The 163492-nt window shown below is 68.5% G+C and carries 148 protein-coding genes, 1 tRNA gene, 1 pseudogene and 1 riboswitch; of the genes and pseudogenes, 92 read left to right on the top strand and 58 right to left on the bottom strand.

Going from position 1 to position 163492, the window contains the following annotated elements; translation table 11 throughout:
* Positions 1-50: 50 nt before the first annotated feature.
* Positions 51-1922 (bottom strand): NAD(P)/FAD-dependent oxidoreductase, encoded by a 1872-nt coding sequence (locus ACLBW1_RS20350; RefSeq protein ID WP_447813591.1) that lies wholly within the window; start codon positions 1920-1922, stop codon positions 51-53.
* A gap of 177 nt (positions 1923-2099) precedes the next feature.
* On the opposite strand from ACLBW1_RS20350, the gene ACLBW1_RS20345 reads away from it, so the two are divergent.
* Positions 2100-3389, top strand: coding sequence for a GAF domain-containing protein (locus ACLBW1_RS20345; RefSeq protein ID WP_447813590.1), 1290 nt, complete (start codon positions 2100-2102; stop codon positions 3387-3389).
* Here ACLBW1_RS20345 and ACLBW1_RS20340 read toward each other — a convergent pair.
* Entirely contained in the window at positions 3342-3812 is a 471-nt protein-coding gene (locus ACLBW1_RS20340) for a hypothetical protein (RefSeq protein WP_447813589.1), read from the bottom strand. The genes ACLBW1_RS20345 and ACLBW1_RS20340 overlap by 48 nt on opposite strands.
* On the bottom strand, positions 3809-4957 hold the full coding sequence (locus tag ACLBW1_RS20335; RefSeq protein ID WP_447813644.1) for a molybdopterin-dependent oxidoreductase: 1149 nt from the start codon (positions 4955-4957) through the stop codon (positions 3809-3811). Before ACLBW1_RS20335 ends, ACLBW1_RS20340 begins: the two co-directional genes overlap by 4 nt.
* 164 nt (positions 4958-5121) lie before the next feature.
* Here ACLBW1_RS20335 and ACLBW1_RS20330 point away from each other — a divergent pair, with 164 nt between their 5' ends.
* The 17 genes from ACLBW1_RS20330 (at position 5122) to ACLBW1_RS20250 (ending at position 22539) form a co-directional block, all read left to right on the top strand.
* Positions 5122-7143, top strand: coding sequence for an HAD-IIA family hydrolase (locus tag ACLBW1_RS20330; RefSeq protein ID WP_447813588.1), 2022 nt, complete (start codon positions 5122-5124; stop codon positions 7141-7143).
* Positions 7140-7403, top strand: a complete 264-nt coding sequence (locus ACLBW1_RS20325; protein WP_447813587.1) for a hypothetical protein — start codon at positions 7140-7142, stop codon at positions 7401-7403. Before ACLBW1_RS20330 ends, ACLBW1_RS20325 begins: the two co-directional genes overlap by 4 nt.
* Positions 7404-7409: 6 nt before the next feature.
* Positions 7410-8258, top strand: a complete 849-nt coding sequence (locus ACLBW1_RS20320; protein ID WP_447813586.1) for a TlyA family RNA methyltransferase — start codon at positions 7410-7412, stop codon at positions 8256-8258.
* 83 nt (positions 8259-8341) lie between these two features.
* The gene (locus ACLBW1_RS20315) at positions 8342-9238 is read left to right on the top strand and encodes an NAD kinase (protein WP_447813643.1); all 897 of its coding nucleotides are present in this window, start codon (positions 8342-8344) and stop codon (positions 9236-9238) included.
* A 1-nt stretch (position 9239) separates the two neighbouring features.
* Positions 9240-11003 carry a DNA repair protein RecN gene (gene recN / locus ACLBW1_RS20310; RefSeq protein WP_447813585.1) on the top strand — a complete coding sequence of 588 codons (1764 nt, stop codon included), beginning with the start codon at positions 9240-9242 and terminating at the stop codon, positions 11001-11003.
* 125 nt (positions 11004-11128) lie between these two features.
* Positions 11129-12310: a putative cytokinetic ring protein SteA gene (steA, locus tag ACLBW1_RS20305; protein WP_447813642.1), complete on the top strand. Its 1182-nt coding sequence runs from the start codon at positions 11129-11131 to the stop codon at positions 12308-12310.
* 3 nt (positions 12311-12313) lie between these two features.
* Positions 12314-13219, top strand: coding sequence for a copper transporter (locus tag ACLBW1_RS20300; RefSeq protein WP_447813584.1), 906 nt, complete (start codon positions 12314-12316; stop codon positions 13217-13219).
* Between the two features lie 127 nt (positions 13220-13346).
* Positions 13347-15107: a CTP synthase gene (locus tag ACLBW1_RS20295; RefSeq protein ID WP_447813583.1), complete on the top strand. Its 1761-nt coding sequence runs from the start codon at positions 13347-13349 to the stop codon at positions 15105-15107.
* On the top strand, positions 15104-15757 hold the full coding sequence (locus tag ACLBW1_RS20290) for an NUDIX domain-containing protein (RefSeq protein ID WP_447813582.1): 654 nt from the start codon (positions 15104-15106) through the stop codon (positions 15755-15757). Before ACLBW1_RS20295 ends, ACLBW1_RS20290 begins: the two co-directional genes overlap by 4 nt.
* 10 nt (positions 15758-15767) lie before the next feature.
* Positions 15768-16709: a site-specific tyrosine recombinase XerD gene (gene xerD, locus ACLBW1_RS20285; protein ID WP_447813581.1), complete on the top strand. Its 942-nt coding sequence runs from the start codon at positions 15768-15770 to the stop codon at positions 16707-16709.
* A 173-nt stretch (positions 16710-16882) separates the two neighbouring features.
* Complete coding sequence (locus ACLBW1_RS20280; RefSeq protein ID WP_447813641.1) at positions 16883-17776, top strand: ParA family protein; 894 nt, start codon at positions 16883-16885, stop codon at positions 17774-17776.
* Positions 17776-18624, top strand: coding sequence for a segregation and condensation protein A (locus ACLBW1_RS20275; RefSeq protein WP_447813580.1), 849 nt, complete (start codon positions 17776-17778; stop codon positions 18622-18624). Before ACLBW1_RS20280 ends, ACLBW1_RS20275 begins: the two co-directional genes overlap by 1 nt.
* Before the next feature lie 10 nt (positions 18625-18634).
* Positions 18635-19300 carry an SMC-Scp complex subunit ScpB gene (gene scpB, locus ACLBW1_RS20270; protein ID WP_447813579.1) on the top strand — a complete coding sequence of 222 codons (666 nt, stop codon included), beginning with the start codon at positions 18635-18637 and terminating at the stop codon, positions 19298-19300.
* A 2-nt stretch (positions 19301-19302) separates the two neighbouring features.
* Entirely contained in the window at positions 19303-20265 is a 963-nt protein-coding gene (locus ACLBW1_RS20265) for a pseudouridine synthase (protein WP_447813578.1), read from the top strand.
* Entirely contained in the window at positions 20262-20948 is a 687-nt protein-coding gene (cmk, locus tag ACLBW1_RS20260) for a (d)CMP kinase (RefSeq protein ID WP_447813577.1), read from the top strand. The genes ACLBW1_RS20265 and cmk overlap by 4 nt, the downstream gene beginning before the upstream one ends.
* Positions 20945-22372: a ribosome biogenesis GTPase Der gene (gene der / locus ACLBW1_RS20255; protein WP_447813576.1), complete on the top strand. Its 1428-nt coding sequence runs from the start codon at positions 20945-20947 to the stop codon at positions 22370-22372. The genes cmk and der overlap by 4 nt, the downstream gene beginning before the upstream one ends.
* A 93-nt stretch (positions 22373-22465) precedes the next feature.
* Positions 22466-22539 (top strand) — tRNA-Pro (locus ACLBW1_RS20250).
* Positions 22540-22595: 56 nt separating this feature from the next.
* Here ACLBW1_RS20250 and ACLBW1_RS20245 read toward each other — a convergent pair.
* Positions 22596-23411 carry a DUF1684 domain-containing protein gene (locus ACLBW1_RS20245; protein WP_447813575.1) on the bottom strand — a complete coding sequence of 272 codons (816 nt, stop codon included), beginning with the start codon at positions 23409-23411 and terminating at the stop codon, positions 22596-22598.
* A 144-nt stretch (positions 23412-23555) separates the two neighbouring features.
* Here ACLBW1_RS20245 and ACLBW1_RS20240 point away from each other — a divergent pair, with 144 nt between their 5' ends.
* Positions 23556-25037, top strand: a complete 1482-nt coding sequence (locus ACLBW1_RS20240) for a flavin-containing monooxygenase (protein ID WP_447813574.1) — start codon at positions 23556-23558, stop codon at positions 25035-25037.
* Here ACLBW1_RS20240 and ACLBW1_RS20235 read toward each other — a convergent pair.
* The 3 genes from ACLBW1_RS20235 to ACLBW1_RS20225 form a co-directional block, all read right to left on the bottom strand.
* Entirely contained in the window at positions 25034-26491 is a 1458-nt protein-coding gene (locus ACLBW1_RS20235) for an amino acid permease (RefSeq protein ID WP_447813573.1), read from the bottom strand. The genes ACLBW1_RS20240 and ACLBW1_RS20235 overlap by 4 nt on opposite strands.
* Positions 26492-26651: 160 nt before the next feature.
* Positions 26652-27470 (bottom strand): Fpg/Nei family DNA glycosylase, encoded by an 819-nt coding sequence (locus ACLBW1_RS20230; RefSeq protein WP_447813572.1) that lies wholly within the window; start codon positions 27468-27470, stop codon positions 26652-26654.
* A 1-nt stretch (position 27471) separates the two neighbouring features.
* Positions 27472-28149 carry a DedA family protein gene (locus ACLBW1_RS20225; protein WP_447813571.1) on the bottom strand — a complete coding sequence of 226 codons (678 nt, stop codon included), beginning with the start codon at positions 28147-28149 and terminating at the stop codon, positions 27472-27474.
* Positions 28150-28271: 122 nt separating this feature from the next.
* On the opposite strand from ACLBW1_RS20225, the gene ACLBW1_RS20220 reads away from it, so the two are divergent.
* Positions 28272-29099, top strand: coding sequence for a shikimate 5-dehydrogenase (locus tag ACLBW1_RS20220; protein WP_447813570.1), 828 nt, complete (start codon positions 28272-28274; stop codon positions 29097-29099).
* Positions 29096-31459, top strand: a complete 2364-nt coding sequence (locus tag ACLBW1_RS20215) for a Tex family protein (protein WP_447813569.1) — start codon at positions 29096-29098, stop codon at positions 31457-31459. The genes ACLBW1_RS20220 and ACLBW1_RS20215 overlap by 4 nt, the downstream gene beginning before the upstream one ends.
* A 96-nt stretch (positions 31460-31555) precedes the next feature.
* Here ACLBW1_RS20215 and ACLBW1_RS20210 read toward each other — a convergent pair whose 3' ends face one another.
* Positions 31556-31933, bottom strand: a complete 378-nt coding sequence (locus tag ACLBW1_RS20210; RefSeq protein WP_447813568.1) for a winged helix-turn-helix transcriptional regulator — start codon at positions 31931-31933, stop codon at positions 31556-31558.
* Positions 31934-32013: 80 nt separating this feature from the next.
* Here ACLBW1_RS20210 and ACLBW1_RS20205 point away from each other — a divergent pair, with 80 nt between their 5' ends.
* A complete protein-coding gene (locus ACLBW1_RS20205) occupies positions 32014-32424 on the top strand; it encodes a RidA family protein (protein WP_447813567.1) in 411 nt (136 codons plus the stop codon).
* A gap of 19 nt (positions 32425-32443) precedes the next feature.
* Here ACLBW1_RS20205 and ACLBW1_RS20200 read toward each other — a convergent pair whose 3' ends face one another.
* The gene (locus tag ACLBW1_RS20200) at positions 32444-33361 is read right to left on the bottom strand and encodes a hypothetical protein (RefSeq protein ID WP_447813566.1); all 918 of its coding nucleotides are present in this window, start codon (positions 33359-33361) and stop codon (positions 32444-32446) included.
* Positions 33362-33385: 24 nt separating this feature from the next.
* The gene (locus ACLBW1_RS20195; protein WP_447813565.1) at positions 33386-34777 is read right to left on the bottom strand and encodes an ABC1 kinase family protein; all 1392 of its coding nucleotides are present in this window, start codon (positions 34775-34777) and stop codon (positions 33386-33388) included.
* A 159-nt stretch (positions 34778-34936) separates the two neighbouring features.
* Here ACLBW1_RS20195 and ACLBW1_RS20190 point away from each other — a divergent pair, with 159 nt between their 5' ends.
* The 12 genes from ACLBW1_RS20190 (at position 34937) to ACLBW1_RS20135 (ending at position 50185) form a co-directional block, all read left to right on the top strand.
* The gene (locus ACLBW1_RS20190) at positions 34937-35956 is read left to right on the top strand and encodes an LLM class flavin-dependent oxidoreductase (RefSeq protein ID WP_447813564.1); all 1020 of its coding nucleotides are present in this window, start codon (positions 34937-34939) and stop codon (positions 35954-35956) included.
* Positions 35953-36399 (top strand): helix-turn-helix transcriptional regulator, encoded by a 447-nt coding sequence (locus ACLBW1_RS20185; protein ID WP_447813563.1) that lies wholly within the window; start codon positions 35953-35955, stop codon positions 36397-36399. The genes ACLBW1_RS20190 and ACLBW1_RS20185 overlap by 4 nt, the downstream gene beginning before the upstream one ends.
* Before the next feature lie 5 nt (positions 36400-36404).
* Positions 36405-36815, top strand: coding sequence for a VOC family protein (locus ACLBW1_RS20180; RefSeq protein ID WP_447813562.1), 411 nt, complete (start codon positions 36405-36407; stop codon positions 36813-36815).
* A gap of 37 nt (positions 36816-36852) precedes the next feature.
* Positions 36853-39222 (top strand): ATP-binding cassette domain-containing protein, encoded by a 2370-nt coding sequence (locus tag ACLBW1_RS20175; RefSeq protein ID WP_447813561.1) that lies wholly within the window; start codon positions 36853-36855, stop codon positions 39220-39222.
* 50 nt (positions 39223-39272) lie between these two features.
* Positions 39273-41003 (top strand): DUF3556 domain-containing protein, encoded by a 1731-nt coding sequence (locus tag ACLBW1_RS20170; protein ID WP_447813560.1) that lies wholly within the window; start codon positions 39273-39275, stop codon positions 41001-41003.
* A gap of 4 nt (positions 41004-41007) precedes the next feature.
* On the top strand, positions 41008-41481 hold the full coding sequence (locus ACLBW1_RS20165) for an OsmC family protein (protein ID WP_447813559.1): 474 nt from the start codon (positions 41008-41010) through the stop codon (positions 41479-41481).
* Between the two features lie 84 nt (positions 41482-41565).
* Positions 41566-45114 carry an ATP-binding cassette domain-containing protein gene (locus ACLBW1_RS20160; RefSeq protein WP_447813558.1) on the top strand — a complete coding sequence of 1183 codons (3549 nt, stop codon included), beginning with the start codon at positions 41566-41568 and terminating at the stop codon, positions 45112-45114.
* Positions 45115-45150: 36 nt separating this feature from the next.
* A complete protein-coding gene (locus ACLBW1_RS20155) occupies positions 45151-46704 on the top strand; it encodes a carboxylesterase/lipase family protein (RefSeq protein ID WP_447813557.1) in 1554 nt (517 codons plus the stop codon).
* 16 nt (positions 46705-46720) lie between these two features.
* Positions 46721-47746 (top strand): alcohol dehydrogenase catalytic domain-containing protein, encoded by a 1026-nt coding sequence (locus tag ACLBW1_RS20150; protein ID WP_447813556.1) that lies wholly within the window; start codon positions 46721-46723, stop codon positions 47744-47746.
* The gene (locus tag ACLBW1_RS20145; RefSeq protein ID WP_447813555.1) at positions 47743-48060 is read left to right on the top strand and encodes a Dabb family protein; all 318 of its coding nucleotides are present in this window, start codon (positions 47743-47745) and stop codon (positions 48058-48060) included. The genes ACLBW1_RS20150 and ACLBW1_RS20145 overlap by 4 nt, the downstream gene beginning before the upstream one ends.
* Positions 48057-49202, top strand: a complete 1146-nt coding sequence (locus ACLBW1_RS20140) for an endonuclease/exonuclease/phosphatase family protein (RefSeq protein ID WP_447813554.1) — start codon at positions 48057-48059, stop codon at positions 49200-49202. The genes ACLBW1_RS20145 and ACLBW1_RS20140 overlap by 4 nt, the downstream gene beginning before the upstream one ends.
* An 11-nt stretch (positions 49203-49213) precedes the next feature.
* Positions 49214-50185, top strand: a complete 972-nt coding sequence (locus ACLBW1_RS20135; RefSeq protein WP_447813553.1) for an aldo/keto reductase — start codon at positions 49214-49216, stop codon at positions 50183-50185.
* Positions 50186-50197: 12 nt separating this feature from the next.
* On the opposite strand, the gene ACLBW1_RS20130 is transcribed toward ACLBW1_RS20135, so the two are convergent.
* Complete coding sequence (locus ACLBW1_RS20130; RefSeq protein WP_447813552.1) at positions 50198-51022, bottom strand: SDR family oxidoreductase; 825 nt, start codon at positions 51020-51022, stop codon at positions 50198-50200.
* A 63-nt stretch (positions 51023-51085) separates the two neighbouring features.
* Between ACLBW1_RS20130 and ACLBW1_RS20125 the strand changes: the two genes are divergently transcribed.
* The 12 genes from ACLBW1_RS20125 to gcvP all read left to right on the top strand — a co-directional run bounded on the left by ACLBW1_RS20125 (position 51086) and on the right by gcvP (position 63614).
* Positions 51086-51670, top strand: a complete 585-nt coding sequence (locus ACLBW1_RS20125) for a phospholipase A2 (protein WP_447813551.1) — start codon at positions 51086-51088, stop codon at positions 51668-51670.
* A gap of 78 nt (positions 51671-51748) precedes the next feature.
* On the top strand, positions 51749-52378 hold the full coding sequence (locus ACLBW1_RS20120) for a mismatch-specific DNA-glycosylase (protein WP_447813550.1): 630 nt from the start codon (positions 51749-51751) through the stop codon (positions 52376-52378).
* A 5-nt stretch (positions 52379-52383) separates the two neighbouring features.
* Positions 52384-52929, top strand: a complete 546-nt coding sequence (locus tag ACLBW1_RS20115; protein WP_447813640.1) for a DUF1990 family protein — start codon at positions 52384-52386, stop codon at positions 52927-52929.
* A gap of 48 nt (positions 52930-52977) precedes the next feature.
* A complete protein-coding gene (locus tag ACLBW1_RS20110; protein ID WP_447813549.1) occupies positions 52978-53886 on the top strand; it encodes an alpha/beta hydrolase in 909 nt (302 codons plus the stop codon).
* Between the two features lie 107 nt (positions 53887-53993).
* On the top strand, positions 53994-56444 hold the full coding sequence (gene secA2 / locus ACLBW1_RS20105) for an accessory Sec system translocase SecA2 (protein WP_447813548.1): 2451 nt from the start codon (positions 53994-53996) through the stop codon (positions 56442-56444).
* Between the two features lie 36 nt (positions 56445-56480).
* Complete coding sequence (locus ACLBW1_RS20100) at positions 56481-57128, top strand: CDP-alcohol phosphatidyltransferase family protein (RefSeq protein ID WP_447813547.1); 648 nt, start codon at positions 56481-56483, stop codon at positions 57126-57128.
* 30 nt (positions 57129-57158) lie between these two features.
* Positions 57159-57563, top strand: coding sequence for a glycine cleavage system protein GcvH (gene gcvH / locus ACLBW1_RS20095; RefSeq protein ID WP_447813546.1), 405 nt, complete (start codon positions 57159-57161; stop codon positions 57561-57563).
* Between the two features lie 141 nt (positions 57564-57704).
* A complete protein-coding gene (garA, locus tag ACLBW1_RS20090; RefSeq protein ID WP_447813545.1) occupies positions 57705-58163 on the top strand; it encodes a glycogen accumulation regulator GarA in 459 nt (152 codons plus the stop codon).
* Between the two features lie 75 nt (positions 58164-58238).
* Positions 58239-58922 carry a transcriptional regulator FtsR gene (gene ftsR, locus ACLBW1_RS20085; RefSeq protein ID WP_447813639.1) on the top strand — a complete coding sequence of 228 codons (684 nt, stop codon included), beginning with the start codon at positions 58239-58241 and terminating at the stop codon, positions 58920-58922.
* A gap of 150 nt (positions 58923-59072) precedes the next feature.
* Positions 59073-59573, top strand: a complete 501-nt coding sequence (locus tag ACLBW1_RS20080; RefSeq protein WP_045822894.1) for a bifunctional nuclease family protein — start codon at positions 59073-59075, stop codon at positions 59571-59573.
* 253 nt (positions 59574-59826) lie between these two features.
* On the top strand, positions 59827-60471 hold the full coding sequence (locus ACLBW1_RS20075; RefSeq protein ID WP_447813544.1) for a MerR family transcriptional regulator: 645 nt from the start codon (positions 59827-59829) through the stop codon (positions 60469-60471).
* A 13-nt stretch (positions 60472-60484) separates the two neighbouring features.
* Positions 60485-60585, top strand: a riboswitch (glycine riboswitch).
* Positions 60586-60755: 170 nt separating this feature from the next.
* The gene (gcvP, locus tag ACLBW1_RS20070; RefSeq protein WP_447813543.1) at positions 60756-63614 is read left to right on the top strand and encodes an aminomethyl-transferring glycine dehydrogenase; all 2859 of its coding nucleotides are present in this window, start codon (positions 60756-60758) and stop codon (positions 63612-63614) included.
* Positions 63615-63655: 41 nt separating this feature from the next.
* Here gcvP and ACLBW1_RS20065 read toward each other — a convergent pair whose 3' ends face one another.
* From ACLBW1_RS20065 to ACLBW1_RS20025, 9 genes are all read right to left on the bottom strand, one after another.
* Complete coding sequence (locus tag ACLBW1_RS20065; RefSeq protein ID WP_447813542.1) at positions 63656-64828, bottom strand: substrate-binding domain-containing protein; 1173 nt, start codon at positions 64826-64828, stop codon at positions 63656-63658.
* A 24-nt stretch (positions 64829-64852) separates the two neighbouring features.
* Entirely contained in the window at positions 64853-67027 is a 2175-nt protein-coding gene (locus tag ACLBW1_RS20060; RefSeq protein ID WP_447813541.1) for a malate synthase G, read from the bottom strand.
* Positions 67028-67103: 76 nt separating this feature from the next.
* Entirely contained in the window at positions 67104-67982 is an 879-nt protein-coding gene (locus ACLBW1_RS20055) for a 3-methyladenine DNA glycosylase (RefSeq protein WP_447813540.1), read from the bottom strand.
* Positions 67979-69055 carry a hemolysin family protein gene (locus ACLBW1_RS20050; protein WP_447813539.1) on the bottom strand — a complete coding sequence of 359 codons (1077 nt, stop codon included), beginning with the start codon at positions 69053-69055 and terminating at the stop codon, positions 67979-67981. Before ACLBW1_RS20050 ends, ACLBW1_RS20055 begins: the two co-directional genes overlap by 4 nt.
* The gene (locus ACLBW1_RS20045) at positions 69052-70434 is read right to left on the bottom strand and encodes a hemolysin family protein (protein WP_447813538.1); all 1383 of its coding nucleotides are present in this window, start codon (positions 70432-70434) and stop codon (positions 69052-69054) included. The genes ACLBW1_RS20050 and ACLBW1_RS20045 overlap by 4 nt, the downstream gene beginning before the upstream one ends.
* Positions 70435-70548: 114 nt before the next feature.
* Positions 70549-71988: a GMP reductase gene (gene guaB1 / locus ACLBW1_RS20040; RefSeq protein ID WP_447813537.1), complete on the bottom strand. Its 1440-nt coding sequence runs from the start codon at positions 71986-71988 to the stop codon at positions 70549-70551.
* 4 nt (positions 71989-71992) lie between these two features.
* A complete protein-coding gene (gndA, locus tag ACLBW1_RS20035; RefSeq protein WP_447813536.1) occupies positions 71993-73459 on the bottom strand; it encodes an NADP-dependent phosphogluconate dehydrogenase in 1467 nt (488 codons plus the stop codon).
* A 45-nt stretch (positions 73460-73504) separates the two neighbouring features.
* Positions 73505-74452: a M56 family metallopeptidase gene (locus ACLBW1_RS20030; protein ID WP_447813535.1), complete on the bottom strand. Its 948-nt coding sequence runs from the start codon at positions 74450-74452 to the stop codon at positions 73505-73507.
* 91 nt (positions 74453-74543) lie between these two features.
* On the bottom strand, positions 74544-74933 hold the full coding sequence (locus ACLBW1_RS20025) for a BlaI/MecI/CopY family transcriptional regulator (protein WP_447813534.1): 390 nt from the start codon (positions 74931-74933) through the stop codon (positions 74544-74546).
* A 288-nt stretch (positions 74934-75221) separates the two neighbouring features.
* Here ACLBW1_RS20025 and ACLBW1_RS20020 point away from each other — a divergent pair, with 288 nt between their 5' ends.
* The 8 genes from ACLBW1_RS20020 (at position 75222) to ACLBW1_RS19985 (ending at position 81422) form a co-directional block, all read left to right on the top strand.
* Positions 75222-75641: a PaaI family thioesterase gene (locus ACLBW1_RS20020; RefSeq protein WP_447813533.1), complete on the top strand. Its 420-nt coding sequence runs from the start codon at positions 75222-75224 to the stop codon at positions 75639-75641.
* A gap of 10 nt (positions 75642-75651) precedes the next feature.
* Entirely contained in the window at positions 75652-76935 is a 1284-nt protein-coding gene (locus ACLBW1_RS20015) for a DUF6986 family protein (protein WP_447813532.1), read from the top strand.
* Positions 76936-77044: 109 nt separating this feature from the next.
* A complete protein-coding gene (locus ACLBW1_RS20010) occupies positions 77045-77347 on the top strand; it encodes an urease subunit gamma (RefSeq protein ID WP_447813531.1) in 303 nt (100 codons plus the stop codon).
* A complete protein-coding gene (locus tag ACLBW1_RS20005; protein WP_447813530.1) occupies positions 77344-77682 on the top strand; it encodes an urease subunit beta in 339 nt (112 codons plus the stop codon). The genes ACLBW1_RS20010 and ACLBW1_RS20005 overlap by 4 nt, the downstream gene beginning before the upstream one ends.
* Position 77683: 1 nt before the next feature.
* A complete protein-coding gene (locus tag ACLBW1_RS20000) occupies positions 77684-79405 on the top strand; it encodes an urease subunit alpha (RefSeq protein ID WP_447813529.1) in 1722 nt (573 codons plus the stop codon).
* Positions 79405-80049 (top strand): urease accessory protein UreF, encoded by a 645-nt coding sequence (locus ACLBW1_RS19995; RefSeq protein ID WP_447813528.1) that lies wholly within the window; start codon positions 79405-79407, stop codon positions 80047-80049. The genes ACLBW1_RS20000 and ACLBW1_RS19995 overlap by 1 nt, the downstream gene beginning before the upstream one ends.
* A 21-nt stretch (positions 80050-80070) precedes the next feature.
* Complete coding sequence (gene ureG, locus ACLBW1_RS19990; RefSeq protein WP_447813527.1) at positions 80071-80757, top strand: urease accessory protein UreG; 687 nt, start codon at positions 80071-80073, stop codon at positions 80755-80757.
* Positions 80757-81422: an urease accessory protein UreD gene (locus ACLBW1_RS19985; RefSeq protein ID WP_447813526.1), complete on the top strand. Its 666-nt coding sequence runs from the start codon at positions 80757-80759 to the stop codon at positions 81420-81422. Before ureG ends, ACLBW1_RS19985 begins: the two co-directional genes overlap by 1 nt.
* On the opposite strand, the gene ACLBW1_RS19980 is transcribed toward ACLBW1_RS19985, so the two are convergent.
* Together ACLBW1_RS19980 and ACLBW1_RS19975 are read right to left on the bottom strand one after the other, a co-directional pair.
* On the bottom strand, positions 81419-82957 hold the full coding sequence (locus ACLBW1_RS19980) for an NAD(P)/FAD-dependent oxidoreductase (protein WP_447813525.1): 1539 nt from the start codon (positions 82955-82957) through the stop codon (positions 81419-81421). The genes ACLBW1_RS19985 and ACLBW1_RS19980 overlap by 4 nt on opposite strands.
* 208 nt (positions 82958-83165) lie before the next feature.
* A complete protein-coding gene (locus ACLBW1_RS19975; RefSeq protein ID WP_447813524.1) occupies positions 83166-83717 on the bottom strand; it encodes a CGNR zinc finger domain-containing protein in 552 nt (183 codons plus the stop codon).
* 115 nt (positions 83718-83832) lie between these two features.
* Between ACLBW1_RS19975 and ACLBW1_RS19970 the strand changes: the two genes are divergently transcribed.
* Entirely contained in the window at positions 83833-84915 is a 1083-nt protein-coding gene (locus ACLBW1_RS19970; RefSeq protein WP_447813523.1) for an EamA family transporter, read from the top strand.
* Here ACLBW1_RS19970 and ACLBW1_RS19965 read toward each other — a convergent pair.
* Together ACLBW1_RS19965 and ACLBW1_RS19960 are read right to left on the bottom strand one after the other, a co-directional pair.
* Complete coding sequence (locus ACLBW1_RS19965) at positions 84813-85406, bottom strand: GNAT family N-acetyltransferase (RefSeq protein ID WP_447813522.1); 594 nt, start codon at positions 85404-85406, stop codon at positions 84813-84815. The genes ACLBW1_RS19970 and ACLBW1_RS19965 overlap by 103 nt on opposite strands.
* A 118-nt stretch (positions 85407-85524) precedes the next feature.
* Positions 85525-86868, bottom strand: coding sequence for a TIGR01777 family oxidoreductase (locus ACLBW1_RS19960; protein ID WP_447813521.1), 1344 nt, complete (start codon positions 86866-86868; stop codon positions 85525-85527).
* A 216-nt stretch (positions 86869-87084) separates the two neighbouring features.
* Between ACLBW1_RS19960 and ACLBW1_RS19955 the strand changes: the two genes are divergently transcribed.
* From ACLBW1_RS19955 to recD, 7 genes are read left to right on the top strand one after another with little or no spacing between them, the layout of a single operon-like run.
* Positions 87085-88377: an NAD(P)/FAD-dependent oxidoreductase gene (locus ACLBW1_RS19955; protein WP_447813520.1), complete on the top strand. Its 1293-nt coding sequence runs from the start codon at positions 87085-87087 to the stop codon at positions 88375-88377.
* 19 nt (positions 88378-88396) lie between these two features.
* The gene (locus ACLBW1_RS19950) at positions 88397-89158 is read left to right on the top strand and encodes a DUF1365 domain-containing protein (RefSeq protein ID WP_447813519.1); all 762 of its coding nucleotides are present in this window, start codon (positions 88397-88399) and stop codon (positions 89156-89158) included.
* Between the two features lies 1 nt (position 89159).
* Positions 89160-90404: a class I SAM-dependent methyltransferase gene (locus ACLBW1_RS19945; RefSeq protein WP_447813518.1), complete on the top strand. Its 1245-nt coding sequence runs from the start codon at positions 89160-89162 to the stop codon at positions 90402-90404.
* Between the two features lie 57 nt (positions 90405-90461).
* Positions 90462-90920 carry an acyl-CoA thioesterase gene (locus ACLBW1_RS19940; protein ID WP_447813517.1) on the top strand — a complete coding sequence of 153 codons (459 nt, stop codon included), beginning with the start codon at positions 90462-90464 and terminating at the stop codon, positions 90918-90920.
* A gap of 30 nt (positions 90921-90950) precedes the next feature.
* Positions 90951-94283, top strand: coding sequence for an exodeoxyribonuclease V subunit gamma (gene recC, locus ACLBW1_RS19935; protein ID WP_447813516.1), 3333 nt, complete (start codon positions 90951-90953; stop codon positions 94281-94283).
* On the top strand, positions 94280-97645 hold the full coding sequence (locus tag ACLBW1_RS19930) for a UvrD-helicase domain-containing protein (protein WP_447813515.1): 3366 nt from the start codon (positions 94280-94282) through the stop codon (positions 97643-97645). Before recC ends, ACLBW1_RS19930 begins: the two co-directional genes overlap by 4 nt.
* Positions 97645-99510, top strand: a complete 1866-nt coding sequence (gene recD / locus ACLBW1_RS19925; protein ID WP_447813514.1) for an exodeoxyribonuclease V subunit alpha — start codon at positions 97645-97647, stop codon at positions 99508-99510. The genes ACLBW1_RS19930 and recD overlap by 1 nt, the downstream gene beginning before the upstream one ends.
* Positions 99511-99577: 67 nt before the next feature.
* Here recD and ACLBW1_RS19920 read toward each other — a convergent pair whose 3' ends face one another.
* From ACLBW1_RS19920 to ACLBW1_RS19910, 3 genes are read right to left on the bottom strand one after another with little or no spacing between them, the layout of a single operon-like run.
* A complete protein-coding gene (locus tag ACLBW1_RS19920; protein ID WP_447813513.1) occupies positions 99578-100408 on the bottom strand; it encodes a glycosyltransferase in 831 nt (276 codons plus the stop codon).
* 41 nt (positions 100409-100449) lie between these two features.
* Positions 100450-101241, bottom strand: a complete 792-nt coding sequence (locus ACLBW1_RS19915) for a PIG-L family deacetylase (RefSeq protein ID WP_447813512.1) — start codon at positions 101239-101241, stop codon at positions 100450-100452.
* 40 nt (positions 101242-101281) lie between these two features.
* Positions 101282-102688 carry a glutamate decarboxylase gene (locus ACLBW1_RS19910; protein ID WP_447813511.1) on the bottom strand — a complete coding sequence of 469 codons (1407 nt, stop codon included), beginning with the start codon at positions 102686-102688 and terminating at the stop codon, positions 101282-101284.
* A 92-nt stretch (positions 102689-102780) separates the two neighbouring features.
* Here ACLBW1_RS19910 and htpG point away from each other — a divergent pair, with 92 nt between their 5' ends.
* The 4 genes from htpG (at position 102781) to ACLBW1_RS19890 (ending at position 107898) form a co-directional block, all read left to right on the top strand.
* Entirely contained in the window at positions 102781-104745 is a 1965-nt protein-coding gene (gene htpG / locus ACLBW1_RS19905) for a molecular chaperone HtpG (RefSeq protein ID WP_447813509.1), read from the top strand.
* A gap of 80 nt (positions 104746-104825) precedes the next feature.
* Complete coding sequence (locus ACLBW1_RS19900) at positions 104826-106154, top strand: ammonium transporter (RefSeq protein ID WP_447813508.1); 1329 nt, start codon at positions 104826-104828, stop codon at positions 106152-106154.
* 336 nt (positions 106155-106490) lie between these two features.
* A complete protein-coding gene (locus tag ACLBW1_RS19895) occupies positions 106491-107183 on the top strand; it encodes an MspA family porin (protein WP_447813507.1) in 693 nt (230 codons plus the stop codon).
* Positions 107184-107223: 40 nt separating this feature from the next.
* Positions 107224-107898, top strand: a complete 675-nt coding sequence (locus tag ACLBW1_RS19890; protein ID WP_447813506.1) for an MspA family porin — start codon at positions 107224-107226, stop codon at positions 107896-107898.
* Positions 107899-107978: 80 nt separating this feature from the next.
* On the opposite strand, the gene ACLBW1_RS19885 is transcribed toward ACLBW1_RS19890, so the two are convergent.
* Positions 107979-109019, bottom strand: coding sequence for a YncE family protein (locus ACLBW1_RS19885; RefSeq protein ID WP_447813505.1), 1041 nt, complete (start codon positions 109017-109019; stop codon positions 107979-107981).
* Between the two features lie 88 nt (positions 109020-109107).
* Between ACLBW1_RS19885 and ACLBW1_RS19880 the strand changes: the two genes are divergently transcribed.
* Positions 109108-109536: a VOC family protein gene (locus tag ACLBW1_RS19880; protein WP_447813504.1), complete on the top strand. Its 429-nt coding sequence runs from the start codon at positions 109108-109110 to the stop codon at positions 109534-109536.
* Positions 109537-109577: 41 nt separating this feature from the next.
* On the opposite strand, the gene ACLBW1_RS19875 is transcribed toward ACLBW1_RS19880, so the two are convergent.
* Positions 109578-110543, bottom strand: a complete 966-nt coding sequence (locus ACLBW1_RS19875; RefSeq protein ID WP_447813503.1) for an AMP-binding protein — start codon at positions 110541-110543, stop codon at positions 109578-109580.
* A gap of 182 nt (positions 110544-110725) precedes the next feature.
* Here ACLBW1_RS19875 and ACLBW1_RS19870 point away from each other — a divergent pair, with 182 nt between their 5' ends.
* The gene (locus ACLBW1_RS19870) at positions 110726-111865 is read left to right on the top strand and encodes an acyl-CoA dehydrogenase family protein (RefSeq protein ID WP_447813502.1); all 1140 of its coding nucleotides are present in this window, start codon (positions 110726-110728) and stop codon (positions 111863-111865) included.
* Between the two features lie 53 nt (positions 111866-111918).
* Here ACLBW1_RS19870 and ACLBW1_RS19865 read toward each other — a convergent pair whose 3' ends face one another.
* The 3 genes from ACLBW1_RS19865 to ACLBW1_RS19855 are packed head-to-tail and all read right to left on the bottom strand — an operon-like array spanning position 111919 to position 115187.
* The gene (locus ACLBW1_RS19865; protein WP_447813501.1) at positions 111919-113052 is read right to left on the bottom strand and encodes an FAD-dependent oxidoreductase; all 1134 of its coding nucleotides are present in this window, start codon (positions 113050-113052) and stop codon (positions 111919-111921) included.
* The gene (locus tag ACLBW1_RS19860) at positions 113049-113930 is read right to left on the bottom strand and encodes a DUF1295 domain-containing protein (protein WP_447813500.1); all 882 of its coding nucleotides are present in this window, start codon (positions 113928-113930) and stop codon (positions 113049-113051) included. Before ACLBW1_RS19860 ends, ACLBW1_RS19865 begins: the two co-directional genes overlap by 4 nt.
* A gap of 45 nt (positions 113931-113975) precedes the next feature.
* Complete coding sequence (locus ACLBW1_RS19855) at positions 113976-115187, bottom strand: NAD(P)/FAD-dependent oxidoreductase (RefSeq protein WP_447813499.1); 1212 nt, start codon at positions 115185-115187, stop codon at positions 113976-113978.
* A gap of 56 nt (positions 115188-115243) precedes the next feature.
* Between ACLBW1_RS19855 and ACLBW1_RS19850 the strand changes: the two genes are divergently transcribed.
* Positions 115244-116074: a sulfurtransferase gene (locus tag ACLBW1_RS19850; RefSeq protein WP_447813498.1), complete on the top strand. Its 831-nt coding sequence runs from the start codon at positions 115244-115246 to the stop codon at positions 116072-116074.
* A 181-nt stretch (positions 116075-116255) separates the two neighbouring features.
* Positions 116256-117551, top strand: a complete 1296-nt coding sequence (locus tag ACLBW1_RS19845) for a lipase family protein (protein WP_447813497.1) — start codon at positions 116256-116258, stop codon at positions 117549-117551.
* Between the two features lie 9 nt (positions 117552-117560).
* On the opposite strand, the gene ACLBW1_RS19840 is transcribed toward ACLBW1_RS19845, so the two are convergent.
* Positions 117561-117923: a UBP-type zinc finger domain-containing protein gene (locus ACLBW1_RS19840; RefSeq protein WP_447813496.1), complete on the bottom strand. Its 363-nt coding sequence runs from the start codon at positions 117921-117923 to the stop codon at positions 117561-117563.
* Between the two features lie 143 nt (positions 117924-118066).
* Between ACLBW1_RS19840 and ACLBW1_RS19835 the strand changes: the two genes are divergently transcribed.
* Genes ACLBW1_RS19835 through ACLBW1_RS19825 form a run of 3 tightly spaced genes read left to right on the top strand, consistent with a single transcriptional unit; the run spans position 118067 to position 120326 of the window.
* Entirely contained in the window at positions 118067-118597 is a 531-nt protein-coding gene (locus ACLBW1_RS19835) for a flavin reductase family protein (RefSeq protein ID WP_447813495.1), read from the top strand.
* 55 nt (positions 118598-118652) lie between these two features.
* Positions 118653-119846, top strand: a complete 1194-nt coding sequence (locus tag ACLBW1_RS19830; RefSeq protein ID WP_447813494.1) for an oxidoreductase — start codon at positions 118653-118655, stop codon at positions 119844-119846.
* Positions 119847-119891: 45 nt separating this feature from the next.
* Positions 119892-120326, top strand: coding sequence for a type II toxin-antitoxin system Rv0910 family toxin (locus ACLBW1_RS19825; protein ID WP_447813493.1), 435 nt, complete (start codon positions 119892-119894; stop codon positions 120324-120326).
* Between the two features lie 18 nt (positions 120327-120344).
* Here ACLBW1_RS19825 and ACLBW1_RS19820 read toward each other — a convergent pair whose 3' ends face one another.
* From ACLBW1_RS19820 to ACLBW1_RS19810, 3 genes are all read right to left on the bottom strand, one after another.
* Complete coding sequence (locus ACLBW1_RS19820; RefSeq protein WP_447813492.1) at positions 120345-120992, bottom strand: TetR/AcrR family transcriptional regulator; 648 nt, start codon at positions 120990-120992, stop codon at positions 120345-120347.
* Positions 120993-121047: 55 nt separating this feature from the next.
* On the bottom strand, positions 121048-121806 hold the full coding sequence (locus tag ACLBW1_RS19815) for a 1-acyl-sn-glycerol-3-phosphate acyltransferase (RefSeq protein ID WP_447813491.1): 759 nt from the start codon (positions 121804-121806) through the stop codon (positions 121048-121050).
* Positions 121807-121923: 117 nt separating this feature from the next.
* Positions 121924-122688: a class I SAM-dependent methyltransferase gene (locus ACLBW1_RS19810; RefSeq protein WP_447813490.1), complete on the bottom strand. Its 765-nt coding sequence runs from the start codon at positions 122686-122688 to the stop codon at positions 121924-121926.
* A gap of 169 nt (positions 122689-122857) precedes the next feature.
* On the opposite strand from ACLBW1_RS19810, the gene ACLBW1_RS19805 reads away from it, so the two are divergent.
* Positions 122858-123670 carry a class I SAM-dependent methyltransferase gene (locus tag ACLBW1_RS19805; RefSeq protein ID WP_447813489.1) on the top strand — a complete coding sequence of 271 codons (813 nt, stop codon included), beginning with the start codon at positions 122858-122860 and terminating at the stop codon, positions 123668-123670.
* Positions 123671-123681: 11 nt separating this feature from the next.
* Positions 123682-124647 (top strand): phytanoyl-CoA dioxygenase family protein, encoded by a 966-nt coding sequence (locus tag ACLBW1_RS19800; protein WP_447813488.1) that lies wholly within the window; start codon positions 123682-123684, stop codon positions 124645-124647.
* 22 nt (positions 124648-124669) lie between these two features.
* Here the strand turns inward: ACLBW1_RS19800 and ACLBW1_RS19795 are convergent, their stop codons facing one another.
* From ACLBW1_RS19795 to ACLBW1_RS19785, 3 genes are read right to left on the bottom strand one after another with little or no spacing between them, the layout of a single operon-like run.
* The gene (locus tag ACLBW1_RS19795; protein WP_447813487.1) at positions 124670-125224 is read right to left on the bottom strand and encodes a YceI family protein; all 555 of its coding nucleotides are present in this window, start codon (positions 125222-125224) and stop codon (positions 124670-124672) included.
* 30 nt (positions 125225-125254) lie between these two features.
* Entirely contained in the window at positions 125255-125611 is a 357-nt protein-coding gene (locus ACLBW1_RS19790; protein WP_447813486.1) for a hypothetical protein, read from the bottom strand.
* A gap of 34 nt (positions 125612-125645) precedes the next feature.
* Positions 125646-125969: a hypothetical protein gene (locus ACLBW1_RS19785; RefSeq protein WP_447813485.1), complete on the bottom strand. Its 324-nt coding sequence runs from the start codon at positions 125967-125969 to the stop codon at positions 125646-125648.
* A 156-nt stretch (positions 125970-126125) separates the two neighbouring features.
* Between ACLBW1_RS19785 and ACLBW1_RS19780 the strand changes: the two genes are divergently transcribed.
* From ACLBW1_RS19780 to ACLBW1_RS19770, 3 genes are all read left to right on the top strand, one after another.
* Positions 126126-126722 (top strand): TetR/AcrR family transcriptional regulator, encoded by a 597-nt coding sequence (locus ACLBW1_RS19780; RefSeq protein ID WP_447813484.1) that lies wholly within the window; start codon positions 126126-126128, stop codon positions 126720-126722.
* Between the two features lie 90 nt (positions 126723-126812).
* A complete protein-coding gene (locus tag ACLBW1_RS19775) occupies positions 126813-127610 on the top strand; it encodes an SDR family NAD(P)-dependent oxidoreductase (RefSeq protein WP_447813483.1) in 798 nt (265 codons plus the stop codon).
* Positions 127611-127929: 319 nt separating this feature from the next.
* Positions 127930-128913: a tripartite tricarboxylate transporter substrate binding protein gene (locus tag ACLBW1_RS19770; protein ID WP_447813482.1), complete on the top strand. Its 984-nt coding sequence runs from the start codon at positions 127930-127932 to the stop codon at positions 128911-128913.
* A gap of 36 nt (positions 128914-128949) precedes the next feature.
* Here ACLBW1_RS19770 and ACLBW1_RS19765 read toward each other — a convergent pair whose 3' ends face one another.
* Entirely contained in the window at positions 128950-129354 is a 405-nt protein-coding gene (locus ACLBW1_RS19765; protein ID WP_447813638.1) for a MerR family transcriptional regulator, read from the bottom strand.
* A gap of 69 nt (positions 129355-129423) precedes the next feature.
* On the opposite strand from ACLBW1_RS19765, the gene ACLBW1_RS19760 reads away from it, so the two are divergent.
* Both ACLBW1_RS19760 and ACLBW1_RS19755 read left to right on the top strand, forming a co-directional pair.
* Complete coding sequence (locus ACLBW1_RS19760) at positions 129424-130401, top strand: SDR family NAD(P)-dependent oxidoreductase (RefSeq protein WP_447813481.1); 978 nt, start codon at positions 129424-129426, stop codon at positions 130399-130401.
* Positions 130402-130858: 457 nt separating this feature from the next.
* Positions 130859-131053: pseudogene (locus tag ACLBW1_RS19755) on the top strand (MerR family transcriptional regulator); the annotation flags it as partial.
* A gap of 22 nt (positions 131054-131075) precedes the next feature.
* On the opposite strand, the gene ACLBW1_RS19750 reads toward ACLBW1_RS19755, so the two are convergent.
* The gene (locus ACLBW1_RS19750; protein ID WP_447813480.1) at positions 131076-131750 is read right to left on the bottom strand and encodes a hypothetical protein; all 675 of its coding nucleotides are present in this window, start codon (positions 131748-131750) and stop codon (positions 131076-131078) included.
* Positions 131751-131930: 180 nt separating this feature from the next.
* Between ACLBW1_RS19750 and ACLBW1_RS19745 the strand changes: the two genes are divergently transcribed.
* Positions 131931-132482, top strand: a complete 552-nt coding sequence (locus ACLBW1_RS19745; protein ID WP_447813479.1) for a YaeQ family protein — start codon at positions 131931-131933, stop codon at positions 132480-132482.
* 20 nt (positions 132483-132502) lie between these two features.
* Here the strand turns inward: ACLBW1_RS19745 and ACLBW1_RS19740 are convergent, their stop codons facing one another.
* From ACLBW1_RS19740 to ACLBW1_RS19730, 3 genes are all read right to left on the bottom strand, one after another.
* A complete protein-coding gene (locus ACLBW1_RS19740) occupies positions 132503-132931 on the bottom strand; it encodes a DUF6357 family protein (protein WP_447813478.1) in 429 nt (142 codons plus the stop codon).
* Between the two features lie 17 nt (positions 132932-132948).
* On the bottom strand, positions 132949-133839 hold the full coding sequence (locus tag ACLBW1_RS19735; RefSeq protein ID WP_447813477.1) for an oxygenase MpaB family protein: 891 nt from the start codon (positions 133837-133839) through the stop codon (positions 132949-132951).
* 67 nt (positions 133840-133906) lie between these two features.
* Positions 133907-135133: an FAD-dependent monooxygenase gene (locus ACLBW1_RS19730; protein WP_447813476.1), complete on the bottom strand. Its 1227-nt coding sequence runs from the start codon at positions 135131-135133 to the stop codon at positions 133907-133909.
* Positions 135134-135291: 158 nt separating this feature from the next.
* Here ACLBW1_RS19730 and ACLBW1_RS19725 point away from each other — a divergent pair, with 158 nt between their 5' ends.
* Positions 135292-136032 carry a DUF2071 domain-containing protein gene (locus ACLBW1_RS19725; RefSeq protein WP_447813475.1) on the top strand — a complete coding sequence of 247 codons (741 nt, stop codon included), beginning with the start codon at positions 135292-135294 and terminating at the stop codon, positions 136030-136032.
* Positions 136033-136040: 8 nt separating this feature from the next.
* Here ACLBW1_RS19725 and ACLBW1_RS19720 read toward each other — a convergent pair whose 3' ends face one another.
* The 3 genes from ACLBW1_RS19720 to ACLBW1_RS19710 are packed head-to-tail and all read right to left on the bottom strand — an operon-like array spanning position 136041 to position 140556.
* Positions 136041-138422: a PEP/pyruvate-binding domain-containing protein gene (locus ACLBW1_RS19720; protein ID WP_447813474.1), complete on the bottom strand. Its 2382-nt coding sequence runs from the start codon at positions 138420-138422 to the stop codon at positions 136041-136043.
* Positions 138419-139429, bottom strand: coding sequence for a TIGR03617 family F420-dependent LLM class oxidoreductase (locus ACLBW1_RS19715; RefSeq protein ID WP_447813473.1), 1011 nt, complete (start codon positions 139427-139429; stop codon positions 138419-138421). Before ACLBW1_RS19715 ends, ACLBW1_RS19720 begins: the two co-directional genes overlap by 4 nt.
* Complete coding sequence (locus ACLBW1_RS19710; RefSeq protein WP_447813472.1) at positions 139426-140556, bottom strand: hypothetical protein; 1131 nt, start codon at positions 140554-140556, stop codon at positions 139426-139428. The genes ACLBW1_RS19715 and ACLBW1_RS19710 overlap by 4 nt, the downstream gene beginning before the upstream one ends.
* A 51-nt stretch (positions 140557-140607) precedes the next feature.
* Here ACLBW1_RS19710 and ACLBW1_RS19705 point away from each other — a divergent pair, with 51 nt between their 5' ends.
* Positions 140608-141225, top strand: coding sequence for a TetR-like C-terminal domain-containing protein (locus ACLBW1_RS19705; RefSeq protein WP_447813471.1), 618 nt, complete (start codon positions 140608-140610; stop codon positions 141223-141225).
* Positions 141226-141259: 34 nt separating this feature from the next.
* Here ACLBW1_RS19705 and ACLBW1_RS19700 read toward each other — a convergent pair whose 3' ends face one another.
* The gene (locus ACLBW1_RS19700; RefSeq protein ID WP_447813470.1) at positions 141260-142132 is read right to left on the bottom strand and encodes an oxidoreductase; all 873 of its coding nucleotides are present in this window, start codon (positions 142130-142132) and stop codon (positions 141260-141262) included.
* A gap of 132 nt (positions 142133-142264) precedes the next feature.
* Between ACLBW1_RS19700 and ACLBW1_RS19695 the strand changes: the two genes are divergently transcribed.
* Complete coding sequence (locus ACLBW1_RS19695; RefSeq protein ID WP_447813469.1) at positions 142265-142699, top strand: winged helix-turn-helix transcriptional regulator; 435 nt, start codon at positions 142265-142267, stop codon at positions 142697-142699.
* A gap of 77 nt (positions 142700-142776) precedes the next feature.
* On the opposite strand, the gene ACLBW1_RS19690 is transcribed toward ACLBW1_RS19695, so the two are convergent.
* The 4 genes from ACLBW1_RS19690 to ilvD form a co-directional block, all read right to left on the bottom strand.
* Positions 142777-143391, bottom strand: a complete 615-nt coding sequence (locus tag ACLBW1_RS19690; protein WP_447813468.1) for a class I SAM-dependent methyltransferase — start codon at positions 143389-143391, stop codon at positions 142777-142779.
* Positions 143392-143477: 86 nt separating this feature from the next.
* Positions 143478-144092 (bottom strand): dihydrofolate reductase family protein, encoded by a 615-nt coding sequence (locus tag ACLBW1_RS19685; RefSeq protein ID WP_447813467.1) that lies wholly within the window; start codon positions 144090-144092, stop codon positions 143478-143480.
* Complete coding sequence (locus tag ACLBW1_RS19680) at positions 144089-144664, bottom strand: TIGR03086 family metal-binding protein (protein ID WP_447813466.1); 576 nt, start codon at positions 144662-144664, stop codon at positions 144089-144091. The genes ACLBW1_RS19685 and ACLBW1_RS19680 overlap by 4 nt, the downstream gene beginning before the upstream one ends.
* A 73-nt stretch (positions 144665-144737) precedes the next feature.
* Positions 144738-146444 (bottom strand): dihydroxy-acid dehydratase, encoded by a 1707-nt coding sequence (gene ilvD, locus ACLBW1_RS19675; RefSeq protein ID WP_447813465.1) that lies wholly within the window; start codon positions 146442-146444, stop codon positions 144738-144740.
* A gap of 257 nt (positions 146445-146701) precedes the next feature.
* On the opposite strand from ilvD, the gene ACLBW1_RS19670 reads away from it, so the two are divergent.
* From ACLBW1_RS19670 to ACLBW1_RS19640, 7 genes are all read left to right on the top strand, one after another.
* Complete coding sequence (locus tag ACLBW1_RS19670) at positions 146702-146845, top strand: hypothetical protein (RefSeq protein ID WP_447813464.1); 144 nt, start codon at positions 146702-146704, stop codon at positions 146843-146845.
* Positions 146846-146929: 84 nt separating this feature from the next.
* On the top strand, positions 146930-147235 hold the full coding sequence (locus ACLBW1_RS19665; protein ID WP_447813463.1) for a hypothetical protein: 306 nt from the start codon (positions 146930-146932) through the stop codon (positions 147233-147235).
* A gap of 54 nt (positions 147236-147289) precedes the next feature.
* The gene (locus ACLBW1_RS19660) at positions 147290-148033 is read left to right on the top strand and encodes a dienelactone hydrolase family protein (RefSeq protein WP_447813462.1); all 744 of its coding nucleotides are present in this window, start codon (positions 147290-147292) and stop codon (positions 148031-148033) included.
* Positions 148034-148113: 80 nt separating this feature from the next.
* Complete coding sequence (locus tag ACLBW1_RS19655) at positions 148114-149040, top strand: AurF N-oxygenase family protein (RefSeq protein ID WP_447813461.1); 927 nt, start codon at positions 148114-148116, stop codon at positions 149038-149040.
* A 45-nt stretch (positions 149041-149085) separates the two neighbouring features.
* Complete coding sequence (locus tag ACLBW1_RS19650; RefSeq protein ID WP_447813460.1) at positions 149086-149343, top strand: DUF3072 domain-containing protein; 258 nt, start codon at positions 149086-149088, stop codon at positions 149341-149343.
* Positions 149344-149381: 38 nt separating this feature from the next.
* Positions 149382-150248 (top strand): oxidoreductase, encoded by an 867-nt coding sequence (locus ACLBW1_RS19645; RefSeq protein WP_447813459.1) that lies wholly within the window; start codon positions 149382-149384, stop codon positions 150246-150248.
* A gap of 112 nt (positions 150249-150360) precedes the next feature.
* A complete protein-coding gene (locus ACLBW1_RS19640) occupies positions 150361-151353 on the top strand; it encodes a fumarylacetoacetate hydrolase family protein (RefSeq protein WP_447813458.1) in 993 nt (330 codons plus the stop codon).
* A gap of 22 nt (positions 151354-151375) precedes the next feature.
* On the opposite strand, the gene ACLBW1_RS19635 is transcribed toward ACLBW1_RS19640, so the two are convergent.
* A complete protein-coding gene (locus ACLBW1_RS19635) occupies positions 151376-151984 on the bottom strand; it encodes a luciferase domain-containing protein (protein ID WP_447813457.1) in 609 nt (202 codons plus the stop codon).
* A 177-nt stretch (positions 151985-152161) separates the two neighbouring features.
* On the opposite strand from ACLBW1_RS19635, the gene ACLBW1_RS19630 reads away from it, so the two are divergent.
* Complete coding sequence (locus ACLBW1_RS19630) at positions 152162-153448, top strand: cytochrome P450 (RefSeq protein ID WP_447813456.1); 1287 nt, start codon at positions 152162-152164, stop codon at positions 153446-153448.
* A gap of 38 nt (positions 153449-153486) precedes the next feature.
* On the opposite strand, the gene car is transcribed toward ACLBW1_RS19630, so the two are convergent.
* From car to ACLBW1_RS19605, 5 genes are all read right to left on the bottom strand, one after another.
* On the bottom strand, positions 153487-157059 hold the full coding sequence (gene car / locus ACLBW1_RS19625; RefSeq protein ID WP_447813455.1) for a carboxylic acid reductase: 3573 nt from the start codon (positions 157057-157059) through the stop codon (positions 153487-153489).
* Between the two features lie 119 nt (positions 157060-157178).
* Entirely contained in the window at positions 157179-157706 is a 528-nt protein-coding gene (locus tag ACLBW1_RS19620) for a hypothetical protein (protein WP_447813454.1), read from the bottom strand.
* 69 nt (positions 157707-157775) lie between these two features.
* On the bottom strand, positions 157776-158759 hold the full coding sequence (locus ACLBW1_RS19615) for a sensor domain-containing diguanylate cyclase (protein ID WP_447813453.1): 984 nt from the start codon (positions 158757-158759) through the stop codon (positions 157776-157778).
* A gap of 117 nt (positions 158760-158876) precedes the next feature.
* Positions 158877-159305: a hypothetical protein gene (locus ACLBW1_RS19610; protein WP_447813452.1), complete on the bottom strand. Its 429-nt coding sequence runs from the start codon at positions 159303-159305 to the stop codon at positions 158877-158879.
* A 15-nt stretch (positions 159306-159320) separates the two neighbouring features.
* Positions 159321-163427, bottom strand: coding sequence for a molybdopterin-dependent oxidoreductase (locus ACLBW1_RS19605; protein ID WP_447813451.1), 4107 nt, complete (start codon positions 163425-163427; stop codon positions 159321-159323).
* Positions 163428-163492 lie beyond the last annotated feature (65 nt).

The following is a 163492-nucleotide window of genomic DNA, read 5'->3' as shown; positions in this document are numbered from 1 at the left end:
CACAAAACCCCTGTGACCACTGGTCACAGGGGTTTTGTTCTGTCTGGACCTCAACTCAGATGGTGCACTTCCTGCATTTTGTAGACCGGCGTCGGGATCCCCTCGTAACGGGCTTTCAGCTGCAGCGCCAGATACAACGAATAGTGCCGCGACTGATGCAGATTGCCGCCGTGGAACCACAGGTTCTTCTGCTGGGTGGGCTTCCACATGTTGCGCTGTTCGCCCTCCCACGGCCCCGGATCCTTCGTGGTCTCCGAGCCCAGCCCCCACACCTTCCCGACCTTGTCGGCGACGTCTTGTCCGATGAGATCAGCGGCCCAACCGTTCATCGAGCCGAACCCGGTCGCATAGATCACCACATCGGCCGGCAACTCGGTTCCGTCGAGGAGCACCACGCTGTTCTCCGTGAGGTGATCGACGTTGCCGTGGGCGAGCTTGATCGTCCCGTCGGCGACGAGTTCGGCCGCACCGACGTCGATGTAGTAGCCCGATCCTCTCCGCAGGTACTTCATGAACAGACCGGAACCGTCGTCGCCCCAGTCGTGGTCGAAGCCGGCGGCCTCGAGACGGTCATAGAAATCCTTGTCGCGTTCCCGGATCGCGTCGTACACCGGGATCTGGAACTCGTGCATGATCCGGTACGGCAACGACGCGAACGTCAGGTCCGCCTTCTCCGTCGTCATCCCGGCCGCCAGGGCCCTCTCGGAGTAGAGATCGCCGAGACCCAGATCCATCAGCGACTCCGACTTCACGATGTGCGTCGACGAGCGCTGCACCATCGTCACATCGACGTCGTTCTCGACGAGCGCCTTGCAGATGTCGTGCGCGGAGTTGTTCGACCCGATCACGACGGCCTTTTTGCCGACGTAGGCGTCAGGGCCGGGGTGTGCGCTCGAGTGGCGCTGATCGCCGGCGAACACATCCTGGCCCGGGAACTCGGGGACATTCGGCTTCCCGGACATGCCGGTGGCCAACACCAGATGTGTGGGGTGGACGGTCACCTTCTCTCCGTCACGATCGAGTTCGACGGTCCACCGCTCCTCTTCGTCGTCGAACTCCGCCGACAGGCAGGTGGTCGAGTTCCAGTAGGGGACCTCCATGACCCGCGTGTAGAACTCGAGCCACTCACCGATCTTGTCCTTGGGCGCGAACACCGGCCAGTTCTCCGGGAACGGCAGGTAGGGGAGGTGGTCGTACCAGACCGGGTCGTGCAGGCACAGCGACTTGTATCGGTGACGCCACTGGTCGCCGGGTCGCTCGTGCTTGTCGACCACGATGGACGGCACACCCAGCTGGCGCATACGCGCGCCGAGCGCGATGCCGCCCTGTCCGCCGCCGATGATCAGCGTGTACGGCTGCACGGTGTACCCGAGTTCCCGCTCCTCGTCGGCGCGTCGCTCCGCCCACGAGCGGGTGTCCTCGGATTGCCCGTGGACCGCGCCCTTCACCCTCCGGGTTCCCTGCGGCTCCTCGAAGCCCTTCAGCTCCCGCAGCGTGGTGAGCAGTGTCCAGCCGCGATCGACACCGTCGTCGCCGCGTCGAAGACGCAGGTGGCCTTTCCCGCGACCGGTCGCCGTCTCGAACTCGATGAACGCCGACACGACATCACCGTCGGCGGTCGCGGGCTCCGCGGTCACGAACCCGCTGGGGTCGGCTTCGGGCAGCCTCGCGGTGAGCATGTCGGCGAGCTGATCGTGGCCCTCCATCGTCGTCAGGTTCCAGGTCATCGCGACGAGGTCCCGCCAGAAGCAGTCGGTCACGAATCCCGAGACGACGCGTTCGATGTCGCGCACCGCGAGCGCGGCCTCGAACTCGGCCAGCCAACGATCCATCCGCTGCTGGGCATCGTCGATTCCGGGTGCTGTCGGCGTCGTCGAGCCGGTGGGTTCCGCGAGGTCGGTGGGTTCGATGGTCTGCGTCATGGGACTCCTGTCGTCGATCGCCGGGTCCTCACCGTCGAAGACTCCGTGCTGTGACCCACAGCACACCTTCCGAAGGGGCGACGCCAGGGTTGCAGTGCGTTGCACCGGCGACGACCACCGAGACGCGGCGCCCGCGTGATTGCCCGCGGATGTGACGCGGGGCACACTGGTGCCATCATGACCCGTCCCGAAGTCCCGGAGCCCGCGCTGTACGCGGGCGACGACCCACGCCGCTACGCGGAACTCCTCACCGAGGTCTACGACGCGACGATGTCGGGGGACAAGGCGCCCGCACGACCCCGCGAGGTCATCGACGACTCGTGGAACCGGCTCCTCGCGCAGGGCGCCGACCCCGACCGGATGAATCGGACGAGCCCGGCGGTGACGGTGGGCGACCTCGAACGCCGTCGACAGGAATCGGGCCTGGCCGATGTGGTCGACGACCTCGCCCACGGACTGGAGTCCGTGATCACCGACGGCGACAACATCCTCGTCATCGCCGACCGCGGTGGACGGGTGCTGTGGCGTAGTGGCTCGAACCGCGTCCTGAGCAGCGCCGATCGTCTCGGCTTCGTCGAGGGCGCCGACTGGGCCGAGGGGTCCGTCGGCACCAACGCCATCGGCACCGCTCTGGCGTCAGGACGCGCGCTGCAGGTGTTCTCGGCCGAACACTTCGTCCGTAGCCATCACACCTGGACGTGCGCCGGCGCACCGATCCGTGACGCCCGCACGAACGAGGTCATCGGGGTCGTCGACGTGAGCGGTCCGGCGGCGACCATCCACCCGACGACGGTTGCACTCGTCGATGCGGTCGCCCGACTGGCCGAGTCGCATCTGCGTGAACTGCACCGCCGCACCCTTGATCGACTGCGGTCGGTCGCGGCGCCGATGTTGGCGCGGCTCGCCGGACGGGCGCTCGCGGTCGACGCCCACGGATGGGTGGCGGCGGTGGAATCGGTGGCCGACCGCAACCGGATCCTGTTACCCGACGACCTCCGGCCGGGACGCGTATGGCTGCCGTCGCTCGGATCGTGCGACGCCGAACCCCTTCCCGGCGGCTGGCTGGTGCGTGTGCGAGCAGACACCGACACCGCCGCCGATGTCTCGACGACGGTGGTGGTCGACCTTCGCGACGGCGGCGCGCCGTCGGTGCGCGTCGACACCGCGCTCGGCGGGTGGACGAATGCCCCGACCCCGCGTCACGCCGAGATCCTGTACCTCCTCGCGCGACATCGGGGCGGCCGCACCGCGGCGCAGATGGCGGAGGACCTCTTCGGAGACGAATCGCGGGTGGTCACGGTGCGTGCCGAGATGTCGCGCCTGCGTCGACAGTTGGCGGGTGTGGTCGTCGGCAACCCGTATCGCTTTCTCGACGACGCCGACGTGCAACTGCTCCTGCCCCTCGACAGCGCGCGGCTGCTACCGCACTCGGTCGCGCCCGCGGTCTGCCGCGCCCGGGTCGCCTGACGCCGGACCAGTGTGGAGGGAGCGGTGATTGCGTACCGCGACCACTGCCGCCAGCACCCAGATGATCGCGACGACGATCCCCAGGCCGAGACCGTAGGGCCGGTCCAGGATGGTCGCGTTGACCGGAGTCTTGTCGGCCGGTCGCGGGGCCAGGACCGGTAGGGACAGGAGCACCAAGATCAGGGTCGCCGCGGCCGCGACGAGCACTGGCGCCCACACCGTCGACGGCAGCAGACGCCGCCCGGCGTGGCCGAACATCGTGTAGGTCGGGGCGAGGATCGCATCGTGCGCGATGAGTCCGGCGGCGAGCCAGATGAGCAGTGAGATCTGGTCGGCGGTCTGCACGTCCCACAGCAACGACACCCCGTATGCGGCCATCCCGAGGCCGATGAGCGCGAGGATCAGTCGGATGGCGGTGATCACAGGACCTCGATCCGTGACAGCCACTTCGTCTGCAGCACACCGGGGCGGTTCGGCGCGATGAGCCGGCACGGATACCCGTGGTCGAGACTGAGCACCTCGCCGTTGAGCTCGAGAGCGATGAGGGTGTCGTCGTCGTCGACGAAGTTGGCGGGCAGCGTGCTGACCCCGTAGAGGCCGCGGTCGAACGACACCAGCCGGGCGTCGCGTCCGCCTCTCTCGTCGACCGCCGCGAGCAGATCCCGCAAACGCACACCACGCCACGTCCCCGACGCGCTCCACCCCTCCACGCACGCGATCGGCAGGTCGCGCGTCGTCTGCGGCATCGACCGCAACGCCTCGAGGGAGATCGGGGTCTCACGACCGTCGACGGCGAGCACGAGCCGATAGTCGGCGCCCCGGATGCGGTCGGTGATGCCGGCGGCGGCGGCGGTGCGATTGATCGGCACACCCTGCGGCCCCTCGCCCGACCGCGGGGCGAGGAACGCGGCCCAGCGAAGGAACGGGACGGACTGCCCCGCGTACGCCAGAGCGGTCAGGCCGGCGATCGCCCACGTGCCGCGCAGGACGGTCCTGCGGGTGAGGACGCCCTTGTGGCCGGGGCCGGTGGCGTCGGGCGGGGTGTCGGGTTCGGCGTCGAGGGGTTCGCCGAGTGCGCGACGGATGATCGGGAGCTTCACCGCGATGTGGACCGCCAGGGCGCCGATGGCGACCCACGCCATCGCGTAGTGGGTGGTGGTGAAGAAGAACTTCCACGGGTACCACTGCGCGGTGTTCATCAATCCGGTGAACAGCTGGAAGATGCCCGCCGCCACCAGGACCGCGATCGACAACCGTTCGAGCAGACGCACCGGCGATCCGATACGTGGACGGGCGAACAACTTCGGGTACACCACGCCGAGCTTCACCAGCAGCAGCGGGATCGCCACCACACCGCTGATCACGTGGAGACCCTGCGTGACGCGGTAGAGCCACGGCGGGTTGGCCGGCCAGTAGAACCATCCGGGCGGGTGCTGGATCCAGTGACTGATGAGGCCGGTCACGAAGCAGACGGTGAACGCGATGCCGAGCAGGAGTCCGACCCGGGCGGTGAGTCCTTCTCCGCGGACCGGCTTGTCGGTCCGGTCGTCGAGTCCGACCGCGGCCAGGGCGTCGTCGATGTGGTCGTCGAGGGGGCGACCACGGAACGTCGGCGTCGGGAACCTCACGATGCGGGGTACCCGGCGGACCGGTCCCTGTGCCGAACGGAGTGCATACCTGGAGACGATATGCTTGCGCCACAAACTTCACAGCGTGGATCCGAAGGACAACAATGACCGATCGTGAACAGCGGGGCTCTCGAGCCACCGACCATCGTCGCCGTGACGACGGCCCACGCCGTGGCACCGGATCCGCGAATCGGCCACCCGAGCCGTCGATCCCCGACGACGTGGTGCCCCAGGATCTCGACGGAGAGGTCCGCCGCGATCTGCTGACCCTCGACCGCACCAACGCCGACGCCGTCGCCCGCCACCTGGTGATGACCTCGCGTCTACTCGACGAGGATCCTGCGCTGGCGCTCGAGCACGCGCGTGCCGCCCGGCGGCGCGCCGGCCGTATCGCGGTGGTTCGTGAGACCGCAGGCATCGCGGCCTACAACGCGAACGAGTGGACCGAGGCGCTCTCGGAACTGCGTGCCGCGCGCCGCATGTCCGGCGGCACCACACTGCTGCCGCTGATGGCCGATTGTGAACGGGGGCTGGGTCGTCCGGACCGTGCCATCGACATCGCCCGCAGCGACGAGGGGCGTGCGCTGACCGGCGACGAGGCCACCGAGATGAAGATCGTCGAGTCCGGCGCCCGCATCGATCTCGGCGACTTCGACAAGGCCGTGGTGACCTTGCAGACCGCCGGACTCGACCCGTCGCAGACCGGTACCGCTGCGGCGCGGCTGTTCTACGCCTACGCGACAGCGCTGCACGCCGCGGGCCGCACCGACGACGCCGTCACCTGGTTCATGAACGCCGCGGCCGCCGACGTCGACGACGTCACCGACGCCGAGCTGCGACTGATGGAGCTCACCGACCCCGAGGGGTTCGCCGAGCACTTCGGAGGCGACGACATCGACGACGGCGACGCCATCGACATCGAGGGCGAGCCCGCGCACGAGGACGAGGCACCGCAGCCGACCGACGCCGAGGTCACCTCGACCCTGCCCGTCGCGCCCGAGGTGACCGAACGCGAGATGACCGACACCGTTGCCGACCCAGAACCCACCCCGGCGCCTGCGCCTACACCCATCGAGGAGACCGACGTGACCGACGAACCCACCGGCGACACCCTGGCCGGCGGGTACGACGCGATCCTCTGTGATCTCGACGGCACGCTGTTCGCCGGTGGTGAGGCGATCGACGGTGCACAGGAGGCGCTGGCCCGCGTGACCGCGCCCGCGTACTACGTGACGAACAACGCGAGCCGCCGCGCGCCCGAGGTGGCCGAGCACCTGACGTCGCTGGGCTTCACCGCGCAGGCCGATCAGGTCGTCACCAGCGCACAGAGTGCGGCGGCATTGCTGGCCGAGCACCTCGAGCCCGGGTCGCGCGCGCTGGTCGTCGGCACCGACGGTCTCGCCCAGGAGATCCGCGAGGTCGGCATCGGCGTCACCCGCAGCGCCGCCGATCGGCCGCAGGCCGTCGTCCAGGGACACTCGCCCGAGACCGGTTGGGCGCAACTGTCGGAGGCCGTGCTCGCGATCGCCGACGGCGCCCTGTGGATCGCGTGCAACGTCGACCCCACGCTGCCGTCGGAGCGGGGCTTCATGATCGGCAACGGTTCCATGGTCGCCGCGGTCGCCCACGCGACCGGTGCGACACCGCTGGTGGCCGGCAAACCCGCAGAGCCGCTGATGCGTGACGCCATCGCCCGCAGCGGTTCGCACCACCCGCTCGTCGTCGGCGACCGCCTCGACACCGACATCGCCGGCGCCGTCGCGGTCGGCGCCGACAGCCTCCTCGTCCTCACCGGCGTCGCATCGCTGGCCGACGCCGTGTGCGCCCCACCCGAGCAGCGCCCGACCCACGTCGGCGCCGATCTGGGCGCGTTGACCCGCCCGGCCGGGACGAGTGCCGTCGGCCCCGTCGACGGATGGACGGTGACGGTCGACGGTTCGACCATCCGCATCGCCGGCACCGACGGCGATCCCGACGCCCTGCCCGCGGCGGTCCTGCACGCGGCGTACTCCGCGGACGCACGCCCGGAGTCGGCACGCGAGGTGTCGTTCGAGGCCGACGGCGACACCGCGGCTGCGGCGCTGCGGCGGTACGGCCTCGACTCCGATAGCGTCTCGAAGCGATGAGCCATCCGTCGCCCGCACAGATGCCCGGCCGCTTCGGTGCCACCGCCGCATCGTCGGAGACGCACCGTGTCGACCCCGACGCGGTCGTCGGGGAGGTCGCCGAACTCCTCGACCGTGTCGACGAGGTCCGGCGGTCCGCAGCCGACGACGACGGCCACGACGGTCCGGTCGATCTGGCACCCCTGTCCGCACAGGCCGATCTCCTCGAGCAGGCCCACGACGTGCTCACCACGGCGCTCGAGCAGCTCGACCGTGTGTGACCGCTGATGGCGCCGCGGGCGCGCCTCGACGCCGAACTGGTGCGGCGCGGACTGGCCCGGTCGCGCGAGGAGGCTCGTGACCTGATCGTCGCCGGGCACGTCGCGGTGAACGGTGTCGCGGCGGGCAAGCCGGCCACCAACGTCGGTCGTGACACACCGATCGTGGTGTCGGAGAGCGACACCGAGAAGTGGGCGTCGCGGGGGGCACACAAGCTGATCGGCGCCCTCGACGCGTTCGCGCCCGGAGGCCTCCTCGTCGAGGGTCGGCGCGCACTCGACGCCGGCGCCTCCACGGGGGGATTCACCGACGTGCTGCTGCGTCGGGGTGCGCGCGAGGTGGTCGCCGCCGACGTCGGCTACGGCCAGCTCGTGTGGCGCCTGCAGACCGACGATCGGGTCGACGTCCGTGACCGCGTGAACGTCCGTCACCTCGATGCCGACGCGATCGGCGGACCGGTCGACCTGGTGGTCGCCGACCTGTCGTTCATCTCCCTGCGGCTGGTGTTGCCGGCGTTCGCGGCCTGCGTGGCATCGGGCGGCGATGTGGTGCCCATGGTGAAGCCGCAGTTCGAGGTGGGTCGCGAACGCGTCGGATCCGGTGGTGTGGTGCGGGATCCGACGTTGCGTCGCGACGCGGTGTGCGCGGTTGCGGCCCGCGCGCTCGCACTCGGGCTGCGTACGGTGGGCGCCGTGGCCAGTCCGCTGCCGGGTCCGTCGGGGAATGTTGAATACTTCCTGTGGTTGCGGCGTGATGGAACCGTCGACCCGGTTGCCGACGTCGATGTAGCGCACGGTGAGATCGATGACGACACATTCGCTGCCATCACGGCGGCGATCGAGGAAGGACCCCGGTGACACAGGTGGGGGCGCGAACCGTGGGAACCGATCGTGAGTTCCTCGTGGTGGCGCACACGGGGCGCGCGGTCGTCACCGAGACGATGGCCGCCATCGCCCGGCACTGCGCCGACGCCGGGGTCGGGATGCGCGTGGTGGAGCACGACATCGCGGGCCTCAACCGTGGCGCGGCCGCCGGTTCGCGCTCGGTGCACCCCGTCGATCCGGCCGAGCTCCGCAGTTTCGGCGCCGATGTCGAGGTGACCCGAGGCGACGAGGAGTCGGCGGCGGGCTGCGAGATCGTCATCGTCCTCGGCGGCGACGGAACTTTCCTGCGCGCCGCGGAACTGGCCTACCCGTCGTCGGTCCCGGTCCTGGGTATCAACCTGGGCCGCATCGGGTTCCTCGCCGAGGCCGAGGCCAACCGTGTCGACGCCGTGATGGATCAACTTATCCGTGGCGACTACCGCGTGGAGCAGCGGATGACGCTGGACGTGTCGGTCATCGTCGACGGCGACGAGGTCATCGCCCGCACCTGGGCACTCAACGAGGCCAGCATCCAGAACCCCGGGAACCAGGGTGTCCTCGAGGTGGTCACCGAGGTCGACGGTCGTCCCGTCGCCTCCTACGGCGCCGACGGGATCCTCGTCTCCACACCCACCGGGTCCACCGCCTATGCGTTCTCCGCCGGCGGTCCGGTCATGTGGCCCGATCTCGAGGCGATCCTCGTGGTCCCCAGCAACGCCCACGCACTGTTCACCCGGCCCCTGGTCACCAGCCCCAACTCGGTGATCGCCATCGAGGTGGAACGGTCGGGGCAACATGCCATCGTGTCGTGCGACGGCCGCCGCGCCATCGACGTCCCCCCGGGGGCACGTATCGAGGTGGTGCGCGGTGCACGGCCGCTGCAGTGGGTGCGGATCGACTCCGATCCGTTCGCCGACCGACTGGTCACCAAATTCGATCTTCCCGTCACCGGCTGGCGGGGCAGGCAGGTGTGACGTGCTCGAAGAACTAGCGATCAGCGGACTCGGTGTCATCGCCGACGCCGCCGCGGAATTCCACGACGGGTTCACCGTCCTCACCGGAGAGACCGGCGCGGGCAAGACGATGGTCGTCACCAGCCTGCACCTGCTCTCCGGGGTGCGCGGCGACGGCGACAGGGTCCGTACCGGCACCGACCGCGCCACCGTCGAGGGACGGTTCCGAGTCGATCCGTCGCTCACCGGTGTCGACGAGATCCTCGAATCGGCCGGCGCCGAACGCGACGAGGACGACACCGTCATCGCCGCGCGGTCGGTCAGCGCCGACGGTCGTTCACGCGCGCACCTGGGCGGTCGGTCGGTTCCCGTCGGCACCCTCGGCGCGTTCACCACCAGCCTGCTGACCATCCACGGCCAGAACGATCAGCTCCGGCTGCTCAAACCCGATCATCAGCGCGACGCCCTCGACCGCTTCGGCGGCAAACCGGTCGCCAAGGCGCTCACCGCCTATCGCGCGGCGCGGCAGACGTGGATCGAGGCGGTCGACCAGCTCGAGATGCGCCGCCGCAACTCCCGGGAGCTGGCCCAGGAGGCCGACCGATTGCGTTATGCCCTCGACGAGATCGACGCCGTCGAGCCGACGCCCGGCGAGGACCTCGAACTGGCCGCGCTGGTGACCCGGCTCGGTGACCTCGAAGAGGTCCGTTCGGTCGCCGCCGGCGCGCACGCCGCGGTGACCGGTCAGACCGATCTCGCCGGCGACGACGCCGACGCCGCCGCCGTCATCGACCTGCTCGGTCAGGTGCGCACGCTGCTCGGCTCCACCTCCGAACCCACGCTGCGCGACCTGCTCCCACGGGTGGAGGAGGCGTTGTCGGTGGTCGGCGACATCGGCGAGGAACTCGCCGGGTTCCTCCACGGACTCCCCGCCGACGCCTCCGAGCTCGAGAAGGTGCTCGTCCGGCAGGCCGAACTGAAGAACCTGATCCGCAAGTACGCACCCGACATCGACGGTGTGCTGGCGTGGCGCGATTCCGCGCGCAGTCGTCTCGCCGAGATCGACGACTCGTCGGTGTCGATCGAGGCGCTCGAGACCGCCGCGCAGGAGGCGACGACGGCACTGGTCGGCGTCGCCGCGACCCTCACCGCGGCACGGACGAAGGCGGCAGGCTCTCTGGGCACGAAGGTGAGCCGCGAGCTCGGCGGCCTGGCCATGAAGGACGCCACCCTGGAGGTGTCGGTGTCTCCCGACGAGTCGGGGGAGAGCGATCCACGCAGTCTCCTCGTCGACGGCACACGGCTGCACGCCGGATCCGGGGGAGTCGACCGGGTCGAGTTCACCCTCGCCGCCCATTCGGGCGCGGTACCGCTCGCCATCGCGAAGTCGGCGTCGGGCGGCGAACTCTCGCGGGTGATGCTCGCTCTCGAGGTCGTCTTGGCCGGCCCCGACGGCGGATCGACGATGGTGTTCGACGAGGTCGACGCCGGTGTCGGTGGACGCGCGGCGGTCGAGATCGGCAAGCGGCTCGCCGCCCTGGCCCGCAGCCACCAGGTCATCGTCGTCACGCACCTCCCGCAGGTCGCGGCGTTCGCCGACAACCACCTGCTCATCGGCAAGACGACCGGCAAGAGTTCGGTGACCAGCTCGGTGGAGACCCTCGACCACTCGGGTCGCGTCGCCGAACTGGCCCGCATGCTGGCCGGCCTGGGGGATTCGCACACCGGTCGCGCCCACGCGGAAGAACTGCTCGCCACGGCCGACCGGGAGAAGGCGCTCGCCTGATCCGGGGGGACCCACCACAATCATCGGTGATCGAACGCCTGTTACTGATGTGACAAAAGTGGCGAATGTTACGGCGCGCCTCCGTGCCCGTCCTCACCCTCGGGCCGATCATGGGCGACATGAAGATGCCAGCCCTGCTCTCTCGCACCGATGACACCCTGCCCGGAATCAGCGGGATCGCCAGGGTCGACAAGAACACCTCGCGCCTGCTCGAGCGCGTCAGCCACGGCGACATCGTCGTGCTCGACGAACTCGACCTCGACCGCGTGATCGCCGACCGTCTCGTCGAGGCCGACGTGACCGCCGTCGTCAACGCGTCCCCGTCGATCTCGGGTCGCTACCCCAACCTCGGCCCCGAGGTGCTCGTCGCATCGGGCATCACCCTCATCGACGACGTGGGCCCGGAGGTGTTCCGCCGCATCAAGGACGGGTCGAAGATCCGTATCGACGACGGCAACGTCTACGTCGGCGGCAACCGCCTCGCGCGCGGCACCGAACTCGACGAGCGGGCGGTGGCGAAGCTGATGATCGAGGCCAAGTCGGGTCTCGTCGATCACCTGGAGGCGTTCTCCGGCAACACGATCGAGTTCATCCGCAGTGAGTCGCCGCTGCTCATCGACGGCGTGGGCGTGCCCGATGTCGAGGTCGACCTCAAGAACCGGCACGTCGTGGTGGTTGCCGACGGCGCCGACCATGAACTCGACCTCAAGAAGCTCAAGCCCTTCATCAAGGAGTACGCACCGGTCCTCATCGGTGTCGACGGCGGCGCCGACACCCTGATGCGCGCGGGCTACCGTCCCGACCTCATCGTGGGCGACCCCGAGACCATGCGGGCGGCGACGCTGAAATGCGGTGCGCAGGTGGTGCTCCCGGCCGATCCCGACGGTCACGCCGTCGGACTCGAGCGGATCCAGGATCTCGGTGTCGGGGCGATGACGTTCCCGGCGGCGGGTTCGGCATCCGATCTCGCGCTGCTGCTCGCCGACTTCCACGGCGCGGCGCTCATCGTCACCGTCGGTACGTCGGCGTCACTCGACGACTTCTTCGACCGCAGCCGCCGGGAATCGAACCCGTCGACCTTCCTCACCCGCCTCAAGGTCGGACCGAAGCTGGTCGACGCGAAAGCCGTTGCGACGCTCTACCGCAGCCGTGTCTCCGGTGCCGCGATCGCGCTGCTCGTGCTCGCAGCGCTGGCCGCCATCATCGTCGCACTGGTCATGAGCAACACCGGCGGCGAGATCGCCGACTGGATCGTGGCCGAATGGGACCGTGGCTACGTCTGGGCCAGGGACGCCTGGAACCGATAGCTCGTGATCTCGCTGCGCCAGCACGCGATCTCGCTCGTCGCCGTCTTCCTCGCGCTCGCCGTCGGCGTGGTGCTCGGATCGGGCTTCGTCGCCGATCGCATCGACTCCGGTAACGACTCGTCGTCTCTGCGATCGAACAACGACACCCTCAACGCCCAGGTCAACGCGGCCGACTCGTTCAACGACGCGATCTCCCCACGTCTGTTGCGTGGGCTGCTCGCGAACCGGTCGGTGCTCGTGGTGACCGCACCCGGTGCGGCCGAGGCCGACATCGCTGCGGTGAAGACCTCGCTCAACCAGTCCGGGGCCACCTTCGCGGGTCAGATCGGTCTCACCGACGAACTGGTGGGTGACGCCTCGGCGCAGAAGCTGACCAGCATCATCGACCAGGCCATCCCGTCCGGGGCGTCGCTGCGCACCGAGCTCACCGATTCCGGCGGGCGGGTCGGCGACCTCCTCGGGCTGCTGCTGCAGCGCAAGATCGATGCGCCCGGCGGCGCATCGGACACCGACATCTCCGCCGGGCTGCAGGCGCTGCGGCAGGGCGGCTTCATCACCTACGTCGACAACGCCGTCAACCCGGCGCAGCTCGCCGTGGTGGTGACCGGCGGTTCACTCGGCGACAACGCCGGTGCCCGAGGACAGCTCATCGCCCGTTTCGCGGCGTCGTTCGGCGCCCGCGGATCGGGGACGGTGATGGCCGGACGCAGCGGCTCGGCCGACGGATCGTCACCGATCGGGGTACTGCGGGCCGACGCCTCACTGTCGCGGGTGGTCGCCTCGGTCGACAACGTCGACGAGTCCACCGGACGCATCGTGACGGCGTTGGCGCTGGCCGACGCCCAGCGTGGACGCCCGGGTGCCTACGGCTCGGGTCCCGGCGCCTCGGCGATCGCCCCCTCCACCTGAGAGCGGCTACCGGAGACCGAGACACCCCGGAGAGCTCGCCGACGACGCGACGTGCCCCGGAGGTGTTACGGTAAAGCCCCGTAGGCGAGCAGGTTTTCCGACCCGCTCCGGCCAATCGGGAGAAGCGTTGCGACCACTGCGTCATGCACCATCAGGCACCAAGCACATCTTCGTCACCGGAGGTGTCGCATCCTCGCTGGGCAAAGGTCTGACCGCCTCCAGCCTCGGACAACTCCTCACCTCACGCGGGCTACGCGTGACGATGCAGAAGCTCGATCCGTACCTCAATGTCGACCCCGGGACGATGAACCCGTTCCAGCACGGTGAGGTCTTCGTCACCGAGGACGGCGCCGAGACCGACCTCGACGTCGGACACTACGAACGCTTCCTCGACCGGAATCTGTCGCAGAGCGCGAATGTGACCACCGGACAGGTGTATTCGACCGTCATCGCCAAGGAACGCCGCGGCGAATACCTCGGTGACACCGTGCAGGTCATCCCGCACATCACCGACGAGATCAAGAACCGCATCCTCGCGATGCGCCTGCCCGACGCCGACGGCAACTCGCCCGACCTGGTGATCACCGAGATCGGCGGCACCGTCGGCGACATCGAGTCGCAGCCCTTCATCGAGGCCGCGCGTCAGATCCGCCACGACGTGGGCCGCGACAACGTCTTCTTCCTGCACGTGTCGCTGGTGCCGTTCCTCGCCCCGTCGGGCGAGCTGAAGACCAAGCCCACCCAGCACTCGGTGGCCGCGCTGCGCAACATCGGCATCCAGCCCGATGCGCTGATCCTGCGGTGTGACCGCGACGTGCCCGAACCGCTGAAGAACAAGATCGCGCTGATGTGCGACGTCGACATCGAAGGCGTCATCTCCACCCCCGACGCACCGTCGATCTACGACATCCCCAAGGTGCTGCATCGCGAGCAGCTCGACGCCTACGTGGTGCGCAAGCTCGGCCTGCCGTTCCGCGACGTCGACTGGACCATCTGGGGCGAACTGCTCAAGCGGGTGCACGAGCCGCGGGAGTCGGTGACCGTCGCGCTCGTCGGCAAGTACGTCGACCTGCCCGACGCCTACCTGTCGGTCACCGAGGCCATCCGCGCCGGCGGGTTCGCCGCACGCGCCAAGGTCGAGATCCGTTGGGTGCAGTCCGACGAGTGCGCCACCGACGCCGGTGCCCAGCAGCATCTTGGCGACGTCGACGCGATCCTCATCCCCGGCGGCTTCGGCATCCGCGGCATCGAGGGCAAGGTCGGTGCGGTCCGCTTCGCCCGCCGCCGCGGCATCCCGCTCCTGGGGTTGTGCCTGGGCCTGCAGTGCATCGTGATCGAGGCCGCCCGCGAGGCGGGTCTCACCGACGCGAGCTCCGCAGAGTTCGACCCCGACACCACCCACCCGGTGATCTCCACGATGGCCGATCAGGAACAGGCCGTCGCCGGTGAGGCCGATCTCGGCGGCACGATGCGCCTCGGCGCGTATCCCGCTGTGCTCGAACGCGGTTCGGTGGTGGCCGACGCGTACGGCACCACCGAGGTGTCGGAGCGTCATCGCCACCGCTACGAGGTCAACAACACCTACCGCGACCAGATCGCCACCACCGGCCTCAAGTTCTCGGGCACCTCGCCCGACGGGCACCTCGTCGAGTTCGTCGAGTACCCCCGCGAGATGCACCCGTTCCTGGTCGCCACGCAGGCGCACCCGGAGCTGAAGAGCAGGCCGACGCGCCCGCATCCGCTCTTCGCGGCGTTCGTCGTCGCGGCGCTGGAATACAAAGCAGCCGAACGGCTCCCGGTGAACGTGCACGGCGACGAGGACGAGAACGCCCGCGGCACCGTGCCCCAGCCCGACGCAGGGACCGGGGCCGCCGAGGTGAGCGCATGACCCCAGCGTCGTCACCGGCCGACGAACCGTTCGACTTCTCGGTCATCGGTTCCGACACCGTCTACGACGGCGCGATTCTCGCGCTGCGGGTCGACGAGCTCACCATGCCCGGCGACCGGACCGCCAAGCGTGAGGTCGTCGAACACCACGGCGCGGTCGCGATCGTCGCCGTGGACGCCGACGGCGCCATCGCGACGGTCACCCAGTACCGACACCCGGTGCGCCGCCGACTCCGCGAACTCCCCGCCGGGTTGATGGACTCCGGGGCCGACGAGTCACCGGTCGACGCCGCGCGACGCGAACTGATGGAGGAGGTCGGTGTCGAGGCCGACCACTGGCACACCCTCGTCGACGTCGCCTCATCACCCGGCTTCACCGACGAGGCGCTGCGGGTGTTCGTGGCGGAGGGGTTGCGGGAGGTCGACCGCCCCGACGCCCACGACGAAGAAGCCGACATGGACATCGATTGGATTCCGCTCGACGACGCCGTCGCCATGGTGTTCGCCGGCGAGATCGTCAACGTCACCAGCGTGTGCGGCATCCTCGCGCTGGCGCACGTCCGCGCCACCGGCGCCGCTCTGCGCGACCCCGACGCGGAGTGGGTCGATCAACCGACCGCACTCGACCGCCGCCACGCTTCGCGGAAATGACCGTGGGCGAATGGAACTCGACGACACGACGCTGGGCGGCCAGATCCGGCGCTATCTCGACCATCTCGCCGTCGAACGCGGGGCCGCGCCGAACACGCTGAGTTCGTACGGTCGCGACCTCCTGCGGTACCAGCGGTACCTGGAATCACGGCAGATCGCCGAGCTCGGCGACGTCGCCGAGGAGGACGTGCGCGAGTTCCTGGTGGCGTTGCGGCGAGGGGATCCCGACCGCGACGAGAAGCCGTTGGCCGACAGCTCCGTGGCCCGCACCCTGGTCGCGACCCGTGGACTGCACAAGTTCGCCGTCGCCGAGTCGATGGCGGCCACCGACGTCGCCCACGCGGTGCGCCCCCCGAAACCGGCGCGACGGCTCCCGAAATCCCTTCCGGTCGACGAGGTGATCGCCATCCTCGAGGCGGCCGGCGGCTCGGGCCCGTCGGAGACACCGCGCACGTTGCGCGACCGTGCCCTGATGGAGCTGCTGTACAGCTGCGGTGCCCGCATCTCCGAGGCGGTGTCGCTCGACATAGAGGACGTCACTGCCGAGACGGGCGCGGTACTCCTGCGCGGCAAGGGCGGCAAGGAACGCCTCGTGCCGGTGGGCGGCCCGGCGCTCGAGGCGCTCGACGCCTACCTGGTGCGGGGGCGTCCGGCGCTGGTGTCGAAGTTCAACCCGGCGCTGTTCCTCAACTCCCGCGGCGGTCGACTCTCGCGGCAGAGTGCGTGGCAGGTGCTCGCCGACTCGGCGAACCGGGCCGGTCTCGACAAGGCGGTGTCGCCGCACACGTTGCGGCACAGCTTCGCCACCCATCTCCTCGACGGTGGCGCCGACGTGCGTGTGGTGCAGGAACTGCTGGGGCACGCCTCGGTGACCACGACGCAGGTGTACACACTGGTCACCGTGTCGGCGATGCGCGAGGTCTACGCGACGGCACACCCGCGGGCCCGGTGACGGCGATGCGTCGCCGCCGCGCGCGGGTGACGCACTAGGCTGATCTGCGATCGACGACCCACTCTCGCGTCAGGAGCATCGACAACGTGACCACCCCTCAGCCGCCGGCCCAGGGTGACCCGTCGCGTGACGCTCCGTCCCCCGACACGGAAGCGGCGCAGTACAGCTTCACCATCGACACCCCCAACCGCGGACCGGCGCAGGCCGACGTCTCGGGTGAGCCCGAGGGGGTCGGGCCCACCGGTCGCGTGGCCCGCGAGGTGCCCGACCCGCAGCCGCTCGACAAGCACGGCCCCGCCATCGTGATCGCGGTGTGCAATCAGAAGGGTGGCGTCGGCAAGACCACCTCGACGATCAATCTCGGTGCGGCGCTCGCCGAGTACGGCCGTCGCGTGCTCCTCGTCGACCTCGATCCGCAGGGCGCGTTGTCGGCGGGGCTCGGCGTCCCGCACCACGAACTCGACCTCACCGTGCACAACCTGCTGGTGCCGCCGCAGGTGTCGGTCGACGACGTGCTGATGCGCACCCGCGTCGACGGACTCGACCTGCTGCCCAGCAACATCGACCTCTCCGCCGCCGAGATCCAGCTCGTCAACGAGGTGGGCCGCGAACACACCCTCGGTCGGGCGCTGCACCCCATCCTCGACCGTTACGACTACGTCCTCATCGACTGCCAGCCGTCGCTCGGTCTGCTCACCGTGAACGCCCTGGCCTGCGCCGACACCGTTCTCATACCGATGGAGTGCGAGTACTTCAGCCTCCGCGGGCTCGCGCTGCTCACCGACACCATCGACAAGGTGCGTGACCGGTTGAACCCGCGACTGACCCTCGGCGGGATCCTCATGACCATGTTCGACGCGCGCACCCTGCACTCGCGGGAGGTGATGGCGCGCGTGGTCGAGGTGTTCGGTGAACGCGTCTACGACACCGTCATCAGTCGTACCGTGCGGTTCCCCGAGACCAGTGTCGCCGGCGAGCCGATCACCTCGTGGGCTCCGAAATCCGGGGGAGCGAAGGCGTACCGGGCGCTCGCACGAGAGGTGCTGCACCGCACCGGCCGATCGTGATGTCCGACAACGCCGTCGACGCGTCACCCACGACGGACGTGGCCGCCGAGCCGGATCCGTCGGTGTTCAACGTGTCGCTGACGAATTTCTCCGGCCCGTTCGATCTGCTGCTCGACCTGATCAGTCAGCGTCGTCTCGATGTCACCGAGGTCGCGTTGCACGCCGTCACCGACGATTTCATCGCCTACACCAAGAAGATCGGGTCGATCGTCGACCTCGATCAGACGACGCAGTTCCTCGTGGTCGCCGCGACACTCCTCGATCTGAAGGCCGCGCGACTGCTTCCGCGGGGCGAGGTGGAGGATCCCGACGACCTCGCACTGCTCGAGGCCCGCGACCTCCTGTTCGCCCGACTCCTTCAGTACCGCGCCTACAAGCAGGTCGCGGCCCTGTTCGCCGAACTCGAAGCGGCTGCACTGCAGCGCTATCCACGGGCGGTGTCGTTGGAGGCCCGGTACGAGAAGCTGCTGCCGGAGGTGACCCTGGGCGTCGACGCACAACAGTTCGCCGAGGTCGCCGCGACCGCGATGGCGCCCAAGCCGGTGCCGCGGGTCGGGTTGTCGCATCTGCACGACGTCGACGCAGTGTCGGTGCCCGAGCAGGTGGTGCGGGTGACCGAGATCCTGCGGGTCGCCGGGGCGAAACAGTGGGTGGACTTCTCGACGCTGGTCTCCGAATGCGCCAACGGCCTCGAGGTGGTCGCGCGGTTCCTCGCGCTGCTCGAACTGTTCCGGCAACGCGCCATCGAGTTCGAACAGAGTGAGGCGTTGGGCACACTGCACGTGTCGTGGACCGGTGAACGCGACACCGAGGAGATCACCGTGACGAGCGCGGACGGCTACGGATGAGAGACGACGGATGACCGAGGACATGCTGTTCGACGATCACGACGCCCTCGCCGACGACGAGCTGCGGTCGGCTCTCGAGGCGATGTTGCTGGTGGTCGATTCGCCGGTGACCACCGAGTCGCTGGCGGGTGCGGTCGGTGAACCCGAGGCACGGGTGGCCGAGGCGCTGCGGGCCTACGAGGCCGAACTGACCGAACGGTCGAGCGGGATCGACCTGCGCTACGCAGGCGACGGGTGGCGGCTCTACACCCGCACCGATTACGCCCCCTACGTGGAGAAACTCCTGCTCGACGGGGTGCGTTCGAAGTTGACGCGAGCCGCGCTGGAGACGTTGGCGGTCATCGCCTATCGCCAACCGGTCACCCGCACCCGGGTGAGTGCGGTGCGTGGCGTGAACGTCGACGGCGTGATGCGCACATTGCTGGCTCGGGGACTGATCCGCGAGGCGGGCAGCGACCCCGAGACCAGCGGGACGATGTACGCCACCACCGAGCTGTTCCTGGAACGGCTGGGTCTGGCATCGTTGGCCGAGCTACCCGATCTGGCGCCGCTGCTGCCCGATGTCGACGTGATCGACGACATCGACGAGGAGATCATCAACGATCCACGATTCGCCAAGATGGACTCCCGGCAGGCAGACTCGAAGATTGACCTCACCACCTCAGAACTGGATTAGACATGACACCCGCTAGCCGAGACGGCAGACCGGACCGAAGCAAGACCACCTCGAACGCCTCCCGCACAGGCAACTCCCCGGGCAAGCCGAAGAAGCCGCACCGCAAGGGAACGGCACACGCCGCCAAGGGCGCCGCTCCGAGCGTGCGCCGCGGCCAGGAGCGCATCAACAACGCCAAGCCCGCGAAGATCCAGAACGTCACGCCCGAGGGCGACGGCGCGAACTACGTCGCCGACGGTGTGCGCCTGCAGAAGGTGCTCGCCCAGGCCGGCGTCGCATCGCGACGCGGTGCCGAGGAGTTGATCGCCGCCGGCCGCGTCGACGTCGACGGCGAGATCGTCACCGAGCAGGGGATGCGGATCGACCCGACCACCGCGGTGGTGCGTGTCGACGGCGCCCGTGTGGTGATGGACGAGACCCTGCAGTACCTCGCGCTGAACAAGCCGAAGGGCTGGCAGTCGACGATGAGCGACGACCAGAACCGACCGTGTGTCGGTGACGTGGTCGCCGAGCGCGTGATGGCCGGTCAGCGGCTGTTCCACGTCGGCCGTCTCGACGCCGACACCGAGGGGCTGCTGCTGCTCACCAACGACGGCGAACTCGCCCACCGCCTGATGCATCCCTCGTTCGAGGTGCCCAAGACCTACCTCGCGACGGTGAAGGGCATCCCGCCCCGTGGACTCGGTCGCACCCTGAAGGCCGGTGTCGAACTCGACGACGGCCCGGTGTCGGTCGACGGCTTCGCGGTGCTCGAGATCCTCGAGGGCCAGGCACTGGTGAAACTCGTTCTGCACGAGGGTCGTAAGCGGATCGTCCGTCGCATGCTCGACCACGTCGGGTTCCCCGTACTGAACCTCGTCCGCACCGAGATCGGCGCGGTGCACCTCGGCAACCAGCGTCCGGGCAGCCTGCGGGTGCTCGGCCGCGACGAGGTCGGCGCACTCTACAAGGCGGTGGGGATGTGAGCGCCCCGCACGCGATCATCACCATCGACGGGCCCGCGGGTACCGGCAAATCGAGCGTGTCGCGCCGTGTCGCCGACCGCCTGGGCGCCCGGTACCTCGACACCGGTGCCATGTACCGGGTGGCGACGCTCGCCGCACTGCGCGCCGGCGCCGACCTCGAGAACCCTGATGCCATCACCGACGCCGTCGCCGACGTCGAGATGACGCTGTCGAATGATCCCGGCTCGCACGCGGTGACCCTTGCCGGTGAGGAGGTCTCGAGCGAGATCCGTACCGACGCGGTGACCAAGGCCGTCTCGGCCGTCTCGGCGGTGGCGGATGTCCGCACGAAGATGGTTGCGCTGCAACGCGACATCGTGGCCGGTGAGTACGCCGTCGTCGAGGGCCGAGACATCGGGACCGTGGTGTTCCCCGACGCCGAGTTGAAGATCTTCCTCACCGCCTCGGCGCAGGCCCGCGCTCAGCGACGCCACGACCAGAATCTGTCGCAGGGGCGGTCCAGTGACTTCGACACGGTGCTCGCCGACGTCGAGCGCCGCGACCACCTCGACTCGACCCGCGCGGTGTCGCCGTTGCGCGCCGCCGACGACGCGATCGTGGTGGACACCAGTGACATGACCATCGAGCAGGTGATCGACCACCTCGTGGAGTTGGCGACCGACCGAATCGGAGCACGCGCATGACCGACCAGCAGGATTTCGATCTCGGCGGTGTCGACGGTGTGTGGTCGGATGAAGGCGACTGGCAGATCGGCGAATTCGGCGACGACGGCGAGGGCGGCAACGCCGTCCCCATGCCCACCGTGGCCATCGTCGGACGACCCAACGTCGGCAAGTCGACTCTGGTCAACCGCATCCTGGGCCGCCGTGAAGCGGTGGTGGAGGACATCCCCGGCGTGACGCGTGATCGTGTGTCGTACGCCGCGGTGTGGTCGGGTCGTCGTTTCCTGGTGCAGGACACCGGTGGGTGGGAGCCCGATGCGAAGGGGATGGGTCAGGCCATCGCGCGTCAGGCCGAGTTCGCGATGAACACCGCCGACGCCGTGGTGTTGGTGGTCGACGCGACCGTCGGTGCCACCGCGACCGATGAGGCGGTTGCGCGCGTGCTGCGCCGCTCGAAGACCCCGGTGCTGTTGGCGGCCAACAAGGTCGACGATGAGCGCGTCGAATCGGAGGCGGCGGCCCTGTGGTCGCTGGGTCTCGGTGAGCCGCGCGCGGTGTCGGCGGCGCACGGTCGGGGAGCGGGCGATCTTCTCGACGCGATCCTCGAGGTGCTGCCCGAGACGCCTCGTGACTTCGGTCAGCCCGCCGGGCCCCGACGCGTCGCGTTGGTCGGAAAGCCCAACGTGGGCAAGAGCTCTCTGTTGAACAAGCTGACCGACTCCGACCGTGCTGTGGTCGACAACGTCGCGGGCACCACCGTCGACCCTGTCGACGAGCTCGTGGAACTCGGTGGCAGACTGTGGAACTTCGTCGACACCGCAGGGTTGCGCAAGCGGGTGAACACCGCGAGCGGTCACGAGTACTACGCGTCGCTGCGAACGCGCGCGGCGATCGACGCCGCCGAGGTGGCGGTGCTGCTGATCGACGCCTCGGAACCGATCACCGAGCAGGACCAGCGGGTGCTGACGATGATCGTGGAGGCCGGCCGGTCGCTGGTCATCGCATTCAACAAGTGGGACCTCGTCGACGAGGACCGGCGCCTGCAGCTCGACAAGGAGATCGACCGCGACCTCTCACGCGTGCCGTGGGCGCGTCGTGTGAACATCTCCGCCTCGACGGGCCGCTCGGTGCAGAAGTTGGTGCCGCAGCTCGACACCGCGCTGGAGTCGTGGGACAAGCGGATCTCCACCGGTCAGCTCAACGGCTGGCTCAAGGACGTCATCGCCGCCACCCCGCCGCCCGTGCGTGGCGGCCGGCAGCCCCGCGTCATGTTCGCGACCCAGGCCGCGACCCGCCCGCCGACGTTCGTGCTGTTCACCACCGGTTTCCTCGAGGCCGGCTACCGCCGGTTCCTCGAGCGCAAACTGCGCGAACAGTTCGGCTTCGACGGCTCACCCGTGCGCATCAACGTGCGTGTTCGCGAGAGGCGCGAGCGACGCAAGTAGACAGCTGAGGCGATTGGCCCCCGCGTGGGCCGGTCGGCTAATCTGTACAACGCTGCTCCTCACGGAGCGGCGATGCCCCTCACAGGGCAGCCACGGGCTGTGGCGCAGCTTGGTAGCGCACTTGACTGGGGGTCAAGTGGTCGCAGGTTCAAATCCTGTCAGCCCGACTCGAATTTGCAGTCAGCACGCTTGAGGGAACGGCCCGCTGACCAGCTCCCGTGTGTCACCCACGCCCGTACGGTGTCTTTTCGCCCGCCTCGACGGCAAAGGGCAGATGGTTTCCGGCCGGGGGAAGCGGGCAGGTCGCGAAATCGATGAACGCGCAGGGCAGATTGACCGCCCGGTTGAAGTCGAGGACCACCGCGCCGCCACCGTGGACGATCTCGTCCGATGCGTCGATCAATAGTGTTCGGTTGGCTGAGTAGGTGGTCACGCCCGACGTCTCGTCGGTGAAGAGCACGCTCAAGCCGCCGTCTTTGCCGTTGAACGCAGTCAGACGGTGCTCGGTGCCGCCGCGTTCGATGACCAGCACCCCTGGAGCGACGTAGACGTGTGCGAGTCCCTCTGCGACCGCGCCGACGGTGACCGACTCGGGCTCGGGAAACGGCTCGAATCGCGCGTCGATCACCCAGGAGGGGTCAGCGGGATAGGCGGGTACGCCGCGGAAGTCACGAATCGTCGGGGCGGAATCGTCGTGGACGCGGATCAGATATCCGTCGCCGCGGCGGGCGACCTCGATCTGATGACCGTCGACCTCGACGACCTCACCCGGGCCCGTAGGGTGCAGCTCGAACTGGCGCGGTGAGAACGTCTCGTCATTGCTGGGTGCGAGGTGCGCAACCGGCCCCTCGAACCGCCAGGATCCGGGCAGACCGTCGAACCGTCCGGGCTCGGTGTCGAGCCACTCCAGACGATTGATCGACAGCCATCCACCGGGTGCTGCGAGGGACTCCTCGCGGGCGCGGTGCCACTGTTCCCAAGTTGCCGTGAAGCTGTCTGCCGAAGCAGCGTCAATGTCGGTCGTGATCGTCTCGGTCATGGTGTTCTCCTCGTCGTGGCTCACCACACAGAACGCTCACGAGGAACGCGATGATTGCGTTGTGGTCGCCGCGCTCGAAAACGTTGACGTATCTCTATGGCGAAGGACGGTTCGCTGCCGTGGCGGGCGTGGGACAGTACGTCGATGAGCGAGAGCGTCGCCGTCATCGGGGCGGGACCCGGCGGGGTGATCGCCGCCCGCTGGCTGTTGGCCCAGGGGTTCGACGTCACCATTTTCGAGGCCGGACCGACACTCGGCGGCCAGTGGTCCGGGCGGCCCGGATCCAGCGGCGTGTGGCCGTCCATGCACACCAACACCAGTCGCGTCCTCACCGCGTTCAGCGACCTCGAACCAGACAGCGACGCCGTCTTTCCGTCGAATCACGACGTCCTCGACTATCTCCGCCGGTTCGCCGACACCTTCGACATCACGTCCCGTATCCGGCTGCACACCCGCGTCGACCTCGTCGACCGCGAAGACGACGCGTGGCGCGTCGAGCACGCGGGCACGGTGGAGATCTTCGACCGGGTGGTCATCGCCACCGGGCGCTTCCGGGCTCCGGTCATCCCGTCGGTCCGAGGCCTTGATGCGTTCACCGGATCGGGTGGGGTGTCATCGACCTTTCACTACCGCGGTGCCGACGACCACCGCGGCGCGCGGGTACTGGTGGCCGGATGTGCCGTCAGCGCTCTGGAGATCGCCGCCGAGCTCGCCCACTCCGGCGCCGCGAAGGTGGTCGTCACCCAACGTCGCCAGCGGTACGTGCTCCCGAAGTTCGCTGCCGGAGTCCCGTCGGATCACCGCATCTTCACACGGTTCGGTGCCCTGGCCGCCTCCGCGCTGCCACCAGCCGAGACCGACCGGCAGTTGCGCGAGATCGTGGTGGAGGCGGGCGGGAGCCCCGAGCAGTACGGCGCCCCGCCGGCGGACCCGTCGCTGTTCCGAGCCGGCGTCACCCTGAACCAGACCTACCTTCCTCTCGTGGCCGAGGGCCGTATCGGCGTGCGCCCGTGGATCGACGTCGTCGACGGGAGCGAGGTGACCTTCGCCGACGGAACTCGCGCGGAGTTCGACACGATCTTGTTCGGCACGGGATTCGGCATCAGCATCCCGTGTCTGAGCGACGACGTCCGGGCGGTCCTCGACCTCGACGACGCACACATCGACGCCGACCGGTACACCTTCCATCCCGATCTGCCCGGCCTGGCCCTGGTCGGCATGTGGGATCAATCCGGTGGCTACTTCGTTCCGCTGGAGCTGCAGGCCCGGTGGATCGCCTACGCGTGGGGTGGCGCCATCCCGATGCCCTCCGACGCCGAGCAGCGGGACGCGGTGGCCGCCTATCGCTCCCGCCGCGGACAATCGCAGAAGACGCGGATGAACCTGGCTGCGATCACGTTTGCGCGGGCCGCCGGCGTCGAACCATCCGTCGACCGTTGGCCGGACCTCGAGCGTGCTCTGCTGTTCGGCCCTCTCGCGCCCAGTTGTTTTCGCCTCGAGGGTCCCGACGCGTCACCCGATGCGGCGCAACGCTTCACCCGAGATGCCGCGGCGTTCGGCGGCATCGCCGACCCCGAGTTCACGGAACGGGAACGGCGCTATCGATCGATGGTCCAGTCGACCTAGGGCGTCACGACCGAGGGCTCATCGGCCAACACGGAGCGGCGAAACGCGAGCATGGACACGAGGTAGGCCGCACCGACGGCGATCAGACCCACCACGATGACGACCGGGGTGGCGGTCGACATCGGTGACACCAGGACGACCACGGCGAAAATTGCCCAGGCCAACGCCGCGATGGCGATGGGCACGTCGAACCGCCCGAGACTGAATGCACCCTCGGTGTGGCCCAACCGCCGACGTACGGCGAGGTAGAGAACAACGATCAAGCCGTAGGTGATGGCGGGGAACAGTGTTCCCGCGGTGATCAATTCGATGAGCGCGTCACCGGGGAGCACCACCATCGTGACGATGCCGATCAGCAGGGGGAGAACAGTCGCGCCGATCGGAGTCTGCGTGCGTGGATTCACCCTGCGGAGCACCCGGTGGGCCGGGAACCGGCCATCACGCGCCATCGCGAAGACCGTTCGCGCGCACGACGTCATGGTCACCATCCCGCCGCCGAAGAAGGCGACACCGACACACACCAGCAGAATCCGCTCCATCGGTGCGCCCAGTTCGGTGCGCAGGATGTCGGCGACGGGGGAGCCGGACTTGCTCACCGTGTCGACGTCACCGATGGCGACGGTCAGTGCGATGAGGAACAGCATCCCCAACACCCCGGCTGCGACAACCGATCCCACGATTGCTCTGGGCACCGTGCGATGCGGGTTCTTCGCCTCCTCGGCCATGTTGGCGGCGGAGTCGAAGCCGACCAGGGTCGCGAGACCGACGATCATCGTCGCCATCAGCCCACCACCGAATGCCCAGTACTCCGACGACCCGGCGGTGACGCCGCGCGAGGTGAGGTTGTCGACCGACCCGTCACCGGTCACCGCGACCACGACGAGGAGCCCGACCACCAGCACCACCACGATCGCGACCTCGACGACCACCGCCACCGAGTTCACCATGCCGACCACACGGGTCGAGGCAATCGCCAACACGGCCTGCACCAGCAGGATCACGACGGTGATCACGCGTGCGGTGAACTCGTCGGGTGCCATGTTGAACAGCGGCATGAGGCACTGACTCGCCATCGCGTTGTCGATCGCGGTGAGCCCGGTGATGAGGTAGCAGAACGTGAGCCACCCGAAGATCCATCCGATACGGGGGTTCGCCAACCGCGACGCCCACTGATACGACGACCCGCTGAGCGGTATGCGGGCCGCGAACTGCGCGATCACCAGCGCCACCAGCAGTTGGCCCGCCATCGCGACCGGCCACGTCCAGATACCCACCGGCCCACCGTTGGCCAGCAGGTCGCCGTAGGTGGCGAAGATGCCGACGGCGACCGAGATGAACGCGAACGACACCGCGAACACCTGGAACGAGCTCAGCGTGCGCTTGAGCTCGGGTGTGTACCCGAACGCGGTGGGTGATTCTGCGGCGGTGGTCGACGACAGATCCGGTTCGCTCATGGTTGTGCCCTTCGCCCCGACGCGGTGGTCGTTCGACAGTGTTCACCGCAGGAAGGCGACGCGAGGCGTATTCCGCGGAACGCGCGCTCGGCGGATCTTCGTGTCTACGGCTAACTTTCAGGGCCACCGTGAACGCGGACGCCGCCGATGAGGGCCAGGATCAGGACTGCTCTTTCGAGCACCACCACGTGGTACGGCCGCCGACGGTGCCGCGTTTCATGGGCGCACCGCAGCGGGGACACGACGAGTCGGCGTTGCGGAAGGGGATGATCTCGCCTGTGTGGACGCCGCCCTTGCGGATGGCCGCCCGCGTGCAACGACGCATCACTCGCCGCAGCTCGTCGACCTCGTCGGTCGACAGTGTCTTGGCGCGCCGTGACGGCGAGATCGACGACTGCCACAGGACCTCGTCGGCCAAGAGGTTCCCGACGCCGGAGATCGCGTGCTGGTCGAGCAGCCGCGCCTTCAGCGGCGCGGCGCTGCGAGAGATCATGTTGCGGAACTCGTCACGGGTGATCTCGGCGGCGTCGGGGCCGAGCGCGTCGATGTCGGGTTCGAGCCGAACGCGGCCGAGGCGACGTTTGTCGAACAGACGCATCTGGCCGCCGTCGTCGAACGACATCGAGAACCGCGTCCATTCGGGCTTGTCGGACTTGCGCACACCGACTTTGGCGTTGCCGCCGCCGTAGTTCGACGACTCCTCGCCTTCGGGCGCGGTGACGATGACCCGGCCACCCATGCCGAGATGGATGCCGAGCGTGGGACCCTCGCTGCCGTCGGCGGTCTCGGTCTCACACCACATCGCCTTGCCGCGTCGCAACGCCTTCGTGAGGCGCCCGCCGACGAGGGCATCGGCGATCTCGCCGGGCTTGTGCGGTCGGCACTCGTATTGGTCGTGGTCGTCGATCTCGGTGATGGTGCGATGCAACGCCTTCTCGACGACCTGCCGGGCGTTCTCGACTTCGGGGAGTTCGGGCACCCTACCGGTGTACCTGTTCGCGCGGCTGCGCGCTGTCCTCCTTCACGTGGCGGCGCCGGCGGACGATCAACACGACCACCGCGACCGCGAGAACCGTGTAGACCACGTAGTCGAAATAGCCGAGATAGTCCTGGAAGCGGTCGTTCTGGGTGCCGAGTGCGACGCCGACCCCCAGGAGCAGCCCGTTCCACAGCGCCGATCCGGCGATCGTCAACGCGCTGAACACCGCCAGATTCATCGCGCCGGCACCTGCGGGCAGCGAGATGATCGACCGGACCCCCGGGATCATGCGGCCGAGGAACACCGACCAGGTGCCGAAGCGCGCGAACCACTGCGCGCCGCGCTCGGCGTCGCGGCGGCTGACGATGCGGGTCCACACCGCGAAGTCGACGGTGCGATCGAGCCCGACCCAGCGACCCAACCCGTAGAGCACGAGCGCACCGAGCCACGCGCCGATGGTGCTCCACAGCAGCAGCCCCACGAACGACAGGTCGCCGCTGCGGCTGAGGTAACCGGCGAACGGCAGCACCACCTCGCTGGGGATGGGCGGGAAGATGGTCTCGACGAAGATCAACACACCGATGCCGATGTCGCCCATCCGCTCGAGAACATCGGCCGCCAGGCCGGTGAGGCCGGTGAACCCGTGCTGGTCCGCTGTCGTGGCCGCCAGGGTGCTCACGCGGGTTGACCTCCTGCAGATGGGCGGCTGTCGTGCCGCAATTCCCACCATTGTCCAGAAATCGGACAGAAGGTCTCGTATCAGTGGGAGAGGCCACATCAACGGGGAGCACAATCGCGGGCATGACCGCGCTGAACAAGGACACGACCGTCTGCATCTCCCTGTCGGGGCGACCGTCGAACATCGGGACCCGGTTCCACAACTTCCTCTACCGAGAGCTCGACCTCGATTTCCTCTACAAGGCGTTCTCCACCGACGACATCGAGGGTGCGATCGCCGGGGTGCGGGCACTCGGGATCCGCGGGTGCTCGGTGTCGATGCCGTTCAAAGAGGCCGTCATCGATCTCGTCGACGTGATGGAAGAATCCGCCGCGGCGATCGAATCGGTGAACACCATCGTCAACGACAACGGGACACTCACCGCCTCGAACACCGACATGGAAGCGGTCGCCTCGCTCATCGACAGCCACGGCCTCGACCGCACCGCCCCGGTGGTGGTGCGCGGATCCGGTGGGATGGCCAAGGCGGTGGTGGCCGCGTTCCGTTCGGCCGGGTTCGACGCGCTGACCGTGGTGGCCCGCAACGAGACCGCCGGAACCGCGCTCGCCGACAAGTACGGCTACCGCTGGGCCACCAAGACGCCGGAGATCGACGGACCGATCCTGGTCAACGTGACCCCGCTGGGCATGGACGGCGCCGACGCCGACACCCTCGCCTTCGACACCGCGCAGATCGCGCGGGCCCGCACCGCGTTCGACGTGGTCGCCTTCCCCGCCGAGACGCCGTTCATCCGCGCCGCGCGACACGCCGGTGTCCCGGTCGTCACCGGCGCCGAGGTCATCGCACTGCAGGCCGCACGGCAATTCGAGCGGTACACCGGCGTGCCCGTGACCGCCGACCAGGTGGCTCGGGCATCGGAGTTCTCCCGACAGGTAGTGTCCGGCGGGTGAATTCGAGTACCGCCGTGAAGTCCGTCAACGCCCGTATCGCCGAAGAACTGCAGGTGGGGGAGCGTCAGGTGGCCGCGGCGGTGCAGATGCTCGACGAGGGTTCGACAGTCCCGTTCATCGCCCGCTACCGCAAAGAGGTCACCGGCAGTCTCGACGACGCGCAGCTCCGGCTCCTCGAGGAGCGTCTGCGATACCTGCGTGAGCTCGACGAGCGTCGCGCGGCGGTGATCGCGGCGATCGACGAGCAGGGCAAGCTCACCGATGCCCTGCGTGCTGCCCTCGCCGCCGCCGACACCAAGTCGCGCGTGGAGGACATCTACCTCCCCTACAAGACCAAACGCCGCACCAAGGCGCAGATCGCCCGCGAGGCCGGTCTCGAGCCCCTGGCCGAGCGACTGCTCGCCGACCCGTCACTGAACCCCGAGGCCGTCGCGTCGGAGTATCTCGGCGAGACCGTCGCCGACACCGCCGCTGCCCTCGACGGCGCGCGGTTCATCCTCATCGAACGCGCCGCCGAGGACGCCGATCTCGTCGGTGCGACGCGTGAGAAGTTCTGGGCCGACGGGGTCCTGCGCACCGCGCCGCGCACCGACGAGGTCGCGAAAACCCCGGCTGGACAGAAGTTCCGCGACTACTTCGACTACTCCGAGCCACTCGAGAAGATGCCCTCGCACCGCGTTCTCGCCGCCCTGCGCGGTGACAAGGAAGAGGTGTTGTCGCTCACCTTCGACGGCGGTGACGACGACGCGTATCAGGCGATGGTGGCGCGGTCCCTCGGTGTCGACCTGTCGCATCCGGGTTCTGCGACCCCGTGGTTGGCGACCACCGTGCGCTGGGCGTGGCGGGTGAAGTTGATGCTGACCGCCGAGAGCGACGCCCGCATGCGGCTGCGCAAGCGCGCCGAGGACGACGCGGTCGCGGTGTTCGCCCGCAATCTCAACGACCTGTTGCTGGCCGCGCCGGCCGGTGCACGCACCACCCTCGGCCTCGACCCGGGATTCCGGACCGGGGTGAAGGTCGCCGTGGTCGACGGCACCGGCAAGGTGATCGACACCTGCGCGATCTTCCCGCACCAGCCCCAAAAGCAGTGGGACACCGCCAAGGCGACCCTCGCGGCCCTCGTGGCACGCCACGGCATCGACCTCATCGCCATCGGCAACGGGACAGCCTCCCGGGAAACCGACGCGCTGGCAACGGAACTGATCGCCGACATCACCACCGGCGGCGGCACCGCGCCCGCGAAGGCGATCGTGAGCGAGGCCGGGGCGTCGGTGTACTCGGCCTCGGAATACGCGAGTCGTGAACTGCCGCAACTCGATGTGACCCTCCGCGGTGCCGTGTCGATCGCGCGGCGGTTGCAGGACCCTCTGGCCGAACTCGTCAAGATCGACCCCAAGTCGATCGGTGTCGGGCAGTACCAGCACGACGTCAACCCGACGACCCTGGCGCGCAGCCTCGACGCCGTCGTCGAGGATGCAGTGAACGCCGTCGGCGTCGACCTCAACACCGCGTCGGTGCCGTTGCTGTCGCGGGTGTCGGGTGTCACCACCACGCTCGCCGAGTCGATCGTCGCCCACCGCGACGCCACCGGGCGGTTCGCGACCCGGAAGGCTCTGCTCGACGTCCCGCGGCTGGGCCCCAAGGCATTCGAGCAGTGCGCGGGTTTCCTGCGCATCAGCGACGGCGACGATCCCCTCGACGCGAGCGGTGTGCACCCCGAGGCGTACCCGGTGATCCGGAAGATCCTCGACCGCTCGGGGGTGCAGCTCGCGCAGCTCATCGGTGACACCAGAACACTGCGCTCCCTGCGGCCTTCGGAGTTCGCCGACGACCGCTTCGGCGTCCCCACGGTCACCGACATCATCGCCGAGCTCGAGAAGCCGGGCCGTGACCCGCGCCCCGCGTTCACCACCGCAACCTTCGCCGCCGGGGTCGAGAAGGTGGCCGATCTCAAGCCCGGCATGGTGCTCGAGGGTGTGGTCACCAACGTCGCCGCGTTCGGCGCGTTCGTCGACGTCGGGGTCCACCAGGACGGCCTCGTCCACGTGTCGGCGATGTCGAACACGTTCGTCTCCGACCCGCACGAGGTGGTGAAATCGGGCCAGGTGGTGAAGGTGAAGGTCCTCGAGGTCGACACCGACCGCCAACGCATCGGACTGACCCTGAGGCTCGACGACGAAGTGGGTGCACCCAAGAAGGCGAACGCGGCCCGGCCCGCGCGCGATCGCGGCCCGTCCAACACCTCGAAGAAGCCGCAGACGCGTTCGGACAAGGGCGGTCGTGGTGGCGACCGACGTGCCGCGCCCGCGCCGACCGGCTCGATGGCCGACGCGCTCCGCAACGCCGGCTTCGGCCGCTGAGATCGTCCGTCTGCAGGGTCGGCTCCGGCGTATTACCGGAGTCGGCCCTCAGCACGGACGATTCCGGTCAGTGACAGCCGTCGGGACCTGCGCAAGTCAGTTCTGTGCGTCGAATTCTGCGCGCGCACGTTCGATCTGGTCGAAATGCTGCGCGGCCCACGCAAGCAGGACGTCGACGGGCTCACGCAAGGTCTTACCGAGCGACGTGATGCGGTACTCGACTGCGACAGGTCGCGAGCTGACCACCACCCGCTCGACGATGCCGCTTCTCTCCAGCCGGCGAAGCGAGGCGGTCAGGCTCTTCTGCGTCACCGCGGGTATGGCCCGTCGCAGCTCGTTGAACCGGCAGGGGCGTTCACAGAGTTCGTTCAACACGTGCAGTGACCACTTGTCGAGGACGTGATCGAGGAGTTCTCGGTGGGGTGACGAGATGGTCAGATCATCGCGATCGTGGCGGGCTGAGGTATCGGTCATGAAACCTGGTCTCGTTGAAGTGTCCTGGCTGTACTAGGTATCAAGAACATACCTAGTTCGTCGATGTCAGGAGAAGCAGCATGAGCGTTCGTCTGTCGAGTCCCACCGGTCTGATGACACCGGTGCCGTATCACCACGTCGCGATCGGAACCGGCAGTCGCCACATCCACGTCGCGGGCCAGATCGCACGCACGGCCAACGGGATCCCGGTGGCGCCCGGCGACCTGGCCGGGCAGGTGGCGCAAGCGCTCCGCAACACCGCTATCGGATTGGCCGCGGCCGACGCCTCGTTCCGCGACGTGGTCCGTCTCACGTTCTATGTCGCCGGGTGGGACCCGTCGATGATGGACGCGTTCATGGCCGGCGTGGAACGGGTGGCGAGCGAGCTCGAGCTGCCGCAACCGATGCCTCCGTCGTCCCTGATCGGCGTCGCGATGTTGTTCGAGCCAGAGGTGCTGGTCGAGGTCGAGGCCACAGCCATCGCCGATTGATCGTCGCGGGCTGTCGGCATCAATGATCGTCGCGATGTTGCCGGGCCTCGTCGATGACGTCGTCGGCTGAGCGGCGACCCGCGTACGCCTGCTCGACGGGCGACAATCTGTAGCCCCACCGTTCGAGTTGGCTTAGGTAGGCGACGACACCGGGGTCGACGGCGTCCTCCCACGATTTCTGGGTCATGCTCCACTCGAGCGCGGTGAGCACCATGGCCAGCGTGGCCGCGCGCGGATTGCCGAGGGCGGTAACCAGGTCGGCTCCCCGCGCCCGGTACTTCGACCCCGTGGTCGTCACGCCGAACAAGTCGACGGCCAGCGCCATGCTCGCCGGACACAGCCGGTCGTGGAGCAGCTCGAGATGGGCGGCGACGAAGTCGTCGACACCCGGCAGACGTGGTGTGTCGAGCACGGCATCCCTCATCCACGCTCGCCGCCAGGGCATCAGGTCGATGTCGAGTTGACGGAGTGAACGGATGGTCCGCCACCGGTCACGTTCGGCGTCGGAGTCGGCCAGACGCGTCCTGCGCAGGGGCGTCGAATGCTGTGAACGCGCACCATGCATCGCATCGATGCTCGCCGGACGCGCCAGGTCCCACGTCAGATATCCGACGTAGACGTCGAGCCCCGTCGCAGCGGCAATCGCGCTGAGCAGCGTCCCGCTGCTGAGTACGCGGCAGACGATGTCGTCGCCGTCGACCGGGCGGTAGATCATTCCGAGGTGACGGCCCCGGACCTGGTCGTGGGCATTCGCGTGGACGGTCCACCCCGCGTCGCCGCTGATGGGCGGGACGTACGACGTCGCGATGTCGATGAGCAGATCGTCGACGGTGGCCGAGGAGCGGTACGTCCAGACCTCCTCATGGGTGCTGACGTCGTCGCCCATCGCGACTGACGCGCGGTCGACGTGCACGCGTACGGCCCTGTCGGCGTTCATGATCGCGGGTGCGGCACGCTGAGCTCAGCGCCGGGGCTCGTCCTCGGTGAGCAGCGCCTTCATGTAGGTGAACAGTTCCTTGTCGGTGAGCGCCCGCCATTGCGGTGCCAGCAACTTCATGTACTTCTCCACGTAGAGCAGCTGCTTGCCCACCAGGACCAACTCGCGCGGCAACCGCAGGTCATAGGCCTTCGCGAGCGCGGCGAGCTGGCTGCCGAGCGCCGTGTACGACATCCCCGCCAGATCCTTGCCCGCGATCGGCGCGGTGAACCGGCGCATGTCCTTCGCGCCCTCGCGGGTGCTGCCCGGGTTGCGCACCGCGCCGAGGGTGAACAGCGCGCGCCCGGCCGCCTCGTAGTCGTTGCGCACCATCAGGTCCCCGACGAGACGGCGCATGATGCGACGGGTGCGCGGGGTGAAGCGGCCGACGATGCCGAAGTCGAGCAGCACCAGCCGGCCGTCGGAACCGACGAGGACGTTGCCGGCGTGCAGATCCCCGTGGAACAGCCCGCCGTGGAAGGCCGACTCGAGGAAGACGAGCAACAGGTTGCGCACCAGCGCGGTGCCGTCGTGGCCGGCCTTGCGTACCGCACGTGCGTCGTCGATGCGGATGGCGTCGATGTACTCCATGGTCAGCACCTCGGCGGTGGTGAACTCGTGGTGCACGGTGGGTACGTGGACGCGATCGGCGAACGGGGTCCCGGCGAGTCCGGCGACGAACTCCTCCATCGCCTGTGCCTCGTTGCGGAAGTCGAGTTCGGCGTCGAGGCCGGTCGCGAAGTCGTCGACCACGTTCTTGGCGCTGAGCATCCGACCGTAGGGCGACAACTCGAGCAGAGCCGCGAGTCGCTCGAGGATGGCGACGTCGGCTGACAGTCGTGTGGCGATGCCGGGACGCTGCACCTTCACCACCACCCGCTCGCCGCTGTGCAACGTCGCGGTGTGCACCTGCGCAATCGACGCCGACGCGATCGGCTCGGCATCGAACTGGGCGAACACCTGTGACGGCGGTCCGCCGAACGCATCGGTCAACACCTTCTCGATCACGCTGATCGGTGCCGGCGCCACCCTGTCGAGCAGCGTCTCGAACTCCCGCGACAGCGCCGGGGTGAACACACCCGGGCTCGAGGCGATCAGCTGCCCGAGCTTCACATAGGTGGGCCCGAGCCGCTCGAAGACGTCGCGAACCTCGCGGGCCGCGCGTTCGGGCAGCGGCTTGCGTGAGCGGAAACCGACCGCCACCTCGCCGATACCGCGTGCGAGTTGGAACGCGGTGACACCGACACGGCGCGCCTCGGCGATCGGCGACACATGCGGCAGATGGACATGGGGGAGCGCAGCGCTGCCGGCCACGGGGGCCAGCTCGGTACCGGGTTCACGAGTCATGGTCTTCGCAGTATGCCGTGGTGAGGTCATGGGTGGGTCGAGGTCGGGGACAGGTGCACGGCGAGACGATTCGCCGACGGCGATGGTGCCGAACAGGTGGGTGTCACGTCAACACGAACGCATCGCGCCCGATCGCTGACGAACGGGCACACTGATCGCGACACCGTTCACGCCATCAGGGGAGTCGACATGCCGCGCGAGGGCACCACACTGACCAAGCTCGGCTTCCTGACGATCGGGCGGTTCGCCGAATCGTCGCCGCGTGAGGGACACCTCGAGACGATCGACACGATCCGACTCGCCGAGGACCTGGGCTTCGACTCGGTGTGGCTGCGTGACCGGCACCTGCAGTTCGGGATCTCCTCGCCGGTCGCGGTGATGGCGGCGGCGGCGATGGTGACCTCACGGATCGAACTCGGTACCGCGGTCATCCCGCTCGGACTCGAGAACCCGTTCCGTCTCGCCGAAGATCTCGCCACGGTCGACGTGCTGTCGCAAGGACGCATCAATCCCGGTGTCTCGGTGGGCACCCCGATGCGCTACGACGACTACCGGCACGCGCTCTACCCCGACACCCACGACATCGAGGATTTCTCCAAGGAGCGTGTACTGCGTCTGCTGCGTTGCCTGCGCGGAGACGCGGTGAGCGACTTCGAGGGCACCGTCGGCATCGAATCGTTCTCGCGGCGTGTGCAACCGCACTCACCCGGACTGGCCGCACGCGTCTGGTACGGCGGCGGACTGGGTTCGGCGACCTGGGCCGGTGAACAGCAACTCAATTACCTGACGTCGTCGGTGGTGTTCACCGAGGGCGGACCGCCGCGCGACTTCGCGACCATCCAGGCCGAGCACATCGACGCCTACCGCGCCGCGCATCCCGACCCGTCGCGGGCGCGGGTGTCGCAAGGACTGGTGGTCATCCCCACCGACACCGCGACCCCCGATCAGATCCGCCGCTACGAGGCCTACGCCGAGAGTCGGTTCGCCCGCACACTCGAACCCCAGGGTCCCCGCGGGATGGTGTTCGCGCCCGATCTGGTGGGCCCGTCGGACGAACTCGCGGAAAAGCTGTTCTCCCACGCCGGCTTCCAGCGCGCCACGGAGGTCGCCTTCGCTCTCCCGTTCTCGTTCGAGAAGGCCGACTACATCCAGATCATCACCGACATGGCGACGCGCCTCGGCCCGGCCCTGGGATGGGCGCCGGCATGAGCACACCGATCTCGCCGGCTCGAACGGCCGACCTCGTCCGACTACGCCGGATCAGAGATCGCATCGACCGCGAGTTCGCGGCGCCGCTCGACGTGGAGGAACTCGCACGCGGAGAACACATGTCCGCCGGCCACCTCAGCCGCCAGTTCCGCGCCGCCTACGGCGAATCGCCGTACAGCTACCTGATGACCCGGCGCGTCGAGCGGGCGATGGCGTTGCTGCGCCGCGACGAACTCAGCGTCACAGAGGTGTGTTTCGCCGTCGGGTGTTCCTCGCTCGGGACGTTCAGCACGCGCTTCCGGGAACTGGTCGGTGTGTCGCCGAGCGCCTACCGACGCGAGTCCGGGCAGTCGGTCGCGGGTCTTCCGGCGTGCGTCGCCAAACAGGTCACCAGACCGGTCAGGAATCGAGAAGCGCGGGCCGACGGAGCCGTCTTAGCCTGAGCGCCATGACCACCACCATCCATTCGAGTTTCCTCCCGCACACCGATCACGATGCAGCCATCGGCTTCTATCGCGACGTCCTCGGTTTCGAGGTGCGCAACGACGTCGGCTACAACGGCATGCACTGGATCACCGTCGGCCCGCCCGATCAACCCGACACCTCGATCGTGCTGTACCCGCCCAGCGCCGACCCCGGTGCGACCGAGTCCGAGCAGGCGATGATCGCCGAGATGATGGCGAAGGGCACCTTCGCCCGTCTGCTTCTCGCGGCGACCGACCTCGCAGCGACCTTCGACTCGATCGTCGCGGCCGGCGGCGAGATCGTGCAGGAACCGACCGATCAGCCCTATGGTGTGCGCGACTGCGCAGTGCGCGATCCCTTCGGAACCCTGATCCGTATCCAGCAGTCGTCCTGACACGCTTCGCCGGCGACCACCCGAGGTAGGAGACCCCATGCCCCCCGCGTCCACCACGCACGTCGCCGACACCCACGACCTCATCCGAGTCCAGGGCGCGCGCGAGAACAACCTGCGCGACGTCGACGTCGTGATCCCCAAACGCCGACTCACCGTGTTCACCGGCGTGTCCGGCTCGGGGAAGAGCTCGCTGGTCTTCGCGACGATCGCCGCGGAATCGCAGCGGATGATCAACGAGACCTACAGCGCATTCCTGCAGGGGTTCATGCCGACCCTGGCCCGCCCCGACGTCGACCTCCTCGACGGACTGACCACCGCGATCATCGTCGACCAACAACGGATGGGGGCCGACCCGCGGTCGACGGTCGGTACCGCCACCGACGCCAACGCCATGCTCCGCATCCTGTTCAGTCGGCTCGGGAAGCCCTATGTCGGTTCCTCGCAGGCATTCTCGTTCAACGTCGCGTCCGTGAGCGGCGCCGGTGCCGTGAGCGTCACCCGCGGCGGTCGCGACGTGAAGAAGCGCGCCAGCTTCACCATCACCGGCGGCATGTGTCCGCGCTGCGAGGGACGCGGAGCGGTCAACGACATCGACCTGACCGCTCTCTACGACGACACGAAGTCGCTCAAGGACGGCGCGCTGACCATCCCGGGATACACGATGGACGGGTGGTACGGCCGGATCTTCGCCGGTTGCGGGTTCTTCCCCTTCGACAAACCCATCAGGTCGTACACCAAGCGCCAGCTCGACGACCTGCTCTACAAGGAGCCGACGAAGATCAAGGTCGAGGGCATCAACCTCACCTACGAGGGGATCATCCCCAAGATCCAGAAGTCGATGCTGTCGAAGGACGTCGACGCCATGCAGCCGCACATCCGCGCGTTCGTGGAACGCGCGGTCACCTTCGCCACCTGCCCGGACTGCGACGGCACCCGCCTGAACGAGGGCGCACGGTCGTCGAAGATCGCGGGCAAGTCCATCGCCGACGCATGCACCATGCAGATCAGCGACCTCGCGCAGTGGGTGCGCGGCATCGACGACGCCTCGGTGGCGCCGCTGATCGAATCGCTGGGGGAGACCCTCGACTCCTTCGTCGAGATCGGACTCGGCTACCTCAGCCTCGACCGCCCGGCCGGGACGCTGTCGGGCGGTGAGGCGCAGCGCACGAAGATGATCCGCCACCTCGGGTCATCGCTGACCGACGTCACCTACGTGTTCGACGAGCCGACCACCGGTCTGCATCCACACGACATCGCCAACATGAACGACCTGCTGATCCGCCTGCGCGACAAGGGCAACACCGTGCTGGTGGTGGAACACAAGCCCGAGACCATCGCGATCGCCGATCACATCGTCGATCTCGGCCCGGGCGCCGGATCCGACGGTGGCACCGTGTGTTTCGAGGGAACCGTCGACGGTCTGCGGTCGAGCGACACCGTCACCGGACGGCACTTCGACGACCGCGCGTCGGTCAAGGACACCGTGCGCGAGCACACCGAGGTCATCGAGATCCGGGGCGCCGACTCCCACAACCTGCAGTCGGTCGACGTCGACGTGCCGCTGGGTGTGCTGGTGGTGGTGACCGGTGTCGCCGGTTCGGGCAAGAGTTCGCTGATCCATGGCTCGCTGTCGGGACTCGACGACGTGGTGTCGGTCGACCAGAGCCCCATCCGCGGGTCGCGTCGCTCCAATCCCGCGACCTACACCGGCCTGCTCGATCCCATTCGTAAGGCCTTCGCGAAGGCGAACGGCGTGAAACCCGCACTGTTCAGCGCGAATTCGGAGGGTGCCTGCCCCACGTGCAACGGCAACGGCGTGATTTACAGCGACCTCGCGATGATGGCGGGTGTCGCCACGACCTGCGAGCTCTGTGAGGGACGGCGGTTCATGGCGTCGGTACTCGACTACCACCTCGGCGACCGCGACATCAGCGAGGTGCTCGCGATGTCGGTGGCCGAGGCGACGGACTTCTTCGGCACGGGGCCGGCAGCGACACCCGCGGCGCACAAGATCCTCGAACGCCTCTCCGACGTCGGGCTGGGATACATCAAGCTCGGCCAACCCCTCACCACGTTGTCGGGCGGTGAGCGCCAGCGCCTCAAGCTCGCCACGAACATGGCAGGCAAGGGCGGGATCTACGTTCTCGACGAGCCGACCACCGGACTGCACCTCGCCGATGTCGAACAACTGCTCGGTCTGCTCGATCGTCTCGTCGACTCGGGGAAGTCGGTGATCGTGATCGAGCACCACCAGGCGGTGATGGCACACGCGGACTGGATCATCGACCTCGGGCCGGGCGCCGGGCATGACGGTGGCCGCATCGTGTTCGAGGGCACCCCGGCGGATCTGGTCGCCGACCGTTCGACCCTCACCGCCGAGCACCTGGCCGCCTACGTGGGCGCCTGACTCACTCCGATCGACAACCAAGCGAGCGCTTGGTTTGTTAGCGTCGCCGGGTGGGATTCCTGACGCAGACCACCCCCGACATCGACCTCGCGACCTGGAAAACGGGCACGCGTGCGGAGAAGATCGTGCCGATGGCCCGACACTGGGCCGAGGTCGGGTTCGGTACGCCGGTCGCGTTGCACCTGTTCTACGTGCTGAAGGTCCTCGCCTACGTGGTCGCCGCGTGGCTGCTGTCGGTCGGTACCTCCGACGTCGGCGGACTCACCGACGTGCGGGGTTGGTACGACGAGCCGGTCGTGTTCGCCAAGGTCGTGCTGTTCACCATGCTGTTCGAGGTGATCGGACTGGGGTGTGGCTTCGGGCCGCTGAACAATCGCTTCTACCCGCCGATCGGGTCGATCCTCTACTGGCTGCGCCCGGGGACCATCCGATTGCCGCCCTGGCCGCGTCGGGTCCCGTTCACCCGAGGTGACGAACGCCGACCCGTCGACGTCACCCTGTACGGGGCGCTGCTGGTGTCGCTGATCGCGGCGCTGGTCGTCAGCGCGCCCCCGCGGTGGTTGATCGCACTGATCCTGCTGGTCCTGGGGGCCGCGGCGCTACGAGACAAGACGATCTTCCTGGCCGCGCGCGGTGAGGTCTATGCCGCGCTGACGGTCACGTTCCTGTTCGCGACGGTCGACGGCATCGTCGCGGCGAAGATCGTGTTCCTCATCATCTGGGTCGGGGCGGCGACGTCGAAACTCAACCGGCACTTCCCGTTCGTGGTGTCGACGATGATGTCGAACAACCCGATCCTGCGGCCGCGGTTCATCAAACGCCGCTTCTTCGAGGACTTCCCCGACGACCTGCGTCCCGGACGCCCGGCCCGCGCCATCGCGCATCTGAGCACCGTGATCGAGATGGCCGTCCCGCTCGTGCTGTTCTTCTCCGGCGGCGGATGGCTGACGGCGGTCGCGGCCGCGGTGATGCTGGTGTTCCACTTCGGGATCCTCTCGGCGATCCCCATGGGGGTCCCGTTGGAGTGGAACGTCTTCATGATGTTCGGCGTCCTCGCACTGTTCGTCGGCCACGCCGATCTCGGTGTCGGTGACCTCGGCTCACCGTGGTGGGTCGTCGCGCTCGTGGCCGTGTCGGCGGGCACCGTCGTGATCGGCAACCTGTTCCCCCGCAAGGTGTCGTTCCTGCCCGGGATGCGGTACTACGCAGGCAACTGGGACACCGGTCTGTGGTGCATGCGGCCCTCGGCCGCGGCGAAGATGGAGGCCAACCTCGTCGCCATCGCGGCGATGCCCGCCTCCCAACTCGAACGGGTCTACGGCGCCGGCGACGCGATGGCGATCCCGCTCTACATGGGATACGCGTTCCGCGCCTTCAACACCCACGGTCGTGCCCTGTTCACCCTGGCCCACCGCGCGATGGCCGGTTTCGACGAGAGCGGCTACGCCCTCACCGACGGCGAACGGATCTGCAGCACCGCGATGGGGTGGAATTTCGGCGACGGCCACCTGCACAACGAGCAGCTCATCGCCGCACTGCAGAAGCGCTGTCGTTTCGAGCCGGGGGAGGTGCGCATCGTGTTGCTCGACGCGCAGCCCATCCACCGGCAGCGCCAGGAGTACCGGCTCGTGGATCCGGCGGTGGGCGAATTCGAGCGGGGATTCGTCCGCGTGGCCGACATGGCGACGGCGCAGCCGTGGGACGACACCATTCCCGTCCATCCGTATTTCAATCCTGTGGATCGCAAATCTGGACAGGTCAGCGGCCCGGGACGACTCTGACGTCATGACTTCCACCATCCGCGCAAGCGTTGTCCCGTTCGAGATCGAGGCCGAGGGAACCGGTGTCGCCCAGACGCTCACCTCCCAGGGCGACAACAAGCATGTGTTCGAGACCGACGCCTACCCCGCCTTCGGAGGCAAGGACGAGGCCCCGAGCCCGCTGTTCTACGCGCTCGGTTCGCTCACGTCGTGCAACCAGGTCACCGCCTCGCTCGTGGCCAAGGACCTCGGCATCTCGCTGGGCAAGTTCTCCTTCTCCATCCGCGGGGACCTCGACACCCTCGTGCTGGTGAAGGGCGAGGAGGGCAACTCCAATTTCGACAAGGTCACCGTGCGGGCGACCGTCGAGACCGACGCCACCGAGGAGCAGTTCGCGAAGTTCGTCTCCGAGGTGGAGCGCCGTTGCCCCGTGACGCAGCTGTTCGTACGCAGCGGGCTGGAGTTCGACAACCAGTGGACGCGTGCCGAACTGAGCTGACCGTGCCGAACTGAGCTGACAGGGCCATCTCGGCGCCGAAAATGAGGTGCCGACCGTCGGTGGCGGTGCGTAGCGTCTCTAACGATGGCCACCACGACGACGACACAACCCACCCGCGCCGCCACGGCGCGGGTGGGTTGCGTCGTGGAGCCGGTACGCCCGGTGTCATGGCGTCGGCTTGCCCGCCCGGCCACCGGGGCCGCGCTCGTGGCACTCACCATCGCCGCGATCCTGCAGGCGCTGGGCACCGTCGTCATCGGTCGCGTCGCCGCCGACCCCGGGGCGCCGCTGATCGGTGTACTGGCCGCATGCCTCCTCGGCTACTCCCTCCTCGACACCGCAGGCCGGACAGCCTGGGCCGGCATCGCCGACCGGGCCGAAGGTGAGCTGCGTGGCGACCTCCTGAGCGCAGCACTCCGCCAACCGCTCGACCGCCTCTCCGAGCAGGCGGTCGGCGAGGTCCTCGACCGCGTCGACGACGACACCCACGAGGTGGGCACGCTGGCGCGCCTGCAGGTGTGGGACGCCCTGCGCACCGTCGTCGGGACCGTTCCGATGCTGATCGTCGCCGGCCTCACGTGGTGGCCCGCCTTCATCGTCTTCCCGGTGATGGCTCCGCTCATCCTTTTCTCGATCCGCCCCCTGCTGACCGAGTTGCGCGCGCGCAAGGTGGCCGAGGAGGCCGCCTGGACCGACCACGCCGCAGCGATGGAGGAGGGTCTCGCCGCCGCCGACGACCTCCGCACCAGCGGCGGGCAGGCGTACCTGGTGCGGCGCTGCGCCGAACTGTCGGCCGAGATCCGCCGCCGATTCCGTAGCGTCATCGTGGCCGAATCGCGCATCACCATCCGCGCGGGCGGGCTGCTGTACCTGCTGCTCGGTGGCGTGGTGGTCGCCGGTGTCGCGCTCGTCGCCCACGGCGACCTCGACGTCGCAAGACTCATCACGCTGTATCTCGTCAGCTCCGGACTGATCGGCCAGATCAACCAGCTGGCCAGGCACCTGCCCGAGCTGCAGGCCGGCATGGGCGCGGTGGTGCGTCTCCGCCAGGTTCTCGACACCACACCCGAGCCGGTCGGTGGAGCGACCCTGCCCGACGGTCCGATCGACATCGCCGTCCGCGGCCTGTCGTTCGCCTACTCCGACGGACCGACCGTGCTGTCCGACGTCGACCTCACAGTGCACGCAGGCCAGACCTGCGCCCTGGTCGGTCGGACGGGATCGGGCAAGTCGACGCTGGCCTCGCTGGTGTCGCGGGCCGTCGACCCGCCGCCGGGGACGCTGTTCGTCGGCGGGATCGACGTGTGCGATCTCGACCTGCACGATCTGCGGTCGTCGGTCGGTGTCGTGACGCAGCGCACCGAGATCATCGCGGGCACCCTCGCCGAGAACATCGCACTCTTCGCCGACACCTCACGCGAGCGTGTGCGCGAGGCCCTGTCCGACCTCGAACTCGACGACTGGGTCGCCGGACTCCCGGCCGGGGTCGACACCCTGCTCGGGCCCGGCGGCACGCGACTGTCCGCGGGCGAGGAGCAACTCGTCGCCTTCGCTCGACTCCTCGTCCGTGACGTCCGCGTGGTGGTGCTCGACGAGGCCACCGCCCGGATGGATCCCGTCACCGAGGCGCGGGTCGTGCACGCCGCCGACCGACTCCTCGCCGACCGGACCGGCATCCTCATCGCCCACCGACTCACCACCGTCGCCCGCGCCGACACCATCGCCGTCCTCGACGGCGGACGCGTCATCGAGGTCGGGACCCGCCTCGACCTGCAGGCCGGGACCGGACCGTTCCGTCGACTCCTCGACGCCGCCGATCTCGACCCGCGCGACGCCGAGTCGGTTCGGGTCGACAGCGCCCTCGGCCGGAACGGCGCGGACGCTCACCGATCACCCGGGGTCGGAGGAGTCCGCCGCACCGGCGCGCCACCGACACCCCGCCCGGTCGCCCCGGGTTCGACGCTGACACACGGCATCCGACGGATGCTGCTGACGCATCCGAGGTGGGGTGTGGTCGGCACCGCGCTGTTCGCGTTCGCCGCGATCATCGGCGCCGGCGGTGCCCTCACCGGTTTCGTGTGGGGACACCTCGTCGCGGGTCTGCAACGCGGGCAGACCCCCATCGGCCTCACCGCGGTGATGCTCGGCGTGTTGCTGACGGCCCCGTTCGTCCTCGCCGCCGCGCTGCGCGGGTTCCTGCCGTGGTGGAACGCGGTGTCGCTCCGGATCCGCATGACCGTCCTCGAGGCGCAGACGCGTCCGCACCGGTTGCCACGCACACCGCCGGGGGAGGTGATGTCGCGCGTCCTCGACTCCGACCGCTTCCTCCGTTACGGCGACCGATGGATCGACGTCATCAACGGGTTGTTCGTGGTCGTCGTGACCGCAGTCCTCGGTGGGAGTGTGCTCGCCGGCGGGATCCTGCTCGCGGTGATGATCGCGGCCGCCGCGGCGTCGGTGATCGGACGGCCCATCGCGGGTCGGTCGGCGGCGGCGGCCTCGGCGACACGAGCGGGCTTCGGTCGCGCCCTCGTGTCGTCCCTGGAGAGCGTGCGCACCGTCAAGCTCGCCGCGGCCACCGAGGACGTGCACGCCCACCTCAGTCGCGTCGACGACGGCCGCGTGGATGCCGCGGTGCGTGAACACCGCGTGCAATCGGTGCTCATCGGGGTGCCGGTCGTGATGGTGCAGCTCGGTGTGGTTGCCGCATGGACGATTTACCTCCTCGACGGATGGGGTCTGGCCACAGCGCTTCTCGTCTCCGGCGCGGTCGCGGGTTTCGACTACTTCGGGCGCGTGGCCGGTGCGGTCATCACCGAGGCGCCGGGCACCCGGGCCTGGCAGCGCGCCACCGCCGGGTTCGCCGGCGGCGCCGACCTGATGGACATACCGACCGGCGTCGACCTCATCACCGGGACCGCACCCGCGGCGCCCGCCGAGGCCCGCACCCCGTTGCGGAGCCTCGAACTGAGCGACCTCACCGCCGTCCACGACGACGGCACCCGAGGTGTGATCGGTGTCGACCTGACACTGTCGGCGGGGGAGTTGGTGCTGCTCGTCGGTCAGGTCGGGTCGGGGAAGTCGAGCCTGCTGTCGAGTCTGTGCGGACTCGTCGCACATACAGGCTCGATCCGGTGGAACGGCGTCGAGGTCGACGACGTGGAGACGTTCCTGCGACCGGGGCGGGTCGCACACATCGCCCAGGTGCCGCGGGTGCTGTCGGGGACCTTCGCCGACAACATCGCCCTCGACCGAGACCGGCCCCTCGCCGACGCCGTGGCCGCGGCCCGGCTCGAAACCGACGTCGCCGCGGCCGGCGGCATCGATGCCGTGATCGGGCACCGAGGTGTCCGGCTGTCGGGTGGGCAGGTGCAGCGACTCGCGTTGGCGCGCGCGCTGGCCGTCCGTCCGGAACTGCTTCTCGCCGACGATGTGTCGAGTGCGCTCGACGCCACAACCGAGGTGGAGCTGTGGGCGGGGTTACGGGAACGCGGCATGACGATCCTCGGGGCGAGTTCGAAGCGAGCCGCATTGGCGCAGGCCGACCGCGTCGTCGTGCTCGTCGACGGGACCGCGGTCGCCACCGGTACGTGGCGTGAACTCGAGCCTCGGTGGGGCCACCTCGCGGGCTGAGCGCTCGGCGCCGTCGCCGTTCGGCACACTGGAACGATGAGTGAGAACACCGTGGTGATGACCGACAGCGGACCCGTGCGGGGCTCGGTCACCCACACCCCGTCTGCCGGCACCATCCGGTCGTGGAAGGGCGTGCGTTACGCCGCGGCGCCCGTCGGCCCGCTGCGGTGGCGCGCACCGCAGCCCCCGACACCGTGGACCGAACCGGTCGACGCCACCCGCTTCGGCGCGGCGGCACCCCAGCCGACGTTGCCGTTCTTCGATCTCGGCGACGGCGTCACCCTCGACGAGGACTGTCTGTTCCTCAACGTGTGGGCCCCCGGCACGGACACCGACCGTCCGCGACCGGTGATGGTGTGGGTACACGGCGGCGCCTACGTCCTGGGGGCGGCGAGTCAGCCGATGTACGACGGCACGTCGCTGGCCGCGAGCGGCGAGGTCGTCGTCGTGACCCTGAACTACCGACTCGGCGCACTGGGCTTCCTCGACCTGACGTCGTTCGAGTCCGCAGACCACCGATTCGAGTCGAACCTGGCGCTGCGCGACGTGATCGCCGCCCTCGGCTGGGTGCGCGACAACATCGGCGCCTTCGGCGGTGACCCGGGGCAGGTCACGCTGTTCGGTGAGTCCGCGGGTGGCGGGATGGTCACCACCCTCATGACCGTCCCCGCCGCCGAGGGGCTCTTCCACCGCGCGATCGCCCAGAGCTCACCGGCGACATCGGTCTACGACAGCACGCGCGCCCGCGGGATCGCCGAGAAGTTCCTCGACGCGATCGAGGTGTCACCCGACTCCGTCACCGATCTGCTGACGCTTCCCGCCGATCGGATCGCGCAGGTGGGCAACGCCCTGTTCGACGCGACCCCCAAGAGCTCGCCGGGCACCCTCGCCTTCGCGCCGGTCGTCGACCGCGACCTCGTGCCCGACTACCCGGTGACGGCGTTCCGGGACCACCGCGCCCACCCGGTGCCGTTGATGATCGGCACCAACAAGGACGAGGCCGCGCTCTTCCGGCTGATGCGATCACCGCTGATCCCGATCACCCGCGACTCCATCCGGTCGATGTTCGCCCAGATCGCCCGGGAGCGACCCGATCTGCCGCTCCCCACCGAGGAGGTCGTGCTCGAGGCCTACGCCGATGTCCGCGAGAAGGGCCGCGGCGAGGCCGTCGCCCGCGACATCGGGTTCCGGATGCCGACGGTGTGGCTCGCCGACGGCCACAGCCAGATCGCGCCGGTGTTCCTCTACCGGTTCGACTGGGCCACCACCATCCTGCGGCTGTTCCGCATCGGCGCGACCCACGCCACCGAACTGCCCTACGTGTTCGGCACGCTCACCAGCGGGTGGAAGGACATCACCTTCAAGCTCGGCGGGCGGGCAACCGGGGAGGCCGTGTCGCGCCGGATGCAACACCGGTGGATCGCCTTCGCCGTCTCCGGCACGCCCGACGGTCTCGACGGCGATCCGGCCTGGCCGCCCTACGGCGACGACCGCGCCACGCTGGTCATCGACAGCACCGACGACGTGGTCGTCGATCTCGACAGCGCGATCCGCTCGGCATGGGGCGACGAGGTGCTCAGCTTCACCTGACCGGCACACTGGGGACGTGCGCGCAGCGATCTACGAACATTTCGGGGGACCGGTCTCGATCGAGGAGATCGACGACCCGGTGTGCCCGCCACACGGTGCCGTCGTCGCGGTCGCCTCGACCGGCCTCTGCCGCAGCGACTGGCACGGCTGGCAGGGCCACGACCCCGACATCCCGCTGCCCAACGTCCCCGGCCACGAACTCGCAGGCACCGTCGTCGAGGTCGGGCCCGACGTCACGCGGTGGACCGTCGGCAACCGCGTGACTTTCCCGTTCGTGTGCGCCTGCGGCGACTGCGCCGCCTGCGCCCGAGGAGATCAGCAGGTGTGCGAGCGGCAGACCCAACCGGGATTCACCCACCACGGCTCGTTCGCCGAACGGGTCGCCCTCGACCACGCAGACATCAACCTCGTCGCCGTGCCCGACGGCGTCGATCTCGACACCGCGGCGTCGCTGGGATGTCGGTTCGCGACGGCCTACCGGGCCGTGGTGCAGGTGGCCGACGTTCGCGCCGGTGAACGGGTCGCGGTCCACGGATGCGGGGGAGTGGGGCTGTCGGCGGTGATGATCGCCGCCGCGCGCGGCGCACACGTGGTGGCCATCGATCCGTCGGGACGCAGCCGCGACCGCGCCGCCGATCTCGGTGCCGCGCAGACCTGTTCGGACGCGACCGGGATCACCGACATGGACGTGTCGATCGACGCGTTCGGGGCGCCGTCGACCCTGCTCGCCTCCCTCGGATGTCTCCGACCCCGCGGCCGCCATGTCCAGGTCGGTCTCCTCGGCGCCGACGGCACCCCACCGGTGCCGATGGGTGCGGTGATCGCCCGCGAACTACAGATCCTCGGCAGTCACGGGATGGCCGCCCACACCTATCCCGCGATGCTCGCCGAGATCGCCGACGGCACCCTGCGGCCGCAGGACCTGGTGCACGAGACGATCGGACTCGACGAGGCCCCGGCCCGCCTCATGGCGCTCGGTGAACCGTCCGCGGGTGTCGGTGGCGTGACCGTGGTGCGTGTGGCCGCCATAATCGGGTCATGATCCGCAACGTGGTGGTGGGCCGGCTCCGGGAGAGCGACGACGACACCCGGGTGCAGGCCGACCGACGACAACTACGGGCGGGGCTCGCCGGGATCGAGGCACTACGACTCCCCGGTGTGCTGGCCAACCACTGTGGACTCGACGCGGGATTGCGCGCCGGTGGTTGGGATTTCGCCATCACCAACGACTGGGTGGACGCCGCGGCGTACGAGTCCTACGACACCGACCCGGTGCACAACGTGTTCCGCGCGAAGATCGTCGAGGTGTGCGAGCAGGTCGCACGCGTGCAGTTCGAGATCGATCCGGCCCTGTGACGCTCACCGCCGACGTCGCCGTCCACACCGTCAAGCGCATCCCGCGATCGCCGGACCCGAAACTCCCCCGCATCGACGTCGACGATCATCGTCCGGGACTCGTCGACGTCGTCGGGGCCACCATCCGCGACCGCGGTTGGTGGGTGATCGCGGGGGTGGTGATCGGCATCGTGATCGCCTTGTTCGCCTCGGGTGACGTGGTGTCGGCGGCGATCGCGGGCGCGGTCGGCGGTTTCGTCCTGGCGTTCGCTGTGTCGCAGTTCCTCGGCCTGCGGCTCGGCCCGCACCGCACCGACATCCCGATCGTCGACGTGGTCCCCGAGACGCTGCGGGTGATGGAGTTCAACGTCCACGGCGGGATGGGTGGACCCGGGAAGTTCTTCGCAACCCGGGCCACGCTCGACCACCTCGCGGCGGCGATCGCCGCGCACCGTCCCGACGTCGTCCTCCTGCAGGAGCTCGACGATTTCGCCGTGCGGTCCAACGGCACCGACACCCTCGCCCGGCTGGCCCGCCGGTTGACGCCCACCGGTGCGGTGATGGCCCCGGCCGCGGAGAAGGGGTACGGCCGCCGGGAGGGCACCGGGATACTCACCCTCGGCGGTATCACCGTCGGCGACGCGCGCGGTCTCCGGATCGGCGACCCGTTCGGCGACGGTACGTTTCGCCGCCTGCGGTGGTCGATCACGATGTGGCTCGGCGCCCTCACGGGCGGACGGTTCCGCCCCTTCGGACCGGTCCCCGAATACCAGCCGCGCGGGGCGTGCGAGGCGATGATCCGCACCCCGGCGGGCAACGAGATCCGCGTCGTGTCGGGACATTTCAGCTCTCCTCACGACGGTGTCGACGAGCCGGCCCGACAGGTCGCACCCGTTGCCGAGATCCTCGGCCGGTGGCGGGGACCCACCATCGTCGGCGCCGACTTCAACGTCCGTGACGGCTCACCGGAGTTCGCCGCCGAACACGAACGGTTCGACGCCGCCGGGCTCATCGAGGCGACCGCCGGCGCCCCCGCCAACAGCGACCGCATCTATGCCTCGGCGCACTTCGCCGCGACCGACGCCCGTAAACACGACACCCCGCCCGGGGAGTCGCCGGCGAGCGACCACGCACCGGTCACCGTCGACCTGCACCTGCGCTAGGAGGAGAACCGATGGACTACGTGAACCTGGGGACCAGTGGACTACGCGTGTCGCGGATCAGCCTGGGCTGCATGACCTTCGGGGAACCCGGCCGGGGAACCCACGAGTGGACCCTGCCCGAGGAGCAGTCGCGGCCCATCATCGCCCACGCACTCGAGGCGGGCATCAATTTCTTCGACACCGCCAACTCGTACTCGGCCGGGTCGAGTGAGGAGATCGTGGGGCGTGCGCTGCGCGACGTCGCCGACCGCGACGACGTCGTGATCGCCACCAAGGTGTTCCACAACGGGCGGCGGGCGCCCTACGAACGTGGACTGTCCCGCAAGGCGATCATGACCGAGATCGACGGAAGCCTGCGTCGCCTCGGCACCGACCACGTCGACCTCTACCAGATCCATCGGTGGGATCCGCTGACCCCGATCGAGGAGACCCTCGAGGCGCTCCACGACGTCGTGAAGGCCGGTAAGGCGCGCTACATCGGCGCGTCGTCGATGTACGCCTGGCAGTTCGCCAAGGCCCTGCACGTCTCCGAGCGCAACGGGTGGACCCGTTTCGTCTCCATGCAGGACCACTACAACCTGCTCCACCGCGAGGAGGAGCGGGAGATGCACCCGCTGTGCCTCGACGCCGGCGTGGGGGTGATCTCGTGGAGCCCGCTCGCCCGCGGCCGACTGACCCGCGACTGGGACACCACGACCCAACGCAGCTCCACCGACGCCTTCGGTTCCACGCTGTACACCGACGACGACCGCACCATCGTCGACGCAGTCGCCGAGATCGCCGACCGCCGCGGGATCCCCCGTGCACAGGTCGCCCTGGCCTGGGTCCTGAGCAAGTCGGCCGTCACCGCGCCCATCATCGGCGCGCGCACCACCGCCCACCTCGACGACGCCATCGCCGCCGAGCAGTTGCATCTCGACGACGACGAGATCGCGGCCCTCGAGGCGCCCTACCGGCCGCGACCCGTCGTCGGATTCGGCTGAGGAAGGGCTCTCTCAGCCCTGCGCCTCCAGCGCGACGTCCTGCCACTGCTCCCAGTTCGCGATGCGGCTCTCGTAGTCGGCCTTCGCGATCCCGAGCGGCGCCTCGCCGAAGAACACCCGCAGCGGCGGGGTCTCGGCGTCGATCACCTTGAGCAGAGCGCGCGCCGAGGCGGCCGGATCGCCGGGTGTGCCGCTGCGCTTCGCGCGTGCCTCCTGCGCCTTCTCGTGGGCATCGGCGTACGCGTCGAGTTCGGTCGCGTGCTTCGCCGACGGGCCGCTCCAGTCGGTGCTGAAGCCGCCCGGCTCGATGAGCGTGACGTGGATGCCGAAGTCGGCGACCTCCTGCGCCAGCGACTGCGAGAAGCCCTCCAGCGCCCACTTCGAGGCGTGGTAGAGGCCGACCAGGGGGAACGCGCTGATGCCGCCGATCGACGACACCTGCAGGATGTGTCCGCTGCCCTGCTCACGCATGTAGGGGAGCGCGGCCTGCGTGATCCACAGTGCGCCGAAGACGTTCGTCTCGATCTGTGCGCGTGCCTCGGCCTCGCTGACCTCCTCGACGAAACCGAAGAGGCCGTAGCCGGCGTTGTTGATGACGATGTCGAGGCGTCCGAAGGTGTCGTGTGCCTTCGCGATCGCGGCGAAATCCGCGTCGCGGTCGGTGACGTCGAGCTCGATGGGGAGGATCGCGTCGCCGTATTTCGCGACCAGATTGTCGAGTGAGGAGGTGTCGCGTGCGGTGGCGGCCACCTTGTCGCCACGCTCGAGTGCGGCGATCGCCCACTCGCGTCCGAAACCTCGTGATGTCCCGGTGATGAACCAGACCTTGCCGCTCATGACTGTCGCCTCTCGCCGTGTGGATCGCGCCGCATGATCGGCCGGTGCCGATCGCGGTCCTCGATGGCAACGTCGTTACTCGTGCGCACCATTCCCGTCGTCGGCGGTTCGCGCGATCGTCGCCCGGCCGACATGCCGATCTGCTTAGTTCAGGCAATGAACAAAACCCGCGCGGGCGTCGTGGCCGCCCTCCTGCTGTTCTTCGCGATGATCGGCGACGGTGCCGTCGCGAACGCCACCCCGACCGAGCAGTACCCCGTCGACCCTGCGGCGCAGGCCGCGTCGCAGGTCTACCCCGGCCCCCCGCTGAGCGCACAGGCCCGCTCGACGCAGCGTGCGGCGTTCGTGAGCGTGCCGAGTAACTACGTTTACAACGTCAACCTTGCGCCCGTCGCCCGGCACGACTACTGCACCTCGTCCCCCGACAGCTACTTCTCGGCCGACTTCCGCGGACCCTGCGCCCGCCACGACCTCTGCTACGACGCCGCCGATCGCGCGGGCACCACCTACTCGGCCTGCAACTCCGCGCTGCGCAGCGACCTGATCACCAACTGCGCCTACGCGTACGGCGGCAGCGGCGCCTCGTATCAGACCTGTGTCGCCACCGCCGACGTCTACTACGCGGCGGTCACCGTCGCCCACCTGTAGAGGCGGCACCCGCCACGGAACACATCGTCGGCGCAGGCGGAGTCCGACGGTCAACCGTCCGGGGTGTAGAAGTCAGGTATGGGATTCACCAGGGCGCAGCTCGAGTCATATCGCGACGATGTCATCGAGGACCTGATCGGACCCGACTGCCGGATGCTGATCGTGGGGATCAACCCGGGGCTGTGGACCGCCGCGACCGGCGCCCACTTCGCCCGTCCGGGCAACCGGTTCTATCCCGCGCTGCACTGCGCGGGCATCGTGGACCGGATCATCGACGCATCCGACGGGTTCACCGACGCCGACCGCGCGACCCTGATCGACGCCGGCATCGGCATCACCAACCTGGTGTCGCGGGCGACCGCACGCGCTGACGACCTGGCCACCGCAGAGCTGCGTGCGGGCGCACTCGTGCTCACCGAGACCGTTGCCCGAGTGCAGCCCGCGCTCGTCGCGTTCGCGGGTATCACCGCCTATCGCACGGCCTTTCAGCGACCCAAGGCGACCACCGGTCCCCAGTCCGACGACATCGCCGGTTGCCCTGTGTGGGTGATGCCCAACCCCAGCGGACTCAACGCGCACGACACCGTCGATTCCCTCGCCGCCGCCTATCGTGACGCCGCCACGGCGGCGGGCCTCGCCGTCGGTGACACCGTCGCCGCGGCGGTACCCCCACCCCGTGAACCGGTGAAGAAGGTGCGCAGGCGGTGACCCGTGTGACCACCCGATTGCCGCAGAAGGTGGTCGAGGAGCTGCGTGCCGCGCCCTTCACCTACCCCGAGGTCGGCGCCACCGCCGACGATCCGCTGCCGTCGGGTTACGGCCATCAGCGACGCGAGATCACCGTCGGCCGGGGAGGCGAGCGGTTCATCCACTGCGCCCGGGCGGTGATGGGATGGCAGGTCCAGCTGCGGTCGGGTATCGCCGTGGCCACCTCCGACGACCCCCTCGTCGAGGGTGCGATCGCGCGGATCGCGATCGGGGTGGGCCCGCTGCGATTGCACGCACCCACCCGTGTCGTCTACGTCGTCGACGAACCCCGCCGGGCCGGCTTCGCGTACGGCACGCTCGCCGGTCATCCGGAATCGGGAGAGGAGTCGTTCGTCGTCGAACACCGATCCGACGACTCCGTCGTCTTCGCGGTCCGCGCCTTCTCCCGGCCGGGGAGTCTGCTGACCCGCGTGGCCGGTCCGCTCGGCCCCGTCGCCCAACACCTCGTCGCAGGGCGGTACCTCCGCGCCGTCGCCGGTCTGCCCGACTGATCCGCTCGCGCTCCCGCGCCCCCGGCACGCGACTGCATAATGTCGCGCATGACCTTCACGCGCACCGATGTCGGCTTCACCTCTGCAGGCGAACGATGTGCGGCCTGGCTGTACCGACCCGACCGCGACGACACCGCAACGGGGCCGCTGCCGATCGTCGTCCTCGGGCACGGACTCGGCGCGGTGAAGGAGATGCGCCTCGACGCCTTCGCCGAACGTTTCGTCGCCGCGGGATACGCCGCGCTGGTCTTCGACTACCGACACTTCGGCGCCAGCGAGGGCACCCCACGCCAGCTGCTCGACATCGGTAGGCAACGTGCCGACTGGCACGCCGCGATCGCCTACGCCCGCGGTCTCGACGATGTCGACCCCGACCGTGTCGTCATCTTCGGCACGTCGTTCGGAGGTGGACACGTCCTGGCCGTCGCCGCCCAGGACCCGCGGGTGGCCGCGGTCATCTCCCAGTGCCCCTTCACCTCCGGCCTCGCCTCGGCGCTCACCCTCGGGGTCGGGCCGTCGATCCGCGTGACCGCGTTGGGCCTGCGCGACACCGTCGCCCACCTCACGCGCCGCTCGCGGGTGATGGTGCCGCTGGCCGGGCGCCCCGGTGAGGCCGCGCTGATGAACGCCCACGATGCGTTGGGCGGCTACCTCGGCATCGTCCCCGACGGCGGTGGCGACGACTTCGCCAACGCCGTGGCCGCGACGATCGGGTTGCAGATCCCGCTGCAACGGCCCGGACGGTACGCCGCCGACATCGAGGTCCCGGTGCTGTTCGGCGTGTGCGAGAAGGACACCGTGGCACCCCCCGGGCCGACCCTGCGGTTCGCGGCCAAGGCCCCCAAGGGTGTGATCAAGCGCTATCCCGTCGGCCACTTCGACATCTATGTCGGTGAGCCGTTCGAGATCGCCATCGCCGACTACGTCGAATTCCTCCGCGAGGCCGTACCCGTGTGAGGCGGTGGTCCGCGTACCGTGGACCGCGCCGAGCGGCGTCACGCCGACTCGAACCAGCAGGACTCGACACCGGTCCGGTGTCGACACACAGGTAGGAGTTCGACGCGGTGGGAAAGCTCTCGAACAGGATGTGGCGGGCTCTGGGCGCGCAGTCGTCGCGCAACCAGTCGAAGTCGGTCGCGCTGATCAAGCGGTCGACCGAGCACGACTCGTGGGCCGCCGGCCTCGACGACGCCGAGTTCGCCGCGGCCGCCGAGAAGCTCGACATCACCGACCCCGCGGGCACCGATCGCGCGAAGTTCCTCGCCCTGGCCCGCGAGGCCGGCGACCGGGCCCTCGACCTGCGCCCCTTCGACGTCCAGCTGCAGGGCGCGCTGCGCCTGCTCGAAGGTGACGTCGTCGAGATGGCCACCGGTGAGGGCAAGACGCTCGCCGGTGCGATCGCCGCCGTCGGGTACGTGCTGCAGGGGCGACGCGTCCACGTCATCTCCGTCAACGACTACCTCGCCACCCGCGACGCCGAGTGGATGAAGCCGCTGTTCACCCTCTTCGACATGACCTCCGGCGCCGTCGCGGAGTCGTCGACCCGCGCCGAGCGCAAGGCCGCCTACGACGCCGACATCACCTACGGCTCGGTGAACGAGGTCGGCTTCGACGTCCTGCGCGATCAGCTGGTCACCCACGCCGACGACCTCGTGTCACCGCGACCCGACGTCGCGATCATCGACGAGGCCGATTCGGTGCTCGTCGACGAGGCGCTCGTGCCGTTGATCCTGGCCGGTGCCACCACCGGCGAGGTCCCCGACCGCGTCATCCACGACGTCGTCGCCAAACTCAAGAAGAACCACTACGAGATCGACACCGAGGGACGCAACGTCTTCCTCACCGACGAGGGCGCACAGTTCGTCGAGGCCGAACTCGGCGACATCAACCTCTACGACGAAGAACACGTCGGCACCACGCTGGTGCACGTCAACATCGCCATGCACGCGCACATCCTCGTCGAGCGCGACGTCCACTACATCGTGCGCAACGGCGAGGTGCACCTCATCAACGCCTCGCGCGGCCGCGTGGCGCAGCTGCAGCGGTGGCCCGACGGCCTGCAGGCCGCGGTGGAGATGAAAGAAGGCCTCGCGCAGACCGATTCGGGTGAGGTCATCGACACGATGACGGTGCAGGCCCTCATCGGGCGCTATCCCACGGTGTGTGGCATGACCGGTACCGCGCTGGCCGCAGGCGAGCAGTTCCGCCAGTTCTACGAACTCGCCGTCTCGCAGATCCCGCCGAACGCCGACAACATCCGCATCGACGAGCCCGACCGAGTCTTCGACAGCAAGCACAACAAATCCGAGGCCGTCGTGGCGTTCGTCAAGGAGATCCACGAGACCGGTCAGCCGGTCCTCATCGGCACCCACGACGTCGCCGAGTCCGAGGAACTCGTCTACCTCCTCGAGCGGGCGGGCGTGACGAGCGTGGTGCTCAACGCGAAGAACGACGCACAGGAGGCGGCGATCATCGCCGAGGCCGGCGCGCTCAACGCGGTCACGGTCTCCACGCAGATGGCCGGCCGCGGCACCGACATCAAGCTCGGTGGCTCGCGCGGTGAGAAGGACGGGCGGTCCACGGGTGCGCGCGATCAGATCGTCGAGCTCGGCGGCCTGTGCGTCGTCGGCACCGGCCGTCACGACACCGAACGCCTCGACAACCAGCTGCGCGGTCGTGCCGGTCGTCAGGGCGACCCCGGCCGGTCGGTGTTCTTCTCCAGCCTGCAGGACCCGGTGGTCACCAAGAACCTCTCGTTCAAGCGCGACCCCGAGTCCGAAGAGGACGACGGCTCGATGGGGGAGAAGGGGATCGAGCTCATCGAGCAGGCCCAGCGCGTCGCCGAGGGCATCATGCTGGAGCTGCACGCGAACACCTGGCGCTACAACAAACTGGTGAACCAGCAGCGCGACATCGTCGTGAAGCGGCGCATGGAGCTGCTGACCACCGAGGTCGCGCTCGACGAGTTCACCGAGTCCGAGCCCGACCGCGTCGCGGAGCTGACCGGTTCGGGGTCATCGGCGTCAACCGGATCGTCGACATCGACCGGACGCCACGGCGCCGCCTCGGGCGATGCCGAGAAGGCGTCGAGCGACGACGAGGCGGGGGAGGAGTCGTCCGGGACGGTGGCGGTGCGGACCGAACCGGTCCCGCACGACGTGCTGGTGCAGGCGGCTCGTGAGATCGCCCTGTTCCATCTCGACCGGGCCTGGGCCGACCACCTCGCGTTCGTCGCCGACGTCCGCGCCAGCATCCACCTGCGCTCGATCGGTCGCGAGAGTCCCCTCGACGAGTTCCACAAGCTCATCCTCGACGAGTTCTCCCGGCTGCCCGGCGAGGCGGTCGAGAAGTCGCGCACCACGTTCCGGGAGGCCACGATCACCGCGGACGGTGTCGATCTCGATGCCGCCGATCTGCGTCGGTCGACCACGACGTGGACGTACATGGTGCACGACAACCCGTTCGCGGGCGGCGGGGCGAAGACGCTGCAGGGCATCATCGGCATCTTCCGGTGACCGGTGTCGCGGCAGTCTCTGTGACAGTCTGAGCGCATGGATCCCGACGGGCCCCACGCCACCACCGACGCAGGCTCCACCGTCGAGACACCGTCGGATCGCATCCTGACCGTCCCCAATCTGCTGAGCTTCCTGCGCCTGCTGTTGGTGCCGGTGTTCGTGTGGTTGCTGTTATTCGCCGAGGCCAACGGCTGGGCCTTCGTGGTGCTGCTGGTGTCGGGGTTCTCCGACTGGGCCGACGGCAAACTCGCGCGCCTGCTGAACCAGTCGTCGCGTCTGGGTGCGCTGCTCGATCCGGCCGCCGATCGGCTCTACATGATCGTGATCCCCATCGGCCTGGGCATCCGCGATATCGTGCCGTGGTGGATGATCGCGATCCTCTTGGCCCGCGACCTGCTGTTGCTCGCCAGCGTCCCGTTGTTGCGCACCCGCGGGATGACGGCCCTACCGGTCACCTACGTCGGCAAGGCCGCCACCTTCTCGCTGATGTACGGCTTCCCGTTCGTGCTCGGCGGACAACTCGACGGACTGTTCGGCGACATCATGCATCCCATCGGATGGGCGTTCCTGGTGTGGGGGATCGGCATGTACCTGTGGTCGTTCGCCCAGTACTGGTGGCAAACGGTGCTCGTGCTCAGACAAATGCCACGGGTGGGGAGTCGGATGCCACGGGTGGGCGGATGACCGACCGCGATCCACGCTAAGGTTCTCCGCGTGAGTGAGACTGAAGTCCCCGAAAACCTGCGCTACACCGTGGAACACGAGTGGATCGAGCAGGTCCGCCCCGGCGTCGTGCGCGTGGGCATCACCGCCTACGCCCAGGACCAGCTCGGCGACGTCGTCTTCGTGCAGCTCCCCGCCGTCGACGATGCCGTCGACTCGGGCGAGTCGTTCGCCGAGGTCGAGTCGACCAAGAGCGTGTCCGACATCTACGGCCCGCTCGCGGGCACGATCGCCGCGGTGAACGACGACCTCGACGCCACCCCGGAACTGGTCAACTCCGACCCGTACGGCGCGGGCTGGCTGGTGGAGATCGCGGTTGCCGAGGACACCGATCTGGGGGTGATCCTCGAGGATCTGCTCGACGCCGACGGGTATCGCACCGCCATCGAGGACTGACCTCGGCGCATCCTCGCCGGTGTCGATTCGCGGGTACCCGGTGCGGTTAGGATCGACGCGACGGGCGAGCCCATCCGGCGTGACAACAGTGTTGACCGGACCCCACCGGGGCCGGACACCAGAAAAGCTTAAGGAGAAGTGGTGAGCGACAACGAGAAGGACCTCGACGCCCCCGTGGAGACGACGTCGGTCTTCCGCGCCGATTTCATCAAGGAACTCGACGCGAACAGCGGGTCCACCACCGAGTCCGCCGAGTCCGCGGTCGAGCGGCTGTCCGCCGGCACCGCGCTGCTGGTCGTCAAGCGCGGCCCCAACGCAGGGTCGCGGTTCCTCCTCGATCAGACCACCACGTCGGCCGGGCGTCATCCCGACAGCGACATCTTCCTCGACGACGTGACCGTGAGCCGTCGTCACGCCGAATTCCGTCTGGGCGACAACGAGTTCCAGGTGGTCGATGTAGGCAGCCTCAACGGCACCTACGTCAACCGTGAGCCGGTGGACTCCGCGGTGCTGGCCAACGGGGACGAGGTGCAGATCGGCAAGTTCCGACTGGTCTTCCTCAGCGGTCCGCACGCCGACGGGTCCTCGGCCAACGGATAACGCGTGACCTCGCCGTCCTCGGGTCCGGGCCCGGGACCGAAGAACTCCGCAGACCGGTCACCGGCCGAGGGCTCCATGTCCATCGGTTCGGTGCTCGATCAGCTGCGTGGCGACTTCCCGGACGTGACCATCTCCAAGATCCGGTTCCTCGAGTCCGAGGGACTCATCACCCCGCAGCGCTCACCGTCTGGGTACCGACGCTTCTCCACCGGTGACTGCGAGCGGTTGCGGTTCGTCCTCACCGCACAGCGCGACCGGTATCTGCCGCTGAAGGTCATCAAAGAACAGCTCGAGGCGATCGACCGCGGCGAGCGGATCGACCCGGGGACCCCGCGACTGCTGTCGTCGGCCCGCTCATGGGTGGCTCCAGCGGTCGATTTCGAACGTTCGGGTGGTCGCATCTCCCGCGAGACCCTGATCGAACGCACCGGCGCCGACACCGCATTCGTGGCCGAACTCCAACGCAACGGGTTGCTGACCCCCGGTGCGGGCGGCTTCTTCGACGAGGACGCCGTGCGACTCGTCGAGGCCGCCTCGGCACTGGCCGACTACGGCCTCGAGGCCCGGCATCTGCGCGCGTTCAAGGTCTCCGCTGATCGTGAGGCCGGTCTGGTCGCCCAGATCGCCAACCCCATCGCCAAGAGCAAGGGTGCCGGGGCCAGGGACCGTGCCGAGGAACTGATCCGTGAGGTGGCCGCACTCTCGGTCACCCTGCACACCCAACTGGTGAAGGCCGCCGTCCGCGACGCCCTGGACTGACCCCCGGCGCCTCACGCGGCCCGAACTGTGCACGCGCGCACGACCATTCTGATCGTGGCTTCGTCACGCGCAAGGTGGGCGCATGGGCGCCGGTGAGGTGTAGCGTCGAAACCGAGGTCAGACGACATTCGATGCCGTTGGGAGAAGCGCATGGGTCAGATGCAGGTCGTGGGGATCCGGGTGGAGCCGCCCCAGGGACAACCCGTGCTGCTGCTGCGCGAGGTCGACGGCGAGCGCTATCTGCCGATCTGGATCGGTCAGAGCGAAGCCGCCTCGATAGCCCTGAAGCAGAAGGGTGTCGAGCCCCCACGTCCCCTCACCCATGATCTGATCGTCAACCTCGTGGCGGCGTTCGGGCAGGAGCTCGTCGAGGTTCGCATCGTCGACATGCAGGAGGGCACCTTCTACGCCGAGCTCGTCTTCACCGGCGATCTCCGGGTGTCGGCCCGACCGTCGGATTCGGTCGCCGTCGCCATGCGCGCCGAGGTCCCGATCATCGCCGACGAGGGCGTGCTCGCCGAAGCGGGTCTGCTGATCCCCGACGAGGAATCCGCCGACGGTGACGAGGTGAAGGAGGACGAGGTGGAGAAGTTCAAGGAGTTCCTCGACACCATCTCGCCCGACGACTTCAAGGCATCCGGAGGAGCCTGACGGGTTGGCGTCCGAGGTCACGGTTGGGCCTCTGCCCGATCACGGTTGACCCTCGAGCTGACGTTGAGGTTGAGCCGCCCGCGAGTCGCATTGAAACCGGGTGTCGGCGCCCCTACCGTTCACCTCGACGCCCGCGACGAGCGGGACGGCACCCAGGGTCGGGTAGACGGCGTAATCTGAGTGACATCGATGGTGTTCGCACCGTCATTCCTCGGGTTGCCGGGGACTCCCCCGAGCATTCGAGGAGAACTCAGTGGGCGACGAGCCGACCACCCGCGACGACGCGGACACCGCTGCGGACGCGACCGACACCGGGCCGGTGGCCTCGGTGCAGCAGGCCCGGCAGGGCACGCTCGACGACATCGCGCCGGGGCTGTTCCCGAACGACACGGTGCCCGACGAACTCGTCGGCTACCGCGTGCCCAGCGCCTGCCAGATCGCCGGCATCACCTATCGCCAGCTCGACTACTGGGCACGCACCTCGCTGGTCGTGCCGTCGATCCGCGGCGCCGCGGGCAGTGGCAGCCAGCGCCTGTACTCGTTCAAGGACATCCTCGTCCTCAAGATCGTGAAGCGACTCCTCGACACCGGGATCTCGCTGCAGAACATCCGCGTCGCGGTCGACCACCTGCGCAAACGCGGTGTCGAAGACCTCGCCCGCATCACCCTGTTCTCCGACGGCACCACCGTCTACGAGTGCACGTCGGCCGAGGAGGTCGTCGACCTCCTGCAGGGCGGCCAGGGCGTGTTCGGCATCGCCGTCGCCGGTGCGATGCGCGAGCTGTCGGGCACCATCGCCGACTTCCCGGGCGAGCGTGCCGACGGTGCGATCGCCGAGACCGCCCCCGAGGACGAACTCGCGGCTCGCCGCAAGACCCGCGCACGCCGCACCGGCTAGACTCTTCCTACGTCGCCGCGACACGGGAGAGCGTCGTGACCCGCCAGGGTCTCGGCCGCCGAAGGAGCAACACCTCTCCGCCAATCTCTCAGGCACAAGGACCGTGTCGTACGCCGGCGTCTCTGGAAAGTGGTGACCCGGTCACCCGCCCACGGTGAAAGGCCGCGCACGCGGCTGAATCTCTCAGGCGCCCGAGCCGACGCACCTCGTCGGTGACGGCAGGACAGAGGGGGAGGACCCACCTCAGTCCGGCGTGCCGCCGGACTCGGCGCAAAGGTTCTCCCGTGACCGAGCTGTTCTCCGATGTCTTCGCAGACCGCCATGTCGGACCCGATTCCGACGACCTCGCCCGCATCCTGTCGGTGCTGGAGATCTCATCCCTCGACGAGCTCGCCGACCGCGTGGTGCCCGCCTCGATCGCCGATCCGGCCGACGCCAACGGGCTGCAGACGCTGCCGCCCGCCGCCACCGAGGTCGAGGCCCTCGCCGAGCTCGCCGAACTGGCCTCGCAGAACACCGTCGCCACCTCGATGATCGGACTCGGCTACTACGGCACCCACACCCCGGCGGTGTTGCGGCGCTCCATCATCGAGAACCCGGCCTGGTACACCGCGTACACCCCGTACCAGCCCGAGATCAGCCAGGGCCGACTCGAGGCGCTGCTCAACTTCCAGACGATGGTGTCGGACCTGACGGGCATGGACGTCGCCAACGCGTCGATGCTCGACGAGTCGACCGCCGCGGCCGAGGCGATGACGCTGCTCCGCCGCGCGAACAAGAGCAAGTCGCCGCGCTTCCTCGTCGACACCGACGTGTTCCCGCAGACCGCCGCCGTGATCGCCACCCGCGCCGAGCCGCTCGGCATCGAGGTCGTGCGCGCCGATCTCACCGAGGGCCTGCCCGACGGCGAGTTCTTCGGTGTGTTGCTGCAGGTGCCCGCGGCCTCGGGTGCGGTCATCGATGCGGCCCCCATCATCGCCGCCGCCCACGAGCGCGGTGCCCTCGTCGCCGTCGGCGCCGATCTGTTGGCCCTCACGCTCATCACCTCACCCGGCGATCAGGGTGCCGACGCCTGCTTCGGCACCACGCAGCGATTCGGTGTGCCGATGGGCTTCGGTGGACCCCACGCCGGTTACCTCTCGGTGCACACCAACCACGCCCGCCAACTCCCGGGCCGCCTGGTCGGGGTGTCGAAGGACGCCGACGGCAACCTCGCCTACCGGCTGTCGCTGCAGACCCGCGAACAGCACATCCGCCGCGACAAGGCGACCAGCAACATCTGCACCGCGCAGGTGCTCCTCGCCGTCCTCGCCGCCATGTACGCGAGTTACCACGGTCCGAAGGGACTCACCGGTATCGCGCAGCGCGTCCACGCCCGGGCGGCGTCGATCGCGAACGCCCTGACCGCCGGCGGCATCGACGTCGTGACCGACAACTACTTCGACACCCTGCTGGTGTCGGTGCCCGGCCGTGCCGCCGACGTCGTGTCCGCGGCGAAGAACGACGCGGGCATCAATCTGCGTCTCGTCGACGCCGACCACGTCGGTGTCGCCTGCGACGAGACCACCACCCCCGAGCACGTCGCCGCGGTGGTCGCCGCGTTCGGTGTCGGTCCCGCCGACGACTCGGCGCCGACGCCGATGAGTCCGGCCCGAACCTCGGAGTTCCTGACCCATCCCGCGTTCAGCAGGTACCACACCGAGACGGCCATGCTGCGCTACCTGCGGCGACTGTCCGACAAAGACATCGCGCTGGACCGCAGCATGATCCCGCTGGGTTCGTGCACCATGAAGCTCAACGCGGCCGCCGAGATGGAGCCGATCACGTGGCCCGAGATCGCCGGCCTGCATCCGTTCGCGCCGTCATCCGATGTCGCGGGCATGCGGACCATGATCAGCCGTCTCGAGACGTGGTTGGCCGACATCACCGGATACGACCGGATCAGCCTGCAGCCCAACGCGGGGTCGCAGGGCGAGTACGCGGGACTGCTCGCGATCCGCAAGTACCACCTCAGCCGCGGCGACGAGTCCCGCGACATCTGCCTCATCCCGTCGAGCGCGCACGGCACCAATGCCGCGTCGGCGGTGATGGCGGGGATGCGTGTCGTCGTCGTCGCGTGCCGCGCGAACGGTGACGTCGACACCGCCGACCTGAAGGAGAAGATCGCCACCCACGCCGAGACGCTGGCCGCGATCATGATCACCTATCCCTCGACCCACGGTGTCTTCGAACACGAGGTGCGGGAGATCTGCTCCGCCGTCCACGACGCCGGCGGACAGGTCTACGTCGACGGCGCGAACCTCAACGCGCTGGTCGGCGTCGCCCGACCGGGCCAGTTCGGTGGCGACGTCAGCCACCTGAACCTGCACAAGACGTTCTGTATCCCGCACGGCGGCGGCGGACCCGGTGTCGGCCCGATCGGTGTGCGCGAGCACCTCGCGGAGTTCCTGCCCGGCCATCCGCTCGACGACGACCTGCCGGGCGACATCACCATCTCGGGTGCACCGTACGGCTCGGCGTCGATCCTCCCCATCACCTACGCCTACATCCTGATGATGGGGGCCGAGGGGCTGCGGCGCGCGACGCTCACCGCCATCGCGTCGGCCAACTACATCGCCCGCCGCCTCGCCGATCACTACCCGGTGCTCTACACCGGTGCCAACGGCACGGTGGCCCACGAGTGCATCCTCGACCTGCGCCCGATCACGAAGGCGACCGGTGTGACCGTCGACGATGTCGCGAAACGGCTCGCGGACTACGGCTTCCACGCCCCGACGATGAGCTTCCCGGTGTCGGGGACGCTGATGGTGGAGCCCACCGAGAGCGAGAACCTCGACGAGATCGACGCGTTCATCGACGCGATGGTCGCCATCAAGGCCGAGATCGACAAGGTGGGGGACGGGACCTGGGCTGTCGACGACAACCCGCTGCGCGGCGCCCCGCACACCTCCGAGTGCCTGGTGTCGCAGTGGGATCACCCCTACTCCCGCGAGGAGGCGGCATTCCCGAACGGACGGCCCAGTGCCGGTGCCCGCGACAAGGTGTGGCCCTCGGTGCGACGGATCGACGGCGTGTACGGCGACCGCAACCTGGTCTGCAGCTGCCCGCCGATCGAGGCGTTCAGCGAGCCCGTCGAGGCCTGATCGAACGACCCTCGGTGTGACCGACCCGGCTCGTGCTCAGGTCAGCCTCCCAGCACGAGTCGGGCGATCGCGGCGCCTGCGGCCGGCTCGGGTGCGGGCATCGGGGTCTCGATGACCCCGAACGACACGGCCGCGGTCCGGGCGGGAAGCGACGTGCCGCCCCGGAACCCGAGTGCGGTGATGGTGCGCAGCTGTTCCGGGGTGCGGGCGAAACGGAAGAACGCGCCCACCGCCTCGGCCTGTGTGGCGTTCACCTGCGGGCCGGTCAGGTCGATCACCGGGTGATCGGCCGAGGGGGTCGCACCCGTGGGTCGTAGTTCGACGACCGACGGTTGCGCGGTGTCCCTTGTGGCGGCGTAGAGGGCCTGTTCGGTGATCGGTACGGCATGCACGGTCGCCCCCGCGGGATCGCCGTCGCCCGCGATCGTGGTCAGCGTCCGCACCGCGCTCCCGTCGGTCGCGACGGGGGAGCGCCGCCGTAGGTCCCCCAGGGTCGAGGTCACCTGCTGCGACTGCGCATCGGCCACGGTGAGGCCGTCGGCCGTCGCCCGACCGACCTCGGTGGCCACGGCCTGCGAGGCGAGCACGGTCGCATCACTGCCCGGACCCGATGCCCGGGCCATCCGCAACGAACTCCAGCCCCGCAACCCGAACCCGGCGAGGCTGTCGTCGTCGCGTTGCAGCGTGGGCAGCTCGATCCACGACACCCGGCCGGCGGCGGCGCGTGCGAGTTCCGGTGCGACGGCCAACACCACGGGCGAGGACACCAGCGACTCCGGATCGCCGTCGACCACGGCCGAACGGGCGGCGAGCAACTGTGCACTCCACACCGACGACGCAGGCACCCACGCCGCGGGGTACTCGCCCATCGAGGCGGCGTCCCACGTCCCGGTCAGCCCCTCGAGCGTGGTCTTGGGGTCCGACGGCCGTACCGTCAGCGTCACGCATGCGTCGCGTATCACCGGGCGCGTCGCCGACCAGGCCTGCGCGATGGTGGCGAGTGGTGCCGCGATGTCGGCGTCGGCGAGGACGGTGACCGTCTGCTCGCCCTCCACGCAGGTACGCGCGGCGGCGTCACCGTCGTCGGAGAGGCTGTTCCCCAGCAGGTTCCACCCCACGACGAGCGCCACCACCACGATCACCGCGAGGATCGTCAGCGACAACCCGCGACTGATCCCGCGGCGGCGACACTCGTCGGTGCGGTGCTGGCCCATAGCCGACGAGGATAGCGGCGCCGATCAGCCCTGCGCGGCCTTGTACTCCCGGCGACGGCGATGCAGGATCGGCTCGGTGTAGCCGCTGGGCTGCGACGTCCCCGACAGGATGAGCTCCTTGGCCGCCTGGAAGGCGATGTTGGAGTCGAAGTCGGGAGCCAACGGCCGGTAGGTCGCGTCACCCGAGTTCTGGCGGTCGACGACCGGCGCCATCCGCTCGAGCGAGGCCACGATCTCGTCTTCGGTGACCACGCCGTGGTGCAGCCAGTTCGCCAGCAGCTGGCTGGAGATGCGCAGTGTCGCCCGGTCCTCCATGAGCGCGACATCGTGGATGTCGGGCACCTTGGAGCAGCCGACGCCGGCGTCGATCCAGCGCACGACGTAACCGAGGATCGACTGGCAGTTGTTGTCGAGCTCCTGCTGCTTCTCCTCGTCGCTCCAGTCGGTGTTCGGGGCGAGCGGGATGGTGAGGATGTCGTCGACCGAGGCGGGGTCGCGCTTGGCGATCTCGTCCTGACGCTCGAACACGTCGACCTGGTGATAGTGCAGTGCGTGCAGCGTCGCGGCGGTCGGCGAGGGCACCCACGCGGTGTTCGCGCCGGCCTTCGGGTGGCCGATCTTCTGCTCGAGCATGTCGGCCATCAGATCGGGCATCGCCCACATGCCCTTGCCGATCTGGGCGTGATGCTGCAGACCCGCGGCCAGGCCGGTGTCGACGTTGAAGTCCTCGTAGGCCTTGATCCAGGTCTGCGACTTCATCTCGGCCTTGCGCACCACGGCGCCGGCCTCCATCGAGGTGTGGATCTCGTCGCCGGTGCGGTCGAGGAAGCCGGTGTTGATGAACACAACGCGCTCGGATGCCGCGGCGATACACGCCTTGAGGTTCACCGTGGTGCGGCGCTCCTCGTCCATGATGCCGACCTTGATGGTGTTCTCGGGCAGACCGAGCAGCTTCTCGACACGACCGAACAGTTCGACGGTGAACGCGACCTCGTCGGGACCGTGCATCTTCGGTTTGACGATGTAGATGGACCCGGTCCGCGAGTTCTGCAGCCCCTCCGAGCCCATACCGTGGATGCCGATCAGCGAGGTGAAGATCGCGTCGAGGATGCCCTCGGGGACCTCGGAACCGTCGGCGGTGACGATCGCGTCGTTGGTCATGAGGTGACCGACGTTGCGCACGAACAGCAGCGAGCGGCCGGGCAGGGTCAGCTCGCCGCCACCGGGGGCGGTGTAGACGCGGTCGGGGTTGAGCACGCGGGTGAAGGTCTTCCCGCCCTTGCTGACCTCCTCGGCCAGGTCACCCCTGTTCAGTCCCAGCCAGTTCCGGTAGCCGAGCACCTTGTCGTCGGCGTCGACCGCGGCGACGGAGTCCTCGAAGTCCATGATCGTGGTGATCGCCGACTCGACGAGGACGTCTTTGATCCCGGCCGCATCGGTGGAGCCGATGGGCGACTCGGGATCGATCTGCACCTCGAGGTGCAGACCGTTGTGGCGCAGCAGGATCCCGCTGGGTGCCGAGGCCTCGCCGGTGAACCCGACGAACGCGGCCGGGTCTGCGAGTGCGGTGGTCGAACCGTCGTCGAGGGTGATGGTGAGGACGGTGCCGTCGATCGTCAGGCCGGTCACCGACGCCCATGAGCCACCCTCGAGCGCGACCGCGCCATCGAGGACGTTCTTGGCGTAGGCGATGACCTTGTCGCCACGGACCTTGTTGTACGAGGTGCCCTTCTCGGCGCCGTCGGTCTCGGGGATGGCGTCGGTGCCGTAGAGCGCGTCGTAGAGCGAACCCCAGCGCGCGTTCGAGGCGTTCAGCGCGAAGCGTGCGTTGAGGACCGGGACGACGAGCTGCGGGCCCGCGGTGCTGGTGATCTCGGTGTCGACGCCGGAGGTCGTGATCTGGAAGTCCGCAGGCACCTCGACGAGGTAACCGATGTCCTGCAGGAACTTCTTGTACGCGTCGGCCTCGAAGGTGTTGTCGCGGTGCCACGCGTCGATCTGCTGCTGCAGCGAGTCGCGGACGCCGAGCAGTTCGCGGTTGCGGGGCGCGAGGTCGGTGATGATCTGCGCGACGCCGTTCCAGAACGCGTCGGTGTCCACACCGGTGCCGGGCAGGGCCTCGGAGGTGATGAAGTCGTGCAGAACGGGCGCGACCTGCACGCTGTTCCCGCCTTCTCCGACTGTGACCCGCTCGGTCATGACTGCCTCGCTTCTCCTGGTGGGGACATGTACTTCTCGGCGACCAGGTTACTCGGCGGTAGGCGGACGCCCTCGCTCAGGTTGCGCTGATCAGCGCGGCGCAACGGTCGATGAGACGCCGCCGTAGTGCCGCCGCCCGCTGCGCTGCCGCCGCCTGCAGGCGGACGTATTCGGCGCGGCCGCGGGCCGATTCGATCTCGATGGGCGCGAACCCGAGTGCGGCGAGGTCGTAGGGGCTCGCACGCATGTCGAGCTCCCGGAGGTCGAAGGCGAGCTCGAGGGCATCGAGCACGGTCTCGGAGTCGATGAGGGGCACCAGCTTGTGCGCCCACTTGTAGAGGTCCATCCCGGCGTGCACACACCCCGGCTGTTCGGTGTCGACCTGGGTGGTCCGTGTCAGCAGGTCGGTGTTGCGCGGGACGGCGTCGTCGGTGAAGAAGCGGAACGCGTCGAAGTGGGTGCAGCGCAGCTCCGCCGACTCCACCACCGCGTCGGTGCCCTCGTCGCCGAGTCGTAGCGGGGCGAGGTGACGCCGTGTGGCGGGTGAGCGGTAGACCATCGCCCACTCGTGCAGGCCGAAGCAGTTCAGCCGCGGAGCGCGTGACTCGGTGGCGCTCAACAATCCGTGGACGAACTCCACAGTGGGCAACCGCTCGGTCCGTCGACCCGGGTCGACGGTGACGTGACCGTCGTCGGTGGTGCGGTAGTGCGCCCAGTCGCGGTGGGGCGGGTCCCCCTTCAGCGCGACGCCGTATCCGGGATGCCACCGGCGCAGATGTGCGGGCTTGTGGCTGTAGTAGCGAAAAAGAAAGTGCCACACCGGATGGCCCGATCCCGACGGTGTCCGCTGCGGGTGTGCGGCGAGCAGAGCCTCGACCCGTGCGGCGTGCGCCGTCGACCGCGCCGACCAGTCGTCCACGGCGAGCGCGGCGGGGGTCGGGCGGGTGACGGTCACACCCGGTGGGTCTCGTCGCGCACCGTGCCGACGAACTCCTCCACGAGATCCTCGAGCGCGACGACCCCTGTGGTGCGGCCGTTGCCATCGACGACCGCACCGAGGTGGGCACTGGTACGGCGCAGGTGGGCGGTGGCCTCGTCGAGTGAGGTGTCGCCGGAGATCACCGGCAGCGGGCGGATCTTGTCGACGCCGATCACCGATTCCTGGCCCACCCGGTCGTCGAGGATCTCGTCGAGCACGTCCTTGAGGTGCAGGTAGCCGGTGTAGACACCGTCGACGCCTCGCACCGGGAACCGTGAGAACCCGGTGTCGGAGACCGCCTTCTCGATCGAACCGAGGGTGGGTCCGGACCGGCCGGTCCCCGCCTCGACGGTCACCTGCACGCTGCGGAGTTCGTCGAGACCGATCGCCACCTCCGACACCGTGCGGCCGGTGGTGCGCAGGGCCCGGGTCAGACGGTCGTGCTCCTCGGCGTCGATGAGCCCCTCCTCCCGGGACTCGCCGATCATCTCGGCGAGCTCGCCGGCCGACACCGTCGCGTCGAGTTCGTCCTTGGGTTCGACACGCATCGCGCGCAGTGACAGGTTCGCGGCGAGGTTGTAGAACGCGATGAGCGGTCGCGCGATCTTGATGAACGCGAGGTGCGCGGGCACGAGCAGCATCGCCGAGCGCTCCGGACCGGCGAGCGCGATGTTCTTCGGCACCATCTCGCCGAGCAGGATGTGCAGGATCACCACGAGGATCAGCGCGATGGTGAACCCGATCGGGTGCAGGAACGCGTCGGGCACCCCGGCGAGCTCCATCGGCTTCTCGATGAGGTGCGCGACGGCGGGTTCGCCCACACGACCGAGCAGGATCGAGCAGATGGTGATGCCCAACTGGGCGGCGGCGAGCATCAGCGACAGCCCCTGACCCGCACGGATCACCGTCGTCGCGCGGCGCTTGCCCTGATCGGCCAGCGCCTCGAGTCGGTCGCGGCGTGCGGAGATCAGCGAGAACTCGGCACCGACGAAGAACGCGTTGCCCGCGAGCAACGCGATGGCGAACAGCACACCGAGGATGTCGTTCACGACTGGACCTGCCCGGCGTCGGGGGTGGGGGTGAGGGACACGACGTCGATGCGTCGCCCGTCCATGCGGACGACGCGTGCGCGCCACCGCGGCGCGACCGGCATCGGGTCACCGCCGGTGTCCTCGTCGTCGGCGCTGTCGCGCTCGGGTAGGTCGACCTCGTCGCCCTCCGCGGCGAGACGACCCAGGGTCTGCATCACCAGACCGCCCAGGGTGTCGTAGTCGCCCTCCGGCGCGCGGTAACCGGTCGCCTCGGCGAGTTCGTCGATCCGCAGCAGCCCCGCGCACGTGTAGCCGGTGCCGTCCGGGGCGACATCGGCCTGTTCGTCGTCGTGTTCGTCGGTGACGTCGCCGACGATCTCCTCGATGAGATCCTCGGTGGTCACGATCCCGGCGGTACCGCCGTATTCGTCGACGACGATGGCGACCTGGAGGCCGTCGGCGCGGATACGGCCCATGAGGGCGTCGCCGTCGAGACTGGCCGGCACCACCGGTACCGCGCGCGCCAGCACCCCGAGGGTGGTGGTCTCGCGATCGGCGAGCGGGACCGTGAACGCCTGCTTGATGTGGACGAAGCCGCGGATGTTGTCGAGATCGCCCTCGACGACGATCGGGAACCGGGAGAACCCCGTCTCCGACGCCGCGACGATGAGGTCGCGAACATTGGCGTCCTGATCGAGGGCGTCGACGGTGACCCGGGGGGTCATCAGTTCCTCCGCGGTGCGCTCGCCGAACTGCAACGATCGGCTGACCAGCAGCGCGGTGCCCTTGTCGAGTGCGCCCTCGCGGGCGGAGTTGCGGACCAGCGACCCGAGTTCCTGCGGCGACCGTGCCGATCGCAGTTCCTCTGCGGGTTCGATGCCCAACCGGCGCACCAGCATGTTCGCGCTGCCGTTGAGCCCGTTGATGGCCCACCGGAAGGTCGTCGAGAACGCGGTCATCGGGCCTGCGGTGCCGCGCGCGGTGGGCAACGGTCGCGCGATGGCGTAGTTCTTCGGGATCAGCTCTCCGAGGATCATCGACAGTGACGTCGCGATGACCAGCGCCAGCACGATCGAGACGATGGAGCTCACCTCGTCGGACGCGCCGACGGCGTCGAGCGCGGGGGAGAACAGTTGCGCGAGAACCGGTTCGGCGATATAGCCGGTCACCAGGGTCGTGATGGTGATGCCGAGCTGTGCACCGGACAGCTGGAACGACAGGGTGCGGTGAGCGCGGGCGACCTGTCGGGCGCGTCGGTCGTCACGCCGACGGAGGTCGGATTCGACCGCCGAACGTTCGAGGGCGGTCAGGGAGAACTCGGCCGCGACGAACAGTGCGGTGCCCAGGGTGAGGGCGATGAAACCGAGGAGGCTCCCGATGAGGATCAGTGCCTGCACGAGCAGTTGTCCTCCATGAGCGCCGGTGGGTGGGGTCGACCGGGCGCAGATCGATGCGATGTCTGCTCGTCATCGTATCCGGTGACCGCGCTCACAGGGCAGACGAGCGGGGGCTCACCATCCGCTCGGCAGTGGCCGTCCCTCGGCGAAGCCCGCCGCCGACTGCACGCCGAGCACCACCTTCTCGTGTAGTTCGTCGAGCGTCCGCGCACCCACGTAGGTGGCGGTGCTGCGCACGCCCGAGCAGATGTGATCGATGAGATCCTCCACGCCGGGGCGTTGCGGATCGACGAGGATCCGCGAGCTCGAGATCCCCTCCTCGAACAGTCCCTTGCGGGCGCGGTCGAAGGCACTGTCGGTGGCGGTGCGTGCAGCGACCGCACGTTTGGACGCCATGCCGAAGCTCTCCTTGAACGGGCGGCCGGACGGATCGTGCTGGAGGTCGCCGGGGGACTCGAAGGTACCCGCGAACCACGAACCGATCATCACGTTCGACGCTCCCGCAGCGATCGCGAGCGCGACGTCACGCGGGTGTCGGACGCCGCCGTCGGCCCACACGTGCGCGCCGCGTGCGCGCGCCACCGCGGCACACTCGGCGACGGCGGAGAACTGCGGTCGGCCGACGCCGGTCATCATCCGGGTGGTGCACATGGCGCCCGGTCCGACGCCGACCTTCACGATCGTGGCCCCCGCGTCGAGCAGATCGGTGGTGCCCTGACCCGACACCACGTTGCCCGCGGCCAACGGCACCCCGAGAGCGGCCTCGGAGATGGCCCTGACCGCGGCGATCATCTTCTCCTGGTGACCATGCGCGGTGTCGACGACGAGGACATCCGCGCCGGCGACGACGAGCGCCTTCGCCTTGCCCACGACGTCGCCGTTGATCCCGACCGCCGCGGCCACCCGCAGGCGACCGTGGGTGTCGGTGTTCGGCCGGTAGATGCCGGTGCGCAGGGCCCCGGTACGGGTGAGGACCCCGGTGAGCTCGCCGTCGGCCCCGGTGAGGATCGCGAGACCGAGGTGGTGATCGGTGAGCGCGTCGAACACCGCGCGCGGATCGGAGTCGACGGGCATCGACACCACCGTCGTGTCGAGCACCTCACGCAGGCGCGCGAAGCGGTCGACACCGGCGCACGCGGACTCGGTGACGACGCCCAGCGGCCGCCGGTTCTCGTCGAGCACGATGACCGCGCCGTGTGAACGCTTCGGCAGCAACGCCATCGCGTCCGACACCGAGTCGTCCGGACCCAGGGTGACCGGGGTGTCGGCCACGAGGTGGCGACTCTTGACGGCCGCGATCGATTCGGCGGCGGCCTCGGCGGGCAGATCCTGTGGCAGCACGACCACCCCGCCGCGGCGGGCGACCGTCTCGGCCATCCGCTTGCCCGCGACTGCGGTCATGTTCGCCACGACGATGGGGATCGTCGTGCCGGTGCCGTCGCGGCTGGTCAAATCCACGTCGAAACGCGAGGCGACATCACTGCGGCCGGGCACGACGAAGACGTCGTCGTAGGTGAGATCGGTGGTCGGGGTCTGTCCGTCGAGAAACCTCAAGAGATCAGGCCTCGACCTCGGACCGGTCCTCGCTCCACAGAGTGTGGAACGTGCCCTCCTTGTCGACGCGCTGGTAGGTGTGGGCGCCGAAGAAGTCGCGCAGACCCTGGGTGAGCGCGGCCGGGAGGCGGTCGGCGCGCAGGGCGTCGTAGTACGAGAGCGACGATGCGAACGCCGGGACCGGGATGCCCATCTGGGTGGCGGTCACCACCACGCGACGCCAGCTGTCGACGGCCTTCTCGACGGCGTCGCGGAAGTAGGGAGCGAGCAGCAGGCTCGGCAGGTCCGCGTTCTCGTCGTAGGCCTCGACGATGCGGTTGAGGAACTGCGCCCGGATGATGCACCCGCCACGCCAGATGGTGGCCATCGCGCCGGGGTGCAGATCCCAGTCGTATTCCTTGCTGCCCGCGGCGATCTGGTCGAATCCCTGCGCGTACGCGACGACCTTCGACGCGTAGAGCGCCGAACGGATGTCGTCGATGAACTGGTCGGTGTCGCTGGGGGCTTCACCGAGCGTGCCGGACTCCAGGCCGTTGGCGGCCTTGCGCTGGTCGAGCGCGCTCGACAGGGCGCGGGAGAACACGGCCTCGCCGATGCCCGTCGTCGGGACGCCGAGATCGAGCGCGGACTTCACCGTCCAGCGACCGGTGCCTTTCTGGCCGGCGGCATCGACGATGACGTCGACGAGCGGCTTGCCGGTGTCGGCGTCGGTCTGTGACAGGACCTCGGCGGTGATCTCGATGAGGTAGCTCTCGAGGTCGCTGGAGTTCCACTCGCGGAACACGTCGGCGATCTTGTCGACAGGCAGGTCGAGGGCCTTGCGGAGCAGGTCGTAGGCCTCGCCGATGAGCTGCATGTCGGCGTACTCGATGCCGTTGTGCACCATCTTCACGAAGTGGCCCGACCCGTCGGGGCCGATGTGGGTGCAACACGGTGTTCCGTCGACGTGGGCGGAGATCGACTCCAGCAGCGGTCCGAGCGACTCGTAGGCCTCCTTCGGGCCGCCGGGCATGATCGACGGACCCTCGAGCGCGCCGACCTCACCCCCGGAGATGCCCGCGCCGACGAAGTTCAGGCCGCGGTCACTCATCTCCTTCTCGCGCCGGATGGTGTCTGTGTACAGGGAGTTGCCGCCGTCGATGATGACGTCGCCCTCCTCCATGGCGTCGGCGAGCTCGCCGATCACCGCGTCGGTGGCGTCGCCCGCCTTCACCATGATCAGCACGCGGCGCGGCTTTTCCAACGCGGCGATGAACTCCTCGATGGTCTCGGTCCGGACGAAATCGCCCTCGGAACCGTGCTTCTCGATGAGGGCGTCGGTCTTGGCGATGCTCCGATTGTGCAGCGCGACCGTGTGCCCGTGACGAGCGAAGTTGCGGGCGATGTTGGAGCCCATGACGGCCAGACCGGTGACACCGATCTGTGCGCGTGCAGTGCCCGAGGAGGTGTCAGCCGATGTGCTCTGTGTCATGTGACCCAGCCTATTCCGTCGCGCCGGGCAGACGCGTCGCGAGGGTCAGGCCGTGAGCAGTCGACTGAGCTCGGTGAGCCACGGGATGGCCACCGCGAGGGTGGGCAGCACCAGGATCCCGACCGCGCACACATAGGCGGCCAGCGCGGCGGCGCGAGCGGGTTCGTCGTGGGTGAGGCGTCGCACGCGGGTCAGGGTGGTGGGACCACCGACGGCCAGCGCTCCGCGCGGGGCGACGGAGTCGGCGCACGCCACCAGGGCCCGGCCCAGCGGGGTGGGACCGGTGGCGCGCACGGCGTGGTCGTCGGCGAGGACCTCGACCAGCAGTTGGACGGCACCGAGTGCGGATCTGCTGCGGATGAAGCGGGGGAACGCGGCGTGGACGGCGATGAAGGCCTCGAGGATCAGGTCGTGCCGGGCGCGCAGGTGCGCGCGCTCGTGGGTGATGACGGCCTCAAGTTCGTCGGGCTTGAGGCGCGCGATCACACCTTCGCTGAGCACGACGCGCTGTCGCAGTCCGGGCAGGCAGTAGGCGATGGGTTGTTCGACCTCGAGCATGCGGACGTCGCGCGCCAGCAGTCGCCGATCGCAGCGGCTGCGGTCGACACAGTCGAGCAGGTCGATCAGCTGTCGATGCGCCGAACGGCGCGCTCGGGTGCGCACCCCCACCCGCACGATGGTGTACATCAGGCGCGCGCCGATGACGAGGGTGAGGACGAAGACGCCCACGTAGACGAGCCACAGGGTGATGCCGAGCGAGTCGATCTCGTCGAGTGGGTTGGTGGTCGGGCGCCCGTCGGGTCCGACCACCAGCAGGTTGGATGCGATGGCGAGTCCACAGCTGAAGGCCGAGAGCACGGCGGCCAGGGCCACGGCCTGCCACAGGGTCATCGCCGCCCGGGGGGCGCGCAGAGTCCACCGTGCCCGGGAGAGGATCTCGGCGACCGGCCCCGTGAGGATCAGGGCGAAGAGCCCGAATACCAAGGCGGTCATCAGTGAGTCCTACGGGTGGCGGTGCGCGGCGGGTGACACCGCGATTCTACCCGGGAGAGCAGGTCTTCCAGGCACACATGCGCCGGACCGATCAGCGGGTTCCGGAGTCGGGACGGGCGGCCTCGAGCTCGTCGAGTGCGCGTCGCAGCGCGTCGGCCTCGTCGGCGCCGACGCGTCCCACGAAGGAGACCAGGGCGGCGTGCCGCGACGTCGATTCGTCGGCCTCACTGAGCGCGTCGACCATCAGGCTCGCGACGAGATGCTCACGCGGGTGGGTGGGGGAGTACTGGTGGGCGCGGTCGTCGCGGATCTGCGTGACCAGGTTCTTCTTCGCCAACCTCTGCAGTACGGTCATGACGGTGGTGTAGGCCAGCTCACGGTCACGCGACAACGCCGCATGAACCTGTCGCACCGTCTGCGGGCGGTCGCTGGACCAGAGATTGTCCATGACCGCGCGTTCCAGATCACCCAAACCGCTCATCCTCCAGAGTTTACCGATGTACGGGGTGCGGGGCGTCACCGCAGGCCCCGCGATCGCGATACTGGCCACGGCGACCAGTTTGTGCATCCACCTTGACGGATTGAATAAGGGTAGCCTATCTTAAATCCAACGTCGGACCGCGCGAGCGTCCTGAGGGCTGCAGAGACCCCCGGTCCACGCCACGGCAGGCCTCACACCCCCGGGTGTGGGGCCTGTCGGTTTTCTCCCCCGATCTCGTCTCGCGGTCGTGGCATAGGGTCACGTCATCCGACCCCCGAAGGAGTTCCCGTGGCAGACGAACTGTCGATGACCGACATGGTGAGCAGCGGACTCGATGCCACCCTCGGCTTCGATTACTCGACGATCAGCGGCGATGGTTCCGTCGCGAGCTTCGAGGCGGGCGCCGTCCACCACCAGCCGTACGGGATCGTCCACGGGGGCACCTACTGCGCGCTCGTCGAGTCGCTGGCGTCGGTGTCGGCGGCGACGTGGTTGCAGGACAAAGGTTTGCCCGCGAGCGTCGTGGGGGTCAACAACTCGACCGACTTCCTCAAGGCAGTGCGCACCGGCACGGTGACCGGTCGAGCGGTGCCGATCCACCGCGGACGTTCGCAGCAGCTGTGGCAGGTCGACATCACCGATGCCGACGACCGGTTGGTCGCCCAGGGGCGCGTCCGCCTGCAGAATCTCGACAACCGACCGTCCTGAGCACCCCGAGATGACCGGCCTGGCCGATCGTGTCGGCGAGCGGATGGACACGATCCTCGACACCGTCGACGCACGACTCGACGCCATGTACCCCGACGTCCGGGCCGGTGAACAACCCGTGCACACCGTGTACGTCGGCGCCGACGTCGTGGGCCACGACACCGTCGCGCAGTGGGCGACCGAGGCACTGTCGGTCGCCGACGCGAACCGACCTGTGCTCGTGGGACTCTCCTCGGACGCCGCGGTCGATGCCGTGATCGCGCGCCTGCGCCGCGCAGCCGTCGACGACCTGCGCATCGACCTCGAGGACGGGTACGGGAACCGACCCGACGACGTCGAGGACGCCCACGCCCGCGCAGCGGGCGAGGTCCTCGCCCACTGGTCGCGCACCGGCACCGGGCCCCGGTTGTCCTCAGGGGTGCGCTGCAAGGGACTCGGACCGGCCGAACGCCGCCGCGGGCTGCGCAGCATGGAGGCCGTCCTCGACGGCGCCGGCGGTGTGCCCGACGGTTTCGTGTTCACCGTGCCGAAGCTGCGCGCGGTCGAACAGGTCGACGCCGTCGTCGCGCTGTGCGAGGAGATCGAACATGCCCACGGACTCGACGCGAACACCGTCCGGTTCGAGCTGCAGATCGAGAGCCCGCAGGCGGTGATCGGCTTCGACGGCACCGCCACGGTGGCCGCCGCCATCCACCGCTCGGGTCCTCGACTGAGCGGATTGCACTACGGCACCTACGATTACAGCGCCGCGATGGGCATCGTGTCGGCGCATCAATCGCTCGAACACCCTGTTGCCGACCACGCCAAGGCGGTCATGCTCGCCGCCGCGGCGCAGACCGGGGTCTGGGTCAGCGATGGATCGACACAGGTCGTGCCGACCGGCGACCCCGAACGGGTCGCCTCGGCCCTACGACGCCACCACCGGCTGGTGCGGCGTTCGCTCGAACGGGGCATCTACCAGGGCTGGGACATGCACCCGGGACATCTGGTGACCCGGTGGCTGGCCGTACAGACGTTCTTCGCCGAGGCGATGCCCGCAGCCGTCGAGCGTCTCGGGAACCACCTCGAGCGCCTTGTCGGGGACAGCGACACGGATGCCGTCTCCGACGGTGACACCGGTGCCGTCTCCGACAGCGGGGTGCTCGACGAGCCGGCCACCGCGCGGGCGATGGCCACCGTGGTGGCGCGCGGATGGGCGTGCGGCGCCTTCACCCACGACGACGTCGCGGCACGCGCCCCCGTGGTCACCCCGGTCCGAGTGGCCGCCCTGGCCGCGGGCCGCCGACCGGTCTGAGGGCTCGGTCGTCGCCGCGCCAGCCCGCGGGTCGCGTGGCACTATGAGGGCTCCCCGGCCGGTGGGATCGGATCTGCCGGGAGGGAACCGACGTCGGTGAGGAGGGCACGTGCGCCTGTCGCTGCACGAGCAGGAACGGCTGATGATCTCCTACGCAGCCGAATTGGCGCGTCGTCGTCAGGGACGGGGACTGCTCCTGAACCATCCCGAGTCGATCGCGGTCATCACCGACCACGTCCTCGAGGGAGCGCGGGACGGCCGCTCGGTCGCCGAACTCATGGCAACGGGCCGCGAGGTCCTCACCCGCGAACAGGTGATGGTCGGCGTACCCGAGATGCTCCACGACGTGCAGGTGGAGGCCACGTTCCCGGACGGGACGAAGCTCGTCACCGTCCACGACCCGATCTCATGACCGCGCAGGCGGCCGCGGGCGGCGGCATCGTCCCCGGCGAGATCCTCTGCGACGAGGGCGAGATCGAGATCAACGCGGGCGCGCCGATCACGCAGGTCGTCGTCGTCAACACCGGCGACCGACCGGTACAGGTCGGCAGCCACTTCCACTTCGCACAGTGCAATCCGGCGTTGTCGTTCCCGCGGGAGCAGGCGCACGGCAGGCGTCTCGACATTCCGGCGGGGACGGCGGTCCGTTTCGAACCGGGTATCGAGATGACCGTCGACCTCATCCCGCTCGGCGGGGCCCGGGTGGTCCCCGGCCTCTCCCTCGACCCGCCGGGAAGGTTGGACTGACATGGCCTCACTGCCCAGATCCCGATACGCAGAACTGTTCGGTCCCACCGTCGGCGACCGGATCCGTCTGGCCGACACCGATCTGTTGATCGAGGTGACCGAGGACCGTTGTGGCGGGCCGGGTCTCGCCGGCGAGGAGGCGGTGTTCGGAGGCGGCAAGGTCATCCGGGAGTCGATGGGACAGTCGAGGGCGACCCGAGCCGAGGGCAGCCCCGACACCGTCATCACCGGGGTGGTCGTTCTCGATCACTGGGGGATCATCAAGGCGGACCTGGGGATCCGGGATGGACGCATCGTCGCGCTCGGCAAGGCGGGCAACCCCGACACCATGGACGGGATCCACCCGCAGCTCGTCATCGGCCCGTCCACCGAGATCATCGCGGGCAACGGCAAGATCGTCACGGCCGGTGGGATCGACTGCCACGTCCACTTCATCGCCCCGCAGATCATGGAGGAGGCGCTGGGCAACGGGGTCACGACCCTGGTCGGTGGCGGCACCGGGCCCGCCGAGGGCAGCAAGGCCACCACGGTCACCCCGGGCGCCTGGCATCTCGCGTCGATGATGGCCGCGACCGACCACTGGCCACTGAACATCGCGCTGCTGGGCAAGGGCAACACCGTCGGCGTCGAGTCAATGCGCGAGCAGATCCTGGCCGGTGCATCCGGGTTCAAGGTGCACGAGGACTGGGGGAGCACCCCCGCGGCGATCGATGCGAGCCTCCGGGTGGCCGACGAGTTCGGCGTCCAGGTGGCCCTGCATTCCGACACCCTCAACGAGGCCGGTTTCGTCGAGCAGACGATCGGCGCGATCGGCGGGCGCGGCATCCACGCCTACCACACCGAGGGCGCGGGCGGCGGTCACGCACCCGACATCATCACCGTCGCAAGCCTTCCCAACGTCCTGCCCAGTTCCACCAACCCGACCCGCCCGCACACCGTCAACACCCTCGACGAGCACCTCGACATGCTGATGGTCTGCCACCACCTGAATCCGAGCGTGCCCGAGGACCTCGCCTTCGCCGAGAGCCGGATCCGGCCTTCGACCATCGCCGCCGAGGACTTGCTGCACGACATCGGCGCGATCTCGATGATCGGCTCCGACGCCCAGGCCATGGGGCGTGTGGGAGAGGTCGTGCTGCGCACCTGGCAGACCGCGCACGTGATGAAGTCGCGGCGGGGTTCGCTGGCCGGTGACTCCCGTGCCGACAACAACCGTGCCCGCCGCTACGTCGCGAAGTACACGATCTGTCCCGCGGTCGCCCATGGCCTCGACCACGAGATCGGCTCGATCGAGGTCGGCAAGCTCGCCGATCTCGTGCTGTGGGAGCCGGCGTTCTTCGGCATCAGGCCACACGTGGTGGTCAAGGGGGGCGCGATCGCCTGGGCGGCGATGGGTGACGCGAACGCATCGATCCCGACCCCGCAGCCGGTGTTGCCGCGTCCGATGTTCGGTGCCTCCGCGCCGGTCGCGGCCGACACCTCGCTCACCTTCGTGACCCAGCAGGCCCTTGACGACGGTCTTGCCGATCGCCTCGGGGTTCGACGGCGGTTGGCGCCGGTCGGCAACGTGCGCGCGGTGGGCAAGGCCGACATGCCGCTCAACGACGCCACCCCCGACATCGTCGTCGATCCCGACACCTTCACCGTCCGCATCGACGGCGAGGTGTGGGAGGAGCAGCCGGCGACCTCGCTGCCGATGGCCCAGCGCTACTTCCTGTTCTGATGACCGCCCCGATGCCGTTGGCGATGATGCTGACCCTCGCTGATTCCCGCCTGCCCGTCGGCGGACACGTCCACTCCGCGGGCGTCGAGCAGGCGGTGGCCGACCGCCTCGTGACCGACGTCGCGAGCCTGCGCAGCCACCTCGAACATCGTGTCCGCACCGGGGGACTCGTCGCCGCATCGATCGCCGCGGCGGTGGCCGATGAGCGGATCGACGAGATCGACGCCCAACACGAGACCGACGCCCGGACACCGTCGGCCGCGGCGCGGACCGCCTCGGTGACGCAGGGACGTGGCATGCTGCGCCTGGCGCGTCGCCGGTGGCCCGGCCACGATTTCACCGCGCATGTCGGTCGCACGCATCTACCGGTGATCTCGGGGACGGTCGGGCGGTTGTGCGGTCTCGATGCACGGCAGACCGCGTTGGTGTCGCTGTACACCGCGATGACCGGGTCGGCGACCGCCGGACAACGTCTGCTGGCGCTCGACCCCGCCGACGTCGCGATGATCACCATGGATCTGGCCGGGGTGTGCGAGGACACCGCCGACCTCGCCGCACACCATCTCGCCGACCTGTCCGATCCCGTCTTCGACGTTCTCGCCGAACGTCACGAACGACGCGACATGCCCCTGTTCGCTTCCTGATCCACCCGAGAGGACCACGCCATGCCCCCGCATCTGATCGACGGCGAACCCCACACCCATCACGACCGCCCGCGCCGCGTGCGCGTCCCCGGTGAGGCCCTGCGGATCGGGATCGGTGGGCCTGTCGGATCGGGCAAGACCGCGCTCGTGGCGGCGCTGTGTCGGCAACTGCGTTCCGAACTCTCGGTCGCCGTGCTCACCAACGACATCTACACCACCGAGGACGCGGACTTCCTGCGCCGTCACGCGGTCCTGCCCGACGAACGGATCACCGCGGTGCAGACCGGTGGCTGTCCGCACACAGCGATCCGCGACGACATCACCGCCAACCTCGACGCGATCGACGACCTGGTGGCGGCCAACCCGCCACTGGACCTGATCCTGGTCGAATCGGGCGGGGACAACCTGACCGCGACGTTCTCCACGGGACTGATCGACGTACAGATCTTCGTCATCGACGTCGCCGGCGGCGACAAGGTGCCACGCAAAGGCGGTCCCGGCGTCACGTTCTCGGACCTGTTGGTCGTCAACAAGACCGATCTGGCGCCGCTGGTCGGCGCGGACCTCGACGTGATGGCCGGAGACGCCGCACGTGTCCGTGAGGGCCGCCCCACCGCTCTGATCTCCCTGACCGACGATCCGGCTGCGAGCGACGTCCTCGCGTGGGTCCGCACCCAGCTCGCCGAGGTGGCCGGCGTCGCGACCTGATGCACACCGACGTGCGCATCATCGCCCGCAGGGGACGCACCCCGTTGATCCGCGCCACGGGTGGACTCGCCGTTCGGCAGACCGGCCCCGACCGGGTGCACCTCATCTCGACGGCGGCGACGCCGTTGGGTGGCGATCGCATCGCCATCGGCGTCGAAGTGCAGGCCGGCGCGCGCCTGCACCTGCACACCGTCGCGGCCACCATCGCGTTGCCGTCGCGCGACGACACCGTCTCCGATGCGGAGTGGACTCTCGAGGTCGCCGACGACGCCGAACTGGTGGTGGACCCGTTGCCGACGATCGTCGCCGCCGACGCCGACCACCGCACCCGGACAGTCGTGCGCGCGGCGTCGACGGCGTCGGTGACGATCGGGGAGACCGTGCAGATCGGACGGCACATCGAGGGCGCCGGCCGGTGGTCGGGCCGGTTGCACGTCGACATCGGCGGTGCCGCGGCGCTGCGCCACCGACTCGAACTCGACCGGTCGCGGCCCGCACTGATCAGCCGGTTCGTCTACCCCGACCCGCGGCCGTCAGCGGTGTCGGCGACCGCGGTCGCCGCACGACTGGATCTGCGCTGCGGCGGTTCACTCACCACCGTGGTGTCGGCATCGCTCACCGACGCGACCACGGCGCTGACCGATCTGGCGCTGACCGATCTCTAGCCGGCGTCGGCACGCTCCTTGCGGACCACCTCGGGATCGGCCACGTTCTTCTCCGCCTCGGCCTGCGCGTCGGTCGTGCCCTCGGGCCCCGGACCGTCGCTGTCGGGTGTGGACGTCGCGGCCGGGGGAGTCGGTGACTCGGCGGCGGGGATACCCGACGGCTCGTCGACCTTGTTCTCGGCTTCCAGATGGTGCAGGTGGTCCATCGCGGTGCGCGCATACACCTGCTGCTCGGTGACGGTGAGCTGCGACCGGTTGCGCGTGGTGAACGACACCGCCCAGTCGATGATGGTGCTCAGGCGACTGCGGAACCCGACGATGTAGACCAGGTGCAGGGCGAGCCAGCCCAGCCAGGCGAAGAAGCCCTCGGTCTCGAATCGCTTCGAGGTGAAGGGGATCGGCACGCTCATCACGGCACTGAACCGTGACACCGTCGCCATCGACCCCTTGTCGTGGTACTTGAAGGGCGTGCGGTCTTCGGGCTTCTGCCCGTCCAGACCGGCCTTGATCGCGTCGGCTGCGTACCGCCCGCCCTGGATGGCGCCCTGCGCCATGCCGGGGACGTCGTCGATGGACATCATGTCGCCGACGACGAACACGTTGGGGTGTCCCGGGATCGACAGGTCGGGCTGCACCTTCACGCGACCGGCGCGGTCGAGTTCGACACCGCTCTGCTCGGCGAGCTGCTTGCCGAGGGGACTCGCCGCGACGCCGGCCGACCACACCTTGCACTGCGACTCGATGCGACGGGTGGTGCCGTCCTTGTCCTTGACGGTGAGCCCGTTGTAGTCGAGATCGACGACCATGGCGTTGAGCTGGATCTCGACACCCATGCCCTCGAGGCGTTTGGCCGCCTTGAGACCCAGCTTCTCGCCCATGGGCGGCAGGACGGCGGGCGCGGCGTCGAGGAGGATCACCCGCGCGCTCGTGGGGTCGATGTTGCGGAACGTGTCCTTGAGGGTCTTGTCCGACATCTCCGCGATCTGACCGGCGAGTTCGACACCGGTCGGACCGGCGCCGACCACGACGAAGGTGAGCAGACGGGCCCGTTCCTCCGGGTCCTGCGACAGTTCGGCCTGCTCGAAGGCGCCGAGGATGCGGCCGCGCAGCTCGAGCGCGTCGTCGATGGTCTTCATGCCGGGGGCGAATTCGGCGAACTGGTCGTTGCCGAAGTACGACTGCGCCGCGCCGGCGGCGACGATGAGGCTGTCGAACGGCGTCTCGGTGAGGCGGGTCAGCAGTCGGGAGGTGACGACCTTGCGTTCGAGGTCGATCGACTCGACGTCACCGAGCAGGACCTGCGCGTTGTCCTGGTTGCGCAGGATGACGCGGGTGGCGGGGGCGATCTCACCCTCGGACACGATGCCGGTGGCGACCTGGTAGAGCATCGGCTGGAAGAGGTGGTGGGTGGTGCGGGCGATCAGGGTGACGTCGACATCGGCCTTGCGCAGGCGCTGTGTGCCGAACAGGCCGCCGAATCCCGAGCCGATCACCACGACGCGGTGTGGGTGTCGTCCATCCGTCGTAGCGCTCATGGGCTTCTCCTGTCAGTCGACGTGCGGTGGGGCTGCCGCAAACGATGGTCACGCGTGGGCTCGACCGAGTTGGGGGAGATACGACCGATCGGGTCGGTCTCCGCGACCGTGCTCGACGCCAACGGTAGTCAATCCGTCCGACTCGCACGCGACAAGGTTCACAGGACCGCCTCGACACCGGTGAGTGGTTCCGGGCGACACGGGGCGGTCAGGAGAGCGTGACCTGCGACCGACGGGCGCGGTAGGCGGCCACGCTGGCGCGATTGCCGCAGTTGCGCTCGGCGCAGAAACGCCGGGAACGGTTGCGGGACATGTCGATCAGCACACACTCGCAGTCCTCGGCGGCGCAGATCCGTAGGCGGCCGAACTCGTCGGCGCGGATGAGGTCGACGAACGCCATGGCCGTCTCGGCCCCGATCCGGTCGGCGAGCGGGTCATCGGAGTCGGTGACGTGGATGTGCCAGTCGGTCGTGTCGTGTCTCGTGATGAACGGTCGGGCGCCCGATTCGCGCAGTATGCGGTTGACCTCCTCGGCGGCGGCGTCCCGATCGAGATCCCAGAAACGGGCGAGTCGGTCGCGCAGGGCTCTCACCGCTCGCAGTTCGTCGTCGTCGCCGTCGTGGCGGCCGGTGTAGCCGTGCGTGGCGAGGAAGTCGCGGAGCGCATCGGCCGTGGCCAGCGTGTCGGTGTCGGTGCGACCGGAGTTGACCAGAGCGGTCACCGCGACCAGTGCGGGCTCGGTGTCATGAGTGAAACGCATCTTGACTCCTGACATGTTGAAGGTGTCTCCTTGTCATCAGCGTAAGCCCCCGACGCTCATGACACGCGAGGTCCGTGACCACCGGGGTCGACGGAAGACGAGGAGAGGCGGGCCGATGTCACGCACGGGTACATCGTCGACGGCGGCCGGATCGCTCACGTCCGGGGTGGCGTTGGCCGCGGTCTCGGCGGTGTCGTTCGGGATGTCGGGGCCGTTGGCCTCGGCCCTGATCGACGCCGGATGGTCGTCGACGGCGGCGACGCTGCTGCGCCTGGGGGTCGGGGCGCTGGTGCTGGTGATCCCGACCGCGGTCATCGGACGCCGCCGCCTCGCGACCATCGCCCGTGCACCCTTGTCGGTGCTCGCCTACGGCGTGATGGGTGTGGCGATGGTGCAGTTGTGCTTCTTCAACGCCGTGCGTCATCTCGACGTCGCCGTTGCGCTGCTCATCGAATACAGCGCGCCGGTGCTGGTGTTGGTCTACCGCCGCGTCGTCGGCGGGCACCGCGCCGGACGCGTCACCCTGCTCGGTGCCGCCGTCGCGATCGTGGGGTTGGTGACCGTGGTCGTCGGCGGTGTCGGTGGGTGGTCGGTCGATCCGATCGGTGTCGCCTGGGCCGGCGCCGCTGCTGTCGGACTGGCCGGGTACTTCCTCATCGCCGGTCCGAGCGTGCGCGTCGACGAGGACGGACGCAGACGCGGCGACGTCGACCCGGTCGCACTCACCTGCGGCGGGCTCGTGATCGGGTCGGCGATCGTCGCCGTGGCGGGCGCCGTCGGACTCTTGCCGATGGCGGCGAGCACCACCGACGTCACCCTCGCCGGCGGCGAACTGCCGTGGTGGACCGCCGCGATCGCGGTGGCCGTGATCTCGACCGCCGTCGCCTACGTCACCGGGATCGCGGCCGTCCGACGGCTGGGTCCCACCCTGGCGTCGTTCGTCGCGCTGATCGAGGTGATCACCTCGGCGACGGCGTCGTGGCTGCTGCTGGGACAGTCGATGTCACCGACTCAGATGGCCGGCGCCGTGGTGATGCTGTGCGGGATCGTGACCGTCCGCCGTGGTACCGATCGCGACGAGACCACCCGCGGTGCTCAGGCCGTCAGCCCGGTCGTCGACCCGACGATGTCCCACGCGAAACGTGCGCTCTCCCAGTCAGATCGGCGCAACTCGTATTCGACCTCACCGCGTTCGTAACCGTCAGCCCTGGAGTCGTCGCCGAGATGTAAAGCCGTCAAACGCATCCCGAGCTTCTCCATCACCCGCCGCGATGCGGAGTTCACCGCCATCGTGCTCGCGAAGACCCGACCGGTGTCGGGGGCGTCGAACGCGACGCCCATCAGGGTCTGCGCCCCCTCGGTCGCCAGACCTCGTCCCCATACCGCCCGCCGCAGACGATAGGTCAGTTCCAGTTCGGGTTGGGTGCCGTGCCGTGGCGCCCGCAGCGAGAACCACCCTACGAACTCGCCGGTCGACCGATCGAGCGCCGTCCACATCCCACCGCCACGACGCGACGACATCTCGGCCACCGCACGGGGCAACACCCAGTCCTCGATCACCGCACGAGGGGTGGGGACACCTCCGGACACGTAACGCATCACCGCCGGATCACTGTCGAGTTCCACCAGTGCCGACACGTCGCCCGCGCCGACGGGCCGCAGGATCAGTTGGGGCGTCTCGACGATCAACGCACTCCTCGTTCTCCGCGGCCCGTGTGGTCACCCGATCGGGCGTGACCACCGGCCGCCGGCCGGGCGAGTGCCCATGCCCGGCACCCGAAGTGCGCTCATGATACGGCCTGTGTGCTCACTTTCCGCACTGATGCGCCAACGCGTCGGCGAGTCGCGGCATCCGGAACTCGTGGCCGAGGCGCTCCAGTTCGGTGGGCATCACGCGCTGGTCGGCCAACGCCAACGAATCCGCACCCGTCTCGGTCAGGAGCAGCTTCGGGGCGAACTCCGGTACGCGGAAGAACGTGGGACGGTGCAGGACCGAGCCCATCGTGGAGGTGAACTCCGCGTTCCGCACCGGCTCGGGCGACACCGCGTTGACCGGTCCGCTCACCCGTTCGTCGAGCGCCGCGCGATAGAAGACGTCGCAGACGTCCTCGAGGCCGATCCACGACAACCATTGACGCCCGTTGCCGATCGGCCCGCCGAGTCCGGCCGAGAACAGGGGTCGTAGCAACTTCAGCATGCCGCCCGCCGCGGACTGCACCACTCCGGTCCGGATGTTGCTGACCCGTAGGCCGGCGTCGCGTGCCGGGTCGCACGCGGCCTCCCAGTCGCGCACGATGTCGGCCACCACACCCGCGCCGGGCGCACTGGACTCCTCGAGGCGTTCGTCGCCGCGGCTGTCGCCGTAGATGCCGATCGCCGAACCGGCCACGAACACCGAGGGTCCGATGCCGCGGGCATGGGCCGCGGCCGCCACCGACGCCAGTGCGCGCGTGGGACCGACGCGACTGTCACGGACCGAGGCCACGTGGGAATCGGTGAAACGGCCGGCGATCGACGCCCCGGCCAGGTGGACGACGACGTCGACGCCGTCGAGCAGATCCGCCGCGGGATGCGCGGTGTCCCAGAACCGTTCGTCGGGCCCGGTGGGTTCGCGACGGACCAGCGAGATCACCCGGTGCCCGCCGGTGGTCGCCAATGCGGCCAGCGCGGTGCCGATGGTCCCCGAGACACCGGTCATCGCGAAGGTGATCGGTGTCGGCTGCAGTGCCCGGGCCCATTTCTGGGTGACGATGTCGTCGGCGAGCTGGCGATGCCGGAAATCGAACATCGACGACAGCACGAACCCGGGGACGCGGGTGTCGACCGTGTCGGTGATGCGTGTGCGGTCGTCACCGACGGCGTCGAAACGGTGGGTGTGGGTCCACGGCGTCACGAACTTCAGGGGCACCGAGGTGAGGGTGTCGACGAACTGGTGCGGCGGGTCGTATCCCGACGGCACGTGGGTCGCCCGCCACGGCAGTCCACCTGGGAGTGCGAGCACGGCCTGCCCGTCGGAGATCGACGTCGCCTCCGATCGCAGCGACATCGGGGCGAACGGCGGTGACAGCCGGTGGAAGGCGCCGGGTCGGGTGTGCCAGGCGAAGACCTCGTCGATGGTGTCGTCGACGACCGACGACCGCGTGATGCTCATACCCCGAGAGTAGGCACAGGACGCGGGGATCCTCACCCGCCGACGCCGCAGCCCGACCCGGCGACGTCCGATTGCGCTGTGAGCCGAACCGGCCTCGCCCATCCGGCACGCGGCACACAACGAATGCAGTTGGAGTCGCCGATGTGGCGATAATGATCGCGCGCCCGGCACCGACACCGGCCGCACATGATTCGAGCCCAGGATCCGAGGTGGGAGATGGTGGACGCCGCACGTCCGTCGATGCCGTCCGTGGCGGTCGTCGGATCGGGTGTCGCCGGACTGACCGCCGCCCACGTCCTGGGCCGCAGTCACACGGTGACGCTGTACGAGGCCGACGACAGGTTGGGTGGGCATGCTCACACCCATTCGGTCCCCGACGGCGACCGGACCCACCGCATTGACACCGGGTTCATCGTCCACAACACCGAGACCTACCCGCTGCTGCGACGGATGTTCACCGAACTGGGTGTGGCCACCCAGCCCACCGAGATGAGCATGAGCATCAGCGACCCCGACGGTCGCTTCCAGTACGCCGGCGGCCGCGGGATGGGCGGCATCCTGGCCCAGCCTTGGCGACTGGCCGATCCGCGTTTCCTCGGGATGCTCGTCCAGATCAAACAGTTCCACCGCGCGGCCGCCGCGTTCCTCGAGACCGCCGACGACTCCGACCTCACCACCTACGGCGAGTTCCTCTCGGGTCACCGCTTCGGTGCGTTCTTCCGCAGGCACTACGCGGTGCCGCTCGTCTCGTGCGTGTGGTCCTCGGGCGCGCAGACCTCGTTGGACTACCCCGCCCGCTATCTGTTCGCGTTCCTGCGCAACCACGGCATGCTCTCGGTCACCGGATCGCCACAGTGGTACACGGTGACCGGCGGCTCCCACGAATACGTCGACCGCATCGCCGCGGGCATCGACGACATCCGCCTGAGCACCCCGGTCGCGGAGATCGCGCGCACCGACACCGGCGTCACCGTCGTCGACACCCGCGGCGGACGTGACCGCTTCGACAAGATCGTGGTGGCGACTCACCCCGACCAGGCCCTGTCGATGCTGTCCGATCCGTCCGAGGCGGAGAAGACGCTGCTGTCGGCCTTCCATTACTCACCCAACGAGGCGGTCCTGCACACGGATTCGTCGTTGCTGCCCCGGTCGCCGCGTGCGCGCGCATCGTGGAACTACCGGACACCCGACCCCTCCGACGCGGACGAGGGCGCCGACGAACTCCCGGTGGTGACCTACTGGATGAACCGACTGCAGGACATCGACAGCGACACCGACTTCCTGGTGACGCTCAACGCGCGCCACCTCATCGACCCCGACTCGATCATCGACGTCATGGACTACGCGCATCCGGTGTACACCCGCGCCGCGGTGGCCGCGCAGTCGATGCTGCCGTCCCTGACCACCGCGACCACCGCCTTCGCCGGGGCCTATCACGGGTGGGGATTCCACGAGGACGGCTGCCGATCCGGCGTCGCCGCCGCCGAAGGACTCGGCGCCTCATGGTGACCGGGATCGCGGTGCGCCCGTGACCACCGCCCTCGACCTGCCCTCGTTGCCCGCGATCGTCGCCGGCGACGTCGCCCACCGACGTCGCGGGGCGACCGCACACCGGTTCCGTCATCGGGTGTACCAGTGGTTGATCGACCTCGACGCGCCGCCGCGTCTGCCCCGTCCATTGAGGCCCTTCGCCCGGTTCTCCGCGCGCGATCACCTCGGTGCGCTCGACACCGACGACACCCGCGCGATCAAACGCAACGTCGAGACGTACCTGCGCGCCAACGGGATCGAGCCCGCGCCCGGCTCGCGGATCCTCATGCTCGCCAACGCGCGCGTACTGGGATACGTGTTCGACCCGCTGTCGGTGTACTGGTGTCTCGACGCCGACGGAACGGTGACCTGCGTCGTCGCGGAGGTGCACAACACCTACGGCGAACGGACGGCGTATCTGCTCCACCCCGACAGCGACGGACACGCCGAGGCCGACAAGCACTTCTACGTCTCCCCGTTCAACGACGTGTCGGGCCGTTACCGGATGACCTTCCGCCTCGACGCCGACCGCATCGGGGTCACGATCATCCTCGACCGGCCCGGGATGGAACCGTTCACCGCGACGTTCACCGGCGTCCCACAGCCGGCGACGCCGCGACGGGTCGCCCGTTCGATACTGACCATGCCCCTGATGCCCCAACGGGTCTCACTGCTCATCGCCGTCCACGGGATCTGGCTGTGGGCACGACGCCTCCGCGTCGTGCCCCGCCCCCCGCACACACCACCCCAGGAGGTCTGACATGACAGGAGTCGCAGATCCGTTCGCCGTCCGCCGACCCGTGCTGAGCGGGACGTGGTTCAAGACGCCGATCACGAAACGTCTGGTCGACTACGCGATCACCAAGGCGCCGGTCGCGGTGCGCTTCCCCGACGGCACGGTGCGCGGTCACGGTGGCGAGGGCGCCCCCGAACTGGAGATCGTCCGACCCAAGGTGTTCTACGACCGACTGAGCCACAACCCGAAGATCGGGTTGGGCGAGGCGTACATGGCGGGCGACTGGCGTGCGGCCCCTGGTAGCGACCTCGGCGCCGCCCTCACCCCGTTCGCCGAACGACTCACCACGCTCATCCCGGAGCGGCTGTGGAAGATGCGTGCGGTCGTCGACAAGCGGATCCCGGAGAGTCAGCGCAACTCGATCGAGGGGTCCAAACGCAACATCGGATCGCACTACGACCTGAGCAACGAGATGTTCGCGGCGTTCCTCGACCCGACCATGTCCTACAGCTCGGCGATGTTCGACACCACCACCGACTTCGCGACCCAGGATCTCGAGACCGCGCAGTACCGCAAGATCGACTCGATCCTCGACATGGCACATGTGCGGTCGGGGAGTCGTGTGCTGGAGATCGGCAGCGGCTGGGGTGCCCTGGCGATCCGGGCGGCGCAGCGCGGCGCGCACGTCACCACGGTGACCCTGTCGGCCGAACAGCGCGAACTCGCGCTTGGGCGTATCGCCGAGGCCGGCCTGGGCGACCGCATCGACATCCGCCTCCAGGACTATCGCGACGTACGTGGCGAGTTCGACGCCATCGTCAGCGTCGAGATGATCGAGGCGGTGGGCGAGGAGTACTGGCCGACCTACTTCGGGGCGCTCGACTCGCTGCTCGCACCGGGCGGGACCGTGGCCATCCAGGCGATCCTCATGTCGCACGCGCGGATGCTCGCGACGCGACGCTCGTGGGGCTGGATCCAGAAGTACATCTTCCCCGGCGGGCTCATCCCGTCGTTGCAGGCCATCGACGACTCGCTGGCCGAGCACACCTCGCTGGTCCGCTCCGAGCGTCTCGAACTCGGGCAGCACTACGCCGAGACACTCCGGCGGTGGCGCCACCGCTTCAACGAGACCTGGACGGCGGTGTCGCACAGAGGTTTCGACGAGACGTTCCGCCGGATGTGGGAGTACTACCTCGCCTACTGCGAGGCCGGTTTCGCATCCGGATACCTCGAGGTCAGCCAGCTGCAGTTCACGCGTCGGTCCGCCTGAGAGCGGCGCCCGCACGCGCGGGGCGGTCCGTCGGTACCGGTCGATAGCATGACCGGCATGTCTGATCACGTGGTGACGGTCTCGCTGCAGCTCCGCTGGGGCGACATGGATGTGAACAACCACATCAACAACGTCGCCATCGCGCGTCTCTTCGAGGAGTCCCGTGTCCGTGCCGGCATGCGGTTGCTCATCGCATCCGGCGCGCCGCCCTCGGAGGACGGTGAACTGATCGACGGGGGACTCGTGGTGGTCCGGCAGGAGATCGAGTACCTCGCGTCGATCCCCTACAGCGGCGACGACATCACCTCACGGGTCTGGCTGAGCCGCGTGGGTACGTCCTCGTTCGATTTCGGGTGTGTGTTGACCGATCCTGTCGGCGTCGCGTTCGCGCAGGCCGAGACCACCCTGGTGTGTGTCGACCCGTCAGGACGGCCGGTCGGCCTGGGCGAGCCGGTCGCCGCGGCGATGCGCGACCGTGTCGAGCCGCCGGTCGCCCTGCGCAGCCGACGATCGTGACCGTGTGACAGCGCCGAGCCGGGCCCTCCGATGCTGACGGCGCATCGTGCCGAGCGCACCGATGTGTTGGCGGCGGCGCTGGCCGACATCCTGTCCGAACCGCTGGCCGACCCGTTCACGCCGGAGATCGTGGCCGTGCCCGCCAAGGGTGTGGAGCGATGGCTGGCGCAGACCCTTTCAGCGCGTCTGGGCACGTCGTCGGGGCACCGGTCTCCCACCGGCACAGCAGGAGACCCCGACGGCGTCGCCGCGAACATCGATTTCCGGTCGCCGGCCGAACTCACCGAGCGGGTCCTGGCCGCGGTACGGGGGCATCGCCGCCGCGACGACCCGTGGTCGGCCGCCCGGGTGCAGTGGTTGTTGATCGACGTCCTCGACAGCTGCGCCGACGATCCGTCCTGCGCGGTCCTGGCCCGCCACCTCGGTGTGGCGGGGCCGCGTCCGGACCCGTACCGCATCGGTCGGCGATGGTCGACGGCGACCGATCTCGCCCGGCTCTTCGGCACCTACGCCTCCGGGCGGCCCACCATGATCGCCGACTGGGCGGCCGGCGACGAGACCGATGGTCACGGCCGACCACTGCCCGACGACATGCGGTGGCAGGTCGTCGTGTGGCGCGAGCTGCGCGAGCGCATCGGGTCACCGAGCCCGGCCGAACGCCTGCCGTCACTGTGCGAACGCATCACCGACGAGCCCGACGCCCTCGGCCTCCCACCGCGACTGTCGTTGTTCGGCCCCACCCGTCTGACCACCGAACAGATCGGCGTGTTGCGCGCCGTCGCCGCACACCGTGACGTGCACCTGTTCCTCCCGCATCCCAGCGATCGTCTCTGGTCGTCCCCGCCGGAATCGGCCGAGGTGGTCCGACGCCGCGACCTGCCACGATCCGGCGTGTCGAATCCGTTGCTGGCCGGACTCTCCCACGAGATCCGTGAGACGCGTCTGCGCCTCGCCCCGCACCTCGACCGCGATCTGCATCACCCCGACCCGAACGGACCGGGCCCCGGCGCGGACGGCACCACCGCGCCGCGAGCCGGCGTGCTAGCTCGATTGCAACGCGCGATCCGCGACGACACCGCCCCCGCCGACATCCCCGTCGGGCCGTTCGACGACTCGATCTCGGTGCACGCCTGCCACGGTCCGGCACGACAGGTCGAGGTGATGCGCGACGTCCTCGCCAGGATCTTCTGCGAGACACCCGATCTCGAGCCGCGCGACGTCATCGTCATGTGCCCCGACATCGAGGCGTACGCGCCGCTGATCCGGGCCGCCTTCGGCCGCGACGGAAGCGGTCACCCCGCCCACGGTCTTCGCGTGCGGCTCGCCGACCGCAGCATGGCCGCGACGAACACCGTGCTCGACGCCGTGGTCGCCGTGGTGGGGCTCGCCGGGGGCCGCGCGACCTCAGGGGAGATCCTCGATCTCGCGGCGCGCGAACCGGTCCGTACCCGATTCGGCTTCGACGACGACGATCTCGAGACCATCGGGGAGTGGGTCTCCGAGGCCGGCGTGCGCTGGGGAATCGGTCCCGCACAACGGGCGGCCTTCGGCCTCGGTGGGTACGAGCAGAACACGATGTCGGCGGGCCTCGACCGGATCACCCTCGGCGTGGTGGCCGACGAGTCGTCGATCGGGTGGATCCACCGGGCGCTCCCGTTGAGCGGTGTCGACAGCGCCGACATCGATCTCGTGGGTCGCTTCGCCGAGTTCGTCGACCGACTCGACCGATGCCTCACCGCCATGTCGGGTGGTCACACCGTCGAGGAGTGGGGGACGGCGCTGCTCGCGGTGATCGACGACCTCACCGACGTCCGCCGCGCCGACACCTGGCAGCGGGCGCAGGCCGTCGACGTCGTCGCGGCCGCGCTCGAACACGGAGACCCCGCCACCGTGCTCCGTCGGGCCGACGTGGTCGCGTTGCTCGACGACGTCGTCGCCGCACGACCCACGCGCGCCAATTTCCGCACCGGGGAACTCACCGTGTGCACCATGGTCCCGATGCGGGCGGTACCCCATCGCGTGGTGGTCCTCATCGGTCTCGACGACGACACCTATCCGCGGGCCACCCGCGACGACGGCGACGACATCATGCGCCGCGATCCCTGTGTGGGCGAACGTGACCCGCGCAGCGAGGACCGACAACTGTTGCTCGACACCATCATGTCGGCCCGTGAACGCCTGGTGATCTGTTACAGCGGCGCCGACCCGGTCTCCGGACTGCGTAGACCGCCGTCGGTCCCGGTGAGTGAGATCGTCGACGCCGTCGCCGCGATCGTCGGCACCGACGACCCTGCCTCGGTGGTGCACCGCCACCCTCTGCACGCCTTCGATCCGGGCAACTTCGCCGAGCTCGATCCGTTCTCGTTCGATGTGGCGGCCCTCGCGGGCGCGCGCGCCCTCACCCGGCCGCCCGACCACCACCTGGCCTTCGACCGCCGCCCGCTGACCCCTCTCGCGCCCGACGACATCGACGTCGCCGACCTGGTCGCGTTCTTCGATCATCCGGTGCGCGGATTCTGCCGACAGCGACTGGGTTTCGTCGTCCCCGACACCGACGACGTCCCCGCCGACCAGCTCGACGCGGCGCTGGACCCGTTGGACCGCTGGGGGATCGGGGATCGTCTGCTGCGCCGCCGACTCGCCGGGGAGACCATCGACGCGTTACGGGCGACCGAGCTGCGCCGCGGGACGTTGCCACCGTTCGAACTCGGCCAGGTCGCGCTGGCCGGGGTGCTCGACGACGTCGAACGCCTCGCCGTCGCCGCGCAACCGATGCTCGACCGGCCGGTCGAGACCGTCGACATCGACGTCACCCTCGCCGACGGTCGCCGTGTCATCGGCAGTGTCGGCGGCATGCACACCGGCCCGAACGGGTCGACGGTGTTCCGCGCGCACTACTCACGTCTCGGGTCCAAGCACCGGCTGCAGAACTGGATCGCGATGCTCGCCGTCGCCGCATCGCGCCCCGGCGCGGTCGAGGCCGTCGCCATCGGTCGCGCCGGCCGCGGATCGCGACTGTCACGGTCGACGCTGCAGGTACCGACCGACCCGATGCCTGTCCTGCAATCGCTGATCGACCTGCGCGACAAGGGATTGTCGCAACCGCTGCCACTGCCCTCGAGTGCCGCGGCCGTCTACGCCGACCGCCGCTTCGCCGGCAGCGACCACGGCGACGGGATCGAGGCCGCCCGCAGGGACTTCGGCGACAGGTTCGGCGACATCCACGACCGCCACCTGTCGCTGGTGTTCGCCGACGGCTTCGACGAGATCCTCGCGGCCGAGGAGCCCATCGGCTTCGCCATGGCCGCGGCCACCATATGGCGGCCGCTGCTCACCGCCGAGAGAATCGACACCCCGCGATGACACCCCGCCCCCGCACCATCGTCACCGCGACATTCGACGTCACCGCGCCACCGCCGTCGGGGACCACCGTCCTCGAGGCGAGTGCCGGCACCGGGAAGACCTACGCCATCGTGGCGTTGGCCGCGCGACACATCGCCGACGGTGTCGACATCGACCGTCTGCTGCTCGTCACCTTCTCGCGGATGGCCACCGCCGAACTGCGCGAGCGCACCCGCACCCGATTGACCACCCTGGCCGCAGGTCTCGCCGACCCCGGAGCGGCCCGCGACGACGCCCTCGTGCAGGTGCTGGCCGCGGCGGAGTCCGACGTCGTCGCCCTGCGGCGCCGGCGCGTGCTGGCCGCGCTGTCGGATTTCGATGCGTCGACCGTGAGCACCACCCACACCTTCTGCTCCCGCATGCTCGACGCCCTGGGGATCGCCGGGGAACGCGATCACGGCATCACGCTGGTCGAGGAGGTCGACGACCTGGTCACCGAGGTGGCCCGAGATGTCTACATCAAACGGTTCAGCGGTGGACACGCGCCGTTCTCCTTTTCCGACGCCGACGAGATCGCCCGCGCCGGGGTGCGACATCAGCAGGCGACCCTCGTGCCCCGGGACGCCACCGAGAACTCCGCGGCCGCGGCACGGGTCGACTTCGTTGCCACCGTCCGCCGGGAGGTGGCTCGCCGCAAACGGATCATGCGGATCCGCGACTACGACGAACTGCAGTCCCTGCTGCGCGACGTCGTCGCCGACCCCGACCACGGCGCTGCCGCCCGCGCGCGCATACGACAGTTCTTCGACGTGGTGCTCGTCGACGAGTTCCAGGACACCGACCCGGTGCAGTGGGACATCCTGCGCCTGTGTTTCCACGGTTCCGCCGATCTCGTGCTCGTCGGTGACCCGAAACAGTCGATCTATGCGTTCCGTGGAGCGGAGGTGCTCAGCTACCTCGACGCCGCGGTGGTGGCCGACAACCATCAGGTCCTCGGCACCAACTGGCGTAGCGACTCCGGACTCGTCGCCGCGCTCGACCACCTCTACGGGGAGGCGGCACTGGGCCATCCCGACATCGTGGTGCGACCGGTCGACGCCTCGCACACCACCTCGCGGCTCTCGGGTCGCACGCCCCTGCGGCTGCGGTACCTGTCGCGCACCGGACTCGGTCCGCTGGGCGACAACGGGTTCCCGACCGTCGCGGCCGTCCGGGGCGCGGTGATCGACGACGTCGCCGCCGACATCGCGCGGCTGCTGGGTGATCCGCCGGATCTCGACGACACCGACGGCGTGCGTCCGCTGCGACCGTCGGACATCGTCATCCTGCTGCGCACCCGCGCCACGATCGCTCCGATGCAACGCGCGCTCCGCGACGTCGGCGTGGCGTCGGTGGTCGGCGCCGGGTCGAGTGTCTTCGCCACCGACTCGGCACGTGACTGGTTCCACGTGCTCCGCGCCCTGGAACAACCCAGCCGATCCGACCGCGCGGCACTCGCCGCGATCACCCCGCTGCTCGGCCGCACCCCGGCCGACCTCGACACACCCGACGGCGACGCAGCCGCCGACGTGGGGGATCTGCTGGTCGATCTCTCCCAGACCCTCCACCGGGCCGGGTTCGCGGCCATGTTCGACCAACTCGCCGAGCGCACCGATCTCGCCGGTCGCATCCTCTCCGCCGTCGACGGCGAACGGATCATGACCGACCTCGTGCACCTGGCCTCGCTGTGCAACCGCGTTATGGTGGGGGAGTCCCGCGGTGTCACCGGACTGCTCCGCTGGTTCGCCGACCGCCTCGACGACCCCACGGTCGGCGACCAGACCGAGCAGAGCCGTCGACTCGACCGCGATGCCCAGGCGGTGTCGATCATGACCGTCCACGGCAGCAAAGGCCTCGAGTTCCCGGTGGTGTACGTGCCCTTCGGGTGGGATTCGGCGCGCAACCCGTCGCCGTCGACGGTGCATCTGCACGATGCCGACGGGCGGCGCATCCTCGACGTCGGCGGCAAGAACGACCCGGGCTACGACTCGAATGTCCGCGCCGCGCAGACCGAGGACGCCGGCGAGGAACTACGCCTGTTCTACGTGTCGGTGACGCGCGCCCGATCACAGGTGGTGCTGTGGTGGGCGCCGGCCACGACGGCCCGCCGGTCACCCCTGCACCGATTGTTGTTCGCCCGCAACGCCTCCGCGGCGACGACGAACGCGCCCGACCCCGCCGGTTCGGCCACCGTCCCCGCCGACGCGACCGCGGCGACGGCTCTGCAGGAGTGGGGACGATCGATGGGCGAGCTCATCTCGGTGGAACACGTCGACGGCACGTCACCCGCGCCGGTGCCCGTCTCCGACGACTCGCAGCATCGGATCGGACTGCGCGCGGCGACATTCGACGCGGTGATCGACGACGACTGGCGGCGGACCTCCTATTCGGCGCTGGTCGCCGGCCACCACCTCGACGCCGTCGCGCCCGCCGTCGGTGCACCCGTTGCCGACGGCGCCGGTCCGGGCGCAGCGGAGCCGGAGACCACGGGAACGGTCGACGAACCGGATGCGGTGTCGGCCGTCTCGGGCGGCAGGGGTGCGGCGTCGCTGATGAACACGTTGCCCGCGGGCGCGGCGTTCGGCACCGTGGTGCACGCCGTCCTGGAGGAGATCGACACCGATGCAGACGATCTGACCGCGGAGATCGCCGACCGGTGCCGCCACGCGGCCGCGGTGTCCGGACTCGACATGGACGCCGACGTACTCGCCACCGCGATCACCGGTGTGCTCACCACGCCCCTGGGGATCGACCGGCAGGCCGGCACCGGGGCGACCGACGACCTGGTCGGCCTCGGGATGTCGAACAGACTGTCCGAACTCGATTTCGAGTTCCCCCTCGCCGCGACCGGTGGACCGACGGTCGCGGCGATCGCCGACCTCCTCGACGAGCATCTCGCCACCGACGACCCGCTGCGGGCCTACCCCGACCATCTGCGGGACATCGGCGGATCCACCCTGCGGGGCTTCCTCACCGGCAGCATCGATCTCGTGGCCCGGGTCGATGCGGGCTCGGTGCACGAGCGGTACGTGATCGCCGACTACAAGACCAACCGGCTGGGACTGGGGGATCTCGGTGTCGAGGACTACCGGCCCGACGCCATGGCGGAGGAGATGATCCGCTCGCACTACCCGTTGCAGGCCCTGTTGTATTCGGTCGCGCTGCATCGCTATCTGCGCTGGCGGCTCGTTGACTACGACCCACACCGACACCTCGGTCCGGTCTGCTACCTGTTCGTGCGGGCCATGATCGGCCCCGACACCCCGCCCGGGTGCGGGGTGTTCACCTGGCCTCTGCCGCCGGTCGTGGTCACCGAGCTGTCCGATCTGTTGGCGGGCCGCTGATGGGCACCGACGTGCGTATCGCCGCCGCAGCGCAGGGACTGCTGGCCACGTTCAACACCGCCGGTGTCCTCGGTGTCGCCGACGTCCACGTCGCCACCCGACTGGCCGCGATCGCGGCGGTCGAGATCGACCCCGAGGTGCTGTTGGCGACCGCGCTCACGGTGCGGGCGGTGCGGGCCGGATCGGTGTGCATCGACCTCGCTCGCCTACGCGACATCCCGCAGGACTCCGAGGCCCTGATCGGCCGCGAGGCAGTCGATCTCGATACGTTGCCCTGGCCCGACCCGACCACCCTCGTGGAGAAGGTGCGCTCCAGCCCCCTCAACGGCTCCACGCCGGCGGCACCGCTGCAACCGCTGCGGTGTGCGACGACCGACGACGGGGTCGACCTGCTGTACCTCGACCGCTATTTCCGTCAGGAGCAGCGTGTGCGCGATGTGCTGGCCGCTCGCGCGCAGGTCGCGCCGACGGTCGATCTCGCCGCCTTGACCACCCATCTCGACGAGCTGTTCGGTGTCGCGACAACCGATCCCGGCACCGGGATCGACCGCCAGCGGTTGGCCGCGGCCGTCGCGGCGACCCGACCGACCACCGTCCTCGCGGGCGGGCCGGGCACCGGCAAGACCCACACCGCGGCACGAATCATCGCGTTGTTGTCGACGCTGCACGGTCCCGGTATCCGGGTCGGTCTGTGCGCGCCGACCGGACGGGCGGCGGCATCGCTGCGGGAGGCCGTGGTCGCCCAGTCGGCCGAGCTCGACCTGCCCGAGGTGAACGCGGTGACGCTGCACCGGCTGCTGGGCTCCACCCGGCGCGGTGGAGGTCGGTTCCGTCACGACGCCGGGCATCGTCTCCCGCACGACGTCGTGATCGTCGACGAGGCGTCGATGGTGTCACTGACGATGATGTTCCACCTCCTCGACGCACTGCGCCCGCAGACGCGACTCATCCTCATCGGCGACCCCGATCAGCTCGCGTCGGTCGACGCCGGCGCAGTGCTGGCCGACCTCGTGCACCGGCGACACGACACCCCGCTCGACGGGCCGCTGGGCGGCATCGTCGACGCCGTCGCGACCGGCGACGAACCGAACGACGCCGACCGTGCGGCCATCGCCGACGGGGTCATCTCGCTGCGTCGCCGTCGTCGTTTCGGAGCCGACATCGGGCGGCTCGCCGACGCCGTCCGCGACGGTGACGCCGACGCCGCCCTCGAGCTGCTCGCCGCGGGATCGCCCGCGGTCGCGCTGGTGTCGCCCGACGAGCTCGATCCGGTCCGTGACGACGTCGTGGCCTGGGTCGCGGCCATGTCCGACGCCGCGACCGACGGCGACGGCGACGGCGCGCTCGCCGCGCTCGGCGACCACCGTGTCCTGTGCGCGCACCGGCAGGGTCCGGCCGGGGTCGCGGTGTGGACGCGTCTGGTGACCGCGTGGTCGGCGTCCGCGGCGGCGGCCGGACCCGACCGTCTCTGGTATCCCGGTCGTCCGGTGCTGCTCACCGAGACCGACCACCGTGCCCAGCTCTACAACGGCGACACCGGTGTCGTCGTCGCCGAGGCCGACCGGCTGATGGTGGCGTTCGGTCGTGGCGGTCTCACCCGGCTGGTCCACCCGCAACGACTGCGCGGTGTGATGTCGGCGCACGCCATGACCATCCACCGCAGCCAGGGCAGCCAGTACCGGTCGGTGTCGGTGGTGGTGCCGCCTGCGGAATCGGCCCTGCTCACACGTGAGCTGCTCTACACCGCGATCACGCGGGCCACCGACCGCGTGGTCCTCATCGGCACCACGGACGGCCTGCGCGCCGGGATCGAACGGAAGGTGTTGCGGGCCAGCGGTCTTCGGTCTTCACTCAGCGTGCGGTGACGTGAGCGCCGTGCTGTGGCCCGCGCGGGCGTCGAGACAGACGACCCCAGGTCTGTAGGTGGTCGGGTCACCCGGTCGTGTCGGTCTCCGTCGTCGGTCTCACGGAGCTCTCGGCGGAGAGGTCACCGGAGCCGTCGTCGGGCCGCGGTACCTGTCCGACGTCGGCGCCACGATAATCCTCGTACGCCGTGACCAACTCGCTCAGCCCGACCGCCTCGTACTTCTCGATCTCGCGGTCGAGGTGCCCGTACTGCGCCGCGTAATACGGACCCGCTGCGTGAAGGCAGACATGGTCGCGGATGACGCCGTGCTTCTTTCGGAGGTATCTGGCGAACATGTTCGACAACATGCCGTCCTCGCCGCTCGCCATCGACAATCTGCGCCGCCTGATCAGCGGCGCGAGCAGAGTGTAGTGGCGCCTCCGGAAGCAGGCGCACCATCCGCCGGCCGGTCCGCGTTCCACGGTCAGGTCGCCTCGGACGTCCGGTGAATACGCGTCCGCCGGCGGTTTCGCGCCGTTGGTGTACTCGTTCTGCACGACGTTCAGGCAGAGGAAGCCGTAATCGTCGAAGACGGACATGTAGCGGTCGAAGATCACGTCGAGATGTCGAGGGAAGTCGAGAACGTCGTCATCGACCACGACGATGTATTTTCCGCTCGCCGCCGTGAAGAGACGGTGGTACGCCTGCAGTCCCTCGTTCTCCGCCAAGGTGATGATCCGTAGATTCTGTTGCCCGGCGTACCGGGCCAGGACGGCCTTGGTGGCGTCATCCGAGCCGTTGTCGAGGACCAGGATCTCGCACCGTTGTCGGTCGGCGATGCTCGACAGCAGGCTCGACAGGCTCGCGTCCAGGAACCGCGGACGATTCCAGGTCAACATGATGAAGCTGAACTCCATGCGCGCAGGGTACCCACCACCGAGCCGTGACGCCGCCGGGATCATCGTGGGTTCGACAGGTGTCCCGGGTCGGCCTCGAGGTCATACCCACCGGGCACGAGGTCTCGCCGGAGGAACCACTCGGTGCCCAGCAGCGCGGTGCGCTGCTCCACGTCGAGGCCGACGAGCACCTTCAACGCCGTGCTGCGCTCGACCTCCGACGCGTGGGCGTTGATCGCCTCCCACTTGCGGTCGAGCCACGGCGTGACGTCGATGCGGGTGTCGATCAGGTGATCGGGGGTACCCGGCGCGGCCACGTCGTCGGTGGCCGGCGCGGCGCCGTTCACACGCAACCCGATCGCCTTCATCAGCGCCGACGGGACGGTCGAGAGATACAGCGACGACACCTGCCACGGAGCGCCGAGTTCGGGGTGGACCGGCCCGCAGGCGGCGGCCTCGACCGCGGCGACAGCGAGTCGATGTGCGTGGATGTGGTCGGGATGGCCGTAGATGCCGAACGCGTCGTAGGTGACGACGACCTGGGGTCGGCGGCTGCGGATCTCGGCGACGATCTGCGCGACCGCCTCGTCGAACGAGCAGTCGCACAGCCGCGCCCGCCCGGGCGCGGAGTCGGGGAACTTGTCGTCGGCCCACCCCAGCATCACCGGTTCTGCCGCGCCGAGTGCGTGCAGAGCCGTCACCAACTCGGTGTGCCGGTGTGTCCCCGGTGACCACGTGCAGGTGATCACCGATGTCGGCGCCCCTGCGGCGATGGACCGGGCGATGATGCCGCCGGTCCACAGCGACTCGTCGTCGGGGTGGGCGTGGACGAACATGACGCTGGGATACGGCACGGGCCTCCTACCGCCGTCGACGTTGCCCACGCCAGCGTAGTCAGTGCGCGAAATGCTTCCGTTGGGGCAGCTCGCCTGTGTCGCGCACCCGGGCGAGTCCGGCGACGGCGGTGCGCAGGTTGTCGGCGAGGTGACGCGCCATGTCGGCCGAGAACCCCTCTCGCACAACAATCCTCAACACGGCGACGTCGGTGGCGTTGTCGGGCATCGTGTACGCGGGTACCTGCCAGCCGAACGCGGCGAGGGCCCGGGACACGTCGAACACGGTGAAGCCGTGGTCGCCGGCCATCTCGAACGCGACCACCGGTATCGCACTGCCGTCGGTCACGACAGAGAACTCGTCCATCGCGTCGATCTCCTGGGCGAGCCACTGCGCGGTCTCCGACAGACACGCCATGATCGACCGATAGCCGGCGAACCCGAGGCGCAGGAAGTTGTAGTACTGGCCGATGACCTGATTGCCCGGACGGGAGAAGTTGAGCGTGAACGTGGGCATGTCGCCACCGAGGTAGTTCACGTGGAACACCAGGTCGGAGGGTAGATCCTCCGGCGTCCGCCAGACGGCGAACCCGATGCCGGGGTAGGTGAGTCCGTATTTGTGACCGCTGGCGTTGATCGACTTCACGCGGGGTAGGCGGAAGTCCCACTCGAGGTCGGGGTCGAGGAAGGGGACCACGAACCCGCCGCTGGCCGCGTCGACGTGCACCGGCACGTCGGGCCCGCCCGTGGCGGCGAGCGCGTCGAGCGCAGCGACGATCTCGGCCACCGGCTCGAGCTCGCCGGTGAACGTGGTGCCGAGGATCGCGACGACGCCGATCGTGTTCTCGTCGACCGCCTCGGCGACCTGGTCGGGGGTGATCACGTATCGACCGCGCTCGACCGGCAGGTATCTCGCCTCGACGTCGAAGTAGCGGCAGAACTTCTCCCACACCACCTGCACGTTCGAACCCAGGACGAGGTTGGGGGTGCCGCCGCCGGCGCCACGGGCGCGCCACCGCCATTTGAGCGCGAGTCCGGCGAGCATCACCGCCTCGCTCGATCCGATGGTGCTCACGCCGACGGCACTCGACGGGTCGCCCGGGTCGAGATCGGGGGCGTTGAACAGGTCGGCGACCATCGACACGCACCGTGACTCGATGGCCGACGTCGCCGGGTACTCGTCCTTGTCGATCATGTTCTTGTCGAACGTCTCGGCCATCAGTCGCTCGGCCTGCGGGTCCATCCAGGTGGTGACGAAGGTGGCCAGGTTCATCCGCGACGCCCCGTCGAACATCATCTCGTCGTGGATGAAGCGATAGGCGGCGTCGGGGTCCATCGACTCCTCGGGCATCCGCAGGGCCGGTACCCGCTGCATCGACAGGCGTCCGGTGTAGGCGGGGGCGAGGTGGGTGTCGACGGGTGTTCCCGCTGCGGGGTGGCGGTGTGACGGTTCGGTGGTGTCAGCCATGAGTCCGGCTTACACCACGCGCGCAGGGCATCCGGGTCGTTCCAGGTCGATCCGAACCAATCGCTGAAATCCCCCTCGCTAAAATCACCGCCATGAGCACACCTGTCGAAGAACGCGAATTCCAGGCCGAGACCCGCCAGCTGCTCGACCTGATGGTCCACTCCGTCTACTCCAACAAGGACAGCTTCCTGCGCGAGCTGGTGTCGAACGCCTCCGACGCCCTCGACAAGCTGCGCCTGCAGGCTTTCCAGGACAAAGACCTCCAGGTCGACACCTCCGATCTGCACATCACCATCGAGCGCGACACGCAGGCGCGCACCCTCACCATCCGAGACAACGGCATCGGCATGTCGCGCGACGACGTCGTCGGACTGATCGGCACGCTCGCGCGGTCGGGGACGGCGGAGCTGCGCAAGAAACTCGCCGAGGCGCAGGACTCGGCGGCGTCGGCCGACCTCATCGGCCAGTTCGGCATCGGCTTCTACTCGACGTTCATGGTCGCCGACACCGTCACGCTGCTGACCCGCAAGGCAGGGGAGTCGGAGGGTACGCGCTGGCGCTCCTCGGGCGAGGGGACCTACACCATCGAGACCGTCGCCGACGCCCCGCAGGGTACGTCGGTCGTCCTCGAGCTCAAGCCCGCCGACACCGACGACCACCTCTACGACTACACCTCGGAGTCGAAGATCCGAGAGCTCGTCAAGCGGTACTCCGACTTCATCGCCTGGCCGATCCGGATGGATGTCGAGCGGACCGAGAAGGTCGAACCCGAGGGTGAGGACGACACCGCCGAACCCACCGAGCGGACCGTCGTCTCCACCGAGACGCTCAACTCGATGAAGGCGCTGTGGGCGCGGTCGAAGGACGAGGTGACCGAGGAGGAGTACACCGAGTTCTACCGGCACGTGAGCCACGGCTGGGACGAGCCGCTGGAGACCATCTCCCTCAAGGCCGAGGGCACCTTCGAATACCAGGCCCTGCTGTTCATCCCGTCGCAGGCGCCCTTCGACCTGTTCATGCGCGAGCGTTCCGGGGGCATCTCGCTGTACGTCAAGCGAGTGTTCATCATGGACGACTGCGAAGAGCTGATGCCGGAGTACCTGCGGTTCGTCAAGGGTGTAGTCGACGCGGCGGACCTGTCGCTGAACGTCTCCCGCGAGATCCTGCAACAGGACCGGCAGATCCGGGCGATCCGTCGTCGACTCACCAAGAAGGTCCTCTCGACGATCTCCGACATCAAGTCCTCGCGTCCCGACGACTACGACACCCTGTGGGCGGAGTTCGGTCGCGCACTCAAGGAGGGTCTGCTCTCCGATCAGGACAATCGCGATGCGCTGCTAGACATCTCGTCGTTCGCCTCGACGAACGATCCCGAGAAGCTCACCAGCCTCTCCGATTACGTCTCGCGGATGAAGCCCGGGCAGTCGGAGATCTACTACATCACCGGCGAGACCCGTCAGGCCATGGAGAACTCTCCGCACATGGAGGCCTTCCGCGCCAAGGGCGTCGAGGTGCTCCTCCTCGGCGATCCGGTCGACGAGATGTGGGTCGGCTCGGTTCCCGAGTTCGACGGCAAGCCGCTGCGGTCGATCGCCAAGGGCGAGGTCGATCTCGACGACGACGAGGGGAAGTCCGAGGACGAGAAGAAGGAGGCCGAGGCGGAGAAGGCCGAACGCGACAAGGCGTTCGCCGACCTGACGGCCTGGCTGACGACGACGCTCGACGAGAACGTCAAGGAGACGCGGCTGTCGACGCGACTGACCGATTCGCCGGCCTGCCTGGTCGGCGACACCTTCAGCTTCTCGCCGCAGATGGAGAAGCTCTACCGGGCTTCGGGTCAGATCCTGCCGCCCAGCAAGCGCATCCTCGAGCTCAATCCCGACCACCCACTCGTGGTCGCGCTGCGTGAAGCGCGGGAGGAGAAGGGCGACGATCAGTCCCTCGTCGACACCGCGCACCTGCTGTACGGGATGGCGGTCATCGCCGAGGGCAGCGAACTGACCGATCCCGCGCGATTCGCGAAGCTGCTCGCCGAACGGTTGGCCCAGACGGTGTGACGGCGGGGTGACGGCGCGCTGCTAACTTTGCTCTCGCCCCGAATCGAGTCGTCGAGGGTCGAGTAGCAGAGGAGCTCCACGTGTCGTACCCGATCGTCGGTACCCCGGACGCGGCCAACACCGCGTGGGTCATGGTCAGTGCGGCCCTCGTGCTGGTGATGACCCCCGCGCTGGCGTTCTTCTACGGCGGCATGGTGCGCGCGAAGAGCGTGCTCAACATGATGATGATGTGCATGTCGGCCGTCGGGGTCGTCTGGGTGCTGTGGCTGCTGTTCGGATACTCGATGGCCTTCGGAGACGACATCGGCGGCGTCATAGGCGATCCCACCCAGTTCGCCGGACTGGACGGACTGTTCGGCGGCGACTACTCGGCCGGCGACCCGGCCGGGGCATCGATCCCACTCGTGGGAACCGTTCCCGCGCTGGTGTTCGTGATGTTCCAGGCCGGCTTCGCGATGGTCACCGTCGCACTGATCGCCGGCGCCGTGGCCGACCGCATGAAGTTCATGTCATGGCTGGCCTTCGCCGCACTCTGGGCCACGCTGGTCTATTTCCCGGTCGCGCACTGGGTGTTCGCGATCGACGGCCTGGCCGCGGACTCAGGCGGCTGGATCGCGAATCGGCTGGGCGCGATCGACTTCGCCGGTGGCACCGCGGTAGAGGTGAACTCGGGCGCGTCGGCACTGGTGCTCGCGCTCATCGTCGGCAAACGGCGGGGATGGCCGCGCGACCCGATGCGGCCGCACAATCTGCCCGCGGTCATGCTCGGAGCGGGACTGCTGTGGTTGGGCTGGTTCGGATTCAACGCCGGTTCGGCGCTGGCCGCCGACGGGACCGCAGCAATGGCCCTGGTGAACACCCTCGGGGCGGGTGCGGTCTCGCTGCTGAGCTGGTTGGTCGTCGAACGCATCCGACACGGCAAGCCGACCTCGTTCGGCGCCGCATCCGGCGTCGTCGCCGGACTGGTCGCGATCACCCCGTCGTGCGCGTCGGTGACACCCATCGGCGCCATCGCGATCGGCGTCGTCGCCGGTGCGGTCAGCTCGCTGGCGATCGAGCTCAAATATCGGCTCGGATACGACGATTCGCTCGATGTCGTCGGCGTCCACCTCGTCGCCGGCATCGTGGGCACCGTGATGATCGGACTCGTCGCCAGCAGTTCTGCCCCGGCCGGTGTCGATGGTCTGTTCTACGGTGGCGGCGTCGATCAGCTGTGGCGTCAGGTGGTCGCGGTCCTCGCGGTCGGCGCCTACGCGATGGTCGTCACCGCCCTCATCGGACTCGGCCTGAGGGCCACCATCGGTGTGCGGGCCGAACCGCAGGACGAACTCGACGGCATCGACGACGCCGAACACGCGGAGACCGCGTACGACCTCGCGGCGTCGCGCGGCGGTCGCCTCGACATCTAGACGCCCGTTCTGGCGTCCACTCCGACAACCGCTCCCGTCGGTTGTGACCGTTCCCAGCCAACGATGCGTGAACGTGCGTGGGCTGTTGCGTAGCCGAAACCTTTAGCAACACTTGAGATTACGGTTTGACCGTTTCTGTGACGTCGTCACTTGGGCATTCACGCCCACGGCGCAGTCATGTCATCGAAACGCGGGGGCGTGTTCACCCGATGTTCGCCTGACTCGATGAGGCTTCTCGCCGATGGACGTCACCACTCTCGGTGTCGTCAATCCAGTCATGTCAGACGCAGACGCCCCGGGAGTTCTCGGGGTCCTGATCGCCCGAAAGAGGAACAGATGAGCAAGAACTCCACCGCATTGCGGCGAGCTGCATCGCTGGGGACGATGGCCGTGGTCGGTGCCACCGCCGTCGGCCTCATGTCGCAGGGCGCCGCGAGCGCCGACACCTTCCAGAAGCTCCCCAACGGTGCGGCCCGTGGCGACAACCTGCTGATCACCCGCAGCGGTGAGTCGGTCCAGGTCTCGCCGTCGCTGGCGGCCAACGGCGCCGGCCGCAACGCCTGGGTCTCCGCCGACATCACCCTGTACGCCCCGAAGCTCAAGGCCAAGAAGGCCGGACCCAACCGCGGCCCCGCGGGCGAGACCACGCTTCCCGGCACGAACGGCGTCGAGACCAACGGCGCCTCGGCGACCCTCTCGGCCGGCTACATCGTCGGTTGCCAGGTCGGCATCGGCAGCCTCACCCTCGGTGGCGGTGCCAACCTCGGTGGCATCGGTGGCGCTGCCCCGACCCTGGGCCTCAACGGCTCGTTCGCGCTCCCGCTGGTCCCCGGACAGGTGCAGTTCGTGCTGCTCAACTACAAGAACATCGAGAAGGCGGGCACCTACTACCTCTCCTACGACCGCGCGCAGCTGCAGGTCCAGGGCTGCGGCGGCTACGCCCAGGCCCGTTCGTACTCCGTGGTCGAGACCACCGGTGACGACCACCAGAAGGTGACCCTGTACGGCAAGCCCTTCTCCATCGGCTGATCTGACCCCCATGACACGCTCACAGACACAAAGGGATTCGATGAACACCACCACCAAGTCTTCTCGGCGGGCGGCCGGCATCGCCGGTACCGGCGCCGCCATCGCGGTCGCGGCCGCGTTGCTCTCCCAGGGCACCGCCAACGCGGACGTCTTCATCAAGCTGCCGTCGCAGACCGACGTGCAGACGCTGCCCGACGGCACCAAGGTCACCATCGTGCGCACCAACGAGCGTGCGGTCGTCGCCCCGTCGCTCGGCGGCACGCCGTTGCACCGCGCCGCACAGGTGTCGGCGAAGTACACGGTCACCACCAGCAAGAAGGCGAAGATCCGTATCGCCGCGGGCTACATCGTCGGCTGCCAGGTCTCCATCACCGGCGCGAACAGCGGCACCACCGGCACGTCGTCGCAGAACACCGTGACCAGCGCCGCAACGCAGGGCGCCGGCGCGACCCAGACCCTGAGCCTCGGCCCGGGCCAGGCCGCGGTGTACTACGTCAACAACGTCGAGAAGGCCGACGACTTCGGCAGCCAGCAGCAGACGCAGAACGTCGACTACGAGACCACGAAGGCCTCGAACAGCTACACCAACGAGCAGCTGCAGCTCACCGGTTGCGGCGGCTACGCGCAGGCGCGTTCCTACGCCCAGATCCGCATCCGCACGTCGAACGTCGACAAGCAGATCTCCACCTACGGACGGCCGTTCAGCATCGGCTGATCTGCTCCCATCGCAGTCTGACAGCGACACCCCCGCACCGGTATCCGGCGACGGGGGTGTCGTGGTCTGTGAACCGTGTGTCAGCGGGGGAGGAGGTCGGCGGGGATCAGTTGTAGAGAACTCGCGGCTCCCGGCGCGCTGCCGGTGACCGCGACGACGCCGGTGACCGGGTCCATCGCCACGGAATTGGGCTGCTGGACAGTCGGTACGTCGCCGCGAATGCGGGGTCTCGCCGGATCGGACATGTCGACGAGGCGCAGGGTGTTCGTCGAACCGAGGGTGACCAACAGCGTCTTGGTCCGGTCGTCGTAGCTCAGTCCGTAGGGCTTGCCCGGTGCGTCGATTCGGGCGACGTCGACCACCTGCGGGGTGATCCGTTCGACGAGAACAGCGCCGCCGTCGGTGTCGGCGAAGGCGACGAGTCCTCCGCCGAGCGCGTGCGCGTGCGTCAGACGGGTCCCGATCTTCTTCTGGGCGACCTCGGTCATCGTGGTCCCGTCGTAGACGAAGACGCCGTTGCCCTGGACGTCGGCCATCGCCGCGTAGCGCCCGACGGCCGCGACACCGCCGGGCTGCGGGGGACCGGCGGGGAGCGACTTCACCACCTTGCCGTCACGCAGGAACAGTGCGCCGCCGCCGTGCTCGTTGGTACCCACGAGGGTGCCGTCGGAGGTGCGGACCGCATCGTGGGGCAGGTCGCCGACACCGGTGGCGATCGGACCGAAGGTGCCGTCGAACGACATCTCGGTCACCGTGTTGCTCGTCTCGAGCGGCACGATGACCGGCCCGTCGGGCCCGGCGAGCTCCAGATGTCGTGGTGCACCGCGTGTCTCGACGGTGCGGATCACGCGCCCCGCGCGGACGTCGACCAGTGTCAGTCCGTCGGGTCGTCGCACGCCCACCGCAGCGATCCCCGAGGTGCCGATGACGACGCCCTCGGGCTCGTTGCCGACCTCCACGGTGGTGCCGATCGGCGGTGTCGTCGGAGCGGGTGCCACGGCGGGTTCGGCGGCCTGCGGGGTGCTCGACGGCGCAGCCCGATCAGTCGGCGTGTCCGATCCGCACGCGGCGATCAGGACAACGGAAACGGCTGCAGTGGCGGCTAGTACGACGGACCTCATCGGTTCAGTGTGCACGCGTAGTGTCGACAACGCGGCAGATGCACACACGGCAACGCGTTGATCTCGTCGCAGAAGAAGGGGAATCAGCATGACCATCGCGGCAACCGACTACAACCACGTACGGCTGACCGTCCGCGACATCGCCGTGTCGCGAAAGTTCTACGACGACGTCTTCGGCTTCGACGTCGCCTTCGAGGTTCCCGACGGAGCCGACGAGCAGACCCTCGAGCAGCTGTCGTTCCTGTTCGGCGGCGTGATCTACCAGTTCGGCGGTGGTCTGTTGGGGCTGCGGCCCGTGGCACCCGGCGACGACTCGTTCACCGAGGACCGCTCCGGACTCGACCACCTGAGCTTCTCGGTGGCATCGTTCTCGGACCTGAAAGACGCGAGCGCCCACCTCGACTCGCTGGGCATCGCCCACGAACCGATCAAGGATCTCGGCGATGCCGGTATCGCGATCCTCGAGTTCCGCGACCCCGACAACATCGCTCTCGAGGTCTCGTCCCCGAATCCGTAGTCGCGAATCCCGGTGGCGCAACGCTCACCGGTGCGGTCTGATCAGCAGGCCACGCCGGTGAGCGGCGCCTCCGTCGTCGGCGAGGACGACGGCATCCCGCTCGTGACGTCCACCAACTCGGTCCCGCGGTCACGCCAGGCCCGCACGAGGTGCTCGTCGGGCGGATCGACACACAGGATCCGCCGCGGCCCGACCCATCCAGGCGCGGCCCACCGTACGCATGCGGTCATCAGCCGCAGCACTTCTGCCCGCAGCGCCGTCACCGCAGCCCCACTGTCGACGAGATCGTCGAGTATCTCGGCTGCCGACGTCGCCTCGGAGATCACCACATGTCCGCCGCGTGACAGTGTCGCGGCGCCGAGCCATCCCGACCATGGATGGACGTGTGCTGCTGTGGCGAGCAGGACGGTGTCCCTGTCGCTCAGGTGGAGCATCGAGGCCACACCGGCCAGGTTGTGGGCGACCGCAGCGTGGTCATAGGACACCGGGGCCGCGCCGGTCGGGTGTGCGGGCATCAGGACGCCCGGGTCGCCGGGGAGAGGGTTGCGCCGGGAACCACCGGCGGTTCCCGTGGCGATGAAGGCCTCGTAGTCGAGTGGCTCGCACAGCGCGTCCGGGATGTCACCCGACGTCAGCACGATCTGTCGACGACTCAGCAGTGCGATGTGGTCGTGGTGCGACGGGTCGACGACCACCGCGATCATCGAGGTGTCGTCGGCGACCGTGGTGATCATGGCCGGAGACATGCTCGGGTCGAGAGGAACGTGACTGACTTGAAGCGCCAGCGACGCGTAGAAGGACTCGAGAGCCTGCTGTGTGGTGGGGCCCAGATAGGCGATCCGGTCGCCGGCCCGGACGCCCATCTGGGCGAACGCGTTGCTCAGCATCGCGACCCGCTCGCCCAACTCGGCGTAGGTCGTGTGCGTTGCCACAGAACTGATGGCGCTCGATCGTGGCCGCCCCCGTGGCCTGACGGGCAACCACGGAACATCATGTGACGAGATCACGTCCGTCTCCCTCCCCCTGATGGATGACGTCCTCGGACCACGAGGATGACAGATGTTGAGTTCATCCGCGAGTGTGGTCGGTCGGGGCGTGTCACCGAGAAGCTCGTTGCCACCGCAGACAGGCCCATGGTGTGATCGGGTCAACCGAAACGTAGGCGAACTTATGTGGTCGAGGAGGCCCTGTGACCGTCGATCGTCTGTTGCCCTCGGATGAGGCTCGCGAGCTGATCGGGCTCACGCGCGACATCGCCGGCCGTGTGCTCGATCCCATCGTCGACGAACACGAGCGCGAGGAGAGATACCCCGACGGCGTCTTCGCCACGCTCGGTGAGGCGGGCCTGCTGAGCCTGCCGTACCCCGAGGCGTGGGGTGGCGGTGGTCAGCCGTACGAGGTCTACCTGCAGGTGCTCGAGGAACTCGCGATCTCCTGGGCCGCGGTCGCAGTGGCGACCAGCGTGCACGGCCTGGCCGCGTTCCCGCTCAGCGTGTACGGCACCGACGAACAGAAGCAGCGGTGGCTGGGCGAGATGCTCAGCGGTCGCACGATCGGCGCCTACAGCCTGTCGGAGGCGCAGGCGGGTTCGGACGCTGCGGCGCTGGCGTGCAAGGCGACCGCGCAGGGTGACGACTACGTGATCAACGGGGCCAAGGCGTGGATCACCCACGGCGGGGTCGCCGACTTCTACAACCTGTTCGCGCGCACCGGCGAGGGTTCCAAGGGCGTGACGTGCTTCCTCGTCGCGAAGGACACGCCGGGGTTGTCGTTCGGCAAACCCGAGGAGAAGCTCGGGCTGCACGCGATCCCGACGACCGCAGCGTTCTACGACAACGCCACCGTCGAGGGGGCTCGACGGATCGGTGCGGAGGGCCAGGGACTGCCGATCGCGTTCAGCGCGCTCGATTCGGGTCGACTCGGCATCGCCGCGATCGCGGTGGGCATTGCCCAGGCCGCGCTCGACGACGCCGTCGCCTACGCACAGGAGCGTCGCGCGTTCGGTCGCAAGATCATCGACCACCAGGGCCTCGGGTTCCTGCTCGCCGACATGGCCGCCGCTGTCGACTCCGCCCGGGCGACCTATCTCGACGCCGCACGTCGCCGCGATGCCGGATTGCCGTACTCGCGTAACGCGTCGGTGGCCAAGCTCGTCGCGACCGACGCCGCGATGAAGGTGACCACCGATGCGGTGCAGGTGTTCGGTGGGTACGGCTACACGCGCGACTACCGGGTCGAGCGTTACATGCGCGACGCCAAGATCACGCAGATCTTCGAGGGCACCAACCAGATCCAACGTCTCGTGATCAGTCGGTCCCTCGCGCGCTGATACCCGGTGGCGAGGACGGTCGCGCTCCCGGTGTCACACCCCGGTCGGCGGGGTCACGACGGCTGATCTGACGACCGCGGGGTGTCGCGGACGCCCCCGTAGATGCCACGGCGCACCACCAGGGGTTGCAGAACCCGACCGGTGGACCAGCGAGGGATCCGAGTCGCTCGTCCGTTCGGGGCGAAGACCTGCAGGCCGTCGGGCTGGACGCCGAGCACCGAGCCCCACCGCCGTCGCCGCGGGTGATAGCTGTGCGGGCGGCGACCGTTCAGCACGCTCATCACGTTGCGGGCGACGAGTTTGTCGGCTCGGTTGCGCGCCGATCCCCGCAGCGGATCACTCGCGGCGACGTCGCCGACGGCGAAGACCTCGGGATGGTCGGGGAGTTGCAGGTACCGGTTGACGCGGACGAAACCATCGCCGTCGAGCACGTCCGACGGCAGCCACCCGGTGTTCGGACGGACCCGACCGATGGCCCAGATGATCGCGTCGGCGGTGGAGGTGGCCTGCTCGGTCTGCCACCGCACCGCGCCGGAGGTGATGCGGTCACAGTCGACATCGGGTGGGACGACCGCACGGTGCCCGGGGTGGAGTGCCACACCGGCGTCGAGCAGTCGACGGCGAACGGTCTTCCACGTTCGCGGATGATGCTGGGGGAGCGCCCGTTCGCCGGGGAAGTAGAGGTCGACGCGCTTCTCCGGCCACCGCAGCGCGATGTTGGCCGCGGTGCTCACGGCCGCGGCACCGCCGCCGACGACCATCACCCGCGCCGAGCGGGCGACGCGATCGTGGTGTGACGCCAGGTCGGCGGCGACCTCATCGGCGGACTGCAGTTCCGGCGACCGCCAGAACCCGTTGGTCACACCGGTCGAGATCACCAGTGCATCGAATCCCTCGGTGACCGGTTCACCGTCGGCGACCCAGGTGACGGTCTTCGCGTCGAGATCGGTCGAGGTGAGCGAGGCGTGCACGGTGCGCACCGTGTCGAGCCCTCGGTACTGCCCGAAATCGAGCCAGTAGTTGCGTGACCACTCCTCGGGACGGCCCAGCCGTGACCCCAGTTCCTGTCCGCTGACCAGGCCCGGTTTCGACGAGACCCCCACGACATCAGCGTGTTTGGCGAGATGGATCGCCGTCAGGAGTCCACTGTCGCCGAGGCCGGCCACGATCACCCGTGGTGTGTTCATGCCGCCACCTTCTTCGGGGGACGCGGGACGAACCGCGACACCCGTCCGACGACATCGTGATACGAGGCGCGGCCGGCGAGGCTCCGGGCCTCCATCATCGGGATGGAGGCACCCAGGAACATGGCGAGCATCGCGATCGCTCCGATGAACAACCACCACGCGTCTCCGGGGGAGACCGCGACGCCGAACAGCGCCAGGGCGAACCAGAAGCTGAACTCGCCGAAGTAGTTCGGATGCCTCGACCACGACCACAGACCGCGATCCATCGTCTCGCCGGGTCGCTTGGTCGCCACGAATCGCCGCAGCTGCTCGTCGGCGACGTACTCGAGCACCACGGCGCCGAGGCCGATCAGGGTCGCCACGACCGCGAGCCAGAGCAGCGTGTCGCCGGGGCGCGTCACCGCCACGTACACCGGCAGCATCCCCAGGAACACCTGGCCGGTGGGGATCAGGTGGATCGCGACGAGGTCGACGACGAACTCCCAGCGGCCGGCTCCGTCACGCAGATTCGCGTAGCGCCAGTCCTCGTGGTGCAGACCCGGGAAGCCGCGCGCCCAGTTCACGGTGAGGCGTACCGCCCACACCATCACCACGACGGTCACGAGCCAGGCCACCACGCTGTCGGCACCGGCGTCGCCACGCACCCACCAGAAGATCGTCAGCAGCGGCGGTATGACGCTCCAGAACGCGTCGTAGAAACTGGAGTTCCCGTGGTACCGACTGAACGCGAAGATGACCAGGGTCGCGAGGATGTCGGCGATGAGCGCGTCGAGCCAGAGGTGATCGGTGCGCGGTCCGACCACCACCCACACCAGCGCGACGACGACGGCGAGCCCATAGGCGACGCCGACTCGGACGAACGATCCAGTTCTGCTCACGGTGTCCGATCGTGCCAGTTGGACCCCGCGGATCCGAGGTGTTCGCTACAGGATGCCCTTGAGGATCCCGTGCCAATAGACCAGTGGTAGCCCGTACCGGTCGAACGCCCAGGCGGATCGTCGTGCGGTGAGTGGATCGAGGAACGCCGGCAGCGACGAGGTGATCTCGCCGTCCCGGTCGAATTCGGCGGCGATGAGCCGGTGCAGGTCGACCGGGACGGGGGCCACGGTGTACCCGTCGTAGTGCGAGAGAGACGTGCCGGAACGGGACGCGATCATGTTGTCGACGAGGATTTTCGACTGCTGCCGCAGTGCGCCCCCGGACGGGTCGGTGTCGACGGCGGCTCCATCGCCGAGTGCCCACACCGTCGGGTGGCTCGTGTGACGGAACGTGGAGGGGTCGATGTCGACGAGCCCGGTGGCGTGGTCGCCGGCGAGGCCCGACTCGGCCACCAGGGGTGCCCCACGGAACGGCGGGACGAGGTGCAGCGCGTCGTAGTGCAGTGTGGTCGACACCCCGTCGGGGCCGGTGGCGGTGAGGGATCGGTGAGCGGGATCGAGTGCGGTCACCGCGGTGCGGCGCAGGACGTTCACCCCGAGATCGGCGAGGTGACGCTCGAGGCGGATGTCGAGACGAGGCACCCCGACGAGCCCCTCGCGGTCGACGACGAGGGTGATGTCGATGTCGTCCAGAATGCCCTGGCGACGCCACCACCCGGCGGCCAGGAACAGCGGTTTGATCGTGGTGCCGGTGCAGCTGACCGGCGGTCGCGGGACGGTGAACACCGCGTGACCGCCCGCCCGCATCGCGCGGACGGCATCTCGCGTCTCTTCGGCGGCGTCGACGTAGTTGCTGCCCACCTCCGGTGTGGACAGCGCGTCGGCGACACCGGGCAGGGCTGCGTCGTCGGGGACCAGCCCGGTCGCCACCACCAGATCGCGGTAGGTGAAGACGTGACCCGAGGCGCATCGGACGGTGTGGGCGTCGGCGTCGATCGCCTCGACGGTGTCGTCGATCCAGGTGGCGTCGGCGGGTGTCACCGAGCGTTGGGTGCGCTCGGCCGAGGCGAGGGAGGCCTGACCGGAGCCGACGTAGGACAGCAGCGGTCGGTAGGTGTGGACGCGCTGCGGTTCGATCACCGCGACGTCGGTGACGCCGCAACGACACAACCGGGCCGCGGTGCCGACACCGGCGTTGCCTCCGCCGATCACGATCACGTCGAAGGAACGGACAGGCGTACGGCCATGTGCATGCATTACTTTCCGTTGTACGCCGTGATGACCCGGCCCCCCTCTCGTGATCGGACGTTCTGATGACCGATGTGCTCATCTCGGCCCGAGACCTCGAGCTGCGCCTGGCCGACCGCGAGCCGCCGGTCGTCCTCGATGTCCGCTGGCGGCTGGGGGATCCTCACGGCGCGCAGCAGTACCGCGACGGCCATGTCCCCGGTGCGATCTTCGTCGACCTCGAGACCGAACTCGCCGGCCCGCCGACTGCCGACGCCGGACGCCATCCGCTGCCCGCTGCCCGTGCCTTCGAGGAGTCGGTGCGCTCCTGGGGTGTCGGGACGGAGTCCTCGGTGGTCGTCTACGACGACACCGGGGGCATGGCGGCAGCGCGTCTGTGGTGGCTGCTGCGTTGGGCGGGTCACCGGAGGGTGGTCATCCTCGACGGCGGCCTGAGTGCATGGCGTGCGGTGGGCGGCGCTCTGTCGACCGGTGAAGAGAAGAGCCCCGTGCAAGGAGATTTCACCGTTGTCCCCGGGAAGATGCCGACCGTGGACATCGACGACGTCGACGACCTCGACGGGGTACTCCTCGACGCCCGCGCACCCGAACGATTCCGAGGGGAGACCGAACCCATCGACCCCCGCGCCGGACACATACCCGGTGCGGTCAGCGCGGCCACCGCGGCGAACCTCGACGCGTCGGGCCGGTTCCTCGGACCGGACGAGTTGCGAGATCGCTTCGCGCGACTCGGGGTGGAGACCGGGCAGCAGGTCACCGTCTACTGCGGGTCGGGTGTGACCGCCGCGCACGAGATCGCCGCGCTCGCCCTGGCCGGTGTCGACGCGGCGCTGTACCCGGGATCGTGGTCGCAGTGGTCCGCCGACACAGATCGACCGGCGTCGCAGGGGGAGTGACGGTTCTCGACCGCCTGGTCACGGCGGAAACTGCAGACCGATCCTCAACAGCTGTTGTCAACAATCACAGGCATACCGTTCCGTATCGTATGTTCGGCCTAAGTGCGTCGTTTCGGAATGCGTTCCTGTCCGGTTTGCCTCATGCTGAACGCGTCCCACCACGCTCGATTCTGGAGTCCCCTTGCTCTCTGCCTCTCGACGACGGCATCTGCTCGTCGTCCTCACCGTCGTGCTCAGCTCCGCACTCGCATTCGGGACGGTGGGAGGCACCGCTGTCGCCGCCCCTCCGCCGCCCGTGCTCCCTGCGCTTCCCGGAGTCGCGACCCCGCCCCTGCCCGAGAACATCGGACCGTCGGTCTCCGACCCGGGTGCTCTCTACCGGCACCCGGCCAACCTCGCATCGATGGCGCCCGGTGACGTGATCCGTGCGGTCAAGCGCCCGAACCCGTTCCGGACGATCCCGTCGGAGGCGTGGCAGATCGCGTTCCGCACCAACGATTCCCACGGCAAGCCGATGGTCGGCGTGACGATGGTGCTGGTGCCGTTCAACCACAGGGCCGACATACCGGTGCTGTCGTACCAGATGATCATCAACGCGATGGGCATGCGGTGCCAGCCGTCGCAGAGCGTCTACACGACGACGGACTTCATCGCCTCTCCGGTCGATCCGTGGGGGTTCAACTTCGCGTTGGCTCGCGGTTGGGGCATCGCGATCCCTGATCACCTCGGTGAGAAGACCGCGTATGCCGCAGTCCGGATGAGCGGGCAGGTCGTGCTCGACGGCATCCGAGCGACCACCCGCTTCACACCGCTGCGTCTGAGGAACTCGAAGTTCGCGCTCTCGGGCTACTCCGGTGGCGGCATGGCGACCGGTGCTGCGTCGACCCTGCAGGCCACCTATGCACCCGAGGTGAACATCGTCGGCAGCGTGTGGGGCGGAGTACCCACCAACCTGACGCAGATGGCAGAAGCCATCGGCACCGACAACTCCCATCCCGCCTTCGGTCTCGCGATGGCAGCGTCACTCGGGCTCGAACGCGAGTACCCGAAGGAACTACCGATCAGCAGCCACCTCAACTGGCTGGGTCTGCAGACCCGGGCGCAGATGGCCAACGCGTGCACCAACGAGATCCTCACGGTCGGCTTCGGGAAGTCGGCCCGCATGGTGGCCAGGAACTTCGACATGCTCAATGCGCCGGAGACGCGAAAGGTACTGGCACTCAACAGCATCGCGAGCATGCCGGAGATCGCCAAGGCGCCGATCTTCGAATTCCACAGCCCCACCGATCCGCTCATCTCGGTGAGATCCCTCGATGCGACGATGAAGCGGTACTGCCGGGCCGGGACGAAGGTCTACCAGCTCTCGACCCCGGCGCCGGAACACCTCAGCGCCGCCGCCGTCGGATTCTTCCCCGCGTACCAATGGATGGCCGATCGCTTCGCCGGGAAGCCCGTGCCGTCGAACTGTCGGGGCTGATCGGTCGCATCAATCCTGGTGCCGCCGCACGAGGATCGCCTGCCAGTCTGCCGGCACCCGACCGGAGGGTCCGGGGGCAGGTTGATCTTCCGGGTGCGCAAGCGGTGGCACCAGGGTGGGGCCGGTGAACATCGCGCCGGTGGCGTAGTCGAAGAACCAGTCCTCGCCGGGTTCGAAGCTCCGCACGACCGGATGCCCCGAGGTGGTCGCGTGTTCGGTGGCGTGAGTGCCGAGAGAGTCGTCGCAACAACCGATGTGGCCGCACTGCGCACAGCGACGCAGATGGAACCACCATCCGCTCTCCGACTCGCAGTCGACGCACCCCTCACCACTCGGTGTGCTGTGCGGGTCGATTCCGGCGACGTCGTTCATCCGGCCTCCTGGGTGGTGGGGACGATCCCCGACCCTTGCACACACTGCGCCGACGCGTACAGGGCATCGCCGGCCGTGTTCGCAGGTGATTGCCGAACAACGTTTCGTTGACATCAAGTCAACGAAACGGCTACGGTCCTGCAATGGACGCGACAGCAATCGGTTCGAACCCGGCGACGGATGACGGCCATGCCTCGCCCGCGGCGAACGGTGCCGTCCTGCGCGCGGCATTCGCGTGTCTGCCGAGCGGTCTGGCGGCGATCTGCGCCGACCTCGACCCGCATCCAACGGGCATGCTGGCGAGCTCGGTGACATCGGTGTCGCTCGAACCGCCGCTGCTGTCTTTCTGTGTGCAGAACGGCTCTCGAACCTGGGCTGCACTCAGCGATGTGCCGCGCATCGGAGTGAGCTTTCTCGGCAGCTCCCATGAACAGGTGTGCGCGCAGTTCGCGGCCGAGGCGTCCGAGCGCTTACGCGGCGTCGGCACGGTGACCACGGCCGAGGGAGCTGTCCTGTTGGCAGGTGCTGCAGCCACTTTCGCCTGTTCGCGCTACGACGAGTTCAGCGCCGGCGACCACTCGATCGTCGTCCTGCGGATCGAGGCTTTCGACGTCGCACCGGACGTCGCGCCGCTGGTGTTCCACGGATCGCGGTACCGGCGACTGGCCGGTTGACCCCTGCGCCGAACCCACGGCGCGCCATCATCATCCCCCTCGACAGGAGAAACCCATGACCTCGACGATGTCACCCGCCACGACGACCGAAGAAGTGCTCGCGCGTGTGTCAGATCTGTTGCACCTCATCCGAGAACACTCGGTCGAGAACGAGAGGGACCGGCGTGTGGATCCCGAGGTCATCGAAGCACTCCGAGAGGCCGGGGCATTCCGCCTGGCCGCACCCCGTCGTCACGGCGGCCTGGAGGCGGGACTCGAGGCGATGCTGACACTCTCGGCGCTCATCGCGGAGGCAGACGGTGGGACTTCGTGGGTCGTCACCCTGTCCAACATCCAGGCGTGGTCGACCTGCATGTACCCCGCGGCGACCGTGGACGAGATCTACTCCGCCGGCCCCGACCGGGTGCTGTGCGGCGTCGTCTCACCCGGCGGTACGGCGCGCAAGGTCGAGGGCGGATACCGCGTGACCGGCAAGTGGCCCTACGCATCCGCGAGCCTGCATGCCGAGTGGATGGGCGGAGGCGTGTGGGTCGTCGACGAGGACGGTGACGAGGAGGACCAGGCGATGGTACTGCTCCCCAGGGCGGACGTCCGCGTGGACGACACCTGGTATGTGGCCGGGATGCGCGCCTCGGGGAGCAACACGATCGTGGCCGAGGACGTGTTCGTTCCCGACTCGCGCCTCATCTCCATGCTGCCCGTGATCTCCGGCACCTACATGCAGGACCATCCCGACTCCGCATTCTACCGTTCGGCGTTCGGTCCCATGCTGGTCCTCGTCCTCGTGGGCCCGCAGCTCGGTCTCGGTCGGGCGGCGCTCGACCTGGCCGTCAGGAAGGCGTCGACGAAAGCCCTGGCGTACACGAACATCGAGCGTCAGGAGGACTCGGTGGCGTTTCAGTTGCTCGTCGCCGAAGCGGCCACGAAGATCGACACCGCGCACCTGCACGCGTACCGCGCGGCACAGGACGTGCAGCGGTACGCCGAGGAGAACGTCTACCCCGACATCGCGGCGAGGGCCCGTATGCGGGCGGACTCGGCGGTCGCACTCAAGAGCGTGAACAGTGCGCTGAACACCCTGCTCGATGCCTCGGGGGCCGGCAGCTTCGCCGAGGTGAATGCGCTCCAGCGCATCTGGCGCGACTCCAATGTCGCTGCCCGGCACGCGGTCATACTGCCGCAGGTGTCCATGGAGACCTACGGCAAGGCGCTCCTCGGCCGGCGAGACCAGATCACCGCAATCGTCTGACGGTGTCGCACCCGGATACATCCCACCCGACCCACAGGAGTCCCCGTGCCCGAGATAACCACCAGCAGAACGCTTCAGGCGTCACAGGAGAAGGCGTGGGCGGTCATCTCCGATCCGAGCAGGTTCGCCGAGTGGAACACCCTGCACACGTCGTGGGGCGCCGAGCCGCCCACGGAGTTGGCGGTCGGCGTCGGTGTGGTCGAGACGGTCACCATCAAAGGTGTGGTCGACACGATCGACTTCACCACGACCGCTTATGACGCACCACGATTCGTCCAGCTCGAGGGCTCGGGGAGCACGGGGTCGACCGTACAACTCGACTTCGCCGTCGATCCCGAGGGGGATTCGAGCTGCACGGCGACGTTGCACGTGATCTTCTCGAGCTCGATTCTGTTCGGCCCGCTCGGGAAGATCATCGAGAAGGCGTTCCGCAAGCAACTCGACAAGTCCCTCGAGAAGCTCGACGGACTCGTGGGGTGACCGCGGCCTCGACCCACCTCACCCGAATGCGGAGATCGCGTCCTCCAGGTCGATGTCAGGGTCGAGTACATGGGCGGTCCTGATGCACGCGATGATCAGTGACTCCATCCAACGGACGAGATGGTCGGCGTCGAATGCGTCGGTGTCGTCGAGCCATTGCACGATCGCCTCGTCGACGGCGCTGATGGTGGCGCGGCCCACCAGGCGGAGGGCTGGTGCAGTCGGGTCGATCTCGGCAAGGGCAGCGAAGGCCTCCAGGGCTTTCCATCGTGCGGTCTCGTAGACCTCCCACGCTTCGGGGTCCGCGCCTCGACCTCCGAGCACGAGCCGCAGGGCCAGTCCCCGGTGGTCGCGCAGATAGTCCAGGTGTCGGCGGAGCGCCTCCCTCACCACCTCGGCCGGGGGGGAACCGCTCTGGAATACGAACGCGGCCCCGAGTTGGCCCGCCGTCGTACGCACCGCCGCCAGGTAGATGCCGCGCTTGCTGCCGAAGTAGTGGAAAAGCAGTCCGTGGGCGACCTCGGCCCGTGCCGCGATGTCGGCGACGTTGACCTGGTCGTAGTCGTTCTCGGAGAACACCTCGATGGCCACCTCGATCAGGCGGCGCTTGGTCTCGGCGGCCTGGGCCGCGCGTTTCGTCGGCTTGACGGGGGTGTCGGGGGTCAACCGTCCTCCTTCTCGGCACCGTTGTCGGGTCCTGCGCGTCGCATCGGTCGTCGTGTCACCCGATGACGGGCGTCCTCGCCCTCGTCATCACCTTCAGTTCATCATCCATGGCACCGTGCACCCGGGCGGCGAAGTGCTCTACGGGTTCTCCGTCGTCTGGCCACATGGCGGGCAGAACGGTGGTGACGATCTTGGAGGGGAGCGGAAGGTAGGGCAGCAGTCCGACGAGTCCGATGTTCAGGCCCCACGGTATCGACAACGAGGTGGGCACCCGCTTGACTCGGAGCAGTCTGTCCAGGCGAGTGAGTCGGGCGAGACGTTGTCCTTGGCTGAGCACGAGCAGCGACTCGCCGGCTCCCGCTGTGACGACCGGGACTATGGGGACGCCCGCCTCCATGGCGACCCGGGCGAATCCCGTTCGACCGGCGAACAGCACCTTGTTCCGGTCGCTCCACTTCTTGAAACCATCGATGTCGCCGCCGGGGAACACCAGCACATGGCTACCCGCGGCCAACGCGTCCACCGCGGCCTGGTGGTTGGCGGGGGTGGCGTCGAACTTCTCTGCGATGCGGCCCAACTTGAGTGTCCAGGCGATCTGGTGGGTCAATATCGTGACCCTGCGGCGATCGCCGAGGCGTTCGTAAACGGAGGCGAATGCCAGGACATTCAGATCAAAGACACCACCGAAGCCGTGGTTCGCGACGAACAGTACAGGGCCGCAGGGCATCTGCTCCGGTAGGCGGGCCTCCATCCGGTGATAGAGCCGAGCCACCGCGACGGTCACGCCGACAATCCGTCTCGGCAGTTCGTCCATTCCTCGACTCTATGCACGACTTCGACGGCACGTCGCGTTTATTCGCCAGAAATTGACCACTGGTCAACGAACGTGGGCGCTCCGCTGTGTGTCAGACCGGAGACGAGAGGTCGGGGATCAGTGGCGGGTCGCTCGGAAGACGTCGACCGGGTGCGGAACCCTTGGGCGGCCGTCGGCGCCGGGAACCGACACGGCGTCGAGGTACTCCCGCACGGGTCCGCGAAGATTCTCGGGCAGGCGAGCCTGGACGGCGAAGTCGAGCACCTCGTCGCTCGCAGTAGCGAGATCGACCAGTGCGTTCAGAGTGGACACCTCGTCGAGGACGATGCCGGTTGCGCTGAAAGCCTCGGCGACATCGGAACTGAACCATTGCCGGTGATCGTCGAGCGGAGGGGCCAGGACGTCGACGAGTGCGTTGAGGGCTGCGCGTGGGGCGTTGAGCACCCACAGCTCGCCGCCGGGGCGCAGCAGGGCGAAGGCGCGGCGCAGGGTGTGCTCGAGGTCGGCGACGTAGTAGATCGAGTGCACGAACACCACGGCGTCGAAGGTCTCGTCGATCACGGCGTCGGCGAACGACGCGACGTGCACCTCGGCGCTCAGCTCGCGGGCACCCAGCGCGGCCATCTCCGCGGTGAACAACCCCGCGCTCCCAGACCACGGTTCGACACCGACGTAGCGCACCGGACGGCCGGGTACCGCCCGCACCAGCCCGTCGGCCAGTCGTACATCCAGGGTCCCGTCGCCGCATCCGACCGAGAGGACCGAGACCGGTCCGTCACCCAACCCGGCCATCCGGCCCGCGAGGTGCTCGGCGATCATGCCGCGCTGGTCGGAGAGTCGTTCGAACGCGGCGTGGTCGCGGGCGTAGGAGTTCGGTTCCAACCCCGGCAGCGCCGGTGCCCCGCGCCTCCTGGCTCGGAGGTCGTCGAGCAGCGCTGCTGCGGCTACGGTCGGAGATGTCGGCACTTGGCTTGGCACCTGCTCGAGTCAACCACCCCGCCGCCGTACACGTGTATGGGTTGGGCGAACCGACGATGAGACGAGGAGTGGTGTGAGCAACGGAGACACGGCCGAACGAAGCCTCGAGCACTGGAGCGAGGCCGGACGGACAGGCATGGAGGCGTTCTACGCCCTCGCCACCGAGGACTACCGCCAGCTGGCGAAAGCCGCTGACTGGCCCACTCTGCTCGCCGAGCGTGCGCACGAGGGGTGGTCGCTGCTCGACGTCGCCTGCGGCAGCGGCAAGTTCCCGACAGCCCTGCGTCGCGACACCGATCTGTCCGCACTGCCCGAACTGGCCTACGACCTGCTCGACCCCTCGGAGTTCTCCGTGGCCGAGGCGCGGAGTGTTCTGGGGGCGCCGTTCATCGCCCGGCACGACCTCGTGATGACCCTGCAGGATCTCCCGGACGAGTACGCCGGCTACGACGTCGTGTGGGCCACCCACGCGCTCTACGCGCTACCACCTGCCGAGCTGGACGCCGCGGCGCAGCGGTTTGTCGCCGCACTCGCCCCCGGCGGTCTGGGACTCATCGCACAGGCCACAGCGGTATCGCACTACCTCGCCTTCTACGACGCCTTCCGCGCGGGAGTCCGGGAGGCGACCCCTTACACGACGGCCGAGCAGGTGCGCGACGCGCTGGTGCGCGCAGGCGCCGACGTCCGCGACCAGCGCGTCACCTACACGACCGGGACGTCGGATCGTGCTGTCGCCGAGGGGTTCCTGCAGCGCTGCGCCTTCGACGACTCCGTGTCGCTGGAGGAGATGGAGGCGGCACCCGTGCTGGGGGACTACCTGGCCTCCTGCCGCGACGCGTCCGGTTCCTACACCTTCTCCCACGAGGCGGCTCTGCTGTGGCTCTGAACAATCCGACGGTGAACGAGCGGCTCCCCGAGCAGAACCGGGACGGTGGCATCGAACAGGACTGGGCGGGCGACGACCAGGACTGGTGGGACTGGTACGTGACGCTGGCCGCCAACGACACCGCGCCCGTCGAGCTGGTGGACGGTCCGGGTCTGCCCGACGTCGAGGCGGCCACCGACGACCAGGTCGAGCGCGAGTTGTCCGAGCCGTACGACCTCGACCCGGCCGCGGTCGAGGCGTTCACCCGCGAGGCGTTCGTGAAACTTCCCGGCGTGCTGTCGCCGGCCGTCGTCCGACGCCTGGCAGAGCGTCTCGAGGAGTTGCTGCGTGACGAGCACGGCGCAGATGTCGCGGGCCGGTTCACCGCGCTCGAGCAGATGTGGCTACACGACGACCTGATGCGAACCGTCGCATTGTCGCCGCGGATCGGGGGACTGGCGGCCGCGCTGCTCGGTGAGCCCGGAGTCCGGCTCTACCACGACAACGCCCTGTCGAAGGAGCCCGGCTGCGGTCGCACGCCCTGGCACCACGACGCCGAACACTTCCCACTGCAGACCACCCAGGCGGTCACCGCGTGGATGCCGATGTCGGCGATCCCCGGTCGCATGGGCCCGCTGTCATTCGCCCGTGGGCGTGACGTGCTGGGGGAGGTGTCCGATCTCGAATTCGACAAGGTGGGCACCTCATACGACGAGGCCGTGATCCAGCGCTTTGCTGAACGCAGCGTCGAGGTGGAGTCCGGGCCGTTCGCCGTCGGAGACGTGTCGTTCCACTCTGCGTTGTGTTTTCACACCGCAGGACCCAACCTGACCACGCAACCGCGGCGCGCTCTGGCCACCACCTACTTCGCCGACGGTGCCCGGGTGGTGGAGTCACCGACGCTCATCAGCGGCACCTGGCGCGAATTCCTGCCCGGTGTCGAGCCCGGGGGTCTCGCCGCCTCTGAACTCAACCCGGTGGTGGGCCGCCGCGCCTGAGTGGCGTCAGCGGCCCAGTTGATCAGTCGGTCTTCGCTCGGGTCGCAGAGAATCCGACGGTCACCTCGTCGACGACCTTCATGGCGCCCAGCATCTGCGAGTAGGGCTTGATGCCGAAGTCGGATTGGCGCACGGCGCTCTCGGCGGACAACCGCCAGAGGTGCCCGTCGTCGTGCACATGCAGGTGGAGGGAATGAGTGCGGCTCGCGCCGTGGATCTCCAGCGTGCCGTCGAGGCGGAAACCGTCATCGGCAGCGACGATGTCGGTCGATCGGAAGACGATGTGCGGGAAGCGTTTCGCGTCGAATGTCTTCAGCGCGTTGAGGCGCGCCACCGTCTTCTCCGGTCCCAGCAGCGGGGTGACGCCGCCCTCGCCGTCGACGACATCGATCGAGTCGACCTCCGCCGTGAGTTCCACCGACTTCGGGTCGTCGCCGGCCCATCCGACGACGCCGTGCCACCGGGTGACCTCGATGGTGAGCCGATGGCCCATCTTCGCGGCCTTTCCGGTGACCCCGGTCTCGATGCGGAGCACGGCATCGTCGGATGGTGCGAAGGTCCACTGCGCGTCGGTCATCACTCCACGCTATAGCTCGATGCGAAGTGCTCAGGCGAACCGTTCGTCGACCTGGGGGTCGTACAGGCGCAGACCGAGCGAGTGCATGGCGTCGATGATCGCGTTCGCGTGTTCGGGTTCCCATCCGTAGGCGACGAATTCGACCAACTGCTCGCCGATGGCGACGTCAAATGCGGGCGCGCCGGCGGGGTCGGCTCCCGGTGGTTGCAAAATCGAGTGACCATCCCAGCGCCACTCGTCCAGAGGGTGCGCGGACACGGCCTCGAGGATCTGCTGTCGGTCGAGTGCCACGACACCGGGGATGTGCTGGTGATCGTTGAGGCGCGCATAGACGACCCGGGGATCGAGGTCGTCGCCGCCGGCCCAGAAGGCGAAGGTGTAGCTCACGGCAATACCCGCGTGGTGGGGAACGTCGTGTTCGTCATCGTCGACCGTTCGGGTGGTGCGGGTGCCACGTTGGGCTTGCGAAAGGTGCCGGCGAAGCGGGAAAGCCATTCGGGTTCGGCGGTGCGTAGCCGGTGTAGTGGGAGAAGCCGACTGGTGGCGCGGTCGGGCGGGGAGTCTGCGGAGCGCCGGTCCGGGCCCGTCGTCGAAGGTAGGCGGCAACCGCCGCGACGATGATCACAACGAGCAGGATGATCAGGACCTTCGTGACGAATGCGCCGATCGTCTCGCCCCAGCCGTAGGCATGGGAACCGCCATGAAAGTGGGTGTGACCTCCGCGGCGTTCGGGCATGAAGTGCATCGGGAATTCCTTCCGAGGTGCGCAGGCTGCGCGGTCGCAGCCCGACAGACATGAGATGCATCGGCGCACCGGGAAAGTTCCCGACGTCACGATGTTGCCTCTGCTGCTGGACGCCGCATTATGGACTGATCGGTCTATAAACACTAGGATCGCGGCATGCCCCGGCCTCGTGAATTCAGTGAGATTGACGTGCTCGACTCTGCGCGCAGGCAGTTCTGGGAGACCGGATATGCCGGAACGTCGCTCGCGGATCTGACCGCTGCGACCGGGCTCGGCAAGGGCAGTTTGTACGGCGCGTTCGGCGACAAGCACGCCCTGTACCTACGAACGCTCGAAGGCTATTGCGCAGACGCCATCTCCGATGCGCGGAACGAGCTCTCGGGGGACGGTCCGGCGATCGACCGGCTCATCGAACATCTACGCATCTCGGCTCGTGTCGATGTCGACGATGCGCAGCCGCGTGGCTGCATGATGGCCAAGGCCGCGGCGGAGCTCGCGTCTCGCGACGCGGCGGTGAAAACCGTTGTGTCGAGATCGTTCGAGCAATGGCACGACGAGCTGGCGGCGAACATCCTGCGCGCCCGCGACGAGGGGGACATCGACGCCGGCGTCGACGCGGACACGCTCGCATGGACGCTGCTGACGATGTTGCGTGGGCTCGAGGCGATGCGAAAGGGCGGTGTCGGGATCGATCACCTGAGGCTCGTTCTCGATCAGATGATCGCCATGATCCCCCGGTCCGAAGTGCGGTGACCAGGCTGGTCGATTCAGTTCTTGTCCGATCGGTCCAAAACGGGGTAGTGTGACCGGGGTGCCCGACTCAACAGGTGAGCGGGATTCGAGATGGGATCTGACATGACCACGAGGGCAACGTCTTTCGACTTCACTGACAACGTCGTACTCATCACCGGCGGGGCGAGCGGTATCGGTCTCCAGGTGGCGACCGAGTTCGTCCGGTCCGGCGCCCACGTCGTCATCGTGGGACGAGACCAGCGCAAACTGGCCGACGCGGCGGAGGGGCTTCCTGCCGGCTCGGTGTCGACCGTGCAGGCCGATGTCGCTGATCGCGCGCAGGTGCAGGCACTCGTCGAATCGACGGTGCGAGACCACGGCGGAATCGATGTGGTCATCAGCAATGCCGCGCAGTTCATCCCCGGGGATGTCACCGACGTGACCCCCGAGCAATGGGAAAGTTTGCGTGCGACCAACATCGACGGGTTCTTCCACCTGGCCCAGCAGACGCTGCGCCTGCTCGCGCAGCGGGGCGGAACGCTCATCGCGACGTCGAGCGTGTCGGGTCTGCGTGGCGACTGGAACCAGGCGGTCTACAACGCCTCGAAAGGCGCGGTCTCATTGTTCGTACAGTCGCTGGCGCTCGACTGGGCAGGCAGGGGAGTCAGGATCAACGGTGTCGCCCCGTCGGTCACCAACACCGAGGCGCTGGCCGACATCACCCAGAACGACGCCATCAGAACGCAATTCGAGAGCCGTGTGGCGATGGGGCGCCTCGCCGAGACCGACGACATCGCGCCGGCATTCCTTTTCCTGGCCAGTGATGCCGCGAAGTACATCAACGGCGTGATCCTTCCCGTCGACGGTGGTACTTCAGCGTCGACCGGCCAGGCGCGTGTAGCGGCGTGAGATCGACTCGCCGCGTGTGTGAACACTGACCTCGGTGCTGCGATGGACCCAGGGAGACCGGATGAGTTCGATGGTCGCTCCGTCTTCATCGCGATGCATTTCGGACCGCGGGCGCCGATGTCGTCGACGCGGGGAGGCCTGACGACCCGTCTCCGGCGTGGATGTCGATCGGTCGGGAATGAGTGTTGAGAGACGGATGTGGCGTTCGGCGATCTCCGGTGAGCCATGGCGTTCGGGCCTGGCTGTTTCGCCGATGTGTCCTGATCGGCCATCGTCTTCTTGTTGGATGGTGGGAACACTTCGGAGGCCCCATATGAGGATGACGACGGCTCTCGCCGCACTTGTGGTCTCGAGCGTGCTCGTGGCGGGATGTGGTGACTCCAAGCCGGTCGTGACGGAGTCGAGCCGATCGGAGGTCTCCTCGTATCCGACCGGCCCGGTGACGATGTCCGCGGGTGCAGGACCGGGCAGCGGATTCGACCTGACGATTCGCGCAGTGGTCAACGCCCTACAGGTCGAGAAGATCGTGTCTGTTCCGCTGCCGGTGCAGAACCGACCCGGTGGCGCCGGCGCCGACCTGCTGGCCGACATGGTCCAGAACCGACGAGGTGCCGACGATCAGATCGCGGTGACGTCGCTGTCGATGATGCTGAATCAGCTCGAGGGTCGTTCACGATACGGGTACACCGACGTCACGATGATCGCGCGGCTGATGACCGAGTACTACGTGGTGGTCACCGGCCCGCAGTCCACCTACACCGACCTCGGCGAGGTGATGTCGGCGATCAAGACCGACCCGGCACGGGTTCGGGTAGGCGCCGCGGCCGATGACGAAGCGCCCTTCGACCTGCTCGTGAAGGCGGCGGGTGGTGATGCGTCGCGGGTGCGCTACGTCGACGTCGAAGGCGGAGCCGCCCAGACCGCCGCGGTGCGCGATGGTTCCATCGACGTCGCGATCGGCGGCGTCAGCGAGTTCACCGATGGTCTTCGCGACAAGGCGCTTCGTGCACTGGGGGTGTTGGCGGAGAACCGGATACCGGGCCTCGACGCGGCCACCGCGCGTGAACAGGGGCTCGACGTGACGTTGTCGAACTGGCGGGGGATCTACGGTCCGCCCGGCATGTCCGCGCGTGCAGTGACGTTCTGGCGTGATGCGCTCGCGAGAATGGTGCGCACGCCCCGATGGACCGCGACGGCACAGCGAAGCCAGTTCACGACGACGTTCATGACGGGCAACGACTTTCAGGCATTCCTCGCCGGCACACAATCCGAGGTGAAAGAGGCTCTCGACGCGCAACGGTGACGTCTATCGAACCGGCGAACGGTCGCGGAGTGATTGCTACCGGTGCGGATCGAGAGATTGCGACCACACGCCTACAGCAGTCCCTTCGTCCACGTGGCGTTGGTAGATCGACACCTTGGTGTCGATCACATCGAGACACCCCTGCAGATGCTCGAGGCGCTGCCGCACCTCGGATCGGTGCGCTTCGAGCAGGGCGAGGCGATCGGGTTCGTTTCCGGGCCCGGCCTTGACCAGCTCGGCGAACTCGCGGAGTCTCGCGATCGACATACCGGATTCACGAAGCCTGTTACACAACAGGATCCATTCGACATCGTCACGCCGGTAGACGCGCTTCCCTGCAGTGTCGCGCTCGATGGGGCGAACGAAGAGTTCCTCGCGTTCGAAGTATCGCAGCGCGTGCACGCTCAGTCCCGTCTTGTCGGCGACCTCACCGATCGACATGCCGTCCGTGTCCATGTCATTCCTCCCGGGCTTGACCTAGACCTGACTCTAGGTCCTAGCGTCGCCGGCATGACAACACAGATCGCAGCACAGCAGCATCCACTCGGTTCGGGGTTCGATCGCGCCAGCACTGTCGACGACGTGCTGAACGGCGTCGACCTGACGGGCAAAACCATCCTGATCACCGGCGGCTACTCCGGATTGGGGTTCGAGTTGACGCGTGCGTTCTCTGCGCGCGGAGCACAGGTCATCGTTCCAGCACGCCGTGTGGACGTCGCTGAAGCAGCGCTCCGCGGAATCACCGGTGTACGAATACTTCGGATGGACCTCGCGGACCTCGCTGAGGTCCGCGAGGTCGCCGGCATCTTGGTGGGGGAGTCGTGCACGATCGATGTGCTCATCGCCAATGCGGGGGTGATGGCAACACCGTTCGAGCTGGTGGGTGGGGGCTGGGAGTCGCAGTTCGCGATCAACCATCTCGGCCACTTCGCACTCGTCAACGGCCTCTGGCCGTGCATCGCCCGCGGTGGCGGTCGAGTGATCACCGTCTCGTCGTCGGGACATCAGCACGTCGGTATCCGATGGGGTGACGTGCATTTCGCCGGCGGGTACGACAGGTGGCTCGCGTACGGGCAGTCGAAGTCGGCAAATGTGCTGTTCGCAGCCCATCTGGCCACTCTCGCAAAATCGTTTGGTGTGCAATCGTTCTCGCTTCATCCGGGTGGCATTCTCACGCCGCTTCAGCGGCACATGTCGCCGGCGGACCAAGTGGATGCAGGATGGATCGACGAAAGCGGCGCACAAATCGCCAGATTCCTCGTCACTCCACAACAGGGTGCAGCGACCACGGCGTGGGGCGCCACCAGCCGCCTTCTCGACTCGCTGAGCGGGCAGTACCTCGTCGAGTGCGATGTGTCCGAGATCGCCACCACCGTGGACATGGAGGCCGGCAGAGTGATGCTGCGTGCCTTGGATCCTGCCGAGGCCGAAAAACTCTGGCAGTACTCGGCAGTTCTGACCGGAATCGACTCCAGCGAGTTGGTTTAGTGACCAGCACAATTGGCGCAATACGTCACTGTGACGTATTGCGGGATGGGCCCTGGACCGTTGCAGGAGCGCTTGATCCGCGCGTCGGTCGCCGGCATGTATCCGCAGGGGCCTTACGGGCGGGAAGGAATGAAGCCGCCGACACCGGAGACGACAGGCGGCTTGTTATGAGCCTGCGGCCAACCTGCGCGGATTGAGGCAGCTGACGAACGAACAGCGGGTGCGAGGGTCCTGATCTCAACCCTCAAAACGGATCTCTACCTTGCTTGACCGATGTGGGTGGTGCGAGTCGAGTGCATCAGATCCAACTCGCCTCAGCGCGGTGCCGATAAGATACATTATGTCAAGTGGCCCGGGTTTTGCGAAGACGAACATTAGTGATCCAAGAACGGCAGCCCCACCAAGAACCGCCTCACCTCACACGGCCCGGATGGAGGGCAGGTCCAGTGCGCGCACGGACACCCACTCCGGCGGTCACCAGGGCATCGACCGCAGCTACGCGGCACTGGGGAAATACACGAACGAGCATCTGATCAGCGACCAAGGACCGATCCGCGAGCACTACATCGGCGGCACACCTGCAGAACCGACAACGTTCACGGCCACCGAGATCTGCTGGCCCATCTTCACCACTTCACCACCGCACCAATGATGTCCACGAGGCTTCACAGGACTCACCCAGTAGCGGTCGCCGAATCTGCCGTGGCTCGGGCCGTCATGTGACGTCGACGATCGGCGCGGATCGCTGCGACAACCAGAACGATGGTTGCGGCGGCAACGCACAGCCAGCTGAGCCAGAGCAGGCCTCCCATCGAGATGGTCACCGCTGCAAGCCCGAATACGCCGGCGCCTGCCACAACCCGGTTGACATGACGTACTCCCGGTTGCCGGACGACGCTTGCGACGAGAACGAGCCCGATGAGGATGAGGGCTGAGCCCACGAGAATGTAGACCTGCGGCTGGTCGCCTCGAGTTGTCAGAAAGATCAGTTCATTCGGATTGGCCATCTGGAAGAGGGTCACCGCTACGCCGCCCGCGGCAGCAATGGCACAGACCACGCAGGCGTTACGAATCGCTTTCCGGCGTCGCAGCCACACGGCCACAACCGCGAAAGGAATCACCCATACGGCCAACGCGACGTGGACCGGCCACAGCTCAGACGGGGCGATCGAGGCCGCAGGCTCGTACACGCTCCGCTCCGGGAGTATCCATACCCCGATGAGCGTCAGCCAGACGGCAGGGACGGTCCATGCAACCGCAGCCACCCAGGACAGCACTCCCCGTTTGCCGACCATCACCGCGACCGCCGACACTCCCACCCAGATCGCCATGTAGAACACGATGACCACTTGTTCTGCGTTCCCTCGTTCACACCCAACTGTCCAACAGTGAGCCCATTTTGATTGACCACCCCATCCAGCGAGGTGAGCCGACTGTATTCAGGATCTCATCGACGGGCTGCGCGTATCGACTCCGCTCACCCAGGCCGATGACACCCGACCCCGGACCCACTCGGTGGACACTAGGGCGTGGCCCTTTCAGCAACGGTGTTCAAAGTCGAACTCGGCGTCTCCGACGTCGCGCACAACTACTACGCCGATCACACCCTGACCGTTGCCCGACACCCCAGCGAAACCGACGAGCGCATGGTGGTGCGGCTGCTGGCGTTCGGTCTGCGGGCGCATCGGCTGAACGACGTCGACGGTGAGTTGACCTTCGGCGCCGGCCTGTCGACCCCCGGCGTCCCCGACCTGCGGCTTGCCGACTACACGGGTCGAATCCTGGAGTGGATCACCGTCGGCCAGCCCGATGAACGAGCTCTGAGTAAGGCGGCGGGCCAGGCCGATCAGGTGGTGCTCTATCCGTTCGCCGCCGGCGTGGCCACGTGGTGGCGCACCGTCGGCCCCAAGGTCGCCGCTCTACCGAACCTCTCGGTCACACAGATCCCGCACTCTCCCGTTGCCCAACTTGCGCAGACGATCGATAGGCGCCTCTCGGCGCAGGTGATGATCATCGAAGACGAGGTGACGATGACCCTCGGCGGGGTCGACGTCACCTTCACGCCAGATCCTCTGCGGTGAATGCGCGCCCGTGATCTCGATCAGATCGTTCCCCGGACTGCTTCGAACCACCGTCCGGCTCGCATCTGCGCCTGGTCGGCGGCGAGGAAGATGCGTAGCAAGTTCGACAGCGCACCGTTCGCGGTGCCGTGGTCGAGATCGGTGAGGAACGCCTCCACCACCGTCGGTTCGGCGAACAAGATGGTGTCGAGATAGAGGTTGAGTCGTTCGGGGCTGAGCCGGGTCTCGGTCAGTTGGTACGGCTGGTGCAGCGCGGTGAACAGGAACCAGTAGCGCTGCGCGTCGACACCGAGCACCTGCGCGTGTGCCTCGGTGATGGGCAGGCGCTCCACGCGGTCGGCATGTCCGCTCGCGACGTAGATCTCGTAGACGAGCTGACCACCCGAACGCAGAACACTCGGGCCGTAAGGGTCACGGCGTTCGACGACCACATCACCGGGATCGGACACGGGTCCATGCTCTCAACCTATGCGGGTGATCCGCTCACTTCGTTCGACTCTCCGCGAGCGGGACCGGTGCCCAGCGCCCAGCGAATGGCCGAGGTCATCGCGATACCGCTCCCCCGCACCGCCGTCGCCTCGGTGATCGGGAGGTACGGCAGCCGCAGGGGAAAGCGGGTCCACCACGGCATCATCGACACCGCCACCGACGACAAGACCCCGTACGCGGGGCGCACGGCGAGAGGGATCGGCGGATTGAGCAGGATGAACCGGGCGGTCCGCCGTGCGGCGGCGGTGCCACGCAGTTCTGGTCGATACGCGGTGAGCAGCTCGTCGAGTTCGGCGGTCGTCTCGGGTACGTCGACGGCGCCGAGACCTCGTGCGACGAAGGCCGTCTGCCGCACGTATTCGTCGCGTCCGGCGGCATCGAGCGGGCGTGCTCCGTAGCGGTCGTGGGCGCGGAGGAAGCTGTCGATCTCCGCGATGTGCACCCACCGGATGAGGTGTGGATCCGACGCCGCGTATGGACGACCGTCCGGTGCTGTTCCGGTGATGCGCTTGTGTACCGCGCGCACGATCCTGATCGCCCGGTCGGCGTCGTCGATGGTGCCGAACGTGGTCTCGGCGAGAAACGTGCTGGTGCGCTGCAGTCTCCCCCACGGGTCGCCGCGGTAACCCGAGTGCTCGTCGACCGCCGCCATCGCGAGCGGATGGAGCGACTGCAGCAACAGGGCGCGCATGCCGCCGACGAACATCGCCGCGTCACTGTGTACGCGATAGATTGCCGAGTCCGGACCGTAGCGGCGGGGCCCGCTGGAGAAGTGGATCCGATCCCGCCGCGCAGGGCCCTCATCGCCGGCGACGCGATCGAAGATCATCTCGCCCACACGTTGCTGCACAGCATTCAACGGGTTCATTGTTCCAGTGTGCTCTTCGCGGACGTCGCCGCAGCTCAGGGCGGTGCGGATCGATCGAACCGGACTTCTACGCGCCGTCCGGACATCCACGGTTGTCCGGCGCGTGCGCGTAGTCGGGAAGGTCGATGCCGTTGATCGCGCGTCCGACCAGTTCCATGAACCAGTCGCCGGTGAAGTCGGGTAGTGGCTCGGAATCCGGGCCGGCGACCTCACGGGTGCGCGCGTTCAATCGCCCGATCTCTTGATTGGCCTCGACGAAGGGGCGCATCCGCTCCTCGTACCGCGCGAAAGCGGCGCCGGGATCCCAACCGGCAGCCGCCAGTTCACCGGCCATCACGTACGCGCCGACCAGTGCGAGCCCGGTTCCCTGTCCGGACATCGGCGACGAGCTGAACGCCGCGTCGCCCAGGAGCGCGACCCTCCCGTCCGACCACCGGTCCATCACGACCTGCGCGACCTGATCGAGGTAGAAATCGGGTGCCGCGTCGAGGTGGGCGACGATCTGCGGGGTCAGCCACCCGAGCCCGGCCACGCGTTCCCGTAGCAACGACTTCTGGGCGGCGATGTCGCGCGGGTCGACGTCGTACTCGGGCGCGGCGAAGTAGAACATCGCCATCGCTCGCTCAGCGTCGTGGATGGGGCGCAGGAGTGCCGAACGCCCGGATTGTTGGTCCTGGTATTCGAGTAGATATCGGTCGAGCCCGAACTCATTGGGCACGCTGAAGAACGCCAGCGCCTGACCGAGGAGTCGAAAATGCTGCCCGTCCGGCCCGAAGACCATGGTGCGCAGCGGTGAATGCAGCCCGTCGGCCCCGATCACCAGATCGAAACGCCGACGTCCGCCACCGGCGAACACGACGTCGACGCCGTTCGCGTCCTGCGCCAATTCCGCGATCCGGTCGCCGAACACGTACTCCACGTCCTCGCGGGTGTCGTCGTAGAGCACCTGCGCGAGGTCGCCGCGCAGGATCTCGATATCGGCGATGAACCCATCGCCTCCGTCGTCCGCGGCGTCGAAAGTCTGCACGATCTGCCCGTCGGCGTCGACCGAGTGTGCACCCGCGGTGTCGGTGCAGGCGGCACGGATCGTGGCATCCAGCCCCATACGGCCGATCACCTCTCGGGCGACACCCCGCGCATCGACCGCCTGGCCCCCGGGACGCAGACCCGGCGAGCGTTCCACGACGGTGACCTCCGCACCACGGCGGTGCAGCCAGTGGGCCAGTGCAGGACCCGCGATACTCGCCCCCGCCACCAGCACCCGTGTAGAGGTGGTGTTCCCCTGTTGATCCATGTGCATCCTCGTCTCGCCCTCGTTCTCGACGCGCATTCCCGACGGTGGTGTCGCTGTCGATTACCTCGATGACTCAGACCACCCCCACCGACGAAAGTCATCGGTTCGGGGTCGGTGGGCACGCCGCAACACCGGCCAGGCGAGCGCATACTGCGTACATGTCGCTTCTCGGACGTATGAACTCCACCATCGAACGCCGGCTGCTGATCTACTACCGGGTCGATCCGTCGGTGGCTGCGCAGTGGCTGCCCGACGGCTTCCGCCTCCAGCTCGTCGACGGTGTCGCGATCGCCGGTATCTGCATGATCCGACTGGCGCGCATGGCTCCTCCCGGAGTCCCGGCGGTGCTCGGGTGGCGTGGCGAGAACGCGGCCCAGCGGATCGCGGTGGAGTGGGACGACAACGGTCACACGGCGCGCGGCGTGTTCATCACCCGGCGGTTCAGCGCGTCGTCCCTGGCGGTTGCCGCGGGTGGGCGTCTGTTCCCCGGCGCGCACACCAAGGCGGCCATCACGAGCGACGAGACGCATGACCGGATCGCGATCTCCCTGCGGACGGCGACGACGCCTGCGATCACCGTCGACGCCGATGTCGCGGTGGCGACGTCGTTGACGGGCAGTGTCTTCCCCACGGTCTCCGATGCCTCGGAGTTCTTCCGCGCCGGCAGCACCGGCTACTCCCCTGCCCACAGAGCGAACCGGCTCGACGGCTTACGCCTGGACACCGATGACTGGCGAGTGGAGCCCACCACACCGATACAGGTGCGATCGACCCTGTTCGACGATCTCCCGGCCGGGGCGGCCGAACTCGACAGCGTGCTGTTGATGCGGGATGTGCGCGCGGCCTGGAACCCGGTCGCGGCGCCGACGGTGGGCGGCCGGGAGAGTCTCAGGGTGTAGCGGTCCCGTCACACGTCGGCGAGGTCGGGTAGACGGGTGACGACCCCGCGGTCGCCGTCGACGCGAACACGGTCGCCGGTGTGCAGTGAGCGGCTGGCGACCAGTGTGTTGACGACACAGGGCAGTCCGTACTCCCGGGCGACCACCGCGCCGTGGGAGACCGAGCTGCCGATGTCGGTCACCAGCGCGGCGATGACGGTGAAGTACGGGGTCCACCCGACGTCGGTGACCGGCGCGACGAGGACCTCGCCGCGCCGCACGTCTCGTGCTTCCGCGATCGACTTCGCCACGCGGACAATTCCTTCGACGCATCCGCGACCCGCCGGTCGACCCACGATCTCGGTATCGTCGGCCGCGGACGGTGGTCGCGCCACCAGAGGAACCGGACGCCCCACCGAGACGTCCTCGAACTCCAGCGCCTCCTGAAACGCGAGCGCCTCCCGGCGTCGGAGTGCGGTGTCCACCAGGTCGGTGATGTCTTCGGCGCCGACCACACGGTGCAGTTCGCTGCGATCGAAGAAGTACACGAGGTCGGCGTCGGGCAGCCGTCCCGAGCGAGCGAGCACCTGCCCCAGGTGGGCGAAGCCGAGTTTGAGTGCGTGGGCGATTGCCGCCAACCTTGACTTCGTCTCCTCCCGTCCCCGTGCACCGCGGCGCGCCAGCCGAGCCAGGATCCGAACCGCTGCCGGCGCCACGGCCTCCTCGGGCGGCGTCGAGGCTCGACGTGCCGTCGGCTCGGTCGCCGAGCGCACCATCACCTGCAGCATGGTCCCCAGACCATGTGGGTCCTCGCCCCACGAGGGGTCGCGCATACACAGCTCGCGGTAGCCGCGGTGACCATGGCGGTGGAGAAAGCCTCGAAGCGCCACTCCGGCAACGCCGCTCGACGCACGGAGCCGGGTGACAGCATCGCCGGGGTCGGACTCGAGGAAGTCCTCGACCGACAGGTCGGCGGCGATCGCATGGGCCACCGTGTCGAGTTCGGCGAGCATCAGCGCGCTCTCGACATCGGATGCCCCGGCCATCAACCGGCTCGCGGCGGCCCGCCCGTCGTCGTCAGAACCCCCGTCCGCCTGCGTCCGGCGGATCACGACGCTCTCGAGCACATTCGCAGCGACCGCGGCACGCGACGACGACCGGACGTGGGTGACCATGACCTCGCAGAACAGTTCCACACCGATGTCCAATCGGTGCAACACCTCTCGAGGATCCCCGTCATCGGGGACACGGAAGGCGGCGATCTGATCACCGAGACGCCGGATGGCCGGCCCGGCGGACATCGCGAAACTCGTGAGCAAAAAGGTGTTGACCAGTCGACGGAAGAACGGCTGCGGTGGTTTCGGCACGAGTTCCTCGACCACCCGGCCGCACACCGACATCGAGAACTGTTCCAGCGAGTTGCCCAGGATCCCCGAGCTCAGCGCGGTTCCCTCGGTGAGGTTGAGGAACATGTGTCCCTGAAAGTATCCGACCTGCCGCCAGGGCTTCTCGTATCGCGGCTGGGCCCGGGCGACCACCTGGGTCATCTGCATGGCGTAGTCGATCGCGAAGCCGGACACCGACGCGGTGAGTGGGCAGTACGCGCCCGGCATCATCTCGCCGATGTTGCAGCGCGTGTACACATGGTCCTCGCCCGCCAGGGGTGAATCCATGGCGTCGAGCGCGCCGGGCAGGGTGGTGATCGGACGGGCCTGCAGCCACCACAGTCGGCCGGATCGGTCGATCGCCCACTCCAGATCCATCGGTGTGCGCCACTTCTCCGCCGCCCGTAGTGCCCCGTCACGGATGTCGTCGACCTCTGTCGTGGACAGGACGGTGTCCGCGCCGATCTCGTGGATGACGCAGTGGCCGTCGGCATCCAGCACGAGATGCTCGGGCGAGGCGGTGCCGTCGACGAGACTGTCGCCCAGACCGGCGACCGCGTCGATCACCATCAGATCGCGCCGACCTGATGTCGGATCCGCGGAGAACACCACCCCGGCGGCTCGGGCATCCACCATCTGCTGGACCACGAGATGCATCGTCGCGCGTTCGCGGCCCGCGTACGCCGAGACACGATTCGAGCTCGTCGACGCGATGCAGGTCTGGACGGCTCGCACCAGATCATCTGCGCTGCCCACCCCCAGCACCGTGTCGTACTGACCGGCGAACGATTGGTCGCCGCCGTCTTCCCCGACCGCCGAGGATCGCACCGCCACCGATGTCGCCCCCGCGTCCTGCATGCGGCCGAGCCACTGTTCGGCGGCTTCGACGGTGATTCCTTCGGCGGGGTCGACGATGACGAAGCCCGGCGGCACCCGGAACCCCAGCCGCCGCAGCTGCGCCAGTCCGGCGGCTTTGCCGCCGAACCGGTCGTCAACGACGTCGTCGAACTCGACGGTCGCCGTCACGTCGGCCGCGCCAAGCTGTCGACGACCTCGGCGAGGGCTCTCGCATCGATCGGGCCGGGTTGATACAGACAGATCCGGTCCGACACCCCGTCGACGCGGTCGCGGATACGTGCCGCCACCTCGCCGGGAGTGCCGCAGGCGGCGATGGTGTGGAGGATGTCGTCGTCGATCAACCCGGCCATCTCGCGCCACCGCCCCTGCTTCGACATCGCGTTCAGCTCGGGCTGGAGGTCACCCCATCCGTGCGCGTCGAGCACGGGCCGATAGGCCGGCGTGGAACCGTAGAACGCCAACAGCATCCGCGTCGACGCATGGTCTCCCCCACCGGCGAGGCCGCTCTCGGGTTCGACGGAGACGATGATCTCGGGCACCACCTCGAGGTCGTCGCGACTGCGGCCGGCCGCGGCGAGACCGGCATGCACGGCCGGCATCGTCGACTCGTGCAGGAAATGCTTCGAACTGAACGGCATCACCAGCAGCCCGTCGGCCACCTCGGCGGTGGCGGCGGTCAGGCGCGGTCCCAAGGCGCCCAGATAGATCGGCGGTGGTCCGAACGGGTTGGGGCCCGGCACGAACGTCGGTGTCATGAGTGTGTGCCGGTGGTACTCGCCGCGGAAATCGAGGCGCTCACCGGTGTTCCACGTCGCGAAGATGGCGCGCAGGGCGGCCACCATCTCCTTCATGCGGTCCACGGGATGGTCGAACTGTGCCCCGTATCGCTTCTCGATCTGCGCCCTGATCTGTGTCCCGAGCCCGAGGATGAAACGCCCCTCGCTCAGCAGCTGCAGGTCGTTGGCCTGGTGGGCGAGCTGGATCGGGTTGCGCGGGAACGCGATCGCGACGTTGGACATGAGGTCGAGCCCCGGCACCGTCGACGCCAGCACCAGTGGCGTGAAGACGTCGAAGGGCCCCTCGAAGGTGAACACCCCCGATGCTCCGGCCCCGCGCAACACCTCGGCGCGCTCGATGGCGTCGGTGGGGCCGAACAGGGCGGTCATGACCTTCATGGCCGCGGCGCCTGCCCCGCCACGTCGGTCCAGTCGGTGAAACCCGACGGGTGGTGGGGACCGATCACCCCGTGCTCGAACAGTCCGGCACCGTGATGCACGGTGCCGTCGGCGTCGGTGGCCACCGCGGAGCAGACGTGGTCGATGAGGCTGAACGCCGCCCGCGCCATCACGTCGGGATCGGTGAGGTCGAAGTGCACGCGCTCGGTGAACCCCTCGCCCTTCCACGTCCCGTGCGCCCACGTCGGGTCGCCGCCGTAGCCGGCGCCGAAGGCGATGGGGGCGAACAGCTTCGACTCGAGGTCGAGCGCGCTCCGGTCGCCGGCGCGATTCATGAACTCGATGTGTGCGCTGCGCGGGATCCGAGTTCCGGGGGTGTAGTCGATCTCGACTCGCACACCGTCGAGCTGTTCCACGCGGCCATCGGCCCACCGGCGCGTGCAGTCGTAGAGACTCCTGTGTCCCTCGGCGTCCTCCTGCAGGATGAGGAACAGCTGATGATCGTCGAAGGTGAGCGGGACGTAGAGCCACCAGATGCCCTGCAGGGCATCGTCGGGGCGGCCCGTCGGCTCGGGCTCCCCGATCGGGCGGATCCCCCACGACCGGTCTCGGCTCGCGACGCTGGTGTCGTGTCCCACCTCGAGGCGATCGCCGTCGACATCGATCCACCCGTGCCAGGTACCGACCTGCGCGAAACGGCAGGCCTCGAGGGTGACCCGGCGGCGACTGAGCATGGAGTGCGGACGCTCCAGCGCCGCGGGAAACGCGCCACGCCAGGTGAGGTCGGCCGACATCCCCTCGGTGGGCGCGAGGGTCAGGTGGATCTCCTGCAGCGGTTCGACGACCTCGAGGCGGTAGCCGTTCACGTGCGGGTGAAGCCGATCGTCGTCGATGCTGTCACTGAGGTGGACCGCGGTCTGGGTGTTCCCTCGGCGGACCACGAAGTAGGCGTCTTTGACGCCCAGACGCGGGTAGTAGCCGATCCCGGTGAGCGCGATGAACTGCCCGCCGCGGTCGAGCACGTTGAAGTACGACCGGTCGTAGAACTGCCGGTCCGACGGTTCGGGCCATGTGACGGGAGCCGGTGTCTGGTGGATCGGATACTCGTCGAGCGGACTGAGAAGCACCGGACTCTCCCTCGAATACGATGTGTGCCGTATCGGAATTACTCTGGCGACATGGCACCAGAAAGCCGCAGCGAAAACAAGGGGTCGGCGCCGTCGGGCGCAGGTCGTCCGCGGGACACGCGGATCGATGCGGCGATCATCGCGGCCACGCGAGAACTGATCGTCGAGACGGGCTACCCCGCTCTGACGCTGTCGGCGATCGCGGCGCGCGCAGGGACGACCACGGCGGCGATCTACCGACGATGGTCGGGTAAGACCCAACTGGTCCACGAGGCGGTGCTCTCGGCCGATTCAGTTCCTGCCGCCGATGGTTCTGGCGACATCCGCGGTGAGATCCGTGCGGTCGTCGAGACCGTACGCGCCATCTTCGACAAACCCTATGTGCGCGTGGCGTTGCCGGGTCTGATCGCCGACACCGTGGCCGACCCCGAGGTGCACGCGATGATGATCGGTCGACTCGCAGGTAACCTCACCGCGTTCGAGTCGCGTTTCGGAGGTGGGCGTCGTGCCGACGACCGCCTCCCCATGCTCGCCGAGGTGGTCGCCGGAACGGTGATCGTCCGGCTACTCATCCGCCAGGACGCCGTCCTCGACGACGAATGGGTCGAGGAGATGACCCGCATGATCACCGATCCCTGGGACGGCCCGGCGATCACGAGCGGTGGTTGATCGCGAACGCGCGCGATCTGGGCTCCTCTCCCGATCACCTGCCGATGCTGTCGAGGTGAGCGACATCGTGTGCGGACAGGGACAGCGACGCCCCGGCGATGTTCTGTCGAAGGTGTGTGACTCGGGATGTCCCCGGGATGAGCAGGATGTTGCTCGACCGTTGCAGCAGCCACGCGAGGGCCACGGCCATCGGGGTGGCATCGAGGCCCGCCGCGACGGTCGAGAGGGCGTCGGCCTGCGGGGGGGTGAAGCCACCGAGGGGAAAGAACGGGACGTAGGCGATGCCGTCCGAGGCGAGAGTGTCGATGAGTGCATCGTCCGATCGGTGCGCCAGGTTGTACATGTTCTGCACGCACACGATCGGTGCGATCGTGCGGGCCTCGGCGACCTGCTCAGCGGTGACATTGCTGACCCCGAGGTGCGCGATCAACCCCTGGTGCTGGAGTTCGGCAAGCGTGTCCATCGCTTCGGCCATCGACGCGGGTTTCGGGCCCGTCGCATCACCCATCCGCATGTTCACAAGACCGAGCTGCTCCGCCCCCAGAGTCGCGAGGTTCTGGTGGACCTGTCGACGAAGGTCGTCGGGCGTGCGAGCGGTGGGCCAGCCGCCGTGTGCGTCGCGGTCAGCCCCGACCTTCGTGGCGATGAGCAGCGAGGCGTCGGATCGACCCAGGGCCTCACGGATCAATTCGTTGGTGACGTGGGGGCCGTACGCGTCGCTGGTGTCGATGTGGGTGACACCCGCGTCGACCGCGTCACGCAGCACCGCGATCGCCGCGTCGTGGTCAGCAGGTGGTCCCATCACCCCAGGGCCGGCGAGCTGCATGGCTCCATAGCCGAAGCGTGTGATCGTCCGATCTCCCAGGGTCCAGGTTCCGCCGGGAAGTGACGTGGATTGTGTGCTCATCTGCTGTGCGCCTCTCTGACATGTTCGCAGGGTGGATGTACCCCGCCGCCGCTAGTATCGGAGCGCAACTCTCCGCTGGGAAGTACGCACCTGGGAGTGCGTAACCCACCAAGGCTCCGAAAGATGACCACCATGGCGACGACGACCGCGAACCAGAGGCGCGACGAGCAGAAGAACTCCTACAACGCGCTGCTTGCGGGGTGTCCGAGTCGCCAGCTGCTCGACCGACTGTCCAGCAAGTGGGTCGTCCTCATCCTGTGTGCCCTGGGTGGCGACGGCCCTGAGGGCACAGGAGAGCCGCGATCCCTGCGATATTCGCAGCTGTCCCGCATCATCGCCGGCGTCAGCCAGAAGATGCTGACCCAGACCCTCCGGACGCTGGAACGGGATGGACTGCTGACCCGCACCGTCACCCCGACCGTGCCGGTCACCGTCGATTACACGCTGACCGAACTCGGTGTCTCGCTGCACGACACCACCCGCCGACTACGAGCATGGGCGCAGGACAACATGGATTCCGTTCAGGCCCATCGCGCCGACTACGACCGACTCGATGCATCCGGGTGAATCCCTGCCCACGTGCATGATTCGTGTACAAGAACCGACCGGCGACGGACCATCGGCGCCCGCGGAGTGTGGACCGGTCAGGCGTAGTGGCCGATGGCCCACGCGCGGGCGGCGTCGGTGGTGACGGTGTCGACCACCTCGCCGTCCTGATACAGGTCCGTCTCCACGACGATCGACTTCTCGATCGCCTCGCGCCACGCCCGCACCGGTCCCTCGCCGAATGCCTTGTGCGGGAGCAGGTCGTCGATCATCACCACCGAGTTCTCGTGTGCCAGACGAGCCATGTTGGCGATGTCGGTGGCGGCGACCTCGTAGGTGTGGCCGCCGTCGATGAACAGGACGTCGAAGGTCTCCCCCGCGTTCTCCGCCGCGAAGGCCGGAACGGTCTCGGTGGAGTCGCCGGTGATCAGCGTGTGTCGGCCGGGGAACTCGTCGTCGATGCACTGTTTGGCCGTGGCGACGTACTCGTGGTCACCGAGATCGAACGAGGTCACCTCCACCTGCGGATCGGCGCGGAGGAACGCGTGACTCGAGAACCCGGCGTTGAACCCGATCTCGACGATCCGCCGGACGCCGTCGCGGCGCGCGAGGGACTCGAGGAACTCCATCTCGGTGTCGCTGACCGATCCCTCGACGAACCATCCGTTGCTCCGCGCGTCGTCGACGTTGGCCAGAAGGCGCTCAAAACCCATGTGTCACCGATCCATTGCCATGAGAGCCGGGACATCGGCTCCGATGGTCCCATCCTAGGGGGCGTCGCCACACGGCTTCGACGCGTTCAGTGGATGACGCGATACCGAAGGTGGGCCACGCCGGGGGCCTCGAGCACCCGGATCAGTTCGAGCTGGGGTCGCCCTGGTTCGAAACCCTCGAACAGCCTCTCGCCGGCGCCGAGGATCTCGGGGCTGAGCTGGATGTCGATTTCGTCGACGATGCCGGCCGCGATGGCCTGTCGGGCACACGATGCGCCGCCCGCGATCGAGATCGACCGCCCCGCCGCGGCCTCGGTCGCCTGCGCGTAGGCGGATTCGATCCCGTCGGTCACGAAGAAGAAGGTGGTGCCGCCCTCGAGCTCGATCGGTTCGTGCGCATGATGGGTGAGGACGAAGACCGGGCAGTGATACGGCGGCTCGTCGCCCCACCACCCCGTCCAGTCCGAGTCACCCCAGTCACCACGGACGGGGCCGAACATGTTGCGCCCCATGATGGTCGCGCCCATGTCGTCGAGCATCTCCGACATGACCTGTCGGTTGATGGGATGATCGAGACCGGGCCCGATGTGCCATGTGTGCACACGCTGGCCACCGATCCCGAGCGGGTTGTCGGCGCTCTGCTGCGGGCCGGCGACGAAACCGTCCACCGACATCGACATGGACAGGTTGGTGCGGCTCATGCTGTACCCGTTCGTTCGTCGTTCGACTGGTGCCGGGGATCGCGCCCGGCGAGCGCGAGGATACGTCCGAGGCGGTCGGTGTCGTCATCGATCGGCGCGACCGGTCCGAACGGCCCGGCCCCGGTCTCGGGGTCTGCGGGGAACAGCGTGAAGAACCGCTCCACCTCGTCGAGGGTCGTGTCGTCCACGCGCACGGTGTGGTCGGTGGCCCGTGCCAGGTCCCACGCGTGGACGGTCAGTTCCTCGGCCGCGACGACAGCATTGTCCTGCGCCGGCATCTCGATTCCTCCGGCGCTGACATGCCCCTGCCAGGCGCTGGGTTCGCCCCATGCCGAGGCGAGGTCGTGGAGCTGCTGCGGGATGGCTGTGCGCCAATCGCTCACCAGGCCGTCCGGTGGACGGATCGGGGCCTTGCGGGCGTTGTCGGTGAAGACGCTGCTGAACTGGTGGATGTGTGCCAACAGATCGCGCACAGACCAGTCGTCGCAGGGCGTCGGTCGGTCGAGATCGTCGTCCTCGACCGCATTGACCAGGCGCCTCATCTCCTGTGCTGCGGGGCCCAGATCGAACATGTCTTCCTCCATCGGTCGGTGTCGAGGATGTAGACCCCGGCCGCGACGAGAACTCATCGGAGGAGCGAGCGGCTCAGGTGAGTACGGCGCCCTCGGACGCCGAACCGACCAGCTTGGTGTACTTCGCGAGCACACCGCGGGTGTAGCGCGGTGGCAGCGGCGCCCAGTCCTGGCGACGCGCCTCGAGTTCCAGCTCGTCAACGAGCAAGTCGAGCGTGCCCTTGCCGACGTCGAGCCGGATCGGGTCGCCGTCGGCGACGAAAGCGATGGGGCCGGCATCGACCGCCTCGGGCGCCACGTGGCCGACGCAGAGTCCGGTGGTGCCGCCGGAGAACCGGCCGTCGGTGAGCAGCAGGACATCCTTGCCGAGTCCGGCGCCCTTGATCGCGCCGGTGATCGCCAGCATCTCTCGCATCCCCGGGCCGCCCTTGGGGCCCTCGTACCGGATGACGACGACGTCGCCCGCGGAGATCGTGCCGTCCTCGAGGGCATCCATCGCGGCGCGCTCGCGCTCGAAAACCCTTGCTGTGCCCTCGAACACATCGGAGTCGAAGCCCGCCGACTTCACCACCGCGCCGCCGGGCGCGAGGGATCCCTTGAGGATGGTGATACCACCCGTGGGGTGGATCGGCTCGCTCATCGCCCGCAGCACCTTGCCATCGGGGTCGGGCGGGGCGATGTGGGCGAGGTTCTCGGCCATGGTCTTCCCGGTGACGGTGAGGCAGTCGCCGTGCACCAGCCCGGCGTCGAGCAGGGCTTTCATGACGACGGGGACGCCACCGATCTGGTCGACGTCGGTCATGACGTGCTTGCCGAACGGCTTCACATCCGCCAGGTGCGGGACCCGGGAACCGACGCGGGTGAAATCGTCGAGGGTGAGCTCCACCTCGGCCTCGTTGGCGATCGCGAGCAGGTGCAGCACTGCGTTGGTGGACCCGCCGAACGCCATGACGACCGCGATGGCGTTCTCGAACGCCTCCTTGGTGAGGATGTCGCGCGCGGTGATCCCGCGACGCAACAGTTCGACGACGGCCTCGCCGCTGGCGTGGGCGAACTGGTCGCGACGACGGTCGGGTGCGGGCGGGGACGCGCTGCCCGGCAACGACATGCCGAGTGCCTCGGCGGCGCTGGCCATCGTGTTCGCGGTGTACATGCCGCCGCAGGCGCCCTCACCGGGACAGATTGCGCGCTCGATGGTGTCCACGTCCTCCCGGGACATCAGGCCGCGTGAGCAGGCGCCGACGGCCTCGAAGGCGTCGATGATCGTCACCTGGTGCTCGCTGCCGTCGGACAACGTCGCGAAACCGGGCAGAGTCGACCCCGCGTAGAGGAACACGCTCGCGAGGTCCAGACGCGCTGCGGCCATGAGCATCCCGGGCAGCGACTTGTCGCAACCGGCGAGCAGTACCGAACCGTCCAGGCGCTCGGCGCTCATCACGGTCTCGACGCTGTCGGCGATCACCTCGCGCGACACCAGGGAGAAGTGCATGCCCTCGTGGCCCATGGAGATGCCATCGGAGACGGAGATGGTGCCGAACTCGAGCGGGAACCCGCCGGCCGCGCTGACACCGCCCTTCACCGCCTTCGCGAGACGTTCCAGCGAGAGGTTGCACGGCGTGATCTCGTTCCACGACGACGCGACGCCGATCTGCGACTTGCCCCAGTCCTCGTCGCCCATGCCGACCGCGCGGAGCATGCCGCGGGCGGCGGTCTTCTCCAGGCCGTCGGTGACGTCGCGGCTGCGGGGTTTGATGTCCGGGGACTCGTTCTCGGGCGACATGGCACTCCTCGATCTGTGCGTGGGCGCGGTGGACAGGGCTGTCCGGCGCACCGATGCCGCGAACTGAGCGGCTCGTCGAGAAGTATGCCCCCGGGCCGTGCACGATCGTCGTCGAGTCGGGTCAAGTCCCCGGTCTCGGGGTGAGCCCGACGTGTTCGCCGGCGGCCGACCCGTCGGAACCTCCGGGGCTGGCACTCACATCGGTCGAATGTTAGAAAAGGGACGACAGCGCCCGATCGTCTCCGAGGAGGTTTGTCATGGATCCCCTGAGCAATCCCCTGCACAGCGTCGACGACGCCGATCTCATCGAGCAGTCCACCGAACTCGGCACCGACCCCGCCGGTCTCGAGGACTACCCCCACACCGACCACGACGAACCGGACGTGCCCGACGTTTCGTGACCATTCCGTGACCGGGGCATCGGTCGCGCACCGAAGTCCGTCGGGCACTTTCGCTGACGGGTGACGCGACCTACCGTCGAAGTCGTGAGTGAAAACGTCGTCATACCCGCCCTGCCGATCGGTACACACAAGTCGATCGCGGACCTCGTCGCCGAGGGTCACGCCCTCGCCGATGTCGCTGCCATTCTGGACATGTCGGTCATCGACGTGCTCCGGTGGTATTCGGAGATGGCGGCGGTCCTACACGTGCGGGAGTTGCCCGCCCTGGCAAAGCGCCTGCGCGACATGGAATACGGCAACGCCACCGTAAGTCCGTGGCGCCGGGACATGTTCACCACCGCCGCACTGTCCTCCGAGATCACCGACGCACCCGCACCGCTCGCCGGCTGAGGCGCGGGTCTCGGGCTCGATGAAAGCTCCGATCCCGCACGTACGGTGGAGATCATGGATCTGATCACCATCGACACGCCCGACGGAACCGCGCAAGCCCACGTCGCCACTCCCCCTTCCGGAACCGGTCCCGGTGTCCTGCTCTTCATGGACGCCATCGGGCTCCGTCCGCAGATAGCCGCCATGGCCGAACGCATCGCGTCGTGGGGCTTCGTGGTGTTGTCGCCCAACACCTTCTACCGCGACGGTGACGTGGACACCCTGATGCCGACCGTGGATCTCCGCGAACCCGGTGCGCGTGACGAGTTCTTCGCCGGGGTCGGACCACGGATGGCCGCGCTCACCACCGAGCGAGCCGTGCGCGACATCGCCGCGTACCACTCTGCGCTCCTCGCGCTCGACGCCGTCGTCGGCGACCGTGTGGGAACGGTGGGCTATTGCATGGGGGCGCGCCTGGTGACCCGCTACGCCGGTCAGTTCCCCGACAACGTCGTCGCCGCGGCCGGCTTCCACGGTGGTGGACTCGTCACCGACGACGCCGACAGCCCGCACCTCACGCTGGCCACGGCCCGCGCGGAGTTCGTCTATGGCCACGCCGACAACGACCGGTCGATGGATGCCGATGCGGTCGCAGCTCTCGGAGCGGCTCTCGACGCCGCCGGACTGACAGCCACGAACGAGATCTACCCCGACGCCCCGCACGGATACTCGATGGCCGACACCTCGATGTACCAGGAGGCCGGCGCCGAACGCAGCTTCACCGAGCTGCGAGATCTGTTCTCTCGCACGCTGGGGTGATGCGGAGGTAGGTGTTCCGCGCGGTCACATATAGCGCTACTCTGACATCAGACAATGGCGCTGTGTGTGATGGGAATGCGATGACCACGACCGACGCTCGACCTGTGACCCCGGTGGCGAGCAGCCTCGACCAGGGCATGGAGGCGATCACCCGGCGTCTCGCCGACTCGGCGACGCTGTCATCGCGTAACGCGATGACCGAGATCGACTGGAACGCCCCGCTCGACCCGACCGGTCACGGATGTTCCCCGGAGTGGTCGACGCTCTACGGCACCGACTACTGGGACGAACTGAGCGACGAGCAGCGGGTTACGCTCACGCGCCACGAATTCGCGTCGACCATGACGATCGGCATCTGGTTCGAGATGGCCCTGCAGAAGATGGTGATCCGCGACCAGCGCTCGTCACCGGTGCAGTCCGAGGAATTCCGGTTCGCGATGACCGAGGTCGCCGACGAATGTCGACACTCGCTCATGTTCGCGCTCGCCGCGCAGAAGATGGTCGGGACCTCGTATCGACCCGGTCCGCGCGTGGCCACGCTCGGAAGAATCTTCATGAACACGGCCGGGGGTGAACTCGCCTACGGCGGCATCCTGGTGGCCGAGGAGATCCTCGATGTGATGCAGCGGGGTTCGTTGGGCGACCCGAGGGTGCTGCCGATGATCCAGACCATCAACGAGATCCATGTGCTCGAGGAGTCGCGGCACATGCGCTTCGCGCGCGAGCAGGTGCGCGAGACGATGGCACACGCTGGACGACTGCGCCGCGAGTGCAGTGCCGTCCTGATCGCTCTCGGCGCCGAGCTGATCATCAGCAGCCTCGTGCGACCGCAGGCGTTCACCGACGCCGGTCTCGACCGTCGTCGTGCCGTCGGGGCCATGCTCACCAACGACCATCACCATCGGATGGTGCGGAGCGGGTCGGTCCACCTCATGCAGTTCCTCGACGAGGTCGGGCTCCTGACTCCTCGCGCAGCGCGGATCTACGCACGCATACACATGCTCTGACGCGAGGCGGTGGGCAAGACCGCCGCGGGCGCGTACTGTCGAGTCATGACTGATTCGAACACAGGTTCGACCCCTGACGACGCATCCACCACCGGTTCCGATGTCATCGGGGCAGGTGCCGGAAACACCACCGAGAAGGATCCCGAGGACTGGGTGACCGGCGATGAGCCGATGACCGGGGCTCAGCGCAGCTACCTCGACACCCTGGCGCGCGACGCCGGTGAGACGCTGTCGGCCGACCTGACGAAGGCGCAGGCCTCGGAGGAGATCGAGCGGCTGCGTGCCGCGACCGACCGCACCTGATCTGACCGTCGCGGCCGCATCGTCCGTAGCATCGAGGGATGAACGATGCGATCGCGACCGCGGGGAGCTGCGCCCTCTCCGACGACATCACCGTCACCCGGATGGGTTATGGCGCCATGCAATTGGCCGGTCCACATGTGTTCGGTCCCCCGGCCGACCGTGATGCCGCGGTCGCCGTGTTGCGCGCAGTGGTCGACGCCGGGGTCACGCACATCGACACCAGCGACTTCTACGGTCCTCACGTCACCAACCAGATCATCCGCGAGGCGTTGCACCCCTACCCCGACGATCTGCACATCGTCACCAAGGTGGGTGCCCGTCGGGACGCCGAGGGCAACTGGCCGTCGGCGTTGTCCCGCGACGACCTGCGATCGGCGGTGCACGACAACCTGACGAACCTGGGCCTCGACGCTCTCGACGTGGTGAACCTGCGGGTCGGCGGGTTCGGCGAGGCCACGCCGGGCTCGCTGGCGGAGCCCTTCACGCATCTCGTCGAGATGCAGCAGGAGGGATTGATCAAACACCTCGGCGTCAGCAACGTGAACGCCGAACAGGTGGCCGAGGCGCGGGCGATCGCGCCGATCGTCTGCGTGCAGAACAACTACAACGTCGCCCATCGCGTCGACGACGTCCTCGTCGACGAGCTGGCGGCGGCCGGGATCGCTTTCGTACCGTATTTCCCGCTCGGGGGTTTCTCGCCGCTGCAGTCCGAGCAGCTCGACGCTGTCGCCGAGCGGCTGCAGGCGTCCCCGATGAGTGTCGCCCTGGCGTGGCTGCTCGCCCACTCCCCCAACATCCTGCTGATCCCCGGTACCTCCTCGCGAGAACACCTCCGGGAGAACATCGCCGCCGCGGCGCTCGAGCTCCCCTCGGACGCGATGGCAGAGCTCGACGCGATCGGCTGACAGCCACACCGCCGTCCCCGGTGCCGCGACGAACGAGCCGGTCGTCACATCCGTTGAGGTACGGTCCACGGCGAACGGTCCCGACGACGGGGCCACTGTCGTAGGGGTGACGATGAGAGTTCGTACGGTCGGATCGGGTGAGAAGCGTTCCGTCGCCGGGTGGCACGAGGCGTCACAGCAGTGGGTCGACCTCGACGTTGCGGCCGACACGCTCGATCCTGCTGTCCGCGGCGATTCCACCCGCGACATGCTCACGTTCCTCGCCGCCCGCGAACGCGGACGCGACACCGCAGCGTCCCTGATGGACCGCGCGGTCGCCGACGGCGTCGCGATCGTGTCGCCGACCCCCGCCCGGCCACTGCAACCGGCGTCGCTGCGCTGCTTCATGGGATGGGAACAGCACTGGAGCCAGGCCGCCCACCAGCTGGTGCGGCGCAACCTGCCGGCCGCGATGCCCTTCATCCGCGGCGTGGAGATGGTGACCCGCAAGGACTTCCCCGCTCTGCGACCCGGCGCGTCGTTCTCCGAGCACCCGATGTACTACACCGGCAACCACCTCACCGTCCTCGCCGACGGAGATGTCGTCCCGTGGCCGTCGTACACCGATCTGCTGGATTTCGAGCTCGAGTTCGGGATGATCGTCGACCGTCCGCTCCGCGACGCCACATCCGCACAGGGCGCCGACGCCATCGGCGGTTTCGTCGTGTTCAACGATCTCAGTGCACGCGACACCCAGTGGGATGAGCAGCGCAACGGTTCCTTCGGACCCGTCGTGAAGACCAAGACGTTCGCCAGCTCGATGGGCTCGGTGGTCGTGACCGCCGATGAGGTTCTGGGCCGACTCGACGACCTCTCGGCGTCGGTGGTGGTCGACGGCGACACGTGGTCGTCCACCGGCACAGCAGGATTGCGGTACGGGCCGGGTGAGACGGTCGCCTATGCGAGCCGCGGCGAAGACGTGTTTCCCGGCGAGATGATGACCTCGGGCACCCTCCCGTCGGGCTGCGGCCTCGAACTCGACCGCTGGATCGCCCCGGGCAACACGGTGACGCTCTCCATCGACTTCATCGGTTCGGTCACCAACACCATCGGCGCGAAAGGCTGACCGGGGAGACCACGCGCCGGGATCATCGGGCGGTGTGGATCACCCGGTCGACGATCCGCTCGACCACTGCTTGTTCGACGTCGGTGCGCGGGGCGTAGAGGTACAGGTAACTGTCGGGCAGACCTATTCTTCCCGCCAGCGGGTGTCGCTCGCCCCAACCGCGATCGATGATCTCGTGGACGTCGGCGGGTGCGGCGACCACATGCAGAGAGCCCTGTCGGTGCACATGCGCGATCTCGCCACGTGCGTGGCGGGCCCAGTCGGTACCGGGCTCGGAACAGAACAGGGCGTCTCCCCGCTTCTCGAATCGGCTGCGGTCGAGACGAAACCCGTTCTCCGCAGACGCCTCTCGCAACCGCGTCTCCAACCCGGCCACCCGCGCGGAATCCACGTCGGCGCCGATCTCGCGGTGCGGGATCGGATAGGGCGCGATCGCGGGCCGGCACCCGTCGCGATCCGGTAGGTGCAGGCGGTCGACATCGTCGCCCGCCGGTGGATCGCCGCTGATGTCGAGCGGATCGCGGCCCCACGGTCGCAGGGCGCTCGTGATGACCCAGCCGATCTGGTTCGCGGGCAGACCGCCCGGCCCGAGCTCTTTCCAACCCCGGTAGTTCTGGGCGAGTCGGTTCATCGGCTCCTCCGGTCTGTGCAGGTGGGGGTTTCTCGGCGGCGCACCGGCACGGCCGCTCGCGCTTGTGCACACTTGTGCACAAAGAGCATCATGGCAGTGAGCCGTGTCACGTGTGCAGAAGGTGGGATGAGGATGAGTCGGGGCGACGCAGTACGGATGAGGTTGAGATGGTGTGCGATGCACGGGTTCGTCCGGTTCGTCGCCGGTCGTGCCGCCGCCGCGGGTGATCTGCAGGCGAGGCTGATCGCCGACCCGTCGGCACGCGCGGACCCGACCGGTCTGTACCGCGAGATCCGGGAGGCCGCTCCCGTGGTGCGGTCCCGGCTGGCCAGCGTCACCGTCGATCACGAGATTGTCCACGCCACGCTACGGTCCGACGACTTCCGCACGATCGTCCTCGGGTCCCGGCTGCCCGGCCCGCTGAAGTGGATCGAGGAGCGCACGCGGTCGGGGGCGCTGCACCCGTTGCGGCCGCCGTCGCTGCTCGCCACCGAGCCTCCCGAGCACACCAGCTACCGCAAGCTGGTGTCGTCGGTGTTCACCGCGCGGGCGGTCGCGGCGTTGCGGGACAACGTGCAGGAGACCGCCGATCGGTTGCTCGACGGACTGATGGACCACAGCGGACCGATAGACATCGTCGAGCGCTACTGCGCGCAGCTGCCGGTCGCGGTCATCAGCGACATCCTCGGCGTCCCCGAGTCCGAGCGCGGCCGTGTGCTGGAGTTCGGTGAACTCGCGGCGCCGAGCCTCGACATGGGCCTCACGTGGGCACAGTTCACCCGGGTGGAGACCGGACTCATCGGCTTCGATCGATGGCTCTCCGATCACCTCGCGACGTTGCGCCGCAATCCCGGTGACGACCTCATGAGCCAGCTGATCCGCGCGACCGAGGACGGGGTGTCGCTCACCGACGACGAGTTGCGGGCAACGGCCGGACTCGTGCTGGCGGCGGGATTCGAGACCACCGTCAACATCCTGGGCAGCGGTATCGACCTGCTCATCAAGCACCCCGAGCAGTTGGCGCTCCTCCAGGAGGATCCCTCGTTGTGGTCCAACGCGGCCGACGAGATGCTGCGCCTGCAGTCCCCGGTCCAGATCACCGCGCGTGTGGCCCGCCGCGACGTCGAGGTCGGTGGCGAGCAGCTGACCAAGGGCGATCTGGTGGTGCTCGTGCTCGCCGGCGCCAACCGCGACCCCAAGGTGTTCACCGACCCCGAACGGTTCGACGTGACCCGCGACAACGCCAACAAGCACCTCTCGTTCTCCGGCGGCCGACACTTCTGCCTGGGCGCGGCGCTGGCGCGGGCCGAGACCGAGGTGGGCCTGAAATCCCTCTTCGACCGGTTCCCCCAGATCGCCGCGGCCGGTCAGGGCACCAAGCGGGACACCCGCGTGCTCAACGGCTTTGCGCGCCTCCCGGTGCTGCTGGCCGAGCGCAGCCGCGAAAACGCCCACAGCCGGTAGCTGCGGGCGTCCGCGCGGCCGACGTCAGTAGGCAGGGGTCAACGGGCGGTGCCCACCAACCCCAGCGAGCGGAGATCAGCGACGTACTTGGCGATGAGTTCGGCGCTCAGGTGGGGGATCTCGCCGTTGTCCCCGATACCCGCCTCGGCGACCGCCGCGGCGAAGCGTCGCGACGGTATCGCCGAACCCGCGATCGCCGTGTCGGGCTGGGCGAACGCGTGCAGGAGTGGCAGCAGCGACGCGCGCCGCTGCGCCTCGGGCAACGCCCGGATGGACGTCTCGAAGCGCGAGATCCACGTGGCGTAGTCGTCGACGCGCGTGACCGCGACACCGCTGTCGATCAGCCAGTCGACGACGGTGTCGAGTGAGATGCCGTCGTCGTGCGGGTTCACGACGTTGTAGGTCTCGTATCCCTTGTGTACCGAGGATCCGAGGTCTGTGATGGCGGTGGCCGTGAAATCGGCGGGGAGGCCGTCGTAGTGTGCCCGCGGCCGTTCGGAGGACCCGTCGCCGGCGGCGTAGAACGAGCCGGGCGCCACGCCCGTGGCGATCACGCTCAGCACGAGTCGCGTGAACATGTCCGGGACATTGAGCTGGCCACTGAATGTGCTGTGCGCCAGGATCATGTCGGAACGGAACACCGCGACCGGCAGTTCACACAGGTCGTGCGCCTCGCGGAGCAACACCTCGCCGGCCCACTTGCTGTTGCCGTATCCGTTCGCGTACGTCTCGTCGACCGAGCGACGCGCGCTCGCCGTGCGGATGTCGAGGTCCTCGTCGAGGATCGACGGCCCGCCGTCGGCGGCGACACCCACGGTCGAGAGGTAGGTGATCGGCGTGATCCGGCTGGTCAGTGCGAGGGCGATCAGCTCGGCCGTCCCGACCACGTTCGGTCCGAACAGCTGGTCGTAGGGCAACACGTGGTTGACCAGGGCGGCCGGGTGGACGATGAGATCGACCTCGTCGGCCAGGCGCTGCCAGGTGCCGGCGTCGAGACCGAGGTCGGTGTCGGCGATGTCGCCGGCGAGCACCTCCAGGCGGCGACCCGCGAGTTCACGGAAGCGGGCCAGCAGATCGGGATCCCCGCTGTCGAAGGCGGATTCGAGCCGCTTCCGGGCATCGTCGGCGTCACGGCCGCGGATGATGCACACCAACCGACCGTCGGAGGCGTCGAGGCGTTCGAGCCACTCGAGGCACAGGAAACGTCCGAGGTAACCGTTGGCGCCGGTCAGCAGAACCGTGCCTGGCTTCTCCGGGGCCCGGGGAAGCGACGGCGCCGCAGACAGGGTCTCGGCATCGATGAACTTGTCGAGGGTGAGCTGTTCGGCGAACACCTCGGTGGCGCCCTTGCCGTGTACCGAGGCGAAGGTGGGTCGGACGGCGCCCGCGCGGGCGCGCTCGATGTGTTCGGCGATCGCGCTCAGGTCGGTGGCCGCGCTCATCAGCACACCCACGGGGATCTCGACGTCGAAGATGTCGGTCAGCAGATTCGAGAACGTGAGCGCCGACAGCGAGTCGCCACCGAGATCGGAGAACCGCACACTCCCCTCGACCTCACCCGAGCCGCCCACCGTGGCGATGGCGGCGCGGGTCACCGTCTCGAGGACCGGGCGGTCGGCGCCGTGGCGGCGAAGCTCGCGCAGCTCGCCGCTCTGTCCGTCGGCGAGCTGGGTGTAGAGCGCCTCGAGCTGGTCGCGATAGTGCTCGGTGAGCGCGGGACGCAGCAGCTTGCCGACACCGGAGAGGAGGCCGGCCTCGCGGGTGAACGGTGCACGCTCGACGATGATGTCGCGCGGGATCTCGTAGGAGTTGAGTCCGGCGGCGCGGGCGGTGTCACCGATCGCGTCGAGCAGGCGGGTCCGCAGCGCGTCGTCATCGGCGACCTCGGCCGCGATCTCGTCGGTGGGCACCACGACGCCCAGCAGGAACGCGCGAGAGCTGTTGCCGTAGACGAAGATCTGGGCAACACCATCGGCGGCGGCAAAGATCGCCTCCAACCGCGACACCGCGACGAACTCACCCTGGGACAGCTTGAGGACGTTCTTGCGACGGTCGAGATACACGAGGTGACCCGGCTCGGTCTCGGCCATGATGTCGCCGGTCAGGTAGAAACCGTCTTCGTCGAAGACCTCGGCGGTGACCGCGTCGCGCTTGTAGTAGCCGGGGAACATCGAGGCGGACTTGAGCACCAATTCGCCACGCGGATACGGGGTGTCACTGGTGTGGTACCCGAGTTCGGGCACGTCGACCAGCTTGTACTCGGTGACCGGTGGCTGGTTCACGACGCCGTTGATGAGCACCGGACCGGCCTCGGTGGAACCGTAGCCGTCGACGAGGGGGACGTCGGCGCATGTGGTGATGAACTCCGCCATCTCCGGCGCGAGCGGCGCGGTGCCGCACATCGCCGACAGAACGCGGCCACCGAGCACCTCTTCGCGCATCTCGGTCTTCACCGCCTCCTCCACGGCGGCGACGTCGTGGTCGGCCGCGTCGAGTCGATGGTCGACCTCGCTGCGGAAGCGCTGAAAGATCATGTCGCACACACGCGGGACGAGCATCAACGCGGTGGGCCGGACGAGGGCGAGATCCTCGAGCAGGGTCGACAGGTCACTCTTGGCGACGAAATACGCGGTGCCACCGCTGCCCAGGGTCTTCGCGAGAACCGCGCGACCGGCTACGTGGCTCATCGGCATGTAGTTGACGGAGATCTCCGGGATCTCGCCGGTGTCGAACCAGAACGTGGTCCACAGACGTGCCACGTTGCGTGTCGGGTACATCGCACCCTTGGGGGTCCCGGTGCTGCCCGAGGTGTAGATCAGGGTCGCGAGCGCGTCGGCCCATGAGTCGGCGGCGCCGGATTCGGGCGTCCCGAACGCGGGTACGGCGGGCGCGGTGCGCCCGCGTTCGACGACGTCGGCCAGGGTCTCGAACGCGATGTCGGTGCCGGACAGGCGGTCCTGCGCCTGTGCGATCACGTCGCGGTGGTCGTCGTCGTCGGTGAAGTTCTCGAACACGACCAGTCGGGAGGGCGCGAAACCGGTGGTGACGAGGTCGACGGCGTCGGTGAGGTGATCGATGGACACCGCGAACACGGTGGGCTCGGTCTCGGCGATGATGGGGGCGAGCGCTGTCGGGGTGGCGCTGGTCTGCAGGGGGACGCTGACCGCGCCGAGGTGCGCGCAGGCGAGGTCGATGACCGCGTAGTCGACACTCGTGAACCCCAGGGTCGTGACGAACTGCCCGGGACGAACGAACTCGGCCCATCCGGCGGCGGCGGCGGCGATCCGGTCGCCGAGTTCGCCGTAGCTGACGGTGTCGAAGCGTGGGAGCAGGGTGCGGGTGGTGCGGCCGGTGGACGGATCCGTGGTCGTCTCGGTGGCACGCGTGCCGAGTGCGGGTCGATCGGCGTAGGCCTGCAGGATGCCGGCGATGACGACGGCGAGCGGGGTGTCGGGATCATGCGATCCGGCCAGGTCCGGATTCGGGATGGCCGCGGCGACCTGGGGATCGTTCTCGGTGAGTCGCTGCAGCCGGTCGGCGACGTGGGCGTCGAGCTCGTCGCGGCGCGGGGTGTCGGTGTCGGCGGTGTCGTCCTGGGTCTGTGTGCTCATGTGATGCCCTCCTGTCGCACTCCCGCGTCAGCGGGCGGCTCGGCCGTACGTCGAGCCTTAGTACCGCTAACGAAGGGCGGAGGTGGCGATATTTCCGCGATGGGTGTGGCGAATGTCTCTCAGGAGCTCTCGTCGTCGGAATAGGGCGATTCGCCCGTGTCCAGCGGCAATGAGGGATCGGCGAGGTACGCGACGGTGTCGTCGATGCGACTCGCGATCACCGCGGGCGGTTGATAGACAAGCCGACCCGGAAGCCGTTCGAGGGCGGAGATCGCGTCGTCGATCGGCGTCAGCGCGTCGCGGTCACCCGCACCCGGCGGTGCGGTCCCTGCGGCGACGAGTCGGTCGTCGAGGGCGAGGACTGACTCGTCGAGTCGGTCGAGAGCCGCCGCGGAGACGGGGTCGGCGCGCAGAGTGTGGTTCTCGTGGACCAGGGCGATCGCGTAGCGGAGGCGACGGTGCAGCAGCGGCGCGGGTTCATCGGACGTCGACCACTCGCGGGGGGCGTGACCAGGCCGCCCGGGGAGCACGTCGGTGGAGCGGGCGAACCGGCGGACGCGCAGCATGGAATCGATCACGAACCACGAGACGCCGGTCAGGACGGCCACCGCGAACACGATGGTGACGACGACGATGAGGAGCGACACGTCGGCCATTGTCGTCGCCGAACGCGGCCGTCGACAAACCCCGCCGACCGAGGTGGGTGGATCGCGAGGTCAGGACGCGCTGCCGCGGACGCCACCGCGGCCGAATTTCTCCGAGTACATCGCGGCATCGGCTCGACGCCAAGTGCCATCGATGCCGTCGGCCGGTTCATACCGACCGACACCGATCGACGCGGACACGTCACTCTCGCGCAACGCCTGTCGGATACGCGCGATGACCATGTCGACCGTCGCCGAGGGCGAGCGGGTGAAAAGGATCCCGTACTCGTCCCCACCGGTGCGGGCGACGACCGCCGGGGCGTCGATCGGCGAACCTTCGATCACCGTCGTGATCAGCTCCGCGACCCGACGCAGGTGGTCGTCGCCGGCGTGGTGGCCGAGGGTGTCGTTGGTCCGCTTGAGGTCGTCGAGATCGATCACCACGATCGCCCCCGGATCACCGAAGCGGCGGAAACGTGCTTCCTCGCGCTGCAGAAGTTTCTCCCAGCCACGCCGGTTGAGCAGACCGGTGAGGGCGTCGGTGTCGGCGTGGCGATGCGCGGCCTCGAGTGCGCGCTCGGCGGCCGTCGTCTGCAGGTCCGCCTCGAGGATCCGCGACAGCAACGACGTCATCAGGGTGATCAGATCGGTGTGCACGTCGGTCTCGGGCGGAAGTGGGTCACGTCCGAATCCACACAGCGAGCCGAACAGTGCGCCGTCGGAGGTCACCAGTGGGAACCCGACGTAGCTCGCGACCGGGGATCCCGTGCGGTCGACGACGGCCGCGTATTCCGGCACCGAACGCAGATCGCGGGCGATGAGGGGTCCGCCGTCGGCGGTGAGGTACTGACAGAGCGAGTTCGACCACGGCAACACGGTGCCGGCGTGGACACCGAGATCGGTGTCGTCGACGGTCAGATAGATCTGACGCTCACCGTCGAAACGCGCAACCGTCCACGTCCCGATCGGGAAGGCCTGTCGCAGATACTCGAGCACGTCTCGTGAGGCCTCGTCGAAACGTGGTCGGGAACGGTTGAGCAGGGGGGCCGGATGCATTGACGCTCCTCGATCCGGTGAGCCCTCCCCGATGGAGACCTCGCTGCCGACGCCTCATTGTCGTCGTCTGTGGCGAAATCGTTACACATCGGGTCTGAGGTGTATCTCACGGCGACGTCAGCGACCGAGGAGGCGGGGAAGACGATTCTGAATTCGCTTGGCGGTGATGAGACGGCTCGTGAAGGCCACCGCGAGCGAGGCGAGCAGCATCGCCGCACTGACGATCCAGGCATCGGCGAACGATGTGCTGCGACCGACCGCATTGCCGCTGAAGCCCAACGTCACGCCGCTGAGCACCGCGGATCCGAACGCGGGATACGACGCCCTCGTCTCCAACTTGATCTTCCAGTCCACGGCGTCGCGCCGCAGATCGGCAGGCGAACGGTCCGAGGGTGACGCGCCGCGGGACTCTCGCCGCGCGGCCTCGATGGCGAGCTCGAGATCGGGGTCGTGGGGGGCGTTCCAGGCGCGTGTGAGCGACCAGATCCAGCCCGTGACGATCACGAGATCGCAGATGGCGAAGACCACTGCGCCGATGTCCGTCACACCGCCGATGGTAGGTCAGTAGACGTCGCGCACGTAACGCTTGTCGGCCGCGAGCGCTTTGACGAAGGCCTCGGCGCTGTGGGGGGCGAGGCGGCCGTACTGGGCGACGACGCCCTTGAGAGCCGCGTCGACGTCGCGGGCCATCCGGGTCGCATCGCCACACACGAAGACCGAGGCGCCCCGGTGCAGCCAGTCCCAGATCTCGGCGCCGTGCTCCCGCATCCGGTCCTGTACGTAGACCTTGTCGGCGTGATCCCGCGAGAACGCGACGTCGAGACGTGTGAGCACGCCGTCGTCGAGCATCGACGTCAGCTCGTCGCGGTAGTAGAAGTCGGTCGCCTCATGTTGCTCACCGAAGAACAGCCAGTTGTCGCCGGTGTGGCCCGATGCGCGCCGCTCCTGCAGGAACGCCCGGAACGGGGCCACTCCCGTGCCCGGCCCGATCATGATCATCGGGGTGTCAGGATCTGCGGGCGGACGGAAGTGCGTCGTCCTCTGCACGAAGATCCCGATCTCGTCGTCGCCGGCGTGGTCGGCGAGATAGGTCGAGCACACGCCGCGTCGGGGTGTCCCGTGCAGGTTGTGTCGCACCGCCGACACGGTCAGCTGCACCTCCCGCGGATGCTCGAGCGGACTCGACGAGACCGAGTAGAGCCGGGGTTGCATCGGTTTGAGCACCGTCAGCCACTCGTCGACGTCGGCGCGGACAGGGTGCGTCGCGAGCAGGTCGACCGACTGCCTCCCCCACATCCAGTCGGAGAGCCGGTCCCGGTTGTCGGGCAGCATCATCGCCTCGAGATCGACATCGCCCGTGCGGCGCAGCACGAATCGCAGGAGGTCGGGGGTGATGCGGGCGATCTCCAGATCGTCGCGCAGCGCGTCACGGAGCGGTCGGGGTGCGCCGCCGCCGAGCTCGACCGGTGCGTCGCCGTCGAGCCCGGTCAGCGACAACCACTCCCCGACGAGGTGGGTGCTGTTACGCGGCCACACCCCCAGCGCGTCGCCGGTCTCGTAGGTCAGGGTGTCGGGTGGCAGGTGAAAACCGAACTGGCGCACGTCCTTCTCCGATCCGGCACCGGAGAGCGGGGTGTTGCGGATCAGGCGGGTCCGTAACGGCGATCTCCTGCTGAACGCGGCGGGCTCGTCCGGGGCACGAATCGGCGTCGGTGCGGCAGCCGCTGACACGGCCGCCTCGGGCACCAGTCGTGCGGTGACGGTGCGCAACCATCCGGCCGCGGTGTCGGAGAACTCGGGCTCGCAGTCGGCGCGGTCGGCGATGCGATCGGCACCCAGTTCGGCGAGGCGCGAATCGAGTTTGCGGCCGTGGCCGCAGAAATCGTCGTAGTTGGAGTCGCCGAAGGCGAGCACCGAGTACCGCACGCCGCTCAGATCGGGGGCGTCCGGGGACGTGACCTGATCCCAGAACGCGACACCGTTGTCGGGAGCATCGCCGTCGCCGGTGGTGCTGGTGATCATCAGTGCCGCGTCGTGGTGTGCGAGCTCGGCCACGGAGAAATCGTCCATGGTGCGCAGGGTGACCCCGACACCGGTGTCGGTGAGGTGGGCTGCGGCGGTGGCCGCGAACTCCTCCGCGGTCCCCGTCTGCGATGCGCACAGCACCACCGCTGTCGTCGTGGGTGTCGTCTGGGTCGCGTCGGTCGCGCTTCCAGCGGGAGCCACTGTGCGCGAGTAGATCCCGGCCAGGACACCGTCGACGTAGGCGCGTGCCGCCGCAGACAGCGGCGCGTCGGCGGGGACGGTCGGTACGCCGCCACCTTTCGAGTCAGCGACCGGCGCAGCCCGCAGTCCGGCGATCAGGCCGGCCACCCATGTCCGTTCGGCGGCGGTGAGTTCGACGGCATCGGATTCCGAGACACCGAGGGCGGCGCCGACCGTGCTCATCGCGTCGCCGTCGCCGGCCGCCGACGGCTCCTCGGGTGGCGACACGGCCGAGGCCGGGGTGGCGGCTCCCACGCGGACCAGGTTCACCGCGCAGGCCTTGAACTCGGGTTGCTGCGACATCGGATCGGTGGCGTCAATCGTGACAGCGTTGATCGCCAGGTCCGCGCCGAACATGTCGCTCCAGTGGAACGGCACGAAGCACCCGCCCGGCCGGACGCGGTCGCTGATCGTCGCGGGAAGGGTGGCCGACCCACGACGCGAAGCGATCTCGACCCGGTCGCCTGCCTCGATGCCGAGGGATGCGGCATCGTCGGGGTGGATCTCGACGAACGGCCCCGGGTTCAGTCTGTTCAATTTCGCGACGCGGCCGGTCTTGGTCATCGTGTGCCACTGGTGCGGCAACCGGCCGGTGTTGAGCACGAACGGGTGCTCGTCGTCGGGCATCTCGGCGGGATCCATGGCCGGCCGGGCGAAGAACTGAGCCCTGCCGTTGGGTGTCGCGAAGGCCAATCGGGGCACGGTGCCGTCGGACCGGGTCAGCAGGTCTTGGCTGACCCCGTCGTTGAGATAGCGGATGGGGTGGCGCGACTGCGTCGACCCGGGTGGGCAGGGCCATTGCGTCGGTGTCTCGCGCAGGCGGGCGTAGGACACGCCCCGCAGGTCGTATCCGGTGGCAGGGTTCGCGAACGCGACGATCTCGTCGAACACCTCCTCCGCGGTGGCGAAGTCGAAGGCGTCGCCGTATCCCAGTTCCCGTGCCATGAGCGCGATGAGCTGCCAGTCGGGCAGGCAGTCGCCGGGTGCGGGGAGGCCGGGGCGGAACAGGGTCAGCGTCCGCTCGGAATTGACCATCACCCCCTCGGATTCTGTCCACAGCGTGGCCGGCAGCACGATGTCGGCATAGGTGTTGGTCTCGGTGTCGGCGAAGGTGTCCTGGGTGATCACGAGCTCGGCACGCTCGAGTCCCGCGATCACCGTCGACCGATTCGCCACGCTGGCAACGGGATTGGTGCAGATGATCCAGCATGCCTTGATCTCGCCGGTGGCCAGACGGGAGAACATGTCGACGGTGCCCGCGCCCGCCTCGGTGCGCAACGACCCCGCGGGCAGGTGCCATGCGTCCTCCACGAACGCGCGGTCGGCGTCGACGAGGACACTGCGCTGACCGGGAAGCCCCGGCCCCATGTAACCCATCTCCCGGCCGCCCATGGCGTTGGGCTGACCCGTGAGCGAGAACGGTCCACTGCCGGTGCGGCAGATCGCCCCCGTCGCGAGATGCAGATTGCACAGCGCGTTGGTGTTCCACGTCCCGTGGGTCGACTGGTTGAGCCCCATGGTCCAGCAGCTCATCCACTCGTCGGCCTCGGCGATCCACTGCGCGGCGGTGCGCAGGTCGGATTCGGCGATCCCACACCTCTCGCTCACCACGGCGGGGGCGTAGTCGGCGAGGAAGTCGACCATCACCTCCCAACCGTCGGTGAACTCGGCGATGAAGTCGTGATCGATCGCATCGGCCTCGGCGAGCAGGTGCAGCAGGCCGTTCATCAGCCACAGGTCGGTGCCCGGGGCGATCTGCAGGTGGAGGTCGGCCTTGTCGGCGGTCGCGGTTCGTCGTGGGTCCACCACGATGAGGCGCGCACCGGATTTGATGCGGTCGAGCATCCGCAGATGCAGGATCGGATGGCAGTCGGCCATGTTGGCGCCGGTGACGAAGAACAGGTCGGCGTGGTCGAAATCGTCGTAGGAGCCCGGCGGCCCGTCGGCACCGAGGGATTGCTTGTAGCCGGTTCCCGCGCTCGCCATACACAGACGCGAGTTCGATTCGATGTGCGATGTGCGGAGATAGCCTTTGGCGAGCTTGGTCGCCAGATACTGCGCCTCGAGCGACATCTGGCCCGACACGTAGATCGCGACCGCGTCGGGGCCGTGTTCGTCGACGATCGCGCGCAACCGGCCTGCGGCGAGTCCGACGGCGTCCGACGTCGCGGTCGGCACCGGGGCGTCTCCGCGGTCGGGGCGGACCAGCGCGGTGTGCAGCCGACCGGATGCGGCCAGCATGTCGGCGGTGGTGGCGCCCTTGGTGCACAGTCGGCCGGCGTTGCTGGGATGGGCGGTGTCACCCGAGGTCTTGCTGACGATGTCGCCGCCGTCCGGACCGCGGCCGATCTGCAAGAGCATGCCGCACCCCACGCCGCAGTACGCGCACAGCGATCTGACCATGGCCCCATGGTGTCGGCGCAGGCTCTCGCAGTCGTTACCCCGCTGTGTGTCCGAGGTGACGATGT

The organism is Williamsia sp. M5A3_1d (genome assembly GCF_053345315.1).
Note: the sequence above shows the minus strand (reverse complement) of the source record. Positions and strands in the feature narration are given on the sequence as shown.

Coding starts and splice junctions, on each gene's coding strand:
- ACLBW1_RS20175 (WP_447813561.1), top strand. CDS start 36,853: ATGCCCCCCGCGTCCACCACGCACGTCGCCGACACCCACGACCTCATC.
- ACLBW1_RS19815 (WP_447813491.1), bottom strand. CDS start 121,806: ATGGACGAACTGCCGAGACGGATTGTCGGCGTGACCGTCGCGGTGGCT.
- ACLBW1_RS20030 (WP_447813535.1), bottom strand. CDS start 74,452: ATGACCGCCTTGGTATTCGGGCTCTTCGCCCTGATCCTCACGGGGCCG.
- ACLBW1_RS20135 (WP_447813553.1), top strand. CDS start 49,214: ATGGACTACGTGAACCTGGGGACCAGTGGACTACGCGTGTCGCGGATC.
- ACLBW1_RS20100 (WP_447813547.1), top strand. CDS start 56,481: ATGGATCCCGACGGGCCCCACGCCACCACCGACGCAGGCTCCACCGTC.
- ACLBW1_RS19795 (WP_447813487.1), bottom strand. CDS start 125,224: ATGACCGACGCGCAGTGGACCTTCGCACCATCCGACGATGCCGTGCTC.
- ACLBW1_RS20350 (WP_447813591.1), bottom strand. CDS start 1,922: ATGACGCAGACCATCGAACCCACCGACCTCGCGGAACCCACCGGCTCG.
- ACLBW1_RS20080 (WP_045822894.1), top strand. CDS start 59,073: ATGGGTCAGATGCAGGTCGTGGGGATCCGGGTGGAGCCGCCCCAGGGA.
- ACLBW1_RS20190 (WP_447813564.1), top strand. CDS start 34,937: ATGCCGCGCGAGGGCACCACACTGACCAAGCTCGGCTTCCTGACGATC.
- recC (WP_447813516.1), top strand. CDS start 90,951: ATGCTGACGGCGCATCGTGCCGAGCGCACCGATGTGTTGGCGGCGGCG.
- ACLBW1_RS19880 (WP_447813504.1), top strand. CDS start 109,108: ATGACCATCGCGGCAACCGACTACAACCACGTACGGCTGACCGTCCGC.
- ACLBW1_RS20265 (WP_447813578.1), top strand. CDS start 19,303: ATGACACCCGCTAGCCGAGACGGCAGACCGGACCGAAGCAAGACCACC.
- ACLBW1_RS19895 (WP_447813507.1), top strand. CDS start 106,491: ATGAGCAAGAACTCCACCGCATTGCGGCGAGCTGCATCGCTGGGGACG.
- ACLBW1_RS20110 (WP_447813549.1), top strand. CDS start 52,978: ATGACCTTCACGCGCACCGATGTCGGCTTCACCTCTGCAGGCGAACGA.
- ACLBW1_RS19685 (WP_447813467.1), bottom strand. CDS start 144,092: ATGAGCCGCACCAACCTGTCCATGTCGATGTCGGTGGACGGTTTCGTC.
- ACLBW1_RS20235 (WP_447813573.1), bottom strand. CDS start 26,491: ATGAGCGAACCGGATCTGTCGTCGACCACCGCCGCAGAATCACCCACC.
- ACLBW1_RS19920 (WP_447813513.1), bottom strand. CDS start 100,408: ATGGAGTTCAGCTTCATCATGTTGACCTGGAATCGTCCGCGGTTCCTG.
- ACLBW1_RS20220 (WP_447813570.1), top strand. CDS start 28,272: ATGACCGCGCTGAACAAGGACACGACCGTCTGCATCTCCCTGTCGGGG.
- ACLBW1_RS19995 (WP_447813528.1), top strand. CDS start 79,405: ATGACCGCCCCGATGCCGTTGGCGATGATGCTGACCCTCGCTGATTCC.
- ACLBW1_RS19760 (WP_447813481.1), top strand. CDS start 129,424: ATGACAACACAGATCGCAGCACAGCAGCATCCACTCGGTTCGGGGTTC.
- ACLBW1_RS19730 (WP_447813476.1), bottom strand. CDS start 135,133: ATGGATCAACAGGGGAACACCACCTCTACACGGGTGCTGGTGGCGGGG.
- ACLBW1_RS20130 (WP_447813552.1), bottom strand. CDS start 51,022: ATGAGCGGCAAGGTCTGGTTCATCACCGGGACATCACGAGGTTTCGGA.
- ACLBW1_RS19960 (WP_447813521.1), bottom strand. CDS start 86,868: ATGAGCATCACGCGGTCGTCGGTCGTCGACGACACCATCGACGAGGTC.
- ACLBW1_RS19890 (WP_447813506.1), top strand. CDS start 107,224: ATGAACACCACCACCAAGTCTTCTCGGCGGGCGGCCGGCATCGCCGGT.
- ACLBW1_RS19940 (WP_447813517.1), top strand. CDS start 90,462: ATGTCTGATCACGTGGTGACGGTCTCGCTGCAGCTCCGCTGGGGCGAC.
- ACLBW1_RS19830 (WP_447813494.1), top strand. CDS start 118,653: ATGACCTCGACGATGTCACCCGCCACGACGACCGAAGAAGTGCTCGCG.
- ACLBW1_RS19970 (WP_447813523.1), top strand. CDS start 83,833: ATGTCACGCACGGGTACATCGTCGACGGCGGCCGGATCGCTCACGTCC.
- ACLBW1_RS20200 (WP_447813566.1), bottom strand. CDS start 33,361: ATGAACGCCGACAGGGCCGTACGCGTGCACGTCGACCGCGCGTCAGTC.
- ACLBW1_RS19705 (WP_447813471.1), top strand. CDS start 140,608: ATGGCACCAGAAAGCCGCAGCGAAAACAAGGGGTCGGCGCCGTCGGGC.
- ACLBW1_RS19775 (WP_447813483.1), top strand. CDS start 126,813: ATGGGATCTGACATGACCACGAGGGCAACGTCTTTCGACTTCACTGAC.
- ACLBW1_RS20160 (WP_447813558.1), top strand. CDS start 41,566: ATGGCCACCACGACGACGACACAACCCACCCGCGCCGCCACGGCGCGG.
- ACLBW1_RS20185 (WP_447813563.1), top strand. CDS start 35,953: ATGAGCACACCGATCTCGCCGGCTCGAACGGCCGACCTCGTCCGACTA.
- ACLBW1_RS19975 (WP_447813524.1), bottom strand. CDS start 83,717: ATGCGTTTCACTCATGACACCGAGCCCGCACTGGTCGCGGTGACCGCT.
- ACLBW1_RS19725 (WP_447813475.1), top strand. CDS start 135,292: ATGTCGCTTCTCGGACGTATGAACTCCACCATCGAACGCCGGCTGCTG.
- ACLBW1_RS19660 (WP_447813462.1), top strand. CDS start 147,290: ATGGATCTGATCACCATCGACACGCCCGACGGAACCGCGCAAGCCCAC.
- steA (WP_447813642.1), top strand. CDS start 11,129: ATGCCAGCCCTGCTCTCTCGCACCGATGACACCCTGCCCGGAATCAGC.
- ACLBW1_RS20275 (WP_447813580.1), top strand. CDS start 17,776: ATGTCCGACAACGCCGTCGACGCGTCACCCACGACGGACGTGGCCGCC.
- htpG (WP_447813509.1), top strand. CDS start 102,781: ATGAGCACACCTGTCGAAGAACGCGAATTCCAGGCCGAGACCCGCCAG.
- ACLBW1_RS19645 (WP_447813459.1), top strand. CDS start 149,382: ATGAACGATGCGATCGCGACCGCGGGGAGCTGCGCCCTCTCCGACGAC.
- ACLBW1_RS20290 (WP_447813582.1), top strand. CDS start 15,104: ATGACCCCAGCGTCGTCACCGGCCGACGAACCGTTCGACTTCTCGGTC.
- recD (WP_447813514.1), top strand. CDS start 97,645: ATGGGCACCGACGTGCGTATCGCCGCCGCAGCGCAGGGACTGCTGGCC.
- ACLBW1_RS20145 (WP_447813555.1), top strand. CDS start 47,743: ATGATCCGCAACGTGGTGGTGGGCCGGCTCCGGGAGAGCGACGACGAC.
- ftsR (WP_447813639.1), top strand. CDS start 58,239: ATGTCCATCGGTTCGGTGCTCGATCAGCTGCGTGGCGACTTCCCGGAC.
- ACLBW1_RS20060 (WP_447813541.1), bottom strand. CDS start 67,027: ATGACCGAGCGGGTCACAGTCGGAGAAGGCGGGAACAGCGTGCAGGTC.
- ACLBW1_RS19780 (WP_447813484.1), top strand. CDS start 126,126: ATGCCCCGGCCTCGTGAATTCAGTGAGATTGACGTGCTCGACTCTGCG.
- der (WP_447813576.1), top strand. CDS start 20,945: ATGACCGACCAGCAGGATTTCGATCTCGGCGGTGTCGACGGTGTGTGG.
- ACLBW1_RS19855 (WP_447813499.1), bottom strand. CDS start 115,187: ATGCATGCACATGGCCGTACGCCTGTCCGTTCCTTCGACGTGATCGTG.
- ACLBW1_RS19640 (WP_447813458.1), top strand. CDS start 150,361: ATGAGAGTTCGTACGGTCGGATCGGGTGAGAAGCGTTCCGTCGCCGGG.
- ACLBW1_RS20210 (WP_447813568.1), bottom strand. CDS start 31,933: ATGACCGATACCTCAGCCCGCCACGATCGCGATGATCTGACCATCTCG.
- ureG (WP_447813527.1), top strand. CDS start 80,071: ATGCCCCCGCATCTGATCGACGGCGAACCCCACACCCATCACGACCGC.
- ACLBW1_RS20245 (WP_447813575.1), bottom strand. CDS start 23,411: ATGACCGAGACGATCACGACCGACATTGACGCTGCTTCGGCAGACAGC.
- ACLBW1_RS19670 (WP_447813464.1), top strand. CDS start 146,702: ATGGATCCCCTGAGCAATCCCCTGCACAGCGTCGACGACGCCGATCTC.
- ACLBW1_RS19765 (WP_447813638.1), bottom strand. CDS start 129,354: ATGTCGATCGGTGAGGTCGCCGACAAGACGGGACTGAGCGTGCACGCG.
- ACLBW1_RS19910 (WP_447813511.1), bottom strand. CDS start 102,688: ATGGCTGACACCACCGAACCGTCACACCGCCACCCCGCAGCGGGAACA.
- ACLBW1_RS19955 (WP_447813520.1), top strand. CDS start 87,085: ATGGTGGACGCCGCACGTCCGTCGATGCCGTCCGTGGCGGTCGTCGGA.
- ACLBW1_RS20155 (WP_447813557.1), top strand. CDS start 45,151: ATGAGTGAGAACACCGTGGTGATGACCGACAGCGGACCCGTGCGGGGC.
- ACLBW1_RS20005 (WP_447813530.1), top strand. CDS start 77,344: ATGACCGCGCAGGCGGCCGCGGGCGGCGGCATCGTCCCCGGCGAGATC.
- ACLBW1_RS19930 (WP_447813515.1), top strand. CDS start 94,280: ATGACACCCCGCCCCCGCACCATCGTCACCGCGACATTCGACGTCACC.
- ACLBW1_RS20025 (WP_447813534.1), bottom strand. CDS start 74,933: ATGAGCGGTTTGGGTGATCTGGAACGCGCGGTCATGGACAATCTCTGG.
- ACLBW1_RS19885 (WP_447813505.1), bottom strand. CDS start 109,019: ATGAGGTCCGTCGTACTAGCCGCCACTGCAGCCGTTTCCGTTGTCCTG.
- ACLBW1_RS20165 (WP_447813559.1), top strand. CDS start 41,008: ATGACTTCCACCATCCGCGCAAGCGTTGTCCCGTTCGAGATCGAGGCC.
- scpB (WP_447813579.1), top strand. CDS start 18,635: ATGACCGAGGACATGCTGTTCGACGATCACGACGCCCTCGCCGACGAC.
- ACLBW1_RS20015 (WP_447813532.1), top strand. CDS start 75,652: ATGACCGGCCTGGCCGATCGTGTCGGCGAGCGGATGGACACGATCCTC.
- ACLBW1_RS20320 (WP_447813586.1), top strand. CDS start 7,410: ATGGCGCCGCGGGCGCGCCTCGACGCCGAACTGGTGCGGCGCGGACTG.
- ACLBW1_RS19945 (WP_447813518.1), top strand. CDS start 89,160: ATGACAGGAGTCGCAGATCCGTTCGCCGTCCGCCGACCCGTGCTGAGC.
- ACLBW1_RS19650 (WP_447813460.1), top strand. CDS start 149,086: ATGACTGATTCGAACACAGGTTCGACCCCTGACGACGCATCCACCACC.
- ACLBW1_RS19655 (WP_447813461.1), top strand. CDS start 148,114: ATGACCACGACCGACGCTCGACCTGTGACCCCGGTGGCGAGCAGCCTC.
- ACLBW1_RS19615 (WP_447813453.1), bottom strand. CDS start 158,759: ATGCATCCGGCCCCCCTGCTCAACCGTTCCCGACCACGTTTCGACGAG.
- car (WP_447813455.1), bottom strand. CDS start 157,059: ATGAGCACACAGACCCAGGACGACACCGCCGACACCGACACCCCGCGC.
- ACLBW1_RS19840 (WP_447813496.1), bottom strand. CDS start 117,923: ATGAACGACGTCGCCGGAATCGACCCGCACAGCACACCGAGTGGTGAG.
- ACLBW1_RS19835 (WP_447813495.1), top strand. CDS start 118,067: ATGGACGCGACAGCAATCGGTTCGAACCCGGCGACGGATGACGGCCAT.
- xerD (WP_447813581.1), top strand. CDS start 15,768: ATGGAACTCGACGACACGACGCTGGGCGGCCAGATCCGGCGCTATCTC.
- ACLBW1_RS20240 (WP_447813574.1), top strand. CDS start 23,556: ATGAGCGAGAGCGTCGCCGTCATCGGGGCGGGACCCGGCGGGGTGATC.
- ACLBW1_RS19605 (WP_447813451.1), bottom strand. CDS start 163,427: ATGGTCAGATCGCTGTGCGCGTACTGCGGCGTGGGGTGCGGCATGCTC.
- ACLBW1_RS20000 (WP_447813529.1), top strand. CDS start 77,684: ATGGCCTCACTGCCCAGATCCCGATACGCAGAACTGTTCGGTCCCACC.
- ACLBW1_RS19695 (WP_447813469.1), top strand. CDS start 142,265: ATGGCGACGACGACCGCGAACCAGAGGCGCGACGAGCAGAAGAACTCC.
- ACLBW1_RS20125 (WP_447813551.1), top strand. CDS start 51,086: ATGGCAACGTCGTTACTCGTGCGCACCATTCCCGTCGTCGGCGGTTCG.
- ACLBW1_RS20205 (WP_447813567.1), top strand. CDS start 32,014: ATGAGCGTTCGTCTGTCGAGTCCCACCGGTCTGATGACACCGGTGCCG.
- ACLBW1_RS19690 (WP_447813468.1), bottom strand. CDS start 143,391: ATGGGTTTTGAGCGCCTTCTGGCCAACGTCGACGACGCGCGGAGCAAC.
- ACLBW1_RS19850 (WP_447813498.1), top strand. CDS start 115,244: ATGACCGATGTGCTCATCTCGGCCCGAGACCTCGAGCTGCGCCTGGCC.
- ACLBW1_RS19715 (WP_447813473.1), bottom strand. CDS start 139,429: ATGAAGGTCATGACCGCCCTGTTCGGCCCCACCGACGCCATCGAGCGC.
- ACLBW1_RS20195 (WP_447813565.1), bottom strand. CDS start 34,777: ATGACCTCACCACGGCATACTGCGAAGACCATGACTCGTGAACCCGGT.
- ACLBW1_RS20330 (WP_447813588.1), top strand. CDS start 5,122: ATGACCGATCGTGAACAGCGGGGCTCTCGAGCCACCGACCATCGTCGC.
- ACLBW1_RS19680 (WP_447813466.1), bottom strand. CDS start 144,664: ATGTTCGATCTGGGCCCCGCAGCACAGGAGATGAGGCGCCTGGTCAAT.
- ACLBW1_RS19635 (WP_447813457.1), bottom strand. CDS start 151,984: ATGAACCGACTCGCCCAGAACTACCGGGGTTGGAAAGAGCTCGGGCCG.
- ACLBW1_RS20325 (WP_447813587.1), top strand. CDS start 7,140: ATGAGCCATCCGTCGCCCGCACAGATGCCCGGCCGCTTCGGTGCCACC.
- ACLBW1_RS19630 (WP_447813456.1), top strand. CDS start 152,162: ATGCACGGGTTCGTCCGGTTCGTCGCCGGTCGTGCCGCCGCCGCGGGT.
- ACLBW1_RS19770 (WP_447813482.1), top strand. CDS start 127,930: ATGACGACGGCTCTCGCCGCACTTGTGGTCTCGAGCGTGCTCGTGGCG.
- ACLBW1_RS19980 (WP_447813525.1), bottom strand. CDS start 82,957: ATGAGCGCTACGACGGATGGACGACACCCACACCGCGTCGTGGTGATC.
- ACLBW1_RS20345 (WP_447813590.1), top strand. CDS start 2,100: ATGACCCGTCCCGAAGTCCCGGAGCCCGCGCTGTACGCGGGCGACGAC.
- ACLBW1_RS20120 (WP_447813550.1), top strand. CDS start 51,749: ATGGGATTCACCAGGGCGCAGCTCGAGTCATATCGCGACGATGTCATC.
- ilvD (WP_447813465.1), bottom strand. CDS start 146,444: ATGTCGCCCGAGAACGAGTCCCCGGACATCAAACCCCGCAGCCGCGAC.
- ACLBW1_RS19865 (WP_447813501.1), bottom strand. CDS start 113,052: ATGAACACACCACGGGTGATCGTGGCCGGCCTCGGCGACAGTGGACTC.
- ACLBW1_RS20065 (WP_447813542.1), bottom strand. CDS start 64,828: ATGGGCCAGCACCGCACCGACGAGTGTCGCCGCCGCGGGATCAGTCGC.
- ACLBW1_RS19735 (WP_447813477.1), bottom strand. CDS start 133,839: ATGAACCCGTTGAATGCTGTGCAGCAACGTGTGGGCGAGATGATCTTC.
- ACLBW1_RS19985 (WP_447813526.1), top strand. CDS start 80,757: ATGCACACCGACGTGCGCATCATCGCCCGCAGGGGACGCACCCCGTTG.
- gndA (WP_447813536.1), bottom strand. CDS start 73,459: ATGACACAGAGCACATCGGCTGACACCTCCTCGGGCACTGCACGCGCA.
- ACLBW1_RS20180 (WP_447813562.1), top strand. CDS start 36,405: ATGACCACCACCATCCATTCGAGTTTCCTCCCGCACACCGATCACGAT.
- ACLBW1_RS20315 (WP_447813643.1), top strand. CDS start 8,342: ATGGCCGCCATCGCCCGGCACTGCGCCGACGCCGGGGTCGGGATGCGC.
- ACLBW1_RS19785 (WP_447813485.1), bottom strand. CDS start 125,969: ATGCACTTCATGCCCGAACGCCGCGGAGGTCACACCCACTTTCATGGC.
- ACLBW1_RS19700 (WP_447813470.1), bottom strand. CDS start 142,132: ATGAGCACACAATCCACGTCACTTCCCGGCGGAACCTGGACCCTGGGA.